The organism is Streptomyces sp. NPDC014623 (assembly GCF_043088245.1).
Lineage (GTDB): Bacteria > Actinomycetota > Actinomycetes > Streptomycetales > Streptomycetaceae > Streptomyces.
The window spans coordinates 1-194,358 of record NZ_JBIBZU010000017.1; the positions used below are offsets into that span (position 1 = coordinate 1).

170 protein-coding genes, 11 pseudogenes and 2 riboswitches are annotated in these 194,358 nt (G+C 70.6%); of the genes and pseudogenes, 88 read left to right on the forward strand and 93 right to left on the reverse strand.

Annotation, left to right across the window (positions count from 1 at the left end):
- The first annotated feature begins 188 nt into the window (after window positions 1-188).
- The 10 genes from ACF1FZ_RS25080 to ACF1FZ_RS25125 all read left to right on the forward strand — a co-directional run bounded on the left by ACF1FZ_RS25080 (window position 189) and on the right by ACF1FZ_RS25125 (window position 10,149).
- Entirely contained in the window at window positions 189-797 is a 609-nt protein-coding gene (locus ACF1FZ_RS25080; protein ID WP_391775648.1) for a CDP-alcohol phosphatidyltransferase family protein, read from the forward strand.
- A 112-nt stretch (window positions 798-909) separates the two neighbouring features.
- Complete coding sequence (locus tag ACF1FZ_RS25085; RefSeq protein ID WP_391775649.1) at window positions 910-3,405, forward strand: sugar phosphate nucleotidyltransferase; 2,496 nt, start codon at window positions 910-912, stop codon at window positions 3,403-3,405.
- A 157-nt stretch (window positions 3,406-3,562) separates the two neighbouring features.
- Window positions 3,563-4,423, forward strand: coding sequence for a DUF881 domain-containing protein (locus ACF1FZ_RS25090; protein WP_391775650.1), 861 nt, complete (start codon window positions 3,563-3,565; stop codon window positions 4,421-4,423).
- Window positions 4,420-4,752, forward strand: a complete 333-nt coding sequence (locus tag ACF1FZ_RS25095; RefSeq protein WP_003970459.1) for a small basic family protein — start codon at window positions 4,420-4,422, stop codon at window positions 4,750-4,752. The genes ACF1FZ_RS25090 and ACF1FZ_RS25095 overlap by 4 nt, the downstream gene beginning before the upstream one ends.
- A 5-nt stretch (window positions 4,753-4,757) precedes the next feature.
- Window positions 4,758-5,603: a DUF881 domain-containing protein gene (locus tag ACF1FZ_RS25100; protein ID WP_391775651.1), complete on the forward strand. Its 846-nt coding sequence runs from the start codon at window positions 4,758-4,760 to the stop codon at window positions 5,601-5,603.
- Between the two features lie 193 nt (window positions 5,604-5,796).
- Window positions 5,797-6,513 (forward strand): FHA domain-containing protein, encoded by a 717-nt coding sequence (locus tag ACF1FZ_RS25105; protein ID WP_391775652.1) that lies wholly within the window; start codon window positions 5,797-5,799, stop codon window positions 6,511-6,513.
- Between the two features lie 41 nt (window positions 6,514-6,554).
- Window positions 6,555-7,298, forward strand: a complete 744-nt coding sequence (locus ACF1FZ_RS25110; RefSeq protein ID WP_391775653.1) for a MerR family transcriptional regulator — start codon at window positions 6,555-6,557, stop codon at window positions 7,296-7,298.
- Between the two features lie 53 nt (window positions 7,299-7,351).
- Entirely contained in the window at window positions 7,352-7,825 is a 474-nt protein-coding gene (locus ACF1FZ_RS25115) for a bifunctional nuclease family protein (RefSeq protein WP_030794342.1), read from the forward strand.
- Between the two features lie 167 nt (window positions 7,826-7,992).
- Window positions 7,993-8,610, forward strand: coding sequence for a MerR family transcriptional regulator (locus tag ACF1FZ_RS25120; RefSeq protein ID WP_391775654.1), 618 nt, complete (start codon window positions 7,993-7,995; stop codon window positions 8,608-8,610).
- Between the two features lie 75 nt (window positions 8,611-8,685).
- Window positions 8,686-10,149, forward strand: a complete 1,464-nt coding sequence (locus ACF1FZ_RS25125) for a DNA polymerase IV (RefSeq protein ID WP_391775655.1) — start codon at window positions 8,686-8,688, stop codon at window positions 10,147-10,149.
- On the opposite strand, the gene ACF1FZ_RS25130 is transcribed toward ACF1FZ_RS25125, so the two are convergent.
- Complete coding sequence (locus tag ACF1FZ_RS25130) at window positions 10,071-10,442, reverse strand: PRC-barrel domain-containing protein (protein WP_391775656.1); 372 nt, start codon at window positions 10,440-10,442, stop codon at window positions 10,071-10,073. The genes ACF1FZ_RS25125 and ACF1FZ_RS25130 overlap by 79 nt on opposite strands.
- A gap of 133 nt (window positions 10,443-10,575) precedes the next feature.
- Window positions 10,576-10,671, forward strand: a riboswitch (glycine riboswitch).
- A 192-nt stretch (window positions 10,672-10,863) separates the two neighbouring features.
- On the opposite strand from ACF1FZ_RS25130, the gene gcvP reads away from it, so the two are divergent.
- Window positions 10,864-13,749 carry an aminomethyl-transferring glycine dehydrogenase gene (gene gcvP, locus ACF1FZ_RS25135; RefSeq protein WP_391775657.1) on the forward strand — a complete coding sequence of 962 codons (2,886 nt, stop codon included), beginning with the start codon at window positions 10,864-10,866 and terminating at the stop codon, window positions 13,747-13,749.
- Window positions 13,750-13,818: 69 nt separating this feature from the next.
- On the opposite strand, the gene ACF1FZ_RS25140 is transcribed toward gcvP, so the two are convergent.
- Window positions 13,819-14,025 (reverse strand): DUF5999 family protein, encoded by a 207-nt coding sequence (locus tag ACF1FZ_RS25140; protein WP_391775658.1) that lies wholly within the window; start codon window positions 14,023-14,025, stop codon window positions 13,819-13,821.
- Between the two features lie 289 nt (window positions 14,026-14,314).
- Window positions 14,315-14,929, reverse strand: coding sequence for a hypothetical protein (locus tag ACF1FZ_RS25145; protein WP_391775659.1), 615 nt, complete (start codon window positions 14,927-14,929; stop codon window positions 14,315-14,317).
- A 489-nt stretch (window positions 14,930-15,418) separates the two neighbouring features.
- On the opposite strand from ACF1FZ_RS25145, the gene ACF1FZ_RS25150 reads away from it, so the two are divergent.
- Window positions 15,419-16,924 (forward strand): glutamate-cysteine ligase family protein, encoded by a 1,506-nt coding sequence (locus ACF1FZ_RS25150; protein ID WP_391775660.1) that lies wholly within the window; start codon window positions 15,419-15,421, stop codon window positions 16,922-16,924.
- Window positions 16,925-17,019: 95 nt separating this feature from the next.
- The gene (locus tag ACF1FZ_RS25155; protein WP_391775661.1) at window positions 17,020-17,799 is read left to right on the forward strand and encodes a CPBP family intramembrane glutamic endopeptidase; all 780 of its coding nucleotides are present in this window, start codon (window positions 17,020-17,022) and stop codon (window positions 17,797-17,799) included.
- A 25-nt stretch (window positions 17,800-17,824) separates the two neighbouring features.
- Here ACF1FZ_RS25155 and ACF1FZ_RS25160 read toward each other — a convergent pair whose 3' ends face one another.
- Both ACF1FZ_RS25160 and ACF1FZ_RS25165 read right to left on the reverse strand, forming a co-directional pair.
- Entirely contained in the window at window positions 17,825-18,646 is an 822-nt protein-coding gene (locus ACF1FZ_RS25160) for a PhzF family phenazine biosynthesis protein (protein WP_391775662.1), read from the reverse strand.
- A 111-nt stretch (window positions 18,647-18,757) separates the two neighbouring features.
- Window positions 18,758-19,417, reverse strand: a pseudogene (locus ACF1FZ_RS25165) (class I SAM-dependent methyltransferase).
- Between the two features lie 193 nt (window positions 19,418-19,610).
- On the opposite strand from ACF1FZ_RS25165, the gene ACF1FZ_RS25170 reads away from it, so the two are divergent.
- From ACF1FZ_RS25170 to ACF1FZ_RS25185, 4 genes are all read left to right on the forward strand, one after another.
- Window positions 19,611-20,207, forward strand: a complete 597-nt coding sequence (locus tag ACF1FZ_RS25170; protein WP_391775663.1) for a PadR family transcriptional regulator — start codon at window positions 19,611-19,613, stop codon at window positions 20,205-20,207.
- A gap of 198 nt (window positions 20,208-20,405) precedes the next feature.
- Complete coding sequence (locus tag ACF1FZ_RS25175; RefSeq protein WP_391775664.1) at window positions 20,406-20,948, forward strand: Clp protease N-terminal domain-containing protein; 543 nt, start codon at window positions 20,406-20,408, stop codon at window positions 20,946-20,948.
- Between the two features lie 67 nt (window positions 20,949-21,015).
- Complete coding sequence (locus ACF1FZ_RS25180) at window positions 21,016-22,050, forward strand: DMT family transporter (RefSeq protein ID WP_391775665.1); 1,035 nt, start codon at window positions 21,016-21,018, stop codon at window positions 22,048-22,050.
- Between the two features lie 269 nt (window positions 22,051-22,319).
- Window positions 22,320-22,481 (forward strand): hypothetical protein, encoded by a 162-nt coding sequence (locus ACF1FZ_RS25185; protein WP_391775666.1) that lies wholly within the window; start codon window positions 22,320-22,322, stop codon window positions 22,479-22,481.
- Window positions 22,482-22,531: 50 nt separating this feature from the next.
- On the opposite strand, the gene ACF1FZ_RS25190 is transcribed toward ACF1FZ_RS25185, so the two are convergent.
- A complete protein-coding gene (locus tag ACF1FZ_RS25190; RefSeq protein WP_391775667.1) occupies window positions 22,532-23,227 on the reverse strand; it encodes a pyridoxamine 5'-phosphate oxidase family protein in 696 nt (231 codons plus the stop codon).
- 35 nt (window positions 23,228-23,262) lie between these two features.
- Between ACF1FZ_RS25190 and ACF1FZ_RS25195 the strand changes: the two genes are divergently transcribed.
- A complete protein-coding gene (locus ACF1FZ_RS25195; protein WP_391775668.1) occupies window positions 23,263-24,594 on the forward strand; it encodes an aminotransferase class I/II-fold pyridoxal phosphate-dependent enzyme in 1,332 nt (443 codons plus the stop codon).
- A gap of 274 nt (window positions 24,595-24,868) precedes the next feature.
- Here ACF1FZ_RS25195 and ACF1FZ_RS25200 read toward each other — a convergent pair whose 3' ends face one another.
- Window positions 24,869-25,342, reverse strand: coding sequence for a pyridoxamine 5'-phosphate oxidase family protein (locus ACF1FZ_RS25200; RefSeq protein WP_391775669.1), 474 nt, complete (start codon window positions 25,340-25,342; stop codon window positions 24,869-24,871).
- 611 nt (window positions 25,343-25,953) lie between these two features.
- The gene (locus ACF1FZ_RS25205; protein WP_391775670.1) at window positions 25,954-26,667 is read right to left on the reverse strand and encodes a GntR family transcriptional regulator; all 714 of its coding nucleotides are present in this window, start codon (window positions 26,665-26,667) and stop codon (window positions 25,954-25,956) included.
- Between the two features lie 223 nt (window positions 26,668-26,890).
- Between ACF1FZ_RS25205 and manD the strand changes: the two genes are divergently transcribed.
- From manD to ACF1FZ_RS25225, 4 genes are all read left to right on the forward strand, one after another.
- Window positions 26,891-28,099 carry a D-mannonate dehydratase ManD gene (gene manD, locus ACF1FZ_RS25210; RefSeq protein ID WP_391775671.1) on the forward strand — a complete coding sequence of 403 codons (1,209 nt, stop codon included), beginning with the start codon at window positions 26,891-26,893 and terminating at the stop codon, window positions 28,097-28,099.
- A gap of 5 nt (window positions 28,100-28,104) precedes the next feature.
- On the forward strand, window positions 28,105-29,553 hold the full coding sequence (locus ACF1FZ_RS25215; protein WP_391775672.1) for a mannitol dehydrogenase family protein: 1,449 nt from the start codon (window positions 28,105-28,107) through the stop codon (window positions 29,551-29,553).
- 67 nt (window positions 29,554-29,620) lie between these two features.
- The gene (locus ACF1FZ_RS25220; protein ID WP_391775673.1) at window positions 29,621-31,015 is read left to right on the forward strand and encodes an MFS transporter; all 1,395 of its coding nucleotides are present in this window, start codon (window positions 29,621-29,623) and stop codon (window positions 31,013-31,015) included.
- Window positions 31,012-32,118, forward strand: a complete 1,107-nt coding sequence (locus ACF1FZ_RS25225; protein ID WP_391775674.1) for an L-idonate 5-dehydrogenase — start codon at window positions 31,012-31,014, stop codon at window positions 32,116-32,118. The genes ACF1FZ_RS25220 and ACF1FZ_RS25225 overlap by 4 nt, the downstream gene beginning before the upstream one ends.
- 68 nt (window positions 32,119-32,186) lie before the next feature.
- Here the strand turns inward: ACF1FZ_RS25225 and ACF1FZ_RS25230 are convergent, their stop codons facing one another.
- Together ACF1FZ_RS25230 and ACF1FZ_RS25235 are read right to left on the reverse strand one after the other, a co-directional pair.
- Complete coding sequence (locus ACF1FZ_RS25230) at window positions 32,187-32,378, reverse strand: hypothetical protein (RefSeq protein ID WP_391775675.1); 192 nt, start codon at window positions 32,376-32,378, stop codon at window positions 32,187-32,189.
- A gap of 52 nt (window positions 32,379-32,430) precedes the next feature.
- Complete coding sequence (locus tag ACF1FZ_RS25235; RefSeq protein WP_391775676.1) at window positions 32,431-33,852, reverse strand: protein kinase; 1,422 nt, start codon at window positions 33,850-33,852, stop codon at window positions 32,431-32,433.
- Between the two features lie 381 nt (window positions 33,853-34,233).
- Between ACF1FZ_RS25235 and ctaD the strand changes: the two genes are divergently transcribed.
- The 9 genes from ctaD (at window position 34,234) to ACF1FZ_RS25280 (ending at window position 44,336) form a co-directional block, all read left to right on the forward strand.
- Entirely contained in the window at window positions 34,234-35,967 is a 1,734-nt protein-coding gene (gene ctaD / locus ACF1FZ_RS25240) for a cytochrome c oxidase subunit I (RefSeq protein WP_391775677.1), read from the forward strand.
- Window positions 35,968-36,181: 214 nt separating this feature from the next.
- Window positions 36,182-37,717, forward strand: coding sequence for an FAD-dependent oxidoreductase (locus ACF1FZ_RS25245; RefSeq protein ID WP_391775678.1), 1,536 nt, complete (start codon window positions 36,182-36,184; stop codon window positions 37,715-37,717).
- Window positions 37,718-38,248: 531 nt separating this feature from the next.
- Window positions 38,249-39,133 (forward strand): HipA family kinase, encoded by an 885-nt coding sequence (locus ACF1FZ_RS25250; protein WP_391775679.1) that lies wholly within the window; start codon window positions 38,249-38,251, stop codon window positions 39,131-39,133.
- Window positions 39,130-39,513, forward strand: coding sequence for a DUF3037 domain-containing protein (locus tag ACF1FZ_RS25255; RefSeq protein WP_391775680.1), 384 nt, complete (start codon window positions 39,130-39,132; stop codon window positions 39,511-39,513). Before ACF1FZ_RS25250 ends, ACF1FZ_RS25255 begins: the two co-directional genes overlap by 4 nt.
- 201 nt (window positions 39,514-39,714) lie before the next feature.
- Window positions 39,715-40,476, forward strand: coding sequence for a 3-oxoacyl-ACP reductase FabG (gene fabG / locus ACF1FZ_RS25260; RefSeq protein WP_391775681.1), 762 nt, complete (start codon window positions 39,715-39,717; stop codon window positions 40,474-40,476).
- 22 nt (window positions 40,477-40,498) lie between these two features.
- Window positions 40,499-41,254, forward strand: a complete 756-nt coding sequence (locus tag ACF1FZ_RS25265) for an SDR family oxidoreductase (RefSeq protein ID WP_391775682.1) — start codon at window positions 40,499-40,501, stop codon at window positions 41,252-41,254.
- A gap of 119 nt (window positions 41,255-41,373) precedes the next feature.
- A complete protein-coding gene (locus ACF1FZ_RS25270; RefSeq protein ID WP_391775683.1) occupies window positions 41,374-42,954 on the forward strand; it encodes an ABC transporter substrate-binding protein in 1,581 nt (526 codons plus the stop codon).
- A gap of 92 nt (window positions 42,955-43,046) precedes the next feature.
- Window positions 43,047-43,766 carry a uracil-DNA glycosylase gene (locus tag ACF1FZ_RS25275; RefSeq protein ID WP_391775684.1) on the forward strand — a complete coding sequence of 240 codons (720 nt, stop codon included), beginning with the start codon at window positions 43,047-43,049 and terminating at the stop codon, window positions 43,764-43,766.
- Between the two features lie 75 nt (window positions 43,767-43,841).
- A complete protein-coding gene (locus ACF1FZ_RS25280; RefSeq protein WP_391775685.1) occupies window positions 43,842-44,336 on the forward strand; it encodes a hypothetical protein in 495 nt (164 codons plus the stop codon).
- A 36-nt stretch (window positions 44,337-44,372) separates the two neighbouring features.
- On the opposite strand, the gene ACF1FZ_RS25285 is transcribed toward ACF1FZ_RS25280, so the two are convergent.
- Window positions 44,373-44,885 carry a DinB family protein gene (locus ACF1FZ_RS25285; protein ID WP_391775686.1) on the reverse strand — a complete coding sequence of 171 codons (513 nt, stop codon included), beginning with the start codon at window positions 44,883-44,885 and terminating at the stop codon, window positions 44,373-44,375.
- Between the two features lie 25 nt (window positions 44,886-44,910).
- The gene (locus ACF1FZ_RS25290) at window positions 44,911-45,561 is read right to left on the reverse strand and encodes a TetR/AcrR family transcriptional regulator (RefSeq protein ID WP_391775687.1); all 651 of its coding nucleotides are present in this window, start codon (window positions 45,559-45,561) and stop codon (window positions 44,911-44,913) included.
- Between the two features lie 83 nt (window positions 45,562-45,644).
- On the opposite strand from ACF1FZ_RS25290, the gene ACF1FZ_RS25295 reads away from it, so the two are divergent.
- The 4 genes from ACF1FZ_RS25295 to ACF1FZ_RS25310 all read left to right on the forward strand — a co-directional run bounded on the left by ACF1FZ_RS25295 (window position 45,645) and on the right by ACF1FZ_RS25310 (window position 49,278).
- Window positions 45,645-46,853: an FAD-dependent monooxygenase gene (locus ACF1FZ_RS25295; RefSeq protein ID WP_391775688.1), complete on the forward strand. Its 1,209-nt coding sequence runs from the start codon at window positions 45,645-45,647 to the stop codon at window positions 46,851-46,853.
- Between the two features lie 33 nt (window positions 46,854-46,886).
- Complete coding sequence (locus tag ACF1FZ_RS25300) at window positions 46,887-47,789, forward strand: Gfo/Idh/MocA family protein (protein WP_391775689.1); 903 nt, start codon at window positions 46,887-46,889, stop codon at window positions 47,787-47,789.
- 604 nt (window positions 47,790-48,393) lie between these two features.
- Window positions 48,394-48,762, forward strand: a complete 369-nt coding sequence (locus ACF1FZ_RS25305; protein ID WP_391775690.1) for a hypothetical protein — start codon at window positions 48,394-48,396, stop codon at window positions 48,760-48,762.
- Between the two features lie 282 nt (window positions 48,763-49,044).
- The gene (locus ACF1FZ_RS25310; protein WP_391775691.1) at window positions 49,045-49,278 is read left to right on the forward strand and encodes a hypothetical protein; all 234 of its coding nucleotides are present in this window, start codon (window positions 49,045-49,047) and stop codon (window positions 49,276-49,278) included.
- A 69-nt stretch (window positions 49,279-49,347) separates the two neighbouring features.
- Here ACF1FZ_RS25310 and lnt read toward each other — a convergent pair whose 3' ends face one another.
- The 3 genes and pseudogenes from lnt to ACF1FZ_RS25325 all read right to left on the reverse strand — a co-directional run bounded on the left by lnt (window position 49,348) and on the right by ACF1FZ_RS25325 (window position 52,733).
- Window positions 49,348-50,946, reverse strand: coding sequence for an apolipoprotein N-acyltransferase (gene lnt / locus ACF1FZ_RS25315; RefSeq protein WP_391775692.1), 1,599 nt, complete (start codon window positions 50,944-50,946; stop codon window positions 49,348-49,350).
- Between the two features lie 263 nt (window positions 50,947-51,209).
- On the reverse strand, window positions 51,210-51,992 hold the full coding sequence (locus tag ACF1FZ_RS25320) for an SGNH/GDSL hydrolase family protein (RefSeq protein ID WP_391775693.1): 783 nt from the start codon (window positions 51,990-51,992) through the stop codon (window positions 51,210-51,212).
- A gap of 163 nt (window positions 51,993-52,155) precedes the next feature.
- Window positions 52,156-52,733, reverse strand: a pseudogene (locus ACF1FZ_RS25325) (dihydrofolate reductase family protein).
- A 507-nt stretch (window positions 52,734-53,240) separates the two neighbouring features.
- Between ACF1FZ_RS25325 and ACF1FZ_RS25330 the strand changes: the two are divergent.
- Complete coding sequence (locus ACF1FZ_RS25330) at window positions 53,241-53,861, forward strand: dihydrofolate reductase family protein (RefSeq protein ID WP_391775694.1); 621 nt, start codon at window positions 53,241-53,243, stop codon at window positions 53,859-53,861.
- Window positions 53,862-54,113: 252 nt separating this feature from the next.
- On the opposite strand, the gene ACF1FZ_RS25335 is transcribed toward ACF1FZ_RS25330, so the two are convergent.
- Both ACF1FZ_RS25335 and ACF1FZ_RS25340 read right to left on the reverse strand, forming a co-directional pair.
- Complete coding sequence (locus ACF1FZ_RS25335) at window positions 54,114-54,986, reverse strand: undecaprenyl-diphosphate phosphatase (RefSeq protein ID WP_391775695.1); 873 nt, start codon at window positions 54,984-54,986, stop codon at window positions 54,114-54,116.
- Between the two features lie 191 nt (window positions 54,987-55,177).
- Window positions 55,178-55,924, reverse strand: a complete 747-nt coding sequence (locus ACF1FZ_RS25340) for a TVP38/TMEM64 family protein (RefSeq protein WP_391775696.1) — start codon at window positions 55,922-55,924, stop codon at window positions 55,178-55,180.
- A gap of 994 nt (window positions 55,925-56,918) precedes the next feature.
- Here ACF1FZ_RS25340 and tuf point away from each other — a divergent pair.
- The 3 genes from tuf to ACF1FZ_RS25355 all read left to right on the forward strand — a co-directional run bounded on the left by tuf (window position 56,919) and on the right by ACF1FZ_RS25355 (window position 59,895).
- Window positions 56,919-58,088 (forward strand): elongation factor Tu, encoded by a 1,170-nt coding sequence (gene tuf, locus ACF1FZ_RS25345; protein ID WP_391775697.1) that lies wholly within the window; start codon window positions 56,919-56,921, stop codon window positions 58,086-58,088.
- Window positions 58,089-58,157: 69 nt separating this feature from the next.
- Window positions 58,158-59,009: a patatin-like phospholipase family protein gene (locus ACF1FZ_RS25350; RefSeq protein WP_391775698.1), complete on the forward strand. Its 852-nt coding sequence runs from the start codon at window positions 58,158-58,160 to the stop codon at window positions 59,007-59,009.
- Window positions 59,010-59,049: 40 nt separating this feature from the next.
- Window positions 59,050-59,895, forward strand: coding sequence for a spermidine synthase (locus ACF1FZ_RS25355; protein ID WP_391775699.1), 846 nt, complete (start codon window positions 59,050-59,052; stop codon window positions 59,893-59,895).
- On the opposite strand, the gene ACF1FZ_RS25360 is transcribed toward ACF1FZ_RS25355, so the two are convergent.
- Window positions 59,857-61,170 (reverse strand): MFS transporter, encoded by a 1,314-nt coding sequence (locus tag ACF1FZ_RS25360; RefSeq protein ID WP_391775700.1) that lies wholly within the window; start codon window positions 61,168-61,170, stop codon window positions 59,857-59,859. The two genes, ACF1FZ_RS25355 and ACF1FZ_RS25360, sit on opposite strands and share 39 nt — an antisense overlap.
- A 67-nt stretch (window positions 61,171-61,237) precedes the next feature.
- Window positions 61,238-62,251: a hypothetical protein gene (locus ACF1FZ_RS25365; protein WP_391775701.1), complete on the reverse strand. Its 1,014-nt coding sequence runs from the start codon at window positions 62,249-62,251 to the stop codon at window positions 61,238-61,240.
- Window positions 62,252-62,360: 109 nt separating this feature from the next.
- On the opposite strand from ACF1FZ_RS25365, the gene ACF1FZ_RS25370 reads away from it, so the two are divergent.
- Together ACF1FZ_RS25370 and ACF1FZ_RS25375 are read left to right on the forward strand one after the other, a co-directional pair.
- Window positions 62,361-62,798 carry a DUF4442 domain-containing protein gene (locus ACF1FZ_RS25370; RefSeq protein ID WP_391775812.1) on the forward strand — a complete coding sequence of 146 codons (438 nt, stop codon included), beginning with the start codon at window positions 62,361-62,363 and terminating at the stop codon, window positions 62,796-62,798.
- 124 nt (window positions 62,799-62,922) lie between these two features.
- Window positions 62,923-63,585, forward strand: a complete 663-nt coding sequence (locus ACF1FZ_RS25375) for a DedA family protein (RefSeq protein ID WP_391775702.1) — start codon at window positions 62,923-62,925, stop codon at window positions 63,583-63,585.
- A 60-nt stretch (window positions 63,586-63,645) separates the two neighbouring features.
- Here ACF1FZ_RS25375 and ACF1FZ_RS25380 read toward each other — a convergent pair whose 3' ends face one another.
- The gene (locus tag ACF1FZ_RS25380) at window positions 63,646-64,179 is read right to left on the reverse strand and encodes a gamma carbonic anhydrase family protein (RefSeq protein WP_391775703.1); all 534 of its coding nucleotides are present in this window, start codon (window positions 64,177-64,179) and stop codon (window positions 63,646-63,648) included.
- Between the two features lie 150 nt (window positions 64,180-64,329).
- On the opposite strand from ACF1FZ_RS25380, the gene ACF1FZ_RS25385 reads away from it, so the two are divergent.
- Both ACF1FZ_RS25385 and ACF1FZ_RS25390 read left to right on the forward strand, forming a co-directional pair.
- Window positions 64,330-65,082: an acyltransferase gene (locus ACF1FZ_RS25385; protein WP_391775704.1), complete on the forward strand. Its 753-nt coding sequence runs from the start codon at window positions 64,330-64,332 to the stop codon at window positions 65,080-65,082.
- Window positions 65,083-65,172: 90 nt separating this feature from the next.
- Window positions 65,173-65,757, forward strand: a complete 585-nt coding sequence (locus ACF1FZ_RS25390) for a helix-turn-helix domain-containing protein (protein WP_391775705.1) — start codon at window positions 65,173-65,175, stop codon at window positions 65,755-65,757.
- A 171-nt stretch (window positions 65,758-65,928) separates the two neighbouring features.
- On the opposite strand, the gene ACF1FZ_RS25395 is transcribed toward ACF1FZ_RS25390, so the two are convergent.
- Entirely contained in the window at window positions 65,929-66,735 is an 807-nt protein-coding gene (locus tag ACF1FZ_RS25395; RefSeq protein ID WP_391775706.1) for an aminoglycoside N(3)-acetyltransferase, read from the reverse strand.
- A 116-nt stretch (window positions 66,736-66,851) separates the two neighbouring features.
- Window positions 66,852-67,268 (reverse strand): CoA-binding protein, encoded by a 417-nt coding sequence (locus ACF1FZ_RS25400; RefSeq protein ID WP_391775707.1) that lies wholly within the window; start codon window positions 67,266-67,268, stop codon window positions 66,852-66,854.
- An 81-nt stretch (window positions 67,269-67,349) separates the two neighbouring features.
- On the opposite strand from ACF1FZ_RS25400, the gene ACF1FZ_RS25405 reads away from it, so the two are divergent.
- From ACF1FZ_RS25405 to ACF1FZ_RS25415, 3 genes are all read left to right on the forward strand, one after another.
- Window positions 67,350-67,976, forward strand: coding sequence for a YigZ family protein (locus ACF1FZ_RS25405; RefSeq protein WP_391775708.1), 627 nt, complete (start codon window positions 67,350-67,352; stop codon window positions 67,974-67,976).
- 141 nt (window positions 67,977-68,117) lie between these two features.
- Window positions 68,118-69,284, forward strand: a complete 1,167-nt coding sequence (locus tag ACF1FZ_RS25410) for an exonuclease SbcCD subunit D (RefSeq protein ID WP_391775709.1) — start codon at window positions 68,118-68,120, stop codon at window positions 69,282-69,284.
- A complete protein-coding gene (locus tag ACF1FZ_RS25415; RefSeq protein ID WP_391775710.1) occupies window positions 69,281-72,331 on the forward strand; it encodes an AAA family ATPase in 3,051 nt (1,016 codons plus the stop codon). The genes ACF1FZ_RS25410 and ACF1FZ_RS25415 overlap by 4 nt, the downstream gene beginning before the upstream one ends.
- Before the next feature lie 57 nt (window positions 72,332-72,388).
- On the opposite strand, the pseudogene ACF1FZ_RS25420 reads toward ACF1FZ_RS25415, so the two are convergent.
- From ACF1FZ_RS25420 to ACF1FZ_RS25430, 3 genes and pseudogenes are all read right to left on the reverse strand, one after another.
- Window positions 72,389-73,257: pseudogene (locus tag ACF1FZ_RS25420) on the reverse strand (ATP-grasp domain-containing protein).
- 113 nt (window positions 73,258-73,370) lie between these two features.
- Complete coding sequence (locus ACF1FZ_RS25425) at window positions 73,371-75,056, reverse strand: DUF885 domain-containing protein (RefSeq protein WP_391775711.1); 1,686 nt, start codon at window positions 75,054-75,056, stop codon at window positions 73,371-73,373.
- A gap of 84 nt (window positions 75,057-75,140) precedes the next feature.
- Window positions 75,141-75,668: an Lrp/AsnC family transcriptional regulator gene (locus ACF1FZ_RS25430; protein ID WP_391775712.1), complete on the reverse strand. Its 528-nt coding sequence runs from the start codon at window positions 75,666-75,668 to the stop codon at window positions 75,141-75,143.
- 59 nt (window positions 75,669-75,727) lie between these two features.
- Between ACF1FZ_RS25430 and ACF1FZ_RS25435 the strand changes: the two genes are divergently transcribed.
- The gene (locus ACF1FZ_RS25435; RefSeq protein WP_391775713.1) at window positions 75,728-77,011 is read left to right on the forward strand and encodes a trans-sulfuration enzyme family protein; all 1,284 of its coding nucleotides are present in this window, start codon (window positions 75,728-75,730) and stop codon (window positions 77,009-77,011) included.
- Here the strand turns inward: ACF1FZ_RS25435 and ACF1FZ_RS25440 are convergent.
- The 3 genes and pseudogenes from ACF1FZ_RS25440 to ACF1FZ_RS25450 form a co-directional block, all read right to left on the reverse strand.
- Window positions 76,971-78,332: pseudogene (locus ACF1FZ_RS25440) on the reverse strand (GNAT family N-acetyltransferase); the annotation flags it as partial. The gene ACF1FZ_RS25435 and the pseudogene ACF1FZ_RS25440 sit on opposite strands and share 41 nt — an antisense overlap.
- A 169-nt stretch (window positions 78,333-78,501) precedes the next feature.
- The gene (locus ACF1FZ_RS25445; RefSeq protein ID WP_391775714.1) at window positions 78,502-80,082 is read right to left on the reverse strand and encodes an alkaline phosphatase D family protein; all 1,581 of its coding nucleotides are present in this window, start codon (window positions 80,080-80,082) and stop codon (window positions 78,502-78,504) included.
- A 262-nt stretch (window positions 80,083-80,344) separates the two neighbouring features.
- Window positions 80,345-81,175 carry an alpha/beta fold hydrolase gene (locus tag ACF1FZ_RS25450; RefSeq protein WP_391775715.1) on the reverse strand — a complete coding sequence of 277 codons (831 nt, stop codon included), beginning with the start codon at window positions 81,173-81,175 and terminating at the stop codon, window positions 80,345-80,347.
- A 145-nt stretch (window positions 81,176-81,320) separates the two neighbouring features.
- On the opposite strand from ACF1FZ_RS25450, the gene ACF1FZ_RS25455 reads away from it, so the two are divergent.
- A complete protein-coding gene (locus ACF1FZ_RS25455) occupies window positions 81,321-82,205 on the forward strand; it encodes an RNA polymerase sigma-70 factor (protein WP_391775716.1) in 885 nt (294 codons plus the stop codon).
- Between the two features lie 383 nt (window positions 82,206-82,588).
- Window positions 82,589-83,356 carry a GntR family transcriptional regulator gene (locus ACF1FZ_RS25460; RefSeq protein WP_391775717.1) on the forward strand — a complete coding sequence of 256 codons (768 nt, stop codon included), beginning with the start codon at window positions 82,589-82,591 and terminating at the stop codon, window positions 83,354-83,356.
- Window positions 83,357-83,473: 117 nt separating this feature from the next.
- Here the strand turns inward: ACF1FZ_RS25460 and ACF1FZ_RS25465 are convergent, their stop codons facing one another.
- The gene (locus ACF1FZ_RS25465) at window positions 83,474-84,631 is read right to left on the reverse strand and encodes an ROK family transcriptional regulator (RefSeq protein WP_391775718.1); all 1,158 of its coding nucleotides are present in this window, start codon (window positions 84,629-84,631) and stop codon (window positions 83,474-83,476) included.
- Between the two features lie 24 nt (window positions 84,632-84,655).
- On the opposite strand from ACF1FZ_RS25465, the gene ACF1FZ_RS25470 reads away from it, so the two are divergent.
- Window positions 84,656-85,180 carry a hypothetical protein gene (locus tag ACF1FZ_RS25470; protein WP_391775719.1) on the forward strand — a complete coding sequence of 175 codons (525 nt, stop codon included), beginning with the start codon at window positions 84,656-84,658 and terminating at the stop codon, window positions 85,178-85,180.
- 273 nt (window positions 85,181-85,453) lie between these two features.
- Here the strand turns inward: ACF1FZ_RS25470 and mug are convergent, their stop codons facing one another.
- The 7 genes from mug to ACF1FZ_RS25505 all read right to left on the reverse strand — a co-directional run bounded on the left by mug (window position 85,454) and on the right by ACF1FZ_RS25505 (window position 92,492).
- Window positions 85,454-86,002 (reverse strand): G/U mismatch-specific DNA glycosylase, encoded by a 549-nt coding sequence (mug, locus tag ACF1FZ_RS25475; RefSeq protein ID WP_391775720.1) that lies wholly within the window; start codon window positions 86,000-86,002, stop codon window positions 85,454-85,456.
- Window positions 86,003-86,019: 17 nt separating this feature from the next.
- Complete coding sequence (purB, locus tag ACF1FZ_RS25480) at window positions 86,020-87,462, reverse strand: adenylosuccinate lyase (protein WP_391775721.1); 1,443 nt, start codon at window positions 87,460-87,462, stop codon at window positions 86,020-86,022.
- Window positions 87,463-87,564: 102 nt separating this feature from the next.
- On the reverse strand, window positions 87,565-88,365 hold the full coding sequence (locus ACF1FZ_RS25485; RefSeq protein WP_391775722.1) for an SAM-dependent methyltransferase: 801 nt from the start codon (window positions 88,363-88,365) through the stop codon (window positions 87,565-87,567).
- 136 nt (window positions 88,366-88,501) lie between these two features.
- The gene (locus tag ACF1FZ_RS25490; RefSeq protein ID WP_391775723.1) at window positions 88,502-89,338 is read right to left on the reverse strand and encodes an SGNH/GDSL hydrolase family protein; all 837 of its coding nucleotides are present in this window, start codon (window positions 89,336-89,338) and stop codon (window positions 88,502-88,504) included.
- Between the two features lie 170 nt (window positions 89,339-89,508).
- Window positions 89,509-90,528, reverse strand: coding sequence for a hemolysin family protein (locus ACF1FZ_RS25495; protein ID WP_391775724.1), 1,020 nt, complete (start codon window positions 90,526-90,528; stop codon window positions 89,509-89,511).
- On the reverse strand, window positions 90,525-91,862 hold the full coding sequence (locus ACF1FZ_RS25500) for a hemolysin family protein (protein ID WP_391775725.1): 1,338 nt from the start codon (window positions 91,860-91,862) through the stop codon (window positions 90,525-90,527). Before ACF1FZ_RS25500 ends, ACF1FZ_RS25495 begins: the two co-directional genes overlap by 4 nt.
- 210 nt (window positions 91,863-92,072) lie before the next feature.
- Window positions 92,073-92,492, reverse strand: a complete 420-nt coding sequence (locus ACF1FZ_RS25505) for a GNAT family N-acetyltransferase (RefSeq protein ID WP_391775726.1) — start codon at window positions 92,490-92,492, stop codon at window positions 92,073-92,075.
- Between the two features lie 188 nt (window positions 92,493-92,680).
- On the opposite strand from ACF1FZ_RS25505, the gene ACF1FZ_RS25510 reads away from it, so the two are divergent.
- Both ACF1FZ_RS25510 and ACF1FZ_RS25515 read left to right on the forward strand, forming a co-directional pair.
- Window positions 92,681-92,908 (forward strand): antitoxin, encoded by a 228-nt coding sequence (locus tag ACF1FZ_RS25510; protein ID WP_391775727.1) that lies wholly within the window; start codon window positions 92,681-92,683, stop codon window positions 92,906-92,908.
- Window positions 92,905-93,276 (forward strand): fic family toxin-antitoxin system, toxin component, encoded by a 372-nt coding sequence (locus ACF1FZ_RS25515; RefSeq protein ID WP_391775728.1) that lies wholly within the window; start codon window positions 92,905-92,907, stop codon window positions 93,274-93,276. The genes ACF1FZ_RS25510 and ACF1FZ_RS25515 overlap by 4 nt, the downstream gene beginning before the upstream one ends.
- 10 nt (window positions 93,277-93,286) lie before the next feature.
- Here the strand turns inward: ACF1FZ_RS25515 and ACF1FZ_RS25520 are convergent, their stop codons facing one another.
- The 4 genes from ACF1FZ_RS25520 to bioB form a co-directional block, all read right to left on the reverse strand.
- Window positions 93,287-93,982: a class I SAM-dependent methyltransferase gene (locus ACF1FZ_RS25520; RefSeq protein WP_391775729.1), complete on the reverse strand. Its 696-nt coding sequence runs from the start codon at window positions 93,980-93,982 to the stop codon at window positions 93,287-93,289.
- 82 nt (window positions 93,983-94,064) lie between these two features.
- A complete protein-coding gene (gene bioD, locus ACF1FZ_RS25525) occupies window positions 94,065-94,754 on the reverse strand; it encodes a dethiobiotin synthase (protein ID WP_391775730.1) in 690 nt (229 codons plus the stop codon).
- Between the two features lies 1 nt (window position 94,755).
- Window positions 94,756-96,060 (reverse strand): adenosylmethionine--8-amino-7-oxononanoate transaminase, encoded by a 1,305-nt coding sequence (locus ACF1FZ_RS25530; protein WP_391775731.1) that lies wholly within the window; start codon window positions 96,058-96,060, stop codon window positions 94,756-94,758.
- Window positions 96,053-97,216 carry a biotin synthase BioB gene (bioB, locus tag ACF1FZ_RS25535; protein ID WP_391775813.1) on the reverse strand — a complete coding sequence of 388 codons (1,164 nt, stop codon included), beginning with the start codon at window positions 97,214-97,216 and terminating at the stop codon, window positions 96,053-96,055. Before bioB ends, ACF1FZ_RS25530 begins: the two co-directional genes overlap by 8 nt.
- A 142-nt stretch (window positions 97,217-97,358) precedes the next feature.
- On the opposite strand from bioB, the gene ACF1FZ_RS25540 reads away from it, so the two are divergent.
- Together ACF1FZ_RS25540 and ACF1FZ_RS25545 are read left to right on the forward strand one after the other, a co-directional pair.
- The gene (locus ACF1FZ_RS25540) at window positions 97,359-98,507 is read left to right on the forward strand and encodes an 8-amino-7-oxononanoate synthase (RefSeq protein WP_391775732.1); all 1,149 of its coding nucleotides are present in this window, start codon (window positions 97,359-97,361) and stop codon (window positions 98,505-98,507) included.
- A gap of 6 nt (window positions 98,508-98,513) precedes the next feature.
- Window positions 98,514-98,693: pseudogene (locus ACF1FZ_RS25545) on the forward strand (LysE family translocator); the annotation flags it as partial.
- A gap of 46 nt (window positions 98,694-98,739) precedes the next feature.
- Here ACF1FZ_RS25545 and ACF1FZ_RS25550 read toward each other — a convergent pair.
- The 3 genes from ACF1FZ_RS25550 to ACF1FZ_RS25560 form a co-directional block, all read right to left on the reverse strand.
- Entirely contained in the window at window positions 98,740-99,210 is a 471-nt protein-coding gene (locus ACF1FZ_RS25550) for a C40 family peptidase (RefSeq protein WP_391775733.1), read from the reverse strand.
- 3 nt (window positions 99,211-99,213) lie between these two features.
- A riboswitch (cyclic di-AMP (ydaO/yuaA leader) is annotated at window positions 99,214-99,384 on the reverse strand.
- A gap of 365 nt (window positions 99,385-99,749) precedes the next feature.
- The gene (locus ACF1FZ_RS25555; RefSeq protein ID WP_391775734.1) at window positions 99,750-100,058 is read right to left on the reverse strand and encodes a hypothetical protein; all 309 of its coding nucleotides are present in this window, start codon (window positions 100,056-100,058) and stop codon (window positions 99,750-99,752) included.
- A 7-nt stretch (window positions 100,059-100,065) separates the two neighbouring features.
- The gene (locus tag ACF1FZ_RS25560) at window positions 100,066-100,701 is read right to left on the reverse strand and encodes an ATP-dependent Clp protease proteolytic subunit (RefSeq protein WP_391775735.1); all 636 of its coding nucleotides are present in this window, start codon (window positions 100,699-100,701) and stop codon (window positions 100,066-100,068) included.
- Window positions 100,702-100,780: 79 nt separating this feature from the next.
- Between ACF1FZ_RS25560 and ACF1FZ_RS25565 the strand changes: the two genes are divergently transcribed.
- From ACF1FZ_RS25565 to ACF1FZ_RS25600, 8 genes are all read left to right on the forward strand, one after another.
- Window positions 100,781-101,074 (forward strand): type II toxin-antitoxin system Phd/YefM family antitoxin, encoded by a 294-nt coding sequence (locus ACF1FZ_RS25565; RefSeq protein ID WP_391775736.1) that lies wholly within the window; start codon window positions 100,781-100,783, stop codon window positions 101,072-101,074.
- Between the two features lie 552 nt (window positions 101,075-101,626).
- On the forward strand, window positions 101,627-101,929 hold the full coding sequence (locus tag ACF1FZ_RS25570) for an urease subunit gamma (RefSeq protein ID WP_073750029.1): 303 nt from the start codon (window positions 101,627-101,629) through the stop codon (window positions 101,927-101,929).
- Window positions 101,930-101,942: 13 nt separating this feature from the next.
- The gene (locus tag ACF1FZ_RS25575) at window positions 101,943-102,254 is read left to right on the forward strand and encodes an urease subunit beta (protein ID WP_391775737.1); all 312 of its coding nucleotides are present in this window, start codon (window positions 101,943-101,945) and stop codon (window positions 102,252-102,254) included.
- The gene (locus tag ACF1FZ_RS25580; RefSeq protein WP_391775738.1) at window positions 102,247-103,968 is read left to right on the forward strand and encodes an urease subunit alpha; all 1,722 of its coding nucleotides are present in this window, start codon (window positions 102,247-102,249) and stop codon (window positions 103,966-103,968) included. Before ACF1FZ_RS25575 ends, ACF1FZ_RS25580 begins: the two co-directional genes overlap by 8 nt.
- An 18-nt stretch (window positions 103,969-103,986) precedes the next feature.
- Window positions 103,987-104,652 carry an urease accessory protein UreF gene (locus ACF1FZ_RS25585; RefSeq protein WP_391775739.1) on the forward strand — a complete coding sequence of 222 codons (666 nt, stop codon included), beginning with the start codon at window positions 103,987-103,989 and terminating at the stop codon, window positions 104,650-104,652.
- A gap of 42 nt (window positions 104,653-104,694) precedes the next feature.
- Window positions 104,695-105,372, forward strand: coding sequence for an urease accessory protein UreG (gene ureG / locus ACF1FZ_RS25590; protein WP_391775740.1), 678 nt, complete (start codon window positions 104,695-104,697; stop codon window positions 105,370-105,372).
- The gene (locus tag ACF1FZ_RS25595) at window positions 105,369-106,154 is read left to right on the forward strand and encodes an urease accessory protein UreD (RefSeq protein ID WP_391775741.1); all 786 of its coding nucleotides are present in this window, start codon (window positions 105,369-105,371) and stop codon (window positions 106,152-106,154) included. Before ureG ends, ACF1FZ_RS25595 begins: the two co-directional genes overlap by 4 nt.
- 169 nt (window positions 106,155-106,323) lie before the next feature.
- Complete coding sequence (locus ACF1FZ_RS25600; RefSeq protein ID WP_391775814.1) at window positions 106,324-107,886, forward strand: alpha/beta hydrolase; 1,563 nt, start codon at window positions 106,324-106,326, stop codon at window positions 107,884-107,886.
- 98 nt (window positions 107,887-107,984) lie between these two features.
- Here the strand turns inward: ACF1FZ_RS25600 and ACF1FZ_RS25605 are convergent, their stop codons facing one another.
- From ACF1FZ_RS25605 to ACF1FZ_RS25645, 9 genes and pseudogenes are all read right to left on the reverse strand, one after another.
- Window positions 107,985-109,034: an NAD-dependent epimerase/dehydratase family protein gene (locus tag ACF1FZ_RS25605; RefSeq protein WP_391775742.1), complete on the reverse strand. Its 1,050-nt coding sequence runs from the start codon at window positions 109,032-109,034 to the stop codon at window positions 107,985-107,987.
- Window positions 109,035-109,099: 65 nt separating this feature from the next.
- Window positions 109,100-109,810 (reverse strand): lysophospholipid acyltransferase family protein, encoded by a 711-nt coding sequence (locus ACF1FZ_RS25610; protein ID WP_391775743.1) that lies wholly within the window; start codon window positions 109,808-109,810, stop codon window positions 109,100-109,102.
- Between the two features lie 743 nt (window positions 109,811-110,553).
- Window positions 110,554-111,333: pseudogene (locus ACF1FZ_RS25615) on the reverse strand (ATP-binding cassette domain-containing protein); the annotation flags it as partial.
- A 423-nt stretch (window positions 111,334-111,756) separates the two neighbouring features.
- A complete protein-coding gene (locus ACF1FZ_RS25620) occupies window positions 111,757-112,011 on the reverse strand; it encodes an HU family DNA-binding protein (RefSeq protein ID WP_391775744.1) in 255 nt (84 codons plus the stop codon).
- Window positions 112,012-112,184: 173 nt separating this feature from the next.
- Window positions 112,185-112,343: a hypothetical protein gene (locus tag ACF1FZ_RS25625; protein WP_391775745.1), complete on the reverse strand. Its 159-nt coding sequence runs from the start codon at window positions 112,341-112,343 to the stop codon at window positions 112,185-112,187.
- A gap of 67 nt (window positions 112,344-112,410) precedes the next feature.
- Window positions 112,411-113,361 (reverse strand): cytochrome c oxidase assembly protein, encoded by a 951-nt coding sequence (locus tag ACF1FZ_RS25630; protein WP_391775746.1) that lies wholly within the window; start codon window positions 113,359-113,361, stop codon window positions 112,411-112,413.
- 111 nt (window positions 113,362-113,472) lie between these two features.
- On the reverse strand, window positions 113,473-114,498 hold the full coding sequence (locus ACF1FZ_RS25635; protein WP_391775747.1) for a 6-phosphofructokinase: 1,026 nt from the start codon (window positions 114,496-114,498) through the stop codon (window positions 113,473-113,475).
- A 183-nt stretch (window positions 114,499-114,681) separates the two neighbouring features.
- Window positions 114,682-115,410 carry a type 1 glutamine amidotransferase gene (locus tag ACF1FZ_RS25640; RefSeq protein ID WP_391775748.1) on the reverse strand — a complete coding sequence of 243 codons (729 nt, stop codon included), beginning with the start codon at window positions 115,408-115,410 and terminating at the stop codon, window positions 114,682-114,684.
- Window positions 115,411-115,444: 34 nt separating this feature from the next.
- Complete coding sequence (locus ACF1FZ_RS25645; protein ID WP_391775749.1) at window positions 115,445-116,683, reverse strand: MurT ligase domain-containing protein; 1,239 nt, start codon at window positions 116,681-116,683, stop codon at window positions 115,445-115,447.
- 113 nt (window positions 116,684-116,796) lie between these two features.
- Between ACF1FZ_RS25645 and def the strand changes: the two genes are divergently transcribed.
- Window positions 116,797-117,351: a peptide deformylase gene (def, locus tag ACF1FZ_RS25650; RefSeq protein ID WP_391775750.1), complete on the forward strand. Its 555-nt coding sequence runs from the start codon at window positions 116,797-116,799 to the stop codon at window positions 117,349-117,351.
- Window positions 117,352-117,388: 37 nt separating this feature from the next.
- On the opposite strand, the gene ACF1FZ_RS25655 is transcribed toward def, so the two are convergent.
- Entirely contained in the window at window positions 117,389-118,039 is a 651-nt protein-coding gene (locus ACF1FZ_RS25655) for a TetR family transcriptional regulator (RefSeq protein ID WP_391775751.1), read from the reverse strand.
- A 174-nt stretch (window positions 118,040-118,213) separates the two neighbouring features.
- Here ACF1FZ_RS25655 and ACF1FZ_RS25660 point away from each other — a divergent pair, with 174 nt between their 5' ends.
- Window positions 118,214-119,440 (forward strand): acyl-CoA dehydrogenase family protein, encoded by a 1,227-nt coding sequence (locus ACF1FZ_RS25660; protein ID WP_391775752.1) that lies wholly within the window; start codon window positions 118,214-118,216, stop codon window positions 119,438-119,440.
- 54 nt (window positions 119,441-119,494) lie between these two features.
- Here the strand turns inward: ACF1FZ_RS25660 and ACF1FZ_RS25665 are convergent, their stop codons facing one another.
- From ACF1FZ_RS25665 to ACF1FZ_RS25690, 6 genes are all read right to left on the reverse strand, one after another.
- Window positions 119,495-119,983, reverse strand: a complete 489-nt coding sequence (locus ACF1FZ_RS25665; protein ID WP_391775753.1) for a glutathione peroxidase — start codon at window positions 119,981-119,983, stop codon at window positions 119,495-119,497.
- 31 nt (window positions 119,984-120,014) lie between these two features.
- Window positions 120,015-120,566, reverse strand: coding sequence for a GNAT family N-acetyltransferase (locus ACF1FZ_RS25670; RefSeq protein WP_391775754.1), 552 nt, complete (start codon window positions 120,564-120,566; stop codon window positions 120,015-120,017).
- 18 nt (window positions 120,567-120,584) lie between these two features.
- Entirely contained in the window at window positions 120,585-121,160 is a 576-nt protein-coding gene (locus ACF1FZ_RS25675) for a helix-turn-helix domain-containing protein (RefSeq protein WP_391775755.1), read from the reverse strand.
- A gap of 507 nt (window positions 121,161-121,667) precedes the next feature.
- Window positions 121,668-123,002: a chloride channel protein gene (locus ACF1FZ_RS25680; protein WP_391775756.1), complete on the reverse strand. Its 1,335-nt coding sequence runs from the start codon at window positions 123,000-123,002 to the stop codon at window positions 121,668-121,670.
- A 2-nt stretch (window positions 123,003-123,004) separates the two neighbouring features.
- Window positions 123,005-123,358, reverse strand: a complete 354-nt coding sequence (locus tag ACF1FZ_RS25685; RefSeq protein WP_391775757.1) for a DUF2252 family protein — start codon at window positions 123,356-123,358, stop codon at window positions 123,005-123,007.
- Window positions 123,359-123,563: 205 nt separating this feature from the next.
- Window positions 123,564-124,256: a hypothetical protein gene (locus tag ACF1FZ_RS25690; RefSeq protein WP_391775758.1), complete on the reverse strand. Its 693-nt coding sequence runs from the start codon at window positions 124,254-124,256 to the stop codon at window positions 123,564-123,566.
- Between the two features lie 48 nt (window positions 124,257-124,304).
- Here ACF1FZ_RS25690 and ACF1FZ_RS25695 point away from each other — a divergent pair, with 48 nt between their 5' ends.
- Window positions 124,305-124,535, forward strand: a complete 231-nt coding sequence (locus tag ACF1FZ_RS25695; RefSeq protein WP_391775759.1) for a DUF6011 domain-containing protein — start codon at window positions 124,305-124,307, stop codon at window positions 124,533-124,535.
- 16 nt (window positions 124,536-124,551) lie between these two features.
- Here the strand turns inward: ACF1FZ_RS25695 and ACF1FZ_RS25700 are convergent, their stop codons facing one another.
- The gene (locus ACF1FZ_RS25700) at window positions 124,552-125,427 is read right to left on the reverse strand and encodes an acyl-CoA thioesterase (RefSeq protein ID WP_391775760.1); all 876 of its coding nucleotides are present in this window, start codon (window positions 125,425-125,427) and stop codon (window positions 124,552-124,554) included.
- A gap of 34 nt (window positions 125,428-125,461) precedes the next feature.
- On the reverse strand, window positions 125,462-127,975 hold the full coding sequence (locus ACF1FZ_RS25705) for a DEAD/DEAH box helicase (protein WP_391775761.1): 2,514 nt from the start codon (window positions 127,973-127,975) through the stop codon (window positions 125,462-125,464).
- 157 nt (window positions 127,976-128,132) lie between these two features.
- Here ACF1FZ_RS25705 and ACF1FZ_RS25710 point away from each other — a divergent pair, with 157 nt between their 5' ends.
- Together ACF1FZ_RS25710 and ACF1FZ_RS25715 are read left to right on the forward strand one after the other, a co-directional pair.
- Complete coding sequence (locus ACF1FZ_RS25710; protein ID WP_391775762.1) at window positions 128,133-128,924, forward strand: metal-dependent hydrolase; 792 nt, start codon at window positions 128,133-128,135, stop codon at window positions 128,922-128,924.
- A gap of 86 nt (window positions 128,925-129,010) precedes the next feature.
- Window positions 129,011-130,546 (forward strand): ATP-dependent DNA ligase, encoded by a 1,536-nt coding sequence (locus ACF1FZ_RS25715; protein WP_391775763.1) that lies wholly within the window; start codon window positions 129,011-129,013, stop codon window positions 130,544-130,546.
- Window positions 130,547-130,600: 54 nt separating this feature from the next.
- On the opposite strand, the gene ACF1FZ_RS25720 is transcribed toward ACF1FZ_RS25715, so the two are convergent.
- The 5 genes and pseudogenes from ACF1FZ_RS25720 to ACF1FZ_RS25740 all read right to left on the reverse strand — a co-directional run bounded on the left by ACF1FZ_RS25720 (window position 130,601) and on the right by ACF1FZ_RS25740 (window position 137,183).
- Window positions 130,601-131,962 (reverse strand): NAD(P)/FAD-dependent oxidoreductase, encoded by a 1,362-nt coding sequence (locus tag ACF1FZ_RS25720; RefSeq protein ID WP_391775764.1) that lies wholly within the window; start codon window positions 131,960-131,962, stop codon window positions 130,601-130,603.
- A 259-nt stretch (window positions 131,963-132,221) separates the two neighbouring features.
- On the reverse strand, window positions 132,222-134,003 hold the full coding sequence (locus tag ACF1FZ_RS25725; protein WP_391775765.1) for an ABC transporter ATP-binding protein: 1,782 nt from the start codon (window positions 134,001-134,003) through the stop codon (window positions 132,222-132,224).
- On the reverse strand, window positions 134,000-135,841 hold the full coding sequence (locus ACF1FZ_RS25730) for an ABC transporter transmembrane domain-containing protein (RefSeq protein ID WP_391775766.1): 1,842 nt from the start codon (window positions 135,839-135,841) through the stop codon (window positions 134,000-134,002). Before ACF1FZ_RS25730 ends, ACF1FZ_RS25725 begins: the two co-directional genes overlap by 4 nt.
- Window positions 135,842-136,017: 176 nt before the next feature.
- Window positions 136,018-136,400, reverse strand: a pseudogene (locus ACF1FZ_RS25735) (FAD-binding oxidoreductase); the annotation flags it as partial.
- 336 nt (window positions 136,401-136,736) lie between these two features.
- Window positions 136,737-137,183: a MarR family winged helix-turn-helix transcriptional regulator gene (locus ACF1FZ_RS25740; RefSeq protein ID WP_391775767.1), complete on the reverse strand. Its 447-nt coding sequence runs from the start codon at window positions 137,181-137,183 to the stop codon at window positions 136,737-136,739.
- A gap of 150 nt (window positions 137,184-137,333) precedes the next feature.
- Between ACF1FZ_RS25740 and ACF1FZ_RS25745 the strand changes: the two genes are divergently transcribed.
- Complete coding sequence (locus tag ACF1FZ_RS25745) at window positions 137,334-139,139, forward strand: ABC transporter ATP-binding protein (RefSeq protein ID WP_391775768.1); 1,806 nt, start codon at window positions 137,334-137,336, stop codon at window positions 139,137-139,139.
- Between the two features lie 107 nt (window positions 139,140-139,246).
- Here the strand turns inward: ACF1FZ_RS25745 and ACF1FZ_RS25750 are convergent, their stop codons facing one another.
- Window positions 139,247-140,323 (reverse strand): FAD-dependent oxidoreductase, encoded by a 1,077-nt coding sequence (locus tag ACF1FZ_RS25750; protein ID WP_391775769.1) that lies wholly within the window; start codon window positions 140,321-140,323, stop codon window positions 139,247-139,249.
- 73 nt (window positions 140,324-140,396) lie between these two features.
- On the opposite strand from ACF1FZ_RS25750, the gene ACF1FZ_RS25755 reads away from it, so the two are divergent.
- From ACF1FZ_RS25755 to ACF1FZ_RS25765, 3 genes and pseudogenes are all read left to right on the forward strand, one after another.
- Window positions 140,397-140,816: a YjbQ family protein gene (locus tag ACF1FZ_RS25755; RefSeq protein WP_391775770.1), complete on the forward strand. Its 420-nt coding sequence runs from the start codon at window positions 140,397-140,399 to the stop codon at window positions 140,814-140,816.
- Between the two features lie 338 nt (window positions 140,817-141,154).
- Window positions 141,155-141,349 (forward strand): annotated as a pseudogene (locus ACF1FZ_RS25760) (aldo/keto reductase); the annotation flags it as partial.
- A gap of 415 nt (window positions 141,350-141,764) precedes the next feature.
- A complete protein-coding gene (locus ACF1FZ_RS25765; RefSeq protein WP_391775771.1) occupies window positions 141,765-145,016 on the forward strand; it encodes a GH92 family glycosyl hydrolase in 3,252 nt (1,083 codons plus the stop codon).
- A gap of 1,268 nt (window positions 145,017-146,284) precedes the next feature.
- Here ACF1FZ_RS25765 and ACF1FZ_RS25770 read toward each other — a convergent pair.
- Window positions 146,285-146,752 carry a MarR family winged helix-turn-helix transcriptional regulator gene (locus ACF1FZ_RS25770; RefSeq protein ID WP_391775772.1) on the reverse strand — a complete coding sequence of 156 codons (468 nt, stop codon included), beginning with the start codon at window positions 146,750-146,752 and terminating at the stop codon, window positions 146,285-146,287.
- A 494-nt stretch (window positions 146,753-147,246) separates the two neighbouring features.
- Between ACF1FZ_RS25770 and ACF1FZ_RS25775 the strand changes: the two genes are divergently transcribed.
- The gene (locus tag ACF1FZ_RS25775; protein WP_391775773.1) at window positions 147,247-147,906 is read left to right on the forward strand and encodes a hydrolase; all 660 of its coding nucleotides are present in this window, start codon (window positions 147,247-147,249) and stop codon (window positions 147,904-147,906) included.
- 705 nt (window positions 147,907-148,611) lie between these two features.
- Window positions 148,612-149,031: an FKBP-type peptidyl-prolyl cis-trans isomerase gene (locus tag ACF1FZ_RS25780; RefSeq protein ID WP_391775774.1), complete on the forward strand. Its 420-nt coding sequence runs from the start codon at window positions 148,612-148,614 to the stop codon at window positions 149,029-149,031.
- Window positions 149,032-149,124: 93 nt separating this feature from the next.
- Here ACF1FZ_RS25780 and ACF1FZ_RS25785 read toward each other — a convergent pair whose 3' ends face one another.
- The gene (locus ACF1FZ_RS25785) at window positions 149,125-149,565 is read right to left on the reverse strand and encodes a hypothetical protein (RefSeq protein WP_391775775.1); all 441 of its coding nucleotides are present in this window, start codon (window positions 149,563-149,565) and stop codon (window positions 149,125-149,127) included.
- A 460-nt stretch (window positions 149,566-150,025) separates the two neighbouring features.
- Window positions 150,026-150,211 (reverse strand): annotated as a pseudogene (locus ACF1FZ_RS25790) (IS5/IS1182 family transposase); the annotation flags it as partial.
- Window positions 150,212-150,290: 79 nt separating this feature from the next.
- On the opposite strand from ACF1FZ_RS25790, the gene ACF1FZ_RS25795 reads away from it, so the two are divergent.
- Both ACF1FZ_RS25795 and ACF1FZ_RS25800 read left to right on the forward strand, forming a co-directional pair.
- Window positions 150,291-151,835 carry an NAD(P)-binding domain-containing protein gene (locus tag ACF1FZ_RS25795; RefSeq protein ID WP_391775776.1) on the forward strand — a complete coding sequence of 515 codons (1,545 nt, stop codon included), beginning with the start codon at window positions 150,291-150,293 and terminating at the stop codon, window positions 151,833-151,835.
- Entirely contained in the window at window positions 151,828-153,276 is a 1,449-nt protein-coding gene (locus ACF1FZ_RS25800) for a class I adenylate-forming enzyme family protein (RefSeq protein WP_391775777.1), read from the forward strand. The genes ACF1FZ_RS25795 and ACF1FZ_RS25800 overlap by 8 nt, the downstream gene beginning before the upstream one ends.
- Before the next feature lie 141 nt (window positions 153,277-153,417).
- Here the strand turns inward: ACF1FZ_RS25800 and ACF1FZ_RS25805 are convergent, their stop codons facing one another.
- Genes ACF1FZ_RS25805 through ACF1FZ_RS25820 form a run of 4 tightly spaced genes read right to left on the reverse strand, consistent with a single transcriptional unit; the run spans window position 153,418 to window position 159,053 of the window.
- On the reverse strand, window positions 153,418-154,998 hold the full coding sequence (locus ACF1FZ_RS25805; protein ID WP_391775778.1) for an MFS transporter: 1,581 nt from the start codon (window positions 154,996-154,998) through the stop codon (window positions 153,418-153,420).
- A 52-nt stretch (window positions 154,999-155,050) separates the two neighbouring features.
- Window positions 155,051-156,418 carry a cytochrome P450 gene (locus tag ACF1FZ_RS25810; protein ID WP_391775779.1) on the reverse strand — a complete coding sequence of 456 codons (1,368 nt, stop codon included), beginning with the start codon at window positions 156,416-156,418 and terminating at the stop codon, window positions 155,051-155,053.
- Window positions 156,412-157,482 (reverse strand): alpha-hydroxy acid oxidase, encoded by a 1,071-nt coding sequence (locus ACF1FZ_RS25815; protein ID WP_391775780.1) that lies wholly within the window; start codon window positions 157,480-157,482, stop codon window positions 156,412-156,414. The genes ACF1FZ_RS25810 and ACF1FZ_RS25815 overlap by 7 nt, the downstream gene beginning before the upstream one ends.
- Complete coding sequence (locus tag ACF1FZ_RS25820; protein ID WP_391775781.1) at window positions 157,479-159,053, reverse strand: NAD(P)-binding domain-containing protein; 1,575 nt, start codon at window positions 159,051-159,053, stop codon at window positions 157,479-157,481. Before ACF1FZ_RS25820 ends, ACF1FZ_RS25815 begins: the two co-directional genes overlap by 4 nt.
- A gap of 62 nt (window positions 159,054-159,115) precedes the next feature.
- On the opposite strand from ACF1FZ_RS25820, the gene ACF1FZ_RS25825 reads away from it, so the two are divergent.
- The gene (locus ACF1FZ_RS25825; RefSeq protein WP_391775782.1) at window positions 159,116-160,633 is read left to right on the forward strand and encodes an aromatic amino acid ammonia-lyase; all 1,518 of its coding nucleotides are present in this window, start codon (window positions 159,116-159,118) and stop codon (window positions 160,631-160,633) included.
- Here the strand turns inward: ACF1FZ_RS25825 and ACF1FZ_RS25830 are convergent.
- Window positions 160,539-161,816 (reverse strand): sensor histidine kinase, encoded by a 1,278-nt coding sequence (locus tag ACF1FZ_RS25830; RefSeq protein WP_391775783.1) that lies wholly within the window; start codon window positions 161,814-161,816, stop codon window positions 160,539-160,541. The two genes, ACF1FZ_RS25825 and ACF1FZ_RS25830, sit on opposite strands and share 95 nt — an antisense overlap.
- Window positions 161,817-161,872: 56 nt before the next feature.
- Window positions 161,873-162,553 carry a response regulator transcription factor gene (locus ACF1FZ_RS25835; RefSeq protein ID WP_391775784.1) on the reverse strand — a complete coding sequence of 227 codons (681 nt, stop codon included), beginning with the start codon at window positions 162,551-162,553 and terminating at the stop codon, window positions 161,873-161,875.
- 805 nt (window positions 162,554-163,358) lie between these two features.
- Here ACF1FZ_RS25835 and ACF1FZ_RS25840 point away from each other — a divergent pair.
- Both ACF1FZ_RS25840 and ACF1FZ_RS25845 read left to right on the forward strand, forming a co-directional pair.
- A complete protein-coding gene (locus ACF1FZ_RS25840) occupies window positions 163,359-164,147 on the forward strand; it encodes a VOC family protein (RefSeq protein ID WP_391775785.1) in 789 nt (262 codons plus the stop codon).
- 352 nt (window positions 164,148-164,499) lie between these two features.
- Entirely contained in the window at window positions 164,500-165,309 is an 810-nt protein-coding gene (locus tag ACF1FZ_RS25845; RefSeq protein ID WP_391775786.1) for an SDR family oxidoreductase, read from the forward strand.
- 757 nt (window positions 165,310-166,066) lie between these two features.
- Here the strand turns inward: ACF1FZ_RS25845 and ACF1FZ_RS25850 are convergent.
- The 6 genes and pseudogenes from ACF1FZ_RS25850 to ACF1FZ_RS25875 all read right to left on the reverse strand — a co-directional run bounded on the left by ACF1FZ_RS25850 (window position 166,067) and on the right by ACF1FZ_RS25875 (window position 172,633).
- The gene (locus ACF1FZ_RS25850) at window positions 166,067-167,167 is read right to left on the reverse strand and encodes a glutamate--cysteine ligase (protein WP_391775787.1); all 1,101 of its coding nucleotides are present in this window, start codon (window positions 167,165-167,167) and stop codon (window positions 166,067-166,069) included.
- 520 nt (window positions 167,168-167,687) lie between these two features.
- Window positions 167,688-168,014 carry a plasmid stabilization protein gene (locus ACF1FZ_RS25855; protein ID WP_391775788.1) on the reverse strand — a complete coding sequence of 109 codons (327 nt, stop codon included), beginning with the start codon at window positions 168,012-168,014 and terminating at the stop codon, window positions 167,688-167,690.
- 203 nt (window positions 168,015-168,217) lie between these two features.
- The gene (locus tag ACF1FZ_RS25860; protein ID WP_391775789.1) at window positions 168,218-170,062 is read right to left on the reverse strand and encodes a thiamine pyrophosphate-requiring protein; all 1,845 of its coding nucleotides are present in this window, start codon (window positions 170,060-170,062) and stop codon (window positions 168,218-168,220) included.
- A gap of 325 nt (window positions 170,063-170,387) precedes the next feature.
- Window positions 170,388-170,798: a four-helix bundle copper-binding protein gene (locus ACF1FZ_RS25865; protein ID WP_391775790.1), complete on the reverse strand. Its 411-nt coding sequence runs from the start codon at window positions 170,796-170,798 to the stop codon at window positions 170,388-170,390.
- A 216-nt stretch (window positions 170,799-171,014) separates the two neighbouring features.
- Window positions 171,015-171,738 (reverse strand): annotated as a pseudogene (locus tag ACF1FZ_RS25870) (MsnO8 family LLM class oxidoreductase).
- 100 nt (window positions 171,739-171,838) lie between these two features.
- Window positions 171,839-172,633, reverse strand: coding sequence for an MBL fold metallo-hydrolase (locus tag ACF1FZ_RS25875; protein WP_391775791.1), 795 nt, complete (start codon window positions 172,631-172,633; stop codon window positions 171,839-171,841).
- Between the two features lie 82 nt (window positions 172,634-172,715).
- Between ACF1FZ_RS25875 and ACF1FZ_RS25880 the strand changes: the two genes are divergently transcribed.
- The 4 genes from ACF1FZ_RS25880 (at window position 172,716) to ACF1FZ_RS25895 (ending at window position 177,914) form a co-directional block, all read left to right on the forward strand.
- Complete coding sequence (locus ACF1FZ_RS25880) at window positions 172,716-173,318, forward strand: CGNR zinc finger domain-containing protein (RefSeq protein ID WP_391775792.1); 603 nt, start codon at window positions 172,716-172,718, stop codon at window positions 173,316-173,318.
- Between the two features lie 634 nt (window positions 173,319-173,952).
- Window positions 173,953-174,864, forward strand: coding sequence for a MerR family transcriptional regulator (locus tag ACF1FZ_RS25885; RefSeq protein WP_391775793.1), 912 nt, complete (start codon window positions 173,953-173,955; stop codon window positions 174,862-174,864).
- Between the two features lie 757 nt (window positions 174,865-175,621).
- Window positions 175,622-177,199, forward strand: a complete 1,578-nt coding sequence (locus ACF1FZ_RS25890; protein WP_391775794.1) for a hypothetical protein — start codon at window positions 175,622-175,624, stop codon at window positions 177,197-177,199.
- Window positions 177,200-177,308: 109 nt separating this feature from the next.
- Window positions 177,309-177,914: a class I SAM-dependent methyltransferase gene (locus ACF1FZ_RS25895; protein ID WP_391775795.1), complete on the forward strand. Its 606-nt coding sequence runs from the start codon at window positions 177,309-177,311 to the stop codon at window positions 177,912-177,914.
- Between the two features lie 292 nt (window positions 177,915-178,206).
- On the opposite strand, the gene ACF1FZ_RS25900 is transcribed toward ACF1FZ_RS25895, so the two are convergent.
- Window positions 178,207-178,377, reverse strand: coding sequence for a hypothetical protein (locus ACF1FZ_RS25900; RefSeq protein ID WP_391775796.1), 171 nt, complete (start codon window positions 178,375-178,377; stop codon window positions 178,207-178,209).
- 167 nt (window positions 178,378-178,544) lie between these two features.
- Here ACF1FZ_RS25900 and ACF1FZ_RS25905 point away from each other — a divergent pair, with 167 nt between their 5' ends.
- Window positions 178,545-178,985 carry an ATP-binding protein gene (locus tag ACF1FZ_RS25905; RefSeq protein WP_391775797.1) on the forward strand — a complete coding sequence of 147 codons (441 nt, stop codon included), beginning with the start codon at window positions 178,545-178,547 and terminating at the stop codon, window positions 178,983-178,985.
- Window positions 178,986-179,111: 126 nt separating this feature from the next.
- On the opposite strand, the gene ACF1FZ_RS25910 is transcribed toward ACF1FZ_RS25905, so the two are convergent.
- From ACF1FZ_RS25910 to ACF1FZ_RS25925, 4 genes are all read right to left on the reverse strand, one after another.
- A complete protein-coding gene (locus ACF1FZ_RS25910) occupies window positions 179,112-179,285 on the reverse strand; it encodes a CsbD family protein (RefSeq protein ID WP_391775798.1) in 174 nt (57 codons plus the stop codon).
- Between the two features lie 205 nt (window positions 179,286-179,490).
- The gene (locus tag ACF1FZ_RS25915) at window positions 179,491-180,339 is read right to left on the reverse strand and encodes a rhamnogalacturonan acetylesterase (protein WP_391775799.1); all 849 of its coding nucleotides are present in this window, start codon (window positions 180,337-180,339) and stop codon (window positions 179,491-179,493) included.
- Between the two features lie 307 nt (window positions 180,340-180,646).
- On the reverse strand, window positions 180,647-181,468 hold the full coding sequence (locus ACF1FZ_RS25920) for a cytochrome c oxidase assembly protein (RefSeq protein WP_391775800.1): 822 nt from the start codon (window positions 181,466-181,468) through the stop codon (window positions 180,647-180,649).
- Complete coding sequence (locus ACF1FZ_RS25925) at window positions 181,465-181,956, reverse strand: DUF2243 domain-containing protein (protein ID WP_391775801.1); 492 nt, start codon at window positions 181,954-181,956, stop codon at window positions 181,465-181,467. Before ACF1FZ_RS25925 ends, ACF1FZ_RS25920 begins: the two co-directional genes overlap by 4 nt.
- A 181-nt stretch (window positions 181,957-182,137) precedes the next feature.
- Here ACF1FZ_RS25925 and ACF1FZ_RS25930 point away from each other — a divergent pair, with 181 nt between their 5' ends.
- Window positions 182,138-182,842, forward strand: a complete 705-nt coding sequence (locus ACF1FZ_RS25930; RefSeq protein WP_391775802.1) for a phosphodiesterase — start codon at window positions 182,138-182,140, stop codon at window positions 182,840-182,842.
- A 79-nt stretch (window positions 182,843-182,921) separates the two neighbouring features.
- Here ACF1FZ_RS25930 and ACF1FZ_RS25935 read toward each other — a convergent pair whose 3' ends face one another.
- On the reverse strand, window positions 182,922-183,467 hold the full coding sequence (locus tag ACF1FZ_RS25935; protein ID WP_391775803.1) for a DUF1360 domain-containing protein: 546 nt from the start codon (window positions 183,465-183,467) through the stop codon (window positions 182,922-182,924).
- Between the two features lie 121 nt (window positions 183,468-183,588).
- Window positions 183,589-184,545 (reverse strand): zinc-binding dehydrogenase, encoded by a 957-nt coding sequence (locus ACF1FZ_RS25940; protein ID WP_391775804.1) that lies wholly within the window; start codon window positions 184,543-184,545, stop codon window positions 183,589-183,591.
- Window positions 184,546-185,010: 465 nt separating this feature from the next.
- Between ACF1FZ_RS25940 and ACF1FZ_RS25945 the strand changes: the two genes are divergently transcribed.
- Window positions 185,011-185,442: an SPW repeat protein gene (locus ACF1FZ_RS25945; protein ID WP_391775805.1), complete on the forward strand. Its 432-nt coding sequence runs from the start codon at window positions 185,011-185,013 to the stop codon at window positions 185,440-185,442.
- A gap of 482 nt (window positions 185,443-185,924) precedes the next feature.
- Here ACF1FZ_RS25945 and ACF1FZ_RS25950 read toward each other — a convergent pair whose 3' ends face one another.
- Together ACF1FZ_RS25950 and ACF1FZ_RS25955 are read right to left on the reverse strand one after the other, a co-directional pair.
- Window positions 185,925-186,518, reverse strand: coding sequence for a hemerythrin domain-containing protein (locus ACF1FZ_RS25950; RefSeq protein WP_391775806.1), 594 nt, complete (start codon window positions 186,516-186,518; stop codon window positions 185,925-185,927).
- Between the two features lie 8 nt (window positions 186,519-186,526).
- Entirely contained in the window at window positions 186,527-187,726 is a 1,200-nt protein-coding gene (locus ACF1FZ_RS25955; protein ID WP_391775807.1) for a hypothetical protein, read from the reverse strand.
- A 544-nt stretch (window positions 187,727-188,270) separates the two neighbouring features.
- On the opposite strand from ACF1FZ_RS25955, the gene ACF1FZ_RS25960 reads away from it, so the two are divergent.
- A complete protein-coding gene (locus ACF1FZ_RS25960) occupies window positions 188,271-190,232 on the forward strand; it encodes an acyl-CoA dehydrogenase (protein ID WP_391775808.1) in 1,962 nt (653 codons plus the stop codon).
- Between the two features lie 54 nt (window positions 190,233-190,286).
- Here the strand turns inward: ACF1FZ_RS25960 and glpK are convergent, their stop codons facing one another.
- Together glpK and ACF1FZ_RS25970 are read right to left on the reverse strand one after the other, a co-directional pair.
- A complete protein-coding gene (gene glpK, locus ACF1FZ_RS25965; RefSeq protein ID WP_391775809.1) occupies window positions 190,287-191,804 on the reverse strand; it encodes a glycerol kinase GlpK in 1,518 nt (505 codons plus the stop codon).
- Window positions 191,805-191,831: 27 nt separating this feature from the next.
- Entirely contained in the window at window positions 191,832-192,677 is an 846-nt protein-coding gene (locus ACF1FZ_RS25970; protein WP_391775810.1) for an MIP/aquaporin family protein, read from the reverse strand.
- A gap of 991 nt (window positions 192,678-193,668) precedes the next feature.
- Between ACF1FZ_RS25970 and ectA the strand changes: the two genes are divergently transcribed.
- Both ectA and ACF1FZ_RS25980 read left to right on the forward strand, forming a co-directional pair.
- Window positions 193,669-194,226: a diaminobutyrate acetyltransferase gene (ectA, locus tag ACF1FZ_RS25975; RefSeq protein ID WP_391775811.1), complete on the forward strand. Its 558-nt coding sequence runs from the start codon at window positions 193,669-193,671 to the stop codon at window positions 194,224-194,226.
- Window positions 194,223-194,358, forward strand: a pseudogene (locus ACF1FZ_RS25980) (diaminobutyrate--2-oxoglutarate transaminase); the annotation flags it as partial. The gene ectA and the pseudogene ACF1FZ_RS25980, both read left to right, overlap by 4 nt.

The following is a 194,358-nucleotide window of genomic DNA, read 5'->3' on the forward strand; positions in this document are numbered from 1 at the left end:
TACTGCAGGGGGGACCCTGTGGGAGAGTAGGACGCCGCCGAACAATTATTCCGGGAAAGCCCCGTGCCCTTGTGGCACGGGGCTTTTCTGCGTTCAGCGACCCGGGAACCACCCCTGTGCGTCGGCGCTCCGAGGCTGAGGGTAGGGTCAGGGGCATCATTGGCACGTTCTTCACAGGAGGCCCCCGGGTGGAGGTCCAGGAGACTCGAGTTCAGACGGACCGAGTACTCACCATCCCCAACATCCTCAGCATGGCTCGCCTCGTCGGCGTACCGCTCTTCCTGTGGCTGATTCTTCGCCCGGTGTTCGGCGGGCCCAACAGCGATGGCTGGGCCCTGCTGATCCTGATGCTGAGCGGAGTCAGTGACTACCTCGACGGCAAGCTCGCCCGCCGCTGGAATCAGATCAGCAGTCTCGGCCGGCTCCTGGACCCCGCCGCCGACCGCCTCTACATTCTGTCGACTCTCGTCGGACTCACCTGGCGCGAGATTCTGCCGTTGTGGCTGACAGCCGCGCTCCTGGCTCGTGAGCTGATGCTGCTCGTCATGGTGGGAATCCTTCGCAAGCACGGCTACCCGCCGCCGCAGGTGAACTTCCTGGGCAAAGCTGCAACCTTCAACCTGATGTACGCCTTCCCCTTGTTGCTGCTCAGCGACGGAAGTGGTTGGCTGGCTTCGCTGGGCACCATTTTCGGATGGGCGTTCGCTGGATGGGGTACAACCCTCTATTGGTGGGCAGGAATCCTGTACGTGGTCCAGGTCCGCCGTCTGGTCAAGGCGGATCAAGTAGCCGATTAGCTCGTTGACGTGGTGCCGTGCAGAGTGGCCGGCCCGCACCGGACAGTGGTGGTGTAGCCCCGACGGGCGAAGTCGGCCGGACCGTCGTCTCTTCGAGGAGGACATTACCGACATGAAGGCCGTCGTGATGGCAGGCGGTGAAGGCACCCGCCTTCGTCCCATGACCTCAAGCATGCCCAAGCCGCTCCTGCCCGTGGCCAATCGGCCCATCATGGAGCATGTGCTGCGTCTGCTGAAAAAGCATGGGCTCAATGAGACCGTGGTCACCGTCCAGTTCCTCGCCTCCCTCGTCAAGAATTACTTCGGCGACGGCGAAGAACTCGGGATGGAGCTCAGCTATGCCAATGAGGAGAAGCCGCTCGGCACCGCAGGGAGTGTGAAGAACGCCGAAGAGGCTTTGAAGGACGACACCTTCCTGGTCATTTCCGGCGACGCCCTCACGGACTTCGATCTCACGGACCTCATCGCATTCCACAAGGAGAAGGGCGCACTCGTCACGGTGTGTCTGACCCGGGTCCCGAATCCGCTGGAGTTCGGGATCACGATCGTGGACGAAGACGGGAAAGTCGAGCGTTTCCTGGAGAAGCCGACCTGGGGCCAGGTCTTCTCCGACACGGTGAACACGGGCATCTACGTCATGGAGCCCGAGGTCTTCGACTACGTCCAGGCCGACACCTCCGTTGACTGGTCCGGCGACGTGTTCCCGCAGCTGATGAAGGACGGCAAACTGATCTGCGGCTATGTCGCGGAGGGCTACTGGGAGGACGTGGGCACGCACGAGAGCTACGTCAAGGCCCAGGCCGACGTGCTCGAGCGCAAGGTCGACGTGGAGCTCGACGGCTTCGAGATCTCCCCGGGGGTCTGGGTCGCAGAAGGCGCAGAGGTCCACCCCGACGCGGTGTTGCGGGGGCCGCTGTACATCGGTGACTACGCGAAGATCGAGGCAGGCGCCGAGATCCGCGAACATACCGTGGTGGGCTCGAACGTCGTCGTGAAATCAGGTGCGTTCCTGCACCGGGCGGTCGTGCACGACAACGTCTACATCGGACAGCACAGCAATCTGCGCGGCTGTGTGATCGGCAAGAACACCGACATCATGCGGGCTACCCGCATCGAGGACGGTGCCGTCATCGGTGACGAATGCCTGGTCGGCGAAGAATCGATCATTCAGGGCAATGTCCGGGTCTACCCCTTCAAAACCATCGAAGCCGGCGCCTTCGTCAACACCTCGGTGATCTGGGAGTCGCGCGGGCAGGCGCATCTCTTCGGAGCCCGCGGCGTCTCCGGCATCCTGAACGTCGAGATCACTCCGGAACTCGCCGTCCGGCTCGCCGGTGCGTATGCGACCACCCTGAAGAAGGGCGCGTCGGTGACCACCGCCCGGGACCACTCCCGTGGTGCCCGTGCGCTGAAGAGAGCGGTCATCTCGGCGCTCCAGGCCAGCGCCATCGACGTCCGCGACCTGGAGAACGTGCCGCTCCCGGTGGCCCGGCAGCAGACCGCGCGGGGAAGTGCCGGGGGCATCATGATCCGTACGACCCCCGGCGTGCCGGATTCGGTCGACATCATGTTCTTCGACGAACGGGGAGCCGATCTCTCCCAGGCGCGCCAGAGGAAACTGGACCGGGTCTACGCCCGTCAGGAATACCGCAGGGCCTTCCCCGGAGAGATCGGGGACCTGCACTTCCCGTCGAGCGTCTTCGACTCCTACACGGGCTCCCTGCTCCGCAACGTCGACACGGCGGGTATCGCCGATGCAGGCCTCAAGGTGGTCGTGGACGCTTCCAACGGCAGCGCCGGTCTCGTTCTGCCCAGCCTCCTCGGACGCCTCGGTGTGGATGCGCTGACCATCAACCCGGGGCTCGACGAGTCCCGGCCGACCGAGTCCGCCGAGTCCCGGCGTGCGGGACTGGTGCGCCTCGGCGAAATCGTGTCGTCCGCACGGGCCGCCTTCGGCGTGCGGTTCGACCCCGTCGGAGAACGGCTGTCCCTCGTGGACGAGCGGGGCCGGATCATCGAGGACGACCGGGCACTGCTGGTCATGCTCGATCTCGTGGCTGCCGAGCGGAGGAGCGGGCGGGTAGCCCTCCCGGTGACGACCACCCGCGTCGCCGAACAGGTAGCGGCCTACCACGGCACGCAGGTGGAGTGGACGACCACGTCACCTGATGATCTGACCCGAGTGGGCCGTGAGGACACCACGATCTTCGGCGGTGACGGCCGGGGCGGCTTCATCGTGCCCGAGTTCAGCAGCGTCTTCGACGGTGCGGCGGCCTTCGTCAGGCTCATCGGCCTGGTGGCCAGGACGCAGCTCACCCTCAGCCAGATCGATGCCCGTATCCCGCGTGCCCACGTGCTGCGCCGTGACCTCGCCACTCCGTGGGCGGTCAAGGGGCTCGTCATGCGCCGGGTGGTGGAGGCCGCGGGTAACCGGAGTGTGGACACCACCGACGGCGTGCGGGTCGTGGAGACCGACGGGCGTTGGGTGATGGTGCTGCCCGATCCTTCGGAGGCGGTCACCCACCTGTGGGCAGAAGGCCCTGACGACGCCTCGGCGCAGGCACTGCTCGACGAATGGGCGGCGGTCGTGGACAGCGCGGGCGACTGAACCTGCGGCCGTTGGCCCGGTAGCCGATGTGCACGGCATCCGGGCCGACGGTGGGGCCATTCGGCGGCAGCAGGCATGACGTGCGACGATGTGCGTCATGTCGCAGCCGCCCCCCGATCGGAGTAGCGCACCGCCGCGTTCTCGCCCTGACGCGTCCATGTCGCTGCTGACCACCGTGATGGAACACAGCCTCGACGAGGGGTACGCCGAGGCTTCGGCCCGTCGCCGGGCCGACGGCAGCGACGGGACGCCCCGCACGCTGAAGGCGAAACTGGGGCTCGCCGCAGGTCTGGTACTGGCCGCTCTCGTGGTGACGCTCGGTGCCGCCGAGGCCCAGGTCGCGGCGCCTGTCGTGGCCAAGGAGCGTGAGGAACTCATCGACCGGGTGAACGCCGAGACCTCCAAGGCGGACACACTCGAGGCGGACGTCGAGGAACTGCGCAAGGACGTCAGCGAGCGGCAGCGCAAGGCGCTTCAGGAGCACGGTGGGGACCAGGGTGGCCTTGTGGCACTGCTGTCCGGTGCCACCGCTGTCGAAGGCCCCGGGATCAAACTGGTCGTGGACGACGCAGAGGACACCGACCAGGGCGGCGGTGGTCCCCGTGAGTCCGCCGGCTTCGCCGATACCGGGCGCGTACGTGACCGGGACATGCAACGCGTGGTCAACGGCCTGTGGCAGTCCGGCGCCGAGGCGATCGCCATCAACGGGCAGCGGCTGACGGCCCTCTCCGCGATTCGTGCGGCGGGTGACGCCATACTGGTCGACAACAGGCCGCTGGTGCCGCCGTACACGGTTCTGGCGGCGGGGGACGGGAAGAAGCTCGCCACGGCCTTCCAGGACAGCGCGGACGGCCAGTACCTTCAGGCGCTGCACGAGAGCTTCGACATCCGCACCAGCATCTCCGAGCAGGAGAAGGTGCGTCTTCCGGCCGCGCCCAGCCTGATCGTACGTACAGCAGAGCCTCAGGCCGCAGACACGGGCAGTGGTGCGGCAGACACAGGGAAGGGCACATCGTGATCGCCGTACTGGGCCTCGTCGTGGGAGTCGTGGTCGGACTGTTGGTCCGGCCCGAAGTACCGGCGGTGGTCGAGCCCTATCTGCCGATTGCCGTGGTGGCCGCACTCGACGCCGTCTTCGGCGGTCTGCGTGCCATGCTCGACGGGATCTTCGTGGACAAGGTCTTCGTGGTGTCGTTCCTGTCGAACGTCGTGGTGGCCGCTCTGATCGTCTTCCTCGGCGACAAACTGGGCGTCGGGGCCCAGCTCTCCACCGGCGTGGTGGTCGTGCTCGGCATCCGGATCTTCTCCAACGCCGCGGCCATCCGCCGGCACGTCTTCCGGGCCTGAGGCCGATGAGCGACGAACAGAACCGGCACAGCGGCCAGAACCCTGCCGGCAGGCGCCCCGCCGGGGCGCTCCCGGCCGAGGCGCCCGCACCGTCTTCCCCTCCTCCTCCGCCTCCGCAGGCCGGGCCGGAGGAGGTCTCCGGCCGTCAGCGGCTCCGGGCGGGTCTCTGGCCGCCCAGGGTGAGCAGGGCCCAACTGATCGTGGCACTCCTGCTGTTCGTCCTCGGTCTGGGGCTGGCAATCCAGGTCAGGTCGAACAGTGACAACAGCGCTCTGCGCGGTGCCCGCCAGGAGGACCTGGTCCGTATCCTCGACGAGCTCGACAACCGGACCCAGCGCCTCGAGGACGAGAAACAGCGCCTGGACGACCAGCGCACGGAACTGGAGAACAGCTCCGACCAGGCGGAGGAGGCCCGCAAGCAGACGCTCGAAAAGGAGCGGCAGCTCGGTATCCTGGCGGGCACCGTCGCGGCGCACGGCCCCGGCATCACGCTGACCATCAGTGACCCGACCGGCGCGGTGGAGGCCGACATGCTCCTCGACACCATCCAGGAGCTCCGTGCGGCGGGTGCGGAGGCGATGGAGATCAACGGTGTGCGGGTGGTGGCCAATACATACTTCTCCGGTGACGGGGGAGAGTTGAGAGTCGACGGCCGTGAGATCGAGGCTCCCTACGAGTTCGAGGTCATCGGCAAGCCGCAGGATCTGGAGCCGGCTCTGAACATCCCAGGTGGTGTGGTGCAGACGCTCGAGAAGGAGCAGGCAACGGCGGAGGTCGCGCGCGCCGACGACATCGTCGTGGACGCCTTGCGACCCGCGAAGCGGCCTGATCACGCTCGGTCGTCGTCGTAGTGAGGCGGAGGTGCGCGGTACTCACAAGACACGCACACCAGGTTGCGGGGGGTCGGCGCAACGGATTGGTGACGCGTGGTGGAAACTGTCGGGTGACTACGGACGTTGTGAAGATGTCCGGGTCGGCAGGTGTGTTCATTCAGGGTTCGTCCTGCCCCACGGGCGGGTCTATTTCGGTCAAGGGGAAACGCCCGTGAAGTTGTTTGCGAAGTTGTTCGGAAAGAGCGCCCGCGAGGACAGCAGCGCTGCCCGCCACCGCGCTCCGCGTCAGGGTCAGGGCGCCGAGGAGCAGGGCTCGGAGCGCCCGCTCTTCCGCGACGAGGTCCAGGGTGCCGCCGGTGGGTCCGGCGCGGCGTCCGCCGGCCCCGGAGGTTCCGGGCGCATAGGTGTTTGTCCGAGGTGCGGGCATCACAACGCCGAGGCCGGCCGTTTCTGCTCCAACTGCGGCACGCCGCTGAAGGGCGGGGTGCCCGAGCGGGCCTCGGAGACCACCTCGACGATCTCGATCTCGGGTATCGAGGCGTACGAGGCCGAGGCGACAGGGCAGACGGCCCTTCCCTCGCTCTCCCCGGAGGCCCAGGCCGCGGTCGACGCCCTGCCGGCGGGTTCCGCGCTGCTGGTGGTCCGGCGCGGCCCGAACTCAGGCAGCCGCTTCCTGCTGGACGGCGACCTGACGACGGCCGGCCGTCACCCGCAGAGCGACATCTTCCTCGACGACGTGACCGTGTCGCGGCGTCATGTGGAGTTCCACAGGAGCCCGGACGGTAGTTTCACCGTGGGCGACGTCGGAAGCCTCAACGGCACGTACGTCAACCGCGAGCGCATCGATTCCGTCGCGCTGACCAATGGCGACGAAGTCCAGATCGGAAAGTACCGGCTGGTCTTCTACGCGAGCCAGCGGGGCGTGTGACCCTCCCCGGACCCCGTCCGGGGGACTCCCCAGGAAGGTTCATGCTGCGAACACCGACAGGCGGTGCCGGTCACGGCACCGCCGCCGCGGGCGGGCGGGCGATGAGCATCGGCACGGTGCTTCTGCAGCTGCGCGACGAGTTTCCCGAAGTCACCATCTCCAAGATCCGATTCCTGGAGGCGGAAGGGCTCATCGAGCCCCAGCGGACGCCGTCGGGTTACCGGAAATTCAGCCCTGCCGACGTGGAGCGGCTGGCTCAGGTGCTGCGCATGCAGCGGGACCACTACCTGCCGCTCAAGGTCATCCGTGAGCATCTGGAAGCCCTGGCCCGCGGAGAGCAGGCCGCCCTGCCGTCCGGCGGCGGGCAGGGCGAGTCCGTGGACGTCCCGTGGGACCAGGCCCGGGGGCAGACCACCGCCGCCCGTATCGGACGCTCCGAACTTCTCGCCGCGGCCGAGGCCACCGAGGAGCAACTCGACGAGTGGGAGTCGTACGGCCTGATCGTGCCGGCCGTCGGCGGAAGCTACGACGCCGAGGCGGTGACTGTGGCGCGGCTGGTGGCGGACCTGGGCAGATTTGGCCTGGAACCGCGGCACCTGAGGGCCGTCAAGGCGGCCGCGGAGCGTGAGGCGGGGCTGGTCGAGCAAATCGTCGCACCTCTGCGCCGGCATCGGAATCCGCAGACCAGGGCACATGCGGAGGCTACCGCGAAGGAACTGGCGGAGCTCTCCGTGCGCCTCCATGCCGCGCTCGTGCAGACCGCTCTGAAGGTCAGTTTCCACTGAGGGCGGAGGAGCCCGACTATCCAAACACGGCGGGCACGTCCTAGGGTTGCTGTGTGAACGAGCTCGACGTTGTGGGTGTCCGGGTGGAAATGCCCTCCAACCAACCGATCGTGCTCCTGCGTGAAGTGGGAGGCGACCGGTACCTCCCTATTTGGATCGGCCCTGGGGAAGCGACAGCGATCGCTTTCGCCCAGCAGGGCATGGCTCCGGCCAGGCCGCTGACCCATGATCTCTTCAAGGACGTGCTCGAGGCCGTGGGCCAGGAGCTCAGCGAGGTCCGTATCACGGACCTCCGAGAAGGGGTCTTCTACGCGGAGCTGGTCTTTGCCAGTGGGGTCGAGGTGAGCGCGCGGCCGTCCGACGCCATAGCGCTCGCCCTGCGCACCGGCACACCGATCTACGGAAGTGACGGGGTGCTGGATGACGCAGGCATCGCCATTCCCGACGAGCAGGAGGACGAGGTGGAGAAATTCCGCGAGTTCCTCGACCAGATCTCGCCGGAGGACTTCGGCACCAACAGTCAGTGACCGCCCTGTGGGGCAGCGTCAGCGCATCCGGCAAGCCGTTCCCTGAATTCAGTCACGGGAAACCACCCTCAGGGTGGTTATCACTCGGCGTGCCGAGTGTGGCGATCGTTGACGCACCCCTGGTGACTGCCTACCTTCGAGGTGGCAGGTCAAGGACGGAGGTCGGCGTGAGAAGCAGCGGCGACGGTACGGCTGCGGGTGGGCCGTACCGGCAGCACGGCAGTGCGGCCGACCACTCCATCAGACAGCCGGTTCAGCCGGCCGTGGTGGCAGCGGACGGTGCAGCAGTGGCAGGGGACATCGGCTACCGGGGGCCGACGGCATGTGCGGCGGCCGGGATCACCTATCGGCAGCTCGACTACTGGGCGCGTACGGGACTCGTCGAACCGAGCGTAAGGCCGGCGTACGGGTCGGGGACCCAGCGGCTCTACAGCTTCCGGGACGTAGTTCTCCTCAAGATCGTCAAACGGTTCCTCGACACGGGTGTCGCTCTGCAGAACATCCGCACCACCGTTCAGCACCTCAGAGCCCGTGGATTCGCGGATCTCGAGAGGATGACGCTGATGAGTGACGGTGCGACGGTCTACGAGTGCTCGTCCCCCGATGAGGTCGTGAATCTGCTCCAGGGCGGCCAGGGCATCTTCGGGATCGCCGTCGGAGTCGTCTGGAAGGATGTCGACGCGGCGCTGTCCCAGCTCCACGGGGAGCGTGTCGACACCGGGGAGACCCTGATCGGTCACAATCCCGCCGACGAACTGGCGAGACGGCGCAATCGCGCGGGCTGAGTCACCGGCGCCGGCCGGCCCGGCGCGAGGGGCGGGCGGGGCGGTTGTCAGTGGCGTAGGGCAGCATCGGTCCGTGTGAGAGCCGCCCCCACCATCCTGCATCTGGACATGGATGCCTTCTACGCCTCTGCGGAGCAGGCGGCGAAGCCCAGTCTGCGAGGCAAGCCAGTGGTGGTGGGTGGCCTGGGGACGCGCGGCGTGGTCGCCACAGCGTCCTACGAGGCGCGGCGTCTCGGCGTGCACTCGGCGATGCCGATGGCACAGGCGAGACGGCTGGCTCCCCACGCGGCCTATCTGGTCCCGCGTTTCGCGCTGTACCGGACGGTGAGCGACCAGGTGATGGAGTTGCTGGGGAGGCTGTCACCGCTCGTGGAACCGCTCAGTCTGGACGAGGCCTTCGTCGATCTGGAGGCCGGCGGGGTCGCCGAGGACTCGGCGTCCGCGCGGCGGATCGGTGAGCAGCTGCGCGCCGCGATCCGTGCGGTCACCGGACTCAGCGGTTCCGTCGGTCTCGCAGGTTCCAAGATGCTGGCCAAGATCGCCTCGGAGGAGGCGAAACCGGATGGACTGCTGCTGATCGAGCCCGGTACCGAGCGCGAGCTCCTGGCCCCCATGCCCGTGCGCACCCTCCCGGGTGTGGGGCCCGCCACCGGTGATCATCTCCGGCGCGCGGGCATGACCGTCGTCAGCCAACTGGCGGAGGCGGGAGAGGCGGAGCTCGTGCGGCTGCTGGGCAGGGCGCACGGCGTCGCTCTCCACCGCATGGCACAGGGCTACGACGACCGTCCCGTCGTCGCCGAGAGGGATGCCAAGTCCGTGTCCGTCGAGGACACCTTCGACGTGGACCTCCATGACCGTGTGCGTGTCAGGGGGGAGGTCGAGCGGCTCGCGATCCGGTGTGTGCAGCGGCTTCGGGGGGCGGGGCGGTCCGGACGCACCGTCGTCCTCAAGGTGCGCCGCTACGACTTCTCGACGCTCACCAGGTCCGAGACCCTCCGTGGCCCCACCGACGACCCCACAGTGGTCAGGGAGGCCGCAGCGCGACTTCTGGAAGCCGTGGACACGACCGGTGGCGTGCGGCTGCTCGGAGTCGGTGTCACAGGGCTGGCGGACTTCACACAGGAAGACCTCTTCGCGCAGGCCGCCGACGCCGAGCAGGCTGCCGGGGACTCCGCCGCCGTCGACGCGGTCCCGGAGGAGCGGGACGGCACGGCGGAGGAGGCCGGGGGCGCGCGTCTCCGGGAGAGCGAGGAGCAGCCGGCATCGCGGCGCTGGCCGGCCGGACACGACGTACGGCACGACGTCCACGGTCACGGCTGGGTGCAGGGCAGTGGCGTCGGACGTGTCACCGTTCGCTTCGAGGAACCGTGGACGCCTCCGGGACGGGTGCGCACCTTCCGTGTCGACGACCCTGAGCTGCGGCCGGCCGGTCCGCTTCCCCTGGTGCGGGACGCGGTGGACTACTCCTCGTGGCCGGCGAGCCTGCCGAAGTCCCTGTCAGGGACCGGCCCGGTGGAGGGAGCGGCGTCCAGCCCGTAATGGCGGTAGAGCTGCAGTTCCTGCTCGGGAGACAGGTGGCGGCCCACTCCGAAGTCGGGCGCGTCCTTGATCAGGGCCCGGTCGAAGGGGATCACGAGCGAGCCGTCGACGAATTCGCTCGGTTCCAGCGGGACGAATGCGTCCCTGCTGAAGAGACCGGTGCGTACGGCGGCCCACTCGGGTACCCCGGTGGCGTCGTCGAGGTAGACCTCGTCCACCGTCCCGATCTTGGCGCCTCGGCGGTCGAAGGCCTTGCGGCCGATCAGGCTGCGCGGATCGATGTCGGTCTGCACGGTGCCTCCCACTGGTCACGACTGCATCAGGTGGTCGCGGCTGCTCCACAGGCACTACGAAAGGCCAGATCCAGGTGGTCGGCCACTCGAGACGGCTCGTGTCGGCCCCGCTGGTAGGCTGGGACATGGCTGCTGACCCTGTGCGGGAGAGTCCTCCGGAGAGATCCGGAGGCGCCGAAGGAGCAACTCCTCCCCGGAATCTCTCAGGCCCCCGTACCGCACGGACGAGGTCACTCTGGAAAGCAGGGCGAGTCCGTACGGCACGTGCCGCCGCGGGCACCGCCCTCACCGACGGTGAAAACCGGTGTGCCGCAGGGCGTGCCGGTGAAGCTCTCAGGTCGATATGACAGATGGGGAGGCCGTTCGGGCAGCCACGCCGTGGCGCCCCTCGCAGGTCGTGACAGACCAGGAGGCCTCCACCATGACCCCCCGTCGCACTCCGCTCTCCCAGCTGGAGCAGGGCATTCTGTTCGAGCAGCGTCACATCGGGCCCGATGCCGAGGAGCAGGCGAAGATGCTCGCCCATGTCGGGTACGGCTCCCTGGACGAGCTCACCGCCGCCGCGGTGCCCGACGTGATCAGGAGTGCCGAGGCGCTGAACCTCCCCGGCGCCCGTACCGAGGCCGAGGTCCTGGCCGAGCTGCGCAGCCTCGCCGACCGCAACCAGGTGCTCGCACCGATGATCGGGCTCGGCTACTACGGCACGTTCACCCCGCCGGTGATCCTGCGCAACGTCCTGGAGAACCCCGCCTGGTACACGGCCTACACGCCGTACCAGCCGGAGATCTCCCAGGGCCGGCTCGAGGCCCTCCTGAACTTCCAGACGATGGTCGCCGACCTCACCGGGCTGCCGACCTCGGGTGCCTCGCTCCTCGACGAGGGAACGGCTGCGGCCGAAGCCATGGCGCTGGCGCGACGGGTCGGCAAGGTGAAGGACGGTGTCTTCCTGGTCGACGCCGACACGCTGCCGCAGACCATCGCGGTGATCGAGACCCGCGCCGAGCCGACCGGTGTCGAGGTCGTCGTCGCCGATCTCGCCGAGGGCATCCCGGCGGAGGTCGCCGAGCGCGGTGTCTTCGGTGTGCTGCTCCAGTACCCCGGGGCCTCCGGTGCCGTCCGCGACCTCAGGCCCGTCATCGCGCAGGCGCACGATCTGGGCGCGATCGTGTCCGTCGCCGCCGACCTGCTGGCCCTGACGCTGCTCACCTCGCCCGGCGAGCTGGGCGCGGACATCGCCGTGGGCACCACGCAGCGCTTCGGCGTCCCGATGGGTTTCGGCGGGCCGCACGCCGGCTTCATGGCCGTACGCGAGAAGTTCGCCCGCAGCCTGCCCGGCCGCCTCGTCGGTGTCTCCGTCGACGCGGACGGCAACAAGGCCTACCGCCTGGCCCTGCAGACCCGTGAGCAGCACATCCGCCGCGAGAAGGCCACCAGCAACATCTGTACCGCCCAGGTGCTGCTCGCCGTCATGGCCGGCATGTACGCCGTCTACCACGGCCCCGAGGGGCTGCGCACGATCGCCCGGCGCACCCACCGGTACGCCACGATCCTGGCCGAGGGACTGCGGGCGGCGGGCAGCGAGGTCGTGCACGACGCGTACTTCGACACCCTCACGGTCCGCGTGCCGGGTGCGGCGGCCGACGTGGTCGCCGATGCGCGTGAGCGCGGGGTGAACCTGCGTCTCGTCGACGCCGACCACGTCTCCGTCGCGTGTGACGAGACCACGACCCGCGCCCGGATCGCCGCCGTCTGGGCGGCCTTCGGGGCCGGTGGCGACATCGAGGTGCTGGACGCGGAAGCGGCCGACGCGCTGCCTGAGGGGCTGCTGCGCTCCGACGCCGTCCTCACCCATCCGGTCTTCCACCAGCACCGCTCCGAGACGGCGATGCTGCGCTACCTCCGCAAGCTCGCCGACCGCGACTACGCGCTGGACCGCGGCATGATCCCGCTCGGCTCCTGCACCATGAAGCTCAACGCGACCGCCGAGATGGAGTCGATCACCTGGCCCGAATTCGGTGCGCTGCACCCCTTCGCGCCGGCCGAGCAGGCGCAGGGCTTCCTCACCCTCATCCGTGAGCTGGAGGAGCGTCTTGCCGAAGTCACCGGTTACGACGCCGTCTCCATCCAGCCCAACGCCGGCTCGCAGGGTGAGTTCGCCGGGCTGCTGGCCGTGCGCGCGTACCACCGCGCCAACGGCGAGCACGGACGCACCGTCTGCCTGATTCCGTCCTCCGCGCACGGCACCAACGCCGCGAGCGCCGTGATGGCCGGCATGAAGGTCGTCGTGGTGAAGACGGCGGACGACGGCGAGGTCGACATGGAGGACCTCCGGGCCAAGATCGCCAAGCACCGTGACGAGCTCGCCGTCCTCATGATCACCTACCCCTCCACGCACGGTGTCTTCGAGGAGCACGTCGCCGACATCTGCGGCGAGGTGCACGACGCCGGCGGCCAGGTGTACGTGGACGGCGCCAACCTCAACGCACTGGTCGGTCTCGCGAAGCCGGGCCATTTCGGGGGCGACGTCTCCCACTTGAACCTGCACAAGACCTTCTGCATCCCGCACGGCGGCGGTGGCCCGGGTGTCGGACCGGTCGGGGTGCGCGCCCACCTGGCGCCCTACCTCCCCAACCACCCCCTCCAGCCCGCGGCGGGTCCGGAGACCGGTGTCGGCCCCATCTCGGCCGCTCCGTGGGGCTCGGCGGGCATCCTGCCGATCTCCTGGGCGTACGTACGCCTCATGGGGGGCGAGGGGCTGAAGCGTGCGACGCAGGTCGCCGTACTCGCGGCCAACTACATCGCCAAGCGCCTCGAGCCGCACTTCCCGCTTCTGTACAACGGTCCGGCCGGTCTGGTCGCGCACGAGTGCATCGTGGACCTGCGACCGATCTCCAAGGCGACCGGCGTCAGCATCGACGACATCGCCAAGCGGCTGATCGACTACGGCTTCCACTCGCCGACCATGTCGTTCCCGGTGGCCGGGACGCTGATGATCGAGCCGACCGAGAGCGAGAACCTCGCCGAGCTCGACCGGTTCTGCGACACGATGATCGCCATCCGTGGCGAGATCGACAAGGTCGCCTCCGGGGAGTGGGGTGCGGACGACAACCCGCTGTGCAACGCCCCCCACACGGCCGCGGCACTCAAGGGGGAGTGGACCCACGCCTACACCCGTGAAGAGGCGGTCTTCCCGGCCGGTGTCGCGCCTTCGGACAAGTACTGGCCGCCGGTGCGCCGGATCGACGGCGCGTTCGGCGACCGCAACCTGGTCTGTTCCTGCCCGCCGCTGGACGAGTACGACCAGTAAGCACGGGGGCACCGATCGGGGCCGGTGCGGAGACTTCTCCGGCCGGCCCCCGTCTTCTTTCCGCCGCGGTCAGGCGGCCTTCATCACCTGATCGCTCTTCAGCGAGCGGTGCGGAGCGATGATCTGCCCGTCCGGGAGCAGCTCACCGGTGTCCTCGAAGAGCAGGACGCCGTTGCACAGCAGGCTCCAGCCCTGTTCCGGGTGGTGTGCCCTCAGACGTGCGGCTTCCCGGTCGTTGGAGTCGGCGGTCGGGCAAGGTGGCTGGTGCTGGCACATGGCTGGGTTCTTTCGCTGCGTCGAGTCGTGTGTCCTGCGGCTGGATGATGTGTTCACGGCCGCCCCCCGTATCAAGTCGGTCCGGTCCCAGTGTTGCTCTCCGGACGTCTCTCCGCAGGGATTTCGCGACAGCTGCTGTTTTCCTCCCCTGACGCTTCACCCGGCCGGGCGGTTCGGAGCAACTGTGCTGCCCGTTCGGATGGTTCGGGGTGGCCTGACCGGACTAGTCCGGACGGGCGGGGGCGCGCCCCCGCCGATCAGCCCGGCAGGGGCGCGTGAGTGAGGAGGATCAGGCGGGCGACCCGAGGAGACCGGAGGGTTCGGCAAGGTCCGGAAGCGGGACCGGGGCGACACGCAGTGTCATGACCGGGAGCAGGTCCGCGACCCGGTGCGGCCGGTGGGCCGTGATGCCCGGAGGTGCGGGCGCCAGGGGCACCAGTACATCGGTCGGTGCGAGCGCGCCTCCGCCGGCGTCGGCCTCGGTGTCGTGATGCAGCCACAGCGTGAACATGTACAGCTCGGGCACCGAGAGCAGACGCGGCTGGTAGTGCGCGGTCGTCGCCTCCGCCTGGCGTACGGCGAGTTCGGTGGAGACGATGTAGGGCCCTTCGAAGAAGTGCGAGAAGGTCCAGCCGTCGGCGGTGAGCATGGTGTCAGCGGCGGCGACGGAGTGCTCACCGCTGCGGATCAGGAAGCGCCAGCCGGCGAGGCGGGTGCGCGGTGCTGCCTCGTTCGGCACGATGCGGTCCAGTACATGGACGGGAAGCGGGAGTTCGGGGCTCAGCGATCCCTGGACGGACCGGAGGGCGGGCGTATGGGCTTCGCGGACTGTGGTGGGAGAACCGAGTGCCGCGAGAACGCTGCGCAGTGCGGGCGCTGGGGCCGGGGAAACATGCAGCGGCATAGTGGGTCGCCTCTCACTTCGGAGACACGGTGATGCGTGGGCGGGTGCAGACGGCGCTGTCGGCATGCGGGGCCAGAGGAAGGCCGGTGACGGGCGGACGTGCCGATGCGTCAACTCTCTGCCTCGTGCGCAGAGTTTATACGACAAATGTTCACATGGTGTTTCGGCTAGCCGATCCGCGTATTGTCCGCAAGGAGGGTTCGAGCCTTTGAATTGCGTCGTTTCTGTGGGTCCGTACTGCTTCCGGGCCCTTCCGCCAGGTATTTTTACTACGCGGCGGTAGGCTGAAACTCATCGATGTTTCCGCCGTCCGAACGATCGCGCACACTGCATATGCCTCATGCCTTCGGAATGTGCCTCCGGCTTCAGTCACCAGACTACTGGGTGTCCGTGGGCCGTGGGGGCGTTACGGATCATCTCGACGGGGCATTATCGATCGTGATACGAGCGGCCTGTGCCGTGGGCCGCCACGCGAGGAGGGACCCTTCGATGGGTGAGAAGATCGTGGCGGGTGGCTTTGCCCCGTCCGATCGGCAGGCGTACCGCGAGAAGCTCACCCAGTGCCTGACCGTACTGGAGCGGCTCCTGTCGGAGCGGAGGTTCGATCGGCCCAGAAATCTCATGGGGCTGGAGATCGAGCTGAATCTCGCAGGTTCGGACGGCATGCCGAGGATGCGGAATGCGGAGGTCCTCCAGCGCATCGCCAGCCGGGATTTCCAGACGGAACTGGGGATGTTCAACCTGGAAGTGAATATTCTTCCCCATCGGCTGAGCGGGCGGGTATTCGATCAGCTGGCCGAGGAACTGCGTACGGGTCTCGCGTACGCCCACAGGAAGGCCGCGGAGGTCGACGCCGGGATCGTGATGATCGGTATCCTTCCCACGCTCGGACGGGACGACGTGGTTTCGGCGAACCTCTCGGACGTCGACCGTTACACGCTCCTCAACGATCAAATGGCAGCCGCGCGAGGCGAAGAATTCACCCTCGATATCGAGGGTGTCGAACGGCTGGTCTCGACCTCTGCCTCGATCGCCCCCGAATCGGCCTGCACATCGGTCCAGCTGCACCTGCAGGTGACACCGGACCGCTTCGCGGACGTCTGGAACGCGGCTCAGGCCGTCGCGTCCGTGCAGATCGCCCTCGGAGCCAACTCTCCCTTCCTCTTCGGCAAGGAGCTGTGGCGCGAGTCGAGGCCCCCGCTGTTCCAGCAGGCCACGGACGTGCGGCCGCCCGAACTCCGGAATCAGGGCGTGCGGCCCAGGACCTGGTTCGGGGAGCGCTGGATCGACTCGGCGTACGAGCTCTTCGAGGAGAACGTGCGCTACTACCCGCCCCTGCTGCCTATCTGTGACGAGGAGGATCCGCTGCGGGTCCTCGACGAGGGCGGCGTACCGGCGCTGGCCGAACTCGTCCTGCACAACGGCACGGTCTACCGGTGGAACCGGCCGGTGTACGAGGTGGCGGGCGGCGTACCCCATCTGAGGGTGGAGAACCGGGTCCTGCCGGCGGGCCCTTCGGTCGTCGACGTGATCGCCAACGCGGCCTTCTACTACGGGCTGGTGCGCGCCCTCGCCGACGAATCCCGGCCGGTGTGGAGCAAGCTGCCCTTCGAAGCGGCGGCCGAGAACTTCGACACCGCCTGCCGTCATGGGATCGAGGCCGAGCTGCTCTGGCCGCGGCCCGGCCGCTCCGGCGGTGTGGCGAAGGTGTCCGCGGTCAAGCTCGTGAAGGACGAACTGCTGCCCCTCGCGGCCGCCGGGCTGGACGCCTGGAACATCGAGCCCTCGGACCGCGACCACTACCTCGGCATCATCGAGGAGCGCTGCAGGCTCCGTGTGAACGGCGCCTCATGGCAGGTCGACACGTATCACCGCGCGCTGGAGGCGGGCCTGGCGCGGGAGGGTGCGCTGGCAGCCACCACCCGGCGTTACGGCGAACTGATGCAGGCCGGTGAGCCGGTGCACACCTGGCCCGTCGGCTTTCCCGCCCCCTGACGGGGAAGCCGCCCGGTGTCCCGCCGCCGCGGCCCCGTCGGGCAAGCTATGGCGAGGTATGGCTGACGGGAGGCGTACAGGTGGAGGCGGGGCGCGTGGCTGAATCCGTTCCTCACGAGGGGGTGTCACGGCGGGTCCTCCGGTCGGAGACGCTGCTCGTGCTGGCTCTCTCGCTCGGAGCCAGTGGGGTGTCCGCCCTGATCAGCTTCGTCGGGTCGCTGACGAAACCCGGAGGCCTCAAGGACCAGGCGGCGACGCTGAACGGCTCCTACGCGCCCGGACGGCCGTGGCTCGACCTGGCCTGGCAGCTGTTCGGCGTGGCCACCGCTCTGGTGCCGGTCGCGCTGGTGGCTCATCTGCTCCTCCGCGAAAGGGCGGGCCTGCGGACTCTCGGTCTCGACCGCACCAGGCCCTGGCCGGATCTGGGCCGGGGAACCCTGATCGCGGCGGGGATCGGCAGTGCGGGTCTCGCCTTCTACCTGGCGGTGCGGGCCGCGGGTTTCAACCTGACGGTGGTTCCGGAGTCACTGCCGGACGTGTGGTGGAAGTTTCCCGTACTGATCCTCTCCGCGGTGCAGAACTCCCTCGTGGAGGAGGTCATCGTCGTCGGTTATCTGCTGCGAAGGCTGGGGCAGTTGGGATGGACGCCGATGGCCGCTCTGACGGCGAGCTCCGTGCTGCGCGGCTCCTACCACCTGTACCAGGGGATCGGCGGGTTCATCGGGAACCTGGTCATGGGCATCGTCTTCGTCCTGCTGTACAGGCGCTGGGGACGGGTCGGGCCGCTGGTCGTCGCGCACGCCCTGCTCGACATCGGGGCGTTCGTCGGATACGCGCTGCTCGCGGGAAAGGTGGGCTGGCTGCCCACCGCGTGAGCGCGGGCGGCCCGCCCGGCCGTGTTCAGAGTCCGGCGAGCAGTTCCCCGTCGATCACCGTGACGGCGCTGCCGGTCAGCAGCGTGCGTTCGCCGCGCAACGCCGTACGGACCAGGCCCGAGCGGGCGGAGGTCTGGAGGCCGACGAGATCGTCGCGGCCGAACCTGGCCGACCAGAAGGGCGCCAGGGCGGTGTGGGCGCTGCCCGTCACCGGGTCCTCGTCGATACCGACCGCGGGAAAGAAGCCGCGGGAGACGAAGTCGTACCCGCGTGTGGGGTCCTCGGCCGGCGCCGTGGCGATGACACCCCGCCGGGAGCAGACGGCGAGCGCGTGGAAGTCGGGGCGCAGAGCGCGGACGGCCGCTTCGCCGGCCAGCTCCACCAGGAGGTCACCGATGTGCTCCCCCGTGTCGTGGAGCGAGAGGGGCGAAGCTCCGAGCGCGTCCGCCAGGCCGGGTGGGGCGGGAACCGGCGTCAGCGGTGCTGTCGGGAAGTCGAGGGTCAGGGTGCCGTCGTCGTGTGCGGTGGTGCGCAGAATGCCGGAGCGAGTGGCGTAGCGCACCGTGCCGCTCGCCGTTCCGGTGGTGCGGAGGACGTGAGCGGTGGCGAGTGTCGCGTGCCCGCAGAGATCGACCTCGGTGACCGGGGTGAACCAGCGCAGCGCCCAGTCGGCCTCACCGCCCGGCGGCAGCGGGTGGGCGAAGGCGGTCTCCGAGAGGTTGACCTCGGAGGCGACGAGCTGGAGGCGGTCCGCCTCGGGGAAGGCGCCGGAGTCCAGGAGCACGACTCCGGCGGGGTTGCCGGCGAAGGGGCGGTCGGTGAACGCGTCGACGATGCGGATCTTCATGGAACCGACCGTAGGCAGGGCTGTTCCGCATGGTCCAAGGCCAATCGCGGATGTGCGGCCCCGGCATGCCCGCGCGTACACGCGGGATGAGGAGGAAAAGCGTGTGGGTCTTCAGGGCCCTGCGGGTTTGCGGGCCGGAAAGGTGGCGACCGTTCTCTTCGCGTCTTCGGCGGGTTCCTGCAGCAGCCGGGCGGTGACCACGAGTCCGGCCTGCCGCAGAAGGGCGACGATCCGGTCCGGCGGCGGCAGATGGGATGCATAGGACACCGGGTGGCCGTATGCCTGCGCCGGTCACAGGAGTGCGTCGTCTCCCACGTGGCCGGCCACCATCAGGTGGCCGCCGGGTGCGAGGACGCGCCGGAGCTCGGCGTACAGGTCGGGCAACACCTCGGGCGGTGTGTGAGGGGTCGAGTAGCAGGCCAGGACGCCGCCGCCGAGCTCGTCCTCCCGGAGCGGCAGCGCGGTCATCGAGCCCGCGGCGAAGGCCGGGTCCGGATGGGCCTGCCGGGTCGGCGCGATCATCTTCGGGGACAGACCGATGCCGAAAGCGGGGACCTCCAGGCCCGCCAGGCGCGCGGTGACCTTGCCGGACCCGCACCCCAGGTCCGCGACCGGTCCGAGGCCATCCGTCCGTACGAGTCCGGCGAACGTGGCGAGCATGGCGCGTGACAACGGATCCAGCTCCGCCGGGGGTCTGACGAGGTCCGCGTAGGTGGCGGCGACGGTGTCGTACGACTCCCGGACCGCGGCGAGGCAGGAGGGCGCTGTCATGCGGGCGAGCTCAAGGGAGCGGACTCACGGCCCGCCGCGCGTTCGGAGGGGGCCGGCCCCCTGGCCCGGTACGCGTCAGGAGAGCCGGCCGGCGACGGACGCCTTGCCGGACGACAGTTATCGATATATCGTTGAAACATCGCGATACTTCAAGGGAGAGTCGCGAAACGATGATGAAGAGAGGAGTGCGGCCATGCGTCCACATGGGAACGGCCACGGGTGTGACCCCGGGCGCCGAGGCGTGGGCAGGGGAGACTTCGAAGGCGGACGTGCCGCGTTCGGCCCGTTCGGTCCGCCTTTCGGGGGCGGGCCCTTCGGTGGCGGACGAGGACGGGGCGGCGGCCGGGGGAGGGCCAGGCGCGGTGACGTGCGGGCGTCGATCCTCGCGTTGCTCAAGGACCGCCCGATGCACGGTTACGAGATGATCCAGGAGATCGGCGAGCGCAGCGGAGGGGCCTGGAAGCCCAGCCCCGGCTCGGTGTACCCCACGCTTCAGCTGCTGGAGGACGAGGGGTTGATCATCAGTGCCAGCGAGGGCGGGAAGAAGCTGTTCACCCTCACCGACCTGGGCCGCGGTGAGGCCGAGTCCGGGCCCGACGCCCCTTGGGAAGAAGCGGGACGCGGTGTCGACTGGGAGGGCGTCAACGAGATCCGGCAGGCCGGCTTCGGTCTGATGGAGGCGTTCGGCCAGGTGTGGAAGACCGGCTCGGCCGACCAGCGGCAGAAGGCCCTCACCGTCATCAACGACGCTCGTAAGAAGCTGTATCTGATCCTTGCCGACGAGCACTGAGCCGTGCGGTACGCAAAAGCGGAGAAGGGTCCCGGCCGCGGGGCCCTTCTCCTGCCCCTCGTGCGCGCAGTGCCGCCGGGAGCGGTGCGATCTCATCCGCAAGGATGAGGAATCCCCCTCCGGTCCCCGCCTTCCGCGGGATGGCGGATGGGCCGCGCCGGGGATGTTTTCGCTTCCCGGGCCTGATGGGGTGGAGACGTGCAATTCCGGACGTCGGGGATCCCCGAACAAGCGCCACCGAACCACCCGTGGACCGGTGCCGGGCTGAGCGCAGTGATGACCACCGTGGTGAACGGTGCGCGCAGGCGGGCGGTGCGCGACGGCGACCGCCATGTCGACACCGCTCATCTCCTGCATTCTCTCGTCGAATCCGATCCCGAGGTCCGTGAGGCCTTCGACGGCGGACCCCGGCTGGCCAGGGTGCTCGGATATCTCGTGCAGCGCAGCATCGGGTACGGCCTGCGCTGGCAGGGGACCCAGGAGGATTCGGGCGCGTTCCCGGCCGTACGGGAGCGTGCGGGTGAGGGGTGGTCGCCTTCGGCGGCAGCGGCACTGGCTCGTGCCCGCCGGAGCGCGCTCCGGCGCGGAGAACTCCATGCCGACGGGCTCGACCTGCTGGCAGCGCTGGCCGCGGATCCTCGATGTCGTGCGGTCGAGGTGCTGGAGCGGGCGGGAGTGACGATCGAGCGGCTCGGTGCCCGTGCGGCGGGCAGGACGGCAGGGCGAGGCCGGCAGGGGTGATCATGAACACCCGGAGGACAGGTGTGACAGGGGTGACGCTGCTGACGGCTGCTGCCATGATGTGCCGATGTACGCGTCTCAGGGGAGAAGTGCCGGTCTGGGCCTGGCCCTTGCCTCGGCCTTCGCATTCGGTGGTTCAGGGGTCGCGGCCAAGCCGCTGATCGAGGCGGGGCTCGACCCGCTGCACGTGGTGTGGCTGCGGGTGGCCGGCGCCGCCCTCGTCATGCTGCCGGTCGCCTGGCGCCACCGGGGGCTGGTGCGGGAGAGGCCCGTTCTGCTGGCCGGTTTCGGGCTGTTCGCCGTGGCCGGGGTGCAGGCCTTCTACTTCGCCTCGATCTCGCGGATCCCGGTCGGTGTCGCCCTCCTCGTCGAGTACCTGGCGCCCGCCCTCGTCCTCGGCTGGGTGCGATTCGTGCAGCGGCGGCCCGTCACCCGCGCGGCCGCGGCCGGTGTGGTGCTGGCGGTCGGCGGACTCGCCTGTGTCGTCGAGGTGTGGGCCGGTCTGAGCTTCGACGCGGTCGGGCTGCTGCTCGCCCTCGGCGCGGCGTGCTGCCAGGTGGGCTACTTCGTCCTGTCGGACCAGGGCGCCGGCCACGGGGACACGGCAAAAGCCCGTCCTCCGCACCCCGTAGGAGTGATCGCGTACGGACTGCTGGCCGGCGCGGCCGTGCTCACCGTGGTGGCAAGGCCCTGGTCCATGGACTGGACGGTGCTCGGCGGAAGCGCGGACATGGACGGGCGCGATGTTCCCGCGTGGCTGCTGCTCGTCTGGATCGTGCTGCTCGCGACCGTGCTGGCCTACGTGACCGGTGTGGTGTCGGTACGGCTGCTCTCGCCGCAGGTCGCGGGCGTCGTCGCCTGCCTCGAGGCGGTCGTCGCGACCGTGCTCGCCTGGGTGCTGCTGGGTGAGCACCTCTCCGCACCGCAGCTCGTGGGCGGCGGCGTGGTGCTGATCGGCGCCTTCATCGCACAGTCGTCCGCCCCCAAGTCGCCGTCAGGGCCGGTGGCGTCGGGCCCGGGTGCGCCGGCCTCAGGGGCGACAGGAGCAGACGAACCGGCCGCTGCCGGAACGGACGTGTCCCGGCCGCCGGCCTCCTCATAGGGCGTCGGTCATGCCGTGGACCGTACTTCTGTTGCCTGTTGCCTGCCGTTCGGCGCGCGGCACCTCCCCGGACGTAGGCCTGGCTCGGGTGCGGCCCGAGCGGAGCCGAGCGGCCGTCCCCCCTTCTTCCGGGGATCCGCGTGCCCCGTCCTGTTGCCGGCCTGTCCGTGGGGCTGCTGCCGGCCCGGTGACCGGGCCGGGACGGAGCCGACCGCTTCCGCTCTGTTCCGTGGGTGCGGCGGCGGCCCGTCCGGCTGACGGTGCCGGTGGTGATACCGCTCGAGCCGGTGAGCGCCGAGGTCATCGCGGTGGCGGTGCTGCGGGAGCGGTTCACCGCCGCCACACTGCTCCTGCTCACCGCTGTGGTGGAGCCGGGCGGGCTCTCACCGGAAAGCGCAGCGCGGCAGCCGCCCGCCGCCGGGCCGCCGTAACGGCCTGACCCGCCGGATCGCGGGGCGGGCGGCGGACAGCAGCCGAGAGGTCAGAGCGCGGTGAGGTACTCCGGCATCCGGACCGCGGGGTCCAGGTCGCCGGACGGCTCCGGCGTCGCATATCCGTGCGTCACCGGAACGATGCCCGCCCAGTGCGGCAGCGAGAGGTCCTCCGGGTCGTCGTTCGGGCCGCCGGTACGGATCTTGGCGGAGACCTCGTCGAGGTCGAGGCGGATCACCGCGGTCGCGGCGAGCTCCTTCGCGTCCGCCGGGCGCGAGTCCTTCGACCTGCCCGGCACGACCTGGTCGACGATGGCGTCTAGCGCCGAACGCCGCTCCTCCGGGTCCGTCACGGTCCGGGCGATGCCGTGCACCACCACGGAGCGGTAGTTCATCGAGTGGTGGAAGGCGGAACGTGCCAGAACCAGAGCGTCCACATGCGTCACGGTCAGGCAGACGGCGAGGCCTGGATCCGCCGCACCCGTGGCGCGCAGAGGGCGCGATCCGGTCGAGCCGTGCACGTACAGCCGTTCCCCGACCCGGCCGAAGAGGGTCGGCAGGACGACGGGCGCGCCGTCGCGGACGAAGCCCAGATGGCAGAGGTAGGCCGCGTCGAGTATCGAGTGGACCGTTTCGTGGTCGTACGAGGCGCGCTGCCTGGCGCGGCTCGGGACCGTGCGCTCCGTCGGCTCGTAGGCGGAAGCCCCCGGAAGGCCGGTGCTCTCGGGCGTGTCGGTGTCCGGCATTGCGTACTCCATTGCACTAGTGCATAATATTTTTTGTGCTAGGAGAGTATCGGATCAGTGGGCGGCGTGCATCCGACATCGCCGCGAGTGTGGAGAGCGGTGTCGCCTCGGGTGAGCTCGGACCCGGGCATGTACTGCCGCCCTTGCGGGAGTTGGCGTCCCTGCTCGGCGTCAATCCGAACACGGTGGCCGCCGCCTATCGCACCCTTCGTGAGCGCGGGGTGATCGAGACGGCGGGGCGGCGGGGGAGCCGGGTGCGGTCCCGGCCCGCGAGCACGGCGCGTGGTTCGCTCGGGGTGGAGGCGCCTCCCGGTGTGCGTGACCTGGGCGACGGCAATCCCGATCCCGCGCTGCTGCCGGACCTCGGGGAGGCACTGGCGGCGGCCGCGGAGGCGTACGGCCGGGGGCCCGGTCTCTACGGGGACGCGGCGGTGGTCCCTCGGTTCGCGGAGCTCGCGCGGGCAGGTCTGGACGCCGACGGCGTGCCCGTGGGGCCGGTGGTGGCCGCTTCCGGGTCCCTCGACGCCATCGAGCGTGTGCTGACCGCGCACCTCAGACCCGGCGATGGTGTGGCGGTCGAGGATCCGGGGTGGGGCGCCCTGCTCGATCTCGTTCCGGCGCTCGGCATGCGGGTCGTGCCGGTGGGGCTGGACGAGGACGGTCCGCTGCCCGGGGACGTGGGGCGGGCCCTGCGGGCGGGAGTGAGGGCGCTGGTGGTCACAGACCGGGCGCAGAACCCGACCGGCGCGGCCGTGGGAGCCGGGAGGGCCGCTGAACTGCGGTCCGTCCTCGCGGCTCACCCCGACGTGCTCCTGATCGAGGACGACCACGGCCACGCCATCGTCGACCTGCCGGTGCACCCCCTCGCGGGGGTCACGGAGCGCTGGGCCTTCGTGCGGTCGGTCTCCAAGGCGTACGGCCCCGATCTGCGGGTCGCCGTGCTCACCGGGGACGGGCTGACCGTGGACCGGGTGGCCGGCCGGCAGAGGCTGGGGCCCGGATGGGTCAGCGCTCTCCTGCAGCGGGCCGTGGCTCACCTGTGGGCGACCGGGGCCGTCGACACGCCGGCCGTCGCCCGCTCCTACGGGGAGCGCCGGGACGCGCTCGCGCGGGCACTGGGGGAGCGGGGGATCACGGCGGGCGGGCGGACCGGCATGAACGTGTGGGTGCCTGTCAGCGACGAGACCGGAGCGGTGGCGAGGATGCTCCACTCGGGCTGGGCGGTGGCTCCGGGGGCACGGTTCCGGATCGCCTCGCCGCAGGGGATCCGCCTGACCGTCTCGTCGTTGTCCGCTGCCGACATCGCGCCCCTGGCGGATGCGGTGGCCGCGGCGGCGGCGCCCGCCCGCCCGGTCGGTCACGGCTGAGCTGCCGACTGCGGAGGGCGGTCCGGCGCCGGTGAGGCGACGGGGGAACCTGGGGCGCGGCTCCGGGTGCCCGCGAGGGCAGCCGGCGCGGCTCCGGTGCCCTCGCGGGCCCGACCGCACGCCGGACAGGGCCACCCGGGCCGTCGTGGTGATCACCGTGTTGAAGCAGGTGGCCATCTGTGCCCTCGTGGAGGCCACCTCGGTGAGGGGTCCGCAGGAAGAGGGCGAGGAACCGGTCTCGAGTGCTCCCGGGACGGGTCCCGCACGCACCGGTCTACCGAGCCGGCCCGGACAGCTTCCTGAAGTCCCAGGACCTGACGGTTCGTGGCGTGAGCCGGAGCCAGGCGTGGCGTCCGTCGTGCGGCAAGGAGTCCAGGCCGAAGTACTTCGCCGCGAACAGTCTCTCCGGAGCCTCCAGCTCGGCGCACTCCTCGCCCGTGCGTGGTATCCCGCCGACGAAGGAGGCCTCGCCCGACAGTTCCACACCGCGAAGCTCGCCGTACTCCACCCCGTCGTCCACCACCACGGCGACCCTCGGGTCACGCCGGAGCTGTGCCCAGCGCAGACTCCGGGTGAGGGAGTAGAGCCAGAGGGAGGCGCCGTCCCAGACGAACCACAGGGCTCCGACGTGCGGCATGCCCTCGGGGGAAACCGTGGCGACCCGGCAGGTGCGCTGTTGTGCCAGGTAGGTGTCCCGTTCCGCGTCGGTCATCATGAGCCGACGGCCACGACGCTGGGCAACGGTCACAAGCGCCCCTCCTGCGGTTCGGCCGGTCCGGGCATCATGGTGCCTCGTCCGTGATCACGCAACAGCTCCGTCCGTCCCGGCTTCTCGCACGGGAGTGAGGGAGTCGCCCTCCGCCCGGGTCTGCTTCCTCGGCAGTGGCGGGGTGGCGGGGCCGCGGTCGCCGTGTCGAACGTACTGTGGTGCCAGGGGAAGTTGAGACGCCGTCGGCGATCCCCTTCGTCACGCAGCCCCGGGGGTGCACTTCGAGGAGAACGCCTTGAACGTGCCGGCCGTCGGCCGGGTGACGGCCGGCACCCTTGTCGGCGAAGACCGCTCCGCGGCCCTCGGGAATATCGGCCGTCTTCGCGAGGCCTGCTCCGCCTGCCTCCCCGGTCGGCCGGACCGTGTCCGGACCCCGGCGTCCTGCGGGCCCCCGCGCGCGGCGGGTGCGGGGCCACTCCCGCCGCACCGGCCGCCGCGACGACGGAGCGGCGCCCGAAGCGGGCCTGGCTCCCCCCGCGATGTGTTCGTGCCTGTTTCCCTCGACGGAGTGACGGGGCCTCGGAGGCGGATACGTACCGGCGCCCTGCGCGTTCACGGGTGCCTGACACGAATCCGGACAGGTGGTCCGGTCACTCCCAGACGACGACGTTGCGCCGGACCGGCACGGTCGAGGGGTCCGTGGCGAACAGTTCGGGGGAGTGGCTGCGGATGCGTTCGATGTCGTTGAAGACCGCCCGCAGGTGGTCACGCATGTGGGAGCGGGCCAGTGAGGCGTGACCGCCGACGACGGCCTCGAGGATCTCCCGGTGCTGGCTGGTGAAGACGGCCGGGGACGCGTTCTCGTGCAGACCGAGGCGCCGAGCCCTGTCCAGGTGGCCCTTGGCCGCGGCGACGGTGGTCCAGACGTCGCCGTGACCGCTCAGGCGCATCAGGCCGTGGTGAAACGCCTCGTCCAGGGCGAAGAACTCCTCCAGGCCGAGGTCCGCACGCTGCTGGCGTTCGAGATTGTCCCGCAGTTCGCCGACGACGGCCGGGTCGAGCCGCGGAGGAAGGTTGTCCAGAGAGGCGAGCTCCACGGCTTCCCGCAGGAACTGTGCGTCGGCGACCTGGGCGGGGTCCACGCGCGAGACGAACGACCCGACCTTCGGGAAGACCTGCACCAGACCCTCCTGAGCCAGCAGGATCAGGCTCTCGCGCACCGGGGTGCGGCTCACGCCCAGAGCCGCGGCGAGCTCGTTCTCGGACAGGGCGGCGCCGGGGGGGAGTTCCAGGGTCAGCACCATCTGACGCAGCTTCAGGTAGATGCTGTGCCTGCTGGTCCGCCGCCCGTTCGCTTGAGCCATGCGCCCATCCTACGTACCGGCGGGGACGGTCCCGGCCGCCGGCCGAGGTCGTCCGGCGGGTGGAACGGCGGGCGCCGGGCGAGCGGCCGTCAGCGGAAGAGTATTGCCGCACTGTGCGACAAGTGCTTGTATACAAGTACTGCACGACAGCCGTGCCCGACTGGCTGGGACCTCAGGCCGCCATCCGGCCCCCTGCCTCGTCCGCCACCGCAAGGAGACCCCCGTGAGCAAGATCGAACGCGTCGAGGTGCTGGTCGCCTCCCCCGGGCGCACGTTCGTCACACTGCGCATCACCACCACGGACGGGGTGACCGGACTCGGTGACGCCACGCTCAACGGCAGAGAGCTCGCCGTGGCGAGTTATCTGCGCGACCACGTGGCGCCGCTGCTGACCGGCAAGGATCCTGCCCGCATCGAGGACATGTGGCAGTACCTCTACAAGGGCGCGTACTGGCGCCGCGGGCCCGTGACGATGACCGCTGTCTCCGCCGTAGACACCGCACTGTGGGACATCAAGGGCAAGACCGCCGGGCTCCCCGTCTACCAGCTCCTCGGAGGGCGCTCCAGGGACGGCGTGCTGGTCTACTCGCACGCCAGCGGCACGGACGTCCCCTCGCTCCTCGACGACGTCGAGCGCTACCTGGAGCTGGGCTACCGTGCCGTCCGGGCCCAGGCCGCGGTGCCCGACGTGGGCGGTACGTACGGGGTCCGAAAAGGAAAGGTCTACGAGCCGGCCGCGACCGAGCTGCCGGACGAGCAGCCGTGGGACACCGAGGCGTACCTCGGTTTCGCGCCCACCTACCTGGAGGCCGTGCGTGAGCGCTTCGGCTTCGGGTTCCACCTTCTGCACGACGTCCATCACCGGCTGAGCCCGATCGAGGCGGCACGGTTCGGCAAGAGCGTCGAGGCCTGCCGGCTCTTCTGGATGGAGGACCCGACCCCGGCCGAGAACCAGGAGGCGTTCCGGCTCATCCGCGAGCACACGACCACACCGATCGCCGTCGGCGAGGTCATGAACTCCATCTGGGACGTGCAGCACCTCATCACCGGGCAGCTCATCGACTACGTACGCACCACCGTCGCCCACGCGGGCGGCATCACCCACCTGCGACGCATCTTCGACCTCGCCGCGCTCTACCAGGTGCGTACCGGCTCCCACGGCGCGACCGATCTCTCCCCCGTCAGCATGGCCGCCGCCGTACACCTCGACGTGAGCGTGCCGAACTTCGGTATCCAGGAGTACATGGGCCACCCGGAGGAGACGGCTGAGGTGTTCCGCAGCGGTGTGACCTTCGCCGACGGCATGCTGCACCCGTCCGAGGAACCCGGCCTCGGCGTGGAGTACGACGAGAAGGCGGCCGAACGCTTCCCTTACCAGCGGCGCTACCTCCCGGTCGCGCGCCGGCTGGACGGTACGGTGCACGACTGGTGAGCGCCATGAGCCTGCCTGCGCTGAACCGCGCGACGCTGTCCCGGATCGAGCCGGGACAGCGACCCACCGTGGATCCCGCCGAGCTGCGTCCCCGGATCGTGCACTTCGGGCTCGGTGCCTTCCACCGGGCGCACCAGGCGGTGTACACCGAGAACGCCGCCGCCCGCTCCGGCGAACCCTGGGGCATCACCGCGGTCGCGCCCCGCTCGGCGGGGACCGTGCGCGCCCTGCGGGACCAGGACTGTCTCTACTCGCTCACCGAACACCGCCCCGGCGGCAGCGTGTGCCGAGTCGTGGGAGCGGTTGTCGGCGCCCTGACGATGGGGCCCGACGCCGGGGCCGTCGACGCCCTGCTCACCGACCCGGACGTCACCGTGGTGACCCTGACCGTCACGGAGAAGGGCTATCACCGCTCCCCTTCCACCGGCGGACTCGACCTCTCGGCGGCACCCGTGGCCGCAGACCTCGCGGCCGGCCCGGGCGGCCCGCTCAGCACGGTGGTGGGCCGGCTGGCCGCCGGCCTGGCCGCGCGGACGCGAGCCGGAGCTCCGCCCGTGAGCGTCGTGTCCTGCGACAACATGGCGGGCAACGGCGGTGTGCTGGGCCGGGTCGTCCGCGACTTCGTCCGGGCGTCGCCCTGGCCGGACCGCGACGAGGTACTGGACCGGATGGCCGGGACCGTGGCCTTCCCCGCGACCGTCGTGGACCGGATCGTGCCCGCGGCCGGTGCGGCCGGCCTGACGACGGCCTCCGCCGCGCTCGGCGTGCACGACGCCCTGGCCGTGGCCGGCGAGCCCTACCGGCAGTGGGTCCTGGAGGACACCTTCGCCGCACCACGGCCACCCTGGGAACGGGACGGAGCCCTGCTCGTACCGGATGTCACGCCGTACCAGCTCACCAAGCTGCGGCTGCTCAACGGTTCGCACTCGGCGCTCGCACATCTCGGCCTCGCCGCCGGGTGCGTCACGATCGCCGACACGATGGCGACGGAGTGGGGTGAGAGCACCGTCCGGGCCCTGTGCGCGGAGGTCGCCGCCACTCTTCCCGCCGGAGGGCCCGACCCCGGCGCCTACGCCCACGACCTCGTCGTGCGGTTCCGCAATCCCGCGATGCACCACCTCCTGCGGCAGATCGGCTCCGACAGCTCGCTGAAGATCGCGGAACGCTGGCTGCCCGCCCTGCGGGAACTGCGCGGACGAGGCGCGGGCACCCCGGCCTTGGAACTGGCCCTCGCCGCCTGGGCACACGGCACGCGCCCCGACACCGCCACCGCCCTCACCGATCCCGCCGCCGACGCGCTCGCCGCCTGCTGGTCGGCTCCGGCCCGGCCCGCGGAAACGGTGCGTGCGCTGCTGAGTGCCGTCGGGGCGCCGGACCTGGCCGGTGACGACGCCCTCACCACCGCGGTGGCGGGCCGGCTGCCGGCGCTGCGAGCCGGCCGCGTCGAGATCTGAGCCGTCCCGGCTGAGAACGCCTTCAGTCCCGCACACCGCTCGTAATCACCGAACAACGGAGTTCACGATGAAGGACAGTGCTGTCACCGTGGAGCAGACGCGCTCCGCGAAGCGCACCACGGGTGACCTGACCCGGGCCGCCGTCTCGGGCTGGCTGGGCACGGCCATGGAGTTCATGGATTTCCAGCTCTACTCGCTGGCCGCAGCGATCGTGTTCAACAAGATCTTCTTTCCCGACGTCAGTCCCGCCATCGGCCTCATCGCCGCGATGGCCACCTACGGCGTGGGCTACGTGGCCCGGCTCGCCGGTGCCGTCTACTTCGGCCGGATGGGGGACCGGATCGGCCGCAAGAGGGTCCTCTACCTCACCGTCCTGCTGATGGGTGTCTCCACCACCCTGATCGGCGCCCTGCCCACCTACGCCACCATCGGCATCCTCGCACCGATCCTGCTCGTCGTCCTCCGGCTGGTGCAGGGCTTCGGCGCGGGCGCCGAGATCGCCGGGGCGACCGTACTGCTCGTCGAGTACGCCCCCGTCCGCCGACGCGGTCTCATCGCCTCGCTGGTCTCGCTCGGGACCAACTCGGGAACGCTCGCCGCCTCGGGACTGTGGGCGATCCTGCTCGCCGTGCTCACCGAGGAGCAGCTGCTGTCCTGGGGCTGGCGGCTGCCCTTCCTCCTCAGCTTCGGACTGATGTTCTTCGCCTTCTGGCTGCGCCGAGGACTCAAGGAGAGCCCGGTCTTCGAGGAACGCCCCGATGTGGTGGACGGCGTGGCGCTGGCCCGCGACGAGGTGGAGTCCGTCATCGCCGACGCCGACCAGCAGCACGGCGACGTCCTGGCGGCCGGCATCCGGCAGCGCAAGGGCAAGGCCTTCTTCATCGCGCTGGGACTGCGCTTCGGCCAGGCGGGCAACTCAGGACTGATCCAGACCTTCCTGGTCGGCTACATCGCCACCCAGCTCTCCGTCGGCCGGTCCGTCCTGACGGACGCGATCGTGTACGGCTCCCTGCTGGGCTTCGTCACCGTGCCGGTCATCGGTCTGCTCGGGGACCGCTTCGGGCGGCGCGTGATCTACCTGACGCTCACCCTGCTGACCGTCGCCGTCTCCTTCCCGGTGATGTTCCTGATCAGTTCCGGCTCGACACCCGCGGTGATGATCGGCATGGTGCTCGGTCTGAACATCGGAGTCCTCGGGCTGTTCTCGCTGGAGAGCGTGACGATGGCCGAACTCTTCGGTTCGCGCACCCGGTTCACCCAGCTCGCGCTCGCCAAGGAGATCGGCGGCATCCTCGCCACCGCGATCGGCCCCGTACTGGCGGCCACGCTCACGGCTCTGACCGGCAGCTGGTGGCCCATCGCGGCGATGCTCGTCGCCTACTCGCTCATCACATTCGTCAGCGCGTTCCTCGCGCCGGAGACCCGCGGACGCGACCTGGTCCGCCTGGAGGACGCCGTATGACCGCCGTTGCGGGAGAAGACCGTACGGGTGCGGAAGCCCGGACACGCGCTGCGGGCGCGGGTGAGCCGCGCATGCGGGCCGTCGTCGTGCACGGGCCGGGGGACCTGCGGGTCGACGAGCGGACCCGGCCCGTGCCCGGTGCGGGCGAGGTGCTCCTGGCCATGGAGTGGGGCGGGATCTGCGGTTCCGACATCGCCTACTGGAGGAAGGGGGCCTCCGGTACGGCCGAGCTCGTCCATCCACTGGTGCTCGGGCACGAGGTCGCGGGCAGGATCGCCGCGCTCGGTCCCGGCGTCACGGGGCCGGGCGTGGGCAGGCCGGTGACCGTCCACCCGGCCCAGCTTCTCGGTGACGGGGTACTGCCGGAACGGATCGCCGGACGCACCAACCTCTACCCGCGCATCCGCTACTTCGGCTCGGCGGCCTTCACCCCCCACACCGACGGCGGGTTCAGTGAGTACCGTACGGTCCGCGCGGAACAGATCCGGCCACTGCCGCCCGGAGTGGGCACCGAACAGGGCGCCCTGGCCGAGCCGCTGGCGGTCGCCCTGCACGCGGCCGACCGGGTCCCCGACCTGCGCGGCCGGACCGTCCTGGTCAACGGCGCCGGCCCGATCGGCTCCCTCGTCGTGGCCGCCGCCCGGTACCGCGGAGCGGCCACCGTCATCGCCGCGGACCTGACGGCGCCCGCCCTCGCCGTCGCCCGCGCCATGGGCGCCGACGAGACCCGTGACCTGGCACGCGGCGATGTCCTGCCACAGGACGTCGACGTGGTCTTCGAGGCGTCCGGAGCCCCGGCCGCCCTGGGGCCCGTGCTGCGGGCCACCGCACGGGGCGGCACGCTCGTACAGGTCGGCAACCTGCCCGGAGCGGCCGCACCGGCGGTCCTCGGTGACCTGGTGACCCGCGAGATCACGTGGATCGGGTCGTACCGCTTCGTCGAGGAGATGGACGACGCCCTGCTCGCCCTGCAGGAAGGGCTGGACCTGACCCCGCTGATCACCCACCGCTTCCCGCTGGCACGCGCGCAGGAGGCGCTGGCGGTTGCCGCCGACCCGGCCGGCGGCAGCAGCAAGGTCATGCTGCGCCTGTCCGACGGGTGAGGAGCCGCCCGCTCCCGCAGGCCCGGGCTGCCCACCTCGTACGCCATCGTCCGCAGTGCCCGGCACAGTCAGCGGCGCTGCGCCCACGTGCGGGGTGAGCCCTCGGGCGCCGGCCGGGCGAGCAGCATGCCCAGGTCGACGGCGTCGGCCATTACCCGGGTGCCCGCGTCGTCGGGGTGGAGTCCGTCCCCGCCGTCGTAGGCGGGGTCCATGGTCAGCGGGTCATCGTGCGACGGAGTGGCCGACGCGAAGTCGGCCACTCCGTCGAATGCGCCGCCGGGCCGGCTCAGTCACTGCGTTGTCCTCACACCTTCAGTGGTGCGGGGCCGCATTGCCGGACTTCTTCTGCTGCGCCTTCTTCTCGGCCTTTTCCGCCTTCTCCGCTTTTTCTGCCTTCTTGATCCGGCCAGGGGGGAGATGCCGAGTTCTGGCTGTCGTATCCTCCTGCGTCGTGGCGGCGGTTGCGGATGTGGCTGGGTCGCGCGGTGCGGTTCGTGCCGCCTCGGGTGCCGAACTGTGCGCGCCTGCGTCCTCGGGGACTGTGCCGGCGGAGGCGCCGGGTTCGGAGGACGGCGCCTCCGCCGGTGCCGTGGCGGTCTTCCGCCCTGGGCCGGCAGGGCGGTCCGGCTTTACGGCGGGGGCGTCAGTGGCCCTGGTGGCGTTTCGGTCGTTGCCCTGCGGGGCGGAACCGCCGGTCACGGCGAGGCCGGTTGCCGTGACGGCGGCGAGTGCGACGGTCGCACTCGCCATGAGGATGCGACCGCGCGCGGCCGTGGTCCGGGGAGCGGGCCGTTTTTCATCGGGCATCGGATTGGTGTGCGTGTCCTCGGCCGCCGGCGAGGGCTCTTGGCCGGTGATGAGGCTCGTGACAGGCGCCGACGGTCCGGCTTCGGCGCGGGCTGCGCCGGCCACCGCAGCCAGGGTGCGCGCGCAGTCACGGGCCGTTGGGCGGCACTGTTCGTCGAGGGCTGTCATGTCCCGCAGCAGAACGCCCAGTCGGCCCGGCAGCCCGTCAGGCAGGACGGGCTGCCGGTGCAGTCGTGCGATAGCGGCTTCGAGGGGGCCGCCGTCGTACTCGAGCCTGCCCGTGAGGCATTCGAGAAGAACCAGGCCGAGGGCGTATATGTCGGCGGGCCGGCCGACGGGGCGGCCGAGGACCTGCTCGGGAGAGAGATAGGCGGCGGTGCCGACGAGTGTGCCGGTGGCGGTGTGGGTGGTGGCGTCCAGCAGGCGGGAGATGCCGAAGTCGGCCAGATGGGGGCGGTGGGCAGCATCCAGCAGGATGTTCGACGGTTTGACGTCCCGGTGGACGACCCCTGCTTCGTGCGCGTGTGCCAGCGCGTGCGCGAGGCCGGCGCCGAGCGCGGCAGTCGTTTCGGGCGGCAGAGGGCCCTGAGTGATGCGGTTCTTCAGTGTGCTGCCTTCGATCAGTTGCATGACCAGAAAGGCGCGTCCGTTGTGCTGCCCGGCGTCGTAGGCGGTGACGAGTCCGGGATGGTGCAACCGGGCCAAGATCACTGCTTCGCTGTGCAGGCTCTCCTCGAGGCCGATGTCGATGCCGGCCTCGGGCCGGAAAACCTTGACCGCCACCGGTCGTCTCAACCGGAGGTCGAAACCCCGGTGGACATCCGCGGCGCCGCCGCTGCCGAGGAATTCGTCCAGACGGTACCGGCCGCTCAGCACCTCGGCGGAACACCGGGAAGCTGTGGCCTGAGCGAAGTCACGAAGCCGCATTCCCTCTCCCACTGCATCGAAGGGCACGTGCCCCTGGCGAGCCGTGACCGACGCGCCACAGGACGCGAGTACCCACGAGAAGCTGGAGTACCCCCACGTTCTCGCAGGCGACGACGGCATGGGCTGACGTGGACACTCCGAGGAAGTGCGGTCGGCCACCGGACGGCGAGGCGGGGGGTGCGGCCATGTGTTCGGCTCCCGCCCGGGTGGCGGTGCGCATGAGGGGCACAACCGACCGGTGCGTCACCCGGACGCGCGGGTGGCACAGGCGCGCGCAACCGGGCTGGTGCAGGTAAACAGGAATCCTCATCTGCCGGCAGTTCCCGGGCACGTGCGTCGTGCTGGTGCTGCTGTTCCGTTGTCGTGGGGGAGAGCCCTATCATGCCCGTGTCCACCACCGAACCACCCACCTTGGTGCCCGTTGAAGGCAGGGGGCCGGGCAGCGTCGTCATCAGCTGGCTGACCACGACGGATCACAAGAAGATCGGTCACCTGTATCTGGGCGCGTCGTTCTTCTTCTTCATCATCGGCGGTGTGCTGGCACTGCTGGTGCGTGCGGAGCTGGCCCGCCCCGGGCTGCAGATCCTGTCGAGCGAGCAGTACAACCAGAGTTTCACACTGCACGGCACGATCATGCTGTTGCTTTTCGCGACTCCGACGTTCGCCGGGTTCGCGAACGCGATCATGCCGCTGCAGATCGGCGCGCCCGACGTAGCCTTCCCACGGCTGAACATGCTGTCGTTCTGGCTGTTCCTCTTCGGCGGGCTGATCGTCCTCAGCAGCCTGCTGACCACGCAGGGCACAGCCGACTTCGGCTGGACGGCCTACACGCCCCTCAGCGGCGGCGAGCGCACCCCGTACGTCGGCGGTGACATGTGGATCATGGGTTTGGCGCTGGCCGGGTTCGGCACCATTCTCGGCGCGGTCAACTTCATCACCACGATCATCTGCATGCGTGGCCCGGGCATGACCATGTTCCGGATGCCGATCTTCACCTGGAACATCCTTCTGACGTCGGTGCTGGTCCTGCTGGCCTTCCCCGTGCTGGCCGCGGCACTGCTGGTGCTGGAGGCCGACCGGCGTTTCGGCGCCGAAGTGTTCAACCCCGAGAACGGCGGCGCGCTCCTGTGGCAGCACCTCTTCTGGTTCTTCGGACACCCCGAGGTCTACATCATCGCCCTGCCGTTCTTCGGCATCATCACGGAGATCCTGCCGGTCTTCTCCCGTAAACCGGTCTTCGGCTATGTGGGCCTGGTCGGCGCTACGATCGCGATCGCCGGTCTGTCCGTGACCGTGTGGGCGCACCACATGTTCGCCACCGGAGCGGTACTGCTGCCGTTCTTCTCCTTCATGACCTTCCTCATCGCCGTTCCCACCGGAGTGAAGTTCTTCAACTGGATCGGCACCATGTGGAAGGGTTCGATCTCCTTCGAGACACCCATGCTCTGGTCGGTCGGGTTCCTCGTGACATTCCTCTTCGGCGGACTGACCGGCATCATCCTGGCCTCACCGCCCTTGGACTTCCACGTCACCGACAGCTACTTCGTCGTAGCCCACTTCCACTACGTGGTCTTCGGGACGGTCGTCTTCGCCACGTTCGCCGGATTCCACTTCTGGTGGCCGAAGATGACCGGCACGATGCTCGACGAACGCCTCGGCAAGATCCATTTCTGGACCCTGTTCATCGGCTTCCACACCACCTTCCTCGTCATGCACTGGCTCGGTGCCGAAGGAATGCCCCGCCGCTACGCCGACTATCTCGCCGCGGACGGCTTCACCGCCCTGAACACCCTGTCCTCCATCGGTGCCTTCCTCCTGGGGGCGTCCACCCTCCCGTTCCTCTACAACGTGTGGAAGACCGCCAGGACCGGGAAGCGCATCGACGTCGACGACCCCTGGGGGTACGGCCGCTCCCTCGAATGGGCCACCTCCTGCCCACCTCCGCGGCACAACTTCGTCACCCTCCCCAAAGTGCGATCCGAATCGCCTGCTTTCGACCTGCACTACCCGGCTGTCGCAAAGCTGGACGAGGGCAGGCAAGCAGGACGACGCGACGTCTTCGAGCCTGACGAGGGGGTCGCGCGTCCCTTGGGAGGGAACCGCGACGACAGATGAGGTCCGCCACTCCGGCATGAAGTCCCGGCTCCTGGTCCGGGATGTACGAACCGGGAATTCCGGCCGGCGGAACCGGAACCGGAGCGGGACGTGTTCGGGTTCCCGGAGACGGGGCCGCCGGGACGGCACCAGCCGGCCGGAGGAAGTCGGGGCCGCACAGGGGAAGATTCCGCCTGCCACGTCTCCTTTCGGCCGCTGGGGGAACACGTGGGCCATGACCACACGAGATGCTGCACTGCCCGGAATGGCCGAGTCCTACTGGATGGCCACGGCACCGGGCATCCGGTGGCCGGCACTGGACACCGATACGAGGGCGGACGTCGTCGTGATCGGCGCAGGCATGGCCGGCCTGAGTACCGCCTGGGAACTGACCCGCGCCGGACGGAGCGTGGTGGTACTGGAGGCCGACCGTGTCGCCACGGGGGTGACCGGTTACACCACGGCGAAACTCACCGCGGCGCACTCCCTCGTGTACGAGCGACTGCGACGCACGCGTGGGAAGGAAGGCGCACGCCGGTACGCTCACTCCCAGCAAGCGGCGGTGGAGCGGGTCGCGTCGGTGGCGGGAGAACTGGGCATCGACTGCGATTTCGAGGGGTCGTCGGCTCTGACCTTCACCACTGACCCGCAGGAACGCGCCGAGTTCGAAGCGGAAGCGGAGGCAGCCGCGGAGGCAGGGCTGGACGCCGGCTTCGTGACGGAGACGGACCTGCCCTTCCCCGTGGCCGCAGCGGTGCGCGTCGCACACCAGGCCCAGTTCCACCCACGTAAGTACCTTCTGGCCCTGGCTGACGACATCACCGCACAAGGCGGTGTCATCCACGAACGAACCCGGGTCACCGGACTTTCCGAGGGAAGCCCGTGCCGGGTGATGACCGAGCGGGGCGCGACGGTCACAGCGAAAGACGTCGTGGTCGCGACCCACTACCCGGTCTTCGACCGGGCGCTCCACTTCGCCCGCCTGTCACCGCGCCGCGAACTGGTCGTCGCCGCTCCGCTCCTCGCCTCCGAAGCACCGGAGCACATGTACCTGACGAACGACATGGGGAAGCGGTCGGTCCGCACCGCACCGCTCGATGAAGGCCGACGGCTGCTCATCGTCACAGGTGAGAGTTTCACACCTGGCACGGGCGACAGCCGCGAGCGGTTCCTGCGGCTGGACGCGTGGATGCACGAACATTTCCCGGTCGGCGAGACGGCCTACCGGTGGGCCGCCCAGGACAACGACGTGAGTGACGGTGTGCCACTGGTCGGCCCTTTCCACCCGGGCGCACGCCATGTGTATGTGGCGACCGGATTCGGCGGCTGGGGCATGAGCGGAGGTGCCATGGCCGGACAGTTGCTGGCATCGACACTCACCGGCACGGAACCCGAATGGGCGCAACTGTACGACCCGCGTCGGCTGTGGAGCACAGTCCGGGAGGGCGCGACGCTGCTGAAGCAACAGGCGGAGGTCGCCCGGCACTTCGTGGGTGACAGGCTGAAGACCACCCATGCCGACTCCGTGGCCGACATCGCCCCGGGCTCGGGTGCGGTCGTCCGGGTCGAGGGACGGCGTTGTGCCGTCTACCGGGACGAAGGCGGAGCCGCCCACGCCGTGTCGGCGCGCTGCACACATCTGGGTTGTCTGGTCGCCTTCAACGAGGCGGAAACCGTGTGGGAATGTCCCTGCCACGGTTCACGGTTCGGCATCGACGGCGAGGTCCTTCAAGGGCCGGCCCTGCGCCCGCTTCCGCCGCGCGAGGTCTGACCGGCTTCGCTCCGCAGCGAGCTCGGCCCGGCCGCGGGTCCTCCGCGCCCGGGAGTGTGAGCAAGGTGCCGCGAGGCCGGGTTCCGGAGGTCAGTCCTCTGTGCCACGGGTCCAGGGTTCTGTGGGCTGGATGGCGTCGATTACGTGGAAGCCTGCTCCGGCCAAGGCCGAGGTCATTCCGCAGCGACCCGAGGGGCCGAGCCCCGGCAGCGGGCTGCGACGCCGCAGGACGGTTCCCACGTCCTGCGGCACACCTGCGCCTCGATGATGCTGGAGGCAGGCGAGTCTGTCGTCGCCCCGGCCCAGTGGCTGGGGAACTCGCCGACGTCGATCACACTGGGCCACCACGCGCACTTCATGCCGGAAGCCGGAAGCCGAGGCCGGGCTGTGCTCGGCGGTTCCCCGGGGAGGGGCCGCCGGTCGGAACTCCCCGGATCCTGCCCAGGGCTGCTCGGGGTCGGTTCTCCAGCCGCTACGGTCCTCCCCCTGCTCCGTGGATCTCCAGGTAGCGGCGCCGTATAGCCTGAAGAAATGCTGACAGAAGTCACCGCGACCCGCTATGTAACGCCCCTGCGTGAAGGCGGTTCGCTCCCCGGGATCGTCGAGGCCGACGATTTCGGCACGTATGTCATGAAGTTCACCGGAGCGGGGCAGGGCCGTAAGACCCTGGTCGCGGAGGTCGTCTGCGGGGAGCTCGGCCGGAGGCTGGGACTGCGGGTGCCGGAGCTGGTGTCCATCCAGCTCGACCCCGTCATCGGTCTCGCCGAGCCGGACCAGGAGGTGCAGGAGCTCCTCAAGGCCAGCGCCGGGCTGAACCTCGGGATGGACTACCTGCCCGGCTCGCTCGGATTCGACCCGCTCGCCTATGAGGTCGGCGCGGCGGAGGCCGGAAAGGTCGTCTGGTTCGACGCGTTGATCAACAATGTGGACCGGTCGTGGCGGAACCCCAACATGCTCGTCTGGCACGGTGAGCCGTGGCTGATCGACCATGGGGCCACCATGATCTGGCACCACAACTGGCCGGGCGCGCAGGCATCCGCGGCGAAGCCGTACAACGCCTCCGACCACGTCCTCGCGCCGTTCGGACCGGACCTCGCCGCCGCGGCCGCCGAACTCGCCCCGCTCGTCACGGAAGAGCTGCTCACCGAGGTCACGGCGCAGGTGCCGGACGAGTGGCTGGCCGGCGAACCGGGCTTCGAGAGCACCGATCAACTGCGCCGGGCCTATGTGGAGCCGCTGCTGGCCCGCGCCGGGAGCATCCACGAGCGCATCGTCCTGGAGGCGCCCACGCAGACGCGCCCCTCCCAGGCCCCCGGGTGGCTCACCGAGCACCTGGCCTCCTGGCCGCATCCCACCAAGAAGGACCGCGACGCGCAGGCGGGCGCCGGGTCGAACAGCAAGGACGGTGGCCGATGAGCCGGCGCGATGTCTTCGAGTACGCGGTCCTGCGTGTCGTTCCGCGCGTCGAGCGCGGTGAGTGCTTCAACGCGGGTGTGCTGGTCTACTGCCGGGCCAAGTCGTTCGTCGCCGCTCGGACGCACCTGGACGAGCGCAAGCTCGAGGCGCTGGACCCGCAGGCCGACGTACTGGGCGTGCGGGCCGCCCTGCGGGCGGTCGAAGGCGTCTGCGGCGGTGGCGAGGCCGCGGGCCAGGCGGCCGGTGACGACGCGGGGCGGCGCTTCCGCTGGCTGATCGCGCCACGCTCCACGGTCGTCCAGCCCGGCGTCGTGCACAGCGGACTGACCACGGATCCGGCCGCCGAGGTCGAGCGGTTGCTGGACCTGCTGGTGCGCTGATCCGGGCGCCGGCGCCCCGCCCCGGGGACGTACGGGGCGGGGCGCCGTCCGGTGTGACATGCGCCCGCGCCCCCGTGGGCCGTTGACACCGGGTGCCAGGGCTTCTAGCGTCTCGTCTGCTGAAGGTACTAAGCGGTTGCTCAGTCATCGGGAACTTCCTGACGTCCGCTGAGCCGCATCCAAGGGCGAGGAGAACCAAGCATGTCCACCACCGAGCAGCGCGTCGCCATCGTGACGGGAGCGGCACGGGGCATCGGCGCCGCCACCGCCGTACGCCTGGCGGCCGAGGGCCGCGCCGTCGCCGTACTCGACCTCGACGAGGCGGCGTGCAAGGACACGGTCGAGAAGATCACCGCCGCCGGGGGCAAGGCCCTCGCCGTCGGCTGCGATGTGTCGGACAGCGCGCAGGTGGAAGCCGCCGTCGCACGCGTGGCCGCCGAGCTCGGTGCCCCGACGATCCTCGTCAACAACGCGGGTGTGCTCCGCGACAACCTGCTCTTCAAGATGAGCGAGTCCGACTGGGACCTCGTGATGAACGTCCACCTCAAGGGTGCGTTCCTGATGGCCAAGGCCGTCCAGTCGCACATGGTGGAGGCCAAGTTCGGCCGCATCGTCTCGCTCTCGTCCTCCTCGGCGCTGGGCAACCGGGGCCAGGCCAACTACTCCGCGGTCAAGGCCGGCCTCCAGGGCTTCACCAAGACGCTCGCCAAGGAGCTCGGCAAGTTCGGTGTGACCGCCAACGCCGTCGCACCCGGGTTCATCGTCACCGAGATGACCGCCCAGACGGCGGCGCGGGTCGGTATGGGCTTCGAGGAGTTCCAGGCCGCCGCCGCGACGCAGATCCCCGTGCAGCGCGTGGGCCGTCCCGAGGACATCGCCAACGCCATCGCCTTCTTCACCGGTGAGGAAGCGGGCTTCGTGTCCGGGCAGGTCATGTACGTCGCCGGCGGACCGCTCAACTGACCCCGGAAAGGCAACGGACGACATGACTGTGCAGGACAGCGGCAAGGTCGCGCTCATCACGGGCGCGAGCCGGGGCATCGGCTACGGCATCGCCGAGGCGCTCGTCGCCCGTGGCGACCGGGTCGTCATCACGGGCCGGGGTGAGGACGCCCTGGAGGAGGCCGTCGAGAAGCTCGGCGCCGGCCGGGCGGTCGGCATCGCGGGCAAGGCGCACGACGAGGCGCACCAGGCCGCGGCGGTCGAGCGGGCCATGGAGGCGTTCGGCCGGGTCGACTACCTGGTCAACAACGCCGGCACGAACCCCGTCTTCGGGCCGATGGCCGAGCTCGATCTCAACGTCGCCCGGAAGGTCTACGAGACCAACGTGATCTCGGCGCTCGGGTTCGCCCAGCAGACCTGGAAGGCGTGGCAGAGGGAGAACGGCGGGGCGATCGTCAACATCGCCTCCGTCGCGGGCGTGTCCGCGTCACCGTTCATCGGCGCCTACGGCATGAGCAAGGCCGCGATGGTCAACCTGACCCTTCAGCTGGCGCACGAGTTCGCGCCCGTCGTGCGGGTCAACGCGATCGCCCCGGCCGTGGTGAAGACCAAGTTCGCGGAGGCGCTGTACGAGGGGCGTGAAGCCGAGGCGGCGGCCGCCTACCCGCTGGGCCGGCTCGGTGTCCCGCAGGACATCGGCGGTGCGGCGGCGTTCCTCACGTCGGACCAGTCCGACTGGGTCACCGGGCAGACGCTCGTGGTCGACGGCGGGATTTTCCTGAACGCGGGCGTGGCCTGAGGGAGACCTGCGCCAGTTTGGTCCTGATTGACTCAAGTGCCCCGCCGGGCAAGCGGCTTGTTCCGGCGGGGCACTGCGGTATGGTCTGCCGATCCCAAGGCCGATCGAGGAGCGTGCACGTGTTCTACCGGTCCAGTCTGCAGGCTGCGGCATCCCTTGCTTCCCTTTCTCTGCTGGCCGGCTGCGGTCTGCTGTCCGACAGCGGCTCGGAGGAGGAACAGCGGATATCGGTCGGAACGACGAGCTCGCCCTCGACCCTCGATCCGGCGGCGGCGTGGGACGGCTCCTGGGAGCTGATGAGGAACGTCTTCCAGACCTTGGTGAGCTTCCCGACCGGCAGCACGAGCCCCGAGCCCGACGCGGCCGAGGAATGCGGGTTCACCGACGACACGAGCATGACGTACAGGTGCACCCTGCGTCCGGGCCTGAAATTCTCCAACGGCGAGAAGATCGACGCCGAGGCCGTGAAGTACTCCATGGACCGGATCACGGAGATCAGGGTCAAGGGCGGCCCGGCCGGCCTCCTCGGATCTCTCGACCGGGTGGAGACCGAGGGTGACGACACGGTCGTCTTCCACCTGAACAAGGCGGACGCGACCTTCCCGTTCATCCTCGCCACGCCCGCGATGTCGCTCGTCGCCCCCGGTGACTACCCGGCGGACAGCATCCGTGACGACGGCAAGGTCACCGGTTCGGGACCGTACGTCCTGGACTCGTACGAGCGCGGCAAGCAGGCCGAGCTGACCAGGAATCCCGGCTACAAGGGCTTCGCCGACCGGAAGAACGATGCGGTCACGATCCGTTACTTCAAGGGCTCCGCCCCCATGGTGGAGGCGTTGAAGGCCAAGAAGATCGACGCCACCTACCGTGGTCTGACCGCCGAGGAGGTCATCGGCATCGAGGACGACAAGAAGGACGAAGACGGTCTGCAGATCGTCGAGTCGGTCGGTGCCGACATCCGCTTCCTCGTCTTCAACCCCGAGGACCCGGCTGCGGGGAAACTCGCCGTCCGGCGGGCCGTCGCTCAGGTGGTGGACCGCGACGCCCTTGTCGCCAAGGTCTACCGGGGCACCGCCGAACCGCTCTACTCCATGGTTCCCAAGGGCATCGCCGGACACGCCACCAGCTTCTTCGACTCCTTCGGCGACCCGGACGTGGCCAAGGCCCGGAAGACCCTATCCGGGGCGGGAATCACCGAACCGGTCGAGATGACCTTCTGGTACACCACGGACCGCTACGGATCCTCCACCGCTCCCGAGTTCGCCGAGCTGAAGCGCCAGCTGGAGGCGTCAGGCCTGTTCCGGATCACGCTGAAGAGCGCGCCGTGGAAGTCCTTCCAGGAAGGCTTCAACAAGGGCCACTACCCGGTCTTCGGCCGCGGCTGGTTCCCGGACTTCCCCGACCCGGACAACTTCATCGCTCCCTTCGTGGGCAAGGACAGCGTCACCGGCACCCCGTACCTCGCCGACGAGATCACCCAGGAGCTGCTGCCGTCCTCCCGCAAGGAGAGCGACCGAGGTGCCGTCTCCGAGCAGTTCAAGCGGGCTCAGGAGATCCTCGTCGAGGACGTCCGGCTGCTGCCTCTGTGGCAGGGCAAGCTCTATGTCGCGGCGGGTGAGGACATCGGCGGTGGCGAACGGGCGCTCGACCCGCAGACGGTCATGCAGATGTGGGAGCTGTACCGCAAGACCAGCTGGTAGGGGAGCCGCGGAAGCCGCCTGCAGGCAACGGTGTCAGTGGTTCCCGGTAGGTTCTGCGGGCAAGAACCGATTGCTTACCGGAGGTTGTGGACGTGACCGACACCGACCTGCTGCCCGAGTCCTGGCGCGGCGTCCTCGGCGAAGAGCTGGCGAAGCCCTACTTCGAGGAGCTCATGGATTTCGTCGAGGAGGAGCGGGCCAGGGGACCGGTGTATCCGCCGCGGGAGCAGGTGTTCGCCGCTCTGGAGGCAACGCCGTACGACCGGGTGAAGGTGCTCGTCCTGGGCCAGGACCCTTACCACGGTGAGGGCCAGGGGCACGGGCTGTGCTTCTCGGTCAGGCCGGGCGTCAGGACACCCCCTTCGTTGCGCAACATCTACAAGGAGATGAACGACGAGCTCGGCCTGCCGATCCCGGACAACGGGTATCTGACGCCATGGGCCGAGCAGGGCGTCCTGCTGCTGAACGCGGTGCTCACGGTCCGTGGCGGCGAGGCGAATTCGCACAAGGGCAAGGGCTGGGAGAAGTTCACCGACGCGGTGATCCGCGCGGTGGCCGAGCGGCCCGACCCGGCCGTCTTCGTCCTCTGGGGGAACTACGCCCAGAAGAAGCTTCCGCTGATCGACCAGGACCGTCACGCGGTGGTCAAGGGGGCGCACCCCTCGCCGCTCTCCGCCAGGAAGTGGTTCGGGTCCCGCCCCTTCACGCAGATCAACGAGGCCATCGCCGCACAGGGGCACGAGCCGGTCGACTGGCGGATCCCTGACCTGGGTCCTCAGGCGGCCCGGTCGGCGGCCGGGGGACGCGCCTGAGCGGGATTGCTCCTGGCTGCGGCTAGCGTCTGACCGACCGGAACAGGCCGGGCGGTGATCAGGGAGACCTCTGTAGTGGAGCAGCGGGAAGTGCCGGGGGACGTCGTCATGACCAGGATCGGCCAGGCGATCATGCTGCTCCACGCGGGGGACAGGGAAGAGGCCCGCAATCGGTTCGGGATCATCTGGGCGGAGATCGGTGAGCGCGGCGAGGCACTGCACCGCTGCACCCTCGCCCACTACATGGCCGACACGCAGGACGATCCCGGGGACGAACTCGCTTGGGACCTCCGGGCGTTGACGGCAGCGGAAGGTCTGACCGGGGCAGTGGCCACGGACCCGGACGGCGAGTACCAGGACGTGACCGCTGTGCGGGCCCTCGTGCCCTCGCTGCACCTCAGCCTGGCGGCGGACTACCTGAAACTGCAGCGCTTCGAGGCCGCCCGGATCCACCTGGACCGGGCGTGGGACGTCATCGGGGTGCTGGAGGACGACGGATACGGCGGAGGGGTCCGTGCCGCCCTCGGGCGCATGGAGCGGCGCTTGCGGGGGAGTGCGCCCGGGGAGTGACCGGCAGGCTGTGCCGCCGGGCGCCGCCCCGGTCCCTCACGCGCCGGTCGCGCCGTCGATCCGTTCCCGCAGGAGGTCGGCGTGGCCGTTGTGCCGGGCGTACTCCTCGATCATGTGCGTATAGATCCAGCGGAGGCTGAAGGGCTCGCCCCGCTTGCCCACACCGACGGACAGGTCGTCGAGCGCCACCTTCGCGGCGTTGGCCCGGGCGGCTTCGATCTCCGCCAGCCAGGTGGCCCTGGCCTCCTCCCAGGTGTCCGCGTCGGTGAGATGGAACTCCCCGTCCGGGTCCGCGTCCGTCCCGTAGACCGGCGGCACGTCCTCACCGGCCAGCACCTCACGGAACCATCCGCGCTCGTTCTCGGTGAGGTGCCGCACGAGACCGAGCAGGGTGAATTCCGACGGGGGCACGGACGCCTCCCGCAACTGCGCGTCGGTGAGTCCCGCACACTTCATGGCCAGGGTCGCGCGGTGATAGTCGAGCCACCCCTCGAGCATCTTCCGCTCGGGCGCGTCGAGAGGGGGCGTGGAGCGTTCGTCTGCCGTCATGCCGGTCATCCTCGCGCAGTCATGATCAGCCGTGCCATCGTTCAACCGGTTCCGGGCCGAGCATTCCCCGCAGCAACTCGGTGCAGCCCGCGCGCAGTTCTTCCTCGGTCGGCACGGCCCGGTGGTAGGACCCGACCGCGCACGCGAACATCATCCCCTCCGCCCAGGCCACCACCGAGAGGGCGTGACGCTGCGGTTCGGCGGACCCCGCGGCGGCCATCAGGGCCACCAGGGGTTCGCGGAACCGCCCGCCCGCCTCGTCGTAGAACGCCCGGAGGCCGGGACGGCGGGTGGCCTCCAGGGCCAGTTCGTAGCGGCAGACCAGGAGCTCGGTGCTGTCGGTCAGATACCGGTGCAGCGCGTGGGCCAGCCCTGCGGCGGCCCGGGCGGGATCACTGCTCGTGAGCAGGTCCCCGGGCACGAGCACCCGCGCCTCCAGCTCGGCGAGACGGCGCACGGCGGTTTCCAGCAGGGCCTGCCGGGTGCGGGCGAGGTTGGACGTCGAGCCCTGGGGCAACCCGGACCGCTCGTCCACCGCCCGATGGGTGAGGCCCCTCATCCCGCGCTCGGCGAGAAGGGCGAGCGCGGCGTCGGCGATCAGGTCGGCGCGGGGGGACCCGGCCGGCCGGGCGGGCCCGGGAGCGGCCGTGCGGGCGGGTGTGGAGCGTGTGGACATGGAACCAGCCTACCGCTCGCGACTACACCTGTAGTAGCGTGGAGATTGCCCACTACAGGTGTAGTTCAAAGGGGAGATGCATCATGGCGGCGTCCCGAGCGGTGGTCATCGGCAGCGGAATCGGTGGTCTCACCGCCGCGGCAGCGCTGCACCGGAGCGGCTGGCAGGTCACCGTGCTCGAACGTGCCGCTTCGCTGGAGCCCGTCGGCGCGGGCATCAGCCTCGCCCCCAACTCCCAGCGGGCGCTCGACGTCATCGGACTCGGCGACGACATCAGGTCCCTCGCGGCCTGGCAGGGCGACGGAGGCATGCGCACGCCGTCAGGGCGCTGGCTCGCCCGCACGGACAGCGCCGCCGCGGCCGACCGGTTCGGCGGGCCGCTCGTCCTGCTGCGCCGCTCCGCCCTCATCGGCCTTCTCCGCGCACGGCTCCCCGCGGACGCCGTGCGCACCGGCACACCGGCGCGGCTCGTCGATCCGGGCAGCGTGGGCGGGGGCCCGGCCCACGTCAGGACGGCCTCCGGGGACATCGAGGCCGATCTGGTGATCGGCGCCGACGGCATCGGCTCGGCCGTACGCACCAAGCTGTTCCCACACCACCCGGGTCCTTCGTACAGCGGATTCACCACCTGGCGTGTCCTCGCCCCCGGGGTCGGACACGGCTTCGGTTCGCACGAGACATGGGGCAGGGGCGCGCTGTGGGGGAGCCACCCTCTGAAGGACGGCGGGGTCTACGCCTACGCCGCGGCGATCGCCCCGGCCGGCGTCCGGGCCGACGACGAGAAGGCGGAGCTGGTGCGCAGATACGGCGACTGGCACGACCCGATCCCCGCGATCATCGACGCCGTCGAGCCCGACCAGGTCCTGCGCCACGACGTCCACCACCTGGCTGATCCGCTGCCGTCCTTCCACCGCGGGCGCACCGTGCTCCTCGGCGACTCCGCGCACGCGATGGTTCCCTTCCTCGGCCAAGGCGGGAACCAGGCCATCGAGGACGCCGTCGTGCTCGCACACCACGTCACACCGGGAAAAGACCTGGGAGCGGGCCTGGCTGCCTACAGCGCGGCGAGACTCCCCCGGACGACCGCCATGGTCCGCAAGGCGGCGCAGGTCTCCCGGATGACGGGGCTGTCCAGCGCACCGGCCGTCGCCCTGCGGAACGCGCTGATGTCCGCGGTCTCCCGTCTCGGCCCGGGCCTCGTCCTGCGGACGTTCGACGGCATCTGCGACTGGGAGCCGCCACAGCGCACGTATGCTGCCCGGACCAGGGCAGGACGGACGACACGGCCGTGACAAGACCCTGGTCAAGGCGACAGGGAGAGCGACGTGAAGGTCGGCTGCATCGGACTCGGCGACATCGCACAGAAGGCGTACCTGCCGGTGCTGGCGACCCTGCCCGGCGTCGAACTGCATCTGCAGACCCGTACCCCGGCCACGCTGAAGGCCGTCGCCGGGGCCCACCGGATCCCCGTGGCGCAGTGCCATGAGGATCTCGGCTCGCTCCTGGCCCAGGGGCTGGACGCCGCCTTCGTGCACGCGCCGACCTCCGTACACGCCGAGATCGTCGGGCGGCTGCTCGATGCGGGCGTCCCCACCTATGTCGACAAGCCCCTCTCCTACGAACTCGCCGAGTCCGAGCGGCTGGTGTCCCTCGCCGAGGCGCGTGGCGTCACTCTCACGGTCGGCTTCAACCGCCGGCTCGCCCCGTCGTACGCACAATGCGCCGAGCATCCTCGTGAGCTGATCCTCATGCAGAAGAACCGGGTGGGCCTGCCCGAGGACCCACGCACCATGGTGCTGGACGACTTCATCCATGTCGTCGACACCCTGCGTTTCCTGGTCCCCGGCCCCGTGTCGAACGTCGTGGTGCGGGCACGGATCGCCGACCGGCTCATGCACCATGTGGTGCTCCAGCTGTCCGGCGACGGATTCACCGCCATCGGCATGATGAACAGGCTCAACGGATCGACCGAGGAGATCCTCGAGGTCTCGGGTCAGGACGCCAAGCGGCAGGTCCTCAACCTCGCGGACGTCATCGACCACAAAGGCCAGCCGACCCTGCGGCGCCGCGGCGACTGGGTACCCGTCGCCCGCCAGCGCGGCATCGAGCAGAGTGTGCTGGCCTTCCTGGACGCGGTCCGGTCCGGTGAGGTGCTCAGCGCCCGGGACGCCCTGGAGACGCACCGGCTGTGCGAGCGGGTGATCCAGGACGCATCGGAGCAGGCGTGAGCAGGTCTTCCGAAAGGGAGCTCCGGCCGGTCAGGGCTGCTTGACGGGGGCAACCGGAGCCGGGCCGGTCCTGAGGGCGCCGCGACAACCCGCCCTGGCGCGGCACCTGAGTGCTGTCCGCCGTCACCCAGGGGCAGTGGCGGCGACGGGCCTGGCTCCGGACACCGAGGAAGGTGATCCGCCGTGCTCCCGTCGTGGCCGGCTGGTACGGCTGTTCGTCGGCGCCCGGCGAGAACGGCCTGGGAGGGGCTCAGCGTCTTTCCCCCCGGCTTTTTCCTCCGACGCGTCGGAGGCACGTGGAAAACCCCGGGTCCATCCGGGTGCGAGGAGCCGGCACAGCCGTGTGCAGGCGCTTGTGTTTCCGCGCCCGCCCGCGCTGCCGCCCGGGATTTGATTCTCCTCGAATGCCGTGCCTTGCCCCGGGGAGGCCTCATACGGTGAGTACTCGTCAGCACCCGGTGCTACGGCGGGGATGTGTGGAGGCGCCGCCCCGGATCAGCGCAGAACGCCACCCTGACCTGGTGCGGTGCGCCTGCGGAAGCGACGGCACCGGGTACTCGCCTCGCTCGCCGGGCACCGGTCGAAGCCCTCTCGGGGGAGATCCATGCGCATCCGCGTCCACGGGAAGAACGCACGTCCTCTCGCCGGATTCTTCACGGCCGCAGTCCTGGCCGTCGGAGCGGCTCTGGTCACGGCCTCACCCGCAGCAGCAGCGTGCAGCGAGTGTCCCTCCGGGCGCGCCTGCTACTTCGTCGATTCGGACGGCACAGGTGACTTCGACCATCCCACTGCGTGCGGCAATTTCCACCTCCGCTCCTACGCGGGCAGGATCTCCTCGGTCAAGACGCACGGGAACGCCGTGCAGCTCAGGGACGTGAACCAGAACCCGGTCGGATACGTGGGCCCGTGGACCTCCACGAACCTTTCCCGGGCGGAGAACGACAAGGCTCACTGGTTCGCGGTCATCTGCTAAGGGCTCTTTCGCCACCCGTCAGCCGATCCCGGCACTGTCGTCACGCGCCGCCCAAGACGCGCACATCAGAGGAGCTGGAACGATGAACCTGATCACACACGGTTTGCGAACCGCTGCCGCCCTCACGGCGGCGGGAGTCGTGGCACTGGCCGGCACGGCGCCGTCAGCCGCACAGGACCGTGTTTCCCCGCGGGACGAGCCGGTCCCCCGGCGCAGGAGGTGGACACCCGCTGCGGGGTGATCGACGTCGATCTCGAAATCTGTATCAGCACAGGTCCGGGCGTGCCGACGACCGCCTGGCTCACCAACAACAGCGGCCTCACCTACTTCGGGGTCGTGCTGAGGATCTACGCCGCTGACGGTTCCTTCCGTCGTGACGGGGTCCCCTTCACCTCTCACGCCCACAGCGGTTCCATCGGGATGGAGCTGCACGGCCTGGCCGACAACTGCTATTACGGATCCGTCAACCTGGGAGGACCGGGCTGGCACCGCACTCCGGTGCCGGCCTGCGTATGACCTTCGCCGCCGCTGCGAGCGGGGCACACGGTCGCGGGCACAGGCTCGGGACCGCGCACCCCGCCGGCGTCAGGCCGGGCACGCGTGATCGTCAGGTGCGGAGGAACGACGCCGGAGGGACCGCAGCCCCGCCGCACCCATGCAGGCGGCCAGTACCGCCGAGGCGCCGTACACCGGCCAGGCGCCCAGCCGCACGTAGAGAGTGGTGCCCCGGGCGAGCGGAACGTCGTACACGGCAGCCCCGCTCACGTCCGTACCGAGCGGTGTCCCCACCCGTTCGCCCCGGGGGCCGTACACCGTGCTCACGCCCGTGAGCGTGGCGTGCACCATCGGGCGGCCCGTCTCGGCCGCCCGCAGCGCCGCCAGCGAGGCGTGCTGCGCGGGGGCCCAGCTGTGCTGGAACGTCGAGGTGGACGACTGGGCGACCAGCAGCCCGGCTCCGTCACTCGTCAGCTGCCGGCTCATGTCGGGGAAGGCCGACTCGAAACACACCAGAGGACCCACCCGCAGCCCGTCCGGCAGGTTCATCACCACGGGACCGCTGCCGCGCATCCGGTCCTCGCCCGCGGCCTTGCCCACCGAGGTCGCCCAGCCGAGCAACGCGCGGGCCGGGACGTACTCACCGAACGGCACCAGGCGCATCTTGTCGTAACGGTCTCCCGTGAGACCTTCCGGGCCCACCAGCACCGCGGACTTGAAGATCCCGGCGCGGCCAGGGCCGTCCGTGCGCCGGGCGTCCATGTTGACCAGCACATCCGCTTCGACCAGACGCGACAGGGCGGCGATGCGTTCCGCCCTCTCCCGGTCACGGGACAGATCGACACCCACACTGCTCTCGCCCCACACGACCAGCTCCACGTCCTGGCCCGCCAGGCCACGGGTCAGCTCCTCGCTGCGCGCGAACCGGCGCTCGACACTGCCGGGGCCGTCCACCACCCCCGGCTGTACCACGGCGATGCGGACCGAGCCGGCCTCCTGGGGCCGGGGCGCCCACACGGCTGTCGCCCCCACGCCTACGGCCCCTGCGATCAGACACGCGCCCGCCGCCCTGCGGCCCGTCGGTACGGCGAGCAGAAGAGCCACCGCGGTGTTCACGGCGACCACGCCCAGACCGACCAGCCATATGCCACCGACGGAGGCGGTACGCAGCGCGAGCGGGACGTCCCACTGGCTGGCACCCAGCAGCCCCCAGGGACCGCCGAGCCCTTCCCAGGAGCGGACCAGTTCGATCATCAGCCACCCGGAGGGCACCACCGCGACAGCGGCCACGGAGCGCCGGGCGGACGGTGAGCCGCCGAGGAACCGGTCCACGAGCAGACCCCAGGGGGCCCACAGCAGACCGAGCAGGGCGGCCAGGACCACGATGAACACATGGAGGCTCGGCATCAGCCAGTGGTGCACGGCGAGCATGAAGCCCGTACCGCCGAGCCAGCCGTCGAGCGCCGCACGCCGCCCTGTGGGTGCCGAGCGGATCAGCAGCAGCCAGGGCACCAGCGCGACATGAGCGAACCACGAGAGCGAGGGCGCGGGGAACGCCAGGGCGGGCAGAGCGCCTGCGCACAGCGCAGCAGCGCCACGACCGGTACGGGAACCCAGCAGCCGCTCGTACGGCCGTACGCCGCCTTCGTCCGCCCGCCCGGCCGGAAGCCGCCCGCCACGCATCGGCATGCATCTCCCTCTCGCCGGTCCCGCGCTCCATCCCAGTGTGGTGCAGGACATCAACCGCGCACAGGGGGAGTGCCGTGGCCACCGGGGCGCCGCCGAGGGGCACGGGGCCGTCGGACCGAGGAGCCACGCGCCGGGGCATCGCCCGGGTACCGGCCGGCGGGGGCGGCAGGCCAAGGGCTGCGCACGGCCCGTGAGCCGGACGAGGTGACGCCGGATGCGCACCACCTCGCCCACAAGCCTCACGTACGTGATGTGTACTGAGCTCAGCTCCCCGACACGGCCGCGCTGAAAGCCGGGAGGTACGCGGACTCGTGGCCCTCGGCCGTGGGGTGGACGTTCGTGCTGCTGATCCACGCGTCGCCCGTGCAGATCTCGTGCCCGGCGAAGGCCGGCCGGCCGTCGGCGAAGGCGAACCCGGCCGCCTCCGCGCGGCCCGCGATCGTCTCGTTGAGCAGATCCGAACCCTGGTTGACGGCCGTGCGCCTGGCCGAGCCCAGCCCACCCGGGCAGAGGCCGCCCTCCTTGTAGAGGTGCGGGTATCCGATGACGACGACCTCGGCGTGGGGCGCCCGTTCCCGGACGGTCGCGTAGAGGCTGTCCAGCTCGCCCGGCAGCTCGTTCACGACGTATTCCCCGGCCGTGTCCAGGGCCCGCTCGCAGGCCGACTGGGTGGAGTACCGGCAGCTGAGCATGGTGGAGGCGAAGCCGGAGTCGTTGCCCCCGATGCTCAGGCTCACCAGGGTGGTGTCCTCGTCCAGTTCGCCCACCTGGTCACTCAGCACGTCGGGGATCTTCGCACCGCCGCAGGCGGCGAAGGTGAACGAGGCCGGGTCGTTGGCACCGGCCCAGAGAGCGGGGTAGGCGTTGCGGCTCCGTGTACACGCCAGGTCGGAGTAGTTGCCGGCGCCGGTGCCGGAGGCGTACGAGTCACCGAGAGCCACGTAGTTCACCTCGGCCGCCTCCGTCGTGGCTGCCGCCGCGGGCATGGTCACCGAGGCGAGAGCGAGGGCCAGGAGTGCCGCGCCGGCCGTACGGGACAGGGACATGGGGATCCTCCGTGGTGTGGGGAGCGAGGACGGCGGTGCACGGCCGGCGCATGACGCCTGCTGCCGTGGCCACGCCCAACTTCCCGCGCCCGGGCCCCCACGTCATCGGTGAAATGACCGACGGCCGGGGCCCGGAGCCGTCGTGTCCGGCGAGCAGACGGACTCAGACGTGCAGGGTGGGCCGGTAGACGAGCTCCTGGACGTTGCCGTCGAGCGTCCGGTGCCCGATCAGCTCGAGGTCGAAGTCGGCCGCACCCCGGAAGACCGGGTCCAGCCCGGTCCGGCCGGTGATCACAGGGAAGAGCGTCACCTGGACGTGGTCGACCAGACCGGCGGCCATCAGCGCCCGGTTCATCGACAGGCTGCCGTGCGAGCGCAACGGCACCCCGGACTCCTCCTTGAGCCGGGCGACGACGTCGACGGCATCACCGCTCTCGACGTGCGCGTCCGGCCAGTCGAGGGGGCCTTCCAGCGTGGTCGACACGACCGTCGCCGGCAGGTTCCTCATCCGGGTGACCCATGGGTCATGTACCTCGGACTCCTCGGTGCCCGAGGCCACCATCTGCGCGAACGCCCGGTACGTGTGGGCCCCGAAGACCATCCGCTGCTCCTCGGCGTAGAGGGCGAGGCGGTGGTCGAGGAGTTCGGGGCCCTGCTTGCCCCAGTAACCGGTCCAGTCGCCGCCGGCGGCGCCGAAGCCGTCGAGGCTGAAAAGACGTCGAACGTGTAGGTGACGGTCATGGTCTCTCCGTACGTTGTCAGGCGGCCCGGGAGGGCGGGGTGTGGCTGATCCACGTGTGGGCGATGAAGACAGGTGACCACGGCGGGTTTCATCGCTCCGGGCTCCTGGGACCGGACCGCCTGGATACGAGGGGGCTCCACCACGGCCAGGAAGGTGGAAGGTAGCCCAGGTGGTCGGCGAAGGAACGGGAGGCGGGCCCAGGTGCCCCCGAACGAGGGATCCGGTCACCCCGCGAAGTGCCTCGGCGAGCGCCCGCAGGCTACGTCCTGGTGCCGGTCCGCCGGGCCCAGGGCCCGATTCGCCGAGGTCCGACGACGGCCGGCGTCGCACCGTGCGTCCGTGACGTCGAAATCCGGGCACAGCGCCAAGGGCCGCGGCCGGTCGGGTGGCCGAGTGCGACGAGACGGCCGCGCGATGAGTTCGCGGGCCCGGAACGGTCTACACAGGTGAACGGACCGGGATCCACCGCGAAGGCGACAGGTGGTCGCCACCAGGAGGGCGGCACAGTGACCGAACGGCTGGGCAGGGTGACCTGCGACCTCACGATCTCCGTCGACGGTTATTCGGCCGGACTCCACCAGACCGAGGAGCGGCCGTTCGGCGATGACGGCGGTGATGGCTGGGGTGACAGGCTGCACGCCTGGATGTTCGAAACCCCGGAGCGGCGGCAGGCCGAACTCGACCGGCTGACGGCGGCCGGCGCCTTCATCATGGGGCGCAACATGTTCGGCCCCGTACGCGGCGCGTGGGACCGGCGGTGGAAGGGCTGGTGGGGGGACGATCCGCCGTACCACGCGCCGGTCTACGTCCTCACCCACCACCCGCGTGACCCGCAGCCGATGGACGGCGGCACCACGTTCCACTTCGTCACCGACGGCATCGAATCCGCACTGCGGCAGGCTCGCGAGGCGGCCGGAGACCGCAACGTGTCGGTCCACGGAGGTGCGACCACCGTCAACCAGTACCTTGCCGCAGGTCTGATCGAGGAGCTGCGGCTGCACATCGTGCCGTTCACGCTCGGCGCCGGCACACGGCTGTTCGACGGCGTGCCGTCGCTGGATCTCCAGCAGGTGGAGTCGCGAGCGGCGGACTCGGTCACCCACGTGACGTATCGCGTGCTGTCCTGAGTGAGGGGACGGTGCCGGTACGAGTGCCGCTCGGAGCCCGCCCGCACAGGACACCCCGCGGGGGCGGCACCGGTCTCCGCGACGGCAGGCCCGGCTCCGGCGGGGCGGATCCCGGAAGTTCCCGGCCGCCGGCCCGCAGGACGCCGGGAAGCACCCGGGCGGGGAGAACACGAAGGGCCGCCCCCGCCGGCCGCGGTTCCGGCGCCCACAGCTGTCCGCGGGGCCCGGACGGGTGGTCCTTCAACGCCCTGCTCAGCCGGCGGACTCGCCCGCGTGCGGGCTCAGCACGCCGGCTGAGATCAGGACGAACAGCACGATGCCCAGAATGATGCGGTAGATGACGAACGGCATGAAGCTCTTCGTGGTAATGAATTTCATGAACCATGCGATGACCGCGTAGCCGACCACGAACGCGATGACCGTCGCGAAGATCGTCGGTCCCCAGGAGACGTGTCCCTCGCCCGCGTCCTTCAGCTCGTAAGCCCCGGAGGCCAGCACTGCCGGAATCGCCAGCAGGAAGGAGTAGCGGGCCGCCGCCTCACGGGTGTAGCCCATGAGCAGACCGCCGCTGATCGTCGCACCCGAACGGGAGACACCCGGGATCAGGGCCATCGCCTGGCAGAAGCCGAAGATCAGACCGTCCCTGACGCCCAGTTCCTTCAACGACTTGCGTTCCTTGATCGCCCGGTGCTTGCCGCCGGTCTCGTCGCGGGCCGCGAGCCGGTCCGCGATGCCGAGGACGATGCCCAGCACGATCAGGGTCGTCGCGATCAGGCGCAGGTCACGGAACGGGCCCTCGATCTGGTCCTTGAGCGTGATGCCGAGTACGCCGATGGGAATCGAGCCGATGATGACCAGCCAGCCCATCTGGGCGTCGTGATCGCTGCGCATCGAGGAATTGGTCAGCGACCGGGACCAGGCCGAGATGATCCGCGCGATGTCCTTGCGGAAGTAGATGAGGACCGCGGTCTCCGTGCCGATCTGTGTGATCGCGGTGAACGCCGCTCCCGGGTCGTGCCAGCCCGCGAACGCCGCGGTCAGCCGCAGATGCGCGCTGGAGGAGATCGGCAGGAACTCGGTCAGTCCCTGAACGAGGCCCAGGACGAATGATTCGAACCAGCTCATGGGGCTTAGGCCATCCCGGAGGTACTCATGCAACGGCCGACGGACGCGAAGGCCGTCGGCGGCGTGCGGATGCGGTCAGAAAAGGGGACGGGACGCCACGGCCCCGGACATCCTCTGTCGGTTGCGCGCAGCGTATCGCCTGCAGGTGAACAGTCTTCCGCCTGCCCCTGGCTACGCCGCGCCGTCCGCCCTCAGGCAGCGCCGCCCGCCTCCTGGGACGCCGTGCCGGCCGCCCCGCCCAGCCGGTGCCGCCGGCGCCAGGCCACCAGGGCCGCCCCCGTGCCGGAGAGCACGATGAAGCCCATCGCCGCCAGGAACACCGGCGACGTCGGCGAGGAGGCCGTACTGCCCGCGATGACGTACGCGGCCGTGTTCGGGATCGAACCGAGCCCCGTGGCCAGCAGGAACGGGGGGTAGCTCATGCGGGAGGTCGCCGCACAGTAGTTGGCCGCGGCGAACGGCACCCCGGGGAAGAGCCGCAGCGCCAGCATGGACCTGAAACCGTGCCGGCTCAGCAGCCCGTCCGCGGCCTTCAGGTACTTGCCGCGCAACAGCGTCCGGAGCGCGTCCTGACCGAGCACCCTGCCCAGCAGGAAGGAGACCCCCGCACCGAGGACGGTGCCGGCCAGCGCCGCCGCGAGACCGGCCTGGGCACCGAACAGCGCACCGGCGGCCAGATTGAGCAGCGGGCGCGGCACGAAGGCCACGGTGCACACGCCGTACGCGAGCCCGAACAGCATCGCTGCCGCCCCACCCGTGAGTTGAGGTGGCCATCCGGAGGCCAGCAGCCGCTGTGGTTCGAACAGCAGCATGGTCACGCCGGCGGCCAGCAGGACCGCTACGAGCAGGGAGAACCGGGACCAGGGGGACAGCAACGCCCTCGTGCAGCGCACTGCGAGGCCGCCGGAGGGCCGTGTTGCGGGGACGGGGTCGAACATCTGGGGAGCGTAACCGAAACAGGTGTGTGATCGCCGTAATGTGCGGGGGAGGGGTGACGAGTCCCTCACCATGTTCCTGGCCTTCTCCCTCCGGGCGTCACAGGCCAGTTGGCCGGGCAGCGGCTGATCGGAGGCTTGCCGGCCGCCCCGCTCGAGGGCCTGCCCGACCGTGCGGCCACGTTCCGCAAGGTGCTCCAGCAGCTCTCCGGCGGGACCCGGAAGACGTCGAGTCCGTCGAGGGCGACCGCGACATCGGCGTCCTCGCCTCGGAAGCGGTCTGCACGAATGCGGGTCAGCGCGCCTCCGGTATCGATAGTTCACCGGTTCTCCTCGTCGCTGCGTGAGACGTCTCCACGGGAGCCCTCGCGGCCAGGGCCGGCGGTGTCACTCCGCAGGTCGAACCACTGGCCGGGTCCTGGACGCAGGTGGAACTGCCACCCCGCATGTCGGATTCCTGGGCGAAGCCCACCGTGTGCGGAAGCCCGCGCATCCGCCGGCAGCCGGAGCCTGGCCACGGTTCGCGGTGGGGTGACTGACGTGTGATCGTCGCGCACGGGGCGCTCGGGCCGCGGGGACCCGTGAGCAGCCGGTCTGTTGTCGGACTCCGCCAGGGGGGCGGAGCCGGTCATCGGCCGGCTACGGCAGTGGTCGCGTAGCGGTGTCGGCCGCACCCCCGGGCGGCGGGCCGGCCCGGCCCGCGCGAAAACCATTCGACGCCGCCTTCCCGCTCCGCCATGATCAGGGCATGTTCCGGTACGCCTTCCTCGCAGCGCAGTCCGCAGTCGCGGACGCGCCGAAGGCTGCCGTGAGCCCTGCGACCGCATGCACGGCAGCAGTCGCAGCAGCAGTCGACGCAGCGTTCGCCGCTGCCGCAGCGCCCTTCGGCGGCGCCCGAAGCTGACCCTCCCCCGACAGTCCGGCGGACCCCGTGAGGGGAGGGTCGGCGGGGCCCTGGGGTCTTCTCTCTTCAGCTTCGGAAACCAAGGAACGAGCCATGCCCAAGACGGCATACGTGCGCACCAAGCCGCACCTGAACATCGGCACCATGGGCCACGTCGACCACGGCAAGACCACCCTGACCGCCGCCATCACCAAGGTGCTCAGCGACCGCGGCACCGGCACCTTCGTGCCGTTCGACCGGATCGACCGGGCCCCCGAGGAGGCGCAGCGCGGCATCACCATCAACATCGCGCACGTCGAGTACGAGACCGACACCCGGCACTACGCGCACGTCGACATGCCCGGCCACGCCGACTACATCAAGAACATGGTCACCGGAGCGGCGCAGCTCGACGGAGCGATCCTCGTCGTGTCCGCGCTCGACGGCATCATGCCGCAGACCGCGGAGCACGTCCTGCTGGCCCGTCAGGTCGGCGTCGACCACATCGTCGTCGCCCTCAACAAGGCCGATGCCGGTGATCCCGAGCTCACCGACCTGGTCGAGCTGGAGGTCCGCGAGCTGCTCTCCGCGCACGGTTACGGCGGGGACACCGTGCCCGTCGTACGGGTGTCGGGGCTCGGCGCGCTGCAGGGCGACCCACGCTGGACCGCGGCCGTCGAGGGGCTGCTGGACGCCGTCGACACGTACGTACCGATGCCGGTGCGCTACACCGACGCGCCGTTCCTCCTGTCCGTGGAGAACGTGCTCACCATCACGGGCCGCGGCACCGTCGTCACCGGCGCCGTGGAGCGCGGCACGGTGCGCGTCGGGGACCGGGTGTCGGTGCTCGGCGCGGACGTCGAGACCGTCGTCACCGGCCTGGAGACATTCGGGAAGCCGATGGAGTCCGCGGAGGCCGGCGACAACGTCGCGCTGCTGCTGCGCGGGGTCGAGCGTGACCGGGTCCGCCGCGGCCATGTCGTGGCGGCGCCCGGGAGCGTCACTCCGAGCCGGCGTTTCACCGCGCAGGTGTACGTCCTGTCGGCTCGGGAAGGAGGCCGGACCACACCGGTCACCACGGGGTACCGGCCGCAGTTCTACATCCGTACGGCGGACGTCGTCGGCGACGTCGACCTCGGCGACGCGGCGGTCGCGCGGCCCGGCGATACGGTCACCATGACCGTGGAGCTCGGACGTGACGTCCCGCTGGAGTCCGGCCTCGGCTTCGCGATCCGAGAGGGCGGCCGCACGGTCGGCGCCGGCACGGTCACCGGTCTGCTCTGACGGCACGTGCGCGGTCCGCCTCCCCGGCCCCGGGGAGGGGGACCGCGCCTCCTGGGGCAGACTGGGCCCATGGCAGACACAGCTCTCGTACTGGGTGCCGGAGGCGTCACCGGCACCGCCTGGGAAACCGGCATCCTGCACGGACTCGCCAAGGCGGGCATCGACTTCTCCACCGCCGATCTGATCGTCGGGAGCTCGGCGGGCGCCATCGTCGGGGCGCAGCTCGCATTCGGACCTGCCGGCGTCGACGACCTCTACGAGCGGCAGCTGGCCGCGCCGGAGGACGAGAAGGAGCCGGCCGGCCGGCTCGGCCCCGTCACCGTCCTGCGTTACGCGCGAGCGGTGCTTTCCTCCCGTACGCCCGACGAGTACGGGAGGAAACTGGGCGCCCTGGCCCGGGGCAGCAGGCCCGCGGCGACGGCGGACGAGCGGCGGGAGAGGATCGCGGGTCTGCTTCCGTCGCCCGAATGGCCCGCGCGGCACCTGATGGTCACCGCCGTGGACGCGTCCACGGGAGCCCTGCACACCTTCGACAGGACGGGCACGGTCACGCTCGCCGACGCCGTCACCGCCAGCTGCGCGGTCCCCGCGGTCTGGCCCGTGGTCAGCGCCGGGGGCGGGAACTGGATCGACGGGGGTGTGCACTCCCCGGCCAACGCCCACCTCGCTTCCGGGTACGAGCGGGTCGTCGTGATCGCACCCACCGCCAGCGGCAACAAGGTGATCGCCTCGCCCCGCGCGCAGGCCGCCGAGCTGGAGGCAACGGGTGCCCGTGTCGAGGTCATCACCCCGGACGCCGGCACCCGGAAGGCCATCGGGCGCAACAGCCTGGATCCCGCACGCCGGGCCGCGGCCGCCAGGGCTGGTCTCGCCCAGTCCGCCGCCCACACCGAAGCGGTCGCCGCGGTGTGGAACGGCTGAAGCGGCGGGGGGAGCGCCCGGCACCCGCCACAATGGGGGAGTGAACGAGCCGATACCCGTGATCCGCGGCACCGACTGCGGCACCGCCAGGCTGCTGCCCGACGTGGACCGCGACCGCGCCTGGCTGCTCACGGTCGACGGTGCCCCGCAGTCGTACGTCGATCTCGACGATCCCGAGCACCTCGAATTCGAGTACGTACGACGGCTCGGCCACGTCGTGGACCTGGCAGGTGCCCCGGGGAAGCCGCTCGACGCGGTGCATCTCGGCGGCGGTGCGCTCACTCTGCCGCGTTACGTCGCGGCGACCCGCGCCGGCTCCCGGCAGGACGTGGCCGAGGCGGACCGGGGCCTCGTGGAACTGGTCGGCGAGCACCTGCCGCTGCCCGAGGGAGCCGGCATCACCGTGCACGGCGCCGACGCCCGGTGCTGGCTCGAAGAGGCACCCGGGAATTCCGCCGATCTTCTGATCGCCGACGTCTTCGGCGGCGCGCGGGTGCCGGCGCACCTCACTTCCGTCGAGTACGCGCGGGCCGCCGGACACGTCCTGCGGAGGGAGGGCGTCTACGCGGCCAACCTGGCCGACAGCGCGCCCTTCACCTTCCTGCGGTCGCAACTGGCCAACTTCGCCGAGGTGTTCGACGAACTCGCCCTCGTCGCCGAACCGGCCGTCCTGCGCGGCCGGCGCTTCGGCAACGCCGTGCTGCTCGCCTCGCGCGCGCCCCTCGACATCGCGCCCCTCACCAGGCTCTGCGCCGCCGACGCGTTCCCCGCACGGGTCGAACACGGAGCGGCGCTCGCCCGGCTCATCGGCGACGCGAAGCCGGTGAGGGACAGCGAGGCCGTGGCCTCACCCGAGCCCCCCGACGGAGCCTTCGGCATCGGCTGACTCCCTGGAAGGCTGCTCCGGAACGCTGACCTTCTTCACCGGGCTGCGACGCGTCAGGTTCCGTACATCCGGGACGAGCAGCACACCCGCCGTCACCAGCACGATCAGAGCGGCGCAGCCCCACAGGGCCTCGCTGCGGCCGACGAGCGTCTCCACCGGACCGGCCGCCGCAGTGGCCAGCGGCACCATCGCGACCGAGCCGAACCAGTCGTACGCCGCGACCCGGGACAGCTTCTCCTCCGGGATCTCCTGGTGCAGGGCCGTCATCCAGGAGACCCCGAACACCTCGATGGCGACCCCGGTCACGAACATCACCCCGCAGAGGGCGGCCACCGGCAGCGGGATCGCGAGCGCCGCGGACGGCAGGGCCAGCGGAAACACGCAGAGTGTCCCGGCCAGCAGCAGCCGCCGTGGTTTCCACCGCATCATCAGCAACGCCCCGCCCAGTGTGCCGACGCCGAACGCCGCGAGCGCGAAGCCCCAGGGGCGGGCGCCGCCGAGCTCGTCCTGCGCCACCAGCGGTCCGTACACCGCCTCGGCGGCTCCGACGACGGCCACGACCACGGAGAACTGCAGCACGACGGCCCAGAGCCAAGGGCGCCCGGCGACCTCCTGCCAGCCCTCCCGGAGATCGGCGAGCAGCCCGCCGCCGGGAGCGCGCGCGGGGATGTGGCTCACGTTCAGGAAGGCCCGCAGCGCACCGGCCACGGCGAACGCCACCGCGTCGACCGCCAGTACCCAGCCGGGGTCCATGGCCGCGATCATGGCGCCGCCGAGCGCGGCGCCGCCGATGGCGGCACCGTGCATGGACATCCGGAAGAAGGCGAAGGCGCGGGCCGCCTGTTCAGCACTGACGCTGGACAGCAGCATGCCCTCGGCGGCCGGACCGAAGAAGGCCTGCCCCGTGCCGCACAGTGCCGTCAGCAGCATCATCTGCCACAGCCGGGCGTCGCCGGTCAGGACCAGCCAGGCGAACACCGCCTGCGAGACGCAGTTGAGCGTGTTCGCGGCCACCATCACCCGGTGACGCGGCAGCCGGTCCGCGACCGCGCCGCCGATCAGCAGGAAGAGCACCAGCGGCGCCGTGCGCGCGGCGGCGACCAGGCCGACGTCGCCGCTGTCGCCGCCCGACTCCAGGACGGCGAACGCCGCCGCGATCAGCGCGCCGTTGGTACCCAGGCTCGTGATGATCGCGGCGGCGGTCAGCAGACCGAAATTGCGGCCCTCCGGCAGGGTGCGGAGGGCGGGCGGGGGAGAGGGAGCGGCGGAAGTCACCAAGGGACTATCCCCGCCCCACCCCCCACCTGCCAAACGGAGGGTCCCGGCCGTGTGCGCCGGAGACTCAGGAGGCCGTCTCCGCGCCCTCCGCCAGGCGCACCGTGCTGAGGATCTTCTGGATGGTGGTGTCCGGGAGCTCGTCGTCGACACCGGCGTTGGCGTAAAGGATCCAGGACGAGTACTCGCCCTTGGCGTTCTTGAAGGTGAACGCGATCGACTTGCCGTCGGTGTCGCACTTGTTCTTGTTGGCCAGCCCGGTGGCGGTGGCCGTGACGACGCTGCCGGAGAGGCCCGACTTCGTCGTGTACGGCTTGGGCTTGCCGGTCTTGACCTTCTCCTTCGGGTCCTCCTGCGCATAGGCGGCCCAGACCCAGTTGGCCGCCTCGTTCGTGGCTGCCTCGTCCGTGCTCTTGGCGCCCTGACCACCCTTGGTGCCGACACCGGCCAGGCTGGTGTCCTCCTTGGTGCCGTCCTTGTCGGTGTCGTCGATGCACCACTTGCTCTTGTAGTGCGCGGGCGCGGAGAAGCCGACCGCCGGCGGGCCCATGGGATCCTTCACGTCCTCGAAGCCCGAGATCACACCGGTGCCCGCCACCTCCCAGTCGCCGGGCACGTCGAACTGCGTGCCCCACTTGGGGTTGGTCACGACCTTCCAGCCCGGAATCGTGGGCGCGGCTTCCTCACCGCCGCGCGGGTTCGCCGCGGGGGAGGACGCGGCGTCGGACGCCTTCGCGGACGGTGACGCGGACGTCTTGCCGCCGGCCGCGTCCGAGCCGCCCTTGTCGTCCTTGTTCATGACGACCACACCGGTGACGACCGCCGCGATGACGACCGCGGTGGCCGCGAGGACGGCGACGAGCGTCGTCTTCTTCCTGTCGTCCGGCTGCGGGCCGCCGGGTCCGCCCGGTACGGCGTACTGCGGCACGGTGGGCTGCTGGTACGGGTTGGGCTGCGGGTATCCCGGCTGCTGATACCCCTGCTGCTGATAGGGATTCGGCTGCTGGTACCCCGGCTGCTGGTACGGGTTCTGGTCCTGCGGGTTCTGCTCGCCCCCGGGCGGCTGCTGTCCTGGCCACATGGCCAGTAACCATAGAGGGGTCCGGGGCCCTCTGCTACGAGCGCCCCCGTGAGGGGATGGTCAAAGAGTGCTACTCGTTAGTAACGTCGTCGTCATGAGCACTGAAGAAATGACAGTCGGCGACATCCTGTCCGCAAGCGTCCCGATGGTCCGGACCCTCGGCATCACCTATCTGGAGACCACTGCGGAGCGCGCTGTGCTCTCGCTCCCGGACCGGACCGAATATCACAACCACCTCGGCGGACCTCACGCCGGAGCGATGTTCACGCTCGCGGAGTCGGCGAGCGGCGCGATCGTCGTCGCCGCGTTCGGGGACCAGATGACCCGGGCCGTCCCGCTGCCCGTCACCACGGAGATGGCCTTCAAGAAGGTGGCCATGGGAGAGCTCACCGCGACCGCGGTGCTGGAGCGCCCGGCAGCCGAGGTGGTCGCCGAACTGGACGAGGGGAAGCGCCCGGAATTCCCCGTGAGGGTCGAGATCCGGCGCGCCGACGGGGCCGTCACCAGCGAGATGAGTGTCGTCTGGACGCTGCGTCCGAACCGCTGAGTCCTGTCCGGCCCCACGTACCGGTCGTGGGGCCGGGCCGACTGGTCCGGCTGTCCGGCCCGGTAGGCTGCCCGCCGTGCGCCCTTGGTGCGCGGCCGCAGATTTCTTACGGGAAGGACCCGCTTTGCACGTCCAGGAGTGGCTCGAGACCGTCCCCGCGGTCAGCATCTACCTCCTGGTGGGGGTCGTCATCGGGCTCGAAAGTCTGGGCATTCCACTGCCCGGAGAGATCATTCTCGTGAGTTCGGCGCTCCTCGCCTCCCAGCACGGTGACATCGACCCCGTGGTGCTGGGCGCCTGCGCGTCGGCCGGAGCGATCATCGGCGACTCGATCGGTTACGCCATCGGCCGCAAGGGAGGGCGTCCGCTGCTCGCCTGGTGCGGCGGGAAGTTCCCCAAGCACTTCGGGGAGCCGCAGATCGCCATGGCGGAGCGGTCGTTCGAGAAGTGGGGCGTGTGGGCGGTCTTCTTCGGCCGCTTCGTCGCGCTCCTCCGCATCTTCGCGGGACCGCTGGCCGGCGTCCTGCGCATGCCGTACTGGAAGTTCCTGATCGCCAACGTGCTCGGCGGAATCGTCTGGGCGGGCGGCACCACCGCCGTCATCTACTCGGTGGGAGTCGTCGCCGAGGCGTGGCTCAAGCGCTTCTCGTGGCTGGGACTGCTGGCGGCCGTGCTGATCGGTGTGGTCTCGATGCTGGTGCTGAAGAATCGCGCCAAGAAGGCCGCGGAGCAGACCGGCCACCCGGTGCCGTTGCCCGAGCGGGACGCGGTTGCCGCGACCGACTGATCCGGCGCGGACCGGCCCCCCCGGTGGAGGCGGGCCCGGTCCGCGCCGGCCCTGTGACCGTCAGCTCTCCTGGTGCGCCTCGCGGTGGGCCTTCGCCAGTTCCACGTAGCCGGCCGCGTTGAAGGCGATGCCCTCGCGTTCCTCGGCGGTCAGCTCCCGCTTGACCTTGGCGGGTACGCCGGCGACGAGGGACCCCGGCGGGACCCGCATCCCCTGCGGCACGAGGGCCTGCGCCGCGATCAGTGAACCCGCTCCGACATGTGCGCCGTTGAGCACCGTGGCGCCCATGCCGACCAGGACGTCGTCCTCGATGACGCAGCCGTGCAGCACGGCGTTGTGACCGACCGAGACCCTGGCGCCCACCGTCAGCGGGAAGCCGGGGTCGGTGTGCACACTGCAGTTGTCCTGGATGTTGCTGTCAGGGCCGAGGGAGATGGGACCGCCGTCCCCCCGCAGCACGGCGTGGTACCAGACGCTGGAGCCGGCGGCCAACGACACCTCGCCGATGACGACGGAGGTCGGCGCGAGAAAGGCGTCCGGGTCGATGTCCGGCTCCTTGCCGCCGATACCGGTGACCAATGCCTGTTCCGTCATCGCCTGCTCCTCCGGTGGGTGGGGGGTGAGCCTCGGTGCCCTCCGCTCCGCACGAACCGTAGTGGACGACCCCGGTGACCTGGGCAGGTGGGGTGAACATCACAGTCCGCCGCGCGGATCCGCTCCGGTCGGGCCGACTACCGTGGGCGGGTGCCGAAGAACCGGAAGCCGTTCTCCTCCCTGGCCCTTTGGCGGCGTACCGTCACGTCCCGCGCCGTCCATCGTGTCTGGGCCTGGGCGCAGGAGACCGGAGCGGTCACCGCGCAGCACCCCGGGCGGCTCCGGTTCGGCCGTATCGGAACGGGGACCCGGCTCGCCTTTCCGCAGGGCACGGTCTTCGGGGAACCGTGGATCGAGCTGGGCGACCACTGCATCATCGGTGAACGGGTGACGCTGACGGCGGGTCTGATGCCCGATCTGGATCTGGGATCAGAACCCATCCTCACCCTGGGCAACGGCGTGGTGCTGGGCCGGGGCAGCCATGTCATCGCCGACACCACGGTGACGATCGGCTCGGACACCTACTGCGGTCCGTACGTCTACATCACCTCCACCAACCACAGTTACGACGATCCCCACGAGCCGGTCGGCAAGCAGTGGCCGCGCATGGAGCCGGTCGCGATCGGGCCCGGGTGCTGGATCGGCACCGGAGCGGTGATCCTTCCGGGGGCCAGGCTGGGCCGCAACGTGGTGGTCGCGGCGGGCGCCGTCGTGCGCGGGGAGGTCCCGGACCACGCGGTGGTGGCGGGGGCACCGGCCCGGGTGGTTCGGAGCTGGGACCCGGAGAAGGGCTGGCACCCGCCGCTGCGCACCCCTGCGCCGGTGCCGATCCCCGAGGGAGTCACGCCCGAGCAGTTGGCCGCTGTGGCGTTGCTGCTGGAGGAACCGGCCGAGGGGTCCTGACCTCGCCTCGCAGTACAGTGCGGTGGCCGGGTGGTACCCCACACCGTGGTGCAGTTCTTCGACCCTGTCATCCAGAATGTTGGGCGGAATGTGTCTGACCTCGATCAGCTCACCCAGTCGCTCGCTCGTAACCTCAGGCGCTGGCGAGGGGAGCGTGGTTTCACCCTTGACGCTCTCGCGGCCCGGGCGGGGGTCAGCCGCAGCATGATCATCCAGATCGAGCAGGCACGTACGAACCCGAGCGTCGGCACCACCGTCAAGCTCGCCGACGCGCTGGGCGTCAGCATCACCACCCTGCTCGATCACGAGCAGGGACCTCAGGTGCGGCTGGTGCCCGAGAGCCAGGCGGTGCGGATGTGGTCGACGGAGGCAGGCAGTTCGAACACGCTGCTGGTGGGTGCAGAGGCCAGAGGCCCGCTCGAGCTCTGGTCCCTGCACCTGATGCCGGGGGACGGCAGCGGATCCGACCCGCACCCCGAAGGGACGGTGGAGCTCCTCCACGTCACAGCGGGTGAACTGACCCTGATCGTCGACGGCGAGGCTCACACAGTGCCCGCCGGCACCTCCGCGACGTTCGAGGCCCACGTGCCGCACGCCTATCGCAACGACGGCTCCCAGCCCACAGAGCTGACCATGGCGGTATCGATCCCACCGGTGCGACGGGAAGGCAAGTGAGCTGATCGTGGGGCTGTCGGCGTGAGTGGCACGCACCCCCCCGGACACCTTCAGCGATGTCTCTTCCGCCCCGGCAAGTTGACCGCCGAGTGCAAGGCGTCGACCGCCCGTCCGCAGCGGTCGTGCCGGACGGCGGCCTCGGGGCCCGAGGCCGCCGTCGAGGCGGACCACTCAGGGACGGCCGGCCCTGCGTCCCGCGAGCCATCCCGTGGCGAAGTCCACGGCCGTGCGGAGAGGGAACAGGTGGCTCCGCGCCGCTCCCACCCGGCCGGTGCTGACCGACCCGGGGCACGCACGGACGAAGTCGTCCCCGAGAGCGGCGAAGTCGCTGTCGTCCAGAGCGACGTCCTCGTACTCCCACCAGCGGCGTCCGGCCTCCGACGTCACCACACACCGGTAGAGCCGGCGCGGCGGGGCGGGGCAGCGGTATTCCGCGAGGTGGAAGGCGGTGCAGCGGTCGAAGCCCGTGCCCAGCAGCAGCACCTGAGCATCGGTCTCGTACAGCCGGGCCAGGGGGGATCCCTCGCCCAGGTGGCAGTCCTGGCGGTGGCCGGCGAGCAGTGCCGCCGCCGCCGGGCCGAGTGCGGCGAACGAGGTCTGCGGGTGGCTGCTGCGCAGCGCCCCCGGAGCCAGCCGCACCGTCTCGGCGAGCGCACCCATCGTGGGTGCGGGAGACGTCGCGGGGTCGAACGCCGGCATCGCCGCGCGCACCACGGCACGGGCCTCGCCGCTCAGGCCGCGCACCCGGTCCAGGTAGGAGCGCGAGGTGTCGGAGTTCTCCGGAGTGAAGGCCGGGGCCACCAGCGTCCCCTCCGGGCCCAGAACTCGAAGCAGTGCGCCGGCCATGTTCACGGCGTCCCCGCCGGCGGAGCGCATCGAGGCGTGCACCAGCAGGACACCGCCCGGCCGCACGCCGAGCTCGTGCAGCTGGGCGGTGACGTGTTCACCGCCGAGGAGAGGCTGGGTCACGGCAGACATCATCCTCCGCCGGGGCGTTCCGCGACACCACGCCTGGCGGGCGGCGGTCCGCCGCGACCGGCGGGCAACAGGTCACCACGCCGGCCGACGGGAGACCGGCCCCCGCGAGGCGGTGGTCAGCGGCGAGGGTCCAGGCGGGGGATCTCGATCGCCGGACAGCGGTCCATCACCATCGCGAGGCCCGCCTCGCGCGTGCGCTCGTACGCCTCCTCGTCGATCACGCCGAGCTGGAACCAGACCGCCTTCGCTCCGGCCTCCACCGCCTCGTCGGCGACACCGCCGGCGAGGTCGCTGTTGACGAAGACATCCACCACGTCCACGGGGAAGGGAATGTCCGACAGCGAGGCGTACCCCTGTTCGCCGTGGACCGTCTCCGCCTTCGGGTGGACGGGCACCACCCTCTTGCCGAAGCGCTTGAGGACCTCCGCCACCCCGTAGGCTGCGCGGGAGCGGTTGCCGGACAGGCCGACCACCGCCCAGGTGTCACCGGTGTCCTGGAGGATCCTGCGAACCGTCTCATCGTCTGCGTACATGCCCGGACAACGGACGGCCCCTCAGGACCATTCCCCGCGGGAGGGTGAAAACGCCGGCGGACCGGCGCATAGGGTGGACCGATGCAGGAGCAGTACCGGACAGTCGCCCGCGCGGGCGTGCACGAGACCGAGGTCAGCCGATCGCGTTTCCTCTGCGCGCTCGCCCCGGCCGCCACCGAGCAGGAGGCGCAGGAGTTCATCGCGCGCGTCCGCAAGGAGCACCCCACCGCCAACCACAACTGCTTCGCCTATGTCATCGGCGCCGACGCCTCCGTGCAGAAGGCCGGTGACGACGGGGAGCCCGGCGGGACCGCCGGTGTCCCCATGCTGCAGATGCTCATGCGCAGGGAGGTGCGCTACACCGTCGCGGTGGTCACCCGCTACTTCGGCGGCGTCAAGCTCGGCGCGGGGGGGCTGATCCGAGCCTACGGCGGAGCGGTCGGTGAAGCGCTCGACGCGCTGGGCACGACCACCCGCCGCCGGTTCCGCCTCGCCACCGTCACCGTGGACCACCAGCGGGCGGGCAAGCTGGAGAACGATCTGCGCGCCACCGGCGTGGCCGTTCACGACGTCACCTACGCGGAGGCCGTGACCATCGCCGTCGGGCTGCCGGACGCGGGAGTCGACGGGTTCAGGGCGTGGCTGGCCGACGCCACCGCGGGCTCCGCGACGCTCGAACTGGGCGGCGAGGCGTACGGGGATGTATGAGCCGGACCGAGGACCAGGGGCCGCGCGGCATCGGCGCGGGCGGGCCTGCCGCGAAGATCTGCGGCGAGCGGGGCGCGGGACCGGTCAGGTCCCCGGGCGGAGGAAGCGGACCACGCACGTCGGAGTCGTCGGAGTGATGTCGTGAGGATCCTGCACACCTCGGACTGGCACCTGGGGCGTTCGTTCCACCGTGTTTCCCTGCTCGACGCCCAGTCCGCCTACCTCGACCACCTGGTGGGGACGGTGCGGGAACAGGCGGTGGACGTGGTGGTCGTGGCGGGCGACGTCTACGACCGGGCCGTGCCGCCGCTCTCGGCGGTCCAGCTGTTCGACGACGCGCTGCACCGGCTCGCCGCCGCAGGAGTGCCGACCGTCATGATCTCCGGCAACCACGACTCGGCCCGCAGGCTCGGCTTCGGTGCCGGGCTGATCGCACGGGCCGGAATCCATCTGCGTACCGACCCCCGAGACTGCTCCACTCCGGTCGTACTGCACGACACGCACGGCGACGTGGCGTTCTACGGGTTGCCTTATCTGGAACCGGCCCTGGTCAAGGACAGCCTCGGTGCCTCGAAGGCGGGGCACGAAGCCGTTCTCACGGCGGCCATGGACCGGGTGCGGGGCGATCTCGCCTCCCGCCCGGACGGCACCCGGTCCGTGGTCCTCGCCCACGCGTTCGTGGCCGGCGGTGAACCCAGCGACAGCGAACGCGACATCACGGTCGGCGGTGTCGCCGCCGTCCCCGCAGGAGTCTTCGAGGGTGTCGACTACGTGGCGCTCGGCCATCTGCACGGCTGTCAGACGGTCACCGAGCGCGTGCGCTACTCGGGATCGCCGCTCGCGTACTCCTTCTCCGAGCACACGCACCGCAAGACGATGTGGCTGATCGACCTCGGCGCCGGCGGAGATCTCGTGGCCGAACGCGTCGACTGCCCGGTGCCGCGCCCGCTCGCACGGCTCCGCGGCCCCCTCGACACACTGCTCGAGGACCCGGCCCTCGAACGGCACCGGCATTCCTGGGTGGAAGCCACCCTCACCGACCCGGCGCGGCCGGACGAGCCGATGGCCCGCCTGCTCGAACGTTTCCCGCACACCCTCAGCCTGGTCTTCGACCCCGAGCGTGATCCTGAGGACCCCCTCGCGTCGTACGCCCAGCGGCTCAAGGGGCGTGACGACCAGCAGGTGGCGGAGGATTTCGTGGCCCATGTACGCGGCGGCAGCGGTCCCACCGCACAGGAACGGACGGTGTTGCGCGCCGCCTTCGACGACGTACGGGTCGGCGACGGAGTCGACGAGGTGTCCCGTTGAGACTGCACAAGCTCACCCTGACCGCGTTCGGCCCCTTCGGCGCCACGCAGGAAGTCGACTTCGACGCACTGTCCTCGGCCGGGATCTTCCTGCTGCACGGCCCCACCGGCGCGGGCAAGACCTCCGTTCTCGATGCGGTCTGCTACGGCCTGTACGGGGCGGTGCCCGGTGCCCGGCAGAGCCCTGGCACCTCGTTGCGCAGTGACCACGCCCCGGCGGACCGGCCGACCGAGGTGTGCCTGGAACTGACCGTCGCGGGGCGCCGCCTGGAAGTCACCAGGCGCCCTGCCCAGCCCCGCCCCAAGAAGAGGGGCGGTGGCTTCACGACCGAGAAGGCGCAGAGCTGGCTGCGCGAGTACCACCCGGAGCACGGCTGGAAGGCGCTCAGCCGCTCCCACCAGGAGATCGGTGAGGAGATCGGCGGGCTCATCGGGATGAGCCGGGACCAGTTCTGCCAGGTGGTGCTGCTGCCGCAGGGCGACTTCGCGCGTTTCCTGCGCGCCGATGCGGAAGCGCGCGGAAAACTGCTCGGCCGGCTTTTCGACACCCGCCGTTTCGCGGCGGTCGAGGAGCGCCTGGCCGAGCTGCGCCGGGGGGCTGAAGCCCGGGTCAGGACAGGGGACGAGCAGATCCTCGCCCTGGCCCAGCGGATCGCACAGGCGGCCGGGCCCGCCGGGGAGGAAGCGGCGCTGCCCGAGGAGCGGCCCGGCGAGCCCGGTCTCGCCGAAGGGGTCCTGCAGTGGGCAGCCGTCGTGCGCAGCGGGGCCCGTGAGCGGCTCGACATCGCCCGGTGCGTCCTCGCCGGGGGGGAGGCCCGGAACACCGCCGCACGCCACGCACTCGAGGCCGAACGCGAACGCGCCCGGCTCCAGCAGAGGTACGAGGAGACCCGGCGCCGCGCGGCCGGGCTGGAGGACCGTCGCGCGGAGCGCGACCGCTGCCACGAACAGCTGGCCCGCGCGCGCAAGGCTGACCTGGTCGCCCCGGCGCTCGACCTGCGTGACGAGGCCGAGCGCGCCCACCGGGCTGCTGTCGGGGTCCGCGAGCGGGCCCTCGCCGGGCTTCCTCCAGAACTGGCCGGCGCGGGCTTCGAGCAACTGGCCGACAGGGAACGCGGACTCAGGGCGGAGCTCGGCGCACTCGAAGCCGCCCGCCGAGCCGAACGGCGCAGCCGGGAGATCGAGACGGAACGGGCCGGTCTGGAAAGGCAGTCCCGGTCCGACGACGAGCTGATCCAGGAGACGGTGGACTGGCTGGACGGATGGGAGGCGGCCCGCCGGAGCCTCAGGGACCGCGTAGAGAAGGCGCAGGACGCCGCGACGAGAGCGGAACAGCTGGTTGGGCGGCTGGGCCCCGCGCGCAGAAGGCTGGAGGCGGCGCGCAGGCGCGACGCTCTCCGTGTGCAGGAGGGCGCGGCGGTGGCGGCCCTGGCCACGGCACGGGAGCACGCGGTGGACGCGCACGAGAAGTGGCTGGCGCTGCGGGAACAGCGGCTGCGCGGCATCGCGGCGGAACTGGCAGGTCAGCTCGTCGACGGTGTCGCCTGTACGGTGTGCGGTTCGGCCGAGCACCCGAAGCCGGCCCGCGCGGAGGCCGGCCATGTGGACCGGGCCACGGAGGAGACCGCGCTCGCCGCCCACCAGCGGGCCGACCGGGCGCGTGCGGAAGCGCAGAGCGAGCTCGGAATCCTGCGCGAACGCCTCGCGGCGGCGCGGGCGGAGGCGGAGGACCCCGCTGCCGGGACCAGCACCTCCGGCTCGGTGGGCGAAGTGTCCGCTTCCGTGGCCGGACTGCAGGCGGTCGTCGACCGCCTGACCCGGGAGCACGCGGACGCCCACCGTCTGGCCGCGGGAGCGCACGCGGCCAGGGAGGCCCTGGCCTCCGCCGAGCGTGAACACCTCGGCCGGCTCGACGACCGGCAGCAGGCGGAGCGGCGTGCGGCTGCCCGTACCTCCCAACGGGAAGCGCTCGACCGTGAGCAGGCCGCGCTGGAGGCCGAGTTGGTGAAGGCCCGGGGGGACTGCGCCTCGGTCGCCGAGCACGCGGGCGTGCTGGAACGCCGCGTCGCTCTGCTGGCCGAGGCCGCCGAGGCGCTCCGTGCCGAGCAGAGCGCCGCCGAGCGGCTCAAGGAGGCCGACGGCAGGCTTGCCGACGCCGCCTTCAGGGCCGGGTTCGACACGCCGCAGGCCGCCGCGAAGCGCCTCGACGACACCGCGCAGCGGGAGTTGCAGCACCGGATCGACGTATGGCAGAGGGAGGCCGCCACGGTCGCGGACCGGCTCGCCGAGGAGGACGCCCGGGCCGCGGCCGGGCACCCGCCCGCGGCCCCGGACGCGGCGCGGGCTGCGTACGAACTGTCGGCGAAGGTGCTGCGCGACAGCGTCGCAGCACATGCCGCCGCGCAGGAGCGCAGTGCGGAGCTCGGCCGGCTCTCGCGCCTCACCGAGGACGGGGTGCGCGTCCTGGGACCCTTGCGCCAGGAGTACGAACGGGTGGCCCGTCTCGCCGGCCTGACCGCGGGCACCTCCGCGGACAACGAGCGCAAGATGCGGCTCGAGGCGTACGTGCTGGCGGCCCGCCTCGAACAGGTGGCCGCCGCGGCGACCGCCCGTCTCCAGCGGATGTCGTCGGGCCGCTACACGCTGGTGCACTCGGACGAACGCAGCGGGGGACGAAGGGCGGGGCTCGGCCTGCACGTCGTCGACTCCTGGACGGGCCGGGAGCGCGACACGGCGACACTGTCCGGCGGAGAGACCTTCTCCGCCTCGCTCGCCCTGGCCCTCGGCCTCGCCGACGTGGTGTCGGACGAAGCGGGCGGCGTGCGTCTGGACACGCTCTTCATCGACGAGGGCTTCGGCAGCCTGGACGACCAGACGCTGGACGAGGTGCTCGACGTCCTGGACTCGCTGCGCGAACGCGACCGCAGTGTCGGCATCGTCAGCCACGTGGCCGACCTGCGCCGCCGCATTCCCGTCCAGCTCGAGGTGGTGAAGGAACGGCACGGGTCGGCGGTGGTCCACAGGGCGGGCGGCACGCTCAGCGGCTGACACCGACGACTGCGGCTGCTGAGCCGGCGTATCCGCGCCGGTCGTCCCCAGAGTGCCTCAGAGGCCGAGGAGCGCGCCGAAGAGCGCCTGGCCGTCGTCGTCGGCGGGCAGGCCGCTGACCTGACCGTCACCGACCTCGACCACCCGCCACGCCCCGTCCTCCCGCAGCGCCATGTCGGTGGTCACCCACCGGCAGCCGAGAGCGCGCACGGCCTCGCCGACGGCGCCGAGGCCGGGCGCCGGCGCCCGGCCGGGCGTGTCCGGATGAGCCGTCACCCGCACGGCCTCCCCGTCCACCCACCACACCCGTGCCTCCCCGCCGGGCACGAACGGCTCGTACGCCCGCAGCACCACTCCGCCGGTCAGGAAGTCCCCCTGCAGTTCGAGGAACCGGCCGACGACGGCGGCGAGCCGGCCCGCATCCCCAGCTCCGGAACGAAACACGCCTCATGCCATTCGTGCTTACGGGACTTCACGAAGTCCTTGACGATACCGGGGCCGGAGCCGAGAGCCCCTGCGAGGTCCGACCAGACGCAGGCATCCGGCAAGGGCTCCCGGGCGGACACGGCGCGCCAGACGCTGCGCGGGGTCAGTCCGCTGAACGCCTCGTACCAACCGGGGAGTTCGTGGGCGGACCGGTACGCGGAGGAGCCGGTGAGCAGTGAGCAGCCACGGGCGAGGAGCGCGTACTCCAACTCCGCGTAACGGGCGGGAGGAATCATCCAGCCCCGGTACCAGTACGGCCCCGAATCCCCTTCCACCCGGGCGACGGCGCTCTCCGCATCCCCTGCGAGCAGTGCGTCGTGATCGATGAGAACGGTCCGTGCACCGGCGTGCCGGGCCGCAGCCACCTCCTGGGCGAACTGGGGATCGGGGCGCCGCGGACGCAGCGGGTCGCAGCAGAACAGGAAGCCGGGCGGAGTCATGAGGGGAGCGGCCTTCGGACGTCGACGGGGGGAAGAGGAACCGGGTGCAGCGCCGGGCACCTGCTCCGGGGGCCGGTGATCACACACCGGCCCCCGGCCCGCCGCCGCCGGAGTCAGAGCCTGGACAGCTCGTCCACCAGGTCGTCCAGACCGAGCGACCCCTGTGACAGGGCCGCCATGTGCCAGGCCTTCAGGTCGAACGCGTCGCCGTGTGCCTTGCGGGCGTTCTCCCGGCCCAGCAGCCAGGCCCGCTCGCCCAGCTTGTAGCCGATGGCCTGCCCCGGCATCGACAGGTAGCGGGTCAGTTCGCTCTCCACGAAGTCGGCGGGCCGGCCGCTGTGGCTGTCGAAGAACTCCTGGGCCAGAGCGGGCGTCCACCGCTCCCCCGGGTGGAACGGCGAGTCCGCCGGGATCTCCAGCTCCAGGTGCATGCCGATGTCGATGATCACCCTGCAGGCACGCATCATCTGTGCGTCCAGGTAACCGAGCCGACGCTCCGGGTCGGGCAGGAAGCCCAGTTCGTCCATGAGCCGCTCGGCGTACAGGGCCCAGCCCTCGGAATTGGCGCTGACCTGGCCGACCGACGCCTGGTAACGCGAGAGGCTGTCGGCGACGTGCGTCCACTGGGCGATCTGGAGGTGGTGGCCGGGAACGCCCTCGTGGTACCAGGTGGACACCAGGTCGTAGACGGGGAAGCGGGTCTCGCCCATGGTGGGGAGCCAGGTGCGGCCGGGGCGCGAGAAGTCCTCGGAGGGCCCGGTGTAGTACGGTGCGGCGGCACCTCCCGCGGGGGCGATCCGGGACTCCACCTTCCGTACGCGTTCGGCGAGTTCGAAGTGTGTGCCGTCGAGCGCCTCGATGGCCTCGTCCATCAGGCCCTGCAGCCAGACCCGGACCTCGTCCACGCCCTCGATGTGCTTGCCGTGGACATCGAGATGGGCCAGCGCTTCCCAAGGCCCCGCGCCCGGCAGGATCTTGTCCGCCTCGGCCTTCATCTCGGCCAGCAGCCGGTGGTATTCGGACCAGCCGTACGCGTACGCCTCGTCGAGATCCAGATCCGTGCCGTTGAACTGGCGGGCCCAGCGGGCGTAGCGCTCACGGCCGACGGTGTCGGGGGCGCCCTCGATCGCGGGGGCGTACACGTCCCTCATCCAGTCCCGAAGCGCGACCAGGGCCGCGGCGGCCTGCCCGGCAGCTTCGTCCAGCTCCGTACGCAGGGGGCCGGGTCCCTCGGCCACGAACCCCTGGAAGAATCCAGGGCCGTCCTCTCCCGCCCAGTTGCCGAGCTGCCCGATGAATGTCGCGGTCGGTCTCGGGCCGCCGTACAGCTTGCGCTCCAGCCCGAGGGCGAGCGAGGCACGGTATCCCTCCAGGGCGGCCGGTACCGCCCGCAGGCGGTCCACGACCACGGCCCAGTCCTCGTCCGTCGCCGTCGGCGTCGCCGAGAACACGTCACGGAGACTGTGTGCCGGGGAGTGGATGTTGGAAACTGCCCGCAGTCCCTCCTCGGCCTCGTGGACGGCGAGTCCGGCCGTCAGGCGTTCCCTCAGCAGCCGTGCGCAACGCCGCTCCTCGTCGCTGTCCGCGCCCGGCGCCTGCTCTGCGGCATCGAGTTCCACGAGGGTGCTGCGCATGAGCGCGGCCATGGCATCCTGACCGGCGGGTGAGAAATCGGGCAGCCGGCGGTAGCTTTCCGCGACACCGAGATAGGTACCGGTGATCGGGTCGAGTTCGATGAATGCGTCGACGTAGGCGTCGGCGACCTGACGCGGCAGTGCGCTGCTCGATGTGTCTGACATGTGGACATCCTCGTACGGCGAAGGCCTTCGCGTCACGGGGAACGGGACTTCGGCGGTGAAGATTTGCTGCGGTCCCGAGGGTTCCTACGGCGCGGAGGGGCCGGGACGCTTCTGGGGGGCGGCCGGGTCCCGTCCGCCTGCCCCGGGCGGCATCAGCGGGCCGCATTCCCACTGCTGGAAGATCAGCCGGGTCTCCACGCGTGCCACCTCACGGCGTGAGGTGAACTCGTCCAGCACCAGGCGCTGGAGGTCCGTCGGGTCCGCGACGGCCACGTGCACGAGATAGTCGTCGGGCCCGGTGAGGTGGAAGAACGCCCGGGACTCCGGCAGCGCCCTGATCCGTTCGACGAACGGACCGATGAGCTCCCTGCGGTGCGGCCGCACCTGAACCAGCAGCAGCGCCTCCAGGCCACGGCCGAGCCGCGCCGGATCGAGCCGCAACCGGTGCCCGAGGATCACACCCGACCGGCGCAGCCGCGCCACACGGTCCAGACACGTGGACGGTGCCACACCGACCTCGGCGGCGAGCTCTCTGTACGTCGTCCGCGCATCGTTCTGCAGGAGGCGCAGAATGTGCAGATCGACCGGATCCAGAGCGACGGATTCAGACATCGGGCGAACGTAGCACGGCGCGAGGGCCCCCTCAGGCGGTCGTTGTTCAGTCTGGTGTCATGGACACCGAAGCCTCCTCGCTGACACCCCAGCCCTCCTTCCGGTCCAGGGCGCTCGCCACCGAAGCCGTGCACGCAGGACGCGACGACCTCGCCTCCCAAGGCCTGCACGCCGCGCCGATCGACCTGTCCACCACCTACCCCTCGTACGACTCCCGGGGCGAAGCCGCGCGCATCGACGCCTTCGCCGCCACCGGAGCCAGGCCCGACGGCCCGCCCGTGTACGCGCGGCTGGACAACCCCACCACTGCCCGCTTCGAAACGGCACTGGCACGGCTGGAAGGCGCCGGGAGCGCGGTCGCCTTCGCCAGCGGGATGGCGGCGCTCACCGCCGTCCTGCTGGCCCGTGCGAGTCTGGGGCTGCGCCATGTGGTCGCGGTGCGTCCGCTCTACGGCTGCAGCGACCACCTCCTGGGCGCCGGGCTGCTGGGCACCGAGGTGACCTGGACGGATCCGGCGGGCATCGCGGAGGCGATCCGGCCGGACACCGGCCTCGTGATGGTCGAGACGCCCGCCAACCCGACACTCGCCGAGATCGACATCAGGGCCGTGGCGCACTCCTGCGGTTCCGTGCCGCTCCTCGTCGACAACACCTTCGCCACGCCCGTACTCCAGCGCCCGCTCGAGCACGGCGCCCGGATCGTGCTGCACAGCGCCACCAAATACCTGGGCGGGCACGGCGATGTGATGGGCGGCGTCGTCGCCTGCGACGAGGAGTTCGCCGCCGTCCTGCGGCAGGTGCGGTTCGCCACCGGGGGAGTGCTGCATCCGATGGCCGGCTACCTGCTGCTGCGCGGACTGTCCACGCTGCCGGTACGGGTCCGTGCCGCTTCGGCCGCAGCGGCGGAACTGGCCCGCAGGCTCTCGGCCGACCCCCGCGTCGCGCGCGTGCACTACCCGGAGGCGGGCGGGGCGATGGTGTCCTTCGAGGTGTTCGGGGACCCCCACGAAATCATCGCGGCGGTCCGGCTGATCACGCCTGCCGTGAGCCTCGGCAGCGTGGACACGCTCATCCAGCATCCGGCCTCCATCAGCCACCGCATCGTGGGCGAGGGAGACCGGAGGGCCGCGGGTGTGGGTGACCGTCTGCTGCGCATGTCGGTCGGTCTCGAGGACGTCGAGGACCTCTGGGCGGATCTGTGTCAGGCGCTCAGTGGCGGAAGTGCTGTTGCGCCTGCCCGGTCCGGGACTGCGGTCGGGACGTCGACGCCCCTGGGCGGGCCACCGGTTCCGTCATCAGCTGTTCGGACGGCTGGGCAGGAGCCGCGGCCAGCCGGGCGGTGATGACCAGGGTGCCCTCCTCGATCTGGTAGTCGAGGGGCAGCGAGAGCCCTCGCATGGCGGCCACCATCCCCGTGTTGTGGGCCTGTGTCACCGCGTACACGCTCTCGCAGCCCGCCTCGACGGCCAGGGCCACCAGCCGGCCGAGGAGCTCGGACCCGACGCCCCGGCGTTGCCAGTCGTCCTCGACGAGGAGGGCGACCTCGGTCTCGTCCCCGTCCCAGAGCAGATGACCGAGTGCCACCAGCCGGCCGGAGGCGGTCTGCACGGCGAGTGTGCGTCCGAAGCGCGGGCTCAGCAGGTGGTCCAGGTACCGGTCGGCGTCACGGACCGGTCCGTGGTAGCGCAGGCCGAGGGTGTGCTCGGAGCAGCGGCCGTGCATGGCCAGGGCCGCGTCGAGGTCTCCGTGGTCCGCGCGGCGCACCGTGATCTCGTTGCCCTCGGGCAGGGTCAGGACGTCCTCGCTGCGCGGAACGCGCGGGCCGAGCCTCGCGTCGAGCTCGACGAGGGCCCGGGCACGGGCGAACTCGGTCGGGGTGAAGGGGAGATAAGGGCGCTCGACGGTGATGACACCGCCCGACGGATCGCGCAGCCGCATCACTGTGTCGTCCAGGACGCCTTCCACCGGTGTGCTCCCGCCGGCCGGGCGGCCGGCGGCCGGCAGGGCGGGCGACGAGTGGATGGTGCACCGGCCCAGGAGCTGGCGCAGGGCCAGCGGGAGCTCGGCGGCGTCCAGCGCCGTGCGGGTGGCGAGCCCGAGGAGCCTGGTGGGCGTGTCCACCAGGTCGTGGGCGTCCGCCCGCTCGATCCAGGTGGAGGAGCCGCCGGCCGCGGAGACCTCCCGGGTGAGCTGCTGGGCCGGCAGCGAAGCGGGCGCACGCAGCAGGAACTCGTCGACGGTGCCCTCGGCCAGCGGGTGGGTCTGCAGGGTGAGGATGTCGATGCGGTGCCGTGCGAGGGCGATGCAGAGGGAGGCCAGGGTGCCGGGAGCGTCCCGCACGGTCGTCCGCATCCGCCACAGCACCGTGTCGCCCGCCTCGTCGGCGCTGCCGGAGGGGGTCTCCGGACCGGCGCCGGTCCGGAGACCGGTGTCCGGGGGCGGTGCGTGGCTGTGCCGCCGCGCCCACCAGGTGTGGAAGGCGGCCGTGGCGACCAGGGTCACGGCCGAGGCCATGAGCAGATAAGGGCCGCCGGGCTGGTGCCCGATCAGATGGGCGATCGCGTCGGCCACGGCGACCGCCGTGAAGAGCGCGGCCAGTTCGATCAGGTCCCGCCGCCAGTGGTGCGGGCGGCGGGCACTCTTCGCGGATGTCACATCAGTCATGCCCTCACTGTGACCGAACGGTGTTGCCTGATCACGAACGCATTGTGACTGATGGGTTACGTGTGGATCTGGTCGCCTTCAGCATCTTTTCGCGTGCTCGCCGAGCCTGCCTCCGCTCCGGCTCGGAGCAGCCGTCCGGTCCGCTCACCGTGACCCGGTCCGTTCACCGTCACTGCCCGGTGCGGCCCGGTTGCAGCACCTTGCTGAACAGGACCGTGCCGCCCTGCGCCCGGAGCCGCACGGTCAGCTCCCCGCTCCCGCCGTCGATGTCGACCTCGCCGAAGAACTGCGGTGACTCCATGGGGGACACGTTCGCCCGGTCCGGTGCCCGGACGAAGACCCGCTCAGGGCCGAATGTCCCGTCCAGGGCGTTGGCGGGGAAGCCACCCGCTGCCAGCGGGCCCGACACGAACTCCCAGAACGGGGCGAAGTCCTTGAAGGCCGCGCGCTCCGGGGCGTAGTGCTGGGCAGAGGTGTAATGAACGTCGGCAGTCAGCCAGACGGTGCCGGTGATACGCCGGTGCTTGATGTACCGCAGCAACTCGGCGATCTGCAGCTCGCGCCCCAGCGGTACGCCGGGGTCGCCCTGTGCGATCGCCTCGAAGTCCGTGGCTCCGTCCGGGACCACCAGCCCCAGCGGCATGTCTGCGGCGATCACCTTCCACACCGCGCGTGACCGCGACAGCTCGCGCTTGAGCCAGCCCAGTTGCTCGGCGCCCAGGATGCCCGTGGTGTCGTCGGGCCGGCGGCCGGGGGAGTTGGCGTTGCGGAAGGACCGCATGTCCAGTACGAACACATCGAGCAGCGGACCGTGCCGCACGACGCGGTGCATGCGCCGCTCCTCCGGTGATCCCCGCAGCGCCGGTGCCGGGAAGTACTCGCGGAACGCCCGCATCGAACGTGCCGCGAGCAGATCGACGTTCTTCTCGGTGTAGCGGACGTCGTCGAGGATCTGACCCGGGTACCAGTTGTTGCGCACCTCGTGGTCGTCCCACTGGACGACGGACGGAACCTGCGCGTTGAACGCCCGCAGATTCTCGTCGAGCAAGTTGTACCGGAAGTTCCCGCGGTACTCGTCCAGAGTTTCGGCGACCTTGGACTTCTCCGGGGTCGTGATGTTGCGCCAGATCCGCCCGTCGGGGAGCGCGACGCTCGGTTCGAGCACCCCGTCGGCGTATATGTTGTCGCCGCTGCACAGGAAGAAGTCCGGGTCCAGGCGGCGCATTTCGTCGTACACGCGGTAGCCGCCGATGTCGGGGTTGATGCCCCAGCCCTGCCCCGCGATGTCACCGGACCAGAGGAACCGCACCCCTTCACGGCGCCGGGCCGGAGCCGTGCGGAAGGTTCCGTACACCGGCTTTCCGGTACGGCGGGGGTCGTGCGGGTCCACGAGCGTGACGCGGTAGTGCACCTGTTCGCCGGCCGGCAGTCCGTGCAGCGGGGTGGTCCCGGTGAAGTCCGTGCGGGCGCCGATCAGCGGACCGTGCCATGTGCGGGCGCGGCGGAAGGAGTCCGTCGCGGACGTCTCCACCACCATTCGGGCGGGGCGGTCCGAACGAACCCACACCAGGGCGGACGACGCCGTGACGCCACCGGCCTGCACGCCCCACGACGCGGTCGGCCGGCCCGAGAGGGCGAACGCGGGCGCGGCGGTGACCGCTGCGGGCGCAGCGACCGCGGCCGAGGCGATGAGGGAGCCGCGCAGCACGGTGCGGCGGCCCGGGGCCGGGACGAGGGGACGGTTCGACATCGATGCGCCTCCGTGGGCGGGGAGCGGCTGCCGGAGCAGCGGGTTCGTACGGGCCGGGTGCAGACCCATACCTAGTCCCCGGCAGAGGCGGGCACGCCAACCGCAGATGAACAACCGGCCGGCCCGCCCTCGGGCCTCGGCCACCGGAAGAGACCGGGCCGGCGGTCCCTTCCGGAGCACCTCGGCCCGGGAGCGGGGCGGACGCGCCCGTCAGCGGCTGGTATCAGCGGTCCATGCCGACGGCTGACGCCGGCGGTCCGTGTCAGCGGCTCGTGTCGAGGATGACCCGCGCCACGGCGGCAGGGTCGTCGTTCATCGGGACGTGGCCGCAATCCGGAAGGCGGACGAGCCGCGCGCCCGGGATCACGTGCTTGGCCCTGACGCCCTGCCGGCGCAGGAGCAGACGGTCCTTGCCGCCCCAGGCGATGCTGACCGGGACGTCCGGTACATCGTCGGTGAACGCGACGGTCAGACCCGCCTCGAGAGTCTGACGGAAACCGGTGGCTTCGCGCAGGGCGACGGTCTCCGCCACGACCGCACCGGGTGACCGGCGGCCGGGGCGCGCGTAGATGGTGCTGGTCAGCGCGGTGCGGCCGGCAGAACTGCTCGAAAGCCGCTCGATCATCGGCATCGGCATCGAGAGAGCCGCTCCGCGCATCGCCCGCAGCACCCCGAAGGCGTAGCGGCGCTCACTCCGTGTCCAGAACCCTGCGGGGGACAGCGCCGTCACCGACCGGACCAGCCCCATACGGCCCAGCTCCAGAGCCAGCAGACCCCCCAGAGAGTTTCCGGCGACATGCGGCCGTACCACCCCGAGAGTGTCGAAGAACGAACCGAGCACCGTGGCCATGGTCCGCACGTCGTAGGCGAGACCGTCCGGCAGCGCCCCTGAAGCACCGAATCCGGGGAGGTCGACGGCTATGACCTCGCGCTCGGCTGCCAGGAGGCGCAGGACCGGGTCCCATGCCTGGCGATGATGGCCGATGCCGTGCAGGAGCACCAAAGGCTCACCGGAACCCGTGCGTTCGTACGACACGCTGACGACGCGACGGCCGACGGCGGAGTCGACTGCGAACGAGACCGTGGTGGCCATGCTGCTCCTAGGGACGGGCCTGCCGGGCTGAACGGGAATGACCGAGACACTCCGTCAGCAATGATTACCGTCCGGTAGCTTGCAGTTCAAGGGGCGTGTGCGATTCCCGCTGGACACCCTCCGGCGAGTCGGCTGGGATGGGAAAGTGACTGCCGAGACCGTGACCGATCCCTTCGAGGAGTACCGGCCCTTCCTCACCGGGGTCGCCTACCGCATGCTCGGCCGCGTCGCCGACGCCGAGGACGTGGTGCAGGAGGCGTGGCTGCGCTGGTCTTCGGCCGGGCGGGAAGACGTGCGGGAGCCGCGGGCCTTTCTCGTACGCGTCACCACACGCCTGGCCATCGACCGGCTGCGCCATTTGCGCTCGCGGCGCGAGAGGTACGTGGGGCCCTGGCTGCCCGAACCCGTGGTCACCGAATTCGGTCCGGCCGTCCCCGATTCCGCGGAGCGGGCGGTGCTGTCCGACTCCGTGTCCCTCGCCGTGCTGGTCGTCCTCGAAACCCTCTCCCCGTTGGAGCGTGCGGTCTTCGTCCTGCGCGAGGCCTTCGGCTTCCCGTACGCGGAGATCGGCGCCGTCCTCGGCCGGTCCGAGGCGGCGGTACGCCAGCTCGCAGGCCGTGCGAAGCGGCATGTGGAGGAACGCAAGCCGCGGTACGACGTGGATCCGGCCGCGCGGCGCGATATCACCGAGCGCTTCCTCGCCGCTGCGGCGGGCGGAGATCTGGAGCAGCTGCTCGCCTTGCTGGCTCCCGATGTGCGCCTTGTCGGCGACAGCGGGGGCAAGGTGAAGGCGCCGCGGCGGATCATCGAAACCGCTGACAAGGTCGGCCGCTTCCTCCTCGCCGTGATGAATGACCAGCCTTCCGGCATGGAGGTGAGGATCCTGGAGCTCAACGGGGGTCCCGCTCTGGTGTTCAGCGTGGGCGGTGTGGTGGACACCGTGCTCCAGGCGGAGGTCGGAGATGGAGCCATCCGGTGTGTCTACGTCGTTCGCAACCCGGACAAACTGGCCGGAGTGAGCGCGGGGTAGCGGCGCGATCGGAGTCGCGGCCCTCCGGGCCGTACGCGGCCTCTCGAAGAACCGCTCGGGGCGGTCCGCCGCCGCAGGCCGACGCGTACCCCCGGGCCCCGAACCCTGGACTCCACAGGCCCCACAGACCCCACAGGCCCCACGGCCTCCGCGGTCCCGCGCTTCCCGTAAGCGAGGGTAGCTGTGGCGCTTCGTGGCACCGGGACCCGCTGTCGCGCGAACACTCCGTGAACACTCAATGGCAGCGGTCCGTTTCGATGTGTTACGGAGGAAGGATTGGTCTTGACCAAGGTGATTCGCGGTCCTAAGGTCTGAACGATAGGCAGGAACCTTTAATAAATAACGTCGCGGAAAACAGCCACCGGGCGGATGCGGAGGACAGAGTGGGGACCACGCAGCTGGAATCGGTGCAGGAGCCGAAGTACTGGCACCTCAGGACCGTGCTCAGTGAGGCGCTCGACTCGGACTTCGCGGTGGGAGAGGTGCTGCCCAACGAGCGGGATCTCGCTGCGCGTTTCGGTGTCGCCAGGGCGACGCTCCGCCAGGCACTGGAGCAGCTCGAACTCGAAGGAAGGCTGCAGCGGCGACGTGGCGTCGGCACGACCGTCGCCCCGCCCCGCGTGGGAGTGGCCGTCGCCCCCGCACAGCACGGCTGGGCGGGGGAGGGCGCCGACGAGGCGTGGCAGCCCCTCGAGTGCACCATGGCGACCGCGCCTTCCGCAGTCGCCGTACTGCTCGGTACGCCCGCCGGGGAGCTCGTACACGTGGTGCGCCGCATCCGTCTCGCCCACGGACAGGCCGTGGCCGCGGAGTTCCTGTACATCCCGACGGGGTCCGTGCCCGAACTCTCCGCCATCGAAGCGCCGTCCGGGCCGGTGCGGGCCCGAAGCGTCCTGAGGGAGCTGCACCGCCTCGGCCTCGAGGGCCAGGACCGTTCGGTCGAACTCGGGTCGGCCCGCGCGGACGACGCGAAAGAGCTCGACCGGCTTCCGGGCGCTCCCGTCCTCGTGGTCACCACTCGGTATCTCGTGGCCGCCGGCACAGCGGCTGTCTCCGTCGCCACGTACCGGGCGGACACCTGCCGGCTCACCTTCGGGGATTCCGGCGCGCTGGAGATCAGTCACGACGAGCAGGAGCGCAAAGCCTCCTGACGCCAGTGGGAGGCCCGTCGGCCGGCCCCCTGGCTTTCCGTCAGTGAAAGTTCCTGGCCCCCGCACGCCGCGGCCTGATCGCCGGAGCCGGACCGCCCTCCGTACGGCCCGCCGCTCTCAGCGGCGGGCCGTCACCGTTCCCTCCACCGCGAAGAGCTGTTCCTCGACGTGGTCGAGTGCCAGCCGCAGCGCGCCGGTGGCCACGGCCGCCTCCCCGAGGACCGAGAGGGCCACCCGGGGCGGGCGCAGGCAGTAGCGGGCGAGCTCGTCGCGGAGCGGGTCCAGAACGCCGTCCAGACCGGCGGCCCACCCGCCGATCACCACAAGCTCCGGATCGAGCGCCAGCACCAGTGCGGCGACATCGTGCACCAGCCGTTGTATGAACCGCGCGACAGCGGCCCGGGCGCCGGCGTCACCCTCTCTGGCACTGGCGAAAACGGCGGCGACGGCGCGCTCGTCCAGAGGGTCGAGCGGGGTGTCCGTAGTGGAGAGCAGATGCTCCGGAGTGACGTCGCGCCCCAGCAGATGCAGTGCGCCGATCTCCCCGGCCGCTCCGCCGAATCCGCGGTGCAGCCTCCCGCCGATCAGCGAACCCGCACCCGGGCTCAAACCCGCCAGGACGAAGACGATGTCGTCGGACTCGGTTGCCGCGCCCTTCCAGTGTTCCGCCACCGCTGCGGCGTTCGCGTCGTTCTCCACCAGGACGGGGCACCGGAAGGAACGGCGCAGCCTCTCGCCGAGCGCGAGGCCGGTCCAGTCCGGCAGCGCCGTGCCCAGGCGCACCGTGCCGTCGGCCCCGACGATGCCGGGGCTGCCGACCCCGACCGCACGCAAGTTGCCACGTGCCACCCCGGTGCGCCGCAGCACATCGGCGATCACAGCTCTGACCTGGTCGATCCTGTCGTCCGCACACGCCGTCTCGGAGACGTCACGTGAGCCTGCGCCGACGATCCGGCCGTCCAGGCCGGACAGCAGGGCCGAGACACGGTGCGCGCCGATCTCGACGCCCAGCAGAAATCCGGCCTCGGCACGGAACCTGAACCGCCTTGCGGGGCGGCCCTGGCGCCTGGTTCCGCTTTCGTCGGGCACCGTCTCCACCACCAGGCCCGCTGCGAACAGTCCTTCCACGACACCTTCGACCGTGGGACGCGACAGCCCTGTGATCCGGGTCAGATCCGTGAGCGTGGGCGAATCCGCCCCGCGCAGGGCATGCAGCACCACCGCGGAATTGATCCTCCGCAGCAAAGACGGGTCACCACCGGTCAGCCGGCCCACCGTACGTCCTCCCAGGTCGTGCTCATGTCTGCCGGATGGTACTCGCTGACCCCGGTCGCGGCGATCAGCACCCGGAGAGAGGCGTCCGGAGCCGGGCGCAGCCTTTTCCGGCTCGCCAAGATGGTGAGGCCCGGTGGGCTTGTCCTGGGCACGGGCCTGGTCACCAGCTTCACCACATTTCTGGTGGGACGGCTGTTCATGGGTGAGTACGCGATCCGTCCCGGGGGGCCAGGAGCCCTGCGTGCTGCGTTCGGTGGTGGTGTCCATCTGGCTCTGCCGGCTCTGTTCGCAACAGGTCTGACGGCGGTGTTGCGCAGCGCGATCGCCGTACTCAGCCTGCTCGTCCTCTTCATCTTGACCGTCTCCTTCGCGGTCGGAGGCATCGCGGGAGGCATCGTCCAGTACTTTCCCGACCGGGCGGGGCAGTTGGTGCTCCCCGGGCATCAGGAGGGAAATACCGGTCCGTGGACGGGGCTTGCCGTCACCGCGGGACGGGCGGCTGTCGCACTGGTCGCAGGCAGGTGGGCCCTGTGTGAGCGGGACGTCTGAGCTGCCGCGGTGGGGGAGGCGTGGCTCGGGCGCCCGCAGGTCGTACGGTCGGCTTTCAGCCCTTCGGGGAACAGCACCGGGAAACCCCCTGAGGGAGGCGTGGAGCAGCCCGGCCGGGGCCATGTGTCAGTGCGGGGAGGTCCACTGACGGTACGACCACCGCAGACCGTCTCCGCCTCATCGATGGGATGAGCCCCAAGGCCTCCCTTCTCCGGAGCGCGTCCCGTCAGCAGTTCCGCCGTAGCAGCCCCCGCCGGGACCGGGAGGTGTGGTCTAGCCGGGGGAGGCCCGGCCGACCGCCGCCAGCAGGCGGGCGTACTCGTCAGCCATGGTGCTCACGGTCCAGTGCGCGTTCAGTCCGCTCGGGTTGGGCAGCACCCAGACGCGGGCGCCGCCGATCGTCCGTTCCTGGGGACCGATCTGTGCGCGGCGATCGCCGAAGGCCGTGCGATACGCGGTGATGCCGACGACGGCCAGCCACGACGGGCCCAGGTCCTCCACCTTGGCCGCCAGCACCCTTCCGCCCTCACGGAATTCCTCCGCGCCCAGCTCGTCCGCCCGTGCCGTGGCCCTGGCCACCACATTGGTGATGCCCAGGCCGAGTCCCGGGAGCTGATCCTGTTCCGCGGGTCTCAACTGCCTGGGCGTGAAACCCGACAGATGCAGCACCGGCCAGAACCGATTGCCCGGATGAGCGAAATGGTGCCCCGTAGCGGCAGTCATGAGGCTCGGGTTGATCCCGCAGAACAGCACACGCAGGCCGCCCGCGACCACGTCGGGTACGACGCGGTCACGGGCGGCCAGAAGCTCGTCGGGTGTCATCAGCAGTGGAGCCGGCCTCAGAGGATGGAGCCGGGGGTGTACGCGGCGGCTTCCGGGTGCTGCTTGGTGATCTCCTCGATCCTCGACACCAGCGAAGCGACCTGGTCGCCCGCCGCTCCGGTGAACGAGAGCTTGTCCGCCATCAGGGCATCGAGCTCACCGCGGCTGAGCGGAATCCGCTCGTCCGCGGCCAGCTTGTCCAGCAGCTCGTTGCGCTCCGCGCCCTGCTCCCGCATGGCAAGGGCCGAGGCGACCGCGTGTTCCTTGATGGCCTCGTGCGCGACCTCACGGCCGACTCCGGCCCGCACCGCCCCCATCAGCACCTTGGTCGTGGCGAGGAAGGGCAGGTAGCGGTCCAGCTCACGCGCCACGACCGCGGGGAACGCACCGAACTCGTCGAGGACGGTCAGGAAGGTCTCCAGCAACCCGTCGAATGCGAAGAAGGCGTCCGGCAACGCGACCCGGCGGACCACGGAGCAGGACACATCGCCCTCGTTCCACTGGTCGCCCGCCAGCTCGCCCGTCATGGACGCGTAACCGCGCAGGATCACCATCAGGCCGTTGACGCGCTCGCAGGAGCGGGTGTTCATCTTGTGCGGCATCGCCGACGAGCCGACCTGGCCGGGCTTGAAGCCCTCGGTCACCAGCTCGTGCCCGGCCATGAGCCGGATGGTCCTGGCGACCGACGAAGGCGCGGCGGCCAGCTGAACCAGCGCGGTCACGACGTCGTAGTCGAGGGAGCGGGGGTAGACCTGGCCGACGGAGGTGAAGGCGTGTGCGAAGCCGAGATGCCCGGCGATGCGCTGCTCCAGGTCGGCGAGCTTGCCCGCGTCACCGCCGAGCAGGTCCAGCATGTCCTGCGCCGTGCCGACGGGCCCCTTGATACCACGCAGCGGGTAGCGGCCGAGCAGGTCGTCCAGCCGCCCGTACGCCACCAGCAGTTCGTCCGCGGCGGTGGCGAAGCGCTTGCCGAGGGTCGTCGCCTGTGCGGCGACGTTGTGGGAACGGCCCGCGATGACCAGCTCGCCGTACTCCGCCGCAAGCTTGCCCAGGCGCGCCAGAACCGCCACCGTGCGGTCGCGCATCAGCTCCAGCGAGAGACGGATCTGCAGCTGCTCGACATTCTCGGTGAGGTCCCGGGACGTCATGCCCTTGTGCACCTGCTCGTGGCCGGCGAGAGCGTTGAACTCCTCGATCCGGGCCTTCACGTCGTGCCGGGTGACCTTCTCACGCTCGGCGATCGAGACGAGGTCGACCTGGTCGATCACACGCTCGTAGTCGGCCGGCGCAGCGTCGGGTACCTCGATCCCGAGGTCCTTCTGAGCGCGCAGCACCGCCAGCCACAGCTGGCGTTCCAGCCTTACCTTCTGCTCGGGGGACCAGAGGACGGCCAGCTCCGTAGAGGCATAGCGGCCGGCCAGGACATTGGGGATGCGAGGCTTCGCAGACACAGCAGTCACGTGGCCCGATTCTACTGGCGGTTTCTGCAGGTCCGCGCCGTGGGCCGGTATGTGGCTTCCTACGAAGCCCTTCCCGGCCCTCGTCGTGGGGCCGGCCGGCACTCACCGCTTCGCGGCCACGAATCCCCACTGGTCCACCGCCGGGCCCGTCTCCCGCTCCTCAGGACGCCACAGGCTGATGGAACCGAACCCCGGCGCGACGAGGTCGAGACCGTCCGCGAAGGAACGGATGGTCTCTCCGGGGCGAGAGACGTACGGCATCGCGCCGCCGTCGGCATACTCGTCGGAGGCCGCCAGGGTCTCCTCGGTCTCGATGGTGTCGCACAGCATCAGAAAGCTCCCGGAGGGAAACGCGCCGAGGTAACCGCGCAGCAGAGCGGCTGCCTCGGCCGGGTCGGCGACATGCCCCAGAGTGGAGAGCACCATCAGGGCCACCGGCTGCCGAAGGTCCAGCGTCCTGGCGGCCTCCCGGAGCACGGTGCCGGTATCCCGCAGATCCGCGTGCACGTAGTCGGTGGCACCCTCGGAGCTGCTGGTCAGCAGAGCGCGAGCGTGTGCGAGCACGATCGGGTCGTGATCCACGTAGACGACGCGTGCCGCCGGGGCGACAGCCTGCGCGACCTCATGGGTCGCCTCAGCGGTCGGCAGGCCGGTGCCGAGATCGAGGAACTGCCGGATCCCCGCCTCCCCGGCCAGATAGCGCACCGCCCGGGCCTGGAAGCGACGCGAGGCACGGGCGATGTCGATGATCTGCGGGTAGAGCTTCTCCATCGTCGCGCCCAGCCGCCGGTCCACCTCGTAGTTGTCCTTGCCGCCCAGCCAGTAGTTCCACACCCGTGCCGAGTGGGGCGTGGTGGTGTCGATTCCGCCCGCCGGTATTCCGATGTCCGGTACGCCGTTCATGGGCCCTCCCCGTTCCGGTGCCCAGGGAGCCCCTGCGCGGTGAACGTCCATGCTGTCCCACCAGCCACACACGCAACAGCTACAACTGCGCCAACTCTCGGAATGACGTACGTGGGCACACGCGGCGACAGAGAGGTCAGCCGTCCAGCCGACGCCAGCCTGTCACCGGTCCGGGGGACGCCGCGTCCTCGGGAGTGATCCAGAACGCCCTCCCCAGCCCGGTGTCGAACTGTGCGCCGGCCCGGCCGTCGCCCGACGAACGTCCGGTGAGGCGTCGCCCGATCCAGGGCATCAGGTGCTGCCGGGCGAAGCGGACGTCGTCGATCCGTCGCTGCGCCCAGCGTGCGGGCGCGGACACCGGCATCGGCTTCTGCCAGTCGCTCTCCGCGGGCAGCCCCAGTGTCTGCCAGACCGCCTCCGCGACCCTGCGATGTCCCTCGGCCGTCAGGTGCAGCCGGTCGACGTCCCACATCCGCGGATCGCCGAGCGACGGTGCCCCGTACAGGTCGGCCACCAGCGCACCATGGCGCTCGGCCAGATCATCGACCAGTGAGAACAGCTCTTCCATGCGTGGACGGAAGCGTTCCATGACCGGGCCGTTCCGGCCGGGGCTGCGCATCAGCACCAGCGTCTTGCACGACGGTGCGAGACGCTCCACCGCCTCCTCCAGCCGGCTGCGGACCATCCCCATGTCGCACTTCGGCCGCAGGGTGTCGTTGAGCCCTCCGACGAGTGTGATCACATCCGGCTGCAGGGCGGCGGCGATGGGGACCTGTTCATCCACGATCTGGCCGATGAGCTTTCCCCGGACGGCGAGATTGGCGTACCGGAACCCGGGTGCGCGGACCGCGAGGCGGGCGGCGAGGACATCGGCCCAGCCGCGGTACGAACCGTCGGGCAGCAGGTCCGACATGCCCTCGGTGAACGAGTCGCCGACCGCGACGAGACTGGTGTAGGAGGCATTCAATTCCATGGCGCTGCCGATCGTACCGTGACCGCGGACCGCGGCAGAGGGCTGCGGGTGAGCGGCAGCCGCGTGGAACCGAGGGCGGCGGGAAGACACGCGCACGCCGCCGCCGGAACACGGGGAGGGACGCGACAGCGGCCCCGCCCCTCCCCGCCCCCCGTCACCGGACGCCGGCGTCAGCGGGCCTGGTGCCTCCCCACCAGCTCACGCAGTACGTCCTCCATCGTGATCATGCCCGCCAGCCGGCCGTTCTCGTCGAGTACCGCGGCCAGGTGTGTACGGCTCCGCCGCAGCGCGGTCAGTACGTCGTCCAGCGGTGTCGCCGCACGCACCCGGGCGATCGGCCGCAGAGCCGTCACCGGGAACGGCACATCGCGTGGTGCGGCGTCCAGGGCGTCCTTCACGTGGAGGTACCCGATGATGCGCTGCTCGCTGTCCATCACCGGGAAACGCGAGAAGCCGGACTCGTGGGAGAGCCGTTCCAGCTCCTCCGGGGTCGTGCCGACCCTGGTGTACAGCACCCGGTCGACCGGAAGCAGCACGTCCTGGACCGGGCGGCGGCCCAGTTCCAGGGCGTGGCGCAGACGGTCCGCCGAGCGGTCGTCGACCAGCCCGGAGTCCTCGGCGTCCTTGACGAGGCGTGCCAGTTCGTCGTCGGAGAAGGTCGCGGAGACCTCGTCCTTGGTCTCCACCCGCAACAGCTTGAGCAGGGCGTTCGCGAAGGCGTTGATCGCGAAGATCACCGGCTTCAGAGCCCTGGCGAGAGTCACCAGGGGCGGCCCGAGCAGCAGGGCGGTGCGGGCGGGCTCGGCCAGTGCGATGTTCTTCGGCACCATCTCGCCCAGCAGCATGTGCAGGTACGTCGCCACGGTCAGGGCGATGACGAACGAGATCGGATGCACCAGCCCGTGCGGCACCCCCACCGAGTCGAAGACGGGTTCCAGCAGATGGGCGATGGCGGGTTCGGCGACGACACCCAGCACCAGTGTGCAGAGCGTGATGCCCAGCTGCGCCGCCGCGAGGAGCGCCGACACGTGCTCGAGACCCCAGATGACGCTGCGGGCCCGCCGGTTCCCGGCCTCCGCCTCGGGCTCGATCTGGCTGCGGCGTACGGAGATCAGAGCGAATTCCGCGCCGACGAAGAAGGCGTTGACGACCAGGGTCAGCAAGCCGATGAAGAGCTGGACGGCGATCATCGTTCGTCCTCCGTCGGCTCGTCACTGCCGGGCAGCGGCGCGTGCAGCAGCGCACGTGCGGCGCGATGCCCCGAAGCGTCCACCACGTCGATCCGCCAGCCCCCGAGCTCGACGGTGTCACCGACGGCCGGGATGCGGCCGACCTCTGTGGCGATCAGACCGGCCAGTGTTTCGTACGGCCCGTCCGGCACCCGCAGCCCGATGGTGCGGAGCTGGTCCGTGCGGGCCGCTCCGTCGGCGGACCACAGGGTGCGCCCGTCCGCGTCCTCACCCGCGGCCGCCAGGTCAGGGGTCTCGTGCGGATCGTGCTCGTCGCGCACCTCGCCGACGACTTCCTCCACGATGTCCTCCAGCGTCACGACTCCCGCCGTGCCGCCGTACTCGTCGATCACGACGGCCATGGCCAGCTTTCCGGAGAGCCGGTCCAGCAGGCGGTCGACAGTGAGCGTCTCCGGCACCAGCAGCGGTTCGCGCAGCATGTCCGACACCCGCTTACGGGACCGCTGGTCCGCCGGAACGGCCAGCACGTCCTTGATGTGGGCGACACCGACGACCGTGTCCAGACTGCCCCGGTAGACGGGGAACCGGGACAGACCGGTCGCCCGGGTGGCGTTCGCGACGTCCTCGGCGGTCGCCTGCGCGTCGAGGGCGACGACCTGGACGCGGGGAGTCATCACGTTCTCCGCGGTCAGTTCGGACAGGCTGAGGGTGCGCACGAACAGTTCGGCGGTGTCCGCCTCCAGCGCGCCTTCCTTGGCGGAATGGCGTGCCAGGGCCACCAGCTCCTGCGGACTGCGCGCCGAGGCCAGTTCCTCGGCCGGTTCGAGGCCGAAGCGCCGCACGATCCGGTTGGCGGTGTTGTTGAGGTGGCTGATGAAGGGGCGGAAGACCGCCGTGAACGCGCGCTGCGGCGCGGCGACGGTCCGCGCGACGGACAGAGGGGAGGAGATCGCCCAGTTCTTCGGGACGAGTTCACCGATCACCATCAGGACCACGGTGGACAGCGCGGTGCCGATCACAAGGGCCAGTGAGGAGGCCATCCCGGGCGACAGCCCGGCCGCTTCCACCGGACCGCGGATCAGCTCGGCGATGGACGGCTCGGAGAGCATGCCCACGACCAGGTTGGTGACGGTGATGCCGAGCTGTGCGCCGGAGAGCTGGTAGGTGAGGCTGCGTACGGCCTTGAGAGCTCCCGCCGCACCCCGGTCCCCCCGCTCGACGGCCTGTTCGAGCTCACCGCGCTCCACGGTGGTCAGAGAGAACTCGGCCGCCACGAAGGCGCCGCAGGCGAGGCAGAGCAGTACCGCCACGAGGAGCAGGAGCACTTCGGTCATCGGTTCACCTCCGTCCCATGATCGGGCAGGGTCAGGAGGTTCGCGCGATGTCGTCGGTATCGACTACTGGGGGGCTCGCCCATGGGCGGACGCTCACACCTTTCACACAGGGTCGGACGATCGGGAATCCATGGTAAAGGGTCGGCAAAACACCTTGTCCGGCACCGGCCCGGCGACCGGTTCGCAGGCCTTCGGCGGTGTCGGTCGTGATCACAGGGACTTGATCCAGCGCCGCCGGTGGTCCTCGCGATGGTAACCAGCCGCACCCCATGTCCGGTGCGCCCGGTCGTTGGACTCCAGGACCATGGCGTCGATCCGCCGCCCACCCGGCGCGAGGAGTCTTCGCTCCGCCGCGTCCATCAGCGCGGTGGCGATGCCCTGCCTGCGGAAGCCGGGGTGCACGGCGAACCGGTATGCGGAGCACCGCCACCCGTCGAAGCCGGCTGTGACGGTCCCGGTGATCCGGCCGTCGCGTTCCGCGAGGAGCAGGGCCGCGGGATCCCGTGAGATGAGCCCTGCCACTCCGTCGCGGTCGTCGGTGATGCCGGTGCCTTCCGCGGCCTCGCGCCGGCACCGGAGCACTGCGTCGACGTCCGACGGAACGGCGTGGCGGACATCAGGACCGGTCACGATCCGGGCCAGTCGGAATGCCCGGGGGAGGGGCGAACGGTTTCCGGTGCTGTGCCCCCGGCGGGCCGGGCCCTGTGTGTGCCCGTGGCCGGACCCACGGGCACACGGCCGCGGTGGGACCCGGGCGCCCCCGGTGCGCCGCCCCGCTCCCCTTGTGGGTGCTAGCGGGCACGCGCTAGCGTGATGGTGTGCCCAAGACCCAGCTGAACGTCCGAGTGGACGAGGCCACCGCCGAGGCGGCGCGGCAGCGCGCCCTGCAACGGGGGATGAGCGTGAACCGTTACATAGAAGAGCTCGTCAAGCAGGATGCGGGCGAGGTGGGGCACACCTTCGTCGAGGCCGCGGCCGACTTCATGAAGCAGTACGAGTCGGTGTTCGCCGAGGAGTCCGGGCCGGAGCGCGAAGGCACCCGTTGAACCTGCGGATCGACCTTTCCTGGCTGCTCATGGTCGCCGAGCACAAGACGCCCGGTGACCCCCAGGTCGTCGACTGGGGCGCGCTCGTCGCCGCCGTCAGCCGGCACGAAGCGGAGATCTTCGGCAGCCCTGTCTACAGCGACCCGTGCTCCCGGGCGGCGGCCATGCTGCAGCTGCTCCTCCACGTGCCCGCCCTCGAACACTCCAACGCGATGTTCGCGTCCGCCGTCGCCTACGGCTACCTCGTCGCTTCAGGCCTGAAGGTCACCACCTCTCCCGAACAGGTGCGTGATCTGGCCAGGCTGGTGAAGGAGGACAAGGCCGACGTCCGGTCCATCGCCGACGAACTGCGCAGGTGGAGCCTGTGACCGGGGTTCCTCAGCCCGTCCCCGCCGATCGGTCCACCGCCGTGGACCGGCGGGCCACGCCGAGGACACACGGGGAGCTGGGCAACCGGACGCCTTGTCCAGGAATCCGGAAACTGCGGTACACCCCCAGCTCGAAGCCTGCCTCCTCGATGGCTGCGACCGTGTTCCTCGCCGTGTGACAGCCCCCGAAGAGCAGGGGCCAGAAGGTGCGGTCGACCGCCCGCTGAGCCGTCGCCAGCGTCCGGTCGGAGGCCAGGGTGTGTTCGAAGAAGCGCAGCTCACCGCCCGGCCTCAGCACCCGCTCGATCTCCGCCAGCGCCCGGGGAAGGTTCCGCACGGTGCACAGGACCAGCGAGGCCACCGCCGCGTCGAACGCCTCGCTCTTGACCGGCAGCGCCTCAGCAGCGCCTGGCACCACATCGACCGGCACCTCCGCGTGCAGCGCCGCACCGGCTGCCAGCTGCCGCAGGCTGCGCTCGGGCTCGATCGCGACCACTTCGGACACGGCCCCCGGGTAGTGCGCGAAGTTGAGGCCGTTACCGGCGCCGATCTCGATGACGCGGCCCGAAAGACCACTGAGAAGCTCGTCGCGATGTGCCGCCACACCTCCTCTCAGCTCGGCGGTCACGCTCATCCGGGCGTAGAAACGGGCGAACAGCGGGTGGTGCACCGCGTCCCGGGGGGCAGATGTGCTGCGCGGACGCATGAGCGGGCCTCCTTCGGAGGGCACGTGGATACGGCTCTCCCTGAATTCTCCCCCGCCCGGCCCGGCCCAGCCGCTCGGCCGCTCATCCGGCAGGGCGATTTCCACCGATCTCCGGAGCCAGCCAACTCGCCGCCCGCGCCCGGAAATCGGCCGGGGGCAACGAGCCCGCCCCGGCCGGCACGACGCCGAGCAGCGGGGCGCCCGCCGCGACCGGAAGGTCGTCGAGGTTGCACCGCGAGGCCAGGTCGGGTTCGGCCGGCATGCTCCCCACCACCACTCCGGGGCACGCAAGTCCCCGCGTCCGCAACGCCTCCGCCGTCAGCGCGGTGGCGTTGAGGGTCCCCAGCCCCGCGGCTGCCACCACCAGCACGGGCGCCTCCAGCAGACGAGCGGCGTCCGCGAGCGTGGCCCCCTGCTCGTCGTAGCGGACGAGGAGCCCGCCCGCGCCCTCGACCAGCACCAGGTCGTGCTCCGTCCCCAGCTTCTGGGCGGCCTCGGCGACCTCATACGGACGTACGGGCGGGAGACCGGATCGGCGAGCGGCTGTCCCGGGCGCCAACGGCTCCGGGAAGCGGGCCAGTTCGACCGCTGTCACATGGGAACCGGCCAGTCGTGCGACTTCGGCGGCATCCCCCGGTTCACCCGGGACGAGACCTGTCTGGGCGGGTTTGAGGACCGCGACGCGGAGGTTCCGGAAGGCGGCCGCCACCGCCGCGGTCACGATCGTCTTGCCGATCTCGGTGCCGGTCCCGCTCACCACGAGGATCGTCATCTCAGCCCTCCTTCGCCGCCGCGCACACGGCCCGGCAGATCCGTGCCACGTCGTCGTCACCGGTCACGTAGGGCGGCATCGTGTACACGAGATCGCGGAACGGCCGCAGCCATACGCCCTCGCGGACCGCGGCCCGTGTCGCGGCGGCCATGTCCACCTCGCGATCCAACTGCACGACCCCGATCGCGCCCAGCACCCGGACGTCACGCACGCCCGGCACACCGGCGGCTTCGGCCAGGCCCTGCCGCAGCCCCGCGCCGATCCGCTTCACCTCCAGCTCCCAGTCCTGGCCCAGCAGGAGGTCCACCGACGCGCAGGCCACCGCCGAGGCCAGCGGATTACCCATGAAGGTCGGCCCGTGCGCCAGCACGGGAACGTCACCGCTCGAAATGCCCTCGGCCACCCGCGACGTGCACAGCGTCGCCGCCAGCGTCAGATAGCCGCCGGTCAGCGCCTTGCCGACGCACATGACATCCGGTGACACCCCGGCGTGCCCGGCCGCGAACAACTGTCCGGTCCGGCCGAACCCCGTCGCGATCTCGTCGAATACGAGGAGCACGTCGTTCGCGTCGCACGCCTCACGGAGCACCCGCAGGTACGCGGGGGAGTGGAAGCGCATCCCGCCCGCCCCCTGCACCACGGGCTCCACGATCACCGCTGCCAGCTCCCCGGCACGGTCGGACACCAGCTCGCGCAGGTGCCTCACGTACGCCTCGTCCGGCTCGGCGTCGAAACCGTCCGGCGGCGCGTCCGCGAAGACCTGCCGGGGCAGGGAACCCGACCACAGCTCGTGCATCCCGCCCTCGGGATCACACACCGACATGGGCTGCCAGGTGTCCCCGTGATACCCGCCGCGCCAGGTCAGCAGCCGGTGCTTGGCGGGCCGTCCCGCCGAACGCCAGTACTGGAGGCACATCTTCACCGCCACCTCGACCGAGACCGATCCCGAATCGGCGAGGAAGACGTGCTGCAGCGGTTCCGGAGTGATCTCGACCAGCCGGGCCGCCAGCCGGACGGCGGGCTCATGCGTGAGCCCGCCGAACATCACATGGCTCATCCGGTCCAGCTGGCCGCGGGCGGCCTCGTTCAGCGCCGGATGGTTGTAACCGTGGACCGCCGACCACCAGGACGACATGCCGTCCACCAGCTCGCGGCGCCCGTGGGCGGGCTCGGCGAGCCGGAGGCGCACCCCGGACGCGGACTCCACGACCAGTGGTTCCTGCCGTCCCGGCATCGGGCCGTAGGGGTGCCAGACGTGGGCCCGGTCCAGGGCGAGGAGTTCTGCGGGGCGGAGCGGATCAGGCATTGGGCGCGAGATCCGTCCCGGCGCCGCGACGGCGGACCGCCACCAGATCCGTACGCGCCGCGAGGCTCTCGGACGGTTCCGGGGCGGTCTCGGCGGTGTCACCGCACGGAGCGCAGCCGCCCCCGTGCGCACCACAGCCGCCGGCCTCCGGAACGCGGTGCTCGGGGAGGGTCTTCGTGGCTGCTCCCTCGACCTCGAAACCGGCGTCCGCGATCATGTCGAGATCGGTCTGCCCGGACTGGCCCTCACTGGTCAGATAGTCACCCAGGAAGATGGAGTTGACCAGGTGCAGTGCGAGCGGCTGCATCGAACGCAGATGAACCTCGCGGCCGCCCGCGAGCCGCACCTCGACGTCCGGGCACACGAACCGGACCATCGCCAGGATGCGCAGGCACCGCTGCGGCGTGAGGTGCCAGTCCTTCGCGAGCGGGGTCCCCTCCATGGGAATCAGGAAGTTCACCGGCACCGAGTCGGGATCCAGCTCACGCAGCGAGAAGACGACGTCCACCAGGTCGGCGTCGGTCTCGCCCATGCCCGCGATCAGGCCGGAGCACGCCGAGAGCCCGGCGGCCTGGGCCTGCTGCACGGTGTCCACCCGGTCGGCGTAGGTGTGCGTGGTCGTGATGTCCCCGTACGTCCCCTCCGAAGTGTTGAGGTTGTGGTTGTAGGCATCGGCGCCCGCAGACCTCAGACGGTCGGCCTGGCCCTCCGACAGCAGGCCGAGGCAGGCGCACACCTCGACATCCTCGTGCTGCTCCTTGATGGCCTCGATCGTCTGCGACACCCGGTCGACGTCACGGTCGGTCGGCCCCCGGCCGCTGGCCACCAGACACACCCGCTTGGCGCCGCCGGCCACCCCGGCGGCTGCGGCCTTCTTCGCCTCGTCCGGTTTCAGCCAGGTGTACTTGAGGATCTCGGCCTTGGAGCCGAGCCGCTGCGAGCAGTACGAGCAGTCCTCGGGGCAGAGCCCGGATTTCAGGTTCACCAGATAGTTGAGTTTGACGCGCCTGCCGAACCACTGGCGGCGCACCTTTCCGGCCGCGGCCACCACGTCGAGCAGCATGTCGTCGGAGGTCGCCAGCAGGGCGAGCGCTTCGTCACGGGTCGGCAGTTCGCGCCGCAGCCCCTTTTCCACCAGCGTGTTCAGCAGGTCCATGGCGTTGATCCTGACGTACGGCACCGCCATCGGCCAAGGAGGAACCGGACAGCAGAGTCGGCCGATGCTGTGTGTATTGCCACACCCTGGCCTGTTGCGCACCCGGTTAGGGTCTGTGAGCTGCCTACAAAAGGACCTGCTCATGGCCTACGCCCCGTTCGGCTGGATCGACGACGAGGCCCGGCGCCGCGCCGGCGCCGGACTCGTCCGGACGTTGCGCCCCCGCTCCGCCGGGACGGCACTGCTGGACCTCGCGAGCAACGACTACCTGGGTCTGAGCCGGAACCCCGAGGTCACCGCGGCAGCGGCCGACGCGGCACGGACATGGGGCGCGGGCGCCACCGGCTCGCGGCTCGTCACCGGGTCCACCGCGCTGCACGCGGAACTGGAACGCGAGCTCGCCGGGTTCTGCGGATTCGAAGCGGCCCTGGTGTTCTCCTCCGGCTACGCGGCCAACCTCGCCGCCCTCACGGCACTGACGGGCCGTGACTCACTGATCGTGTCCGACGCAGGCAACCACGCCTCGATCGTCGACGGCTGCCGGCTCTCCCGTGCCGTCACCGCCGTCGTTCCGCACGCGGACCCCGAGGCTGTGCGAAAGGTGCTCCACACGCACGACGGACGGGCGCTGGTGGTGACCGACTCCGTCTTCTCGGTGGACGGTGACGCCGCCCCGCTCGCCGCACTCTCGGAGGTCTGCCGCGACACGGGCGCGGCCCTCCTCGTGGACGACGCCCACGGACTGGGCGTCCTGGGCGCGGGCGGGCGCGGCGCGCTCGCGGCCGCCGGACTCGCGGGCGGCGAGGGGACCGTCGCCACCCTCACCCTCTCCAAGTCCCTCGGCAGTCAGGGCGGCGCGGTGCTCGGCCCTGCTCGGGTCATCAGCCACCTGGTGAACACGGCCCGTACGTTCATCTTCGACACCGGTCTCGCGCCGGCGGCCGTCGGCGCGGCTCTGAGCGCTCTGTGTCTGCTGCGCCGTGAACCCGGACGGGCGGCGAGGGCAGGGGCCGTGGCCGTCGAGCTGTACACCCGTCTGACGGCGGCCGGACTGACCGCAGTACGTCCCGACGCCGCTGTCGTCTCGGTCCGGGCGCCCTCGGCGGAGTCGGCGGTGCGCTGGGCCGCCGACTGCCGCACGGCGGGTCTCGCGGTCGGGTGCTTCCGGCCGCCGTCGGTGCCGGACGGGATCTCCAGACTGAGACTGACCGCCCGGGCAGACCTCACACAGGATCAGATCGCCACCGCCGTGGACACGGTCCTCGCGACGTCGCCCCTGCCGGTCAGCTGAACGGCAGGCCGGCCGGTCCTGTTCAGGACCCTGCTGCCGCCTTCGGCGGACGTACTGCTCGCGCTCGTCCGGTTCCCGGCCGTGGCCCTGCTGGTGGACCGTCCGGGCCGGTGGCGGCCGCGTACCGCCCGTGCGGCCGGGGGCGGCAGCGGCACCGCGCTGGGGCCCGAGCCGGTGGTGGGGCCACCGCCTGGTGGGGCCCCCGCCGCACCGAACCAAGCGAAAGGGAGCGTCAGCGGACCCGCCCGTACCAGACGTTGCCGGACCAGATCCTCTCCAGCCGGACCACGGCGCCGGCCTTCGGCGAGTGCCAGATCTTTCCACTGCCGGCATAGATCCCGACGTGGTACACGCTGCGGCCCGCGTGGAAGAAGACCAGGTCGCCGCGTTTCCGCTGCGACCTGGAGATATGGCGGGTCTTGTTGTACTGCTGTTGTGCCGTGCGGGGAAGTTTCCTGCCGGCTTTCTTGAACGAGTAGAGCGTGAGCCCCGAGCAGTCGAACCGATGAGGGCCCGCGGCGCCCCATCGGTAGGGCGCGCCCTTCTTCGAAGCGGCGATCTTGAGCGCTTTCGTCGAATGGGTGGCGGCCTCGGCGTCGTTCACGAAACCAGGCGCCAGCACGGTGGTGCCTACGGCGAACGTCAGGACCGAGGCCGTACCGACCCGGGCGAACAGAGACGGGACATGAACCTGCGCAGTCATGCGCAACCCTTCGTCAGCCGCCTGTGAAGGATGACCTGTCGGGTTCGGGCTGGCGAAGTCGCCCGGCCGCACTGCGGCTTCACCCCGAGGACCGCCCGGATCTCCGGTCGGCCCGTTGCGCTCGGGTCCTCCACTCCTGCCGATCCACTCCTGTCGACCAGGCATCCGGACAGCGGCAGGACTCGGCGTCCGCCCGGACCGCCCCGCCGCGGTGGCGGGGGCTTGTCGTCCCAGGGATCTTTACGCACCTACCGCCGGATTTCCTCACTGAAGCGACGATATGTGAGAGTCATCACTATTGATCCGATCGGGTGGCCGCAGCCGGACCGGAGCCAAGGCGACGGCGACGGACCAGCCGTGTACCAGCGGCGGAACGATGCACGCCGCTCAGTGTCCGTACTCGTTGCGCAAGTTGGGCTGTAGCTCGGGCGGGGGAGCTTCTACGCCGATCGAGCGAGGAAAACTCATCGGCCCGCCGGGCGTGTCGTGAAAGGGTGTCGGAAAGGGGCGGTGGCCCCCGAGTCGGGCCTCGGGAACGCTCAACTCGAGGACGCGGGAGGCACTGAGATCCGTCCGGCCCGGCGCTCCCCGTCCAGCAGCCGCAGCGCCCTGGCAAGGGTTTCCGCGTGGACCTGCGACTCGCCCCGCTCGTGCATCAGGACCAGTGCGTCCCGGAGGGCCGGCGCCCGGGACGCGAGCGCCTGAGCCGCCCGGAGCGCCCCGTACGTGTCACCGCCATGCGCGGGGTTGATGCGGCCGAGCTGGTCGAGCACCTCCAGGTAGCAGTCGACGAACTCGGCCTCGGCGCGGGTCAGCGCGGGGAGGGGCGGGAACCGGGGTGGGAGCATCGGGGGTTCACCTCGCGGTGTGCGGCGGCTGGGACGGCGTACGGTTCTCCACCACGTGGTCCACCAGGCCGAACGCCAGGGCGGCCGGGGCGTCGAGGACGGTGTCCCGCTCGATGCCGGCGCTGATCTCCCGCGTGGAACGGCCCGTGTGACGGGACAGCATGGCCGTGAGCAGTTCGCGCTCGCGCTCCAACTCCCGGGCCTGGAGCTGGAGATCGGAGGGCTGACCCTGCACCGGCTCGTCCAGGGCGGGCTGCTTGATGACTACCCGGGCGCCGGGCAGGGCGTGCCGGCGCCCGGGCGCGCCGGCCGCGAGCAGTACCGCGGCACTGGAACCCGCCTGGCCCAGACAGAAGGTCTCCACCTCGCAGGAGAGGAAGCGCATGGTGTCGTAGATCGCTGTCATGGCGTTGAAGGAGCCGCCGGGCGAATTGATGTAGAGGGAGAGGGGGCGGTCGGGGTCCGCGTGCTCCAGGTGCATGAACTGCGCGATCAGGTCGGTCGCCGCGGTGTCGTCCACGGGCGTGCCGAGGAAGACGATCCGCTCGGACAGCAGCTTCGAGTAGGGATCCATGTTCCGGGACCCGTAGGCGGTGCGCTCGGTGAACTCGGGCAGGACGTAGCGGGCGATGGGACGGGGCACGGGGATACCTCTCCTGGGGCCACGGCGATTCGGAGTACGTTAAAAATGTACAGGATGTACAGGAGGTTAGAATGGGGACATGGCCTACGAGATTCCGGTGACGCAAGCCCGGGCGGAGCTCGCCGAACTGATCAACCGCGTCGTCTACGGGGGTGAGCGCGTGGTGGTGACGCGGCACGGAAAGCCCTTGGTCGCCTTGGTCTCTGCCGCTGACCTGCAACGACTCGAAAACGAAGAGGCTGTGGAGGAGACGGCCGAGGAGCAGGTGATCAGCTCGGTGTCCTCGTTCCGCTCCGTGCCGTCCACTCAGGGCGAACGGCACCGCTTCGGCATCGCTGCGGAACACCGTGGCCACGAGGGCCGCGAACGCTGACACCACCCAGGGCCGGGACCGTGTGCGGGGGGCGACCGCGGAAAAGCGGAGAGCCGCGCCCCGCCAGGACGTGGAGCCGTCGGCCGCTCGCACCGACCGGTCCGCGGAGCATCCCGGGTGCGCCCGTGACGCCCGGGAAGGAACTGCCCGGCAGCGTCGTCAGCAACGGGCCGGCGCCGGTGTCCTCCGCGCCGCCCGCGGCTGAGGTGGCGGCCTGTGCGGCGAGCCCTGGGGCGCCCGTCGTTGTCCAGGCTCACACGTTCCGCCGTGCCGGCCGGCGATCCCGTCCGTACCCGATCGCCACAGCGCGGGAATTCCTCGTGCAGGAGGCGCTGTCCGGCGGAGCCGGGCCGCACGTCCTGGAGGGCGGGTCGTGCGGGCCGGTGTACACGGATGTGTAAAGGGCCAGTTAACGCGCCGGAAAAACTTCCGCCCTAACGTGCAATGCCTGGGCGCGGAACCCTCTTCATCGTTCAACAGAGTGTTGAAGGCGGGATAGGGTCCCGCTGCGTCCGGGGCAGGTACCGGGCGGAAGAAGAAGAGGGTGGAAGCGTGCAACTGACTCCGCACGAACAGGAACGCCTGCTCATCCATGTGGCGGCCGATGTCGCAGAGAAGCGCAGGGCGCGCGGGCTGCGGCTGAATCACCCCGAGGCGATCGCGCTGATCACCTCGCACCTTCTGGAGGGCGCCCGTGACGGCCGGACCGTGGCCGAACTGATGGCCTCCGGCCGGAAGGTCCTCACCCGCGACGACGTCATGGACGGCATCCCGGAGATGATCCACGACGTCCAGGTCGAGGCCACCTTCCCGGACGGCACCAAGCTGGTCACCGTCCACGATCCGATCGTCTGACGGGGAGCGGTCCATGATTCCCGGAGAGATCCTGTACGCGGAGGGCCCGGTGCCGCTCAACGAGGGGCGCCCCGTCACCCGTCTCACCGTCCTCAACGCCGCGGACCGGCCCGTCCAGGTCGGCTCGCACTACCACTTCGCCGAGGCCAACACCGGCCTGGACTTCGACCGCCGGGCCGCCCGTGGACTGAGGCTGAACATAGCCGCCGGCACCGCTGTGCGCTTCGAACCCGGCATTCCCGTCGACGTCGAACTCGTCCCGCTCGCAGGTCTGCGCATCGTCCCCGGACTGCGCGGCGACACCGGAGGTTCCCTCGATGCCTGAGCTCAGCCGCCCCGTGTACGCCGATCTGTTCGGCCCCACCACCGGCGACCGCATCCGGCTCGCCGACACCGGCCTCGTCGTCGAGATAGAGGAGGACCGGTCCGCAGGGCCCGGACGGTCCGGGGACGAGGCAGTGTTCGGCGGCGGCAAGGTGATCCGTGAATCGATGGGCCAGGCGCGGACCACCCGCGCCGAAGGGGCCCCCGACACCGTCGTCACCGGCGCCGTCATCATCGACCACTGGGGCGTCGTCAAGGCCGACATCGGTATCCGCGACGGCCGGATCACGGGGATCGGCAAGGCCGGTAACCCGGACACGATGGACGGCGTCCACCCCGACCTGGTCATCGGACCCGAGACCGAGATCATCGCGGGCAACGGCAAGTTCCTCACCGCCGGGGCCGTCGACGCGCACGTCCACTTCATCTCGCCGACCCTCATCGACCAGGCGCTCTCCTCCGGGATCACGACCCTCGTCGGCGGAGGGACGGGCCCGGCCGAAGGCACCAAGGCCACGACGATCACCCCCGGGCCCTGGCACCTCGCCCGGATGTTCGAGGCGCTCGAGGGCTACCCGGTCAACATCGGACTGCTCGGCAAGGGCAACACGATGTCGCGTGAGGCCATGCACTCCCAGTTGCGGGCGGGAGCCCTGGGGTTCAAGATCCATGAGGACTGGGGCGCGACCCCCGCCGTCATCGACGCCTGCCTGAGTGTGTGCGAGGAGACGGGGGCCCAACTCGCCATCCATACGGACACACTCAACGAGGCCGGGTTCGTCTCCGACACGCTGGCCGCGATCGCGGGGCGCTCCATCCACTCGTACCACACCGAAGGTGCGGGCGGCGGGCACGCTCCCGACATCATCAGCGTGGTATCGGAACCGTACATCCTGCCCAGCTCCACCAACCCGACGCGGCCGCACACCGTCAACACGATCGAGGAACACCTCGACATGCTGATGGTCTGCCACCACCTCAATCCCACGGTGCCGGAGGACCTGGCCTTCGCCGAGTCCCGGATCCGGCCCTCGACGATCGCGGCCGAGGACATCCTCCACGACCTCGGGGCCATCTCGATCATCTCCTCGGACTCCCAGGCGATGGGCCGCATCGGCGAGGTGATCCTGCGTACCTGGCAGACCGCCCACGTGATGAAGCGGCGACGTGGCGCACTCCCGGGCGACGGCAACGCCGACAACCACCGGGCACGTCGCTATGTCGCCAAATACACCATCAACCCGGCGGTGGCCCAGGGCCTGGACCGGGAGATCGGCTCCGTCGAAACCGGTAAGCTCGCCGACCTCGTGCTGTGGGACCCCGCCTTCTTCGGTGTCAAGCCGCAGACCGTGCTCAAGGGCGGTCAGATCGCGTACGCGCAGATGGGCGATGCCAACGCCTCGATCCCCACCCCGCAGCCCGTGATGCCCCGCCCGATGTTCGGGGCCGTGGGCCGGGCTCCCGCGGCCAACTCCCTCAACTTCGTGTCCACGTCCGCCGTGGAGGCCGGGCTGCCGGAGCGCCTGGGACTCGGCAAGCAGTTCGTGCCGATCACCAGCACCCGTGGCGTCACCAAGTCGGACATGCGGGAGAACGACGCCCTGCCCCGGGTCCAGGTCGACCCCGACAGCTTCGCGGTCACCATCGACGGTGATCCGGTCGAACCCGCCCCCGCCACCGAACTCCCCATGACTCAGCGCTATTTCCTCTTCTGATACGCAGGAAAGCACTTCATGACGACACGCGCAGCCCTGCTCGTCCTCGCCGACGGCCGGTTCCCCGCCGGTGGACACGCCCACTCCGGTGGTGCCGAGCCGGCCGTCAAGGCAGGACGTATCGGAAACGCCCAGGACCTGGCGGAGTTCTGCCTGGGACGGCTTCACACCACCGGGCTCGTCTCGGCTGCCCTGGCCGCTGCGGCGGCCCACGGCCTCGACCCGCTCGCACTCGACGAGGCCGCCGACGCACGGACACCCTCGCCCGCCCTCAGGGACGTCGCACGCAAGCTGGGCCGGCAGCTGATGAGAGCGGCGCGAGCCACCTGGCCCAGCCACGAACTGGCCGTGCTCGCCGAAGCCCGGCCACGCGGCGCCCACCAGCCCGTCGTGCTCGGGCTCACGGCGCGCGCCGCAGGCCTGGGGCCCGCCGACGCGGCGCACTGCGCCGCCTACGAAGCGGTCAGCGGCCCGGCCACCGCCGTGGTCCGTCTGCTGTCCCTGGACCCCTTCGAGGCCACCGCCGTCCTCGCCCGGCTCGCACCCGCCCTCGATCAGATCGCCGACCAGGCCGCCGAGGCCGCGCGGCACGGCATCGGGGCGCTGCCCGCCTCCTCCGCCCCGCTGCTCGACATCTCGGCCGAGGCCCACGCGGCCTGGCCGGTCCGTCTGTTCGCGTCCTGAACCCCGGACCTCACCCCGCCCGTCACCACAGGAGCCGTATCCATGCATCTCGACCACGCACACCACGGACCCGCGGCCGTCAGTGCCGACGCCGCACGCCCCGATGGCACCCGACGCGCGCTGCGCATCGGTTTGGGCGGGCCGGTCGGCTCGGGCAAGACGGCCACCGTCGCCGCCCTCTGCCGCGCGCTGCGTGACCGCATCTCCATCGCCGTCGTCACCAACGACATCTACACCCGCGAGGACGCCGCCTTCCTGCTGCGCAACGCCGTGCTGCCCCCCGAGCGCATCCAGGCCGTCGAAACCGGCGCCTGCCCGCACACCGCGATCCGCGACGACATCTCCGCCAACCTCGAAGCGGTCGAGGACCTGGAGGACGCCGTGGGGCCCCTCGACCTGATCCTCGTCGAATCGGGCGGCGACAATCTGACCGCCACCTTCTCCAGAGGGCTCGTCGACGCCCAGGTCTTCGTGATCGACGTCGCGGGTGGCGACGACATCCCGCGTAAGGGCGGCCCGGGTGTCACCACCGCCGACCTGCTCGTGATCAACAAGACCGACCTCGCCCCCTACGTGGGCTCCGACCTCGACCGGATGGCCCGCGACGCCGCTGCGCAACGCGGCGAACTTCCCGTGGTCTTCACCTCCCTGACCGGCGCCGACGGTATCGCCCCCGTCGCCGACTGGGTGCGGGCGCGGCTCGCGGACTGGGCCGCATGAGCGTCACGGCCACCGCCCGGATCACGGCGGTCGCCGACGGACGGGGGGCCACGGCGCTTCCGGTGCTCGAGAGCGACGGTCCGCTCGCCCTGCGCCGGACCCGGTCCCCGGATGCCGGGCGTGCGCGTGTCACCGTGGTCGGCGCGATGAGCGCCCCCCTCGGTGGCGACCGGCTCACGATCGAGGTCCGGGCAAAGGACGGTGCACGGCTGGCGGTGGACTCCGCCGCCGCCACCGTGGCTCTGCCGGGGGCCGGCCCGGACGCCGGCCCCGCTTCGTACGACGTGCGGCTGAGCGTGGGGGAGGGGGCCCACCTCCACTGGCTCCCCGAACAGCTCGTCTCCGCGTGCGGAAGCGAACTGGACATGACCACACGGGCCGAACTGGCCGGAACCGCACGCCTGGTGCTTCGCGAGGAACAGGTCCTGGGCCGGCACGGCGAACGCACCGGACGGCTCTCGACCCGCCTGACGGTGCACAGAGCAGGACGGCCACTGCTCGACCAGCAACTGGCGTACGGTCCGGGATCACCCGGAGGATGGGACGGCGCGGCCGTCCTGGGCGGCCACCGGGCGGTCGGGCAGCTGCTCCTCGTCGACCCCGCGTTCGGCGTCCGCCCTCCCGCGCCACGCCTGCTCGGCCCCGCCGCCGCGCTGACCCCGCTGGCCGGCCCCGCCGTCCTGGTGACGGCTCTCGCCGCCGACGCCCGGCTGCTGCGAGCCGTGCTGGACGAGGCGCTGGAGGAGCTGCTGAGGGAACCCGGGCCCCTGCGGACGGTATGAGTTCGCTCAGCGGGACAACGGGCACCGGTTATTGGTTCGGTAAAGAAACATGCGTACGCCCTGTTCTCGGCGACCTCACAGACGAAAGGATCCGCCTGGACACATGAACCGACGCGCCGCCACCGGCGGCGCGTCAGGCAGGGGGAGGTTCCACTTGAGGCGCACAGCGATGCTCGGTTCGGCCGGCACTCTGATCGCGGGCACGCTCATGGCGGGGGCGATAGCCGCACCGGCCGCAGGTGCCGACAGCCGGCACCACGGCGGCCAGGAGGCACGCGGCGTCCAGATCGCCGCCGCCCGGGCCGCGAAGGCGGGTATCGACTGGACGGACTGTCCGGCCGACTGGGCGATCGCCGCACCCATCCAGTGCGGGTGGGTGAGCGTACCGCTGGACTACGGCAAGCCGAACGGGAAGCAGATCAAGCTCGCGGTCGACCGGCACGTCAGCACGGGCACGAAGGACGAGCGCCAGGGCGCACTCGTCTACAACCCCGGAGGCCCCGGCGGTTCGGGCATGGCGTTCCCGAAGCGCATCGTCACCAAGAACCCGCTCTGGACGAAGACCGCGAAGGCGTACGACTTCGTCGGCTTCGACCCGCGCGGGGTCGGTCACTCGGCGCCGATCTCCTGCATCGACCCGCAGGAGTTCGTGAAGGCACCGAAGGCCGATCCGGTGCCGGACAGCGAGGCCGACAAGCGGGCACAGCGCAAGCTCGCCGCCGAGTACGCCGACGGATGCGCCGAGCGCAGCGGCGAGATGCTGCCGCACATGACCACACCCGACACCGCGCGTGATCTGGACGTCATCCGCGCCGCGCTCGGTGAGAAGAAGCTCAACTTCCTGGGCGTCTCCTACGGTACCTACCTGGGCGCGGTCTACGGCACGCTCTTCCCGTCGCACGTACGCCGCATGGTCGTCGACAGCGTGGTGAACCCGGCGAAGGACAACATCTGGTACGAGGCCAACCTCAACCAGGACGTCGCCTTCCAGACGCGCTGGAACGACTGGAAGGCGTGGGTCGCCGAGAACGACGCGGCCTACCACATCGGTGACACGCCCGAGAAGGTCGAGCAGGCGTGGCTGACACTGCGGGCGGCGGCCAAGAAGGATCCGATCGGTGGCGTGGTCGGCCCCGCCGAACTCATCGGTTTCTTCCAGGGTGCCCCGTACTACGACTCCGCCTGGGCACCCACCGCCCAGGTCTGGAGCGACTACCTGGGCGGCGACACCCAGGCGCTGATCGACGCCGCGGCACCCGACCTGTCGGACACCGCGGGGAACATCAGTTCGGAGAACAGCAACGCCGTGTACACGGCGGTCGAGTGCGCGGATGCCAAGTGGCCCACCAGCTGGAGGAAGTGGGACCGCGACAACACCCGGCTGCACAAGGACCACCCGTTCATGACCTGGGCCAACGCCTGGATGAACCTGCCGTGTGCGACCTGGTCGTCCGAGCAGCAGACCCCGCTGGAGGTCCGCACGGGCAAGGGCCTGCCTCCGGTGCTGATCGTGCAGTCCACGCGTGACGCCGCCACCCCGTACGGGGGCGCCGTCGAGTTGCACAAGCGTTTCAAGGGCTCCCGTCTCATCACCGAGAAGGGCGCCGGTTCCCACGGTGTCACCGGCCTGGTCAACCCCTGCGTCAACGAGCGGGTGGACACCTACCTGCTCACGGGGAAGACGGACCGGCACGATGTGACGTGTGCTCCGCACGCCACACCGAAGCCGTGATCGCCACCTGACGTGAGCGGGCGGCCGATGGAGTCCGGCGGCCGCCCGCTCACCCCTGGCCGGTGGCTGCCCGTACGCCCCCGGCCGGCGCGGCCCGCTCACGCCTTCCGGTCGTGCCGCTCCAGCCAGGCGTCCTCCGCCGCGTAGTCGAAGAGCGCCTCGCCGTAGTTGCGCACCATCTTCGGGAAAGCCTGCCGCCAGTCGCGGCCGTCGAGCTGCGCGGCGAGCCAGGCGACGGTCTGCGGGAGCGACTGCGCATACCCCGTCACCGGGCGGTACCCCAGCTCCCGTTCGGCGGCCGACATGTCGTAGACGACGGGGTGCGCCCCGCTCCACGGTGTCTCCCCGATACCGCCCTCGGGCGGTGGACCCGCCACCAGCACCGTCTCGGTCTCCAGGCCCAGCACTTCGTCGACGGCCGCACCGATCTCGGCGACGGTCGGCGCCTGCGGATCCCCCGCGTTGAGCACCCGGGAGGCCGGCCGCAGAGCGGCGAGCCGCGCCAGTTCGGCGACGTTGGACACATGGACCGGATGGAAGCGGCTGGCCCCCTCGTAGGCCAGGACCCGCCGTCGGCGTCCGTCCAGCAGACGCTTCACGAAGTACAGCTCACGCGGTGTGCGGCAGTGCTCCCCGTGTATCGCTCCCGCCCGCAGCAGCGTCACCGGCAAGGCATCACCGGCCGCGAGCAGTTCGCGCTCCAGTGCGACCTTGCGTGTCCCGTACGTCGCGTCCCCGGGGGCGACCGTTCGCTGCGTCCGCGGAATCGGTACCGGATACTCCGGGAAGCCGTCCGGCTCGTCCTGCGTGTCGAAGCTCCGGCCCCGCTCGTCCTCGTACACCGCGCCGCTGGAGATGACGACCGCGGACCCGACCCGGCCCGCCAGCCCTGTCAGCTGCGCGGCGTGCTCCGGGCCGAAGGCGACCATGTCGACCAGGACGTCGCAGTCGTCCCCGATCGCGGCCGCCAGGGCACCCTCCTCGTCGCGGTCGAGTGCGACGGCACGGATGCCGTCGCCCCAGGCGCCGTCACGGCCGCCACCGCGGGAGGCCGCTGTCACCTCCCAGCCGTCCCCGGCCAGAGCGCGCACCGCGGCCCGGCCGATCTGCCCCGTGGCGCCCAGCACACATGCCCGTCCTCTGCTCATGCGAGCCACGCTACGGTCGTCCCAGCTGCCGGAACAGGAATATCGGCCGAGAGCAGATTTCCGGCTCAGTGCGGCCGCCGTGGGAACTTCTTGGGCTCCTCGGCCTGCGACGCCTTCGCCTTGACCGCGTACTCGTCGACGTACTCCTGGCCGGAGAGGCCGAGAATGGCGTACATGATCTCGTCCGTGACCGCCCGGATCGCCGCCTTCTGGTCCTCCAGGCCGGCATAGCGGGAGAAGTCCAGGGGCTCCCCGAACCGGATCGTGACCCGTTTGACCTTCGGCACCTTCTGTCCGGGCGGCTGGATCTCGAACGTGCCGACCATCGCGCAGGGGATGACCGGGACTCCCGCCTTGACGGCCATCACCGCGACCCCGACCTTGCCCTTGTACAGCCGCCCGTCGTGCGAGCGGGTGCCCTCCGGGTAGATGCCCAGGAGTTCGTTCCTGCTCAGCACTCCCAGCCCTTCACGGATCGCCGCCTGCCCCGCTTCCTTGCCGGACCGGTCCACGGGGATCTGTCCGATGCTGTGGAAGAAAGCCGCAGTCAGCTTGCCCTTGATGCCGGGGCCGGTGAAGTACTCGGCCTTCGCGAGGAACGTGATGCGGCGTTTGAGGATCGCGGGCATCAGGAAGTGGTCGGAGAAGGAGAGGTGGTTGCCCGCGATGATGGCCGCACCCTCCTCGGGAATGTGCTCGAGCCCTTCGATACGGGGCCGGAACGCCAGCCGGAGCAGAGGGCCCAGTACGACGTACTTCAGGACGTAATAGAACACAGCTTCTCTCCTAGCCTTCCTGACCGGGCTGGTGGCCGCGTTCTGTCAGGTCACACATGGTGGTGTCGCTCACGGCCGACTCGGAGGCGTGGTCGGCCGCAGTCCGGCCTTCTCGGACTGGTACCCACTCCTCGCCTCCTCACCTGACGTTTCAACAGTCGATGGTCCGTACGAACGTCTGCTTCTCTCCGATGATCGATCGTAGCTCTGGTCCGGGCGTGTCGGCAGTGGTGCGGAAGGGTTCCGTGGCGTGGTGCTCCGGCCTGTCCCCCGCTCCGGACGCGGGCCTCCGCCGGGCGAGACGCCGGTGATGGTGCGGAAGGGCATCGGTGGGGCTTCCTGACGCTCGAGTGCCGCTCAGGCCCGGGGCCCGAGGCCCCCTCCTCCCTCGCCTGCTGGACGACGCGCAGACAGTTCTCCCTCTTTCCCGTCCGAGGGTTCGTTCTCGTGCCGGTGTCCCGTGATCACCGGGCGCCGGGCGTTGCGTCCGTAGGCGGGCCCGTGCCCGCCGCCGAAGCCCATCAGCGACCCGGTCGGTCCGCCGGCCGCCGTCCGTGAGCTGTACTCCGGGCCCGGTGCCATGCCGCTGCGCGAGAGGGAGGCCGGTGCCGGACCGGCGACGGCATGGATTGCACGCGTGCCGTCACCGGGCATGCGGGCGCCCGCTCCCGGGACGCGTGCGGTCGACAGGCGGACACCGGGCACGGGAATCCGTCAGGAACGTCCGCACACCGGCCCTCGGATCAGCCGGCCACCGGGTACAGCAGGCAGTCCTCAGGTCGGATGAGCAGGTCGATCTCGCCGCCGGTGCGGTGGACGGGGCTCTCGGAGGGGACGCGCGGGGCGCCGCCGCCGGGTTCGTACTCGGATCGGGTCCGGTCTACGCGCACTGCTCGGTCCTCGCCCGCAGCACATCGGCAGCACCGTCGTGCGGAGCGCAGGCCCACGGCGGCGGACACTCCCGCGGAGCCGGCGCCGGCCACCCGCGAGCACCGGCCCGTCCCGCCGAGTTCCACCTGCACGGGTCCCGCCCCCGCCGAGCCGACGCGGCCCTCCAGGAGGTCGCACCGGCCGGTGAAGCCCGCGACCTCGGGAGGGGCGGGGAGCTCGTAGATCTCGGCGGGGTGCGGGCCTGCCGGAGGCGGCCGTGCATGAAGACGGTGCTGCGGTCGGACGGGGCATCGTCTCGACCTGGTCGTGGGTGACGTGGACGCTGGTGACACCGGCTTCGCGCTGGAGGTCCTCGGCGCCAGGACGCGGGCCCGGTCCCGCATCCTGGCGTCGAGGCCGGACCACGGCTCACCCAGGAGCAGGGCGCCGGGGGAGTGGACGACGCCCCGGGCCAGGGCGACGCGTCGCCGCCCGCCGGAGAACTGGTGCGGGTGGCGGTCCCGCAGGTGCGTCATGCCGACCCCGGTGAGGGCGTCGTCGATGAGGCGCCGCCGCTCCTCCTCGGTCGCCTTGCGGAGCTCGAGCCGCAGGGCGAGGCTGTCGGCGGTGGTCATGCGCGGCCGGAGCGCGTACGACTGGAAGACCTGTACTGATCACGCGCGTTGTCGACGCGGGGTCTTGACCGAAGGTGAAGGCCTCCGGTGTGGTGGAGCTGTCCAGGAACGCACCGCACGGGGGTCTTCGCCTCCCACCGCAATGCCCGGCTGACGGTCTTCGGGAGGCGTCCGGCGGTTCGGCCGGCTGTGGCGGCGCCTCGCACTCCCCAGGGCCGCCCTCCACCTCGCCGTCGGGCCACCACCGGGGCGCGGGCCCGCACGGACCGCCGGGCACGCGCTGTTCGCGCCCGTCGCCGTCCAGGCCCTCGCGCTGGCGGTCCAGCCCGCCGACACGGAACGGACCGGCCGGGAAGCGCGCCACGACGAACTCGGCACGGTGGACCACGGAGCATGTCCGCGAGGCGTCGGCGTCAGGGCCGCCACCGGGCCGTCGTCCGGCTATCCGGCCCGGCCGTGGATGAACTCGTCGAGGGCCTTACCCGGCCGCAGGGCGGCTTCGCCGCCCACCTGGTGGAAGCTGCCGAATCCCACCAGGGTGACGGTCCTGCCCGCTTTGAGAGCTTCCGCGATCACCCCGGCCTCCCCGACCGTGCCGAAAACGGCATCGAGGACCCGGCCGATCTGGTCGGCAGACAGCTCACCGCCGTGCGCCGCCTTATGCCCGATCGCCTCGATCAACCCGGACCTGTCCATGCCTGGTACCCCTTTCCCGCCGGCGAAGACGCGCGGCAGGAACGACCGCCCGCCCCCGCGGCCGGTCGTTCGCCACACGGTGCCACCAGGGTGGCACTGCCGGAGCCCCCTCGCACGACGCCGTACGCCGACCGGGTGCGGCTTCGCACGGGGCGCCGCCGACCGCTCACACCTCAGGTGTCGCGGGTGGCGACCATTCCCAGAGTGGCGAGCCCGAGGAGCACCCAGCCGAACCAGAGCCAGCCGTTGCTCCCCAGCGCGACCGTGTACGCGGTCACCGCGACCAGCGCACCGACAGTGAGCACTCCCATGGTTTTTGTGGATCCAGGCACGAGCGCACGCTCCTCACCCGGCCGCACGGCCGTTGGAGCCATGGTCACCCCTCGGACGCGCCCACCGCTACTGTCCGCGTGCCTGCAATGAGGCGAGATAGGCGTTGTACGCCTTCAGCTCCCGGTCGTCGTCCCGGTCCGCGGCACGGTCGGAGCGCTTGGCCGTCCGCTGCTCGGAGCGGTACCACTGGAAGACCAGCGCGATCAGTACCAGCACGGACGGGATCTCGCTGAACGCCCAGGCGATGCCGCCGGCGGCGGACTGGTCGCTCAGGGCGTCGATACCGAGCGAGGCCGGGGGGTTCCCGTACGCCTTGACCATCGGCTGGCTCGCCATCATCAGCGCGATCCCGAAGAACGCGTGGAACGGCATGCCCGCGAAGAGTTCCAGCATCCGCATCACATAGCCGGGCCTGTGCGGGCCGGGGTCGACGCCCATGATCGGCCAGAAGAACACCAGGCCGACGGCCAGGAAGTGCACCATCATCGCGATGTGGCCCGTCCTCGACCCCATCAGGAAGTCGAAGAGAGGGGTGAAGTAGAGCCCGTACAGGCTCGCGATGAAGAGCGGGATCGTGAAGGCCGGATGCGTGATGATCTTCGTGTAGCGGCTGTGGAGGAGCTTGAGCAGCAGCTCGCGCGGACCCGTACGGCCCCGCCCCGCCACCGGCAGCGCGCGCAGCGCCAGCGTCACCGGTGCGCCCAGCAGCAGCAGGATCGGCGACACCATGCTGATCATCATGTGCTGCACCATGTGCACGCTGAACATGACCATGCCGTAGTCGTTGAGCCCCGTACACATCACCAGAGCGATGGAGAGCACCCCGGCGACGAAGAACACCGTCCGGTTCACGGGCCAGCCGTCGCCCCGGCCGCGCAGCCGCATGACGCCGTAGCCGTACAGGGCGAGTGCGGCGAGGCAGCCGATCAGGAAGAACGGGTCCGCGGAGAATTCGAGTCCACGGCCCAGCGTGAACGGCGGCAGATCCATGTTCATGCCGTGCCCGCTGTGATCCATCTGTTCACTCCCGCTGGGGACGTCCCCGTTTCGTGCCGGTTGTCCGGTCCAGACTAGAACCGCCCCCGGCTGCGGGTGCGGCCGGGGGCGGTTCAGGGAGCGTCGTGACGGTCAGAGGACGACCTGCGTCTCCGCGTAGCGCTCGGCCGGGACCGTCTTCAGGGTCTCCACGGCCGCCGCCAGCGGAACCATCGTGATGTCCGTGCCGTGCAGCGCCGTCATCATGCCGAACTCACCACGATGAGCGGCCTCCACCGCGTGCCAGCCGAAGCGGGTGGCCAGGACACGGTCGTACGCGGTCGGGGTCCCGCCGCGCTGCACATGGCCGAGGATCACCGGGCGGGCCTCCTTGCCGAGGCGCTCCTCCAGCTCACCGGCGAGCTGCGTCGCCACGCCTGCGAAGCGTTCATGGCCGTAGATGTCCTTCGTGCCCTGGTTGAACTCCATGGAGCCCTCCCGGGGCTTGGCGCCCTCGGCCACGACGACGATCGCGAACTTCTTGCCGTCCGAGAAGCGCCGGCCGACCAGTGACGTCAGCTCGTCGATGTCGAAGGGCCGCTCGGGTACGACGATGGCGTGCGCGCCGGCCGCCATGCCCGAGTGCAGTGCGATCCAGCCGGTGTGGCGCCCCATGACCTCGACGATCAGCACCCGCTGGTGCGACTCGGCCGTCGTCTTCAGCCGGTCGAGCGCCTCGGTCGCGACCCCGACCGCGGTGTCGAAACCGAAGGTCACGTCGGTGGAGGCGATGTCGTTGTCGATGGTCTTGGGCACACCGACGATGGGGAGGCCCGCCTCGGAGAGGAGGTTGGCCGCCTTCAGCGTGCCTTCGCCGCCGATCGGGATGATCGCGTCCAGCCCGAGGTCGGAGACATGGCCCCTCGCGCGCTCCACTCCGTCCCGCAGATGCGCGGGCTGTACACGGGAGGAGCCGAGGATCGTGCCGCCCCGGGCGAGGATGCCACCGACCGCGTCGAGGTCGAGCTTGCGGTAGTCACACTCGAGGAGACCCTTCCAGCCGTCGTGGAAGCCGATGACCTCGTCGTCATGGTCCACCACCGCGCGGTGCACGACGGAACGGATGACGGCATTGAGGCCGGGGCAGTCGCCGCCGGAGGTGAGCACACCAATTCGCATTGCCCGGGAAACCTTTGCAACGTGGGCCGACGCCGGACCACGTCGTCCGGTTGGATCCCCGCTACCTTACCGGCGCGAGGTGTCCGGACCGAACCCGTTGTCCGACTGCTGGACTTCCACCGGATGTACACCGGCTGCACAGGTACGGACCGGCCTCTCGACGGGCCGGCCCGCACCTGTGTGTCAGGCGGGCTGGGTCGCCGCGGCGATCCGCTCGGCGCGCAGCGCCTCGTACCACCGGTCGTCGCTCGGCGGCAGCGCGTTCACGTCCAGGGCCAGTTTCAGGAGGAGGTCCGCGATCAGCGGGTTGCGTGCCAGGACCGGTCCGTGCATGTAGGTGCCGAAGACGGTGTCGTTGTACGCGCCCTCCGTACCGTCACCCGTGCCGTTGCCCCGCCCGAGCCGGACCCGGGCGAACGGGCGCGCCGCCGGGCCGAGATGGGTGATGCCCTGGTGGTTCTCGAAGCCGGTCAGCGGCGGCAGGCCCAGGTTCGGATCGATGTCCCCGAGCACGTCGCCGACGCACCGGGCGCCCTCGCCCCGGGTCGAGACGACGTCGAGCAGCCCGAGGCCGGGCTCGCGCTCGCCGAGGTCGTTGATGAACTCGTGGCCGAGGATCTGATAACCCGCGCAGACCGAGAAGATGATCGCACCGTTCGAAGCGGCCCTGCTCAGTCCGCCGTCACGGCGCAGCCGCTCCGCGGCGAGACGCTGCGGGCGGTCCTCACCGCCGCCGATCAGATAGATGTCGCCCGACGTCGGGATGGGCTGGTCGCTGCGCACGTCCACGCGCGACACGTCGAGACCGCGCTGGCGCGCCCGGCGCTCCACCACCAGGGCGTTGCCCTGGTCTCCGTAGGTGCTGAGGAGATCGGGGTAGACCCACACCAGCCGCAGGCTGTTGTTGCTCATGCTTCGTCCTCTCCGGGGGGTGCCCGCGCGGGGGTCAGTTGCCGACATGACGGCGCAGATCCTGGAAGGCGGTGTAGTTGGCGATGACCTCGATGCGACCGGGCGGTGCCATCTGGACGGCCTCGTCCAGGGTCTCGCAGACACGGAAGTCCAGACCGGCCACCTCGAGGCGGACCGCGAGGTCCAGCTTGCGGTCACCGAGCACGAAGATCGGGTGACCGTAGAGCTGGGTGTAGTCGACGTCCCACAGCCAGGAGGTGTCCGTGCCGTCGGCGCCGCGTGCGTTCACCGAGAGGATCACGGGGGTGGGCGGCGGGTCGATCAGGGAAAACGTTTCGAGCCAGCCCGCCGGGTTCTTCGCCAGCAGGAGCCTGAGCTCACGGCCGAGGAAGCTGACGACGTCGTAGCGGCCTGCCACGGCCTGCACCTGGTACATGCGCTCCAGGGCGACCTGCGGCGGTACGCCGAAGACCGCGGCCACGGCGGCCGAACTCGTGGCGTTGGCCTTGTTGGCCCGGCCCGGCAGCTGGAGGTGGATCGGCCACGCGGAACCGTGCGGGTCCAGGACGTAGTCGCCGTTCAGCGCCCAGCTGGGGGCGGGGCGGCGGAAACCGCACTCGCCGCAGAACCAGTCGTCACCGGGGCGCTGCATCACACCGCCGCAGGACGGGCAGGACCAGGCGTCGTCCTTCCACGCCTGTCCCGCCGCGACCCACACCACATTGGGGGAGGAGGAGGCGGCCCAGACGATCAGCGGGTCGTCGGCGTTGGCCACGATCACCGCCTTGGAGCCCGACAGGCCCTCACGCCACTGCTCCGCCATCATCCGGGTCTCCGCGGCGCGGTCCAGCTGGTCGCGGGAGAGGTTGAGCAGCGCGATCACCTTCGGCGTCGTGTCGCGTGCGACACCGGCGAGGTACTTCTCGTCGACCTCGATCACGCCGTACCGCGCGTCCGAGCCCCCTGCCAGCGCGGAGGTGATCCCCGCGGGCATGTTGGCTCCGAGCGCGTTCGACACGACGGGCCCCGCGGCCCTGAGCGCCTCGGCGATCAGCCGGGTGGTGGTCGTCTTGCCGTTCGTCGCGGACACGAGGATCACGTCCAGGTGCTGCGCCAGCCGCCCGAGCAGGTCGGGGTCGAGCTTGAGCGCCACCCGGCCGCCGATCACCGATCCGCTGCCGCGCCCCGCAGCGCGCGACACCGCCGCCGCGGCCTTGCCCGCCGTCACGGCGAGCTTGGCCCGCGGCGACAACGGCTCCGTGTTGCCTGCCATCGTCCTAGATCCTCCTTGCGTAAGTCCGCGCCCAGCCTATCGATGTCCGGCGGGGCGACCGCACCACGGCACCACGGAGAAGGTGGAGGTCGCGTGGAACGTACGCTTCTCCCATGCGAAACCGCCCGATCCCCGGCAGTTCCGGACGCGTTCGTGCCATGAGCCCGTTCGGCGCACCGGTGCTCCACAGCCCTTGCGGCGATGTCACCGACTTCGGCCCGTCGCTCGCCCGGCTGGTGGAGGACATGTTCGCCACCATGTACGCCGCGAGCGGTGTCGGGCTCGCCGCGAACCAGATCGGTGTCCCGCTCAAGGTGTTCGTCTACGACTGTCCGGACGACGACGAGGTCCGGCACCTGGGCCATCTCGTGAATCCCGTACTCGTCGAAGCGGACGGGGCCACCGTACGCGGACCTGAGGGCTGCCTGTCGCTTCCCGGCCTCGAAGCCGGCACCCCGCGTTTCGATCACGCGGTGGTCGAGGGGCTGAACGCGGCGGGGGAGCCGGTGCGGATCACCGGCACCGGCTGGTTCGCCCGCTGCCTGCAGCACGAGTGCGACCACCTCGAAGGCCGTGTCTACACGGACCGGCTGACGGGACTGCGCCGGGCCAGGGCGCTGCGCGCGGCCCGGCGGGCACCGTGGGGGCGTGCGGCTGCCGACGGCTGACCCGGGCCCGTGGACGCCGAGGCCGGGGCGGGCACGCTCAGAACCCCTGGCCTCCGGGAAGGTCACCGGCCTCGGCCAGCCTGCCCCACAGCAGGTCGGCGAGGCTGCGTACCAGCCGTTCGCGCGAGCACGGACGGTCACCGAGCCACCAGTCCCCGGCCGCGTGCATCATTCCGACGATCCCGTGGCCCCAGATGCGGGCCGTCAGCTCGCTGTCCGGGCCGAGATCGACCCGCTCCGCGATCACCTTCCCCAGCTCCTCGCCGAGGCGGCGCAGGAGCGGCGCGGAGTGCCGGCCGACGTCGAAGCCCTGCTCGGACGAGGGAGCCGCGTCCTCGGACGGGTGCATCAGGAAGCGGTAGACCTGCGGTCGCGCCTCGATCGCCGCGAGGTAGGTGTCCAGGGTCGCCTCGACCCGTTCGCGCCGCTCGGAGGGTGCGTCGAGGGCGGCCCGCAGGGCGCTCAGCAGGGCGTCGGTGTGACGCTTGGCGAGCGCACGGTAGAGGCCGCCCTTGTCGCCGAAGTGCCGGTAGAGAATGGGCTTGGTGATCCCGGCCTCCGCCGCGATCGCGTTCATCGACGCCTGCGGGCCGTCCCTGAGCACCACCCGGTCCGCGGCTTCGAGCAGCTCCCGGCGGCGGCGTTCGGCCGCTGTCCGCTGCCGTTCGGCCCCTCGTGTGGTCTCCATGTCGTTTCTCCCGCCCCACCCGGCTGTCCTGGCGATCTCGTCACGCCCGGGCAACGTAACACCCTGTTCTGCCGCCCGGGGATCCGCGGCCGACCGGTTGACAGAAGCTACTTACTGGTAACAGACTGTTGTTACCGCCAGTAACGGGTTATTCGGAAGTGCATGGAGGGAACCATGGCCGAGTTCACGCTCGAGCTCAACGACGACCAGAAGCAGGTCCGTGACTGGCTGCACGGATTCGCGGCCGAGGTGATCCGGCCGGCCGCTTCGGAGTGGGACGAGCGTGAGGAAACGCCCTGGCCGGTCATCCAGGAGGCGGCCAAGGTCGGAATCTACTCCCTCGACTTCTACGCCCAGCAGTTCTTCGACCCCACGGGTCTCGGCATTCCCATGGCCATGGAGGAACTCTTCTGGGGTGACGCGGGTATCGCCCTGTCGATCGTCGGTACGGGCCTGGCCGCGGTCGGCGTCCTCGCCAACGGCACCGAGGAGCAGATCGGCACCTGGATACCCCAGATGTACGGGGACGCGGACGATGTCAAGGTCGCCGCCTTCTGCTCCTCCGAGCCGGACGCCGGTTCCGACGTGGCCTCCATGCGCACCCGTGCGGTGTACGACGAGGCCAAGGACGAATGGGTGCTCAACGGCACCAAGACCTGGGCGACCAACGGCGGCATCGCCAACGTCCACGTCGTGGTCGCCGTCGTCGACCCGGAGCTGGGTTCGAAGGGGCACGCCTCCTTCATCGTCCCGCCGGCCACCCCCGGTCTCTCGCAGGGGCAGAAGTTCAAGAAGCACGGCATCCGCGCCTCGCACACGGCCGAGGTCGTCCTCGAGGACGTCCGCATACCCGGCCACTGCCTGCTCGGCGGCAAGGAGAAGCTCGACGAGCGCCTCGCCCGGGCCCGCGAGCGCGTCAGGTCCGGTGGCGAACGCCTGAAGAACGCGGCGATGGCGACCTTCGAGGCCTCCCGCCCGGCCGTCGGAGCCATGGCGGTCGGCACCGCCCGCGCCGCCTACGAGGTCGCGCTGGACTACGCGAAGACCCGTACCCAGTTCGGCCGCCCGATCATCGACAACCAGGGCATCGCCTTCCAGCTGGCCGACATGCGCACGCAGATCGATGCCGCACGGCTGCTCGTCTGGCGCGCCTCCTGGATGGCGAGCGCCGGCAAGCCGTTCACGGCGGCCGAGGGCTCGATGTCGAAGCTCTACGCGAGTGAGACGGCGAAGTCGGTCACCGCCCAGGCCGTGCAGATCCTCGGCGGCAACGGCTTCACCCGTGAGTACCCGGTCGAGCGCATGCACCGGGACGCGGCGATCTACACCATCTTCGAGGGCACCAGCGAGATCCAGCGTCTGGTGATCGCCCGCACCCTGTCCGGGATGCCGATCCGCTAGTCACACCGCGGGGCCGGACCGATGCCGGCCCGGCCCCGCGTGCTGTCCGCGCCGTTACCGCGGGAGCTGCGCCTCGATGGCCGCCACGACCTCGGGCGCCTCCGGCTCGGTGCGGGGGCGGATGCGGGCGACCGGCTCGCCGGCCGGGGAGATCAGGAACTTCTCGAAGTTCCACTGGACGTCCCCGCCCGCGCCCTCGGCGTCGTCGAGCTTCGTCAGCTCCGCGTACAGCGGGTGTCGGTTCTCGCCGTTGACGTCGAGCTTCTCCAGCAGCGGGAAGCTGACCCCGTACGTCGTCGAGCAGAAGGTCCGGATCTCCTCGGCGGTGCCCGGCTCCTGGCCCGCGAACTGGTTGCAGGGCACCCCGAGTACGGTGAAACCGCGGTCCCCGTACTCCTTCTGCAGCCTCTCCAGGCCGGCGTACTGCGGAGTGAGCCCGCACTTGGAAGCCACGTTCACCAGCAGGACCGCCGAGCCCTCGTAGGCTCCCAGTGTGGTCGGTTCGCCGGTGAGGGTGCGGAGCGGGATGTCGTGCAGCGTCATGGGATGTCTCCTCGGTAGCGTGGCGTCGCTCTCATTGTGACGGTCCCTGGGAAGAAGCCTCCCGCGGGCCGAGGTTCCGGTAGTAGAACGTGGTCGCCCTGAGCGTGCCGTGCGGGTCGGCCGCGTAGTCCGGGACCGACCCGCACGGCGTCCAGCCCGCCGAACGGTAGAGCCTTTCGGCGTCGCTTCCCGTCTCCGTGTCCAGCACCAGCAGTGTCAGCCCCTCGTCGGCAGCGGACTGTTCGACCGCCGCGAGCAGGGCGCGGCCCACCCCCCGGCCGCGGGCCGAGGGCCTGACCACCAGCTTCGAGATCTCCGCGCGGTGACGGGCATTGGGCAGGGGCGCCCTGACTAGTCCGATCGTGCCCACCGCCCGCTCGGCGTCGCGGGCGATCCAGACCTGGTGGCTCCCCGCCTCCACGGCGGCGCCGCGCTGCCGCCACCAGGCGGCGGCCGTCGCCCGGTCCAGCGGGGCGAGGAATCCCACCGAGGCCCCGTCCTCCACGGCTTCGATCAGCAGGGTGGCGAGCTCATCGGCATACGTGACCAGGGTGGGGCCGGACACGGGGACGATCTCGGTCATGAGCGGGTCCTTTCACATTCACGGCAGGACAATCATCAGCGCGTAGCGGACCCGTTGCGGGCCCGGACAGCGGAAGTGCGAGGGGCCGCGCAGCCGGAAGCGCAGACAGTCGCCCTCGCGCAGGGTGTGCACGGTGCGGTCGACGGTGATCTCGGCCGTGCCCTCGAGTACCCAGATGTGCTGCTCCAGTCCGGGCACCGGCGCGTTCTCGTAGGAGATGCCGGCGCCCGCGTCGAGTGTGCCTTCGACGATCTCGGCCCGCAGCCCGGGGTGCGGCGGCGAGACGGAGCGGCGTACGCATCCGGAGCGCTCGTCCCGCCACACGGGCTGCCGCACGGCCGGGACCAGCTGGGGCGGCTCCGCCTCCACCTCGATCAGCAGCCGTGACATCGTCCGCCCGTACACCGCGCACAGGTGTCCGAGCACCGCGGTGGTGGGGCTCAGCTCTCCACGCTCCAGCCGAGACAGGGTCGAGCGGCTCACACCGGCTCGCCGGGACAACTCGTCCAACGACCAGCCCTGTTCGGCGCGGAGCGTGGCCAGCCGTACCGCGAGCCGGGTGCCGACAGAGTCCACCGAACCCTGATCTCCCATATCCGGGAAAATATCCCGGAAGAGAGACGTGGTGGCGGAAGCCGGAGCGCCGGCGTGCCGGTCCGATGAGCGGTCCATGAGCATCATTGCGGGTATTTCGATTCCGCGTACCGGCGTGCAGACCGAGGAAGCCGGCATGGCCGGGAGCGGGAGCGGGAGCGGGACGCGAAGGGGCCACGACACCGCCGGAGGGTGCGAGGCCGCCACGTCCGGCTGAACCGTCCTCGCGGCGGTGACCGACGGCCTCCGGTGGGGCCATGGCCGTCCTCAAGGGCGTCTCCGCCGTCGCCGAGGACGGCCTGCTCGTCACCACACGCACCTACGTCTTCCAGGCCAGCCTGACCGGCTGGGTCCGGGCGCGCCTCGTCCCGGGGCCGTCGCCCTGCTCGCCGGCTGCGCCCTTTCCGGCGGCGCCCTCCGGGCGGGCGCCACCGGCCCTCGCCGACTTCCTGTGGCTCCCGTACCACCCGTTCCGGTCCCTCGTCCTCATCGTGGTCAACATCCTCGTCATCCGGGCGCTGTGTCCGGGGCCGCGCCGGGGCGCCCGAGCCGGAGTACGAGGACGTAGGAGACCACCACCGAGACGATCACGAGCGGCATGACGGTGGTGCCCTCGGCTCCCAGCAGCAGCGTGGCCAGCAGGACCGATGTCATCGGCAGCCTCAGCATCGCCACGCACATGGCCCCGATGCCCATCGCGAAGCCCGAGGTGGCGTTCAGACCGGGCAGGTGCGACAGCGCCAGCCCGCCCGCCGCCCCCAGGAACATCGACGGGAAGATCGGGCCGCCCCGGAAGGCGCTCAGGGACGCCGAGTACGCGAGCGTCTTGCAGACGATCAGCACGAGGAGCGACCCGACCGCATAGGCGGCGTCCTCGGCGAGCAGTCCGCCGAGGGCGTCCTGGCCGGAGTACAGCACCTCGGACGCGTTCCTGCCCGTGCTCTGGGCGTAGAGGAACGCGAGTGCGCCGACGGTGAGGCCCATCACCGCGGTCGCGACCACCCGCCGCTGCTCGACGCGTTCCTGCAAGGAGGAGGAGAGTTTCTTGATGCCGGTGCCCGCGAGGGCGGCGGCCGCCCCGAGAGCGATGGCCCAGCCGAACTCGGCGGGAGTGGGCTGGGGGGCGTGAGGCACGTGGGGAAGGGCCAGGGAGTACGTCCCGAGGCCCGTCCACGTCCCGAGGCCGATGAAGATCAGGGATCCGATGCCGGAGGCGAGCAGCCCCGGCACGAGCACGAGACCGAGCATCATCCCGGCGAGGCCGGACGCCTCCATCAGCAGGAACGCGCCGAGGAGCGGCGACCCCAGCAGGGCGCTGACAGCGGCGAAGCTCCCCGCCGCGGCAACCATGGCGCTCGCGCTCGGCGCGATGCCGGGCTTGAGCAGGCGTACCGCGTACACGGCCAGCCCGCCACCGAGAGCGATGAGGGGGGCCTCGGGGCCGAGGACCGCACCGAGCCCGAGGGACGCGAGTGCGGCGAGCGCGACCCCCGGCAGCTCCGCTGCCGTGGGTGCCCCCGTGTTCACGAACCCCTCGGCCGGCTCGTGCCCGCCCGTGCCCGGGAGGCGGTGGACGGCCAGCCCGGTCAGCAGGCCGGCCAGGGCGAGCAGGGGCACGGGCCACCACGGAGGTGTGCCGTCGAAGCCCAGGGCCCGGGGCAGGTCCTCGTAGGTCAGCGACTGCAGTTCGTGCACGAGCGCGAGGAAGCCGAACGCGGCCGCGGAGACGGGGACTCCGAGGATCGCCACCATGATCAGGAGAACCGCGTACCCCCGGGTGCGCACCACGGCAAGAGGGTCAGGGTGTCCGGCCCCAGGGGCGGCGCCTGGTTCGGCCGACATCGTCATGATCTCCCCAGCGTCGGGTCCCGGCCGGGAACAGGCTGTCCCGCCGGGATCCACACGGTGATACCACGAGGTGACGTTCTGTCCGTGATGTACCCGCTGCTGAGGCGTGACGAGTCGAGGACCCGCCATCGCGCGTCCGCTCCGGCCACGGGAAGGCGGCCCGCCGCCACCGCGTCCACCAGCGTCCGGTGGTCCCCCTCCCCCTGACCGGCGTACCACCGGGCGGACGTCCCCGCTGCTCGGTCGAACACGTCACCGTGCCCCGGGCCGGCCGCGAGGGCGTTCCGGTCCCCGGATCGGGCGTGGGAGCGGGCCGGAGCGGCCCCGCACACCTCGCCGAAGGCGCCCATGCCGCGTGGCACCCTCTGTCCGGCTCGGCGATGCCCTTCCGGCCGCGCAGCCGGCGGTCGAAGACCCGAAGGCCGTCCCGCGTACGAGCTTTCCCGGCGGCTCCGGCCCGGAGGCGGCCCGGGCGACCCCTCCCAGACGTCCACCCGCCCGTCGCCGACCACGGCCGTCCGGGCCCTCGACGAGGCGCCCGACCGCACGGGGCCGTCACTCCTTCCTGTCGTCCCACTCGTTGCCGAGCAGCCAGCTGTCGAACGTGCGCAGCACGGCCACGAGGGCCGCCGCCAGCCGCCAGTCGTAACCTGGCGCGTGCAGATGCACCGTGTCGTCCTTCGACCTGAACTCCAGCGGAACCTCCCGGCCCGCACGCCACACGATGCGCCGTGGCCCGCGCGCCGCGTCCCCGTCACCGCTGAACAGGCTCAGCACGATGACCAGCGTCTGAAGCGGGGAGAGCAGCCACCACACGCACCACCACACGATCCGTCCCTTGAAGCCCACCGCCTCCTCACCGCCCGCAGGAGCCACCGTCCAGCGGGTGCGCAGACCCCGGCCGCGAAGCGCCTTCTCACGGACGAGCGTGCCGATGAGCTCACCGTGCGCCCCGAGCACCTGATAGGACGCGACACCGCTTCCGGCCGACACGGTCACCAGCGTGGCCAGCCGCTCCCGGCGGTACTCGTCCGCCCACAGCACGAAGGAGCGCGCGCCGCTGCCCCGCGCCGCCCGGTAGGCGGGTATCCCGCCCGGCGGAAGCTCACGCTCCACGTACGCCACCACGCGCTCGGGCGCCGAGCCCTCCGCACACAGCACCGGGTGCCCCACCGGGGCGGGGGCGTCCCCGCCGGCCGCGGATCCTCCGCTCCGTGGCGAGGGCCCCATCCTCAGTACGCTGCTCACCGCTGTGCCCCTCCGTGATGTGTCGTACCGGCTTGAGAGGATCCGTACGTGGAATCCCCCGAGCCCCTTCCCGAACTCTTCCCAGGGCCGCAACCGGAAGCAGGAGGCCGCGAAGCCGGGCGCCCGGTGCGGTGCGCCCTCTGCGGACGGCCCCTCACCGGTGCGGCATCGCGACGCAGCGGACTCGGCCCCGCCTGCGACGCCAAGCTGCACCCGGCGGGCCCGGACATCCGGACCCGCCGTCACGAGGTGGAGCAGGACCCGCTGCCCGGCACCTGAAGCCGCCGCAACGGGCCTACGCGCCGTCGAGCCGGCGGAACAGCCCTTCCTGCACCACGGACACCAGCAACTGCCCCTGACGGTCGTAGATCCGCCCCCTGGCCAGCCCGCGGCCTCCCGTGGCGATCGGTGACTCCTGGTCGTACAGGAACCACTCGTCCGCCCGGAACGGCCGGTGGAACCACATGGCGTGATCCAGCGAGGCCATGTCGAAGCCGCGCGGTCCCCACAGGGGCTCGACCGGGATCCGCACCGCGTCCAGCAGCGTCATGTCGCTGGCGTACGTCAGCGCGCAGGTGTGGACGAGCGGATCGTCGCCCAGCGGGCCGACCGCACGCATCCAGACCGCGCTGCGCGGGTCCGCGTCCTCGATCTCCTCGCGTGTCCAGCGCAGCCGGTCGACGTAACGGATGTCGAAGGGCTGGCGCCGGGCCATCCGCTCCAGAGCCTCCGGCAGGCCGCCGAGATGCTCGCGCACCTCGTCGGCGACCGTCGGCAGCCCGTCCGGATCGGGCACGACACGGGCCGGGGGGAGCTGGTGCTCGAACCCGGCCTCCTCCGGCCGGTGGAAGGACGCCGTCAGATTGAAGATCGTCCGGCCCTGCTGCACGGCCGTGACCCTGCGCGTGGTGAAGGAACGGCCGTCCCTCACCCGCTCCACGTCGTACACGATCGGCACGCCGGGCCGCCCGGGCCGCAGGAAATAGGCGTGCAGCGAGTGCACCGGACGGTCCCCGTCCGTGGTGCGTCCTGCCGCGACCAGTGCCTGGCCCGCGACCTGCCCGCCGAAGACCCGTTGCAGGGACTCCTCGGGGCTGCGGCCACGGAAGATGTTGACCTCGATCCGCTCCAGGTCGAGCAGGTCGACCAGGCTGTCGGCGGGGTTCGTCATGCGGTTCTTCTCCACTCCTCCGGCCGGTGCGCCGTCACAGCCGGCCCACGGCCGTGACCCGGACGACCGCCCGGCCCTCCTCGTCGGAGGCCGCGAGATCGACCTCCGCACGAATTCCCCAGTCGTGGTCCCCGGCCGGGTCGGCGAATGCCTGCCACACCCGCCACAGACCGTGCCCGGGGTCCTCGTCGATCTTCAGCAGCTTCGGACCGCGCGCGTCCGGACCCGTACCGATGTCCTCGTGCGCGTCCCAGTAGTCGTCCATCGCGCCGCCCCAGGCGTCCTCGTCCCAGCCGGAATCGGCGTCCAGCTCGCCCAGGTCGCGGACCCGGTCCAGGGCCGCCAGCTCCACCCGGCGGAACATGGCGTTGCGCACCAGGACCCGGAAGGCACGGGCGTTGGCCGTCACCGGCTTGACCTCGTCGGCACGCTCCTGTGCCTGCTCGGCCGTCTCCACCTCGGGGTTGGCCAGCTGTTCCCACTCGTCCAGCAGGCTGGAGTCCACCTGACGCACCATCTCGCCCAGCCAGGCGATCAGGTCCTCCAGGTCCTCGGACTTCAGGTCGTCGGGGATGGTGTGTTCCAGGGCCTTGTAGGCGCTGGCCAGATACCGCAGGACGATGCCCTCGGTGCGGGCCAGCTCGTAGTTCGAGGTGAACTCCGTGAAGGTCATGGCCCGCTCGAACATGTCGCGGATCACCGACTTCGGCGACACGGGGTGGTCACCGACCCACGGGTGGCTGGTGCGGTACACGTCATAGGCGTGCCAGAGCAGTTCGCTCAGCGGCTTGGGATACGTGACCTCCTGGAGCCGCTCCATCCGCTCCTCGTACTCCACACCGTCCGCCTTCATCTGCCCGACGGCCTCGCCCCGCGCCTTGTTCTGCTGGGCGGCCAGGATCTGCCGCGGGTCGTCGAGCGTCGACTCGACGACGGAGACCATGTCCAGCGCGTAGGAAGGGGACTCGGCGTCCAGCAGGTCGAACGCGGCCAGCGCGAAGGTGGACAGCGGCTGGTTGAGCGCGAAGTCCTGCTGGAGGTCGACGGTGAGCCGTACGGTCCTGCCCTCGGCGTCGGGCGTGTCGAGCTGCTCCACGACACCGCCGTCGAGCAGCGAGCGGTAGATCGCGATGGCGCGGCGGATGTGCCTCAGCTGTGCCCTGCGCGGCTCGTGGTTGTCCTCCAGCAGGTGCCGCATCGCCTGGAAGGCGTTGCCCGGCCGGGCGATCACCGAGAGCAGCATGGTGTGCGTGACCCGGAAGCGGGAGGTCAACGGTTCGGGTTCGGACTGGATCAGCTTGTCGAACGTGGTCTCCGACCAGGCGACGAAACCCTCGGGGGCCTTCTTGCGGACCACCTTGCGCTTCTTCTTGGGGTCGTCGCCCGCCTTCCTGACGGCTTTCTCGTTCTCGATCACGTGCTCGGGAGCCTGCGCCACGACGAAGCCCGCCGTGTCGAAGCCGGCCCGGCCGGCCCGGCCGGCGATCTGGTGGAACTCACGGGCGCGCAGCGTGCGCACGCGGGTGCCGTCGTACTTGGTGAGAGCGGTGAACAGTACGGTGCGGATGGGCACGTTGACCCCGACGCCCAGCGTGTCCGTCCCGCAGATGACCTTCAGCAGGCCCGCCTGCGCGAGCTTCTCCACGAGGCGGCGGTACTTGGGCAGCATGCCCGCGTGGTGCACCCCGATCCCGTGCCGGACGTAGCGTGAGAGGTTCTGGCCGAACTTGGTGGTGAAGCGGAAGCTGCCGATCAGGTCGGCGATCTTCTCCTTCTCCTCCTTCGTGCACATGTTGATGCTCATCAGCGACTGCGCCCGCTCCACCGCCGCGGCCTGCGTGAAGTGCACGATGTAGACGGGCGACTGCCGGGTGTCCAGGAGCTCGGTGAGCGTCTCCGTGATCGGCGTCAGCCGGTACTCGTAGCTCAGCGGCACCGGCCGGGTCGCGGAGCGCACCACGGACGTCGGGCGGCCGGTACGGCGGGTCAGGTCCTTCTCGAACATCGAGACATCGCCGAGCGTCGCCGACATCAGCACGAACTGCGCCTGCGGGAGTTCCAGGAGCGGGATCTGCCAGGCCCAGCCCCGGTCGGGCTCCGCGTAGAAGTGGAACTCGTCCATCACGACCTGGCCGATGTCGGCGTACTTGCCGTCACGCAGCGCGATCGAGGCGAGCACCTCGGCGGTGCAGCAGATGACCGGGGCGTCGGCGTTGACCGAGGCGTCACCGGTCAGCATGCCGACGTTCTCCGTACCGAAGAGCTTGCACAGGTCGAAGAACTTCTCCGACACCAGCGCCTTGATCGGAGCGGTGTAGAACGTGACCTTGTCCTGGGCCAGTGCGGTGAAGTGCGCCCCCGCCGCGACCAGGCTCTTTCCGGACCCGGTGGGAGTGGAAAGGATCACGTTCGCACCGGAGACCACCTCGATCAGCGCCTCCTCCTGAGCCGGATAGAGGGTGATGCCCTGCGATTCGGTCCATGACGAGAAGGCCTCGAAGAGGGCGTCCGGGTCGGCGGTCGGGGGCAGCTGATCGATAAGGGTCACGCCCCCATCTTGCCTGCCTCCCGCCCGGATGAGGGAACCGGAGGACCCGGCGAAGATCACGGACGATACGCTGCCCACTCAACTCGGCTGTCGGGTACAGGCAATGGCGGCCCGGCCTGGACGCACGGCCGAATCACGATGGGGGCGGGAAACAGCCATGATGGGACCGGCACACTCTCTGTCAGGGGCAGCGGCCTGGCTGGGGGTGGGTGCCGCGGCCGCGGCCGCGGGCCACACGATGCCCTGGCCCGTCCTGGTCGTGGGCGCCCTGATCACCGCGGGCGCCGCGCTCGCCCCGGACCTGGACCACAAGTCGGCCACCATCTCGCGCGCCTTCGGCCCGGTGTCCAAGGGCATCTGCGAGATCGTCGACAAACTTTCGTACGCGGTCTACAAGGCGACGAAGGGACCCGGCGACCCGCGCAGGACCGGCGGCCACCGCACCCTCACACACACCTGGCTCTGGGCCGTGCTGACCGGAGGGGCCGCGTCGGTCGCGGCGATCACCGGGGGCCGGTGGGCCGTCCTGGCGATCCTCTTCGTCCACCTCGTCCTCGCGGTCGAAGGGCTCCTGTGGCGGGCGGCCAGGGTGTCCAGCGACGTCCTGGTATGGCTGCTCGGCGCGACCAGCGCCTGGATCCTGGCAGGAGTGCTGGACCAGCCCGGCAGCGGGTCGAACTGGCTGTTCGAGGCACCCGGCCAGGAGTACCTCTGGCTCGGGCTCCCGATCGTGCTCGGCGCGCTCGTCCACGACATCGGGGACGCCCTGACGGTCTCGGGCTGCCCGATCCTGTGGCCGATCCCGCTGGGCCGCAAGCGCTGGTACCCGATCGGGCCGCCGAAGGCCATGCGCTTCCGGGCCGGCAGCTGGGTGGAGATCAAGGTGCTGATGCCGGCCTTCATGATCCTCGGCGGAGTGGGCGGCGCGGCGGCACTCAACGTCATATGACGGCCGGCCGTCCCGGGAGGAGGGAGCCCCGCTGCCGTAGCGCCTTCCGGGGGGCGGCGGGCCCGCAGCCGTAGCACCATGGCGGCATGCTGCTCGCCCGGCTCGCCCACGTGTCCCTGGAGGTCGCCGCTACGTCGGCCCGGACCCGGAAGACCGCCCTGCTGGCCGGACTCTTCCGGGAGGCGGGGGCGGACGACGTCCCGGTCGTCATCCCGTATCTCGCCGGCCGTCTCCCGCAGGGACGGCTGGGGATCGGATGGAGCGCTCTGCGCGTCCCGGTGACGCCCGCCGGCGAGCCCACGCTCACCGTGGCGGAGACGGACGAGGCGCTGACGGCGATCGGCGCCCTGACCGGCCCGGGGTCGCAGTCCGCGCGCAAGGAGCACCTGACGCGGCTGCTCGGCGCCGCGACTGCGGACGAACAGTACTTCCTGCGCGCGCTGCTCACCGGAGAAGTGCGTCAGGGCGCGCTGGACGCCGTCGCCGTCGACGCCCTGGCCGATGCCGCCGGAGCCCCGCGCGCCGGGGTACGCCGCGCCGTCATGCTCGCCGGATCGATCGTGCCCGTCGCCCGTGCGCTGCTCGCGGAGGGCCCGGGGGCGCTCGCGTCCTTCCGGCTCACCGTCGGCCGGCCGGTCCAGCCCATGCTGGCACACACGGCCCGCTCGGTGACCGAGGCGATCGACAGGCTGGGGGCCTGCGCCGTCGAGGAGAAGCTGGACGGAATCCGCGTACAGGTGCACCGTGACGGCGCGCGGGTGCACGCCTACACCCGCGCGCTCGACGACATCACCGACCGGCTCCCCGAGCTCGTCACCGCGGTGACCGGCCTCCCCGCCGAGCGGTTCGTCCTCGACGGCGAGGTGATCGCGCTCGGGGCCGACGGGAGGCCCCGGCCGTTCCAGGAGACCGCCGGCCGGGTGGGGTCCCGCCGCGATGTCGCCACCGCGGCGGACGCCGTCCCCCTGGTCCCCGTCTTCTTCGACGTGTTGTCCGTCGACGGACGCGACCTCCTCGACCTCTCCTTCGCCGAACGCCACCGGGAGCTGGCCGCGCTGGTCCCCGGAGCGATGCGCGTCCGGCGCGTCGTCGTGGAGGACCCCGCGGACCATGCGCAGCGCGAGGCGGCGGTCGCGTTCTCCGAGGCCACGCTGGCCCGCGGGCACGAGGGCGTCGTGGTCAAGAGCGGTACGGCGGCGTACAGCGCAGGCCGCCGGGGCGCTTCCTGGCTGAAGGTGAAACCCGTGCACACCCTCGACCTCGTGGTGCTGGCCGCCGAATGGGGCAACGGCAGACGCACCGGGAAGCTCTCCAACCTGCACCTGGGCGCGCGCCGGGAGGACGGCACGTTCGCGATGCTGGGCAAGACCTTCAAAGGACTCACGGACACCATGCTCACATGGCAGACCGGACGTCTCCGGGAACTGGCCACCGCCGACGACGGGCATGTGGTGACGGTGCGCCCGGAACTCGTCGTGGAGATCGCCTACGACGGCCTCCAGAGCTCCACCCGCTATCCGGAAGGCGTCACGCTGCGCTTCGCCCGCGTCCTGCGCTACCGCGAGGACAAGCGGGCCCAGGAGGCGGACACGGTCGAGGCGGTGCTCTCACGCAGGACATGACTCCGGTCCCCGCCGGCGTGGCGGAGACCGGGTGAGGGTGCTCGGGCGGACGGCTCAGCCGCGGGCCTCCATGCCGGCGGTGTGCGCGCGGATCTCCTCCGGAGTGAGGTAGGCGTCGGTGTACTCGAAATCGCGCAGGGTGGCCTCCTTACGCGCCTGGAACCCCGTACGCACGAAGTCGGCACCGGCGATCGCGTTGAGCAGCCAGTTGGTCATGACCCGGGTCTTGGCGACGTTCGTCCGCAGTGCCGCCCAGTGGTATCCGCGAGCCGCGGCCTGGGCCGGCAAGCCCCTCAGCTCGATGCCGAGCGGCTTGGACACCGCGTCCCTGCCGCCGAGGTCCACGACCAGACCGAGGTCCTTGTGGACGTACGGCTTCAGCGGACGGCCGCGCAGGGACGCGATGAGGTTGTCCGCCAGCCTGCGGCCCTGACGCATGGCGTGCTGAGCGGTGGGCGGACAGATCGCTTCGTCGCCCTTGGCCAGATCCGGCACCGCCGCGGCGTCGCCGAGCGCGAACACCCCGTCGGCACCGGGCAACTTCATCTCCGGTGTCACGGCGAGCCGGCCGCGTACGGTCTCGGCGTCGAGGGTGGCGATGAGCGGACTCGCCGCGACTCCGGCCGTCCAGATCAGCGTGCGACAGGGCAGGACCCGGCCGTCCGTGAGCGTCACCTTGTCCGGCCCCGCCTCGGCCACGGAGACACCGAGCGAGACCTCGATGCCGCGCCTGCGCAGGATCTCGAGGGCGCTGAGACCGAGCTTGTCACCGAGCTCCGGCATGAGCTTGGGCGCGATGTCGATCAGATGCCACTTGATCAGCTCGGGGTCCAGCCGGGGGTAGTGCTTGACGGCGTTGGTGGTGAGCAGCTGCAGGCACGCGGCCGTCTCCGTCCCGGCGTAACCCCCGCCCACCACCACGAACTGCAGCCGGGACGCCCGCTCCTCCTCGTCGTGACTGGCGTCGGCCAGATCGAGCTGGGAGATGACGTGGTCCCGGATGTAGGCGGCCTCGGCCAGGGTCTTCATACCCCGGGCGTTGTCGACGAGTCCCGGGATGTCGAAGGTCCGGGTGACGCTGCCGGCGGCCATCACGATGTAGTCGTACGGCTCGTTCACGATCTCGTCCGTGATCTTGCGGACCACGCAGACCTTCGCCTTCGTATCCACTCCGATGGCCCCGCCCGGCACGATCCGGGTGCGGTGGCGGCGGCTCCGGCGCAGGGAGATGGCGACCGACTGGGGGGTGAGGACCCCGGAGGCGACCTGGGGGAGCAACGGCAGATAGAGCTGGTACGAGAACGGGGTGACGAGCGCGATGTCCGCCTCGCCGGGGGCGAGACTGCGCTCCAGCCGGCGCACGCATTCGACCCCGGCGAAGCCGGCGCCGACAACGAGGATCCTGGGTCGTGCCACGGTGTGCGTCCCTTCTCGGGCTTACGCGGTCATCGCTCGCCTGCCCCGTATCCGGGGCCAGTCACCCCTCATCCTCACCGGCGGGCGCTGAGTTCGCCTCTCGTGCGGCGAGTGCGGGAACGGGACGGTGACGCGCGGGCAGGGCTCGTACATGACGGGAGACCGGCGGACACGGAGGCGCATCCGCCGTCCGGCGGATGCGCCTCCGTGTCCGGGAAGGGCGGTCCGGCAGTACGGACGTCCCCGGCGGAGCCCCGGCTCAGCCGTGCCAGGAACGCCACAACGCCGCATACGCGCCGTCCGCGGACACCAGCTCGTCGTGGCTGCCCAGCTCGCTGATCCGGCCGTCCTCGACCACCGCGATCACATCCGCGTCGTGCGCCGTGTGCAGCCGGTGCGCGATCGCCACGACCGTACGGCCCTCCAGTACCCGTGCCAGCGAACGCTCCAGGTGACGGGCGGCCCGCGGATCGAGCAACGAGGTCGCCTCGTCCAGCACCAGCGTGTGCGGGTCCGCCAGGACGAGGCGCGCCAGGGCGATCTGCTGGGCCTGCGCCGGGGTCAGGGCCAGACCGCCCGAGCCGACCTCCGTGTCCAGCCCTCCGCCGAGGGACTTCGCCCAGCCGTCCGCGTCCACCGCGGCGAGCGAGGCCCACAGCTCCGCGTCCTCGGCATCCGTACGGGCGAGCAGCAGGTTGTCCCGGAGCGAGCCCACGAACACGTGGTGCTCCTGGTTGACGAGAGCCACATGGGCCCGCACCCGCTCGGCCGTCATCCGGGACAGCTCGGCGCCTCCCAGCGAGACGGTGCCGAGCCGGGGAGCGTAGATCCCCGCCAGCAGCCTCCCCAGGGTCGACTTGCCCGCCCCGGACGGTCCGACCAGCGCCAGCCGCGTACCGGGGGCGACGTCCAGAGAGACCTCGTGCAGGACGTCGACGCCGGCACGGTAGCCGAAACGCACGTCTTCGGCCCTCACCTCCCGGCCGTCGGGGCCGACGAGGTCGTCACCCGCGTCGGGCTCGATCTCCCGTACGCCGACGAGCCTGGCCAGCGACACCTGGGCGACCTGCAACTCGTCGTACCAGCGCAGGATCAGGCCGATCGGGTCCACCATCATCTGCGCCAGGAGCGCCCCTGTCGTCAGCTGCCCGACGGTGAGCCAGTCCTCCATCACGAACCAGCCGCCGATCAGCAGGACGGCGCCGAGGATCGTCACGTACGTGGTGTTGATGACCGGGAAGAGCACCGAGCGCAGGAACAGGGTGTACTGCTCCCACGCCGTCCACTCCTTGACCCGCCGGTCCGAAAGCGCGACCCTGCGGGCCCCGAGCCGGTGGGACTCCACGGTCCGTCCGGCGTCCACGGTCTCCGCGAGCACGGCCGCGACCGCCGCGTACCCGGCCGCCTCCGAACGGTAGGCGGAGGGTGCTCGCCGGAAATACCAGCGACAGCCGATGACCAGCACCGGAAGCGCGATGAGCACGGCCAGTGCCAGCGGCGGGGCGGTGACGGTCAGCGCGCCGAGCAGCAGCCCGGCCCAGACCACGCCGATCGCCAGCTGCGGCACGGCCTCACGCATCGCGTTGGCCAGCCGGTCGATGTCCGTCGTGATCCTGGACAGCAGATCTCCGGTACCCGCCCGCTCCAGGACGCCGGGCGGCAGCCCGACCGACCGGACGAGGAAGTCCTCGCGCAGGTCGGCGAGCATCTCCTCGCCGAGCATGGCCCCGCGCAGCCGCATCGCCCGGGTGAACACGGTCTGCACGACCAGCGCCAGCGCGAACACCGCGGCGGTGCGCTCCAGATGAAGGTCGGTGACCCCGTCGGAGAGGTCCTCGACCAGTCCGCCCAGCAGGTACGGGCCGGTGATCGACGCGATCACGGCGATCGCGTTGGCTGTGATGAGTACCGCGAAGGGTTTGCGGTGACGCCGTAGCAGGGCGCTGACGTACGTCCGTACGGTCGTCGGCGTGCCGACCGGCAGGGTCGTCGCCGACTCCGGTGCGGCAGGGTCGAACTCCGGTGGTGCCAGGCCGATCATGCCTTCTCCTCGATTTCCTCGACCGTCCGGCCCGGCCGGAGGCCGCCGATCACGGGGGTCTTGTCCGGTGCGGCGGCCGGTGCGGCGGCCTCGTCCTCGGTCTCACGGGTCACGACCGCCCGGTACCGCGGTTCGTCCCGCAGCAGGCGGCGGTGCGTGCCCGCCGCCACGACCGTGCCCCCGTGGAGGAGCACGACCCGGTCCGCGAGGTCCAGGAGCAGCGGGGACGAGGCGAACGCCACTGTCGTACGGCCCCGGCGCAGCTTCTCGACACCGGCGGCGACCCTGGCCTCCGTGTGCGAGTCCACGGCGGACGTCGGCTCGTCCAGCACGAGGGTCTCCGGGTCGGTGACCAGGGAGCGGGCCAGCGCGAGCCGCTGCCTCTGACCACCGGACAACGACCTGCCGCGCTCGGTGATCCGGGTGTTCATCGGGTCGCCGTCCTCATCGACGGATGCCTGGGCCAGCGCGTCCAGCACGTCACCGCACCGGGCGGCGTCGAGCGCGTCCTCGGCCGTGACCCCGCCCGAGGACGGGACGTCCATCAGCTCTCGCAGTGTCCCCGAGAGCAGCACCGGGTCCTTGTCCTGCACCAGCACCGCGGCCCGTGCCGAGTCCAGCGGCAGCTCGTCCAGCGGTACACCGCCGAGCAGTACCGAGGGGACCGGTCCGGTCCCCTCATCCGGCTCGGCGTGCCCGCCGAGCCGTTCCGCCAACCGCCCCGCCTCGTCGGGGTCCCCGCAGACCACGGCGGTGAACAGGCCCTGCGGCGCCATCAGTCCGGTCACCGGGTCGTACAGGTCACCACGGGGTGTGGTGGCACCGGCCGTCGGGGGACGCGTACTGCGTCGCAACGACAGCACCCGGACCGCGCGCTGGGCGGACGGCCGGGAGAAGGAGTACGCCATGGCGATCTCCTCCACATTGCGCAGAGGGAAGAGCATCAGGGTCGCCGCGCTGTACACGGTGACCAGCTGGCCGACGTCGATCCGGCCGTCCCTGGCCAGCGTGGCGCCGTACCAGACCAGCGAGATCAGCAGGACTCCCGGCAGGAACACCTGGACCGCCGAGATGAGCGCCCACATCCGCGCACTGCGCACGGCGGCTCTGCGAACCTCCTGGGAAGCACGCCGGTAGCGGTCGAGGAACAGCTCCTCACCACCGATGCCGCGCAGCACCCGCAGCCCGGCGACCGTGTCGGAGGCCAGCTCGGTGGCCCGGCCCGCCTTCTCGCGCTGCTGATCCGCCCGGCGGGTGGCCCGGGGGAGCAACGGCAGGACGGCCAGTGCAAGGACAGGAGTGGCGATGGCGACCAGCACACCGAGTGAGGGCAGGTAGAGGACCAGCCCGACGCAGATCAGTACGAGGGCGGTCGCGGCGGCCACGAAGCGCGACAGCGCCTCGACGAACCAGCCGATCTTCTCGACATCGCCCGTGGACACCGCGACCACTTCACCGGCGGCCACCCTCCGGGTCAGCGCCGAGCCCAGCTCGGCCGTCCTGCGCGCCAGCAGCTGCTGCACCCGGGCCGCGGCGGTGATCCAGTTGGTGACCGCCGTCCGGTGAAGCATGGTGTCGCCCACGGCGATCAGGATGCCGAGGACGACGAGGAGCACACCGGCCGTCGCGAGGCCCCGGCCGGAACGGTCGATGACGGCCTGCACCGCCAGACCGACGGCCAGCGGAAGGCCCGCGATCGCGCAGTGGTGGAGCAGCCCCCAGGCAAGGGACTTGAGCTGGCCTGCGAGCTGGTTCCGCCCCAGCCAGAAAAGAAAACGGGGGCCTGACCGTACATCGGGATCGCCGGGGTCCGAATACGGAAGATCGCGAATCTGCATGACGTCCCAAGGATCGGAAGCGGAGATCCGTGGCGGATCTGGTGGAACAGTGGGGGACCAAACCGTGCAAGGTTCGCTTCCTGGCGCTGCCCGGGGCAACCGATTATTTCCGCGAAGGCACTCCGATCCGGAGGGCGGGCCGGATCACCCGGCCGATGTCCTGGGGTCCGGGGGGCGGGCCGGGCCGCCCGCTCGAGCTCGATGAGCGCCGAGTGGCAGCGGTGGCCGGTCGCCCGGTCCGTCCCGGTCTCGCGCATCCGGTCCGCCGACAGGCAGGCGTCGTACACCGGGTGCTGGCCCCCGTCACCTCCTTGGCGGTCACCGGGCCGGTGAGCTCCTTGTGCGGCACGCCGCGGTCGTCGGTGAAGCCGCGGCGACCCGCGTCGTCCGGCCCGACGACCGCGGCGGCGCACGCCTCGGCCGGCGCACGCAGGCGGGCCACGTCGCCCAGATGCTCCATCGATCAGGTGGGATGCAGGACGGCGGAACCGGTCCTGCGGAAAACGGACAGTGAGGGGAGCGGCTCATCGGCGGCCCGGACGAGCGAGTCGACGACGGCGGCCCGGGAGACCGTGCTGCGGCCGTTGCCGTGCGCGTAGGAGAGGATCGCCGAGATGTCGTCGAGGCCCTCGGGGAGGGGCCGGCCCCACCTGGGGCAGGAAGCGGTAAGGGCTGGTATCAGAGGCGTACCGCACGAAGCCGGAGACCTTCCACAGCGTCTTTTCCGGACCGAGCGGAGCGGTCAGGGCGGCCCGCGGCTCCGGCGGGGGCCCCGACGCCTTCCAGCCGGGCACCGGCCCGGGGCCGGTGCGCGTGCCGTACGGGGGCGCCGGGCCTCGGCTCAGCCATGCCCAGATCCCCTCGACGGCGCGGCGCGGTGGACGCACCGCCCGCCTCAGCAGCGGCGGCGCTCCGGCATACCGTCGACCAGAGCGGTGAGCAGCCCACCGAGCACCTCACGCTGTGCGGCGGTCAACGGAGCCAGGATCTCCTCCGCGGCCGCCTTACGCGCGTCGCGCATGGAACGGAGCACTGACCGCCCCTCCTCGGTGATCTCGATACGGACCACCCGGCGGTTGGCCGGATCGGGTGCACGTCGCACCCGGCCGCTCGCCTCCAGGCCGTCGACCAGAGTGGTCACCGCTCGAGGGACGACATCCAGGCGCTCGGCGAGGTCGGCCATCCGGGGCGGACCCTCGTAATGCGCGGTCGTGCGCAGCAGACGGAACTGGGCCGGGGTGATGCCGATCGGCTCCAGCTGCCGGCTCTGGATGCGCTGGAGACGGCGCGTGAGCCGCAGCAGCTGCTCGGCGAGCATGCCGTCGGAGTCGGGGGAGTCCATGAGGGAACAATATCAGGACTTTGTTCATTGTGAACAGAGGTAACAATGGGCTAGGCTCCCGGAAGCCGGCTCGACTGTCAGCTTCCGGCCCCGCGTACCAGCTGCCGGGAGCCCGGGCCGGCCTCCCGTCGCACACCTCCGAAGGAGCCCATGAAACCCGACGAACCCGCCTGGACACCTCCGGCAGCAGACGGCGGGCAGCCGCCCGCCGAACTGCGCCGGATCTTCCGGCTCTTCCGCCCCTACCGCGGCAGACTCACCGTGGTCGGGCTACTGGTCGGCGCCTCCTCGCTGGTGTCGGTCGCCTCCCCGTTCCTGCTCCGCGAGATCCTGGACACCGCGATCCCTCAGGGCCGCACGGGGCTGCTCACGCTGCTCGCGCTCGGCATGATCCTGACCGCGGTGATGAACAGTGTCTTCGGCGTACTCCAGACCCTGATCTCCACGACGGTCGGCCAGCGCGTCATGCACGACCTGCGCACCGCCGTCTACACCCAGCTGCAGCGGATGCCGCTCGCCTTCTTCACCCGGACCCGCACGGGCGAGGTCCAGTCCCGCATCGCGAACGACATCGGGGGGATGCAGGCGACGGTCACCTCGACCGCGACCTCCCTGGTCTCCAACCTCACCTCCGTCATCGCCACCGTGGTCGCCATGCTGGCACTGGACTGGCGGCTGACCGTGGTGTCGCTGCTCCTGCTGCCCGTCTTCGTCTGGATCAGCCGTCGCGTCGGCCGGGAGCGCAAGAAGATCACCACTCAGCGCCAGAAGCAGATGGCCGCGATGGCGGCCACGGTCACCGAGTCGCTCTCGGTCAGCGGCATCCTGCTCGGCCGGACCATGGGGCGCTCGGAGTCACTCACCAAGGCCTTCTCCGAGGAGTCGGAGCGCCTGGTCGGCCTGGAGGTGCGCTCCAACATGGCCGGGCGCTGGAGGATGTCGACCATCGGGATCGTGATGGCCGCCATGCCCGCCGTCATCTACTGGGCGGCAGGCCTCACCATGCAGTCGGGCGTCACGGCGGTCTCCATCGGCACCCTGGTCGCCTTCGTCTCGCTCCAGCAGGGCCTGTTCCGGCCGGCCGTGAGTCTGCTCTCCACCGGCGTGCAGATGCAGACGTCCCTCGCCCTGTTCGCGCGCATCTTCGAGTACCTCGATCTCGAGGTGGACATCACCGAGCCCGAGAAGCCCGTCCGGCTGGACGGGATCCGCGGCGAAGTCGCCTTCGAGGACGTCACCTTCAGTTACGACCCGAAGAGCGGGCCGACCCTGAGCGGCATCGACGTGACCGTGCCCGCAGGGAGCAGCCTTGCCGTCGTCGGCCCCACCGGATCGGGCAAGTCCACGCTCAGCTACCTGGTGCCGCGGCTGTACGACGTCACGGCGGGCAGGGTCACGATCGACGGGGTCGACGTGCGCGACCTGGGCTTCGACACCCTCGCCCGGGCGGTCGGGGTGGTCTCCCAGGAGACCTACCTCTTCCACGCCTCGGTCGCCGAGAACCTTCGCTTCGCCAAACCGGACGCCACCGACGAGGAGATCGAGGCCGCGGCCCGCACCGCGCAGATCCACGATCACATCGCCGGGCTGCCCGACGGCTACGACACCCTCGTCGGTGAACGCGGGTACCGGTTCTCGGGCGGCGAGAAGCAGCGGCTGGCGATCGCCCGCACGATCCTCCGGGACCCGCCGGTACTGATCCTCGACGAGGCGACAAGCGCCCTCGACACCCAAACGGAACACGCCGTGCAGCAAGCCATCGACGCCCTGTCGAAGGGCCGCACCACTCTCACCATCGCGCACCGGCTCTCCACCGTCCGGGACGCGGACCAGATCGTCGTACTGGACGCAGGCCGCGCGGCCGAGCGCGGTACACACGAGGAACTGCTCGCGAAGAACGGGCGCTACGCAGCTCTGATCCGTCGCGACAGCCATCCGGCGCCGGCCACCACCTGAGACGTCGACCCGGCTGCGGAGCGGCCCGGGATGCGGCATGATCGCCGCCCACGAAAGTCCTGCGCGGGGTGGAACTCCCCGGATACAGGCTCCCGCGCAACGACCGGTCAGGCCGCCACGCTCTCCAGCAGCCGCGTGACCGAACGCACCGCTGCCCGCCCCGCCCGGTTGGCGCCGATCGTGCTGGCGGACGGGCCATATCCGACGAGATGGACCCGCGCGTCCCGCACCGCCCGGGTGTCCTCGACACGGATGCCACCACCCGGCTCGCGGAGTCCCAGCGGTGCCAGATGATCGACGGCGGCCCGGAAGCCCGTCGCCCACAGGATCGCGTCAGCCTCGACCGCGCGGCCGTCGGGCCAGATCACCCCGGTCGGCGTGATCCGCTCGAACATGGGAAGCCGGTCGAGGACTCCCCGCGCGCGGGCGGCCCGGACGGCGTCGTTGAGCGGCAGCCCGGTCACGCTCACCACGCTCTGCGGTGCAAGCCCGCGGCGTACGCGCTCCTCCACCATGGCCACAGCGGTCCGCCCCTGCTCCTCGTCGAACGGACCTTCCCGGAACACCGGGGGGCGCCGCGTCACCCAGTACGTCTCCGCGGCCCCTTCGGCGATCTCCATCAGGTGCTGGGTGCCGGACGCGCCGCCGCCGACCACGACCACCCGCAGGCCGGCGAACTCAGCCGGGCCCGGATAGTTCGCAGTGTGCAACTGCCGCCCCTGGAACGTCTCCTGACCCGGGTAGCGCGGCCAGAACGGCCGGTCCCAGGTGCCGGTGGCGTTGATCAGCGCGCGCGGGGCGTACGTACCCTCGGAGGTCTCGACGAACAGCCGGCCGTTCTCACCCTCGCGCACGGCGCTCACCTCGACCGGACGGTGCACCCGCAGACCGAAGCGGTGCTCGTAGGCGTCGAAGTACGCACCGATCACCTCGGACGAAGGGCGGCTGTCGTCGGCGCCCGTGAGCTCCATGCCGGGCAGGGAGTGCATGCCGTGCACCTTGCCGTAGGTGAGCGACGGCCACCGGAACTGCCAGGCACCGCCGGGCCGGGGTGCGTGATCGAGTACGACGAAGTCCCGGTCGGGCTCGAGACCGGCGCGCCGCAGGTGATAGGCGGCGGACAGCCCGGCCTGCCCGGCACCGATGACGACCACGTCCAGCTCACGGATCCCGAAGTTGTTCACGTTTCTACCAACCGTGTCCGCCTCCTGGATCTTCCCGGTGCGCGATCTCTCCTGGCGACGACAGAATGGGCCCATGTCCTCCTTCACCACACATCTGCTGAGTGTCACCACCGGACGGACCGAGACGGTCACGGACCTGACAGCGGACTGCGAACAGTTCCTCACCCGGGTCGCTCATGGCGGAGACGGCCTGCTCAACGTCTTCGTCCCTCACGCGACCGCAGGGATCGCGATCCTGGAGACCGGAGCCGGCAGCGACGACGACCTCCTCACCGCCCTGCAGGCCCTGCTCCCCGCCGACGACCGCTGGCGCCACCGTCACGGGACCCCGGGCCACGGCCGCGACCACGTACTCCCGGCCCTGGTCCCACCGCACGCCACCTTGCCGGTGATCGGGGGGAGGCTGGAGCTGGGGACCTGGCAGTCCGTCTGCCTGGTGGATACAAATCGCGACAATGCGAACCGTCAGGTCCGTCTGTCATTTTTCGGGTAGGGCTGCGTCTGCCGTCACTGCAGGAGTGATGTCCGGCCGCACCAAGTGAGGGAGGCCCAGCTCTGGGCAGGGCTGGATGAGCAGTGCTGCGCGGCGATGTGCGCCTGGGGAGGATGTCATCCGCGAGGAACTCGGCATCACCCGCATCGAACGCGTGTTGACCGACAATGCCTGGGCCTGACCTTTGTCAGGCCATTGCCGGCAGTGGGCTGACGTCCGCCGCCGGGGCGCCCGGGGATTCCGTCCCTGGGGAGCCCCGGAACGCTTGACCTGGAGTGCACTTCAAAATGCAGACTCCCCATCGAGCCCGGACTACAGGGCCGAAGGGGAGGGCAACCATGAAATACCGCACCATAGGCACCGACCCTGCCCACCGGCGTGAGGTGAGCGTGCTCGCGCTCGGCGCGATGCTGCTCGGTTCGCTCACCGACGAGAAGACCTCTTTCGCCCTTCTCGACCGCTACGTCGGAGCGGGCGGGAACTTCATCGACACGTCCGATGCGCGTTCAGCAGCCGGCGGAGCCGGATCTCGGGTGTCACGTGATTGTTCCCCTCGCCAGCGGCTACCGGTTGGCGCTCCGGGCCTGGGGATTCCATCCCACCCTGTACCTCGACGTGCCCGACGAGGTACAGGCCCAAGCCGTCGCGCGGTTCCTCTCCGGCCGCGAGGGTTACGCCCGTCTCCGTGTGCCGTTGGGTGGCGCATCCGCCCCGCAGGCCGCGCGCCAGGGCAGGCAGGTCGCTTGTCGACGCCCCACTCTGGAGAATCGATGCAGCGCGTCAGAATTTGCCCCCGCTCACCCAGTGACATCCGGGGCGGCCGGGGATTATGGTGCGAACGAACAGAGTGACAACGTTGTCAGTTGAGCAGGACTCGAAGGGAAATACCCCATGCGGTTTGCTTTCAGACCGTTCCGTCCCCGTGCTTCCGGTATAACAGCCGGTCTGATGGCCGCCGTACTCGTGAGTGGGGGAGTGGCCGGCATCGCCGAGCCCGCCGCCGCCGCGGGCGCGGAACCGATCGATCTGGTCAATCCGTTCGTCGGAACCCAGAACTTCGGCAACACCTTCCCCGGGGCGAGCGCGCCGTTCGGCATGGTCCAGGTCAGTCCGGACACCGGCGGCCAGGGCGGCTACGACTACAAGCAGGACTCGATCTACGGATTCAGCCAGACGCACCTGTCCGGCGTCGGCTGCGGCGTCATGGGCGAGCTGCCCATCATGCCGACCACGGGTGCGGTCGACTCCGTGGACCCGAACACCTACCGCTCCCCGTACAGCCACGACGACGAGCAGGCCAGTCCCGGCTACTACCGGGTGGGGCTGAAGAAGTACGACGTCGACGCGGAACTCACCGCCACCGAGCGCACCGGGTGGCAGCGCTACACCTTCCCCTCCACCGGTTCGGCCAACGTCCTGTTCAACACGGGCAAGGCCAACCAGTCCGTGCTGGACTCCGAGGTGCACGTCGTCGGTGACCGCACCATCGAGGGCCGGGTGCACGCCGGGGGCTTCTGTGCCGGACACGACGAGCACACGGTGTATTTCAGCGCCACCTTCGACCGGCCCTTCAAGGCCTACGGCACGTGGGACGGCGCAGACCCCGAGCCCGGTACCCGCGACGCGGAGGGAGGCGGCCAGAACGGCGCCTGGGTGACCTTCGACGCGACCACCGACCGGGACGCCGTCCTGAAGGTGGGGCTGTCCTACACCGGTGTGGAGGGCGCCCGTAAGAACCTGGCCGCGGAGACCAAGGAGTCCTTCGACTTCGACGCCACGCGTGCGGCGTTGCGGGACACCTGGAAGAAGCAGCTGGATTCCATCCGGGTCGGCGGAGGCGCGGCGGACCGGCAGAAGGCCTTCTACACCGCGCTTTACCACAGCCAGTTGCACCCGAACCTCGCCGGTGACGTCGACGGCATGTACCAGGGGTTCGACAACAAGACGCACACGGCAAAGGACTACACGCCGTATCAGAACTTCTCGCTCTGGGACACCTACCGGCCGCAGAACCAGCTTCTGCAGATGCTGGAGCCGAAGGTCGCCCGGGACGTCGCGCTGTCGGTCGTCGCGGCCGGCCGGGACGGCGGCTGGCTGCCCCGCTGGGCGCTCGCCAACAGCGAGACCAACATCATGACCGGTGACCCGGTCACGCCCTTTCTCGTAGAGGCCTGGTCAAAGGGTCTGCTCGCCGGACACGAGGCAGAGACCTACGCGTTGCTGAAGAAGAACGCGACCAGCACCCCGCCCGCCGACTCGCCGTACAACGGACGCTCGGGATCGGACCACTACACCGAGCGCGGCTACATCCCGTCAGGTCTCGAGCTCGGCAAGGACTGCGCGGACAAGGGCGGCGACAACGACTGCAAGCACCCGGCGTCGGCGACGATGGAGTACTCCGCCGCCGATGCGTCGCTTGCGCTGATGGCCGGCCGGCTCGGACACAAGTCGGACGCCAAGATGTTCGCCGCGCGCGGGCAGTGGTACCGGAACCTGTGGGACTCCTCGATCCAGCAGTTCCGGCCGCGGACGGCCGACGGCACCTGGCTCACGCCCTACGACCCGGTCGAGGCGGCGCACCAGTTCCATGAGGGCGGCGCGTACCAGTACCAGTGGCTGGTACCGCAGGACCCGGCCGGCCTTGTCAGCCTGATGGGCGGCCGGAGCGCCACCGAGAAGCGGCTCGACTCCTTCTTCGTCCACGACAAGCTGCTCACCGACCCGGCGGGCACCGCCCGGAATGACTGGATCTCGCAGCCGTACGACTACTACGGCAAGCCGACGTACAACCCGAACAACGAGCCGGACCTGCACGCCCCGTACATGTACAACTGGGTCGGCGCCCCGGCGAAGACCGCGACCGTGGTGCGTGCGGCGATGACGCTGTTCACCAACGGGCCGGACGGGATGACGGGCAACGACGACCTGGGCACCATGTCGGCCTGGTACGTCTTCTCCTCCCTCGGCCTCTACCCGACGATGAGCGGCGGCGACTTCCTGGCCGTGTCCAGCCCGCAGTTCGAATCGGCGACCGTCCGGATCGGCAGCTATCCCAAGGCGTCCGGCACCAAGGGCCAGGGCGGCACGCTGACGATCGAAGCACCCGGAGCGAGCGACACGAAGCGGTACGTGCAGAGCGTGGCCCTGAACGGCCGGGACGTACCCCAGACCTGGCTGAGCTGGAACAAGCTCGCGCACGGCGGAACCCTTGCCCACCGGCTCGGGACCTCCCCCTCCTCCTGGGGCACGGGCAAGGGTGCCCAGCCGCCTTCCGTCAACCAGGCATCCCCCGACAGCCGCAAGCACGTCGACGCGTCGCTGCGTCCCGCCTCGGCGGTCGTCCCCACGGGTGACGCCGCACAGACCGCGAAGTTCACGCTGGACGTCCTCGGGCAGGCTCCCGGCAAGCTGAACGTGTCGGTCACGGCGAAGGTGCCCAGCGGCTGGAAGGCCACGACGGCACAGCGTTCACCACTGGTGATCGATTCCGGTCACCTCCCGGTCCAGAAGAAGGTGTCGCTCGACATCACCGTGCCCCCGGGCGTCGCGGCCGGGTCCTACCCGGTGGAGGTGAAGGTCGCGGGCCGAGGGACGAACTCGGTCACCCGCAAGGCCACCGTCACGGTGGGAGCCGCCACGACCTGCGCGAGTGAGGCGAACGGGCAGTGCGCAGTGGACCTGCGCGCAGACCTCGGCCACGACGGCACGGCCACGGTGGCGAACTCCGACGAGGGTGACTTCGACGGGCATGGCTGGAGCTATGACGGCGACCTGCTGCCCAAGGCGGGGCCGGTCACCTGGGACGGGGTGACGTACGACGCGCCGGACCCCACCGGCACGGCGAGCAACTTCCTCGAAGCAGGCGGGCAGGCACTCCTGCTGCCCGCCGGACAGCACAGTGCGCTGCGGCTGGTCGGCTCGGCGCACAACGGTCCTGTGACCACCACACTGACCGTGCACTACACGGACGGCAGCAGCACGGAGGCACCGGTGACGTTCGGCGACTGGGCGGGCTCCGCGCCGAACGGCAGCACGGTCGTCCTCGACATGCCGCACCGCATCAAGCGGGGCAGCGGTGTCGACGGGCCGTCCATTCGGCTCTTCGGTACGGCCGCCGGGCTCGATGGGGGCAAGACGGTCCGTTCGGTCTCGCTGCCGGACGACTCCCGCGTCGAGATCTACGCTATGACGCTCGTTTAGAGAAGGACGGCGGACCGCCGAAACCCAGCCGGCGGTACGCCGTTCCGGATCGGCGTACCCCTCTCATCAGGGCCCCGGCGCGTAAGCGCCGGGGTCCTTCGCGTACTCGCCCACCCCGGCATCCGGCCCACCGCCCAATGGGCGCCGACGCCTGCCCGAACGGGGCGGCCACGGCTGCCGTGCCGTCGGCATCTCCGGGTACGACGCCGGCCGCTGACACCGTGACGACCTTCCGGTCTTCTCACCGTGAAAGGAGCCGCCCGCGGGATGGCAGGATCCGCCCGGGTGGAGGCGGTGAGCGGCCCACGGCAGTACCGGCACGGCCGGTCGAGCGGGGCCGGCGTCTCTGCCAGGGCTGAATGATCAGCAGTTCGCTCAGCTGAGGCGGAGCTGGCCAAGGGGCCGGCCGCGCATGGCTGGGAGGACCAGCGATGACGGGCCTGGCCATCCGACCCGCCTGACCAGCAGACCGGCATCCCGAGTTCAACCTCAGTAGGCTGAGGTCGCCTCAACGGAGGTTGGTGGACACGAACGTCGACAATGCGGACCGGCGGGTGCGGTTGAGCTTCTTCGGCTAGTGAGCTGCTGGATGAGGCTGTAGGGGGAAGCCCGGCCGCGCCAACTGAGTGGTGCGCACCGCTGCCCGCCAGTCCGTCGGCCACTGAGCTTCGCCCCCCCTTCGAGGGTAGGGGAGGCTCCCCTCTGGGCCGTTCGCCTGTCTCCCATGATCTCGCACGTGGAGTGCGTGGCGATTCTGGAACCTGCCTCAAAGAGTCTCTGAGCTGCGGATTCTCCTGGGCGGCCGGACGTGGTCGGTGGCGCTCGACCTGTTTCCCGAAGGGCAGCGGCTCGAGCGGACGAATCGTCCATCCGAAGCTGCCTGACCTGCGGTCTCACTACGCATGCGATTAATGGAAGAGGGTTTCAGGACCTTGGTCCAGCATTCTTGACGCTCGAATGACACTTGCCCTGGAGCAGCGGCTCGGCCGTATGGCTTCGGTAGCAGGGGGGCGGCGGGGGAGAGTCGGAGCAGTACGTACGACGGCCCCGGCCGGTGATGTCCAGAGAGGCCCGGACAGTCGACGCGCGCAAAGCAACCGTCTGTGAAAATCCCGGAAGAGCCACTCGATGGACGGATCCCCGACCCGACGCTCCCAAGTCCGACGGCCCGGCGTCCCGTAGGCCCCGGTCGTCTTCGTTGCCGGAGCGCTGCGCGGGCGTGGTCCGTGCCTCGCCTCGCCGGGCTTGAGCCGCGTCCCCCCGCCCGGTCAGTCCGGCTGCTTCTCCATGTGCTCCAGGACGTGCTCGGAGATGCGGGCGAGTGCCTTGAGCTGACCTGGTGTCAGGGCCTCGATGAACAGTCGGCGGACGTGCTCGACGTGATGGCCCGCGGCTTCTTCGATCGCCTTGTAGCCGGCCGGGGTGGCGACGATGAACGCGCCGCGTCCGTCGTCGGGGCATTCCTCTCTGGCCAGGAGTCCGCGTTTCGCCATCCGCGTGACCTGGTGGGACATTCGGCTCTTCTCCCACTCCACGAGTTTGGCCAGATCCAGCAAGCGCATCCGCCCGCCGCCCCTTTCGGTGAGTCCGGCGAGCACGACGTAGTCGGATGCGGACATTCCGGAGTCGGACTGGACGTGGCGGGACAACCGTCCGATGAGCTTCTCCTGCATGCGGATGAAGTTGTCCCAGGCGGCTTTCTCTTCCCCGACGAGCCAGCGCGGCGGTGCGTCCATGGGGGCAGTTTAACGAGGCCGTCTGTCAGTCATCTGCGTGCAGGGGTGCCGAGGCGAGCCTCGGCGAGGCAGAGCCCACCGCGTCCGGGGCGACAGGACCCCGGGGCGGCCGTCTCCCGGTGATCGCCGAGGACGGCGTGACCCACGGCTCCGTCATCCGGCGGACCAGGCATGCCTCCCCGAGCGCGTTCGCGGGGCCGCGAACAGGGTGAACTCCAGCCGCCGAACAACTAGTTGACACGTCCACTGTCGCTGCTAATGTGGATGACGTGTCAACCACTTGGTCGAGCCGACCGGCCTCGCTGCCGTGACCGTGTGACCGCGGAAGCGGAGCCTGTCCGGGATGCGATGCCGACCGTTTCGGCGCGGTGGCTGGCCGACTCGGTCTCGAGGCCGCCTGCGTGGACGCGTACGGCCGTATTCCGGCACCGAGAGCGACGGTGCCCGTCCGAGCACCCCGAGCACGCGAAGACAAGCACCCGGAAAGGGATTCCATGAGCAAGGAAACGAAGTCCGGACTGCAGGCACTGCTGACGCCCGAGGAGAGCGTCGTCGTCCTGATCGACCACCAGCCGTTTCAGTTCGCCAACCTGAACAGCCACGAGCCCACGATGATCGTGAACAACGTCGTCGGGCTCGCCAGGGCCGCCAAGGTGTTCGACGTCCCGACCATCCTGACGACCGTGTTGGAGGAGCGTGGCGGCTACGTCATCAAAGGGCTGCAGGATGTGTTCCCGGAACAGAAGCCGATCGACCGCACGTTCATCAACACCTGGGAGGACGAGCGTGTCACCGAAGCCGTCAAGGCGACCGGCCGCAAGAAGCTGATCATCGCCGGTCTGTGGACGGAGATCTGTGTCGCGATGCCGGCGATACAGGCGGCGGGTGAGGGCTTCGAGGTGTTCGTTGTCACCGACGCCTCGGGCGGTGCCTCGAAGGAAGCTCATGAGATGGCCGTGCATCGCATGGTTCAGGCGGGCGTGGTGCCGATCACCTGGCAGGCCGTCGCGGGGGAGTGGCAGCGTGACTGGGCCCGGGAGAAGACCTTCCCGGGCATGACCGAAGTCCTGCTCCAGTACGGGGGCGCCACCGGCGTCGCCTTCGGCTGGGAGACGCAGCTGCTTGCTTCAGGGCGTGCCGGGAACACCGCCTGACGGATTCGTCAGGCGGTGACCTCTTGCGGCCGTGTACGGCTCGTCAATCGCGAAGCGGCTCCGATGTGGGGCTGCTGGCCGGCACAGCGGCCGGTTCCGTGACCACGGCCTCGGACCGGAACCGGTCGATGGCCACAGGGCCCGGACCGCTGAGGACCACGACAGCCACCCCCTGAGGGCGTGACGCCCAGGAAACGCGCGCTCTGCCCCCGGGTCACAAGCCCGGACTTCCTTGATCTGCCCGGCAGCGCGTTCGTTTCCGTCCCGCGTAAGTCCGAGCCGGGCGACAGTCTCGCGGCAGCGTGGGAAACGCGCGGTGCCGGCAAGACCACGCTGGTCCCGCAGCTTGTGGCTGCTGAGCCCGACGCGGGATCGATCCGGGTGGCCGGCGCGGACACCGCCGCGGACCTGGCGACTCTTCCTGACAGCCGGCTGATGAGACAGTCTTGTCATGACGACTCCCCTGTAGTGGAAACCGCCTGCACTCCGCCGTCGGCGGACGATATCCGCCCGGATCGCGTCCGGCGGGCAGGTGCCTACGCGGTCACTCCGGGGCGCGCACCGATCGGTCCTTGATCCGCCTCCGGGGGCCGGGGTGCACCCTGGAGCACGGGCATTGCCGTAGCGTGATCGCCTGCCGCATGGAATGCCCATGTGCCCGGTCGGCCCGTGCGAGGGATTCCGGTGGCGAGCGAGGGGACCGTGATGAGCGAACCGACGAAGCCCGCGATCGAGGTGCCGGAAGGTGTCGCGCCCACCGAGCTGACGATCCGGGACCTCGTGGTGGGAGATGGCCCCGAGGCGCAGCCGGGCAGGGTCGTCCAGGTTCACTATGCAGGGGTCGTGTTCGCGTCCGGAAGGGAGTTCGACTCCTCCTGGGAGCGGGGCCGGCCGTTCAAGTTCGCCGTGGGCGGAGGCAAGGTCATCAAGGGCTGGGACCGGGGGGTAAGGGGAATGAAGGCCGGCGGCCGGCGCGAGATCATCGTTCCCCCGCGTCTGGGGTACGGCAGGCAGTCACCCTCTCCGTCGATCCCGGCGGGCTCGACGCTGATCTTCGTCGTGGACCTGCTCACTGTGGTGGGCGGGCCCGCCGGAGCGAGGCCCGGCTTGACCGGCTCGGCCTGAACCCGGCGCTCCCAAGGGGCTGAGGGCCCTGTCGCTTCCAGGTAAGGACATGGGCCGACGGTTCAGCTCGATGCGAGTGTGCGTGGGTGGTGGTCAGCGGCGGCCGGTGGTCAGGATGACGAGGAACTGGCCGCCACCCGGCTCGATGCCAGCGGTCACCGGCAGCCCCGGGACCAGCCGGGAGAACCGGTCCACCAGCCAGTCCGCCGCCTCCTGGGCGTCCCGCCTGGTCGGGCAGCGGCCCACCATCTCGCGGCCCCCCTTGCGCTCCAGTCTCCCGGCAACGGTGATCAGCGGCGCGGGTTCCACCACGTACAGGTGGTCCGGCCAGGCGATGACCACCTTGACCGCGCCTTTGCGGGTGTTGCATCCGCGGTGCGCGAGCCGTTCGGCGACCTTGGCCTTCCGGTCGGCGGTCCGGCTGTCGACGCTGGGTCCCCGCGGGTCGTTCACCGACTCGTCGGGGTCGACCGCTTCGTCACACACCCAGCACCGCCAGCCGTCACGCTCGGCCACATCATCAAGGAGACTCATCCGGGCAAACTAGCCTGCCCGGCCGCCACCCCGCGCACCAGGGCCCCGGCGAGACCTCACCACAGGCCGACAACGCCGCAACGCCTGGCAACCGGCGTTACCGGTGCTTCGGCCTGTGTGAGTGCCGATACGCTGATGGCCCACCCAAGTGCCGGGGCGGTGAACCCGAGGGCCGTCAAGGCGTCGACGGGGCGTTCCGGTGGGCCTGGGCCGTCACCTCGATGACCGGGGGCACCGGAGGGCATCGAGGGCCCGGTGCGATGCGGAGCGCGCGGTGGATCTGCTGGATGTCGTGGTCGCCGATGAGTGGGTATCGCGGGCCGGGGCGCGGGTGCGTCAGAGCCGTCGGCGGCGCTGGTCGCGTCGGGAGTACGGCAGCCGGTCGAAGGGGTCGGCGTTCAGGCCGATGTGGTGTCCGGTGGTGGTCTGGGTCCGGGCCGTCCGCGCAGCCCGGGCGTCCGGCGAGCCGTGCCACCGTTCGTTCCACGGTCCGACGGTGCCGGCCCAGCCGCTGGGAGGACTCCATGCCCCTGCGCGCGATGCGCGGGGTGGTGTTGCGGGCCCGGGGCCACCGGCGCAGGTGGCCGTAGCCGTAGCCCTTGCCACCGCGGAGCCCGGTGGGCCGTCGCGGCGGACGGCCCGTCCGGAGCGGTCAGGAGTTCGGCAGGGTGGTGGGGCCACCGAATCTCAGAGTTCTCTGATTTCGCCTCACTACCGTCCGGCCCATGGTGCGCGACTATCTCATCATCGGGGCCGGACCGGCCGGACTTCAACTTGCCTCTCTGCTGGAACGCGACGGGCGCGACTACGTCGTCCTGGAGCGGGGGAGTGGACCGGGGACGTTCTTCACCCGGTACCCCCGCCATCGGCAGCTGATATCGACGAACAAGGTGCACACGGGTTTCACGGACCCGGAACTCAGCCTGCGCATGGACTGGAACTCGCTGCTCAGCGACGACCCGGAGCTGCTCTTCACCCGGTACAGCGAGCGCTACTTCCCACCGGCGGACGACCTGGTGCGCTACCTGGCCGACTTCGCGGCCCGCACCGGCGTGCACGTCGAGTACGGGACAGAGGCCGTGCGGATCTCCCGTGCGGACGGCGTGTTCACCGTCCTCGACGGTGACGGGCGCTCCTGGCAGGGCAAGCGGCTCGTGATGGCGACCGGTGTCTCCCGCCTCTACGAGCCGCCCGTCCCGGGCATCGAACTCGCCGAGCGGTACGACACCTTCGATCCCGACCCGGTGTCCTTCACCGACCGGCGGGTGCTGGTCATCGGCAAGGGGAACTCCGCCTTCGAAACCGCAGACGGCCTCGTGGAGAAGGCCGCGGTGATCCACGTCGTCGGCCCGCACTCGGTCAAACTCGCCTGGAAGACCCACTATCTCGGGCACCTGCGCGCGGTGAACAACAACTTCCTGGACACCTACCAGCTCAAGTCGCAGAACGCGGTGCTCGACGGCACCGTGGAGAGCATCGAGAAGTCCGACAGCGGCGGCTTCCGGGTGATGCTGCGCTACGCGCGGACCACGGAACCGCTGCGTGAACTGCACTACGACCGGATCATCGTCTGCACCGGCTTCCGCTTCGACGCGTCCGTCTTCGACGAGAGCTGCCGTCCCGCACTCGTCATCAACGGCCGGTTTCCCGAGCAGACCTCGTCCTTCGAGTCGGTCAACGTGCCGGACCTCTACTTCGCCGGCACGCTGATGCAGCAGCGGGACTTCAAGAAGTCCACCAACGGTTTCATCCACGGTTTCCGCTACGCGACTCGTGCCCTGCACCGCATCCTGGGCGCTCACCATCTCGGTACCCCCTGGCCGGCCCGTATGCTCACCGCGACGCCGGAGGCGATCGCCGACGCCGTCATCAACCGCGTCAACCGCTCGTCGGGCCTGTGGCAGCAGTTCGGGTTCCTCGGCGACGTGGTCGGTGTGGACGGCGGCCTGGCCGTGTACCAGGAGGAGGTCCCGCTGGACTACGTCACCGACGGCGGTCTGGGGGCCGCCCCGCACCGGTTCGTCGTCGACCTGGAGTACGGGCCCGCACACGACCAGGTCGACCCGTTCGACGTCGGTGTCCCGCGCGTCGTCGAGAACGACGTGGACCACGCCATGGACTCCACGTATCTCCATCCCGTCGTCCGCCACTACCGGGACGGCGTGCTCGCCGGGACCCATCACCTGGCGGAGAACCTGGAGAACGAATGGAACCTCGCGGCGGTCCACCGGCAGCCGCTCGGCGCTTTCGTGGAGGAGTGCCTTGACTGAGCAGTTCCCCGGCGCCGTACTGGACGTCCTCGACGCGGCAGGTGACCGGCCGGTGTTCGAGCACGCCGGCCGGGAGATCTCGGGGGCCCGGCTCCTCGGCATGGTACGGCGCGCGGTCAACGGCCTGCGGCAGCACGGTGTCGGGCCCGGCGACGGTGTCGCCATGCTGCTGGGGGCCGGCCCCGGGGCGTTCGCCGCGATCATCGCCGCCCACGTCGTCGGGGCTCGTGTCGTCGGCGTGCGGCCCGGACTGACCGGAAGTCAGCAGGAGCACCTCCTGCGGGGCACCGGGGTGACGGTCGCCGACCGGCCCGCCGGCTCCGGCAGCCGGAGGGACGGGCTCGTCCTCACGCTCGACGGCCTTCTGGCGTCGCCGGACGACGGGCTCCGGCCCCGGGTCCTGGCGCGGCCCGGCGACGTCGCCCGGCTCCTGCACACCAGCGGAAGCACCGGCCTCCCCAAGGCGTGCGCCCAGACCTACGCGGCGATGACCGCGAGCTGGGCACACCGGCCGGCCGCCTGGCCGCCCGCCGTCCGCGAACTCGCCGGGCGCCTGGACCGGTTCCTGGTGTTCGGCACCCTGGCCAGCCAGGTGATGATGGAGTACGGGCTGCTGGCACTGGCCGCCGGCGGCACCCTCGTCACCGCCGACCCGCCGGACTTTCCCGGTGCCCTGGTGCGGCACCGGGCGACCGCGAGTGTCGTCACGGTCGCCCGGCTGACGAAACTCGTGGCCGCCCAGCGCGAGTCGCCGGCGGACCTCGGCGGCCTGCGCGCGCTGATGGTGTCGGGATCACCGCTGGAGCCGGGACGGCTGCGGGAGGCCGCCGAGGTGCTCGGCCCGGTCGTCTTCCACGGCTACGGACAGACCGAGACCGGCATGATCTCCATGGCCACCCCGGGAGAGCCGGCCGGTTCCCTCGGAGTGCCGCCCGTGGAACTGGAGATCCGTGACGCCTCCGGCCAGCCGCTACCGCACGGCACCGACGGTGAACTCTTCGTCCGTACCCCGGCCCAGAGTTGCGGCTACTGGCAGGAGCCCGCCCTCACGGCCGAGGTGTTCTCCGACGGCTGGGTGCGCACCCGCGACCTCGGTCGTCTCGATGGGTCGGGCCGGCTGTGGCTCACGGGACGGATCCGGGACGTGATCATCGTCAACGCCAACGTGTACTACGCCGGGCCCGTCGAGCGACTGCTCGCCGTACATCCCTCGGTGGCCGAGGCGTACGTCGTCGCTGTCCCCGACGACAGTACGGGCGAGGCCGTCCACGCCTTCGTCGTACCCGCGGCCGGTCACACCCCGGACCTCGGGGAACTGCGCGCACTGGTGACAGCGGATCTGGGCGAGGCCTGCGCACCCACCCGGCTCACCCTCATCGACGAGGTACCGCTCACGGCTGCCGGGAAACCCGACAAGCAGAGCCTTCTAAACGGGGGTTAGCGAGACGGACCCCTTCACGGACCGTGCCCCGTCCACGCGTTTCACGCGTGGACGGGGCACGGTCCGTGAAGGGAGTGCCGACCGGGGCGGCACCGCGTGACAGGAGACCGGGCACGGACGCGACGTCGCGGACGCCCTTGCTCATGGCACGGCGCCGCCCTCTCCGCCCGGCGCAGGTGTCGCCCTCGTGGTCCTCTCGGTGGGAACGGCTCTGCTGCGCACCAGATCGTCGAGTTCGGCGTCCAGCAGGGCGGCGTCCTCGGGATGCCGGACGGCCGCCCGCGGGTTGCTCCCGCGGAGGGCGACGGCGCCCCCGGCGACGGCCGTCGGGATCGCGACGAGCACCGCGGCGGTGCGCATGCCTCCCGGTGCGGAGAGGACCAGTGCGATGAGAGGGGGCCCGAAGGCTCCGCCGGACTTGCCGACGGCCGCTGCCCAGCCGCCGGCGGTTCCCCGGATGGCCATGGGGTAGATCTCGGCCGTGTAGGGACCGATCAGCGCGATGACCCCGGCGGTTCCGGCGAACAGCAGTATCACCGCGGTCAGGAGGACCGGCCGGCTGCCCTCCATCCCGACGGAGGCCAGAGTGACCAGCGCCGCGACGGTGAGGGCCGCGTAGACGACCATGGTGCCCTTCGCCGACCAGCGCATGTAGAGCCATGCGGCCACCACGCAGGTGGGGATGGACAGCAGCGACGAGATGAACAGCAGCGTGGCGGCGGACATGCTCCCCTCGCCCGAGGCCTCCAGCTGGCTGGGCAGGAAGGTGATGAAACCCCAGTAGACGAGGCCCCAGGCGAGTGCGTAACCGCTGACGACCAGCGTCTTGGCTGTCTGCGGACGTCTGAACAGGGTGGAGGCGGGGACGCGTACGGGATGTGACTGCTGGGCGGTGAAGGCCGCTGATTCCGGAATCCACCGGTTCAGCGCGATCAGGATCAGGACCAGCGGGAGCTGGGCGAACCACAGCACGCGCCACCCGGTCAGTGGGATGAGCACTGCGGCCAGTCCGGCGGCCGCCATGTAGCCGCCCGTGGTGGTGAGCCCGGCTTGGAGCACCATGATGGCCGCGCGCCGGCCGGGCGGCAGGCTCTCGGTCATCAGGGCGTAGACGACGGGCAGCATGCCTCCGGCTGCCATGCCCATCAGAGCGCACATGACCAGGATGCCGCTGAAGGTCGGCATGGCGCCGCACACCGTCGTACCGAGGAAGAGAAGGGACGCGATGAGGATCGTGGCCCTGCGCCCGATACGGTCCGCGGCCCGGCCCCCCACGAGCGAACCCAGTACCGTGCCGCTCAGCGCCACTGTGGGCAGCCAGGAGATCTCAGCGGCGCTGAGGTGGAACTCGGCACGCATGCCGGGCTGGATGAACGCCAGAGTGGCGGGTTTCATCTGGTCGACCATCAGCGCGAAGCTCAGGACGGCGATGAGGCGGTGCCGGTGCGCCGGGGGCGTCCCTGCCGGAGCCGGGGCGGCCGCCGGATCCGCTCCGGGAGGCTGCACGACTGCGAACCCGGAGATCACCACGCCCATGACGATGGCGGCCATGGCGGCCCACATCGTCCCGGACATCCCCATCATCGCCATGTGGAATCCCATGGACGCGGAGTCGACGAACATCCACACGTGCTGGCCGACGCCGACACACGTGAGGGCGACACCGGCCCAGAAGAGAGCAGGCCGGGATATCAGCGATGCCGCCTGTGTGCGCTGGGTCAATTCCCCACCCCGGAGACCGCCGGAGCGAACACGGAGCCGGACTCGGCGGGAGTCATCCGTTCTCTCTTTCCAGGTGAGCGACCGGACAGCCTCCGGACCGCTGATCGAAGTACCGAGCCGCCGGACGCAGCCTGCGGGCATGCAGGACCATGAGCGTGCCGAGGACCAACTGCCGTACGCCCCGGGTGACGTCCTCCGCCCCGTCCCGCAGCCGGACGAAGCTCCGCAACGCGCTCAGGCGGCGGGGCCCGGGGGGCAGACCGCGCGGAATCAGCAGGCAGGGGGCCCGGTGTGGATTGGAGCGGGTGTGCGAAGCCGTCGAGTCCAACTGGAACCGGCCCAGCACCTCCCGGACCGCGGCACGCAGCACGAGCGGTGACAGCCGCCACGCCGGGCAGGGACGGTTCGCCGCGACGCCGTACGGGATGTGGCGGACGTCCTTGGCGGCCAGGCCCTCCCAGCGGTCCGGGTCGAACTCGTCGGGGCGCTCGTATCCTGTGGCGTGGTAGTCCGGATAGCTGAAACACACCACGGAACCGCCCGGCAGCACGGTCTCTTCGTCCAGCGGTATCTCGCCCGTGGTGATGCGATGGGCTATGCCGAAGAGCGGGTACAGACGCATCGTCTCGTCGAGCACCTGTGTGAGGTACCGGACGTCCTCCGGGTCTTCGGCAAGGCGCTGCTGCACGTCCGGGTGGCGGGCGAGGGCGAGCAGGACGTGCGCGGTCGCCTCGGACAGCTGCACCACGGCCGTGTTGAAGAAGGTCCCTTGCAGGTAGTGCACCTGCTCCGGCAGTGAGAGGGAGGCCGGCAGCCGGTGCCGTACGTGGCCGGCCGCGACCCGGTCCCGCAGATAGGCGGTCAGCCGGGCCCGGCGTCGCGGATGGCGAAGACCGGTGCACTTCAACGCGGTGATCACGTCATCGGCGTGAGCGGTGATCAACTGCCGGGCCCGTGGCGGACACGGCTCCTGGAAGACCAGTTCGTAGCAGAACGCGGCCCACGCGGGCATCACCAGGTCCCGCAGCCGTACGAGGCTGATCCGCGTGTCCGGCAGTGTGTCCAGCGCACCGGAGACGGCGCGGGCCGCTGCCGCCGTGAGATCGGCCGAGTTCCCGGCGAGGATGCGCCGCGTCGTGGCGGCTACGTCCTCGTAGCGCTCGCCGGGCTCCAGGTGTTCCTGGTGCACCTCGGGCCCCGGCGCCAGCCAGTACCAGAACAGGTCGGACAGACCGGCCCCCTCGCTCCGCCCGTTCGCGGCAGGGTGGGCGTAGACCCGCTCGAACACCTCCGGCCCGTGGGTGGCGTTGGGCAGGGTCACCGCCCGGTCGCCGTTGACCTTCTCGAAGATGCGCACACGCAGCGCCACCACGGCGCGCGGCAGCCACCACGCGTCCGTCTGCGTCCGGCCCCTCACCACGCTTCACCGTTCCGTACGACCATGTCGGCCGTCAGATCGGCGTTCCTGCGCCCACCGCAGAGGGCGAGCGTGTGGTCGTACTCGTCGCGCAGTGTCGCCAGGACCCGCCGTGCTCCCGCTTCCCCGTCGACGGCCAGGCCCCACACCACGGGGCGTCCGACGCCGACGGCGCTCGCGCCCAGAGCGAGCGCCACCGCGACGTCGCTGCCCCGGCGCACCCCGCCGTCGAGCAGGACCGGCACCCGGCCCGCGACCGCGTCGATGACCGCGGGCAGGCAGTGCACGGCCGCCGGGACCGCGTCGCACTGGCGGCCCCCGTGGTTGGACACGATCACCCCGGCCGCGCCGTGCTCGACGGCCAGCCGTGCGTCGGCCGGATGCAGAACCCCTTTGACCAGTACGGGAAGTGAGGTGCCGCGCACGGCTTCGTCGAAGTCCGGCCAGCGGACCGCGGGGGACATGGGGATGGCGGTCAGCGCACCCGGTCCGGCACCGGGCAGGTCGCGCATGTTCTCCGCGGCGTAACCGGGCGGCAGGTCGGTGAACCCGTTGCGCAGGTCTCTGGTGCGGCGGCCGAACACCGGCGAGTCGACGGTGACCACCAGTGCCGTGCAGCCCGCGTCCTCGGCGCGCCGGACGAGGGCGGTGGTGACCTCTCTGCGGGGGTGCAGGTACAGCTGGAACCACACGGCCGGGTCCGGGGCCGCTTCTCGCGCCGCGGTGACGACGTCGAGGACCGCGGTGGTCGCGGCCGTCCCCGTCACCAGCACGACGCCCTCGGCCGCGGCGGCGCGGGCCGTGGCGCGCTCGCCGCCCGGATGCACCAGCCGGTGGAAGGCGGTCGGTGCGACGATCACCGGCGCCGCGTGCCGGGCGCCCGGCAGATCGACGGCGGTGTCCCGCGCCTCGCTGCCGCTCAGCACCCTCGGCAGCAGCGTGTACCGGCCGAAGGCCCGCTCGTTGTCGGCGAGGACACGTTCTTCGCCCGCGCCTCCCGCCACGTAGTCGTAGAAGACGGGGTCCATCAACTTCCGTGCGCTGTCGTGCAGTCCGCGGATCGTCACGGCGTCACCGGGGCGGCCGGGCCGCGCTGGGCGGTGAGGAAGGCGGCCAGCGGGGAGCGGTGGAACTCCTCACTGTCCCACTCGTTCTCCAGGCTCTCGGTGAGGTGGTGATCGGCGACGAACTCGCCGTCCCGGTACCAGCGGACGACCGGATGCAGATAGCGGCCGTCCAGGCCCGACGCGTCCTGCTGGGACTTGCGGCCCGCGGAGACGTCGAAGGGGTCCACCCGGTCGTGGTCCTCCCCGTACTCCAGAGTGATCACCGCGTACGCGTCCACCTCACCGAAGTCACCGGCGCGTACGGCGCCCGGCACGTGCGCGACGGGGACCTCCTCGGCGTAGCGCAGCGTGCCGTCCGGGGCGAGCAGCAGCAGGTCGCCGAGGACGGCGAACTGCTGCCACAGCGCGGAGGACCGGTTGACGCGGCTGATCACCGCGTCGACGGCCCGTTCCGTGGCGTCCCCGAGCACCGCCGTCGGCCAGGGGACGCCGTCGTGGCGCTGCCGCAGCCCGCGGTGCAGTGCGCGCACCGCGTAGCGGAAGCCGTGGATGAAGCCGGTCGTGGCCTTCCCGAAGTCACGGCCCTGCATCAGGGTTCCCGCGAAGTACAGGCCGGGCACGTTGACGGACTCACCGAGAGGTGTCAACGCCGGGAAACGGCCGTTGATCATCAGGTCCGGTGCGCAGGTGTCGTCGAAGATCGAGCCGTCGAACCGGAAACCGGTCGCGACGATCACCCGGTCGTAGCGGATCTCCTTGACCACTTCGTCGACCCGCTCGAAGGCGACCGGTACGTGGAAGCCGTCCGGCTCACGCCTGATGGCGAGCACCCGGCCGTCGAGGAGGGCGTTCTGCGACTTCAGCTGGTAGCTGTCCAGGAAGTTGTTGTAGACCGCGCGCAGGTGCCCCACATAGTGCGTCCGCCAGGCCATCTTCAGCGAGCCCGAGCCGACGACGTGGATGACCGCCGCGGTCTCCATCAGGTTCTCGGCCGTCTCGAAAGCCGAATTGCCCCGGCCGATGATGAGCACCCGCTGATCGGTGAAGGACTCCGGATCGGTGTCGATCGTGTCGTAGCGTTCGGCCAGTTCGACACCCGGGACCGACGGCAGGTTCGGCACGGGCAGTCCGGTGGCGACCACCAGATGCCGTGTCCGCCACGCCTTTCCGGTGTGGTCGGTGACGGTGAACCCGTCGGCGTCGCGGGAGACCTTCTCGACGGCGGTCTCGTACCGCACGCGCACCCCGGTCCGGGAGGCGAAGTCCGACAGGTAGCGTACGAGGTCGTCGGCCGGCGGGAAGTAGCGGGGACTGTACCGGGTGAACAGCAGCTCCGGGTCGTCGCTCAGCAGGGAGTTCCAGTCCATCCGCAGCCGCAGCTCCGGATCGTCATAACCCGTGTGCACTTTGTTGTTCGAGATCAGATACCGGTGCCGGGGGAACCGCGTGAAGAACGTCCCCGGACCGCTGCCGCGCTCCAGAACGACGTAGTCCGCGCCGTCCCGCTCCAGCAGGGCGGCAAGCTGCAGTCCGGCGGGCCCCGCACCGATGATCAGGTAGTCATGGGTCATTCCCCGGAAACTAGTCACCGGATCTCAGAGCGCTCTGAGATTTCCCGCCTACGTTTCGCAACGTGCTCACCACCATGGACGCCGTCTCACTCACCCGCCACCCGGACTCCGCCGCCCTGCGCCGCGCGGCGACGCCGCTCACCGTCACCGTGGACCCCGGGGCCCGGGCGCGTCTGGACCGCGGCCGCCGGTTCTTCCACGGCCTGCGGCACGGCGACGACGACGGCGAGGCCCCGCCCGTCTACGGCGCCACGACCGGGTTCGGCGCACTCGTGGGATACGCCGGCCGTCCCGACGAGGCGGACCAGTGCGACAACACCCTGGCCCACCTCGGGGCCGGCCAAGGACCGGACCTGCCGCACGAGATCAGCCGTGCCGCCCTCCTGCTGCGCACCTGGTCCCTCGCCCAGGGCGCCTCGGGCGTCTCCGCCGAGGTCGTCGACCGGCTCGCCGCGATGTTCGCCACGACGTTCTCGCCCGCCATCCCCCGGTACGGCTCCGTCGGGGCGAGCGGCGACCTCATTCCGCTCGCCTACGCCACCCAGGCGCTGCGCGGCCGGGGGCACGCCTACGTGGACGGCCGCCGCATGCCGGCCGGCGAGGCACTGGCCGCCGCCGGGCTGCGCCCGCTCGCCCTGGACGGCCGCGACGCGCTCGCCCTCGTCAACGGCACCTCCGTCACCACCGCGGCGTTGGCACTGGCCCGCGACACTGTCCGTACGGCGCACCGCTCACTCATGGCCCTCACCTGTCTGCTGGCCGACACCCTCGGCTGCGACCCCGGCTTCCTCGACGGGGACCTGCTGCGTGTCTACGGCCACACCGGAGCGATCGACGTCGGCGCGCGGATGCGAGGGACGCTCACCGGCATCACCCCCTCGGGTGCCCGGCCGCTGCAGGAGCCGTACAGCATCCGTTGCGCCCCGCAGTTGCTCGGTGCCGCCGAGGACGCGCTGCGCTACGTCGACGGCGTGGTCGCCGCAGACCTCGGCGGCGTGAGCGACAACCCGCTGTTCTTCCCCGACGACGATGCGGGGAAGGGGAAAGTGGTGCACGGCGGGAACTTCTTCGGGCAGCCCGCCGCGTTCGCGGCCGACCTGCTCGCCTCTGTCACCGCCCAGCTGGGCAACCTCGCCGAACGCCAGCTCGACCTGCTGACGGATCCGGCACGTAACGGGGGATTGCCGCCGATGCTCGCCACGGCTCCCGGCCTGCAGCACGGTCTCCAGGGGGTACAGCTGGCCAGTACCGCGTTCGTCGCGGAGATCCGCCGGAACGCGACACCGGCAGGAATGCAGAGTCTGCCGACGAACCTGCACAACCAGGACGTCGTACCGTTCGGCACCCAGGCCGCCCTGCGTTCCTATGACATGGCGGAGCTGCTCGTCCTGCTGTCCGGCTCCCTCGCGCTCGGCCTGCGCCAGGCGGTCCACGTCGGCGCCCGCCGCCCCACCGCGCCCCGATGCGCGGAACTCCTCGAGGCTCTCATCGAGGTGATCCCCCCGGTCGAGCCGGATCGTCCGCTGGACGCGGACGTCCGCACCGCCGCACGCCTGCTCGCCGCGTGCGAGCTGCCGTGACCGGACGGGCCGGCGCCGGGGCGGCGGGCAGAGGACCGTGTTCCGGCAGCCGGATGGTGAACCGGGCGCCGTGGCCCGGACGGCTGGTGGCGGCGACCGTACCCCGGTGGCGAGTGACGACCTCCCGCAGCAGCGCGAGTCCCAGTCCGTACCGTCCGCCGTCGCCACTGCCCCGATGGAATCTCTGGAACAGCTGCTCTATCGCGGCCGGGTCGAAGCCGGACCCGGTGTCCGTGACGGCCAGCACGACCATGCCGGTGGAACGTGACAGGGCCACCTCGATCCGCCCCTCGGCCGGGGTGTGGCTGATCGCGTTGGACAGCAGCTCACCGACGGCGCGACGCAGCGCGGACTGAATGCCGTCGACGAAAAGGGGATGCGGCGGGGCGTCCACGACGACGGCCAGGCGGCGGGCCCTCGCCCGGTCCGACTCCTCGGCCACCACCGCCCGGGCCAGCGCGACCAGATCGACCGGCCGGCGTTCCGACGGCCGTGCCGAACCTGCCGCGAGGCTCGCGGACAGCAGAAGGTCGTCGAGCACCTCGCCGAGCCGTCCGGCCGAAGCGACGAGCCGGGCCAGCCCGTCGCGATGCGGGACCGGCAGATTCTGGTCGGCCGCTTGCCGTGCCAGCACCTGCGCCCGCGTGTGCACCTGGGTGATCGGCGTGCGCAGCTCGTGACTCGCGTCCGTGACGAACCGATGCTGGCGGGTGAGGGCCTCCGCCAGAGGCGCCACGGCCCGTCGTCCGAGGAGCACCCCGGTGACGGCGGCGGCGATCAGGCCCACCAGTTCGGCCACACCCAGCGCGAACCACAGATGGTGACGGTCGGCCAGTTGGAAGCGCATGTCGAACACCGCCTGCACCACGTCCCCGTCCGCCCGGACCTGTGTGCGCACCAGATAGACCGTGCGGTCACGTTCCACGGTGCGCTCCACGGCCTCGTGGGTGCTGCGCACCCGGTTCACGTCCGCGCGCAACGGGAATCCGCCGGGGGCGTTGGCCAAGGGGGCAACGCCGGGTGCGTACAGCCAGGTGCACACCGGGGGACTGGTCAGATCGCCGTAGCCCGCACCGTAGCGCAGCTCACGCCACACCTGATCGTTCTGCGCGTGCACCATCACCGTGTGCGCGACACCGCCGACGACCGTGACCAGCAGCGTGATGATCGTCCCTGTGATCACGGCGATCCGTAACCGCGCCCGGCGTACCGCCGCCCACTCGATGGACGCCGACGGCCTCACAGCGCCCCCAGGCGGTAACCGAGACCGCGGACCGTGCGCACGACCTGCCGGCCGAGCTTGCGGCGCAGGTAGTAGACGTACGTGTCGACAATGGAGGACGCGGGAGCCTCCTGGAACACCAGCCGCCGTAGGTCCGCCCTCGAGTGCACGGCCTCGGGGCGCGAGGCGAGCGCCCACAACAAGGCGAACTCCCGTGCTGCGAGGGCCACTTGCTCGCCGCTGGCCAGCTCGACTTCCCGGCGGCCGACGTGCAGGTGCCCCGATCCGATCTTGAGCACATCGGTGGACTCGAGCGCCCATCGACACAACGCCCTTAATCGGGCGCCCAGTTCGTCGAGATCGAACGGTTTGGTGAGGTAGTCGTCGGCGCCGGCGTCGAGCCCGTCGACCCGATCGTGCACCGTACCCATCGCAGTCAGCAGCAATACCGGCGTCCGGACGGCGCGGGACCGCAACCGGCTCACGAGGCCGAGGCCGTCGAGCGCCGGCAGGCGCCGGTCGACGACGAGCACGTCGTACGTGCGGGAGAGGCCGAGATGCAGACCTCGCTGACCGTCGGTCGCGACGTCGACCGCGTACCCTTCGTCCCGCAGTACCTCGGAGAGCATGTCGACCAGCTCCCGGTCGTCCTCGACCAGTAACAGCCGCCAAGGATGCCGCGAGTGTCTCTGCACCACAGTCCTGCTCCCCTCACCCCTCCCCGCAACCCCTGTCAACGCCCCTACCTGGGAGGGGGTTCCCGTGACGGGTGAGGAGTGAGGGAAGCCGGTCAGACCCTCGGCGGCACCGCTCCCCGTCGTACGGGCCGGCGGCCGGCGCTTGCGTCACCCCGTACAGGCCGCGCATGCCTTGCGCACGTCGCAACGACTGACCAGAGCCTCCAGGCCGCCTGCGCGACTCCGTCAGCGGCACCTGGGGAGCCGGTCCTGCGCCCGGCCTCGGTCCCGGTCCCGAGGACGGCGTCGGTACGTCATGCCGGAACCGGAGCCGGGCTCCTGCCGCAGCCGTCTCCCCCGGGTGCCGGTGTGCAGCACCTCTCTGCGTACGTCCTGTGGGGATGAGGATCGCGGTGCGTGTCCCGCAGACGTCAGCGCCCCCTGACCCGGGAAAAGTGTCCGGCCATGGGATGTGAGGGAAGCCTTCGCGTCGCGAACGGCTGAGCGATAGTCCGCGCGGGGCCTCATTCGGCCACTTTCCCTCCTCCCCTGTGGGATTCGGGGTCAGCTCCCCAGGTGCGTGAGACCGGAGGTGACCGCCCTCGCTCCAGGAGGCACTGGACAGCGCACGGTCCGTGAACACGTTCACGGACCGTGCGCTTCGGCCGTGACAGCTGCCGCAGACGGTGTACCGCTCTCCTGCACGCTCGACGGATGCCCACCGGTTCTGTGGGCGCGTCGTGTGCGCAGACAGCCGGTTCTCCGTCCGCATCGCGGTTGGCATCTCGGACCGGGCCGGTGTAGGAGTGACTGTGGAGGAGTGGTGATGGCTGAGTCTGCTGATCACGTGGTGCCGACCGCGGGTGTCCCCTGCTGGGTCAACCTGATGGTCAGCGACCTGCAAGCCGCCCAAGCCTTCTACCGGGCGGTATTCGGGTGGGAATTCCGGGCGAGTTCACTGGGTGATCAGTTCCTCGTCGCGTCGGCCGACGGCTTGCCCGTGGCGGGCCTCGGGGAGCGACGGCCGGGTCTCGCTCCAGCCTCGGTGTGGACGCCGTACTTCGCGGTGCCTGACGCCGATACGGTGGCCGCGCGCATCCAGGAACGAGGCGCCACCCTGGCGGTGGGTCCGGTGCCGCTGGGCGAGGGGCGCGCAGGCTTGGCCGCGGATCCGGACGGCGCGACCTTCGGGTTCTGGGAGGGACCCGCGCTGACATGGGCGCCGGGCGAGGGGCGGGCACCCGCCCGTCTCGACCTGCAGACCCGCGACGTGTTCGACGCCGCCATGTTCTACGGGCAAGTCTTCGAGTGGGCCGCTGAACCTGACATCGAGGTCGTCTACCGGCACGACCACGTCGAGGTCGACCGGGGCGGACAAGCAGTTCTCTCCCTGCACGGCGGCGCGGAGCAGGCGTCTGTGCAGGCGCACTCGCGACCACGGTGGCTGGTGACCTTCGCCGTCGACGACGTCGAACGTGCTGCGTCCGCCGCGATCGACGCAGGCGGCAGCAAACCCCGGACATCAGCCGCTTCCTGGGCGCCGCAGGGGTTCTCGCGGACGCTTCAGGACCCGGACGGAGGGCTGTTCACACTCAACCACCGAGCGGGGGGCTGACCGGCGTCGGTCAACTGCGCGCGGACAGGCGGACCGGCTTCACAGGCTCCCGCGCGGAGGAGCACGGTGTGCCGCCCCGGACACGGGAGGAAAGCGAGCCAGGTGGAGGAGACGGTTCCTGGCACAAGGACCTGCCCGGCGACCAGCCGAGACCGGCGGTCCCTGAGGAGAGTGGAGCCGCTCCCGCCGAGACGCCGGCGGCCCGCTGCGCACGGAGTCGCCGAGCGGCCGACTGAACCTTGAGGGAATACGAGCCGGTAGGCCCGAAACGAGGTTTGGCCTCCTGGGGCCGGTGGTACCCGTCCATCCGTCAATCACCTTCGGCTGAGGCCGGTACGGCCCAGGAGAACGCATGACCGAGCAACCCCCGCCTGTCGTCCCAGTAGCGCTGGTCACCGGAGCGGACTCGGGGATCGGCAGAGCTGTCGCCGCACGACTCGCGCAACAGGGCATGGACGTCGGTATCACCTGGCACCGCGACCGCGAGGGCGCAGAGGGGACCGCAAGTGAGGTCCGCGCCGCCGGCCGACGTGCCGCGGTGCGTCGGCTGGACCTTTCGGACCTGCCGGACGCCGCCGCAGTGGTGGACACGCTCGCGGTGGACCTGGGCCGTGTCGACGTGCTGGTCAACTGCGCCGGTACCGGAACGTCCACCCCCTTCCTCGACCTCGACCACACGACGGTCCGGCACGTCATCGACGTGGACCTCATCGGTCCCTTCCTCTGCTCACAGAGGGCCGCCCGGCGCATGATCGCCCAGGGCGAGGGGGGCCGCATCGTGAACATCACCTCCGTGCACGAGCACCAGCCGAGGGTCGGCGCGGCTCCCTACTGTGCCGCCAAGGGCGGCCTGGGCCTGCTGACGCAGGTGATGGCCCTGGAACTGTCCGAGTACGGCATCACCGTGAACTCCGTAGCTCCCGGCGAGATCGCGACCCCCATGACGGGCCAGGAGGACACGGACGTGCACACCGCTGACCGGCCTGGTATTCCGCTCGGGCGTCCTGGCGACGCCCGGGAAGTCGCCTCCGTCGTCGCTTTCCTGGCCGGCCCGGAGTCCTCCTACACGACCGGAGCGTCCTGGGTGGTGGACGGCGGAATGCTGCGCATGGGGCCGCAGGCGGGATCCCATCTGCCCTCCGGAGACTGGCGCCGCCCCTGAGCCGTTCCGCCGCCAGGGCCCAGGCCCGCGGGAGCCGGTGGGCGAGACGGCCCCCCTTCAGTGAGTACGCGCCCCGCGGCTTGGGACCTCGGAGGCGGAACGAGACATGGCCCCGTGCGAGCGCCCCGGCCGTGGAAGGCTCGTCGGTGGCGCAGGTGACCTCGTCCCGCACGGCCATCGCGCCCGCACCGCACCGTACCGGCCGGGTGCGACGACGCCCTCGAATCCGCGCACACCCATGGGTGTCCCTCTGCCGGCATGGCCGGACGGCGCTCGTGCGGGCCCGTGGAGGGCCTCTCCGGTGCAGCCCGGGATCTCGGCACACCGCTCAGCTCCCACCGGAAGCCGAAGGGGAGCGAACTGGCGTCATGGATCTGCGTGGCGAACATAGGTTCGGGCTGGATGTCTCACCGCTCAACGCCTTCCCGAGGTTCTCGTGCTGCACCGGAATCCCTCTTCCGCCGGCACTCCGCGCGACCGCCGCCCATCGAATCCTCCCGAGGTGCGCACCGCGGCACCATGCGGTTCTCCCGCCGGCATGCGCCGGTGCGTCCGGATGGACCGGGCACCCCGCGAGAGGGCTCCGAACCGCCAACACTCCGGGGCGCTCCGACGGGTAAGTCCTGCGGCTGGGCGCAGCGCACGGGCGTGGTTTTTACTTTTCCGATGTTCCCCGGACCTGCCGAATCCGGGTGCCGACGGAACCGCGCGTTCGGTGTGGGACAGTCATGCTGTCGATCCGAGCGGGGCCGGCGCGTCAGTTTGCCGTGGTATCAGCGACGATCAGTTCGGTGACCGCCTTGAGGCCGCCTGCTCCCAGTGCCCGCCGCTGGCGATCGGCGGGCGTTCCCTGCCGCAGCAGCCGGTGTACGAGTGCGGCGACTTGCCGGGTCTCACCTGCCGCGTCCAGCGCGGGCGTGATGTGCTCCATGAGCTGGGCGACCGCGTCACCGGCGCTGACCCGTGTACCCGTGGCAGTGATCAGTTGTCCGCCGAGACCGTGCCGCGCAGCCTGCCAGGTCGCGGCCTGCAGCACTTCGGGGAGGTGGCGGACGGTGGGCCTTCCCGCTTCGGTTTCCTGGATGGCGGCAGTCACCAGTGCGCGTACGATGCCGGCGAACATGACCGCCTCATCGGCCCGTAGCTGTACGTCGCAGCACCGGACTTCGACGGTCGGGTAGCGGTCGGAGAGCCGGGCCTGCCAGTACAGCTGTCCCGTGTCCTGGATGATCCCGCTGCGCAGGAGCGTTTCGACCCGTCTCGCTTCGTCCGCCGCGTCCTCGAAGGCGGGAGGCGGCCCGCTGACGGGCCACCGGTTGAAGACCACTGTGCGCCAACTGGCGAACCCGGTGTCCTGACCGTCCCACAGCGGTGAATTCGCTGACATGGCGATGAGGACGGGGAGCCAGGGGCGCAGACGGTTCAGGACGGCCACGCCGGCCTCACGGCTCGGCACCGACGCGTGCACGTGCATGCCGTTGATCATTTGCTCGGCCACCAGCTGGGGAGCCTGTGCGCGCAGGGCGCGATACCGTGCGCGTTCGGTCACGGGGGCGGACGTCCCGCCCCTGAGAGGCGGAGTCCCGCAGGCGGCGAGCTGACATCCGTACTCTTCGGCAGCGGCATTGGCGGCGAGCCGGAGACGCAACAGATGGCCACCGACTTCCTCGAGCTGTCCGCACACGGGCGTGGCCACTTCCACCTGCGCCTGCAAAAGCTCCGGTTGCATTTCACCGTCACCGGCGATCGCGGTCATTCCTGCGGCAGCTCTCACCTGTTCCCCCGCAGGGACTGGCAGCCCGGTCAGCGAGTCGAGCAACAGGTATTCTTCTTCCACTCCGACGGTGACCGGCTCCATCGGGCCAGTGTCAGGGCTCCCTCAGCAGGATCAGCGCACGACACGGCGGCAGTGCCGGAACATGCGCGACGCAAGAAGTGACGGGCGGCCCCTGCTCCGCGTCTCCGGGACATCGCGCTGGCCCTGCACCGTGAGCCCGAGCCCGCCTTCGGGGAGCACTTCGAGCACTTCGCGGCGGGCTTGCTCGTGAGGGAGCCGGATCGCGCCGGATTCACGGCCAAGCGGGGATCGCCGGCATGCCCACCGCATTCGTCGCCGGAGCCGGGGACCGTACACGACCCCGGGTGGGCACTGCTTCTGGAATACGACACGTTGCCCGGCCTGGGGCACGCCCGCGGCCACAACCTGATCGCCGCCGGCCTCGGAGCGGCGCTGTCACTGCACGGTCCCCTCCCTCAAGCGGCCCCGGGGCACCCCTGAGGCGGTGCGTGCGTTCCCGCCACCGCCCGCCCGGTGCGTGCCGGCCCTCGGCCCGGTGGGCGGGGACAGCGCGGCAGCGCACAAGGCCCGTGGCGCGTGCTCAGCGGCCCAGGGCCTTGCTCAGCTGGTCCTTGTTCATCGACGAGCGTCCTTCGATGTTCTTCTTCCTGGCCTCCTCGTAGAGCTGGTCCCTGGTCGGCCCTCCGGCGCCGCTGTGTGAGCGCCGGCCGCCGCGCTGAGAAGCCGACTTCGGGTCATGTGTGGATGTCCTGCTCGCCGACTCCGACTCTCCTGAGCGGGCCCGTTCCTTGTTGACCGTGCGAGCGGCGATCTCCTTCGCCCTCTTCTCGGAGGTGCCGCGCTTCTCCGCACCTTCCTTGATGTGCTCGTACTGGCGCTCACGCTTGGGGCTGGATCCTGCGGGCATGGCATTTCTCCTTCTCTCGAGCGGGCCGGCAACAAGCCTCCGCGACGTGCGGCAAACGAACGGCTACCCCCATCACACGCGCAGAACCAGGTGCTCGCGATCCGGGAGGGCACCTTCCACGGCGTAACCAGCCCGCAGATGTCCGACGCGGGAAGGCCGGCCGCGCGACGACGTCAGCCGTGCACCGGTGGGGTGCCGGTACGTCACTCGTTCTCTTCGGTGCTGTCGTGCTGTCCGGCGCCGGGCCGGTCGGCGCGGTACCGGCTTCCGGGCAGCATCTCCTGGACCTTGGCTTTCAGCCCTTGCCTGACCATGGAGCCGCGGTCGCTGTCACCGTGCAGGATCGCGGACGCCGCAGCCTCGATCTGGTCCAGCGAGGCGTGCGGCGGGATGGGAGGCACGGCCGGATCGGTGCGGAAGTCGATGACGAAGGGGCGGTCAGCCGAGAGAGCCTGGTCCCATGCGGCCTCGACGTGCTCGGGCTTCTCCACCCGCACACCGCCGAGCCCCAGGTGCTTGGCGATTTCCGCATAGGGCAGATCCGGGAGGTGCTGGGACTCCTCGAACTGCGGGGCTCCGGTCAGAGCCCGCATCTCCCAGGTGACCTGGTTGAGATTGCCGTTGTTCAGCACCGCCACGATCAACCTCGGATCGGACCACTCACGGTGGTACTTCGCAGCGGTCACCATCTCCATCATGCCGTTCATCTGCATGGCACCGTCACCGACGAGCGCGATGGCCGGCCGGTCCGGATGGGCGAACTTGGCGCCGATGGCGTACGGCACGCCGGGACCCATCGTCGCGAGCGTCCCGGACAGGGAGCCGCGCATGCGTCCGCGCAGGCGCAGGTGGCGGGCGTACCAGTTGGCGGCGGAACCGGAGTCGGCGGTGATGATGACGTCATCGGGCAGTTTGCCGTCCAATGTGTGGACCACGTACTCGGGATTGACGGGGTCGGCCTCCACGGAGGCGCGGCGCTGCATGACCTCCCACCAGCGGTCCACGTTCTCCTCGACCGTGTTCCGCCACACGCGGCTCTCCTTGCGGTGCAGGCGTGGCAGCAGCCGCTGCAACGTCTCGCGGGAGTCGCCCACGAGGTTCACCTCGAAGGGGTAGCGCAGCCCGATCATGTGCGGATCGATGTCGATCTGCACCGCCCGTGCCTGGTCCAGCTCCGGCAGGAACTGGGTGTACGGGAAGCTGGAGCCGATCACCAGCAGGGTGTCGCACCCCTGCATCAGCTCGTAGGAGGGGCGGGTGCCCAGCAGCCCGATGGAACCGGTCACGTACGGCAGGTCGTCGGGCAGGACGTCCTTGCCCAACAGGGCCTTGGCCACTCCGGCACCGAGCACGTCCGCCAGACGCTCCACCTCGTCCCGCGCCCCGCGAGCGCCCTGCCCGATCAGGACGGCAACCTTCTCACCGGCGTTCAGCACCTCGGCGGCGCGCTGGATGTCCTCGTCGGCCGGCACCGGTGCGTAGCGGCCCAGGCCCAGGCTGGACGGCACCATCTTGAACGCGTGCGTCGGCGGGCTGTAGTCCAGCTCCTGCACGTCGGCGGGCAGGATGACCGCGGTGACGGTGCGTTCGGCATACGCGGTACGCATCGCCCGGTCGATCAGGTTCGGCAGCTGCTCCGGCACCGTCGCCGTCTCGCAGAACTCCGACGCGACGTCCTTGTACAGGCTCTGCAGGTCGACTTCCTGCTGGTACGAACCGCCCATGGCGCTGCGGTCGGTCTGCCCCACCAGCGCGACCACGGGAACGTGATCGAGCTTGGCGTCGTACAGGCCGTTCAGCAGGTGGATCGCACCCGGTCCGGACGTGGCCGCGCACACCCCCACCTTGCCGGAGAACTTGGCATACCCGACGGCCTGGAAGGCCGCCATCTCCTCGTGCCGGGCCTGGATGAACTTCGGCTTGTTCCCGGCTCGCCCCCAGGCCGAGAGCAGCCCGTTGATTCCGTCGCCGGCGTAGGCGAAGACGTGCTCCACGTCCCATTCGCGCAACCGCTGGAGGATGTAGTCGGACACCTTCGTGCTGGTCATGAGAACTCCGTCCTTGTCCCGTCCGCTCTGTCGTGCCCCCCGCAGCCCTTCGTCCACCGGTCCGTCGCAGACGGCGCCGGGGCGACCGCCATGACCGTCCTGGGGAAACGGCGCACTTCGGCGCTGGCCCCGGGGGCCGGACCGTCGCGTCTCCCGCCTGCCGTATTCGAAACGTTGTCGTTCGTCCCCGGCACCTCGCCCTGTCCCTGGGGGTGCCCCCGCTTCCCGCCCGTGGAGGAACTTCTCCTGCCGGCGCCTGAAGCCGGCCTGGCAGAAGTGCGGGCGCACGGCCACCGCGTGCTCCGGCGCGGGTGAGCGCCGGCCGTCAGCCCAAGGACGTGAGCAGATCGTTGCAGGCCTGTTCGCAGCGACGGCACACATCGGCGCAGACCCGGCAGTGATCATGCTGGTCGGCATGGTTCGCGCACTCGTCCCCGCAGACCTCGCAGACCGTGGCGCAGGCCAGGAGGATGGCTCGGGTGATGGTGGCGTCGTACCCCGTACGGCGTGAGAGGACGGTGGCGGTCGTTCGGCAGATGTCGGCGCAGTCGGCACCGGTACGGATGCACCTGGTGAGATCGGCGACCGCCTCTTCCGCCAGACAGGCGTCCGCACACGCTGTGCACGCCTGGGCGCAGGCGATGCACTCCTCGATACAGCGGATGAGCTTGTCGCGGTCCATACCGCCCAGGGCGGCGGGGTAAGCATCGAGCATGTCCTCGATCGCAGTGGCCATGAGTGCCTCCAACAGGGTGGCGTCGTGTGCGGCAGTTGTCGCCTCCTACGGGTAACACCGGAGCCCGGCGGCGAAACCCGTCGCGGAGGTGACCGGGTCCGCATCGGTGCTGTTGGCCCGCTCCGGTCTCCGACGTGGGCCGGCAGGCGCCAGGCCTGGGTGTTCTGTCCGCGGAGGGTGGCCGGCCTCGGCGGGCGGAGGCCCGCCCGCTCCGCGTCAGTGCGGGCTGTCGGGCATGCCGTAGGCGTCGGCGATCAGCTCGATGGAGCGCAGCCGGGCCCGGACGGAGTGGCCGACGCCGCCGATCATGAGCTCGTCGGCGCCGGAGTCCCGCTGGACCTGGTCCAGGTGAGCGGTGACCTGCTCGGGGGTGCCGTGCGGGACGTGGTCCAGCCAGCTGTCGACGGTCTGGTGTTCCTGGGCGTCGTAGGTGTAGGCGTCCACTTCCTCGGGGGACGGCAGCAGGTAGGACTTGCGCTGGAACATGCGGAGCACGGCGTGTGCGGAGGGCGCCGGCCGTGGCGTGATCGGTGCCCGGGGCGCGGCCCAGGCCCAGATCGATGCGGCCGGGGGCGAGGGCTTCCAGCATGCCGAACTGTTCGGCGACGACCAGTGGCGGGTGGTTGGGCAGCATGATTCCGCCCGCGCCGAGCCGCAGCCTGCTGGTCTCCGCGGTGAGCCGGGGCAGCAGGACGGGCGGGCTGGAGGCCGAGACGCCGGGCATGGCGTGGTGCTCGTTCGTCCAGTAGCGGGTGAAGCCGCGCCGGCCGGCGAGCCGGGCGAGTCCGATGCTGCCGGCCAGCGCCTCCGCGGCGGTCCGGCCGGTGCCGGTCATGGCGGAGTCCAGTACGGACAGGGCGGCGGGGGCGGAGCCGCGGCGGACGCCGCGGACGGGGTCGGTCATGCTCGTGCGGCCCTTCGTTTCCAGGGCGTGCGGCATACGGGGGGGCGGGGCGCCGGGCACCGGCCGACAGGTGTGACGGGGGCTTTGCCGGCCGGTACCCGGCCATGTCCGGCGTGCGGGCCCGGCGTGCGTGAGGTCAGCCGCGGACGCCGAAGTCGACGCGGTCGGTGAGGCCGGCGGCGGCAAAGGCCGCGACGAGCTCGTCGCGGCCCTCGGTGAAGTGGGCCCAGCTGTCGTAGTGGACGGGAACCACGCGGCCGGCGTCGAGGATCTCCGCGGCCTCCGCGGCCTGGGCGCTGTCCAGCACGATCACCTCGCCGTCGAAGACCTCTGTGAAGCGGGGCGCTCCGGCGAAGAGGAGGGCCGTGTCCACCGGGGCGAAGCGCTCGGCGATCTGCTTGACCGCGTCGAGGGAGGCGTTGTCGCCGCTGACGTAGACGGTGGGCAGGCCTTCGCCGGTCAGGACGAAACCGACGACCTGGCCGGTGATCGGCTCCACCTCCTCGCGCGGGCCGGGACCGTGGATGGCGGGCACGCCGGTCACGGTGACCGTGCCGGGCCCGCCGTCCCGGCGCTCGAGCTCGATCGACTGCCAGTCGGCGAGGCCGGTCGCCGCCTCGCCGAGACGCTCCCCGCCGCCGGGGGTGGTGAGCGTCAGCGGGACGTCGGTGAGCAGGGCCCGGCCGGAGGTGTCGAGGTTGTCGGCGTGCTCGTCGTGGGAGAGCAGGACCACGTCGACGCGGCCGAGATCGGCCGGACTGCCGTCAGCCGCCGCCGTCTTGGTCAGCACGGCGGCCGGTGCCGGGTGGTCACCGGGGCCGTCGAAGGTCGGGTCGGTGAGAACGCGCAGGCCGCCGTACTCGAAGAGGGCGGTCGGGCCGCCGAAGACCCGGACGGGGAACGGAGCGGTCTGCAGGACGGGGGAAGACACGAAAGAGGTTCCTCACGGATAGATTGGTTATTAACCGTGAGTCGACTGTATGTGTGTCTCACGGATGAACGCAACCCGTACCATGAGGAGCGTGGAAGAGTTCGTGAGGGAAGAAACCGTCCTCCTGCCGGCGCCGGGGGAGGCGGAGCACCCCGCCCTGGCCTTGGCCAACAGCGCCGTCGCACTGCCCGGCGGGCACACGGCCGACCTCCTGGGCACCCCGGCACGGGCCGAGCAGTGGCTGGCCCGGCGCGGCCTCGCCCCGGCCGACGCCGGCTTGGAGGAGGTGTGCGCGACGCAGTTGCGCTCGTTGCGCGAACAGGTCAGGTCGCTACTGGCCTCCCGTATCGCCGGGCAGCCCGCCCTGCCCGCCGCCGTCACGGCGGTCAACGACGCGATGACCCGCGTCCCGACCGCTTCCCTGTTGCTGTGGGACGAGAAGACCGGCCCCTACCGGGCCGCACCCCACCCCACCACCGCGATCGTCGAGCACGCCCTGGCGGCCATCGCCGCCGATGCCGCCGACCTGCTCACCGCTCCCGACGCCGTCCGCCTGACCGCCTGCGCCTCCCCTCCCTGCAACCGCTTCCTGCTCAGGCATGGCCGCCGCCAGTGGTGCTCCACCCGCTGCGGTGACCGCGCCCGCGCTGCCCGCGCCTACGCCCGTCGCACCGCGGTGGAGTGAAAACGCCGCATCGCCGACCTGACAGGACGCGACAGCACCCGTCCCCGGCCCGGCCAGGTCTGCGCAGCCCCCGACGCACTGCCGACGCGGACACATCGACCGCCGCCCGCCCGAACCCGAGGCGGGAATCCGGTGCGCAGGCCGCACGAGGCGGCCCGGTGCCCCGGCCCGCCCTCGCGTCCGCAGGGCCGAGCGGCCGTGGCGGGAGTGTGTGGCGAGTCCTGCAACCCCGGGCCATGGCGGTGGCGCCAAGCCGGTGATCATGTGTTTGACGCAGGTCGTGAGCGGGTCTGTCGCAGTCCGGTGTTCGGGTGGGGGGCTGAGCCTGGAGCGGGTCGTGCAGCTCGATCTGTGCGACAGCCCGCGGGGCCCGTCGTTCTTTCCGGGGCCCTGGGTCCCTGGCCCGGGGCCCCTCTCGTTCGCGTGATCGGCCGGATCGGTGACGTGACTTCGGAGCCCTTGAAACTTTCCCGTCCGATCCGATCCGATCGTTCCGCGGTCCGGCCGAAGGCGAGGAGGCGCATGCTGTCCGCGCCGGCGGTGGTGAGGGAACTCGGCCGTGCTCCGGAGAACTCACGGATGCCGCACCGAGGCGCTTGAGTCTCCAGCGGCTGGAGGGTCCAGGATCCTGCTCATGGAAGACGAACGCCCCGACATGCTCACCATCGGCCGGCTCGCGCATCGCACGGGACTTCCGGTGCGTACCCTGCGCTTCTGGTCGGATGAGGGAGCGGTGCCGCCCGTGGCCCGCTCCGCGGGCGGCTACCGGCTGTACGACGCCGAGTCCGTGGCCCGTGTCGAGCTGGTCCGCACCCTGCGGGAACTGGGCCTCGGGCTCGATGACGTGGGCCGCGTCCTGAGCGGCCGCAGCACGGTCGCCGAGGTCGCCGACGCGCATGTGACCGCACTCGACGCGCAGATCCGCTCGCTCAAGGTGAGCCGGGCCGTCCTGTCCACCGTGGCGAAACGGGGTTCGACCGTTGAGGAGACAACACTGATGAACCGGTTGGCGCGGCTTTCCGCCGCCGAGCGCACGCAGATCATCGACGAGTTCAAGGAGGAGGTGTTCGGCGGTCTCGACGCCGACCCGCGCCTGCGCGACCGCATGCGTACCTACAGCATCGAACTGCCCGACGATCCCACACCTGAGCAGGTCGACGCCTGGATCGAGCTGGCCGAGCTGGTGCGGGATCCCGCTTTCCGCGCACGGTTGCGCACATGGCTGGAGCTCAACACGCCCGCACCGGGACAGGGCCGTCCCTCCGGAGCGTCCATCTGGTGGGCCAGGCATGCCGTGCATACCGTCGCGGAGGTCAGAGAACGCGGGGTCGCCCCCGAAGGGCCGGAGGCGGCCGAGGTGCTGTCCGAGCTGTTCGGCGACACCGACCGGGCCGCCGTGCTGCGCAACCTGGAGGCCGGGATCGAGGCGGGAGCGGAGCACTACCGCAGGCTCGTCGCCCGTGTGCGCGGGCAGTACTCGTCGCCCGACGCGTCCGAGGAGCTGGAGTGGATGGCACGGGCCCTGCGCGCCGCAGATCAAGCCTGACCGGCCGTATCGTGCTTGTGCACCGTCGCGTGAGTTCCCCTGGGCCCAGCTGAGTCCCTCTCCCCGTGGCCAGGGGTTCTTCCTCGCTGCCGAGGTCCTCGGGCTCGATGAAGAAGAGCGTGATGCGCTACGCGGACCCCGCACGCGTCCTGCCGGCACGGCGCGCCGAGGCCGGCCCCGCGGGGGGAAGCGTGAACCGGCGGGCCCGTCCCCCGGGATTCGAGGGCGTCCTCGATGTCCGCGAGAGCCGTCTTGAACTGCTCGGGTCAGGCGTCGCGCCGGGGGCACCGATGGGGCCGGCCTGTGCCGGCGCCGGGCGGACCTGCCGACGTCTTCCGGGCCGGTACCCACTCCGCTGCCCGTCCTCCCGTGAGGGCGGCACCCGTGGGCTGCGGGAGGACGAGTCTTTGAAGTCGTGGGGGCGGGGCGATCAAACCATCGACGACTACGACTACGACGCCGCGGGCCGGCCCGGTGCGGGCGCCTTCACTCTGCGGACGGACCGCGAAGGCGGCGATCGTGGTATCCGCGCATACCTCGTCCGTCGGTGCCCCAAGCCTGGAACCGGGGCCCCACCTCGCGCAAGGAAGCCCGGTGGTCTCCACGCGACACCCCACGATCGGGTGCTGCGACGGCCCAGTGGACCCACCCCCACGCGTCCCACGGCATCCGTGAGGATTTTCCCCGCCGCCCCCCTTCTGTTGGCCGGACCTGGCTACCTTCGCCTCGCCCGGTCCGGCGCAGGAGAGGTACATCCATGAGCCCCCCGATCCACCGCACCTCGACACGGCAGTCCGCAGCCGTCCTGACGTCGGCCCGGCAGCCCCGGGGAGGGAGCAGGACCGGGAGTGCGTCCGCACGTTCGACGGAGCCCCCCTTCCTCGGCATGCAGTCCCGCGCCGGCAACCGGGCCACGGCCGAGGCGGTACAGCGCGCCCGGGACGCCCCGAGAGGGAGGGCGGCGGAGAACGGCGACGCGTCCGCCGGAGCGGAGAAGAAGAACTATCGTGACCGGATCGCGGGGCTCCTCGACAGGTTCAAGAAGAATCTCGAGCCCATCGACACCTTCATCAAGGGCTTCCAGACCCCCACCAACGCGGCCGTCACCCAACAGGCCGCCGTCGCGGCCAACGAGGGCCTCAAGCACTCCGCCGCCGCCTCGGGAACCTCCGCAGCGGCGGGGAACCTCCTCACGGAGGCCGCCGGAACCGCGGTCAGTGGCATGGACGCGTACAAGAACATGAAGGACGCCAAGAAGCACGAGACCGGGGCCGCCCACCACACGGCGAAGAAGAAGGCCAAGACCAAGGGGGTCGACACGGTCGTCGGCGCCGCCGGTTCGGGAAGCTACAGCGCCGCCATCGCCAAGGAGGTGACCAAGATCCAGAAGGCGGCGGACGCCGCGGTGGCGTCCGAGGCGAGCGGTGTCGCCAGTGCTTCCGTCGGAGCGATCAAGGGCATGCGTTCCGCCCTCCGCGTCGGGGGAGCGGCCCGCAAGTACAAGCAGGTCAAGAAGCTGGGAGATCCCCACCTCGTCCATGCGGGGTCACTGGCCCGGCTGAACGAGTCGCGGGAGCAGGCCGACTGGGCCGCAGCGGAGGCTTACGTCGCGCTGGACGCCTACTGGAACCATGAGGGCCAGGGACGGCTGGAGCTCGTTTCCGAGGCCATCGACGCCGCCTGGGAGGCGATGGGGGAAGCCCGTGACGCCGCCGAGAGCCTCCGGCGCGCCGAAAGAGACGTGGAAAAACTGCGCATGGTGCAGGAGTACGCGAAGAAGAAGCAGCTCGCCAAGATGGGCAAGGAGACGGTCGGCGCCGGGGGCGAGTCCACCAAGGCCGCGGCCGGCGTCGTGACGGCGGTCGCGGCGGGAACAGCCGGGCTGGCGAGCAACCCGGTCGGATGGGGCCTCGCCGGGGCCGGGGCCGGCCTCGTCCTCGGCGTCACCGCGTACAAGGCGCTCCGCGCCGCCACGAAGCGCTACGAAGAGGTCCACCACCCCGAGCGCTGGGCACCTGAGGGCGAGACCCCGGCGGAGGCCGCGTCCCGCAAGGAGTCGCTGAAGCATGCCCTGAAGTTCTGGAAGAAGGTGTCGAAGGGCGAACGCCAGGCCATGGCGCGCGAGATCTACGCCCTGGCGGCGGGTCCCGGCGTCTCCGGCAGCGGCAGCACGACGGACGAGATGCGGGAGTCCGCCAGGGCCTTGCTCGTCGCTCTCAAATGCGGCCCCGCCAAGCACGAGCTGGAGCCGGAAGCGTGGGCCGAGACCCTTGACGACCCGGCGAAGAGCGCCGACTGGATCAAGGAGATAGCGGAGCAGCTGGCCTCGGGGTGACCCGGAGGCGCCACCTCTGTGGCTCCACGCGAATCGCTCACCGCGCCGCCGCCCAGATGTCCGCCCGACAGGGAAACCGCCACCACCCGGGCGCCCTATAGTTGGCCCCATGAACCGCTGGACGGAGTGGACCGGGAAAACGTCCGGGGAGGACTACGCCGCACGATTCGCGGCCCTGGCCCGTAGTGGCGAGGACGTACACGGTGAGGCGCGGTTCTGTGCGGCTCTCGTGCCCGCCGGAGCGCGGGTGCTGGACGCCGGATGCGGGACCGGGCGGGTCATGATCCGGCTCGCGGAGCTCGGGTACGACTGCGTCGGGGTGGATCTTGACGCGTCGATGCTGGCAGTGGCGCGGAAGCAGGCACCGGAACTGCCGTGGTTCCAGCTCGATCTGGCCGGGTTCGAGCCGGCCCTGCTCGGCATCGCAGCGGACTTCGATCTCGTCGTCGCCGCGGGCAATATCTTCCCGTTGCTGGCCCCCGGAACCGAGGCCGCGGTGGTCGAGCGCCTGTCCGCGGCCCTGCGCCCGGGCGGCCTGCTGGCCGCCGGTTTCGGTCTGGACGAAGCCCACCTGCCCGTGCCGCCCGGCCTCACGCTGCCGGAGTACGACGACTGCTGCGCCGCGGCCGGCCTCACCCTCGTCGACCGCTTCGCCACCTGGGAGGCCGACCCTTACGACGGCGGTGGGTACGCCGTCAGCGTCCACCGCCGGTGAGGACGTGCTGCGTGTCCGGACGCCCGGCGATCCACTTGACCGCACCGGCCCGGCCGGGCCTCGCGGGTTCCGGCAGCCCGCCGTGCCGTCGGCCCAAGCCGTTCATCAGGGGACTTACGGGGAGCCGCCATGAACGGCATCCTTCCGGGTCTTCGATGACTCCGTCGGACACCGGGACGATTCGGACAGAACGGTCCTGACCCCGAATCGGTTCGTGGCCGGGACCGCTCCGCGTGGTGCGGGGGAGGAAGCTCGGGTGAGCGGTCGCCCGCACCGGGTCACGCCGATGCCGTCAGCGTCCGCGGGAGGGGCGGCCGGCTCCGATCCCCGCGACGTGCAGGGCGAGAAGTGCCAGGCCCAGGGGCATCACGTTCACGCAGGAGGAGACGTCGTTGGTCGTGATGTCTGCTGCGTTGACCAGGAAGGCGATGACGAACAGGACGGCCGCGGCTGTGCCGGGCACGGAGTGTTCCTCTCGAAGGGGGCGAGGTGCATGTGCCCGGACGGTCCACGGGCAGGCCCCGTTTCCGCTCCGGCTTCGGGACGCCGGCCGGACTGGGCACCGGGGTGCGGGGGTGCACCCCGAAGGCGGGGGTAGGAGGGTGAGGAAAGCCGAACGAGGGAGGGGTGATGACGAAGGACACGTCGCTGCGCGCGGTGGGATGGGCACAGTCGTTTCCGGTCTCGCAAGGGGTGCGGGCCGGCCGCCGGTGGACGCGGGAGCACCTGGCGTCCCTGGAGTGGGCCGAGGACGCCCCCGAGACGGTGGACGCGATATTGCTCAGTGTTTCCGAGCTGATCACCAACGCGCACGTGCACGCGCACAGCGACGCCCAGCTGATCCTCACCTGGGACAGCCACTGCCTGCACGTGAGTGTCCACGACTCCGACCCTCTGCCCCCCGCCAAGCAGCCCGAAGATCCCACGACGACCGGAGGGCGCGGGCTGGCCATCGTCGACGCGCTCTCCGACGGCTGGGCCACACATCCGCAGGCGTCGGGCAAGACCGTCACCGCCTGCTTCGTACCACCGGGCGCTCCGAAGCCCGGACACGGCGAGGACCTCAGCTGAGCTCCAAACGGAAGCGCCCCGGAGCCGGCCCGGCGTACGCCTCACGCCCGTGTCGCCCGGCATGTGTGTGGCCCGGCAGGGCCGGGCCACACACCTCACGTGGAGAGCTTCGCGCTCCCGCAGGAGTCAGTGCTTGAAGGCGTCCTTCGCCTTCTCCTTGGCCTGGCGGGCGTCGCCCTTGGTCTGGTCGGCCCGGCCTTCGGCCGTGAGGCGTTCGTTCCCGACCGCGCGGCCCGCGGCCTCCTTGGCCTTGCCCTTGGCCTGCTCGGTCTTCGCCTGGGTCTTCTCATCGGCAGCCATGTCATTCACACCTTGCTCTGCTCGGAGTCAGGAACACCTCTCGGGTGACCGGTAGCAGCACGCGCAAACACCGCAGCGGTGTCCGGGTTTCCGACGGCCGTTGTCACCCCCGTGACCCGAACAGCCGAACCGTGTGTGCTCCGCCCGCGCGTCCTCGCCGGTCCGGTGCCCCTGCGGGCCTCACCGGACCGGTGCCGGAGGCGCTTCAGCCGGCGGCCGCGGGCACCACCTCACCCGAGAGCGGCAGTCCCAGCCGCGCCACGGCCCGGGAGACGAGGCGGGCCATCTCGATGGCGCCCCGCTCCTGGAAGTGGGTGTCGTCCTGGGCGCCGCCGGGGAAGTTCGGGTACCGTCCGGCCTCCAGCCACAGGAAGATTCCCTTGGACGCCTCCACCCCGACCCCGTCGAGGTAGGCCCGGCTGGCCGCCGAGAGATCGACCAGCGCCGCCCCCTCCTCCTGCGCCACCGCCTTCGCGGCGTCCACATACGCGGGGAACGAGACGTTGAACTTCCCGGTGGACACGTTGTAGGAGCGCCGTGACACCGGCGTCACCACGACCGGTGTAGCGCCCAGGGCCCGGGTCGCGCGGATGTAGTCGTTGCGCAGGTACTCCTTGTAGTCGGCAGGAGGCGTGTACCGCTCGGCATTGCTGACGGTCGCGTCGTTGTGCCCGAACTGTACGAAGAGGTAGTCCCCGGGCCTGATCAGGCCGTGGATCGCGGCCAGCCGTCCCTGCTGGACGAACGACCGTGAACTACGCCCGCCGATGGCACGGTTGGCAACGGTGATGTCCGAGGTGAAGTACGAGGAGAGCTTCTGCCCCCACCCGGCCTGCGGGTAGTAGCCCGAACTGTACGTCTGCGCGGTGGAGTCGCTCGCGATGTACACGGTGGCGGCCGCCGCCGCACCCCTCCCGGCGGCTGCGGAGGAGCCGGCGGCGGAGGCGGTGCGGGCAGTGCCCAGGGCACCCGCGGCGCCGGCGCCGAAGGCGCCCGCGGCGCCGAGGAGGAAGCTTCTGCGGCTGGTACCGCTGACCATGGCTGTAGCGCTCATCCGACCTTCTCTGCGAGTTCGTCGAGGAATCGTCGGAGTTCAGTGGCAGCAGGTACGGAAAAGGTTGCCGGGACCGGCCGGGGGCCTGGGCGCAGCGCCTCCTCGGAGGCGTCGCAGTGCGTCGCGTGCGGCGACCGGCCGAGAAGCCGGCCCGCCTGTCCAGTGGTCCGGAAACCGTGGGCGGCCCCGTGGCCGGCGTCGTTCCCGTCACCGGCCAGGGAAGGCCATGGAGAGGTGTGAGCCTGTCCACCAGGCCCTCACGGCCTCCGTCGCGGTCACCGCGTCTTCAGCACGGCCAGGACTCCCGTCACTGTCCGGGGAGCGGTTCCGGCCGGTGCCGGCGACGGCGCGCCCAGGCGCGTCCGGTGGCCCGGTACCAGGAGGCGGCGAGTACGGCCCCGAGCGCGACTTCCACCAGGTCACCGCCGTAGTACATCACTTGGGCGCCGGTACGCAGGTCGGCAGTGGTGGGGGCGGTGCCGGGCGGCGGTGCCGCGTATAGGGTCTTGGCGAGCACGGCGTGCGCGACGCCGACGGCCAGCAGGGCCGTCCCGCGCAAGGCCGGCCGCCGGCGGCGGCGCACCGGGTCGACCTGGCAGACGGCGAAGGTGAAGAGCAGCCCGGCGGTCAGGACGTGTGCATGCACCACCGCGTGCAGCAGCGGGCGGTGGTGCGTGTGCGCGTACAACCCGGTGCGGTACAGCAGCCACAGTCCCGCGGCATCGAGCAGAGCCGCCAGGAGCGGGTGGACCAGCAAGCGGGCGGGGCGGGAATGTGCGAGGGACAGGAGGCCGCGGCGGACGGCACCGGGTGGCGAGGCGCGCAGGGCCAGCGTGAGGGGGCGGGCCAGGACGAGCAGCAGCGGAGCCGCCATACCCAGGATCAGGTGCTCGGCCATGTGGGCGGTGAACGGCCCGCCGGGCAGCGGGCCCGTCCCGGCCCAGGCCACCGAGCCGCATCCGGTGGTGAAGAACACCGGTCGCCACCAGGGCCAGGCGTCCCCCCTGCGCCACAGACGGCCTGCGGCCAGCCCGTAGGCGACAACCGCCAGGAGCGCGCCCACCGCGGATGCGATCTCCCACGGGCCAGGTCCTGCGGCCGTGCCGGGGTGGATGTGAGCGAGTATCACGTCGTCTGTCCTGCCCGGCCGAGGCGTGCCGCGCGGCGGGTCAGGAGAAGGCCGGTCAGGAGCAGAGCCACGCCGGCGAGGTTCCAGGCCCAGTCGTACGGGGCGACGTCCACCCCGTAGCGGACCTGGTGCAGGCGCAGCAGCTTGTGGTCGACGATGCCGTCGAAGAGCTGAAAGGCTCCCAGCCCCAGGAAGAGGCCGGCCCACGCGTGGGCCGGGGCCAGAGTGCCCCGGCGGCGAAGATCCGCATAGAGGAAGAATCCGGCGACCAGGGCCAGCAGTTCACCTGTGTGCAGCAATCCGTCCGACAGCAGGCCCACCCGACTGGTGGAGCGGTCGTAGAAGTGGTGCCACCCCAGGATCTGGTGGAAGACGATCTCGTCGACGGCGGCCATGACCGCCGCCCCGATCACTCCGCACACCGCCATGGACCTGCGTGGTTCAGGCCGCTCCAGCGGGTCGGGGCGCAGATGGGCCGGTGGGTTCATGAGAATGCCTTCCGGTACGTTCTGTTTCTGACCACCGGTACGTCTGCCCTCTCGCACGCCGGCGAGCCCACGAACCGCGGCATTCGGCCGCGCCCCCGGCCCACGCCGATGCCCGCACCCTCACCTCCCGCGAACGGGCGGAACCGCATTCATCGCCTCTTGCAATGGAACGGACAGCTGGATGAACCTCCTCGAACGCCGCGCCTACCGAGTGGCGCGGACCGTCGCCCGTCGCCGCGGCCACCGACCGGCCCTGCACCCCTCCGGGGTGATCGTCGCGGGGCGTCTTGTCGTACCCGGTCACGAGACCTCCTGGGGGGTTCCGTGGCTCGATGCCCCGGGCTCCTACGCCGTGACGGCACGCTGGTCCCGCGCTGCCGGACTGCCGCGTCCGCTGCCCGACGGCATGGGCCTCGCGCTGCGGGTGGAAGACGCCGACGGGCCCGGACGCTGCCTGGAACTCCTCCTGACGAGCAGCGGCCGTGGCCGGTGGACCCGCCACGTACCGCTCCCTCGCACGTCGGCCACGAGCGGCCCGTACTCCGCTCTCGTGTCCTACGTGGTCGGCGGGCGCCGAGGAGTACCGGCCGTTTTCCCCGTGCCGGGAACTCCACGGCTCCCCGCCGACCCCGCGACGGTGGGAGCAGCCGTAACCCGGCGACCGGTGGAGTTCGTGCTCTGTGTCGGCATGGCCGCGGCCTGGCTGCCCCTGGGCCGTCTCACCCTCCAGGGCCCGGACCCGTCCCCGCGACGCCCGGGCGGAACGGCGTTCGACCCCTACCGCAACTCACTGCCGGGCTTTCACCCCGTCGACCGCCTGCGGTCCCTGCGCGTCGCTGCGTACGCGGGATCACGGGAAGGGAGACTCGCCGAGCCGCCCTTCTGACGGGGCGACGCGACAGCGGCGAGCGAACCGGCTGCCCGGCCGGCCGTCCCTGTCCGTAATCCCGCGTACGGCATCCGCCTCACTCCGCGTTCTTCTGCAGCAGGCAGTCGTAGCCCAACTGCATGGTGTCGGCCACCGCCAGAGCGGTCAGACCGCCCGTCACGGTCCGTGTGGCTCGCGGCCACAACAGCTGAGCCCCGGCGAAGGTCGTTGTCAGCCAGACACTCATACAGAACGGACAGGTGACCAGTTCACCCGCGGTCGACCTGATGCCGCCCCCACGGGGGCTCTCGCTCACTTCAGCAGGACCTGTCGCGGACTCGTAGCGTGTGAACGGCGCCCGGAGCGGGCCCGTGACGGACCCCTTGCTGAGCAGGCGGCTCAGACGGAACACGGCGGTCGCCGTCAGCAGGATGTCCTGCGGGTCGTGCCGCTCCGGGAGCCTCGTCCTCCGCGTGGCGATCACCGCGGCCCAGGCAGCCGTGTACACGCCGAATGCGACGACGGCCCCGAGATGCCCGCCGAGACGCCGTTCCTCGTGCGGCGAATAGGCCCTGTTCACCCGCCGGAACGCTTTGCCGACCCTGTGCAGTCGGGTGTCTTCCTTGCTTGCCTCGTGATCCACAGCGGTGTTCTCCATCGGTTCGTTCTGATTCTGACTCGCATGCACGACGGGACGTCACGCCTCGTCGTGGGGGAGGGGCCGCGTCTGCCGCTCCTGGGTCCCGGAGCACACGACCGCCTCCTCATCGACCCGGCAGCCGTGCAACAGTCGCAGCGCCACGGCTCAGCCGTCCGGTCGGATGACGGCACGGACGCAGCCGTCGGACTTGTGTGTGAACATGTCGTACGCCGTAGGAGCCTCGTCCAGTGCAACGGTGTGCGCCGCCGGACGGGACGTACTCAGCTGTCCGGCCGCCATGCGTTCCAGCAGCATCGGGATGTAGCGCCGGCCGTGCTGCTGGGCGCCCCGTACGGTCAGCCAGCCCTTTGTTGATCACTGCTCCGAGGGGCAACCTGTCCACCGCGCCGGCGAACACTCCCAGGATGAAGACCGTGCCGCCCTTCCGGCAGGCGTGTATGGCCTGCCGGACTGCGGCCGGACGGTCCGTCTGAAGCCGTAGCTGCTGTTCGACCTGTTCGTAGAGGTGCAGCGGGCTGTCGCTGTGCGCTCCCGTGCCCACCGCTTCGATGCACACGTCCGGGCCCCGGCCGCCGGTTCGTTCACGTAGTTCGGCCCCGACGTCGGTGCTGGCGGAACCGATGCCTTCACCACCGACGTGACGTGCGGTCATCTCCAGCCGTTCGGGGACCCGGTCGATGGGGATCACGCGTTCAGCGCCGAGCAGGATCACGGCGCGGGCCGCCCTCTGGCCGACCGCTCCGCAGCCCTGGACAGCGACGACGTCACCGGGTTCCACACCCGCCAGGTCCGCACCCATCCAGCCCGTCGGCACGGAATCCGACACGAACGGCGCGGCCGTGCCGGCGCCGAAGAGGGCCTGCCCGGTTCCTGGACCGGTGTGGGTGTTGTCGCACAGGGACCACTGGGCGTGGGTGCAGTACCAGCACCGGCCACAGCCGGTGAACTCGTGCCCGATGACGTCTCCCGAACGCATGAAGCGGTCGCCGCCGGCCGGCTCCGCGGACCGTGATGTCACGCGCCACGCAGCGGCCGCCCGCAGCGTTTTCTTGGTGGCCATCCTTCCCATCCCTGCAGAGGTCGTGGTGCGGTGGGACCGTCAGGCCCTTCCTCGTCCTCGGAATGTTCTTCCTCTTCCGCGTCTTCGCCTTCTGCCCACGAACGGGGCGTACGAGGCGTACCAGGGGAGGTTCGATGTGCGCAGCGTCGTTCACCTCCGCGCCTTGCTCCTGCCCGCCCTCACCGCAGGGGCGGGCAGGCAGTGACCCGCTCGAAGGAGTGGCCGTAGCCCCAGGGAGAGCGCGCCGCCCACAACGCTCGCCATCTGCTGCGCCACCGGTGCATGGCCGTGGCGTTGCCCGTCGGCGCGTCCTGCGACGGCTTCGCGCCCTTCACCCCGCAGGCTCTTACGAGCCTCTGGGACCAAAGCATATGCCCACAATTGCCGCATCGCCCGACCGGGCTGAAAACCCGATAATGAGAGATGCTGTAGTTCTCCGCTGCCCATGTGTGAGGAGGCCTACCCATGGCCCACAACGCGGCATCACTACCTTCCCGGTCGGCCAACCGGATTGTGCTGCTTCACGGCTGGCGCGAGCAGATCATCAGTGGCCTGATGTTTCTCGCGGGCATCGCTCTATGCGTCGCGCCGTGGATCGTCAGTGAATCCCCGGATGCGGCCAAAGACATCCACCGCAGCGAGGTCGGCATCGCGATGCTCGTACTGCTGGTGGCGTTGGCCCGGCTCAGCGGGCATGCCGGCAAGTGGTCGGACCGGGTGATCTTCCTGAGCGGAGCCTGGCTGGTCGCTTCGCCCTGGCTGCTCGGCCTGCAGAACACCGCGGTTTTCGACGGAGCTCAGGTCTTCGACGTCGTCGCAGGGACAGTTCTGCTCGCTCTGGCGGCGGCCTCGATGCTCGTGCGGGCCGTGCTGGACCGCAAGGAGAAACGCATGTGAATCAGTCCGTAGCCGGAAGAGTTCGTGCCCGTCGGAAGACAGACGGCGAAGCACAGGCCAGAGCACGACTTCCTCGGCGAAGACATGGCTGAACGTGAGCTGGACGATACTTCTGAGCCGGCCCTGCCGCTGGGCCGATGACCCGTCGCCGGACTCGTGGAGCCCCATTCAAGCGACCGATCTCACCATGATCGCGCCGCTGACGCACCAGAACACTTCCCACGCCACCGAGTTCCTGCACGGTCTGGTCCGCGATGGACTCCGGCCTGCCTTCTCCCTGGTCATGAACGAGGTTTTTCCTTCGCGCCCGAAGGCACGGTCAGCGCGGCGAGTGGCCGAACCGGCCGGGTACGCCCTCGTCCGCCTGGGCCGGCGTTGTTCTCCGTCGGTCCGGAACTCCTGTCGGAGCCCTGTCGACCACCGCACGTCCCTCACTGCGGTGCTCCTGCCGGCCCGGCCTCGCGACCGGGCCGGCAGAATGGTCAGCCGTCCTTGCCCATTGCCTTGCGGACGGCGTCCCTGGTGCGGTCCATCAGCGCGGCTACCGGGCCGAGAACCATGTTGGCGCCGCCGGACTCGACTCCTGGGTGGGGCCGGGTCGGGGCCATGGCTTCGGCGGCCTTGACGGCCTTGGCCATCGCGGCGAGGTTCGTGACATCGGTGCTGCGGCGGATATGGGTGAACTCGTAGCGTTCCTCGGCGCGGGCGTGTTCCTGGACGTCCATGCGCAGTTTCACCAGGCGGGGCATGAACGTGGGGTCGTCGGTGTCGAGGCCGTCGAGCGTGGCCAGGGTCTCCTTGGCGGCCCGCTCCTCGGCGAGTCGGTCCTCGACGACCTGCTCGCCGCCCGGGAAGCCGCGTCGGGCGAAGGGATGGACGACTTCCTCCTCCGCGGTCTCGTGGACGGCGAGGAGGCGCACCAGGCGGCGGAACGCCTCGCGGCGTTCCCCGCCGGAGGCGGCCTCGACCTCGTCGAAAAGGTTGCGGATGTCGCCGTGCTGGCGCATCAGCAGCGCCACGACGTCGGCGTCCTGGGACCGGTCGTCACCAGCGTGCGGGGTCTGGAGTTCGGACATGCCGGGGCTCACTTCTCGCGCATGGCGGGGTCGGGGTGCTCGCCTTCGGACTGCACGCGGTACTCACGGCCGAACATGGCGTCGTGCTCAGCGATGACCCGCTCGCTCGGCGGCTCCTCACCGCCGTGGATCTGCTCCTGCAGCGCCTCGAACCGCTCATGTGCCTCGCGCACGTATCCGGCACCCAGGGTCGTCAGATCCATCTGGGTCTCCAGCAGCTCCCGCAGATACGCCTTGTTCGGTTCGAAGGTGAGCACGTCGGGCAGCTCGGGAGCGAGCACGGACTCCGGGTCGCGGCCGTCGTGGCGCCGCATGAGGTCGCAGGCGATGCGGAGGTGCTCGAGCTCCATGTTCAGGTGCAGCTCCCAGACCGCCTTCACCCTGGCATCGCTCTCCTGCTCCATGAAGGAGTGGTAGAGGTAGCATTCGTTGTACTCGTGGTTGACCAGCTGCTCCCACCACGTCTCGCCCGGGTCGACCAGGGACTCGTAGTGGGTGACGTGCTCCTCCTCGATGAGACCGATCTCCTGGTAGAGCTGGCGGGCGATCGGCTCCATGTAGGTGGGGCCGGTGTTCATGTAGAAGTTCATCGTCTGCTGCTCCGTCGACATGATCGTCAGCGCGTGGAGCTTGGACAGCGGGTTCGTCCCGTCCTTCGCGTACGGGTCGCGGACGTTGTCCACCGGGTGGCGGTGGTGGTACTTGGTCGGCCGTCCGGGCATGACCTCGGTCAGCCCGTCCACGATCGACTCCGCCTTGCGGTGCTCGATCATCTCGTACAGGTTCGCGTACCGGTACAGGTGGTCGAAGTCCTCCAGCACACCGAACTGGTACGCCTGCTTCAGGTACGGGTCCGGTTCCATGCGCGCGACCCAGGCCGTGAGGTCCACCGCGACCTGCTCGTAGGCGATCGTCGTCTCCAGCACCGACGACACTCCCGGCAGGAGCCAGTTGACCACCTTCTGCTGCTGCGCCTCGATGTAGCGGGTGCTGGCCAGCTGCCGCTTGATCTCGGGGTCCGGACAGTGACGTGCCAGCTGGTGGCTGAACAGGATCGCTTCGACCTCGATGCCGTTCATCGTGATGATCCGGCACCGGGTGTAGGGGTCGCAGCGGTCCGGGTCGATCGGCTTGACGTTCAGTTCACGCCAATTGCGCACCTGGCGGTCCAGCGGGATACCACGCTGTTCGAGCGGATTGAAGGTCACGAGAACTCCTTGATGAGGCGGATGGGCCGAGCACCCTCGTAGCCGCGATTCATGTAGTCCGCCGAGTCGCAGGGCACCGCCTTCCATGCATAGCTCTGTGGGGCAGAGACCGCTTCCGCACACGCCCGGTCAGCCCTGCGTCCGCCCCGTATGGTGCAAACCCTCGAGGCCCGCCGCTGCCACGCCGCTGAGCTTGCACGAGGCGGCTGGAGGCCCCGGCGGGGACAGACCTGCTGCGGCGCGACACAGCGGGTCCCGGCACGGCTCAGGTCGTCGTCGACGTGCTCGGGCTCGTCCTGCCGCTGTTGGACGGAACCCGCCCGAAGACCGTGTCGAGCGACGTCGGTACCGCGCGTGCCCACTCCTCCGTCTCCTCGGGCGGTCCCCTCGAGAGGCCGCCTCGGTGCGGAAGCCGACGGTCGCGGCGCCCTGTTCGCACCAGCTGTCGGACGCGCGCACTCGGTGGCCATGCCGCGTTCCCCCGTACGGCCCCGAAAGCCCCGGTCGACCGCTTGATCGTCCCCGGGCGGGGTAGCGCAACAGCATGGCTACTGACAACACATCTACTGCTGCGAGCGGTTACGTGCAGCCCGAGGTCGACGTCCGGGCACTGACCGAGGTGCTCGACGGCGAGTACGCCGAGATCCGCGACCTCGTCCGGACGAACCTGGTGACGCATGCCTCCGTCCTCGAGGACGCCGACGAGCTCGGCATCGACGCGTTCCGCGAACGGGTGCGTGAGCTCGTGGTCGAGATGGCCGCGACGGGGCAGACCGGAATGGGTTTCCCTGGCAAGTACGGCGGGGGCGGCGACATCGGGGCCTCGATCGCCGCGTTCGAGACGCTTGCCTTCGGTGACCTGTCGGTGCTGGTGAAGGTCGGCGTGCAGTTCGGGCTCTTCGGCGGCGCGATCCTGCATCTGGGCACCGAGCGCCATCACGACGCCTATCTGCCGGACCTGATCACCGGGCAGCTGATGGGATGCTTCGCGATGACCGAGACCGGGCACGGCTCCAACGTCCAGGCACTCGGCACCCGCGCGAAGTATGACGCCGCCGGCCAGGAGTTCGTCATCACCACCCAGGGCGATCAGTCGCGCAAGGACTACATCGGCAACGCGGCCCGCCATGCCGAGCTGGCGGTCGTCTTCGCCCAGCTGGAGGTGGGCGGGAAGTCCGAGGGGGTGCACGCGTTCGTCGTGCCGATCCGGGTCGGCGGTGAGGTGGCGCCCGGCGTCCGGATCGAGGACGACGGCCGCAAGATGGGTCTCAACGGTGTGGACAACGGGCGCATCTGGTTCGACGGTGTGCGGGTGCCGCGCGAGGCGCTGCTCAACCGGTTCGCCGACGTCACCGCCGAAGGCGTCTACGAGAGCTCGATCGAGAACCCCGACCGGCGCTTCTTCACCATGCTCGGCACGCTGGTGCAGGGCCGGGTCAGCGTCGGCGGCGCCGGGGTCAACGCCGCCAAGGTAGCCCTCGCGATCGCCACGAAGTACGCCGTACGGCGCCGGCAGTTCGAAGCGGCCCCGGAGACGGAGGAGCAACTGCTCCTCGACTACGGTCTGCATCAGCGGCGGCTCCTGCCGCTCATCGCGCGCACGTACGCGCTGCACTTCGCGCAGGACGTCGTGCGCACGCACCTGCACGAAGCCTTCTCCGGCGTCGAGGACGACGCCCCCGCACGGCGCCGGCTGGAAGCACGGGCCGCCGGCACCAAGGCGCTCGCCACCTGGCACGCCACCCGGGTCGTCCAGGAGTGCCGGGAGGCGTGCGGCGGTGCCGGCTACCTCACCGTCAACCGGTTCGCCGCCCTCAAGGGCGACAGCGACATCTTCACCACCTTCGAGGGCGACAACCACGTCCTGCTGCAGCTCGTCGCCAAGGGCCTGCTCACCCATTACGCGAACGAGTTCGAGGACCTGGACCAGCTCGGCATGGTCCGCTACGTCACCGGCCTCGCCGTCGAGACGGTCATCGAGAAGACATCGGCCCACAAACTGCTGGAGCGGGTACGCGACCTGCTGCCCGGTGGCGACGAGTGGGACCAGGAAGCCGGCCTGCTCGACTCGGAATACCAGCTCGCCATGCTCCGGTACCGTGAGGAGCACATGCTTGCCGGCGTGGCCCGCCGGCTCAAGCGCGGGATCGACCAGAAGCGCGATCCCGGTGCCGTCTTCTCGCAGGTGCAGGACCACGTCATCGCGGTTGCCCACGCGCATATGGAGCGGCTGGTGCTGGAGGCGTTCGTCGACAGGGTGCGTGCGCTGCCCGAGAGCGGCAACAAAGTCGCGCTGGGCCTGCTGTGCGACCTCTTCGCCCTGTCGACGATCGAGGCGGACCGGGCCTGGTTCATGGAGCACGGCCGGCTGACCGTCCAGCGCTCCAAGGCGATCAGCCGAGAGGTGAACGAGCTCTGCCGTAAGGTCCGGCCCCTCGCGGTTCCCCTCGTCGACGCCTGGGGCATCCCGCCCGAGATGCTGCGCGCGCCGGATCTGGTGGGCTGATCCTGGGGCGGAGCCCGGCCCCGGGCCGGGCCGTTCACCGGGATCCAGCAGTGATCAGGGGACGTTCACCCAGTCGAGGGTGCGCTCCACGGCTCTCTTCCAGTCCGCGTAACCGGCCGCGCGTTGTTCGTCGGACCACTGGGGGGACCAGCGTTTCGACTCGTCCCAGTGCGTCCGCAGCTCGTCGGTGCTCCGCCAGAAGCCCGTTGCCAGACCCGCCGCGTAGGCGGCGCCGAGCGCAGTCGTCTCCGCGACGACGGGGCGGCTGACGGAGACGCCGAGGACGTCGGCCTGGATCTGCATGCAGAGGTCGTTCGCGGTGACACCACCGTCGACCTTGAGGACGTCGAGGTGGACGCCGGAGTCCTGTTCCATGGCTTCGACCACATCGCGGCTCTGGTAGCAGATGGCTTCCAGGGTGGCCCGTGCCAGGTGGGCGTTGTCGTTGTACCTGGCCAGGCCGACGATCGCTCCTCGGGCGTCGGACCGCCAGTAAGGGGCGAACAGGCCCGAGAAGGCGGGGACGAAGTACATGCCACCGTTGTCCTGGACGGTACGGGCGAGATCTTCGCTCTCGGCCGCCGTCTTGATGATCTTCATCTGGTCGCGCAGCCACTGCACCGCGGATCCGGTCACCGCGATGGATCCTTCCAGCGCGTAGACGACGGGGTCGTCGCCGAACCGGTACGCCACGGTGGTGAGGAGACCGTGCTGGGAGCGGACCAGCTCCGTGCCGGTGTTGAGCAGCAGGAAGTTGCCCGTGCCGTAGGTGTTCTTGGCCTCGCCGGGTGAGAAGCAGACCTGCCCGACCGTGGCGGCCTGCTGGTCGCCGAGGACTCCGCCGATGGGAACGGCGGTGCGCAACGGCCGGGAGGTCCGTGTCGCGCCGAAGGCATCCGGGTGCGACGAGGGGTTGATGACGGGCAGCATCGCCCGGGGGACGCCGAAGAAGCCCAGGAGTTCGTCGTCCCAGTCGAGGGTCTCCAGGTCCATCAGCATGGTGCGGCTCGCATTGGTCACGTCGGTGGCGTGGATGCCGCCGTCGGGGCCGCCGGTCAGGTTCCACAGGACCCAGGCGTCCGTGTTGCCGAAGAGGGCGTGGCCCCTCTCCGCTGCTTCCCGCACACCGTCGACGTTCTCCAGAATCCACTGGATCTTGCCGGCGGAGAAGTAGGTGGCCGGCGGCAGTCCGGCCTTGTGGCGGATGACATCACCGCGGCCCGTGCGTTCGAGGTTCGCCGCGATGGTGTCCGTCCGGGTGTCCTGCCAGACGATCGCGTTGTAGTAGGGCCGCCCGTTGCGCGGGTCCCAGACCACCGTGGTCTCACGCTGGTTGGTGATTCCGATCGCCGCCAGGTCTTCCGGCGACAGGCCGCCGTACCGGAGGGCGTTCTGCATCACCGAGTTGGTGCGCTCCCAGATCTCCACCGGGTCGTGTTCCACCCAGCCGGAGCGAGGGAGGATCTGGGCATGCTCCAGCTGGTGCTTGGCGACTTCGTTGCCGCCGTGGTCGAAAACCATGAATCGGGTACTCGTGGTTCCCTGATCCACCGCGCCGATGAAGTCCGCCATGATGTGTCACCTCTCCGGCCGGTGCCGTCAGTCATCGGTCGCCGGGACCCGCCCCGGCGGTTCGGGTTCCGCGGACGGCAGGAACCGGCCGACGAGCCCCTTGTACAGACCCGCGCCGAGCAGTCCGCCGACCAGTGGGCCCACGATGGGCACCCAGAAGTACAGGTTCCCGTACTGGTCCCGCCATGCTCCGCCGTACCCGGTGATGAAGCTCGCCAGCCGGGGGCCGAGGTCACGAGCCGGGTTGATCGCGTAGCCCGCGTTGGTTCCCCATGCCATTCCGATGGCGACGACGATCAGGCCGATGACGAACGGGGCCAGATTCGCGCCAGGCGGAGTGTTCAGCACGTCGGTGACGGCCATGATCAGCAGCAGGAGGATGGCGGTGCCGATGACCTGGTCGCGGAAGGCGCCCCATTCGTGAACCGGCAGAGCGGGATTGCCGTTGGCGGGGAGCGTGGAGAACACCGTCTGCGTCTTGACGGTGTGTCCGGGGTCGGCCTTCGCCAGCGCCTCGCTGTAGTTCCAGCGCACGAGGAGCGCGGCCACGAACGCCCCGGCCGTCTGGGCAAGGGCGTACGGGGCCACCTTGCTCCACGGGAACCCCTTGAACGCGGCGAGGGCGACCGTCACCGCGGGATTGAGATGGGCGCCACTGAGCCGTGCCGCCACATAGACCCCGAGAGTGACACCGAGACCCCAGGCCCAGGCGATGCTGTCGTGGTCCCCGAGACCGCCGGGCGGATCTGTCAGGGCCCCGCCTGCCGCCACCTGGGCCACGACACCGCACCCGAAGAGGATGAGGATCATCGTGCCCGCGAACTCGGCTGACAGTTCGCCCAGCAATCCGGAGCCCACACGTCGCTCAGCCATGGAAGCTCGCCCTCCGCCGGCCGGGCCGGCCGTCGACTACTCAGCAGTACGAGCAGGCTAAGGGGCCTCGCGGAAGAGCGCATATCGGAACAATTCGTATGCGGTGGAGGACTTGCTGCGCATGGCCGCCTGGAAGCGCCGGTCCCTCGTTCACGTGACCGGGTCGCCGGGGCGAGGCGAAACCGGACTCCGGCGCGTGCGGGGCTCCGCCCGCGCTCTCGTGCGCTTCGGCCTGCGGAGGAGGCGGCGTCGCGTCGCCCGGTGCAGGCCGTGCGGCAGTTCGCCGGCGGAGTGCCCGGCGCGACCGACTCCGTGGCAGGCGGTGTACTCCTCATGCGACCGGGCCGCCGCGGGGCGACGGCGGGAGCGACCGCAACGATGCGGCCGCCCTCGGGCCGCCACGGTGCACCGGGCTCCTCGGCACCTGACCACGAAGCTCCCGCCGGCCGGAGGTACACATATCCGCGCTCATGTCAGACAGGAGTGCCTTCAGGAGTGAATGGAAAAGCGCTCGCCGGTCGATGCTCTCCATCAGGGGTCCTATCGAAATCAAGCTGAATCCGAGCGTTTCTGATCAAGGGTGCCAAGTGGCTTTTCTTCCCGTGTTCCGGTGGTCGCCACGGGGGTGGCCGGATGCTGATGCGGTCGGGTGTGCGACAGTGATGTATCACCCGATTGGCGGCCGCACCGCAGCGAAACGGTGGACTACGTTCAGCAGCGTATTCGGTATGGGATGCCGACCGTACCCGGGGCCCTGGAAAGGCTGTCTACCTGGTGTGATCCGGCAGGGTCCATGAAAGCGGAACGAAATCGACGGTGTCGGGGAGTCCGCAGACTGCTATCCTGAATCCGCATTTCGAAGGGCGTCTTTCCCGGCGGTGAATTGGCTGCACAATTCGATGGTCGACGTGATTACCCGAAGGGTATTCACGCGCTTCCGGCGGGAAAACTCCCTGCCTGGTGCACTGCGGTGAGACGGAGGTGCGGAATCATGGTGGGGCTGACGGAACGCATGGGAGAGCCCACGGTCGAGGACGGGGCGTCGGCGTGGCGTATCGCACGCGACTCCCGTGTGCTCGACGTGAATTCTTCCTACAGCTACGTGCTGTGGTGCCGTGACTTCGCCGCGACCTCCGTGGTCGCCCGCGGCGAAGGGGGCGAGGCCGTCGCCTTCGCGACGGGATACATCCGCCCCGAACTGCCCGGCACGCTCGTCATCTGGCAGATCGCCGTGGACCGGGACCGGCGCGGTCGTGGCCTCGCCGGCGCCATGCTGGATCACCTCGCCGCCCGCCTGAGGTCCCAGGGCGTTCTCGAGCACCTGGAGACGACGATCAGTGCGGAGAACGAGGCGTCACACCGGCTGTTCCTCTCGTTCGCCGAGCGGCACGGGGCGCAACTGGAACGTGAGCTGCTGTTTCCCGCACGACTCTTCCCCGATGCGCACGAGTCCGAACACCTGTACCGCATCGGGCCGCTGGCCCAGCCCCCCATCCTGTCGCTCGGAGCCCAGCACTCGGCTACTCGCAGCACTAGGAGCGCGTCATGAGGACGACCACCCCGCATGCCCTGAGTGTCTTCGAAACCCTCGAATCGGAAGTACGGAGCTACTGCCGCAGCTGGCCCGCGGTGTTCGACCGGGCGCAGGGCGCCCGGCTGACGGACGAGGACGGCCACTCGT

What these genes read in the sequence shown, in the direction of transcription:
- ACF1FZ_RS25085 (WP_391775649.1), top strand. Translation starts at nt 910, where the DNA reads ATGAAGGCCGTCGTGATGGCAGGCGGTGAAGGCACCCGCCTTCGTCCC.
- ACF1FZ_RS25090 (WP_391775650.1), top strand. Translation starts at nt 3,563, where the DNA reads ATGTCGCTGCTGACCACCGTGATGGAACACAGCCTCGACGAGGGGTAC.
- ACF1FZ_RS25100 (WP_391775651.1), top strand. Translation starts at nt 4,758, where the DNA reads ATGAGCGACGAACAGAACCGGCACAGCGGCCAGAACCCTGCCGGCAGG.
- ACF1FZ_RS25110 (WP_391775653.1), top strand. Translation starts at nt 6,555, where the DNA reads ATGCTGCGAACACCGACAGGCGGTGCCGGTCACGGCACCGCCGCCGCG.
- gcvP (WP_391775657.1), top strand. Translation starts at nt 10,864, where the DNA reads ATGACCCCCCGTCGCACTCCGCTCTCCCAGCTGGAGCAGGGCATTCTG.
- ACF1FZ_RS25140 (WP_391775658.1), bottom strand. Translation starts at nt 14,025, where the DNA reads ATGTGCCAGCACCAGCCACCTTGCCCGACCGCCGACTCCAACGACCGG.
- ACF1FZ_RS25145 (WP_391775659.1), bottom strand. Translation starts at nt 14,929, where the DNA reads ATGCCGCTGCATGTTTCCCCGGCCCCAGCGCCCGCACTGCGCAGCGTT.
- ACF1FZ_RS25150 (WP_391775660.1), top strand. Translation starts at nt 15,419, where the DNA reads ATGGGTGAGAAGATCGTGGCGGGTGGCTTTGCCCCGTCCGATCGGCAG.
- ACF1FZ_RS25160 (WP_391775662.1), bottom strand. Translation starts at nt 18,646, where the DNA reads ATGAAGATCCGCATCGTCGACGCGTTCACCGACCGCCCCTTCGCCGGC.
- ACF1FZ_RS25170 (WP_391775663.1), top strand. Translation starts at nt 19,611, where the DNA reads ATGCGTCCACATGGGAACGGCCACGGGTGTGACCCCGGGCGCCGAGGC.
- ACF1FZ_RS25180 (WP_391775665.1), top strand. Translation starts at nt 21,016, where the DNA reads ATGTACGCGTCTCAGGGGAGAAGTGCCGGTCTGGGCCTGGCCCTTGCC.
- ACF1FZ_RS25190 (WP_391775667.1), bottom strand. Translation starts at nt 23,227, where the DNA reads ATGCCGGACACCGACACGCCCGAGAGCACCGGCCTTCCGGGGGCTTCC.
- ACF1FZ_RS25205 (WP_391775670.1), bottom strand. Translation starts at nt 26,667, where the DNA reads ATGGCTCAAGCGAACGGGCGGCGGACCAGCAGGCACAGCATCTACCTG.
- ACF1FZ_RS25215 (WP_391775672.1), top strand. Translation starts at nt 28,105, where the DNA reads ATGAGCCTGCCTGCGCTGAACCGCGCGACGCTGTCCCGGATCGAGCCG.
- ACF1FZ_RS25220 (WP_391775673.1), top strand. Translation starts at nt 29,621, where the DNA reads ATGAAGGACAGTGCTGTCACCGTGGAGCAGACGCGCTCCGCGAAGCGC.
- ACF1FZ_RS25225 (WP_391775674.1), top strand. Translation starts at nt 31,012, where the DNA reads ATGACCGCCGTTGCGGGAGAAGACCGTACGGGTGCGGAAGCCCGGACA.
- ACF1FZ_RS25235 (WP_391775676.1), bottom strand. Translation starts at nt 33,852, where the DNA reads ATGCGGCTTCGTGACTTCGCTCAGGCCACAGCTTCCCGGTGTTCCGCC.
- ctaD (WP_391775677.1), top strand. Translation starts at nt 34,234, where the DNA reads ATGCCCGTGTCCACCACCGAACCACCCACCTTGGTGCCCGTTGAAGGC.
- ACF1FZ_RS25245 (WP_391775678.1), top strand. Translation starts at nt 36,182, where the DNA reads ATGACCACACGAGATGCTGCACTGCCCGGAATGGCCGAGTCCTACTGG.
- ACF1FZ_RS25250 (WP_391775679.1), top strand. Translation starts at nt 38,249, where the DNA reads ATGCTGACAGAAGTCACCGCGACCCGCTATGTAACGCCCCTGCGTGAA.
- ACF1FZ_RS25255 (WP_391775680.1), top strand. Translation starts at nt 39,130, where the DNA reads ATGAGCCGGCGCGATGTCTTCGAGTACGCGGTCCTGCGTGTCGTTCCG.
- fabG (WP_391775681.1), top strand. Translation starts at nt 39,715, where the DNA reads ATGTCCACCACCGAGCAGCGCGTCGCCATCGTGACGGGAGCGGCACGG.
- ACF1FZ_RS25265 (WP_391775682.1), top strand. Translation starts at nt 40,499, where the DNA reads ATGACTGTGCAGGACAGCGGCAAGGTCGCGCTCATCACGGGCGCGAGC.
- ACF1FZ_RS25285 (WP_391775686.1), bottom strand. Translation starts at nt 44,885, where the DNA reads ATGACGGCAGACGAACGCTCCACGCCCCCTCTCGACGCGCCCGAGCGG.
- ACF1FZ_RS25290 (WP_391775687.1), bottom strand. Translation starts at nt 45,561, where the DNA reads ATGTCCACACGCTCCACACCCGCCCGCACGGCCGCTCCCGGGCCCGCC.
- ACF1FZ_RS25295 (WP_391775688.1), top strand. Translation starts at nt 45,645, where the DNA reads ATGGCGGCGTCCCGAGCGGTGGTCATCGGCAGCGGAATCGGTGGTCTC.
- ACF1FZ_RS25305 (WP_391775690.1), top strand. Translation starts at nt 48,394, where the DNA reads ATGCGCATCCGCGTCCACGGGAAGAACGCACGTCCTCTCGCCGGATTC.
- lnt (WP_391775692.1), bottom strand. Translation starts at nt 50,946, where the DNA reads ATGCCGATGCGTGGCGGGCGGCTTCCGGCCGGGCGGGCGGACGAAGGC.
- ACF1FZ_RS25320 (WP_391775693.1), bottom strand. Translation starts at nt 51,992, where the DNA reads ATGTCCCTGTCCCGTACGGCCGGCGCGGCACTCCTGGCCCTCGCTCTC.
- ACF1FZ_RS25335 (WP_391775695.1), bottom strand. Translation starts at nt 54,986, where the DNA reads ATGAGCTGGTTCGAATCATTCGTCCTGGGCCTCGTTCAGGGACTGACC.
- ACF1FZ_RS25340 (WP_391775696.1), bottom strand. Translation starts at nt 55,924, where the DNA reads ATGTTCGACCCCGTCCCCGCAACACGGCCCTCCGGCGGCCTCGCAGTG.
- tuf (WP_391775697.1), top strand. Translation starts at nt 56,919, where the DNA reads ATGCCCAAGACGGCATACGTGCGCACCAAGCCGCACCTGAACATCGGC.
- ACF1FZ_RS25350 (WP_391775698.1), top strand. Translation starts at nt 58,158, where the DNA reads ATGGCAGACACAGCTCTCGTACTGGGTGCCGGAGGCGTCACCGGCACC.
- ACF1FZ_RS25365 (WP_391775701.1), bottom strand. Translation starts at nt 62,251, where the DNA reads ATGTGGCCAGGACAGCAGCCGCCCGGGGGCGAGCAGAACCCGCAGGAC.
- ACF1FZ_RS25370 (WP_391775812.1), top strand. Translation starts at nt 62,361, where the DNA reads ATGACAGTCGGCGACATCCTGTCCGCAAGCGTCCCGATGGTCCGGACC.
- ACF1FZ_RS25380 (WP_391775703.1), bottom strand. Translation starts at nt 64,179, where the DNA reads ATGACGGAACAGGCATTGGTCACCGGTATCGGCGGCAAGGAGCCGGAC.
- ACF1FZ_RS25395 (WP_391775706.1), bottom strand. Translation starts at nt 66,735, where the DNA reads ATGTCTGCCGTGACCCAGCCTCTCCTCGGCGGTGAACACGTCACCGCC.
- ACF1FZ_RS25400 (WP_391775707.1), bottom strand. Translation starts at nt 67,268, where the DNA reads ATGTACGCAGACGATGAGACGGTTCGCAGGATCCTCCAGGACACCGGT.
- ACF1FZ_RS25405 (WP_391775708.1), top strand. Translation starts at nt 67,350, where the DNA reads ATGCAGGAGCAGTACCGGACAGTCGCCCGCGCGGGCGTGCACGAGACC.
- ACF1FZ_RS25425 (WP_391775711.1), bottom strand. Translation starts at nt 75,056, where the DNA reads ATGTCAGACACATCGAGCAGCGCACTGCCGCGTCAGGTCGCCGACGCC.
- ACF1FZ_RS25430 (WP_391775712.1), bottom strand. Translation starts at nt 75,668, where the DNA reads ATGTCTGAATCCGTCGCTCTGGATCCGGTCGATCTGCACATTCTGCGC.
- ACF1FZ_RS25435 (WP_391775713.1), top strand. Translation starts at nt 75,728, where the DNA reads ATGGACACCGAAGCCTCCTCGCTGACACCCCAGCCCTCCTTCCGGTCC.
- ACF1FZ_RS25445 (WP_391775714.1), bottom strand. Translation starts at nt 80,082, where the DNA reads ATGTCGAACCGTCCCCTCGTCCCGGCCCCGGGCCGCCGCACCGTGCTG.
- ACF1FZ_RS25450 (WP_391775715.1), bottom strand. Translation starts at nt 81,175, where the DNA reads ATGGCCACCACGGTCTCGTTCGCAGTCGACTCCGCCGTCGGCCGTCGC.
- ACF1FZ_RS25470 (WP_391775719.1), top strand. Translation starts at nt 84,656, where the DNA reads ATGTCTGCCGGATGGTACTCGCTGACCCCGGTCGCGGCGATCAGCACC.
- mug (WP_391775720.1), bottom strand. Translation starts at nt 86,002, where the DNA reads ATGACACCCGACGAGCTTCTGGCCGCCCGTGACCGCGTCGTACCCGAC.
- ACF1FZ_RS25485 (WP_391775722.1), bottom strand. Translation starts at nt 88,365, where the DNA reads ATGAACGGCGTACCGGACATCGGAATACCGGCGGGCGGAATCGACACC.
- ACF1FZ_RS25490 (WP_391775723.1), bottom strand. Translation starts at nt 89,338, where the DNA reads ATGGAATTGAATGCCTCCTACACCAGTCTCGTCGCGGTCGGCGACTCG.
- ACF1FZ_RS25495 (WP_391775724.1), bottom strand. Translation starts at nt 90,528, where the DNA reads ATGATCGCCGTCCAGCTCTTCATCGGCTTGCTGACCCTGGTCGTCAAC.
- ACF1FZ_RS25500 (WP_391775725.1), bottom strand. Translation starts at nt 91,862, where the DNA reads ATGACCGAAGTGCTCCTGCTCCTCGTGGCGGTACTGCTCTGCCTCGCC.
- ACF1FZ_RS25520 (WP_391775729.1), bottom strand. Translation starts at nt 93,982, where the DNA reads ATGCGTCCGCGCAGCACATCTGCCCCCCGGGACGCGGTGCACCACCCG.
- bioD (WP_391775730.1), bottom strand. Translation starts at nt 94,754, where the DNA reads ATGACGATCCTCGTGGTGAGCGGGACCGGCACCGAGATCGGCAAGACG.
- ACF1FZ_RS25530 (WP_391775731.1), bottom strand. Translation starts at nt 96,060, where the DNA reads ATGCCTGATCCGCTCCGCCCCGCAGAACTCCTCGCCCTGGACCGGGCC.
- bioB (WP_391775813.1), bottom strand. Translation starts at nt 97,216, where the DNA reads ATGGACCTGCTGAACACGCTGGTGGAAAAGGGGCTGCGGCGCGAACTG.
- ACF1FZ_RS25540 (WP_391775732.1), top strand. Translation starts at nt 97,359, where the DNA reads ATGGCCTACGCCCCGTTCGGCTGGATCGACGACGAGGCCCGGCGCCGC.
- ACF1FZ_RS25550 (WP_391775733.1), bottom strand. Translation starts at nt 99,210, where the DNA reads ATGACTGCGCAGGTTCATGTCCCGTCTCTGTTCGCCCGGGTCGGTACG.
- ACF1FZ_RS25555 (WP_391775734.1), bottom strand. Translation starts at nt 100,058, where the DNA reads ATGCTCCCACCCCGGTTCCCGCCCCTCCCCGCGCTGACCCGCGCCGAG.
- ACF1FZ_RS25565 (WP_391775736.1), top strand. Translation starts at nt 100,781, where the DNA reads ATGGCCTACGAGATTCCGGTGACGCAAGCCCGGGCGGAGCTCGCCGAA.
- ACF1FZ_RS25575 (WP_391775737.1), top strand. Translation starts at nt 101,943, where the DNA reads ATGATTCCCGGAGAGATCCTGTACGCGGAGGGCCCGGTGCCGCTCAAC.
- ACF1FZ_RS25580 (WP_391775738.1), top strand. Translation starts at nt 102,247, where the DNA reads ATGCCTGAGCTCAGCCGCCCCGTGTACGCCGATCTGTTCGGCCCCACC.
- ACF1FZ_RS25585 (WP_391775739.1), top strand. Translation starts at nt 103,987, where the DNA reads ATGACGACACGCGCAGCCCTGCTCGTCCTCGCCGACGGCCGGTTCCCC.
- ureG (WP_391775740.1), top strand. Translation starts at nt 104,695, where the DNA reads ATGCATCTCGACCACGCACACCACGGACCCGCGGCCGTCAGTGCCGAC.
- ACF1FZ_RS25595 (WP_391775741.1), top strand. Translation starts at nt 105,369, where the DNA reads ATGAGCGTCACGGCCACCGCCCGGATCACGGCGGTCGCCGACGGACGG.
- ACF1FZ_RS25600 (WP_391775814.1), top strand. Translation starts at nt 106,324, where the DNA reads ATGCTCGGTTCGGCCGGCACTCTGATCGCGGGCACGCTCATGGCGGGG.
- ACF1FZ_RS25605 (WP_391775742.1), bottom strand. Translation starts at nt 109,034, where the DNA reads ATGAGCAGAGGACGGGCATGTGTGCTGGGCGCCACGGGGCAGATCGGC.
- ACF1FZ_RS25620 (WP_391775744.1), bottom strand. Translation starts at nt 112,011, where the DNA reads ATGGACAGGTCCGGGTTGATCGAGGCGATCGGGCATAAGGCGGCGCAC.
- ACF1FZ_RS25630 (WP_391775746.1), bottom strand. Translation starts at nt 113,361, where the DNA reads ATGGATCACAGCGGGCACGGCATGAACATGGATCTGCCGCCGTTCACG.
- ACF1FZ_RS25635 (WP_391775747.1), bottom strand. Translation starts at nt 114,498, where the DNA reads ATGCGAATTGGTGTGCTCACCTCCGGCGGCGACTGCCCCGGCCTCAAT.
- ACF1FZ_RS25640 (WP_391775748.1), bottom strand. Translation starts at nt 115,410, where the DNA reads ATGAGCAACAACAGCCTGCGGCTGGTGTGGGTCTACCCCGATCTCCTC.
- ACF1FZ_RS25645 (WP_391775749.1), bottom strand. Translation starts at nt 116,683, where the DNA reads ATGGCAGGCAACACGGAGCCGTTGTCGCCGCGGGCCAAGCTCGCCGTG.
- def (WP_391775750.1), top strand. Translation starts at nt 116,797, where the DNA reads ATGCGAAACCGCCCGATCCCCGGCAGTTCCGGACGCGTTCGTGCCATG.
- ACF1FZ_RS25655 (WP_391775751.1), bottom strand. Translation starts at nt 118,039, where the DNA reads ATGGAGACCACACGAGGGGCCGAACGGCAGCGGACAGCGGCCGAACGC.
- ACF1FZ_RS25660 (WP_391775752.1), top strand. Translation starts at nt 118,214, where the DNA reads ATGGCCGAGTTCACGCTCGAGCTCAACGACGACCAGAAGCAGGTCCGT.
- ACF1FZ_RS25665 (WP_391775753.1), bottom strand. Translation starts at nt 119,983, where the DNA reads ATGACGCTGCACGACATCCCGCTCCGCACCCTCACCGGCGAACCGACC.
- ACF1FZ_RS25670 (WP_391775754.1), bottom strand. Translation starts at nt 120,566, where the DNA reads ATGACCGAGATCGTCCCCGTGTCCGGCCCCACCCTGGTCACGTATGCC.
- ACF1FZ_RS25675 (WP_391775755.1), bottom strand. Translation starts at nt 121,160, where the DNA reads ATGGGAGATCAGGGTTCGGTGGACTCTGTCGGCACCCGGCTCGCGGTA.
- ACF1FZ_RS25680 (WP_391775756.1), bottom strand. Translation starts at nt 123,002, where the DNA reads ATGTCGGCCGAACCAGGCGCCGCCCCTGGGGCCGGACACCCTGACCCT.
- ACF1FZ_RS25685 (WP_391775757.1), bottom strand. Translation starts at nt 123,358, where the DNA reads ATGGGCGCCTTCGGCGAGGTGTGCGGGGCCGCTCCGGCCCGCTCCCAC.
- ACF1FZ_RS25700 (WP_391775760.1), bottom strand. Translation starts at nt 125,427, where the DNA reads ATGACGAACCCCGCCGACAGCCTGGTCGACCTGCTCGACCTGGAGCGG.
- ACF1FZ_RS25710 (WP_391775762.1), top strand. Translation starts at nt 128,133, where the DNA reads ATGATGGGACCGGCACACTCTCTGTCAGGGGCAGCGGCCTGGCTGGGG.
- ACF1FZ_RS25715 (WP_391775763.1), top strand. Translation starts at nt 129,011, where the DNA reads ATGCTGCTCGCCCGGCTCGCCCACGTGTCCCTGGAGGTCGCCGCTACG.
- ACF1FZ_RS25725 (WP_391775765.1), bottom strand. Translation starts at nt 134,003, where the DNA reads ATGATCGGCCTGGCACCACCGGAGTTCGACCCTGCCGCACCGGAGTCG.
- ACF1FZ_RS25730 (WP_391775766.1), bottom strand. Translation starts at nt 135,841, where the DNA reads ATGCAGATTCGCGATCTTCCGTATTCGGACCCCGGCGATCCCGATGTA.
- ACF1FZ_RS25740 (WP_391775767.1), bottom strand. Translation starts at nt 137,183, where the DNA reads ATGGACTCCCCCGACTCCGACGGCATGCTCGCCGAGCAGCTGCTGCGG.
- ACF1FZ_RS25745 (WP_391775768.1), top strand. Translation starts at nt 137,334, where the DNA reads ATGAAACCCGACGAACCCGCCTGGACACCTCCGGCAGCAGACGGCGGG.
- ACF1FZ_RS25755 (WP_391775770.1), top strand. Translation starts at nt 140,397, where the DNA reads ATGTCCTCCTTCACCACACATCTGCTGAGTGTCACCACCGGACGGACC.
- ACF1FZ_RS25765 (WP_391775771.1), top strand. Translation starts at nt 141,765, where the DNA reads ATGGCCGCCGTACTCGTGAGTGGGGGAGTGGCCGGCATCGCCGAGCCC.
- ACF1FZ_RS25770 (WP_391775772.1), bottom strand. Translation starts at nt 146,752, where the DNA reads ATGGACGCACCGCCGCGCTGGCTCGTCGGGGAAGAGAAAGCCGCCTGG.
- ACF1FZ_RS25775 (WP_391775773.1), top strand. Translation starts at nt 147,247, where the DNA reads ATGAGCAAGGAAACGAAGTCCGGACTGCAGGCACTGCTGACGCCCGAG.
- ACF1FZ_RS25780 (WP_391775774.1), top strand. Translation starts at nt 148,612, where the DNA reads ATGAGCGAACCGACGAAGCCCGCGATCGAGGTGCCGGAAGGTGTCGCG.
- ACF1FZ_RS25785 (WP_391775775.1), bottom strand. Translation starts at nt 149,565, where the DNA reads ATGAGTCTCCTTGATGATGTGGCCGAGCGTGACGGCTGGCGGTGCTGG.
- ACF1FZ_RS25795 (WP_391775776.1), top strand. Translation starts at nt 150,291, where the DNA reads ATGGTGCGCGACTATCTCATCATCGGGGCCGGACCGGCCGGACTTCAA.
- ACF1FZ_RS25820 (WP_391775781.1), bottom strand. Translation starts at nt 159,053, where the DNA reads ATGACCCATGACTACCTGATCATCGGTGCGGGGCCCGCCGGACTGCAG.
- ACF1FZ_RS25840 (WP_391775785.1), top strand. Translation starts at nt 163,359, where the DNA reads ATGGCTGAGTCTGCTGATCACGTGGTGCCGACCGCGGGTGTCCCCTGC.
- ACF1FZ_RS25845 (WP_391775786.1), top strand. Translation starts at nt 164,500, where the DNA reads ATGACCGAGCAACCCCCGCCTGTCGTCCCAGTAGCGCTGGTCACCGGA.
- ACF1FZ_RS25850 (WP_391775787.1), bottom strand. Translation starts at nt 167,167, where the DNA reads ATGGAGCCGGTCACCGTCGGAGTGGAAGAAGAATACCTGTTGCTCGAC.
- ACF1FZ_RS25855 (WP_391775788.1), bottom strand. Translation starts at nt 168,014, where the DNA reads ATGCCCGCAGGATCCAGCCCCAAGCGTGAGCGCCAGTACGAGCACATC.
- ACF1FZ_RS25860 (WP_391775789.1), bottom strand. Translation starts at nt 170,062, where the DNA reads ATGACCAGCACGAAGGTGTCCGACTACATCCTCCAGCGGTTGCGCGAA.
- ACF1FZ_RS25865 (WP_391775790.1), bottom strand. Translation starts at nt 170,798, where the DNA reads ATGGCCACTGCGATCGAGGACATGCTCGATGCTTACCCCGCCGCCCTG.
- ACF1FZ_RS25880 (WP_391775792.1), top strand. Translation starts at nt 172,716, where the DNA reads ATGAGGAGCGTGGAAGAGTTCGTGAGGGAAGAAACCGTCCTCCTGCCG.
- ACF1FZ_RS25885 (WP_391775793.1), top strand. Translation starts at nt 173,953, where the DNA reads ATGGAAGACGAACGCCCCGACATGCTCACCATCGGCCGGCTCGCGCAT.
- ACF1FZ_RS25890 (WP_391775794.1), top strand. Translation starts at nt 175,622, where the DNA reads ATGAGCCCCCCGATCCACCGCACCTCGACACGGCAGTCCGCAGCCGTC.
- ACF1FZ_RS25895 (WP_391775795.1), top strand. Translation starts at nt 177,309, where the DNA reads ATGAACCGCTGGACGGAGTGGACCGGGAAAACGTCCGGGGAGGACTAC.
- ACF1FZ_RS25905 (WP_391775797.1), top strand. Translation starts at nt 178,545, where the DNA reads ATGACGAAGGACACGTCGCTGCGCGCGGTGGGATGGGCACAGTCGTTT.
- ACF1FZ_RS25910 (WP_391775798.1), bottom strand. Translation starts at nt 179,285, where the DNA reads ATGGCTGCCGATGAGAAGACCCAGGCGAAGACCGAGCAGGCCAAGGGC.
- ACF1FZ_RS25915 (WP_391775799.1), bottom strand. Translation starts at nt 180,339, where the DNA reads ATGAGCGCTACAGCCATGGTCAGCGGTACCAGCCGCAGAAGCTTCCTC.
- ACF1FZ_RS25925 (WP_391775801.1), bottom strand. Translation starts at nt 181,956, where the DNA reads ATGAACCCACCGGCCCATCTGCGCCCCGACCCGCTGGAGCGGCCTGAA.
- ACF1FZ_RS25930 (WP_391775802.1), top strand. Translation starts at nt 182,138, where the DNA reads ATGAACCTCCTCGAACGCCGCGCCTACCGAGTGGCGCGGACCGTCGCC.
- ACF1FZ_RS25940 (WP_391775804.1), bottom strand. Translation starts at nt 184,545, where the DNA reads ATGGCCACCAAGAAAACGCTGCGGGCGGCCGCTGCGTGGCGCGTGACA.
- ACF1FZ_RS25945 (WP_391775805.1), top strand. Translation starts at nt 185,011, where the DNA reads ATGGCCCACAACGCGGCATCACTACCTTCCCGGTCGGCCAACCGGATT.
- ACF1FZ_RS25950 (WP_391775806.1), bottom strand. Translation starts at nt 186,518, where the DNA reads ATGTCCGAACTCCAGACCCCGCACGCTGGTGACGACCGGTCCCAGGAC.
- ACF1FZ_RS25960 (WP_391775808.1), top strand. Translation starts at nt 188,271, where the DNA reads ATGGCTACTGACAACACATCTACTGCTGCGAGCGGTTACGTGCAGCCC.
- glpK (WP_391775809.1), bottom strand. Translation starts at nt 191,804, where the DNA reads ATGGCGGACTTCATCGGCGCGGTGGATCAGGGAACCACGAGTACCCGA.
- ACF1FZ_RS25970 (WP_391775810.1), bottom strand. Translation starts at nt 192,677, where the DNA reads ATGGCTGAGCGACGTGTGGGCTCCGGATTGCTGGGCGAACTGTCAGCC.
- ectA (WP_391775811.1), top strand. Translation starts at nt 193,669, where the DNA reads ATGGTGGGGCTGACGGAACGCATGGGAGAGCCCACGGTCGAGGACGGG.